The organism is Streptomyces sp. TAA040 (assembly GCF_000424845.1).
This window is the reverse complement of sequence record NZ_AUKR01000005.1, coordinates 113,163-342,778: the sequence shown is the minus strand read 5'-3', so window position 1 is coordinate 342,778 and position 229,616 is coordinate 113,163. Positions and strand designations below refer to the sequence as shown.

198 protein-coding genes, 8 tRNA genes, 5 pseudogenes and 1 riboswitch (2 of these 212 cut by a window edge) are annotated in these 229,616 nt (G+C 72.7%); of the genes and pseudogenes, 108 read left to right on the top strand and 103 right to left on the bottom strand.

Features of this window, described 5'->3' with window-relative positions; translation table 11 throughout:
- Both H300_RS0105500 and H300_RS0105495 read left to right on the top strand, forming a co-directional pair.
- Positions 1–730, top strand: the 3' portion of a protein-coding gene (locus H300_RS0105500; protein WP_028426643.1) for an immune inhibitor A domain-containing protein. Its footprint begins 1,625 nt before the window's first position; only the last 730 of its 2,355 coding nucleotides appear in the window; its start codon lies off the left edge, out of view; its stop codon occupies positions 728–730.
- A gap of 239 nt (positions 731–969) precedes the next feature.
- Positions 970–1,278, top strand: a complete 309-nt coding sequence (locus H300_RS0105495; RefSeq protein WP_028426642.1) for a hypothetical protein — start codon at positions 970–972, stop codon at positions 1,276–1,278.
- A gap of 78 nt (positions 1,279–1,356) precedes the next feature.
- On the opposite strand, the gene H300_RS0105490 is transcribed toward H300_RS0105495, so the two are convergent.
- Positions 1,357–1,941 carry a nicotinamidase gene (locus H300_RS0105490; RefSeq protein WP_028426641.1) on the bottom strand — a complete coding sequence of 195 codons (585 nt, stop codon included), beginning with the start codon at positions 1,939–1,941 and terminating at the stop codon, positions 1,357–1,359.
- Positions 1,942–2,199: 258 nt separating this feature from the next.
- Positions 2,200–3,531, bottom strand: coding sequence for a nicotinate phosphoribosyltransferase (locus H300_RS0105485; protein ID WP_028426640.1), 1,332 nt, complete (start codon positions 3,529–3,531; stop codon positions 2,200–2,202).
- A 120-nt stretch (positions 3,532–3,651) separates the two neighbouring features.
- Between H300_RS0105485 and clpS the strand changes: the two genes are divergently transcribed.
- The 7 genes from clpS (at position 3,652) to H300_RS0105445 (ending at position 8,654) form a co-directional block, all read left to right on the top strand.
- Complete coding sequence (gene clpS, locus H300_RS0105480) at positions 3,652–3,951, top strand: ATP-dependent Clp protease adapter ClpS (protein ID WP_106966694.1); 300 nt, start codon at positions 3,652–3,654, stop codon at positions 3,949–3,951.
- Complete coding sequence (locus H300_RS0105475; protein ID WP_028426638.1) at positions 3,951–4,613, top strand: DUF2017 domain-containing protein; 663 nt, start codon at positions 3,951–3,953, stop codon at positions 4,611–4,613. The genes clpS and H300_RS0105475 overlap by 1 nt, the downstream gene beginning before the upstream one ends.
- Before the next feature lie 331 nt (positions 4,614–4,944).
- Complete coding sequence (locus H300_RS0105465) at positions 4,945–6,540, top strand: alanine/glycine:cation symporter family protein (protein WP_028426637.1); 1,596 nt, start codon at positions 4,945–4,947, stop codon at positions 6,538–6,540.
- A gap of 120 nt (positions 6,541–6,660) precedes the next feature.
- A complete protein-coding gene (locus H300_RS0105460) occupies positions 6,661–7,092 on the top strand; it encodes a M67 family metallopeptidase (RefSeq protein ID WP_028426636.1) in 432 nt (143 codons plus the stop codon).
- Between the two features lie 66 nt (positions 7,093–7,158).
- Positions 7,159–7,254 (top strand): putative leader peptide, encoded by a 96-nt coding sequence (locus tag H300_RS32175; RefSeq protein ID WP_486583564.1) that lies wholly within the window; start codon positions 7,159–7,161, stop codon positions 7,252–7,254.
- Between the two features lie 162 nt (positions 7,255–7,416).
- A complete protein-coding gene (locus H300_RS0105450; RefSeq protein ID WP_028426635.1) occupies positions 7,417–7,704 on the top strand; it encodes a MoaD/ThiS family protein in 288 nt (95 codons plus the stop codon).
- On the top strand, positions 7,704–8,654 hold the full coding sequence (locus H300_RS0105445; protein WP_028426634.1) for a cysteine synthase: 951 nt from the start codon (positions 7,704–7,706) through the stop codon (positions 8,652–8,654). Before H300_RS0105450 ends, H300_RS0105445 begins: the two co-directional genes overlap by 1 nt.
- A 73-nt stretch (positions 8,655–8,727) precedes the next feature.
- On the opposite strand, the gene H300_RS32170 is transcribed toward H300_RS0105445, so the two are convergent.
- Complete coding sequence (locus tag H300_RS32170; RefSeq protein WP_486583563.1) at positions 8,728–8,949, bottom strand: hypothetical protein; 222 nt, start codon at positions 8,947–8,949, stop codon at positions 8,728–8,730.
- Positions 8,950–9,138: 189 nt separating this feature from the next.
- Between H300_RS32170 and H300_RS0105435 the strand changes: the two genes are divergently transcribed.
- Entirely contained in the window at positions 9,139–9,894 is a 756-nt protein-coding gene (locus H300_RS0105435) for an MBL fold metallo-hydrolase (RefSeq protein WP_028426632.1), read from the top strand.
- Positions 9,895–10,012: 118 nt separating this feature from the next.
- Here H300_RS0105435 and H300_RS0105430 read toward each other — a convergent pair whose 3' ends face one another.
- The gene (locus H300_RS0105430) at positions 10,013–11,332 is read right to left on the bottom strand and encodes a PTS transporter subunit EIIC (RefSeq protein WP_028426631.1); all 1,320 of its coding nucleotides are present in this window, start codon (positions 11,330–11,332) and stop codon (positions 10,013–10,015) included.
- 557 nt (positions 11,333–11,889) lie between these two features.
- Between H300_RS0105430 and H300_RS0105425 the strand changes: the two genes are divergently transcribed.
- The 4 genes from H300_RS0105425 to rdgB all read left to right on the top strand — a co-directional run bounded on the left by H300_RS0105425 (position 11,890) and on the right by rdgB (position 14,277).
- Positions 11,890–12,147 (top strand): PTS sugar transporter subunit IIB, encoded by a 258-nt coding sequence (locus H300_RS0105425; protein ID WP_486583562.1) that lies wholly within the window; start codon positions 11,890–11,892, stop codon positions 12,145–12,147.
- 121 nt (positions 12,148–12,268) lie between these two features.
- Positions 12,269–13,003 (top strand): ribonuclease PH, encoded by a 735-nt coding sequence (rph, locus tag H300_RS0105420; protein WP_028426629.1) that lies wholly within the window; start codon positions 12,269–12,271, stop codon positions 13,001–13,003.
- A gap of 168 nt (positions 13,004–13,171) precedes the next feature.
- Positions 13,172–13,546, top strand: a complete 375-nt coding sequence (locus H300_RS0105415) for a hypothetical protein (RefSeq protein WP_051269500.1) — start codon at positions 13,172–13,174, stop codon at positions 13,544–13,546.
- Between the two features lie 110 nt (positions 13,547–13,656).
- Positions 13,657–14,277: an RdgB/HAM1 family non-canonical purine NTP pyrophosphatase gene (gene rdgB, locus H300_RS0105410; protein WP_028426627.1), complete on the top strand. Its 621-nt coding sequence runs from the start codon at positions 13,657–13,659 to the stop codon at positions 14,275–14,277.
- 69 nt (positions 14,278–14,346) lie between these two features.
- Here rdgB and H300_RS0105405 read toward each other — a convergent pair.
- Together H300_RS0105405 and bcp are read right to left on the bottom strand one after the other, a co-directional pair.
- Positions 14,347–14,431: transfer RNA gene (locus tag H300_RS0105405), tRNA-Leu, on the bottom strand.
- A 111-nt stretch (positions 14,432–14,542) separates the two neighbouring features.
- A complete protein-coding gene (bcp, locus tag H300_RS0105400) occupies positions 14,543–15,019 on the bottom strand; it encodes a thioredoxin-dependent thiol peroxidase (protein ID WP_028426626.1) in 477 nt (158 codons plus the stop codon).
- Positions 15,020–15,163: 144 nt separating this feature from the next.
- Here bcp and H300_RS0105395 point away from each other — a divergent pair, with 144 nt between their 5' ends.
- The 3 genes from H300_RS0105395 (at position 15,164) to H300_RS0105385 (ending at position 16,349) form a co-directional block, all read left to right on the top strand.
- A complete protein-coding gene (locus tag H300_RS0105395) occupies positions 15,164–15,451 on the top strand; it encodes a DUF3618 domain-containing protein (RefSeq protein ID WP_028426625.1) in 288 nt (95 codons plus the stop codon).
- A 60-nt stretch (positions 15,452–15,511) separates the two neighbouring features.
- Entirely contained in the window at positions 15,512–15,814 is a 303-nt protein-coding gene (locus tag H300_RS0105390) for a GroES family chaperonin (RefSeq protein ID WP_051269534.1), read from the top strand.
- Between the two features lie 85 nt (positions 15,815–15,899).
- Positions 15,900–16,349, top strand: coding sequence for a hypothetical protein (locus tag H300_RS0105385; protein WP_028426623.1), 450 nt, complete (start codon positions 15,900–15,902; stop codon positions 16,347–16,349).
- A gap of 41 nt (positions 16,350–16,390) precedes the next feature.
- Here the strand turns inward: H300_RS0105385 and H300_RS0105380 are convergent, their stop codons facing one another.
- Positions 16,391–17,788, bottom strand: a complete 1,398-nt coding sequence (locus H300_RS0105380) for an NADP-dependent succinic semialdehyde dehydrogenase (protein WP_028426622.1) — start codon at positions 17,786–17,788, stop codon at positions 16,391–16,393.
- Positions 17,789–17,927: 139 nt separating this feature from the next.
- Positions 17,928–17,993, top strand: a riboswitch (guanidine-III (ykkC-III) riboswitch).
- A 30-nt stretch (positions 17,994–18,023) separates the two neighbouring features.
- On the opposite strand from H300_RS0105380, the gene H300_RS0105375 reads away from it, so the two are divergent.
- Positions 18,024–18,344 carry a DMT family transporter gene (locus H300_RS0105375; protein ID WP_028426621.1) on the top strand — a complete coding sequence of 107 codons (321 nt, stop codon included), beginning with the start codon at positions 18,024–18,026 and terminating at the stop codon, positions 18,342–18,344.
- Between the two features lie 82 nt (positions 18,345–18,426).
- Here the strand turns inward: H300_RS0105375 and H300_RS25085 are convergent, their stop codons facing one another.
- Positions 18,427–20,775, bottom strand: a complete 2,349-nt coding sequence (locus H300_RS25085) for a transglycosylase domain-containing protein (RefSeq protein ID WP_051269498.1) — start codon at positions 20,773–20,775, stop codon at positions 18,427–18,429.
- A gap of 376 nt (positions 20,776–21,151) precedes the next feature.
- Positions 21,152–22,462: an SGNH/GDSL hydrolase family protein gene (locus H300_RS0105365; RefSeq protein ID WP_028426620.1), complete on the bottom strand. Its 1,311-nt coding sequence runs from the start codon at positions 22,460–22,462 to the stop codon at positions 21,152–21,154.
- Positions 22,463–22,703: 241 nt separating this feature from the next.
- On the opposite strand from H300_RS0105365, the gene H300_RS0105360 reads away from it, so the two are divergent.
- Positions 22,704–24,032 carry a DUF445 domain-containing protein gene (locus H300_RS0105360; protein ID WP_028426619.1) on the top strand — a complete coding sequence of 443 codons (1,329 nt, stop codon included), beginning with the start codon at positions 22,704–22,706 and terminating at the stop codon, positions 24,030–24,032.
- A 398-nt stretch (positions 24,033–24,430) separates the two neighbouring features.
- On the opposite strand, the gene H300_RS0105355 is transcribed toward H300_RS0105360, so the two are convergent.
- Both H300_RS0105355 and H300_RS0105350 read right to left on the bottom strand, forming a co-directional pair.
- Positions 24,431–25,087: an MSMEG_1061 family FMN-dependent PPOX-type flavoprotein gene (locus tag H300_RS0105355; protein ID WP_028426618.1), complete on the bottom strand. Its 657-nt coding sequence runs from the start codon at positions 25,085–25,087 to the stop codon at positions 24,431–24,433.
- 78 nt (positions 25,088–25,165) lie between these two features.
- Complete coding sequence (locus tag H300_RS0105350) at positions 25,166–26,251, bottom strand: Gfo/Idh/MocA family protein (protein WP_028426617.1); 1,086 nt, start codon at positions 26,249–26,251, stop codon at positions 25,166–25,168.
- Between the two features lie 201 nt (positions 26,252–26,452).
- Here H300_RS0105350 and H300_RS0105345 point away from each other — a divergent pair, with 201 nt between their 5' ends.
- From H300_RS0105345 to H300_RS0105330, 4 genes are all read left to right on the top strand, one after another.
- The gene (locus H300_RS0105345; protein WP_028426616.1) at positions 26,453–27,232 is read left to right on the top strand and encodes an HAD-IIA family hydrolase; all 780 of its coding nucleotides are present in this window, start codon (positions 26,453–26,455) and stop codon (positions 27,230–27,232) included.
- Between the two features lie 140 nt (positions 27,233–27,372).
- Entirely contained in the window at positions 27,373–27,972 is a 600-nt protein-coding gene (locus tag H300_RS25080; RefSeq protein ID WP_051269496.1) for a hypothetical protein, read from the top strand.
- Positions 27,973–28,014: 42 nt separating this feature from the next.
- A complete protein-coding gene (locus tag H300_RS0105335) occupies positions 28,015–28,686 on the top strand; it encodes a class F sortase (RefSeq protein ID WP_051269530.1) in 672 nt (223 codons plus the stop codon).
- A gap of 250 nt (positions 28,687–28,936) precedes the next feature.
- Entirely contained in the window at positions 28,937–29,986 is a 1,050-nt protein-coding gene (locus H300_RS0105330) for a glycoside hydrolase family 6 protein (protein ID WP_028426614.1), read from the top strand.
- A 54-nt stretch (positions 29,987–30,040) separates the two neighbouring features.
- On the opposite strand, the gene glxA is transcribed toward H300_RS0105330, so the two are convergent.
- The 6 genes from glxA to H300_RS0105300 all read right to left on the bottom strand — a co-directional run bounded on the left by glxA (position 30,041) and on the right by H300_RS0105300 (position 36,732).
- Positions 30,041–32,032: a radical copper oxidase GlxA gene (glxA, locus tag H300_RS25075; RefSeq protein ID WP_037979129.1), complete on the bottom strand. Its 1,992-nt coding sequence runs from the start codon at positions 32,030–32,032 to the stop codon at positions 30,041–30,043.
- A 109-nt stretch (positions 32,033–32,141) separates the two neighbouring features.
- A complete protein-coding gene (locus tag H300_RS25070) occupies positions 32,142–34,193 on the bottom strand; it encodes a glycosyltransferase family 2 protein (RefSeq protein ID WP_078515726.1) in 2,052 nt (683 codons plus the stop codon).
- A 483-nt stretch (positions 34,194–34,676) separates the two neighbouring features.
- On the bottom strand, positions 34,677–34,832 hold the full coding sequence (locus tag H300_RS30910; RefSeq protein ID WP_106966692.1) for a surface protein: 156 nt from the start codon (positions 34,830–34,832) through the stop codon (positions 34,677–34,679).
- A gap of 275 nt (positions 34,833–35,107) precedes the next feature.
- Positions 35,108–35,181 (bottom strand) — tRNA-Lys (locus H300_RS0105310).
- Between the two features lie 213 nt (positions 35,182–35,394).
- The gene (locus tag H300_RS0105305; protein ID WP_028426613.1) at positions 35,395–35,988 is read right to left on the bottom strand and encodes a lytic polysaccharide monooxygenase; all 594 of its coding nucleotides are present in this window, start codon (positions 35,986–35,988) and stop codon (positions 35,395–35,397) included.
- 93 nt (positions 35,989–36,081) lie between these two features.
- On the bottom strand, positions 36,082–36,732 hold the full coding sequence (locus H300_RS0105300; protein WP_028426612.1) for a nucleoside/nucleotide kinase family protein: 651 nt from the start codon (positions 36,730–36,732) through the stop codon (positions 36,082–36,084).
- 181 nt (positions 36,733–36,913) lie between these two features.
- Here H300_RS0105300 and ehuB point away from each other — a divergent pair, with 181 nt between their 5' ends.
- The 7 genes from ehuB (at position 36,914) to H300_RS0105260 (ending at position 41,896) form a co-directional block, all read left to right on the top strand.
- Positions 36,914–37,822, top strand: coding sequence for an ectoine/hydroxyectoine ABC transporter substrate-binding protein EhuB (ehuB, locus tag H300_RS0105295; protein ID WP_078515725.1), 909 nt, complete (start codon positions 36,914–36,916; stop codon positions 37,820–37,822).
- Positions 37,819–38,562 (top strand): ectoine/hydroxyectoine ABC transporter permease subunit EhuC, encoded by a 744-nt coding sequence (gene ehuC / locus H300_RS0105290; protein ID WP_028426610.1) that lies wholly within the window; start codon positions 37,819–37,821, stop codon positions 38,560–38,562. Before ehuB ends, ehuC begins: the two co-directional genes overlap by 4 nt.
- Positions 38,559–39,206, top strand: a complete 648-nt coding sequence (ehuD, locus tag H300_RS0105285) for an ectoine/hydroxyectoine ABC transporter permease subunit EhuD (RefSeq protein ID WP_028426609.1) — start codon at positions 38,559–38,561, stop codon at positions 39,204–39,206. The genes ehuC and ehuD overlap by 4 nt, the downstream gene beginning before the upstream one ends.
- Before the next feature lie 112 nt (positions 39,207–39,318).
- The gene (gene ehuA / locus H300_RS0105280; RefSeq protein WP_028426608.1) at positions 39,319–40,089 is read left to right on the top strand and encodes an ectoine/hydroxyectoine ABC transporter ATP-binding protein EhuA; all 771 of its coding nucleotides are present in this window, start codon (positions 39,319–39,321) and stop codon (positions 40,087–40,089) included.
- Positions 40,090–40,285: 196 nt separating this feature from the next.
- Complete coding sequence (locus H300_RS25065; protein WP_037979125.1) at positions 40,286–41,044, top strand: IclR family transcriptional regulator domain-containing protein; 759 nt, start codon at positions 40,286–40,288, stop codon at positions 41,042–41,044.
- A gap of 69 nt (positions 41,045–41,113) precedes the next feature.
- Positions 41,114–41,187: transfer RNA gene (locus tag H300_RS0105265), tRNA-Lys, on the top strand.
- A gap of 208 nt (positions 41,188–41,395) precedes the next feature.
- Entirely contained in the window at positions 41,396–41,896 is a 501-nt protein-coding gene (locus H300_RS0105260; protein WP_028426606.1) for a DUF3830 family protein, read from the top strand.
- Between the two features lie 49 nt (positions 41,897–41,945).
- On the opposite strand, the gene H300_RS25060 is transcribed toward H300_RS0105260, so the two are convergent.
- Entirely contained in the window at positions 41,946–43,367 is a 1,422-nt protein-coding gene (locus tag H300_RS25060) for an amidase (RefSeq protein ID WP_037979122.1), read from the bottom strand.
- 81 nt (positions 43,368–43,448) lie between these two features.
- On the bottom strand, positions 43,449–44,411 hold the full coding sequence (locus H300_RS0105250) for a D-2-hydroxyacid dehydrogenase (protein ID WP_028426605.1): 963 nt from the start codon (positions 44,409–44,411) through the stop codon (positions 43,449–43,451).
- A gap of 206 nt (positions 44,412–44,617) precedes the next feature.
- On the opposite strand from H300_RS0105250, the gene H300_RS0105245 reads away from it, so the two are divergent.
- The 3 genes from H300_RS0105245 (at position 44,618) to H300_RS0105235 (ending at position 47,608) form a co-directional block, all read left to right on the top strand.
- Positions 44,618–45,553 (top strand): aspartate racemase/maleate isomerase family protein, encoded by a 936-nt coding sequence (locus H300_RS0105245; RefSeq protein ID WP_028426604.1) that lies wholly within the window; start codon positions 44,618–44,620, stop codon positions 45,551–45,553.
- A 49-nt stretch (positions 45,554–45,602) separates the two neighbouring features.
- Positions 45,603–46,328 carry an aspartate racemase/maleate isomerase family protein gene (locus H300_RS0105240; RefSeq protein ID WP_028426603.1) on the top strand — a complete coding sequence of 242 codons (726 nt, stop codon included), beginning with the start codon at positions 45,603–45,605 and terminating at the stop codon, positions 46,326–46,328.
- Positions 46,329–46,501: 173 nt separating this feature from the next.
- The gene (locus tag H300_RS0105235) at positions 46,502–47,608 is read left to right on the top strand and encodes an LLM class flavin-dependent oxidoreductase (RefSeq protein ID WP_028426602.1); all 1,107 of its coding nucleotides are present in this window, start codon (positions 46,502–46,504) and stop codon (positions 47,606–47,608) included.
- Here H300_RS0105235 and H300_RS0105230 read toward each other — a convergent pair.
- Positions 47,554–49,344: an EAL domain-containing protein gene (locus H300_RS0105230; RefSeq protein WP_078515724.1), complete on the bottom strand. Its 1,791-nt coding sequence runs from the start codon at positions 49,342–49,344 to the stop codon at positions 47,554–47,556. The genes H300_RS0105235 and H300_RS0105230 overlap by 55 nt on opposite strands.
- Before the next feature lie 263 nt (positions 49,345–49,607).
- On the opposite strand from H300_RS0105230, the gene H300_RS0105225 reads away from it, so the two are divergent.
- The gene (locus tag H300_RS0105225; protein ID WP_486583561.1) at positions 49,608–50,861 is read left to right on the top strand and encodes a M6 family metalloprotease domain-containing protein; all 1,254 of its coding nucleotides are present in this window, start codon (positions 49,608–49,610) and stop codon (positions 50,859–50,861) included.
- Between the two features lie 67 nt (positions 50,862–50,928).
- Here the strand turns inward: H300_RS0105225 and H300_RS0105220 are convergent.
- The 6 genes from H300_RS0105220 to H300_RS25050 all read right to left on the bottom strand — a co-directional run bounded on the left by H300_RS0105220 (position 50,929) and on the right by H300_RS25050 (position 56,539).
- A tRNA-Lys gene (locus H300_RS0105220) sits at positions 50,929–51,002 on the bottom strand.
- Positions 50,993–51,616: a bifunctional DNA primase/polymerase gene (locus H300_RS29790; protein ID WP_078515723.1), complete on the bottom strand. Its 624-nt coding sequence runs from the start codon at positions 51,614–51,616 to the stop codon at positions 50,993–50,995. The genes H300_RS0105220 and H300_RS29790 overlap by 10 nt, the downstream gene beginning before the upstream one ends.
- 181 nt (positions 51,617–51,797) lie before the next feature.
- A complete protein-coding gene (locus H300_RS0105210; RefSeq protein ID WP_028426598.1) occupies positions 51,798–52,169 on the bottom strand; it encodes a hypothetical protein in 372 nt (123 codons plus the stop codon).
- Positions 52,170–52,356: 187 nt separating this feature from the next.
- A complete protein-coding gene (locus H300_RS0105205) occupies positions 52,357–53,682 on the bottom strand; it encodes an AAA domain-containing protein (protein WP_028426597.1) in 1,326 nt (441 codons plus the stop codon).
- A 62-nt stretch (positions 53,683–53,744) separates the two neighbouring features.
- The gene (locus H300_RS0105200) at positions 53,745–55,307 is read right to left on the bottom strand and encodes a hypothetical protein (RefSeq protein WP_028426596.1); all 1,563 of its coding nucleotides are present in this window, start codon (positions 55,305–55,307) and stop codon (positions 53,745–53,747) included.
- Entirely contained in the window at positions 55,298–56,539 is a 1,242-nt protein-coding gene (locus H300_RS25050; protein ID WP_051269491.1) for a hypothetical protein, read from the bottom strand. Before H300_RS25050 ends, H300_RS0105200 begins: the two co-directional genes overlap by 10 nt.
- A 148-nt stretch (positions 56,540–56,687) precedes the next feature.
- On the opposite strand from H300_RS25050, the gene H300_RS0105190 reads away from it, so the two are divergent.
- On the top strand, positions 56,688–57,290 hold the full coding sequence (locus H300_RS0105190) for a histidine phosphatase family protein (protein ID WP_028426595.1): 603 nt from the start codon (positions 56,688–56,690) through the stop codon (positions 57,288–57,290).
- Positions 57,291–57,372: 82 nt separating this feature from the next.
- Here H300_RS0105190 and H300_RS0105185 read toward each other — a convergent pair whose 3' ends face one another.
- Positions 57,373–58,803, bottom strand: a complete 1,431-nt coding sequence (locus H300_RS0105185; protein WP_028426594.1) for an NsdA family TPR-like regulatory protein — start codon at positions 58,801–58,803, stop codon at positions 57,373–57,375.
- Between the two features lie 170 nt (positions 58,804–58,973).
- Between H300_RS0105185 and H300_RS25045 the strand changes: the two genes are divergently transcribed.
- Entirely contained in the window at positions 58,974–59,399 is a 426-nt protein-coding gene (locus H300_RS25045) for a hypothetical protein (RefSeq protein WP_051269489.1), read from the top strand.
- A gap of 34 nt (positions 59,400–59,433) precedes the next feature.
- Positions 59,434–60,342, top strand: a complete 909-nt coding sequence (locus tag H300_RS0105175) for a fused MFS/spermidine synthase (protein WP_028426593.1) — start codon at positions 59,434–59,436, stop codon at positions 60,340–60,342.
- A gap of 34 nt (positions 60,343–60,376) precedes the next feature.
- Here H300_RS0105175 and H300_RS0105170 read toward each other — a convergent pair whose 3' ends face one another.
- Complete coding sequence (locus H300_RS0105170) at positions 60,377–61,030, bottom strand: hypothetical protein (protein WP_037979118.1); 654 nt, start codon at positions 61,028–61,030, stop codon at positions 60,377–60,379.
- A gap of 32 nt (positions 61,031–61,062) precedes the next feature.
- On the opposite strand from H300_RS0105170, the gene H300_RS0105165 reads away from it, so the two are divergent.
- Positions 61,063–61,773, top strand: a complete 711-nt coding sequence (locus H300_RS0105165) for a response regulator transcription factor (RefSeq protein WP_028426591.1) — start codon at positions 61,063–61,065, stop codon at positions 61,771–61,773.
- Positions 61,770–63,167: a sensor histidine kinase gene (locus H300_RS0105160; RefSeq protein WP_028426590.1), complete on the top strand. Its 1,398-nt coding sequence runs from the start codon at positions 61,770–61,772 to the stop codon at positions 63,165–63,167. The genes H300_RS0105165 and H300_RS0105160 overlap by 4 nt, the downstream gene beginning before the upstream one ends.
- 390 nt (positions 63,168–63,557) lie before the next feature.
- Here H300_RS0105160 and H300_RS0105155 read toward each other — a convergent pair whose 3' ends face one another.
- Entirely contained in the window at positions 63,558–64,886 is a 1,329-nt protein-coding gene (locus H300_RS0105155) for an ABC transporter substrate-binding protein (RefSeq protein WP_028426589.1), read from the bottom strand.
- Positions 64,887–65,090: 204 nt separating this feature from the next.
- On the opposite strand from H300_RS0105155, the gene H300_RS0105150 reads away from it, so the two are divergent.
- The 3 genes from H300_RS0105150 (at position 65,091) to H300_RS25040 (ending at position 68,045) form a co-directional block, all read left to right on the top strand.
- The gene (locus tag H300_RS0105150) at positions 65,091–66,131 is read left to right on the top strand and encodes a LacI family DNA-binding transcriptional regulator (RefSeq protein WP_028426588.1); all 1,041 of its coding nucleotides are present in this window, start codon (positions 65,091–65,093) and stop codon (positions 66,129–66,131) included.
- A gap of 242 nt (positions 66,132–66,373) precedes the next feature.
- Positions 66,374–67,117 carry an SCO2400 family protein gene (locus tag H300_RS0105145; protein WP_028426587.1) on the top strand — a complete coding sequence of 248 codons (744 nt, stop codon included), beginning with the start codon at positions 66,374–66,376 and terminating at the stop codon, positions 67,115–67,117.
- Positions 67,118–67,460: 343 nt separating this feature from the next.
- Positions 67,461–68,045, top strand: coding sequence for a peptidoglycan DD-metalloendopeptidase family protein (locus H300_RS25040; protein ID WP_078515722.1), 585 nt, complete (start codon positions 67,461–67,463; stop codon positions 68,043–68,045).
- 56 nt (positions 68,046–68,101) lie between these two features.
- Here the strand turns inward: H300_RS25040 and H300_RS25035 are convergent, their stop codons facing one another.
- Positions 68,102–68,764, bottom strand: a complete 663-nt coding sequence (locus H300_RS25035; protein WP_051269483.1) for an SACE_7040 family transcriptional regulator — start codon at positions 68,762–68,764, stop codon at positions 68,102–68,104.
- Positions 68,765–68,858: 94 nt separating this feature from the next.
- Here H300_RS25035 and H300_RS0105130 point away from each other — a divergent pair, with 94 nt between their 5' ends.
- The 8 genes and pseudogenes from H300_RS0105130 (at position 68,859) to glmS (ending at position 77,575) form a co-directional block, all read left to right on the top strand.
- Complete coding sequence (locus H300_RS0105130) at positions 68,859–70,475, top strand: carboxyl transferase domain-containing protein (protein ID WP_028426586.1); 1,617 nt, start codon at positions 68,859–68,861, stop codon at positions 70,473–70,475.
- Between the two features lie 14 nt (positions 70,476–70,489).
- Positions 70,490–72,559: an ATP-binding protein gene (locus H300_RS0105125; RefSeq protein WP_028426585.1), complete on the top strand. Its 2,070-nt coding sequence runs from the start codon at positions 70,490–70,492 to the stop codon at positions 72,557–72,559.
- Positions 72,556–73,515 (top strand): hydroxymethylglutaryl-CoA lyase, encoded by a 960-nt coding sequence (locus H300_RS0105120; protein WP_028426584.1) that lies wholly within the window; start codon positions 72,556–72,558, stop codon positions 73,513–73,515. The genes H300_RS0105125 and H300_RS0105120 overlap by 4 nt, the downstream gene beginning before the upstream one ends.
- A gap of 3 nt (positions 73,516–73,518) precedes the next feature.
- Positions 73,519–74,682: an acyl-CoA dehydrogenase family protein gene (locus H300_RS0105115; protein WP_028426583.1), complete on the top strand. Its 1,164-nt coding sequence runs from the start codon at positions 73,519–73,521 to the stop codon at positions 74,680–74,682.
- Positions 74,589–74,897, top strand: a pseudogene (locus H300_RS32165) (DUF4429 domain-containing protein); the annotation flags it as partial. The gene H300_RS0105115 and the pseudogene H300_RS32165, both read left to right, overlap by 94 nt.
- Before the next feature lie 157 nt (positions 74,898–75,054).
- Positions 75,055–75,216 carry an SHOCT domain-containing protein gene (locus H300_RS32160; protein WP_486583560.1) on the top strand — a complete coding sequence of 54 codons (162 nt, stop codon included), beginning with the start codon at positions 75,055–75,057 and terminating at the stop codon, positions 75,214–75,216.
- Positions 75,217–75,378: 162 nt separating this feature from the next.
- Complete coding sequence (locus H300_RS0105105; protein ID WP_028426581.1) at positions 75,379–75,651, top strand: hypothetical protein; 273 nt, start codon at positions 75,379–75,381, stop codon at positions 75,649–75,651.
- Between the two features lie 97 nt (positions 75,652–75,748).
- Positions 75,749–77,575 carry a glutamine--fructose-6-phosphate transaminase (isomerizing) gene (gene glmS, locus H300_RS0105100; RefSeq protein ID WP_028426580.1) on the top strand — a complete coding sequence of 609 codons (1,827 nt, stop codon included), beginning with the start codon at positions 75,749–75,751 and terminating at the stop codon, positions 77,573–77,575.
- 335 nt (positions 77,576–77,910) lie between these two features.
- Here the strand turns inward: glmS and H300_RS0105095 are convergent, their stop codons facing one another.
- A complete protein-coding gene (locus tag H300_RS0105095) occupies positions 77,911–78,432 on the bottom strand; it encodes a universal stress protein (RefSeq protein WP_028426579.1) in 522 nt (173 codons plus the stop codon).
- A gap of 723 nt (positions 78,433–79,155) precedes the next feature.
- On the opposite strand from H300_RS0105095, the gene H300_RS0105090 reads away from it, so the two are divergent.
- From H300_RS0105090 to H300_RS25020, 6 genes are all read left to right on the top strand, one after another.
- Entirely contained in the window at positions 79,156–80,430 is a 1,275-nt protein-coding gene (locus H300_RS0105090) for a helix-turn-helix domain-containing protein (RefSeq protein WP_028426578.1), read from the top strand.
- A gap of 80 nt (positions 80,431–80,510) precedes the next feature.
- Positions 80,511–81,143 (top strand): oligoribonuclease, encoded by a 633-nt coding sequence (orn, locus tag H300_RS0105085; RefSeq protein WP_028426577.1) that lies wholly within the window; start codon positions 80,511–80,513, stop codon positions 81,141–81,143.
- A gap of 274 nt (positions 81,144–81,417) precedes the next feature.
- Positions 81,418–81,490, top strand: a tRNA-His gene (locus H300_RS0105080).
- Between the two features lie 142 nt (positions 81,491–81,632).
- On the top strand, positions 81,633–82,097 hold the full coding sequence (locus tag H300_RS32155; RefSeq protein WP_051269481.1) for a VapC50 family PIN domain-containing toxin: 465 nt from the start codon (positions 81,633–81,635) through the stop codon (positions 82,095–82,097).
- 300 nt (positions 82,098–82,397) lie between these two features.
- Positions 82,398–83,555, top strand: coding sequence for an acyl-CoA dehydrogenase family protein (locus H300_RS0105070; RefSeq protein ID WP_028426576.1), 1,158 nt, complete (start codon positions 82,398–82,400; stop codon positions 83,553–83,555).
- Positions 83,556–83,602: 47 nt separating this feature from the next.
- Positions 83,603–84,520, top strand: coding sequence for an acyl-CoA thioesterase (locus H300_RS25020; RefSeq protein WP_051269479.1), 918 nt, complete (start codon positions 83,603–83,605; stop codon positions 84,518–84,520).
- 89 nt (positions 84,521–84,609) lie between these two features.
- On the opposite strand, the gene H300_RS0105060 is transcribed toward H300_RS25020, so the two are convergent.
- Positions 84,610–85,407 carry a phosphatase gene (locus H300_RS0105060; protein WP_028426575.1) on the bottom strand — a complete coding sequence of 266 codons (798 nt, stop codon included), beginning with the start codon at positions 85,405–85,407 and terminating at the stop codon, positions 84,610–84,612.
- Between the two features lie 114 nt (positions 85,408–85,521).
- Here H300_RS0105060 and speB point away from each other — a divergent pair, with 114 nt between their 5' ends.
- Complete coding sequence (gene speB, locus H300_RS0105055; protein WP_028426574.1) at positions 85,522–86,493, top strand: agmatinase; 972 nt, start codon at positions 85,522–85,524, stop codon at positions 86,491–86,493.
- A gap of 725 nt (positions 86,494–87,218) precedes the next feature.
- Positions 87,219–88,559: an NADP-specific glutamate dehydrogenase gene (gdhA, locus tag H300_RS0105050; protein ID WP_028426573.1), complete on the top strand. Its 1,341-nt coding sequence runs from the start codon at positions 87,219–87,221 to the stop codon at positions 88,557–88,559.
- An 85-nt stretch (positions 88,560–88,644) separates the two neighbouring features.
- Here the strand turns inward: gdhA and H300_RS0105045 are convergent, their stop codons facing one another.
- Together H300_RS0105045 and H300_RS0105040 are read right to left on the bottom strand one after the other, a co-directional pair.
- Positions 88,645–89,547, bottom strand: a complete 903-nt coding sequence (locus H300_RS0105045; RefSeq protein WP_037979116.1) for a Scr1 family TA system antitoxin-like transcriptional regulator — start codon at positions 89,545–89,547, stop codon at positions 88,645–88,647.
- 196 nt (positions 89,548–89,743) lie between these two features.
- Positions 89,744–89,986 carry a DUF397 domain-containing protein gene (locus H300_RS0105040; protein ID WP_028426571.1) on the bottom strand — a complete coding sequence of 81 codons (243 nt, stop codon included), beginning with the start codon at positions 89,984–89,986 and terminating at the stop codon, positions 89,744–89,746.
- Positions 89,987–90,257: 271 nt separating this feature from the next.
- On the opposite strand from H300_RS0105040, the gene H300_RS0105035 reads away from it, so the two are divergent.
- Entirely contained in the window at positions 90,258–90,863 is a 606-nt protein-coding gene (locus tag H300_RS0105035) for an ATP-binding protein (protein ID WP_486583569.1), read from the top strand.
- A 177-nt stretch (positions 90,864–91,040) separates the two neighbouring features.
- Entirely contained in the window at positions 91,041–94,853 is a 3,813-nt protein-coding gene (locus H300_RS0105030) for an ABC transporter ATP-binding protein (RefSeq protein WP_028426569.1), read from the top strand.
- Positions 94,854–95,002: 149 nt separating this feature from the next.
- Here the strand turns inward: H300_RS0105030 and H300_RS25015 are convergent, their stop codons facing one another.
- Entirely contained in the window at positions 95,003–95,575 is a 573-nt protein-coding gene (locus tag H300_RS25015) for a transposase family protein (protein ID WP_486583559.1), read from the bottom strand.
- A gap of 319 nt (positions 95,576–95,894) precedes the next feature.
- Between H300_RS25015 and recD2 the strand changes: the two genes are divergently transcribed.
- Together recD2 and H300_RS0105015 are read left to right on the top strand one after the other, a co-directional pair.
- Positions 95,895–98,132 carry an SF1B family DNA helicase RecD2 gene (recD2, locus tag H300_RS0105020; RefSeq protein WP_028426568.1) on the top strand — a complete coding sequence of 746 codons (2,238 nt, stop codon included), beginning with the start codon at positions 95,895–95,897 and terminating at the stop codon, positions 98,130–98,132.
- 132 nt (positions 98,133–98,264) lie between these two features.
- Complete coding sequence (locus tag H300_RS0105015; RefSeq protein ID WP_037979113.1) at positions 98,265–99,572, top strand: citrate synthase; 1,308 nt, start codon at positions 98,265–98,267, stop codon at positions 99,570–99,572.
- Positions 99,573–99,959: 387 nt separating this feature from the next.
- On the opposite strand, the gene H300_RS0105010 is transcribed toward H300_RS0105015, so the two are convergent.
- From H300_RS0105010 to H300_RS0104985, 6 genes are all read right to left on the bottom strand, one after another.
- On the bottom strand, positions 99,960–100,187 hold the full coding sequence (locus tag H300_RS0105010) for a heavy-metal-associated domain-containing protein (RefSeq protein ID WP_028426566.1): 228 nt from the start codon (positions 100,185–100,187) through the stop codon (positions 99,960–99,962).
- Positions 100,188–100,388: 201 nt separating this feature from the next.
- On the bottom strand, positions 100,389–100,586 hold the full coding sequence (locus tag H300_RS0105005) for a MerR family transcriptional regulator (protein ID WP_028426565.1): 198 nt from the start codon (positions 100,584–100,586) through the stop codon (positions 100,389–100,391).
- 348 nt (positions 100,587–100,934) lie between these two features.
- Positions 100,935–101,777 (bottom strand): phosphotransferase, encoded by an 843-nt coding sequence (locus H300_RS0105000; RefSeq protein ID WP_028426564.1) that lies wholly within the window; start codon positions 101,775–101,777, stop codon positions 100,935–100,937.
- 189 nt (positions 101,778–101,966) lie between these two features.
- The gene (locus H300_RS0104995; RefSeq protein WP_028426563.1) at positions 101,967–102,983 is read right to left on the bottom strand and encodes a Gfo/Idh/MocA family protein; all 1,017 of its coding nucleotides are present in this window, start codon (positions 102,981–102,983) and stop codon (positions 101,967–101,969) included.
- Positions 102,984–103,053: 70 nt separating this feature from the next.
- Positions 103,054–103,968 (bottom strand): sugar phosphate isomerase/epimerase family protein, encoded by a 915-nt coding sequence (locus tag H300_RS0104990; RefSeq protein WP_028426562.1) that lies wholly within the window; start codon positions 103,966–103,968, stop codon positions 103,054–103,056.
- A 91-nt stretch (positions 103,969–104,059) separates the two neighbouring features.
- Positions 104,060–104,272: a hypothetical protein gene (locus H300_RS0104985; protein WP_028426561.1), complete on the bottom strand. Its 213-nt coding sequence runs from the start codon at positions 104,270–104,272 to the stop codon at positions 104,060–104,062.
- A 527-nt stretch (positions 104,273–104,799) separates the two neighbouring features.
- On the opposite strand from H300_RS0104985, the gene iolC reads away from it, so the two are divergent.
- The 7 genes from iolC to H300_RS25005 all read left to right on the top strand — a co-directional run bounded on the left by iolC (position 104,800) and on the right by H300_RS25005 (position 114,874).
- Complete coding sequence (gene iolC / locus H300_RS0104980; protein WP_028426560.1) at positions 104,800–105,810, top strand: 5-dehydro-2-deoxygluconokinase; 1,011 nt, start codon at positions 104,800–104,802, stop codon at positions 105,808–105,810.
- 50 nt (positions 105,811–105,860) lie between these two features.
- A complete protein-coding gene (locus tag H300_RS0104975) occupies positions 105,861–106,739 on the top strand; it encodes a Cgl0159 family (beta/alpha)8-fold protein (RefSeq protein ID WP_028426559.1) in 879 nt (292 codons plus the stop codon).
- 19 nt (positions 106,740–106,758) lie between these two features.
- A complete protein-coding gene (iolB, locus tag H300_RS0104970) occupies positions 106,759–107,688 on the top strand; it encodes a 5-deoxy-glucuronate isomerase (RefSeq protein ID WP_037979111.1) in 930 nt (309 codons plus the stop codon).
- Entirely contained in the window at positions 107,685–109,619 is a 1,935-nt protein-coding gene (gene iolD, locus H300_RS25010; RefSeq protein WP_051269477.1) for a 3D-(3,5/4)-trihydroxycyclohexane-1,2-dione acylhydrolase (decyclizing), read from the top strand. The genes iolB and iolD overlap by 4 nt, the downstream gene beginning before the upstream one ends.
- Positions 109,620–109,731: 112 nt before the next feature.
- Positions 109,732–111,228 (top strand): CoA-acylating methylmalonate-semialdehyde dehydrogenase, encoded by a 1,497-nt coding sequence (locus tag H300_RS0104960; protein ID WP_028426557.1) that lies wholly within the window; start codon positions 109,732–109,734, stop codon positions 111,226–111,228.
- Positions 111,229–111,383: 155 nt separating this feature from the next.
- Positions 111,384–113,486 carry an FUSC family protein gene (locus H300_RS0104955; RefSeq protein WP_037979109.1) on the top strand — a complete coding sequence of 701 codons (2,103 nt, stop codon included), beginning with the start codon at positions 111,384–111,386 and terminating at the stop codon, positions 113,484–113,486.
- Positions 113,487–113,578: 92 nt separating this feature from the next.
- Positions 113,579–114,874 (top strand): DUF4185 domain-containing protein, encoded by a 1,296-nt coding sequence (locus H300_RS25005; protein WP_486583558.1) that lies wholly within the window; start codon positions 113,579–113,581, stop codon positions 114,872–114,874.
- A 33-nt stretch (positions 114,875–114,907) separates the two neighbouring features.
- Here the strand turns inward: H300_RS25005 and nhaA are convergent, their stop codons facing one another.
- Positions 114,908–116,347 (bottom strand): Na+/H+ antiporter NhaA, encoded by a 1,440-nt coding sequence (gene nhaA, locus H300_RS25000; RefSeq protein ID WP_051269475.1) that lies wholly within the window; start codon positions 116,345–116,347, stop codon positions 114,908–114,910.
- A gap of 518 nt (positions 116,348–116,865) precedes the next feature.
- Between nhaA and H300_RS0104935 the strand changes: the two genes are divergently transcribed.
- From H300_RS0104935 to mgtE, 4 genes are all read left to right on the top strand, one after another.
- A complete protein-coding gene (locus tag H300_RS0104935) occupies positions 116,866–117,972 on the top strand; it encodes a helix-turn-helix domain-containing protein (RefSeq protein WP_037979107.1) in 1,107 nt (368 codons plus the stop codon).
- A gap of 150 nt (positions 117,973–118,122) precedes the next feature.
- Positions 118,123–118,782 (top strand): hypothetical protein, encoded by a 660-nt coding sequence (locus tag H300_RS29090; protein ID WP_051269473.1) that lies wholly within the window; start codon positions 118,123–118,125, stop codon positions 118,780–118,782.
- 10 nt (positions 118,783–118,792) lie between these two features.
- Entirely contained in the window at positions 118,793–120,277 is a 1,485-nt protein-coding gene (locus H300_RS0104925; RefSeq protein ID WP_028426554.1) for a HEAT repeat domain-containing protein, read from the top strand.
- 620 nt (positions 120,278–120,897) lie between these two features.
- Positions 120,898–122,265: a magnesium transporter gene (mgtE, locus tag H300_RS0104920; protein WP_028426553.1), complete on the top strand. Its 1,368-nt coding sequence runs from the start codon at positions 120,898–120,900 to the stop codon at positions 122,263–122,265.
- A 130-nt stretch (positions 122,266–122,395) separates the two neighbouring features.
- Here mgtE and H300_RS31765 read toward each other — a convergent pair whose 3' ends face one another.
- Together H300_RS31765 and H300_RS32150 are read right to left on the bottom strand one after the other, a co-directional pair.
- Complete coding sequence (locus tag H300_RS31765) at positions 122,396–122,548, bottom strand: hypothetical protein (protein ID WP_199779130.1); 153 nt, start codon at positions 122,546–122,548, stop codon at positions 122,396–122,398.
- Between the two features lie 230 nt (positions 122,549–122,778).
- A pseudogene (locus tag H300_RS32150) lies at positions 122,779–122,994 on the bottom strand (DUF5133 domain-containing protein); the annotation flags it as partial.
- A gap of 244 nt (positions 122,995–123,238) precedes the next feature.
- Here H300_RS32150 and H300_RS24985 point away from each other — a divergent pair.
- Positions 123,239–123,667: pseudogene (locus H300_RS24985) on the top strand (DUF5709 domain-containing protein); the annotation flags it as partial.
- A 221-nt stretch (positions 123,668–123,888) separates the two neighbouring features.
- Here H300_RS24985 and H300_RS0104900 read toward each other — a convergent pair.
- The 3 genes from H300_RS0104900 to H300_RS29085 form a co-directional block, all read right to left on the bottom strand.
- Positions 123,889–124,509, bottom strand: coding sequence for a DUF3618 domain-containing protein (locus tag H300_RS0104900; RefSeq protein WP_028426552.1), 621 nt, complete (start codon positions 124,507–124,509; stop codon positions 123,889–123,891).
- The gene (locus tag H300_RS32145; protein ID WP_486583557.1) at positions 124,485–124,793 is read right to left on the bottom strand and encodes a phage holin family protein; all 309 of its coding nucleotides are present in this window, start codon (positions 124,791–124,793) and stop codon (positions 124,485–124,487) included. Before H300_RS32145 ends, H300_RS0104900 begins: the two co-directional genes overlap by 25 nt.
- 157 nt (positions 124,794–124,950) lie before the next feature.
- Positions 124,951–125,571: a hypothetical protein gene (locus H300_RS29085; RefSeq protein ID WP_051269471.1), complete on the bottom strand. Its 621-nt coding sequence runs from the start codon at positions 125,569–125,571 to the stop codon at positions 124,951–124,953.
- 400 nt (positions 125,572–125,971) lie between these two features.
- Between H300_RS29085 and H300_RS24970 the strand changes: the two genes are divergently transcribed.
- From H300_RS24970 to H300_RS0104870, 4 genes are all read left to right on the top strand, one after another.
- Positions 125,972–127,150: a YihY/virulence factor BrkB family protein gene (locus tag H300_RS24970; RefSeq protein ID WP_078515717.1), complete on the top strand. Its 1,179-nt coding sequence runs from the start codon at positions 125,972–125,974 to the stop codon at positions 127,148–127,150.
- A gap of 102 nt (positions 127,151–127,252) precedes the next feature.
- The gene (locus H300_RS0104880) at positions 127,253–128,332 is read left to right on the top strand and encodes a 3-oxoacyl-[acyl-carrier-protein] synthase III C-terminal domain-containing protein (RefSeq protein WP_028426551.1); all 1,080 of its coding nucleotides are present in this window, start codon (positions 127,253–127,255) and stop codon (positions 128,330–128,332) included.
- Between the two features lie 126 nt (positions 128,333–128,458).
- Positions 128,459–129,007 (top strand): isoprenylcysteine carboxyl methyltransferase family protein, encoded by a 549-nt coding sequence (locus H300_RS0104875; protein ID WP_028426550.1) that lies wholly within the window; start codon positions 128,459–128,461, stop codon positions 129,005–129,007.
- Between the two features lie 84 nt (positions 129,008–129,091).
- Positions 129,092–129,517 (top strand): hypothetical protein, encoded by a 426-nt coding sequence (locus tag H300_RS0104870; RefSeq protein ID WP_028426549.1) that lies wholly within the window; start codon positions 129,092–129,094, stop codon positions 129,515–129,517.
- A 53-nt stretch (positions 129,518–129,570) separates the two neighbouring features.
- Here H300_RS0104870 and H300_RS0104865 read toward each other — a convergent pair whose 3' ends face one another.
- Positions 129,571–130,290, bottom strand: coding sequence for a GOLPH3/VPS74 family protein (locus H300_RS0104865; RefSeq protein ID WP_028426548.1), 720 nt, complete (start codon positions 130,288–130,290; stop codon positions 129,571–129,573).
- A 103-nt stretch (positions 130,291–130,393) separates the two neighbouring features.
- Between H300_RS0104865 and H300_RS0104860 the strand changes: the two genes are divergently transcribed.
- Entirely contained in the window at positions 130,394–131,293 is a 900-nt protein-coding gene (locus H300_RS0104860) for a LysR family transcriptional regulator (protein ID WP_028426547.1), read from the top strand.
- Positions 131,294–131,346: 53 nt separating this feature from the next.
- Here H300_RS0104860 and H300_RS0104855 read toward each other — a convergent pair whose 3' ends face one another.
- From H300_RS0104855 to H300_RS32140, 3 genes are all read right to left on the bottom strand, one after another.
- Positions 131,347–131,721, bottom strand: coding sequence for a nuclear transport factor 2 family protein (locus H300_RS0104855; protein WP_051269526.1), 375 nt, complete (start codon positions 131,719–131,721; stop codon positions 131,347–131,349).
- A gap of 422 nt (positions 131,722–132,143) precedes the next feature.
- Complete coding sequence (locus H300_RS0104850) at positions 132,144–132,560, bottom strand: DUF6336 family protein (RefSeq protein ID WP_028426545.1); 417 nt, start codon at positions 132,558–132,560, stop codon at positions 132,144–132,146.
- 47 nt (positions 132,561–132,607) lie between these two features.
- On the bottom strand, positions 132,608–133,162 hold the full coding sequence (locus tag H300_RS32140) for a helix-turn-helix transcriptional regulator (RefSeq protein WP_486583556.1): 555 nt from the start codon (positions 133,160–133,162) through the stop codon (positions 132,608–132,610).
- A gap of 84 nt (positions 133,163–133,246) precedes the next feature.
- Between H300_RS32140 and H300_RS32135 the strand changes: the two are divergent.
- The 3 genes and pseudogenes from H300_RS32135 to H300_RS0104835 all read left to right on the top strand — a co-directional run.
- Positions 133,247–133,300, top strand: a pseudogene (locus tag H300_RS32135) (hypothetical protein); the annotation flags it as partial.
- A gap of 133 nt (positions 133,301–133,433) precedes the next feature.
- Entirely contained in the window at positions 133,434–133,616 is a 183-nt protein-coding gene (locus H300_RS32130) for a hypothetical protein (protein WP_028426543.1), read from the top strand.
- A gap of 124 nt (positions 133,617–133,740) precedes the next feature.
- The gene (locus H300_RS0104835) at positions 133,741–134,187 is read left to right on the top strand and encodes a cold shock domain-containing protein (RefSeq protein WP_037979105.1); all 447 of its coding nucleotides are present in this window, start codon (positions 133,741–133,743) and stop codon (positions 134,185–134,187) included.
- A gap of 169 nt (positions 134,188–134,356) precedes the next feature.
- On the opposite strand, the gene H300_RS0104830 is transcribed toward H300_RS0104835, so the two are convergent.
- Complete coding sequence (locus H300_RS0104830) at positions 134,357–134,806, bottom strand: VOC family protein (protein WP_486583555.1); 450 nt, start codon at positions 134,804–134,806, stop codon at positions 134,357–134,359.
- A gap of 149 nt (positions 134,807–134,955) precedes the next feature.
- Here H300_RS0104830 and H300_RS0104825 point away from each other — a divergent pair, with 149 nt between their 5' ends.
- Complete coding sequence (locus H300_RS0104825) at positions 134,956–135,675, top strand: leucine-rich repeat domain-containing protein (protein ID WP_037979189.1); 720 nt, start codon at positions 134,956–134,958, stop codon at positions 135,673–135,675.
- A gap of 202 nt (positions 135,676–135,877) precedes the next feature.
- Here the strand turns inward: H300_RS0104825 and H300_RS0104820 are convergent, their stop codons facing one another.
- From H300_RS0104820 to H300_RS0104770, 11 genes are all read right to left on the bottom strand, one after another.
- Positions 135,878–136,840 (bottom strand): sugar kinase, encoded by a 963-nt coding sequence (locus H300_RS0104820; RefSeq protein ID WP_078515715.1) that lies wholly within the window; start codon positions 136,838–136,840, stop codon positions 135,878–135,880.
- Positions 136,841–136,854: 14 nt separating this feature from the next.
- Positions 136,855–137,553, bottom strand: a complete 699-nt coding sequence (locus H300_RS0104815; RefSeq protein WP_028426538.1) for a bifunctional 4-hydroxy-2-oxoglutarate aldolase/2-dehydro-3-deoxy-phosphogluconate aldolase — start codon at positions 137,551–137,553, stop codon at positions 136,855–136,857.
- A gap of 169 nt (positions 137,554–137,722) precedes the next feature.
- Complete coding sequence (locus H300_RS0104810; RefSeq protein WP_028426537.1) at positions 137,723–138,505, bottom strand: polysaccharide lyase family 7 protein; 783 nt, start codon at positions 138,503–138,505, stop codon at positions 137,723–137,725.
- Positions 138,506–138,553: 48 nt separating this feature from the next.
- Positions 138,554–139,630: a right-handed parallel beta-helix repeat-containing protein gene (locus H300_RS0104805; RefSeq protein ID WP_028426536.1), complete on the bottom strand. Its 1,077-nt coding sequence runs from the start codon at positions 139,628–139,630 to the stop codon at positions 138,554–138,556.
- Positions 139,627–140,244 carry a hypothetical protein gene (locus H300_RS0104800; RefSeq protein ID WP_028426535.1) on the bottom strand — a complete coding sequence of 206 codons (618 nt, stop codon included), beginning with the start codon at positions 140,242–140,244 and terminating at the stop codon, positions 139,627–139,629. Before H300_RS0104800 ends, H300_RS0104805 begins: the two co-directional genes overlap by 4 nt.
- Before the next feature lie 11 nt (positions 140,245–140,255).
- On the bottom strand, positions 140,256–142,298 hold the full coding sequence (locus tag H300_RS0104795) for a DUF4962 domain-containing protein (RefSeq protein WP_028426534.1): 2,043 nt from the start codon (positions 142,296–142,298) through the stop codon (positions 140,256–140,258).
- A gap of 5 nt (positions 142,299–142,303) precedes the next feature.
- Entirely contained in the window at positions 142,304–144,061 is a 1,758-nt protein-coding gene (locus H300_RS0104790; protein ID WP_028426533.1) for a heparinase II/III domain-containing protein, read from the bottom strand.
- On the bottom strand, positions 144,049–144,816 hold the full coding sequence (locus tag H300_RS0104785; protein WP_028426532.1) for an SDR family oxidoreductase: 768 nt from the start codon (positions 144,814–144,816) through the stop codon (positions 144,049–144,051). The genes H300_RS0104790 and H300_RS0104785 overlap by 13 nt, the downstream gene beginning before the upstream one ends.
- A gap of 39 nt (positions 144,817–144,855) precedes the next feature.
- Positions 144,856–145,782 carry a carbohydrate ABC transporter permease gene (locus H300_RS0104780; RefSeq protein WP_486583554.1) on the bottom strand — a complete coding sequence of 309 codons (927 nt, stop codon included), beginning with the start codon at positions 145,780–145,782 and terminating at the stop codon, positions 144,856–144,858.
- Positions 145,772–146,713, bottom strand: coding sequence for a carbohydrate ABC transporter permease (locus H300_RS24965; protein ID WP_486583553.1), 942 nt, complete (start codon positions 146,711–146,713; stop codon positions 145,772–145,774). The genes H300_RS0104780 and H300_RS24965 overlap by 11 nt, the downstream gene beginning before the upstream one ends.
- A gap of 53 nt (positions 146,714–146,766) precedes the next feature.
- Positions 146,767–148,056, bottom strand: a complete 1,290-nt coding sequence (locus tag H300_RS0104770) for an ABC transporter substrate-binding protein (protein WP_028426529.1) — start codon at positions 148,054–148,056, stop codon at positions 146,767–146,769.
- Between the two features lie 159 nt (positions 148,057–148,215).
- Between H300_RS0104770 and H300_RS0104765 the strand changes: the two genes are divergently transcribed.
- Both H300_RS0104765 and H300_RS0104760 read left to right on the top strand, forming a co-directional pair.
- The gene (locus H300_RS0104765) at positions 148,216–149,274 is read left to right on the top strand and encodes a LacI family DNA-binding transcriptional regulator (RefSeq protein WP_037979102.1); all 1,059 of its coding nucleotides are present in this window, start codon (positions 148,216–148,218) and stop codon (positions 149,272–149,274) included.
- Positions 149,275–149,470: 196 nt separating this feature from the next.
- Entirely contained in the window at positions 149,471–150,820 is a 1,350-nt protein-coding gene (locus tag H300_RS0104760; RefSeq protein WP_028426527.1) for an MFS transporter, read from the top strand.
- 211 nt (positions 150,821–151,031) lie between these two features.
- On the opposite strand, the gene H300_RS0104755 is transcribed toward H300_RS0104760, so the two are convergent.
- The 9 genes from H300_RS0104755 to H300_RS0104715 form a co-directional block, all read right to left on the bottom strand.
- Positions 151,032–151,790 (bottom strand): GntR family transcriptional regulator, encoded by a 759-nt coding sequence (locus H300_RS0104755; RefSeq protein ID WP_028426526.1) that lies wholly within the window; start codon positions 151,788–151,790, stop codon positions 151,032–151,034.
- A 107-nt stretch (positions 151,791–151,897) separates the two neighbouring features.
- The gene (deoC, locus tag H300_RS0104750; protein ID WP_028426525.1) at positions 151,898–152,611 is read right to left on the bottom strand and encodes a deoxyribose-phosphate aldolase; all 714 of its coding nucleotides are present in this window, start codon (positions 152,609–152,611) and stop codon (positions 151,898–151,900) included.
- 116 nt (positions 152,612–152,727) lie between these two features.
- The gene (gene rbsD, locus H300_RS0104745; protein ID WP_028426524.1) at positions 152,728–153,183 is read right to left on the bottom strand and encodes a D-ribose pyranase; all 456 of its coding nucleotides are present in this window, start codon (positions 153,181–153,183) and stop codon (positions 152,728–152,730) included.
- Between the two features lie 157 nt (positions 153,184–153,340).
- The gene (locus H300_RS0104740; protein ID WP_028426523.1) at positions 153,341–154,909 is read right to left on the bottom strand and encodes a sugar ABC transporter ATP-binding protein; all 1,569 of its coding nucleotides are present in this window, start codon (positions 154,907–154,909) and stop codon (positions 153,341–153,343) included.
- The gene (locus H300_RS0104735) at positions 154,909–155,949 is read right to left on the bottom strand and encodes a substrate-binding domain-containing protein (protein ID WP_028426522.1); all 1,041 of its coding nucleotides are present in this window, start codon (positions 155,947–155,949) and stop codon (positions 154,909–154,911) included. Before H300_RS0104735 ends, H300_RS0104740 begins: the two co-directional genes overlap by 1 nt.
- Before the next feature lie 89 nt (positions 155,950–156,038).
- Positions 156,039–157,079: an ABC transporter permease gene (locus H300_RS0104730; RefSeq protein ID WP_028426521.1), complete on the bottom strand. Its 1,041-nt coding sequence runs from the start codon at positions 157,077–157,079 to the stop codon at positions 156,039–156,041.
- Positions 157,076–157,993 carry a ribokinase gene (locus tag H300_RS0104725; protein ID WP_028426520.1) on the bottom strand — a complete coding sequence of 306 codons (918 nt, stop codon included), beginning with the start codon at positions 157,991–157,993 and terminating at the stop codon, positions 157,076–157,078. The genes H300_RS0104730 and H300_RS0104725 overlap by 4 nt, the downstream gene beginning before the upstream one ends.
- Before the next feature lie 289 nt (positions 157,994–158,282).
- A complete protein-coding gene (locus H300_RS0104720) occupies positions 158,283–159,272 on the bottom strand; it encodes a TIGR00341 family protein (RefSeq protein WP_486583552.1) in 990 nt (329 codons plus the stop codon).
- Between the two features lie 416 nt (positions 159,273–159,688).
- Positions 159,689–159,764, bottom strand: a tRNA-Arg gene (locus tag H300_RS0104715).
- Positions 159,765–160,065: 301 nt separating this feature from the next.
- Here H300_RS0104715 and H300_RS0104710 point away from each other — a divergent pair.
- The 6 genes from H300_RS0104710 (at position 160,066) to H300_RS0104685 (ending at position 169,167) form a co-directional block, all read left to right on the top strand.
- The gene (locus tag H300_RS0104710; protein WP_486583551.1) at positions 160,066–161,706 is read left to right on the top strand and encodes a GTPase domain-containing protein; all 1,641 of its coding nucleotides are present in this window, start codon (positions 160,066–160,068) and stop codon (positions 161,704–161,706) included.
- A gap of 558 nt (positions 161,707–162,264) precedes the next feature.
- The gene (locus H300_RS24960; protein ID WP_486583568.1) at positions 162,265–164,364 is read left to right on the top strand and encodes a GTPase; all 2,100 of its coding nucleotides are present in this window, start codon (positions 162,265–162,267) and stop codon (positions 164,362–164,364) included.
- A gap of 487 nt (positions 164,365–164,851) precedes the next feature.
- Positions 164,852–166,258 carry a Cys-Gln thioester bond-forming surface protein gene (locus H300_RS24955; RefSeq protein ID WP_486583550.1) on the top strand — a complete coding sequence of 469 codons (1,407 nt, stop codon included), beginning with the start codon at positions 164,852–164,854 and terminating at the stop codon, positions 166,256–166,258.
- A 167-nt stretch (positions 166,259–166,425) separates the two neighbouring features.
- Entirely contained in the window at positions 166,426–168,090 is a 1,665-nt protein-coding gene (gene ettA / locus H300_RS0104695; protein WP_028426517.1) for an energy-dependent translational throttle protein EttA, read from the top strand.
- Between the two features lie 2 nt (positions 168,091–168,092).
- Positions 168,093–168,530 (top strand): acyl-CoA thioesterase, encoded by a 438-nt coding sequence (locus tag H300_RS0104690; RefSeq protein ID WP_028426516.1) that lies wholly within the window; start codon positions 168,093–168,095, stop codon positions 168,528–168,530.
- Entirely contained in the window at positions 168,490–169,167 is a 678-nt protein-coding gene (locus H300_RS0104685) for a DUF8185 domain-containing protein (protein ID WP_028426515.1), read from the top strand. Before H300_RS0104690 ends, H300_RS0104685 begins: the two co-directional genes overlap by 41 nt.
- An 86-nt stretch (positions 169,168–169,253) precedes the next feature.
- Here the strand turns inward: H300_RS0104685 and H300_RS0104680 are convergent, their stop codons facing one another.
- The 15 genes from H300_RS0104680 to H300_RS24935 form a co-directional block, all read right to left on the bottom strand.
- Positions 169,254–169,658: a globin domain-containing protein gene (locus tag H300_RS0104680; RefSeq protein ID WP_028426514.1), complete on the bottom strand. Its 405-nt coding sequence runs from the start codon at positions 169,656–169,658 to the stop codon at positions 169,254–169,256.
- Positions 169,659–169,758: 100 nt separating this feature from the next.
- Entirely contained in the window at positions 169,759–170,856 is a 1,098-nt protein-coding gene (locus tag H300_RS0104675; RefSeq protein WP_037979097.1) for an ABC transporter permease, read from the bottom strand.
- Positions 170,853–171,584: an ABC transporter ATP-binding protein gene (locus H300_RS0104670; protein WP_028426512.1), complete on the bottom strand. Its 732-nt coding sequence runs from the start codon at positions 171,582–171,584 to the stop codon at positions 170,853–170,855. The genes H300_RS0104675 and H300_RS0104670 overlap by 4 nt, the downstream gene beginning before the upstream one ends.
- Before the next feature lie 86 nt (positions 171,585–171,670).
- The gene (locus H300_RS0104665; RefSeq protein WP_028426511.1) at positions 171,671–172,786 is read right to left on the bottom strand and encodes an FHA domain-containing protein; all 1,116 of its coding nucleotides are present in this window, start codon (positions 172,784–172,786) and stop codon (positions 171,671–171,673) included.
- A 19-nt stretch (positions 172,787–172,805) separates the two neighbouring features.
- Positions 172,806–174,158, bottom strand: coding sequence for a VWA domain-containing protein (locus H300_RS0104660; RefSeq protein WP_028426510.1), 1,353 nt, complete (start codon positions 174,156–174,158; stop codon positions 172,806–172,808).
- A 184-nt stretch (positions 174,159–174,342) separates the two neighbouring features.
- Positions 174,343–175,149, bottom strand: a complete 807-nt coding sequence (locus H300_RS32125) for a PP2C family protein-serine/threonine phosphatase (RefSeq protein WP_486583549.1) — start codon at positions 175,147–175,149, stop codon at positions 174,343–174,345.
- 716 nt (positions 175,150–175,865) lie between these two features.
- Entirely contained in the window at positions 175,866–178,556 is a 2,691-nt protein-coding gene (locus H300_RS24950; RefSeq protein WP_028426508.1) for a tetratricopeptide repeat protein, read from the bottom strand.
- Positions 178,553–179,860 carry a hypothetical protein gene (locus tag H300_RS24940; protein ID WP_051269464.1) on the bottom strand — a complete coding sequence of 436 codons (1,308 nt, stop codon included), beginning with the start codon at positions 179,858–179,860 and terminating at the stop codon, positions 178,553–178,555. The genes H300_RS24950 and H300_RS24940 overlap by 4 nt, the downstream gene beginning before the upstream one ends.
- 92 nt (positions 179,861–179,952) lie before the next feature.
- The gene (locus tag H300_RS0104640; RefSeq protein ID WP_051269462.1) at positions 179,953–180,945 is read right to left on the bottom strand and encodes a glutamate ABC transporter substrate-binding protein; all 993 of its coding nucleotides are present in this window, start codon (positions 180,943–180,945) and stop codon (positions 179,953–179,955) included.
- Between the two features lie 14 nt (positions 180,946–180,959).
- Positions 180,960–182,372, bottom strand: coding sequence for a hypothetical protein (locus H300_RS0104635; RefSeq protein WP_028426506.1), 1,413 nt, complete (start codon positions 182,370–182,372; stop codon positions 180,960–180,962).
- Between the two features lie 391 nt (positions 182,373–182,763).
- Positions 182,764–183,495 (bottom strand): sulfite exporter TauE/SafE family protein, encoded by a 732-nt coding sequence (locus H300_RS0104630; protein WP_028426505.1) that lies wholly within the window; start codon positions 183,493–183,495, stop codon positions 182,764–182,766.
- An 86-nt stretch (positions 183,496–183,581) separates the two neighbouring features.
- Positions 183,582–184,619: a BadF/BadG/BcrA/BcrD ATPase family protein gene (locus tag H300_RS0104625; RefSeq protein WP_051269520.1), complete on the bottom strand. Its 1,038-nt coding sequence runs from the start codon at positions 184,617–184,619 to the stop codon at positions 183,582–183,584.
- Positions 184,616–185,902 (bottom strand): 6-phospho-beta-glucosidase, encoded by a 1,287-nt coding sequence (locus tag H300_RS0104620; protein WP_028426503.1) that lies wholly within the window; start codon positions 185,900–185,902, stop codon positions 184,616–184,618. Before H300_RS0104620 ends, H300_RS0104625 begins: the two co-directional genes overlap by 4 nt.
- Positions 185,903–186,017: 115 nt before the next feature.
- On the bottom strand, positions 186,018–187,259 hold the full coding sequence (locus tag H300_RS0104615) for an ROK family transcriptional regulator (protein WP_028426502.1): 1,242 nt from the start codon (positions 187,257–187,259) through the stop codon (positions 186,018–186,020).
- 187 nt (positions 187,260–187,446) lie between these two features.
- Positions 187,447–188,463, bottom strand: a complete 1,017-nt coding sequence (locus H300_RS24935) for a mechanosensitive ion channel family protein (protein WP_078515710.1) — start codon at positions 188,461–188,463, stop codon at positions 187,447–187,449.
- Positions 188,464–188,666: 203 nt separating this feature from the next.
- Here H300_RS24935 and H300_RS0104605 point away from each other — a divergent pair, with 203 nt between their 5' ends.
- Together H300_RS0104605 and H300_RS24930 are read left to right on the top strand one after the other, a co-directional pair.
- A complete protein-coding gene (locus tag H300_RS0104605; protein ID WP_028426501.1) occupies positions 188,667–189,206 on the top strand; it encodes an HNH endonuclease in 540 nt (179 codons plus the stop codon).
- 97 nt (positions 189,207–189,303) lie between these two features.
- Positions 189,304–189,858, top strand: coding sequence for a hypothetical protein (locus H300_RS24930; protein ID WP_051269460.1), 555 nt, complete (start codon positions 189,304–189,306; stop codon positions 189,856–189,858).
- Here the strand turns inward: H300_RS24930 and H300_RS24925 are convergent.
- The gene (locus tag H300_RS24925; RefSeq protein ID WP_078515735.1) at positions 189,806–193,165 is read right to left on the bottom strand and encodes a glycoside hydrolase family 84 protein; all 3,360 of its coding nucleotides are present in this window, start codon (positions 193,163–193,165) and stop codon (positions 189,806–189,808) included. The two genes, H300_RS24930 and H300_RS24925, sit on opposite strands and share 53 nt — an antisense overlap.
- 467 nt (positions 193,166–193,632) lie before the next feature.
- On the opposite strand from H300_RS24925, the gene H300_RS0104590 reads away from it, so the two are divergent.
- The 3 genes from H300_RS0104590 (at position 193,633) to H300_RS0104580 (ending at position 196,415) form a co-directional block, all read left to right on the top strand.
- Complete coding sequence (locus tag H300_RS0104590; protein ID WP_028426500.1) at positions 193,633–193,929, top strand: hypothetical protein; 297 nt, start codon at positions 193,633–193,635, stop codon at positions 193,927–193,929.
- Positions 193,929–196,070 carry a 4-alpha-glucanotransferase gene (gene malQ, locus H300_RS0104585; RefSeq protein WP_028426499.1) on the top strand — a complete coding sequence of 714 codons (2,142 nt, stop codon included), beginning with the start codon at positions 193,929–193,931 and terminating at the stop codon, positions 196,068–196,070. The genes H300_RS0104590 and malQ overlap by 1 nt, the downstream gene beginning before the upstream one ends.
- Before the next feature lie 156 nt (positions 196,071–196,226).
- Positions 196,227–196,415, top strand: a complete 189-nt coding sequence (locus tag H300_RS0104580) for a hypothetical protein (RefSeq protein ID WP_486583567.1) — start codon at positions 196,227–196,229, stop codon at positions 196,413–196,415.
- A gap of 121 nt (positions 196,416–196,536) precedes the next feature.
- Here H300_RS0104580 and pepN (H300_RS0104575) read toward each other — a convergent pair whose 3' ends face one another.
- A complete protein-coding gene (gene pepN / locus H300_RS0104575; protein ID WP_028426497.1) occupies positions 196,537–199,104 on the bottom strand; it encodes an aminopeptidase N in 2,568 nt (855 codons plus the stop codon).
- A 357-nt stretch (positions 199,105–199,461) separates the two neighbouring features.
- On the opposite strand from pepN (H300_RS0104575), the gene H300_RS0104570 reads away from it, so the two are divergent.
- Positions 199,462–201,165 carry a TIGR03767 family metallophosphoesterase gene (locus H300_RS0104570; protein WP_028426496.1) on the top strand — a complete coding sequence of 568 codons (1,704 nt, stop codon included), beginning with the start codon at positions 199,462–199,464 and terminating at the stop codon, positions 201,163–201,165.
- A gap of 73 nt (positions 201,166–201,238) precedes the next feature.
- Here H300_RS0104570 and H300_RS0104565 read toward each other — a convergent pair whose 3' ends face one another.
- Both H300_RS0104565 and pepN (H300_RS0104560) read right to left on the bottom strand, forming a co-directional pair.
- Positions 201,239–202,342, bottom strand: a complete 1,104-nt coding sequence (locus H300_RS0104565) for a hypothetical protein (RefSeq protein WP_028426495.1) — start codon at positions 202,340–202,342, stop codon at positions 201,239–201,241.
- Positions 202,343–202,444: 102 nt separating this feature from the next.
- Positions 202,445–205,057, bottom strand: a complete 2,613-nt coding sequence (gene pepN / locus H300_RS0104560) for an aminopeptidase N (RefSeq protein WP_028426494.1) — start codon at positions 205,055–205,057, stop codon at positions 202,445–202,447.
- Positions 205,058–205,240: 183 nt separating this feature from the next.
- On the opposite strand from pepN (H300_RS0104560), the gene H300_RS0104555 reads away from it, so the two are divergent.
- Entirely contained in the window at positions 205,241–205,879 is a 639-nt protein-coding gene (locus tag H300_RS0104555; protein ID WP_028426493.1) for a DsbA family protein, read from the top strand.
- 227 nt (positions 205,880–206,106) lie between these two features.
- Here the strand turns inward: H300_RS0104555 and H300_RS0104550 are convergent, their stop codons facing one another.
- Complete coding sequence (locus tag H300_RS0104550; RefSeq protein ID WP_037979090.1) at positions 206,107–206,757, bottom strand: superoxide dismutase; 651 nt, start codon at positions 206,755–206,757, stop codon at positions 206,107–206,109.
- Between the two features lie 137 nt (positions 206,758–206,894).
- Positions 206,895–208,399 (bottom strand): annotated as a pseudogene (locus H300_RS24920) (amino acid permease).
- Between the two features lie 299 nt (positions 208,400–208,698).
- Between H300_RS24920 and H300_RS0104540 the strand changes: the two are divergent.
- Positions 208,699–209,298 (top strand): biotin transporter BioY, encoded by a 600-nt coding sequence (locus H300_RS0104540; RefSeq protein ID WP_028426491.1) that lies wholly within the window; start codon positions 208,699–208,701, stop codon positions 209,296–209,298.
- A 127-nt stretch (positions 209,299–209,425) separates the two neighbouring features.
- Here the strand turns inward: H300_RS0104540 and H300_RS0104535 are convergent, their stop codons facing one another.
- A complete protein-coding gene (locus H300_RS0104535) occupies positions 209,426–212,074 on the bottom strand; it encodes a valine--tRNA ligase (protein WP_028426490.1) in 2,649 nt (882 codons plus the stop codon).
- Between the two features lie 136 nt (positions 212,075–212,210).
- On the opposite strand from H300_RS0104535, the gene H300_RS31390 reads away from it, so the two are divergent.
- The gene (locus H300_RS31390; RefSeq protein WP_028426489.1) at positions 212,211–213,224 is read left to right on the top strand and encodes a hypothetical protein; all 1,014 of its coding nucleotides are present in this window, start codon (positions 212,211–212,213) and stop codon (positions 213,222–213,224) included.
- A 100-nt stretch (positions 213,225–213,324) separates the two neighbouring features.
- Here the strand turns inward: H300_RS31390 and clpX are convergent, their stop codons facing one another.
- From clpX to H300_RS0104505, 5 genes are all read right to left on the bottom strand, one after another.
- The gene (gene clpX / locus H300_RS0104525) at positions 213,325–214,611 is read right to left on the bottom strand and encodes an ATP-dependent Clp protease ATP-binding subunit ClpX (protein WP_028426488.1); all 1,287 of its coding nucleotides are present in this window, start codon (positions 214,609–214,611) and stop codon (positions 213,325–213,327) included.
- Positions 214,612–214,783: 172 nt separating this feature from the next.
- Positions 214,784–215,458 (bottom strand): ATP-dependent Clp protease proteolytic subunit, encoded by a 675-nt coding sequence (locus tag H300_RS0104520; RefSeq protein ID WP_028426487.1) that lies wholly within the window; start codon positions 215,456–215,458, stop codon positions 214,784–214,786.
- A gap of 62 nt (positions 215,459–215,520) precedes the next feature.
- Positions 215,521–216,126 (bottom strand): ATP-dependent Clp protease proteolytic subunit, encoded by a 606-nt coding sequence (locus tag H300_RS0104515; protein ID WP_106966698.1) that lies wholly within the window; start codon positions 216,124–216,126, stop codon positions 215,521–215,523.
- A 331-nt stretch (positions 216,127–216,457) separates the two neighbouring features.
- Complete coding sequence (gene tig, locus H300_RS0104510) at positions 216,458–217,873, bottom strand: trigger factor (RefSeq protein ID WP_028426485.1); 1,416 nt, start codon at positions 217,871–217,873, stop codon at positions 216,458–216,460.
- A 110-nt stretch (positions 217,874–217,983) separates the two neighbouring features.
- Positions 217,984–218,060, bottom strand: a tRNA-Pro gene (locus tag H300_RS0104505).
- Positions 218,061–218,194: 134 nt separating this feature from the next.
- Between H300_RS0104505 and H300_RS0104500 the strand changes: the two genes are divergently transcribed.
- Positions 218,195–218,268: transfer RNA gene (locus H300_RS0104500), tRNA-Gly, on the top strand.
- 161 nt (positions 218,269–218,429) lie between these two features.
- On the opposite strand, the gene H300_RS0104495 is transcribed toward H300_RS0104500, so the two are convergent.
- Positions 218,430–218,624, bottom strand: coding sequence for a hypothetical protein (locus H300_RS0104495; RefSeq protein ID WP_028426484.1), 195 nt, complete (start codon positions 218,622–218,624; stop codon positions 218,430–218,432).
- Between the two features lie 494 nt (positions 218,625–219,118).
- Here H300_RS0104495 and H300_RS24915 point away from each other — a divergent pair, with 494 nt between their 5' ends.
- Positions 219,119–220,285, top strand: a complete 1,167-nt coding sequence (locus H300_RS24915) for an acyltransferase family protein (RefSeq protein ID WP_051269458.1) — start codon at positions 219,119–219,121, stop codon at positions 220,283–220,285.
- Positions 220,286–220,358: 73 nt separating this feature from the next.
- Here the strand turns inward: H300_RS24915 and H300_RS0104485 are convergent, their stop codons facing one another.
- On the bottom strand, positions 220,359–221,513 hold the full coding sequence (locus H300_RS0104485) for a PP2C family protein-serine/threonine phosphatase (protein ID WP_028426483.1): 1,155 nt from the start codon (positions 221,511–221,513) through the stop codon (positions 220,359–220,361).
- A 113-nt stretch (positions 221,514–221,626) separates the two neighbouring features.
- On the opposite strand from H300_RS0104485, the gene H300_RS0104480 reads away from it, so the two are divergent.
- Positions 221,627–222,853 carry a GNAT family N-acetyltransferase gene (locus tag H300_RS0104480; protein ID WP_028426482.1) on the top strand — a complete coding sequence of 409 codons (1,227 nt, stop codon included), beginning with the start codon at positions 221,627–221,629 and terminating at the stop codon, positions 222,851–222,853.
- 61 nt (positions 222,854–222,914) lie between these two features.
- On the opposite strand, the gene H300_RS0104475 is transcribed toward H300_RS0104480, so the two are convergent.
- On the bottom strand, positions 222,915–223,790 hold the full coding sequence (locus tag H300_RS0104475; protein WP_028426481.1) for a DNA-formamidopyrimidine glycosylase family protein: 876 nt from the start codon (positions 223,788–223,790) through the stop codon (positions 222,915–222,917).
- Positions 223,791–223,870: 80 nt separating this feature from the next.
- Positions 223,871–224,359 (bottom strand): ribose-5-phosphate isomerase, encoded by a 489-nt coding sequence (locus H300_RS0104470; protein ID WP_028426480.1) that lies wholly within the window; start codon positions 224,357–224,359, stop codon positions 223,871–223,873.
- 466 nt (positions 224,360–224,825) lie between these two features.
- Here H300_RS0104470 and folC point away from each other — a divergent pair, with 466 nt between their 5' ends.
- The 5 genes from folC to mreC all read left to right on the top strand — a co-directional run.
- A complete protein-coding gene (gene folC / locus H300_RS0104465; RefSeq protein WP_028426479.1) occupies positions 224,826–226,379 on the top strand; it encodes a bifunctional tetrahydrofolate synthase/dihydrofolate synthase in 1,554 nt (517 codons plus the stop codon).
- Positions 226,379–226,714 carry a DUF4233 domain-containing protein gene (locus tag H300_RS0104460; protein ID WP_028426478.1) on the top strand — a complete coding sequence of 112 codons (336 nt, stop codon included), beginning with the start codon at positions 226,379–226,381 and terminating at the stop codon, positions 226,712–226,714. Before folC ends, H300_RS0104460 begins: the two co-directional genes overlap by 1 nt.
- A gap of 181 nt (positions 226,715–226,895) precedes the next feature.
- A complete protein-coding gene (gene ndk / locus H300_RS0104455; protein WP_028426477.1) occupies positions 226,896–227,309 on the top strand; it encodes a nucleoside-diphosphate kinase in 414 nt (137 codons plus the stop codon).
- 304 nt (positions 227,310–227,613) lie between these two features.
- Complete coding sequence (locus tag H300_RS0104450; protein WP_028426476.1) at positions 227,614–228,633, top strand: rod shape-determining protein; 1,020 nt, start codon at positions 227,614–227,616, stop codon at positions 228,631–228,633.
- 211 nt (positions 228,634–228,844) lie between these two features.
- Positions 228,845–229,616, top strand: partial view of a rod shape-determining protein MreC gene (mreC, locus tag H300_RS0104445; protein ID WP_028426475.1) — the 5' portion only. Its footprint extends 269 nt past the window's final position; only the first 772 of its 1,041 coding nucleotides appear in the window; its start codon is at positions 228,845–228,847; its stop codon lies off the right edge, out of view.

The window sequence follows — 229,616 nt, the reverse complement described above, 5'->3', positions numbered from 1 at the left end:
GTACCCGCTGAGCGACTACGCGGGCCAGGAGGTCGAACTCCGCTTCCACTACCGGACGGACGGCGGCGTCGCCGAGAAGGGCTTCACGGCCGACGACATCGTCATCACCGCGGACGGCGAGGCGCTCCTGGAGGACGGTGCCGAGGACGGCGACGCGGGCTGGTCGGCCGACGGCTTCGAGCGGATCGGCGAGTCGTTCACCAAGTCCTACCCGCAGTACTACATAGCGGAGAGCCGCCAGTACGTCGGCTACGACGAGACGCTGCGGACCGGACCGTACAACTTCGGCTTCACCTCCACCAAGCCCAACTTCGTCGAGCACTTCCCGTACCAGACCGGCATGCTGCTCTGGCTGTGGGACACCTCCCAGTTGGACAACAACGTCGGCGTGCACCCGGGCGAGGGCCTGGTCCTCCCGATCGACGCCCACGCCGAGCCGGAGAAGTGGTCGGACGGCACCCTGATGCGCAACCGCGTGCAGGCGTTCGACTCGCCGTTCAGCTGGTACCCGACGAAGCAGGTGACCCTGCATCAGGACGGGGCGCCGACGGAGATCAAGCGCAAGCTCGGCAAGCCCTTCTTCGACGACCGGCTGGGCACGTACTGGTACGAGTCCAACCCGACGGCCGGGGTGAAGGTGCCCGACACCAACACCCGGATCTCGATCGTCAGCCAGCCGAAGGACGGCAAGAAGATGACCATCCTGGTGAGCCCCTCCAAGTGGTGGTGACCACCACGGAGCGTCACGCGTGGCCGCGCTGAGCAGTCCTCGCAGGTCATGAAGCGATCGGTCGTCGCCCCCTGGCGGGCGGCGGCCGATCGCGGTTATATGCATCCAGCGGACACCGTGACCGGGTGCCGCTGCACAGGCGCGGACCGTGCACCGCGGCGCCGTCCTGTGCGCACACGACCACGACGAGCAGCGACGCCCCGCCCGCGGGGACCGTCGCGGGCGGGGGAACGGAACCCATGGCTGGAAGCGGCTACGCGCGGCAGCCGGACGGCAGCGTCATCGTGGCGCTCTCGTTGCCGAGGCCGGGGGGCGAGGGCCCCCGGGTCCGCGTCCTGGTGCGCGCGCTCAACCGGCAGCGTGCCCTGACCCGGGTGCGCAACCTGGGACTGCGGGCGGTCTACCTGCGGGGCAACGCCGAGCCGCCCACCCCGGACGAGGTGACGGCGGTCCTGCACCACCCGGACTGCCTGGTGTGGCGGGCGACCTCGGAGGACGACTCGCAAGCCTGGCAGCCGATACGCGCCCTGCTGCGGGCCGTCGGCTGAGACCCCGCCCTCCCCACGAGGGGGCGCCCCGCTACTCCCCGCACGGAGGCGACGCCACGCCGGCCGCCCGCAGGCGGCTCAGCGGTACGGCTTGCCGGTCAGCCCCACGCCGGCCGCCCGCAGGGCCTCCAGGGCCCGCTCGATGCTCTCCGGGGCCACCCCGGCGGTGAGGTCGAGCAGGACCCGGGTGCGGAACCCCTCCGAGGCTGCGTCCAGCGCGGTCGCCCGGACGCAGTGGTCGGTGGCCAGCCCCACCACGTCGACCTCGGTCACCTGGCGGGCCCGGAGCCACTCGGTGAGCGGCAGGCCGTTCTCGTCCGCGCCCTCGAAGCCGCTGTACGCGGCCGAGTACGCGCCCTTGTCGAAGACCGCGTCGATCGCGCCGGAAGCCACCGCGGGGGCGAAGCTCGGGTGGAAGCCGACCCCCTCCGTCCCGGCGACGCAGTGCGGGGGCCAGGAGTGCCGGAAGTCCGGCTGCTCGGAGAAGTGGTCGCCGGGGGCGATGTGGTGGTCGCGGGTGGCGACCACGTGCCGGTAGCCGGCTGCGGCGTCGCCGATCAGGTCGGTGATGGCGGCGGCCACCTCCGAGCCGCCGGAGACTGCGAGGCTGCCGCCTTCGCAGAAGTCGTTCTGGACATCTACCACGATCAGGGCCCGGTGCATCATGCACACCCTCTTCTGCTGGGACTTCGGCTGGGAAACGACGGGTGGGGCCGGCGTCGGACGCGGATGCCGCGAGGGCCGTCCGCCGGTGGGGTGTGGGGGCGCGGGGGCGGATGCCGACCGACGGGTTCGAGCCTAGTCACTGCGCCCCTGGCGCGGGAGGGCGCACGGGCGGCTCGGCGTGGCGCGTACCTGCCAGTCGGCGGCGTCGATCGCCGGGCCGGCGCCCCCGGATGCCCCTCCGACTCCCGGGGGCGCTCACCAGTACTCGGTGGGCAGCACCGGCTCCCCCCGGGACAGCTGGGCGGCGGACATCGGCAGGCCCGCGCGGGCCCGGCGGTGGCGGTTCCGCGCCTCCTCCAGCGGCTCACGCGCCACGATCTCCCCCTCCCTCACGAGTTCCACGGCAAGCTCCTGCCCCGCCAGCTCCTCGGGAACCGGACCGGTGCCGACCACTTCCGCCTCGGCCACCCCGGAGGCGTCGCGCCGGCGCGCGGCCCACTTCACACCGCCCATCGAGAGCTTCCCGCCCGAGGACTTCTTGGCGACCGGCCGCAGCGGTGCGTCCTCGTCGTCCGCCTCCGCCCTGGCGACCAGTTTGTAGACCATGGCGGAGGTCGGGTGCCCGCTGCCGGTGACGAGCTGGGTGCCCACGCCGTAGCCGTCCACCGGTGCGGCGGCCAGCGAGGCGATGGCGTACTCGTCGAGGTCGCTGGTGACGATGATGCGGGTGCGTACGGCGCCCAGCTCGTCCAGTTGCCTGCGCACCCGGTGCGCGACCAGCAGCAGGTCCCCGGAGTCGATGCGCACGGCGCCCAGCTCCGGCCCGGCCACCTCCACCGCGACGCGGACGGCCTCGGTCACGTCGTAGGTGTCGACCAGCAGCGTGGTGCCCCGGCCCATCGAGTCGACCTGGGCGGTGAAGGCGTCCCGCTCGGAGTCGTGCAGCAGGGTGAACGCGTGCGAGCTGGTGCCGACGGTCGGGATGCCGTAGCGGAAGCCCGCCGCGAGGTGGGAGGTGGAGCCGAAACCGCCCACGTAGGCGGCGCGGGCAGCGGCCACCGCGGACAGCTCGTGGGTGCGGCGGGCGCCCATTTCGATCAGCGGCCGGTCGCCGGCGGCGACGGCCATCCGGGAGGCAGCGGCGGCGATCGCCGAGTCGTGGTTGAGCACCGAGAGGATGACGGTCTCCAGCACCACGCACTCGGCGAAGCTGCCCTCCACGCGCAGCAGCGGCGAGCCGGGGAAGTAGACCTCGCCCTCGGGGTAGCCGAGGATGTTCCCGCGGAAGCGGTAGCCGGCCAGCCAGCGCAGGGTCGGTTCGTCGACGGTGCGGTTCTCGCGCAGGAAGTCCAGGATGTCCGGCTCGAAGCGGAAGTTCGCGACGGCGTCCAGGACGCGGCCGGTGCCGGCGACCACCCCGTAGCGGCGGCCCTCCGGCAGCCGGCGGGTGAACGCCTCGAAGACCGAGCGTCGGTGCGCGGTACCGGCGCGCAGGGCGGCCTGCACCATGGTCAGCTCGTACTGGTCGGTGAAGAGCGCGGTCGACGGCACGGAGATCAGCCGTTCCTGCTGTGCGGCTTCGTTCATGTGAGCGAGCATACCCCTTATCTCGTCAGAGTGACGATATGTGGGGCCGGGGGCGTCGGCGGCCTGCCGGAGCCGGGCCGTGTTTGCGCACCGCCCCCGGTGCGGTGGCAGCATGGGGGTGTGACCGTTCCTGTGGAGACCGCGCGCCCGGAGTCGAGCGAGGCACCCTGGGTGGTGCCGGAGCCGGATGTCCCGTGGATCACGCTGGTCCACAACGACCCGGTCAACCTGATGAGTTACGTGACCTATGTGTTCCAGACGCACTTCGGCTACTCCCGGGAGAAGGCGAACAGCCTGATGATGGACGTCCACCACAAGGGCAGGGCGGTCGTCTCCAGCGGCAGCCGCGAGGAGATGGAGCGCGACGTGCAGGCGATGCACGGCTACGGCCTGTGGGCGACCCTTCAGCAGGATCGCTGATGGCCGGGTACTTCGAGGCGTCCGCCGCGGTGCCCGGCGGTGCGTCGATCGCGCTCGACGAGGTCGAGGCCTCCATCCTGCGCAGTCTCGCCGTCCAGTTGCTGGAGCTGATCGGCCCCGGCGAGGAGTCCATCGAGCCGACGGGCGCGGATGGCGCCGACGACCGCGACGGTCGGGGCGACACGGACGAGGTGTTCGCCGGTCTGTCCGCGGGACTGTTCAACGAGGGGCCCAGTGCGCCGCCCTCCGATCCGGCGCTGGCCCGGCTCTTCCCGGACGCCTACCGTGCCCCGGATGGCGCCGGCGCCCCTGGCGAGAAGGCGGCGGAGGAGGCCTCTGCGGAGTTCCGGCGCTTCACCGAGACCGAGTTGCGGGCCCGCAAGCGCGAGGACGGCCTCGCCGTGGTGCGTGCGCTGGACGGGCTGGAGAGCGGTCGGGGAGCGGGGAGCGTGCTGACGCTCGAACCGGGCGATTCCCGACAGTGGCTGGGCGCGCTGAACGACCTGCGGCTGACCCTCGCGTCCCGGCTGGGGATCACCGACGAGGAGGACGGCGGCGGGCTGTACTCCCTGCCCGACTCGGATCCGCGCAAGCCCATGGTGATGGCCTACCTCTGGCTGGGCGGGCTGCAGGAAACGCTGGTGGAGACGCTGCTCCCCTGAGCCGCGCCACCGGTGCGCAGGGTCACCGCGGGTGGTCGACCAACGCTCCTGCTGTGTCTCGCAGGGCAATGTCTGCCCGTTTCGCCACCGTTCCGAGGGCCGTGACTCGACCGTAATGCGAACGTGTGATCCATGTCACACGTGTGAGGTCGCTCTCCATGGTACGAACTCCCAATCCGATTTTCACGGGGACGCGACACCCCGGCGAAGCTCGGAGGTACCACCGCGCAACAGGCTCCGGCGGCCCAGGTCGCCGACCTGCCTGTGCGCATCCTGACGGCACCCGCCGCGCAACTCCCGTCCCCGCTGCCGCATCAGCCAGAGGTAGGCCATGGCAAACAGCGAAACCACGTGGACCGATTCGGTCAATGACAGCGTCAATGACGTCTTCGAACCGGTCGCCAACATTCTCGGCGATATCGTCTTCTTTACCGTCAACATCTTCGGAACCGACTTTCCGCTCATCGTCGGTTGGCTGGTAGTCGCCGGCCTCGTCTTCACGGCCTACTTCGGATTCGCCCAGGTCAGGCACCTGGGCGCCGCCTTCCGGCTCGTCCGGGGCAAGTACGAGCAGAAGGACGCCCCCGGTGAGGTCACCCACTTCCAGGCACTGACCTCGGCCGTCTCCGGCACCGTCGGCCTCGGCAACATCGCCGGTGTGGCCATCGCGATCTCCATCGGCGGCCCCGGCGCCACGTTCTGGATGATCCTCTGCGGTCTGCTCGGCATGGCGACCAAGTTCGTCGAGTGCACCCTGGGTGTGAAGTACCGCGAGATCAACGAGGACGGCACCGTCAACGGCGGTCCGATGCTCTACCTGCGCAAGGGCCTCGCCGAGCGCGGACTGGCCGGGCTCGGCAAGGTGCTCGCCGGCCTGTCCGCCTTCATGCTCCTGTTCTTCGCCCTCTTCGGCGGCAACCTCTTCCAGGTCAACCAGTCCCTGGAGCAGATCGTCTCGGTGACCGGCGACGAGAACAGCATCTTCGCCTCCAACGGCGGTGCGCTCTTCTACGGCGTGCTGACGGCCGTCGCCGTCGCCCTCGTGCTGCTCGGTGGCGTGCGGTCGATCGGCAAGGTCACCAGCCGCCTGGTCCCCTCCATGGGTGTCCTCTACGTCCTCGCCTGCCTGCTGGTCATCCTCTTCAACATCGACCACGTGCCCAGCGCCATCGGCACCATCATCACCGAGGCCTTCAACCCCGAGGGCGTCGCCGGTGGTGTGATCGGCGCGCTGATCGTCGGCTTCCAGCGCGCGGCCTTCTCCAACGAGGCCGGCATCGGCTCCGCGCCGATCGTCCACTCCGCGGTGAAGACCAAGCGTCCCGCCACCGAGGGCCTGGTCGCGATGATCGAGCCCTTCGTCGACACCGTGATCGTCTGCACGATGACGGCCCTGACGATCGTCATCGCCGGCGGCCCGCTGTACGAGGAGGTCCGTCGGACGGCCATCGAGGGCGGTGAGGTGGACGGCAGTACCAGCGCCGGTATCTCCATCACCTCGGACGCCTTCGACACCGCTCTGCCGTGGTTCCCGTACCTGCTGACGGTGGCCGTGGTGCTCTTCGCCTTCTCCACGCTCATCACCTGGAGCTACTACGGACTGAAGTGCTGGGGGCACCTGTTCGGCCACAGCAAGACCTCGGAGCTGATCTACAAGGCCATCTTCTGCGCCATGATCGTGGTCGGCGCCCTGCTCTCCCTGGGCGTCCTGGTCAGCCTGGCGGACGCGACGCTCTTCATGGCGGCGCTGTTCAACATCATCGGCCTCTACCTGCTCGTCCCGGTCGTCAAGAAGGAGCTGGCCAAGGTCCTCGACTACACCCGCCGGCGCGACGCGGGCGAGACCGAGGAGGAGATCGAGGCCGGCGAGGCCGCGGCCGCGGCCTCGGCGCCCGGCCCCGCCTCGGGCGACACCGCCGCCAAGTAGCGCACTGCCCCGCTCCGGACGGCACGAGCCGTCCGGAGCGGGGCCCGGCACGCCTGCCGTCGGGCCCTGTGCGCACCGCCCCGGGGGTGCGCACAGGGCCCGACGCATATGCTGTCGCCCATGCTGACCCTGACCCGAGACCTGCACGACCGCATCGTCGCGCACGCCCGCGCCGACCACCCGGACGAAGCCTGCGGAGTGATCGCCGGACCGGCCGGAGCGGTACGGCCGGAGCGCTTCGTGCCGATGCTCAACGCGGCCCGCTCGCCGACCTTCTACGAGTTCGACTCCACCGACCTGCTCAAGCTCTACCGGGAGATGGACGACCGGGGCGAGGAGCCGGTGGTGATCTACCATTCGCACACCGCCACCGAGGCGTACCCGTCCCGGACGGACATCTCGTACGCCGGGGAGCCGGACGCCCACTACGTCCTGGTCTCCACCGCCGAGTGCGGCAACGAGGAGGGCCCGGTCTCGTTCCGCTCCTTCCGCATCGTGGACGGCGAGGTGACCGAGGAAGAGGTCGAGCTGGTGGACTCCTACTCGCTCTGAGACGACGGCGTCCGCATCATGAAACACGCATCCGATTCCGCTCTCGGGAATCGTTACGATGAGCCTATGGTTATGCACGACGTGAACCACACGGCCCCGGGCACCCTGCTCGTCGCGCGCCTGCACGTCGACCTGTGCCGTCTCTCCAGCGCCATCTGTTGAGCCACCCGGCCCCGCCGGGCCCCCGCCGCCCGAGCCCTTCAGCGGGCGCTCCCGCGGCCTGCTGCGGCCCCCGTAGCCGGGGCTCCGCCCGGGCCCGCCCTTCCGCACGCCTCACGTCCCCCACCGCCGCGCGTATCCCCTCAGACAAACAGGAGCATCCCCATGGCCATCGAGGTCCGCATTCCGACCATTCTCCGTACCCACACCGGCGGTGAGAAGGCCGTGCAGGGCAGCGGCGGCAACCTCACCGAGCTGTTCACCGACCTGGAGTCGCGGCACCCCGGCATCCGGGAGCGGCTGGTCGACGACGCGGCCGGGGGCGAGCTGCGCCGCTTCGTCAACGTCTACCTCAACGACGAGGACGTGCGCTTCCTGAACGGCATCACGACCGAGCTGAGCGACGGCGACAGCGTCACCATCCTCCCCGCTGTCGCCGGGGGCATGCGCTGATGCGCTACGACTCCCCGCTGGCCGCGGTCGGCAACACCCCCCTGGTGCGGCTGCCGCGGCTCTCGCCGGGCGAGGGGGTGCGGATCTGGGCCAAGCTGGAGGACCGCAACCCCACCGGGTCGATCAAGGACCGCCCCGCGCTCCATATGATCGAACAGGCCGAGAAAGACGGCCGGTTGACGCCCGGCTGCACCATTCTCGAACCCACCTCGGGGAACACCGGGATCTCCTTGGCGATGGCGGCCAGGCTCAAGGGCTACCGGATCGTCTGCGTGATGCCGGAGAACACCAGTGAGGAGCGCCGGCAATTGCTGGCCATGTGGGGAGCGGAGATCATCTCCTCGCCGGCCGCCGGCGGCTCCAACACGGCGGTCCGGGTCGCGAAGGAGATCTCCGCCGAGCACCCGGACTGGGTGATGCTCTACCAGTACGGCAACCCGGACAACGCCGGCGCGCACTACGCCGGCACCGGCCCCGAGATCCTGGCCGACCTGCCGTCGGTGACCCACTTCGTCGCGGGGCTCGGCACCACCGGCACCCTGATGGGCGCCGGCCGCTACCTGCGCGAGCACCGCCCGGACATCCGGATCGTCGCCGCCGAACCGCGGTACGACGACCTCGTCTACGGGCTGCGCAACCTCGACGAGGGCTTCGTACCCGAGCTGTACGACGCCTCCGTCCTCACCTCCCGCTTCTCGGTGGGCTCCGCGGACGCGGTCGCCCGCACCCGTGAACTCCTCGCCGAGGAGGGCATCTTCGCCGGAGTCTCGACCGGAGCCGCGCTGCACGCGGCGATCGGGGTGGGGCGCAAGGCGCTGAAGGCGCGGGAGGAGGCCGATATCGCCTTCGTGGTGGCGGACGGCGGCTGGAAGTACCTCTCCACCGGGATCTACACCGCCGAGTCCACCGACGCGGCCGTCGAGCGCCTCCAGGGCCAACTCTGGGCCTGACACCCCCCTTCGCACGCCCCGCCCTCTCCGACGCGGCTTCCGTGCGCCGGGGAGGAGGGGACGAGGGGGCGCCTCAGTGGTCCGGGGGCGGCCCGGAGGTGGGGTCGTCCGCCCCGCCCGCGGCGTCCGGCCCGCGCCGTCCGCGCCGGGGAGCACGGGCCGACCGCGCTCGGCGCGACCCGCGCGCCCTCCGGCCGGGGCGCACCCGGGAACCGCCGGCCCAGCCGTCGACCAGCGTGGCCACGAGCGCCAGCAGCACCACCACGCCCGGCGCCCACCCCGGGAATGTGTCCACGAGCAGCTCCTCCCATGCGGTGGGCGACCCGGCCACCGGGCCCTTCGGCCGGGGTCCGGCCGAAATTTCGACGGTACCCCGCACTGGTGATTCCGCCCACACCGCAGCTCTGCCGAGGAGCCCGCGGCCCTGGGGCGGCTTACTCTCGGGAAACCCCCTTTTCACCGGGCTGCGGAGGTTCCCACCCCTATGAAGCTCACCGTCGTCGGCTGTTCGGGCTCGTTCCCGTCCGCGGACTCCGCCTGTTCGAGCTACCTCCTGGAGGCGGACGGTTACCGTCTGCTGCTCGACATGGGCAACGGCGCGCTGGGCGAGCTGCAACGGCACTGCGGCCTCTACGACCTCGACGCGATCCTGCTCAGCCACCTGCACGCGGACCACTGCATCGACATGTGCGGCTACTTCGTGGCCCGCTACTACCGCCACGAGGGCGGCAGGTGCCCGGCCCTCCCGGTGCTCGGGCCGACCGGCACCGAGGAGCGGCTCTCCACCGCCTACGCGGACACCCCCTCGGACACCGCGATGCGCGAGGTGTTCGACTTCCGCACCCTGGCCGACGGCGCCGTCTACGCACTGGGCCCGTTCCAGGTCCGCGCGGCCGTGGTGGAGCACCCGGTCGAGGCGTACGGCTTCCGGATCGAGCACCGGGGGTCGGTGCTCACCTACTCGGGTGACACCGGAGCCTGCGAGAACCTGGACGGCCTGGCGGCCGGGGCCGGCCTCTTCCTGTGCGAGGCGTCCTTCACGCACGGCAAGGAGGACATCGAGGGGGTCCATCTGAACGGCCTGGAGGCCGGCCGCTGCGCAGCCGCGGCGGGGGTGGAGCGCCTGGTGCTCACGCACGTCCCGCCGTGGACGGACCCCGGGCAGAACCTGCGCGACGCCGGCTCGGTCTTCGACGGTCCGGTCGAGTTGGCCCGTCCGGGCACCGTCTACAAGGTCTGACCGCCCGCCCCGGCCTCCCCCGTTCGCGACCGGGCGCGGCTCCGCAGCACCGCGGCCCCGTACCCGCTCGCTCGTGCGAGGGGTACGGGGCCGCGGTGCTGCCGGCTGCGGGGCGAGGTCAGGCCTTGGTGGTGTCCTCGACCTCTTCCTCGGGCTCCCGGCCGGGAGTGGCCAGGTTGAACTTGATGATCGCGAAGCGGAAGACCGCGTAGTAGATCACCGCGAAGACGAGACCGATCGGGATGATCATCCAGGGTTTCGTCGCGAGGTTCCAGTTCAGCAGGTAGTCGATGGTGCCCGCGGAGAAGGTGAAGCCCGCGTGGACCCCGAGCGCCCAGGTGACGGCCATGGAGACGGCGGTCAGTACCGCGTGGATGGCGTAGAGCAGCGGCGCGATGAACAGGAAGGAGAACTCGATCGGCTCGGTGACACCGGTGACGAACGAGGTCAGCGCCAGCGAGAGCATCATGCCGGTGACGGCCTTGCGGCGCTCCGGACGGGCGCAGTGCGCGATCGCCAGGGCCGCGGCCGGCAGGCCGAACATCATGATCGGGAAGAAGCCGGACATGAACTGTCCGGCGGTCGGGTCGCCGGCGAAGAAGCGGGTCAGGTCGCCGTGCACGACGTCGCCGGCCTCGGTGGTGAAGTCGCCGATCTGGAACCAGGAGACGGTGTTGACGAACTGGTGCATGCCGATCGGGATCAGCGCGCGGTTGATCAGACCGAACAGACCGGCACCCAGGGCGCCCAGGCCGGTGATCCACTCACCGAAGTTGGTGATGAGGTTACCGACGGGCTCCCAGCCCAGGACGACCAGGACGCCGACGGCGGTGCCGACGAAGGCCATGATGATCGGGACCAGACGGCGGCCGTTGAAGAAGCCGAGCCAGTCGACCAGCTTGGTGCGGTGGAAGCGCTGCCACAGCACCGCGGTCAGCAGACCGAGCACGATGCCGCCGAGCACCCCCGGGTTCTGATACGAGGCCGCTGTCGCCTCGGCCGCCCCGTCGGGGCCGGTCACCAGCCATGCACCGCTCACTGACCCGGTGCCGACGAACTCGCCGCCCTCCGGACCGTCCACCGGGAACTGGTGGATCACCGAGTAGTAGACGAGGAAGCCGACCACCGCAGCCAGTGCCGTGGAGCCGTCCGCCTTCTTGGCGAAGCCGATGGCCACACCGATGCAGAAGAGCAGCGGCAGGCCCAGCGAGGCGTCGAGCAGTGCGCCGCCGGCGCCGGCGAAGACCTTGGCGACCTGGTCCCAGCCGAGACCGTCCGCACCGAAAACGTCCGGCTGGCCCAGCCGGAGCAGGATGCCTGCGGCCGGCAGGACGGCGATGGGGAGCTGAAGGCTGCGTCCCACCTTCTGCAGCCCTTGGAACAGGCCGGCCCCGGTTCTCTTTGCCGGGGTCGCCTTGGCGTCGTTAGCCGTGGACATAACACTTCCTCCAGTGGGCAAGGCGCCGCCGGGAAAGTGGAAACCTGGGGAGACGACGGCGGCGTCTTCGTGCTGATTCGTGCAGAACTGATGAACTGGTCTACACCACTCAGTGGTTTAGACCAGTTCTAGCATGGGAAGGGCCTTGCGGGGAACCCATGGTTCCGCGCTGCCGGTTACATCTGGGTCACGGCTTCGGGGGGCGTGACGGAGGTGCAGCAAGGCTCTTACAGCATGCCGCAAGCCCCCCGCGCACTCGGGAGCGGGGCCCGTTCCCCGGGGCGGGGCCCGTCTCCCGGCGCCCGCGGCGTGCACCCGGCGTGCACCCGGGGTGCGGTGTGCCGAACTCGGAAGCTCATCGGACCGCTCCCGTGCCGCCTGCTACGGCATACTGGTGTAGACCAGCGGTGCATCGCGCCGGTACCGGGCGGCACCGCCCCGCGGGGCGGTGCCGCTCCGCGTCACCCTCCGGCAGGGCCGGAGCCCGTGCCCCTGCGGAGGGGCCATCCGTGGAAGCCGTGGCTTACGGTGGCCGCCTGGGCTGAGAAATCGAGCGGTTGCCCGACACACAGGAGAGAGACATGGCCACTAAGGCTGAAAAGATCGTCGCCGGACTCGGTGGACTGGAGAACATCGAAGAGGTCGAGGGCTGCATCACACGCCTGCGCACCGAGGTATCGGACGCCTCTCTGGTGGACGAGGCCGCGCTGAAGGCCGCCGGCGCCCACGGCGTCGTCAAGATGGGCACCGCGATCCAGGTCGTCATCGGCACTGACGCGGACCCGATCGCGGCCGAGATCGAGGACATGATGTGAGCGGCTCCCGCCGCTGAAGGCCGAGCGAGGCCGCCTTGGGTCGAGCGAGGCCGGGGCGGCTGCGGCAGAGGGCCCGTTCCGCCGGGAACGGGCCCTCTGCCGCAGCCGATAGGGTCGCCGCATGTCACGAATCGACGGCCGTACGGCCGACCAGCTCCGCCCAGTCACCATCGAGCGCGACTGGAGCAGGCACGCCGAGGGCTCCGTCCTGGTGTCCTTCGGCGACACCCGGGTGCTGTGCACCGCCAGCGTCACCGAGGGCGTGCCGCGCTGGCGCCGCGGCAGCGGCCAGGGCTGGGTCACCGCCGAGTACTCCATGCTGCCGCGCGCGACCCACACCCGCGGCGACCGGGAATCGGTCCGCGGCAAGATCGGCGGCCGCACGCACGAGATCTCCCGGCTCGTCGGCCGCTCGCTGCGCTCCGTGGTCGACTTCCGGGCGCTGGGGGAGAACACCGTGGTCCTCGACTGCGACGTGCTCCAGGCCGACGGCGGCACCCGCACCGCGTCCATCACCGGCGCCTACGTCGCGCTCGCCGACGCGATCGCCTGGGCGCAGGGGAAGAAGATCGTCAAGGCCAGGGCGCAGCCGCTGCGCGGCACCGTCGCGGCGGTCAGTGTCGGCATCGTCGACGGCACCCCGCTGCTCGACCTCGCCTACGAGGAGGACGTGCGCGCCGAGACGGACATGAACGTCGTCTGCACCGGCGACGGCCGCTTCGTCGAGGTGCAGGGCACCGCGGAGGGCGAGCCCTACGATCGCGCGGAACTCGACGCGCTGCTCGACCTCGCCGTCGCCGGATGCGCCCGACTGGACGCCGCGCAGCGGGAGTCGCTCACGCCCCCCGCGCAGTGACCGCGCCGCCGGGGCGTCGACTCCGGCGGCACCGGCAGGCAACCGAACACGCGCAGTCGGCGTCCTCGACTGTGCGGGCCGCACGGGTCGTTCCGTGCGGCCCGACCAAGCACCGCGTCGCGGCCCGAGGGCTGCGGGTCCGTTTCACCTTTCGAGAGGAACTCTCCCGTGCGCCGTGCGCCGGCCCTGGCCGTCCCCGTTCTGCTGACCACCGCCCTGCTGAGCGGCTGCGGTGCCATCGACCGCGCCTTCGACTGCGCCAACACCGCGGTCGCGGTCGCCGAGAGCGTCAACGACCTGCAACAGGCCGTGGACGGCGCGGGGGAGAACCCGGAGGAGGCGCGACGCGCCCTCGACCGGATCGACGAGAACCTCGACAAGATAGACGAGAGCTCCGGCGACTCCGAGGTCGGCGCCGCGGTGGGCGATCTGCGCACCGCCGTGGACAACGTCCGCACCTCCCTGGAGGACGGCAACGCGCCCGACCTCGCCCCGGTGGGCGACGCGGCGGACAAGCTCACCGGCGTCTGCACCCCGGGCTGAGCCGCGCGCCGGGCCGTTGCCCGCCCCCGGACGCGTCCGCGCCGGACACCGGTCGGGCGCCGTCCTCCCCGGAACGACCGGGGCGCCGCGGCACCTGGATAATCCCTGCCATGCAGCGTCTCGTACTCGCCACCCGCAACACCCACAAGGTCACCGAACTCCGCGCGATCCTCGCCGAGGAGGCGCTCCCCGTCGAGCTGGTCGGTGCCGACGCTTTCCCCGGTCTCCCCGACGTCGAGGAGACCGGGGTCAGCTTCGCGGAGAACGCCCTGCTCAAGGCGCACGCGCTCGCCCGGGTTACGGGCCTTCCGGCGGTCGCCGACGATTCCGGGCTCTGCGTGGACGTGCTCGGCGGCTCGCCGGGCATCTTCTCCGCGCGCTGGGCCGGTCGGCACGGCGGCGGCTCACCGGACGGGGCCGACCGCGCCAATCTGGACCTGCTGCTGGCGCAACTCGCCGACATCGCCGAGGAGCACCGCGGTGCGCACTTCGCCTGCGCTGCCGCGCTCGCGCTGCCGGACGGCACGGAGCGGGTCGCCGAGGGCCGGCTGCGCGGCGTGCTGCGGTACGAGCCCTCGGGCTCAGGCGGCTTCGGCTACGACCCGGTCCTCCAGCCCGACGGGGACACCCGTACCTGCGCGGAGCTGAGCCCGGCGGAGAAGAACGCGATCAGTCACCGCGGACGCGCCTTCCGGGCGCTCGCGCCGAAGGTCGCGGAACTGCTCGGCTGACCCGCAGCCCGCACAGCGAAGGGCTCCCCACCACCCGCGTCGTACGGGCGGGCGGGGAGCCCTTCACAGTGCGGCGGAAGGGATTCGAACCCTCAAGCCCGGTCAGGGGCCACAGATCCTAAGTCTGCTGCGTCAGCCGTTGCGCCACCGCCGCCGGCCGGACCATCGTAGCGGCGGCCCGGCGTACCCGGCACAGGGGCCGCCACCGGCGACCGGGCCGGGCGACCGCGCCGGAACCGGGCGGCCGCCGATCCGCGGGGGCCGCTCAGCCGGCGGCGATCTCCAGGTCCTTCATCAGCTTGGCGACGTGCCCGGTCGCCTTGACGTTGTACAGCGCCCGCTCGACCCTGCCCTGCTCGTCGACGACCACGGTGGACCGGATCACTCCGGTGACGACCTTGCCGTACATGGTCTTCTCGCCGTAGGCGCCGTACGCCTCCAGCACCTTCTTCTCCGGGTCCCCGACCAGGGTCACCCGCAGCTCCTCCGCGTCGCGGAACTTCGCCAGCTTCTCGGGCTGGTCGGGCGAGACGCCGATGACCTCGTACCCGGCGTCCGCGAGCACGGTGAGGTTGTCGGTGAAGTCGCAGGCCTGCTTGGTGCAGCCCGGCGTGAGCGCGGCCGGATAGAAGTAAACGATCACCTTCCGGCCGGCGTGGTCGGAGAGCGACACCTGCTTGCCGTCCGCGTCGGGAAGGGTGAAGGCGGGGGCGGTGTCGCCGGGCTGAAGACGCTCGCTCATCGGTGCTCCTCGGTACGTGGTGGTGCTCCCGAGCGTAGCCGCCGGTCGGCCGGGCGCTGCTCCGACCGGGGTGTGCGGCGGCGGCCGGGGCCGGGAACTGACAGACTGTGCGGGAGAACGCGACGACACGACGGAGGCAGAGCGGTGGCGGAAGCCAGGACCCCCGCACAGATCGAGGCCGACATCGCCCGCAGGCGCAAGGAGCTGGGCGCGACGCTGGACGAGATCGCGGTGCGCGTGCATCCGAGCACAGTGGTCGAGGACGCGAAGGCGAAGGCCGGCGCGGCGGCCGACCGGGCGGTGGGCGGAGTGAAAGCGCAGTTCGTCGCCGAGGACGGCTCCCTGCGGCTGGAGCGGGCGATCCCGGCCGCCCTGGTCGCGGTCGCCGTGGTCGGGCTGCTCGTCACCGCGGGCGGGCGCCGCCGCCGCTGACCTCTGGGATAACGTCGGGGGGTGAGCGCCGAACCCACCCACGAAAAGCTCCCGATCCGGATGCTGCACGACCGCGTCCTGGTACGGACGGACATCCCGGAGGGCGAACGCCGTTCGTCCGGTGGCATCGTCATCCCGGCCACCGCCGCGGTCGGCCGCAGGCTGAGCTGGGCCGAGGTGGTCGCCGTCGGCCAGAACGTCCGGACGGTCGAGGCGGGCGACCGCGTCCTCTACGACCCCGAGGAGCGGGCCGAGGTCGAGGTCCGCGGCGTCGCGTACGTACTCATCCGCGAACGCGACCTGCACGCGGTGGCCTCCGAGCGCCTCGGCGGCTCCGACGACTCCACGGGCCTCTACCTCTGAACCTTCGGTACCGGCCCCGGCCGACACCGCCGTCTCACCCGGGCGGAGGCGTGTACGCCGCCCGGAGCCGGGGGACCCGCCCGGGATGAGCCTCGAGGAGCACCACGAGCGTCCCGACGCCGCCCACGAGCGCCCCGACGGGGTGGACGACCGCACCGTCGAGGCCCTCGGCGCGCTGTCGAAGGCACTGGAGACGACGGAGCGGGCCCGCGGGCACCTCTACTCCTTCCACCAGCTCACCGGTACCGCGGACCTCGGCCTGGACGACGCGGTGCGGTTGCTGCGGGAGGCGGGGCACCCGGACGAGGCGGAGGCGGTCGAGCGGGAGCTGGTGGGCCGGAACGTGCTGCCGGACCGCTGGACCTTCCAGGTCGTCGAGGAGTACGACGCCGGGTACTATCGTCCGTTCGAAGAGGTCGAGCGGCGGATCCGCGCCCGCCTCGCCGACGGCCGGGACCATCTGCACGAGGCCGAGATGAAGGCCGCCCGCCGCAACCGCCACCGGCCCGGCCCCGGAGCCGCCGACGGCCTGTGAACCGGGCCCCGCCGCTGACGGACCCGGCCCGGGCCCGTCCGTCACTCCTCGGCGCCGAACCACACGGTGGTGACGTTGCAGAACTCGCGGATGCCGTGTCCGGCCAGCTCGCGGCCGTAGCCGGAACGCTTCACCCCGCCGAACGGCAGCCCCGGGTGGGACGCCGTCATGCCGTTGAAGTAGACACCGCCCGCCTCCAGGTCGGCGACAAGCCGTTCCTGCTCCGCCGGGTCCCGTGTCCAGGCGTTCGAGCTGAGCCCGAAGGACGTGTCGTTGGCCAGGGCCACTGCCTCGTCCAGGTCCCCGACCCGGTACAGGCCGGCCACCGGCCCGAAGGTCTCCTCGCGGTGGATGCGCATCTCCTCGGTGATGCCGGTCAGCACCGTCGGCTCGTGGAACCAGCCGCGGTCCAGTCCGGCCGGACGCCTGCCGCCGCACAGCGTCCGCGCCCCCTTCCGCACCGCGTCCGCGACCAGTTCCTCCAGGTCCGCGCGGCCCTGCTCGCTGGAGAGCGGGCCGACGTCCGTGCCCTCCGCCATCGGGTCGCCCACCGTCAGCGCCGCCATCCGTTCCACGAAGCGCTCGGTGAACGCGTCCCAGACGTCGGCGTGCACAAGGAAGCGCTTCGCCGCGATACAGGACTGCCCGGCGTTCTGCACCCGGGCGGTGACCGCGGTCCGGGCCGCCGCGTCGATGTCGGCCGAGGGCAGCACCAGGAACGGGTCGCTGCCGCCCAGTTCCAGCACCGTCTTCTTGATCTCGTCGCCCGCGATCGACGCCACCGAGCGGCCGGCCGGTTCGCTCCCGGTGAGGGTGGCCGCGGCCACCCGCGAATCCCGCAGGATGCCCTCGATCTCACCCGAGCCGACCAGCAGGGTCTGGAAGCAGCCCGGGCGGTAGCCGGCGCGGCGGAACAGGTCGTCCAGGTAGAGCGCGGTCTGCGGCACGTTCGAGGCGTGCTTCAGCAGCGCCGTGTTCCCCGCCATCAGTGCCGGAGCGGCGAACCTGATCACCTGCCAGAGCGGGAAGTTCCACGGCATCACCGCGAGCACCGGCCCGAGCGGCCGGTAGCGGACGAAGGCCCGGGAGGCGCCGGAGTCCTCCACCACCGCGGCGGACGGCTGCTCGTCGGCCAGCAGCCCGGCCGCGTGCTCCGCGTACCAGCGCATCGCCTTGACGCACTTGGCCGCCTCGGCGCGGGCCGCCGCCAGGGGCTTGCCCATCTCGGTGGTGACGGTCCTCGCGACCGCGTCCGTGTCGGCCTCCAGCAGGTCGGCGGCCCGGCTCAGCAGCGCGGCGCGCTCCCCGAATCCGGTGCGCCGGTGCGCGGCGAAGGCCTCGGCGGCCCGCGCGAGGCGCTCCTCGACCTCGTCGGGGCCGAGGGCGTCGAAGGTCTTGAGGGTCTCGCCGGTTGACGGGTCGACCGTGGCGATGGCCATGCTGAACTCCTCCTGGGGGCGACTGCCGCTGCGTCCGGGTCCGGATCGTCCGGACCTGCCCACGGGTACCCACTGTGCGGCCGTTCGTACCAGCGGCGTCCGGGGCTCTGCCGGAGGAAGCCGCTGTCCCGGGGCAGAGGGTTTGCCATACTGGAGGCACCCGACGAGACGCGCCGTACCGGGCCCGAGGAAAAGACGACGCACCCCGTATCCGCACCGTCACGGAGGCGCTGTCGTGGCCTGGGTTCTGCTTGCCGTCGCCGGTCTGCTGGAGGTCGGCTGGTCCATTGGGATGAAGTACACCGACGGGTTCACCCGGCTGTGGCCGAGCGTGTTCACCGTTCTGGGGATCGCGGCGAGCATGTTCCTCCTCGCCCGTGCGGCCCGCACTCTGCCGATCGGCACCGCGTACGGCGTCTGGGTGGGCATCGGCGCCGCGGGAGCGGCGATCGTGGGCATGGTCCTGCTGGGCGAGACGGTCAGCGCGGCCCGGATCTTCTTCATCGGGCTGCTGCTGGTGTCCGTGGTCGGCTTGAAGGCGACCTCCGGGCACTGAGCCCCCGGGCCCGGAGAGCCGGGTCCCGCGCCCGGAGCGGGGGTGCGGGACCCGGTGCCTGCCGTCAGCCGAGTGCCTGCCGTCAGTCGAGGAATCCCTCGAACCGCGGCGGTGGCTCGCCCGGCGTGCCGGTGGCCCCCTCTCCCGGGTCCTCCGGGGCGCCGCTGCTGGTGCCCGTCCCGCCGTCGGTGGTACCGCCGTCCGGGCTGCCGGTGCCGCCGTCCGCCGTACCACCCTCGTCGCCGCCGCTGCCACCGTCCGCGGTCCCGCCGTCGGAGGCACCGCCGTCCGTTCCGCCGTCGGCGCCGCCGTCCTGGCCTCCGGTTCCGCCGGTGGCGCCCTCCGAGGAGTCGTCCGGCGACTCGGGGGTCGACGGCGGCTCGGGAACCTGCCGTGTCTCGTCGGGGGTGTCCGGGGCACGAGTGGAGGGCCGCAGCGACGGCTCGGAGTCCTCGACCCTCAGATCGAAGTCGTCGGCGGCGGAGCCGGACAGGGCCTCTTCGGTGTACTGCCCCCAGATCTTGGCGGGGAACCAGCCGCCGCTGATCTTCGGCTGGCCGGCCGCACCGTAGAGCGACTTGTGCGCTCCGGTCTCGGAGTCCTGGCCCATCACCGAGACCACGGTGGCCAGATCCGGGGTGTACCCCGCGAACCAGGCGGCCCTGTCGTTCTCGGCGGTGCCCGTCTTGCCCGCCGCCGGCCGCCCGGCGGACTGGGCCTGGGAGCCGGTGCCGCCTTCGACCACGCTGCGCAGGACGGCCGTCGTGCCGTCCGCTGCCTCCCGGGAGATGGCCTGCTCCGACTTCCGCTCCGGGAGCCTGATCTTCTCGCCGCCCTGGGTGACCTCGTCGACCAGGGTGTGCTCGATGCTCCGGCCGTGGTCGGCCAGCGCCGCGTAGGCGTTCGCCAGGTCCAGGGTGCTGGGGGTGGCGGTGCCCAGCGCGATCGAGCCCTGGGCGTCGGCCAGCTCCGGGGTCTTCTCAGGGATGCCGAGCCGCACGAGGGTGTCCTTGATCTTCTCCGGGCCGACGTCGATGCCCATCTGGGCGAAGACCGCGTTGATCGACTTGTCCATGCCCTCCGTGACGCTGACCGGACCGTAGGAGATGTCGTTCTCGTTCTGCGGTGCCCAGCCGGTCTCCTGGCCGTCGCTCGTCACCTCGCGCTTGCTGGTGCCGTCATAGGTCGTGTACGGGCCGATGGGCTCACCGTCCTGCGTCGTGGAGTCGTTGCGCAGGGCGGACGCGTAGACGAAGGGCTTGAAGGTGGAAGCTGCCTGGTAGTCGCGGCGGGTGGCGTTGTTGATGAACTGCTCGGTGTAGTCGATACCTCCGTACAGCGCCACCACGCGGCCGGTGGCCGGGTCGACGGACGTGCCCCCGGCCCGGACGTACTCGTCCACCTCGCGGTCCTCGCTGAGCTGGGACATCAGCTGCTCGTCCACGGCGTCGACCAGCGCCCCCTGCTTCTCGCGGTCGATGGTGGTGGTGATCCGGAAGCCGCCGGCGTTGAGCCGCTGTTCCTCGACGATGCCCTGCTCCACCAGGTACTCGTCGACCGCGTTCATCAGGTAGCCGCGCTGCCCGGACTGGCCGGAGGCCGGGCTCGCCTTCTTCGGTTCGGGGAACTCCATCCCGGCCCGCTCGGCCGGCGACAGCCAGTCCTCGGAGACCATGCCGTCCAGCACGTACTTCCAGCGGGCGGTCACCTGGTCGCGGTTCTCCGGGTGGGCGGTGACGTCGTAGGCGCTGGGGGAGTTCACCAGGGCGGCCAGGTACGCGCCCTCCTCGGTGGTGAGGTCCTTGGCGCTCTTGCCGTAGTAGGCCTGCGCCGCGGCCTGGATGCCGTACGCGTTGCGGCCGAAGTAGCTGGTGTTGAGGTAGCCGCGGAGGATCTCCTCCTTGCTCACCTCGCGGTCCAGCTTGATGGCGATGAAGAACTCCTTGGCCTTCCGGGTGATCGTCCGGTCCTGGCTCAGGTAGTAGTTCTTCACGTACTGCTGGGTGATCGTCGAGCCGGACTGCTTGGCGCCGCCGCGGACCATGTTCCACGCGGCGCGCGCCATCGCCTTCGGATCCACCGCCGACTCCTGGTAGAAGTCCCGGTCCTCCGCCGCGAGTATCGCCCGCTGAGCAGGCAGCGACACCTGGGACAGGCTCACGTTCTCCCGGTTGACGTCGCCCTTCTTGGCCAGCCTGCTGCCGTCGGAGTAGAGGTAGACGTTCGTCTGGGCGGCGGCGGCCTGGTTGGGCGCGGGGATGTCCACCAGCAGGTAACCCGCCACCATGGCGCCGGAACCGAGCACCAGGAGCAGCAGCACGCCCCCCAGGGCCGCGCGCCAGTTCGGCAGCAGACGGCGTGCGCCGGTGCGTCCGGGCGGGCTGTCGGGGTGCGGCTCCTCTGGTCGGGCGGTACCGGGCTCGTCACTCATCTGTGCGGGGACTCCTCGTGCGGGGTGGGCCGATTCGCGTCGAACGTCCCATAAGACACTGTCGCATCATGTACGCGGTATTCCGGTGACGGAGCAGACCTGTGACATGCCTGTGACGGCTCCTTTCGGTGGCGCCGGTCACTCGGACGGCTGACCGCTGGGGTGGCTCATCGGTCACCACCGACTTCCGGCGGGTTCCACGGAGTTCGGGAGGCCACGCCGGGCCGCGAGGTGTTCCGCGCCACGCCTCATGTCCATCAGGACGGCTGAAGTCATGAAAGGGAGGCCTGATGCGGCCTGTCGCCGGTGTGAGGGATCGCACGCCCGCCCCGCCCGGCCCGGCCCGCGGGGACGACGCGGCTGGCCGGGCGGGCGCTCACAACCGGGCGGCGGTGCTCGCGCGCAGCTCAGCCAGGGCGACCGCGTCGGCCATGGCGCGGAAGCCGTGGTCGCTGGGGTGCAGGTGGTCGCCGGAGTCGTAGGCGGCACGGAGCCGCTCGGGGTGCTCGGGGTCGCTCAGCGCGGCGTCCAGGTCGACGACGGCGTCGAAGGCCTCACTGGCGCGGATTCGCCGGTTGACCTCGGTGCGGACCGCCTCCCGCTCGGGGGTGTGCTTCGCGTAGCCGCCGAACGGGGTGAGGGTGGTGGCCACCACCCTCAGGCCGCGCCCGCGGGACTCGCCGGCCAACTGTTCCAGCCCCGCCACGATCAGCCCGGCGTCGTCCTGCTGCGGGAGTTTGATGATGTCGTTGATGCCCAGCTGGATCACCACGGTGCGCACGCCCGTCCGGGAGAGCACGTCCCGGTCGAGTCGGGAGACCGCGCTCGGCCCGTTGCTCGGCGAGTCGGGATTGCCGTCCACCAGCACCCGGTTCCCGCTGATGCCCTGGTTCAGCACGCTGTAGCGGGGCGCGCCCCGCTCGGTGCGCAGCCGGGCGGCGAGGAAGTCCGTCCACCGCCGGTTCGCGCCGGTGCTGGAGGTGATGCCGTCGGTGATCGAGTCGCCGATCACGACGACCGCTCCGTCCGCCTCGTGCGACCAGACGTCCACTCCGGAGAGGTAGCGCCAGTACGGCGTCTCCTCGGTGAACGCGTCGCCCTCGACCTGCCCGGTCCGGTCGCCCGCGGCCAGGAAGCTCGTCTGCCGGGCGAAGGGGTGGTACGTCACCGGCCCCGAGGGCCCGGAGGCGTACGTGGTGACCAGCAGGTCGGCCGCCTGCGGCACGTTGAGCCGGACGGCGTCGCTGGTGACGACCCCGCCGGGCGGGATGGTGACGGACTCCTGGGTCCCGAAGGTGAGCCGCCGCATCGATCCGGCGGCGGCGATCGGGGTGCTGGGCTCCGAGGCCAGCGCCAGTGTCGCGGCGCCGATCGTCAGCGGCTGGTCGCCGAACAGGTTGGACAGCTGGATCCGGGCCGCGGAACCGCCCACCGAGGTGTGCACCACGTTCCGTATCGACATGTCCGGGTAGCCGTCCTCCGAGTCGGGCTCAGCGGCTGCGGGGGAGGAGGCCCAGGTGCCGACCCAGCTCCCGGAGGAAGCGGGGGCCGCCGGGCTCCGGGAGCCGCCCGCGGTGGCCCGGGTGCCCTCCGGGGCCCCGCCGAAGCCGACGAAGAGTGCGCCCGAGACCACGACCACCAGCGCGAGGAGCCCGGCCAGCAGGGCGTATCCCGTGTTCCTGCTCATCGGCGTCTGCCAGTCGTCATGCGCGGTCCCCTCGGGCGGTCGTTCTGCGCTTGCCATGATCCCACGCGCCGCGTGGTGGCCGGGCGTCCTGCCCTGCCCGCCGCACACTGTGACGCGCGGTGCCGGGCTGACGTTGCGCCGGACCCCGGTTTTCCCGCGCCCGTTCTCCGCGCCCGCTCTCCGCCGGCCCGCGGCGGCGGGTGACAATGCACGGGGAACAGCGACAAACGGGCGGGAGCGCATGGAGCGGACAGAGCGTGTCGAGAGGCCGGTCGGGGCCGCGCCGGCGGCGGGGATCACCCGGGACTTCGGTGCCTTCACGGCCGCGGACGAGGAGAAGCAGCGCGGGGTCCACCGGATGAAGCGGATCGCGACCGGGGCGCTGCTGCTGGCCGCGCTGGTCTACGGGTTCGCCGAGTGGGCCGCGAGCGCCGGCGCGGGCGCCTGGACGGGCTACGTCGCGGCCGCGGCCGAGGCCGGCATGGTCGGAGCGCTGGCCGACTGGTTCGCCGTGACGGCGCTGTTCCGGCGCCCGATGGGCCTGCCGATCCCGCACACGGCGATCATCAGGACCAAGAAGGACCAGCTCGGGCAGAACCTCGGGGACTTCGTCGGGGACAACTTCCTGTCCGAGGGGGTCGTGCGGGAGCGGCTGCGCGCCGTCGGCATCGGCAGCCGGCTCGGTGCCTGGCTCGCCCAGCCCGCCAACGCCGACCGGGTCACGGCGGAACTCGCTACCGCGGTCCGGGGAGCCCTGGCGGTGCTGCGGGACGCCGATGTCCAGGCGGTGGTGGGCGAGGCCGTCACCCGCCGGGCCGACGCCCGGGAGATCGCGCCCGGGCTGGGCACACTGCTCCAGCGGGTCGTGGACGACGCGGGCCACCGCCGGTTCGTCGACCTGGTCTGCGGAAAGGCGCACGAGTGGCTGGTGGAGCACCGCGAACCGGTGATGGCCGCGGTCGCCGGAGGAGCGCCGGGCTGGACGCCGCGCTTCGTCGACCAGCGGATCGGCGACCGGGTCTACCGCGAACTGCTGCGGTTCGCCGAGGAGATGCGGGACATGCCCGACCATCCGGCGCGCGGCGCGCTGGACCGGTTCCTGGCGGACTTCGCCGTCGACCTGCAAACCGATCCGGAGACCAGGGCCCGGGTGGAGCGGCTGAAGTCCGAGGTGCTCGCCCGGGACGAGGTCCAGGACCTGATCGCCTCCGCCTGGACCTCGGTGCGCGCGATGATCGTGGCGGCGGCCGGGGACGAGCAGAGCCAGCTGCGGCTCCGGGCTCGCGCCTCGCTGCTGTCGCTCGGCTCCCGGCTCGCCTCGGACGACCGCCTCCAGCACAAGCTGGACGGCTGGACGGAAGGGGTTGCCACCCATGTGGTGACCACCTACCGGGCGGAGATCACCTCGCTGATCACCGAGACCGTGCAGGGCTGGGACGCGGACCAGACCTCCCGCAAGATCGAGGCGAACATCGGCCGGGACCTCCAGTTCATCCGGATCAACGGCACGGTCGTCGGCGCTCTCGCCGGACTGGCCATCCACACCGCCACCCGGGCCCTGGGCGGCTGACCGGGCGGGGCTGCGGTCCGGTGGGTGAATGCGGGGTTGTGCCGCTGAACGACTTCTCGGACGATCGTCCGAAGACTCGATGGCCGTCCCCCTCGCCACCCGTCGAGCACGGGAGTGTGCCTGTGAAGCTGCTGCGAGTGGGACCTGCGGGAACGGAGCGCCCGGCCGCCGTGGCCAGTGCCGGGGCCCTCCGCGACCTCTCCGGCACGGTGCCGGACATCGACGGCGGACTGCTCGGCGAAGCGGCGGCGCTGCGCCGGATCGCCGCGGCGCTGGACGGCGGCCGGCTCCCGGCCCTCGCCCCGGACGGCAGCGGCAGCGGTTCGCCGCGGCCTGAGCACCGCTGCCGCGTCGCCCGGCCGTACCCGTCGCCCGGCCGTGCTCCTCTCGGCCGCCGGTCAACGGCGGGGCAGCGGCTCCGGCCACGTCTCCGGCTGCCAGATGCCGGCCCGGCGCAACGATTGCGGGCAGTGCGGGTAGACCTCGTCGATCTCCACCACCAGGGCGAGCGAGGGGCCCAGCCCGCGGACGACCATGTCGTCGAAGAACGGGGCGTCGGTCACGATCCGTGCCCGGCCCTTGATCCGCAGCACGTCCGCGCTGCCGGGCACCAGGTGCAGCAGACCGACGTGCGGGTTGCCGAGGATGTTGTGGAAGCCGTCCGCGCGCCGGTTGCCCGGCCGGTCCGGTATCGCCACCGTCCCCGCGTCCAGCGGCCGGACGAAACCGGGCGCGTCGCCGCGTGGCGAGGCGTCGCAGCCGCCGTCCGCGTCCGAGCTGGACACCACGCAGAACGGCGAGCGGGGCAGCACTCGCCGGTCCTCGTCGTTCAGCCGCGCCTTGACCTTGTCCAGCACGATCGGAAAGGGGGTGCCGAGCAGTTCGCGCAGCTGCGCGGCGGACCCGAGTTCCGTCCAGCCGTCCCGCGATGCCGGGTCCGGCTCACCGTGCGGTGCCGGCTCCCCGCGCTGCGCGCCGAGCGGAGCCGCCGTGCCGACCGGATCCGCCGGGAGCGCCGACCGGTCTTCGGCACCGGGCGGCGCGAGGTGCGACAGGGAGGTCTCCCGGGTCCGGACCTGTGACGGCCGAGCGGTGGTGGTGAGGCTCACCTCACTTCAGCGGAACGATCACCCTCACGCGTCCGGCGGGATCCGGAGGGTGCGCGCCTCCGCCGCCGAGACGCGGGCGGCCTCCAGCACGCGCAGCGCCGCCGCAGCCTGCCCCACGGTCACCGGCGGTGCCGCACCGGTGCGCAGCGCGTCGGCGACGGCCGCGTAGTAGGCCGGGTAGTCACCGGGCAGCGTGGGCTCGGGCCGGGTCCCGTCCACCGTGCCCACGGTGCCCCAAGCGGACTCCGGCTCGGCGCCCCACACGGCGTCCGCCGCGGGCCGCTCGCCGGCGCGCAGCGCGGCCTCCTGCGGATCGAGGCCGTACTTCACGTACGCCGCCTCGCTGCCCAGCACCCGGAAGCGGGGGCCGAGCCGGGCGGCGGTGGAGCTCACCCAGAGGTGGGACCTGACCCCGCCGCGGTGGGCGAGGGCGAGGAAGGTGTCGTCGTCCGCCTCCGTCCCGGGCCGCCGCACGTCCGACTCGGCGTAGACGGTGTCCACCGGGCCGAAGAGGGTCAGCGCCTGGTCCACCACGTGGCTGCCGAGGTCGTACAGCAGACCTCCGAGATCCGCCGGGTCGCCCGACTCCCGCCAGCCGCCCTTGGGCCGGGGCCGCCACCGCTCGAACCGGGACTCGAACCTGCGGACCTCTCCCAGCGCGCCGTCCGCGAGCAGGTGCTGCAGCGTGCGGAAGTCGTTGTCCCAGCGCCGGTTGTGGAAGACCGAGAGCAGCAGCGCGCGCTCCTCGGCCAGCGCGGCCAGCTCCTCGGCCTCGGCGGCGGTACCCGCCACCGGCTTGTCCACCACCACCGGCAGCCCCGCCTCCAGCGCCCGCCGGGCCAGCGGCACGTGGGTGCGGTTCGGCGAGGCGATCACGACCAGGTCCAGTTCCCCGGCCCGCGCGAACAACCCGTCCGGTCCGTCGGCGCAGTCCGCCTCCGGGTACGCCTGCCGTACCTGCTCCTGCCGTTCGGGACTGCCGGTGACCACGGTGTCGAGCACCAGGCCGTCGGTGGCCGCGATCAGCGGTGCGTGGAAGACCGAGCCGGCCAGGCCGTAGCCGATCAGGCCGACTCGCAGCGGTTCCTCGGGCGTGCCGGTTCGGTTCACAGTCAGTGCCTCGGGTCGTGCGGTCGTGGACCGCGCGGTGCGCGGCCCCGATGTCGCGGCCATCGTACGGGGGCCGTTCCCGGCCGCCGCCGTACGGGCCGGCCCGCAGTGCGGACGGCCGACGACCGGGTGGGCGCCCCGCACTAGGCTGGGGCCGTCCGCCCCCGCACTTCCCGCACCGCGCACGGCAGGAGTTCAGCAGTGTCGACACGCAAGCCCATCGAGTCCTGGCTCACCGACATGGACGGGGTGCTGATCCACGAAGGCGTGCCGATCCCCGGCTCGGACGCCTTCATCAAGCGGCTGACCGAGTCCGGCAAGCCCTTCCTGGTGCTGACGAACAACTCCATGCAGACTCCGCGCGACCTGCACGCCCGGCTCGCCCGGTTGGGCCTGGACGTGCCGGTCGACAACATCTGGACCTCCGCCCTGGCCACCGCCAAGTTCCTCGACGACCAGCGGCCCGGCGGCACCGCCTACGTCATCGGGGAGGCCGGGCTCACCACCGCGCTGCACGACATCGGCTACGTGCTCACCGACGCGAACCCCGACTACGTGGTGCTCGGCGAGACCCGCACCTACAGCTTCGAGGCGCTGACCAAGGCCATCCGGCTCATCAACGACGGCGCCAGGTTCATCGCCACCAACCCGGACGAGACCGGACCATCCGCCGAGGGGCCGCTGCCGGCCACCGGTTCGGTCGCCGCCCTGATCACCAAGGCGACCGGCCAGGAGCCGTACTTCGTCGGCAAGCCGAACCCGCTGATGATGCGCGCGGGCCTGAACAAGATCGGTGCGCACTCGGAGACCAGCGCGATGGTCGGCGACCGGATGGACACCGACGTGCTGGCCGGTCTGGAGGCGGGCATGGAGACCTTCCTGGTGCTGACCGGGCTCACCCGTCCCGAGGAGGTCGACCGGCACCCGTTCAAGCCGTCCAAGGTCGTCCAGTCCATCGCGGACCTCGTCGAACGGATCTGACCACCGGCCGGTGCGGGGCCCGCCCGCCCGGCCGGGACGGGCTCCCGCGCCGGGCGCGGCGCCCCGATCGGACCGGCCCGGGATGCGCTCCGGGAACGGGCGGTGGATCTTCGGATACGTACCGAGCCGGAGGTCCCCGCATGAGCACCGCACGTATCCGCAGAGCCTCTCTCTGCGCCGCCCTGACGACCGTCGCCGTCTGCACGGCCCAGCCGGCGGGTGCCGCCCAGCCCCCGGGCGCCGCGCCCGCGGCCGGGTCCGCCTACGAGGAGCCGGGGAGGTACGCCGGTTCGGTCGAGGTCCGGCCGTCGAAGGTGCGGGCCGGGGGCGAGGTCGAGCTGCGGGTGGACAGCTGCGACGGCGACAAGGGCATCGCCCGTTCCGAGGCCTTCGTGGCGTCGGTGGCGCTCAAGTCCGCCGCGGACAGCAGCCTGGTCGCCGACGCGAGCATCCGCGGCCGCGTCGATCCCGGCGCGTACCGGGTCGTGGTCGACTGCTACGACAGGACCGGCAACCTGAAGAAGGGCATCGCCGAGGGCCGGTTCCGCGTCGTCGGCGGCCGACCCTCCCCCGAGCCGTTGAAGCCCACCGCACCGGTGCGGGCCGGTGGCGGCGGCACCGCAGCGGAGGCCGGCGGCCCGTACGACCCGCTCGTACTGGGCCTGACCGGCGCCGCGGCAGTGGGGCTCGTGGCGGCCGCCCGGCTGCGCCGGCGGGCGGCGGACCGGCCCGGCGGCTGAACCGCCGTGGCGGAGGAGGGACACGCCGGCACCGGCCGGCTGATGACGGTCACGGCCTGGGCCGTGCTGCTCCTGGCGCTCTGGCTGTGGGGGAAGGACCTCACCGACGGGGACTTCACCGCCCCGGTGCTCGGTGACGTGGCCAGGTCGGGTGGCACGGTGGACGGACGTCCGCTGCCGCCCGCCCACGCGCCGCTGGACGCGGCCGCCTCCGAGGCGGCGCCCCGGCACGTCGAGATCGAGCAGCTCGGGGTCTCGGCCCCGGTGGTCGCGCGCGGGCTGGACGCGGACGGGGCCATCGACCCGCCGCCGCTGGCCCGGGCGGGCACGGTCGGCTGGTTCGGCGCAGGGCCGGTCCCCGGCGCGGCCGGGGCGGCCCTGCTCGTCGGCCATGTGGACACCGAGAGCGAAAGGGCGGTCTTCTACGGGCTGAGCACCGTGGAGCCCGGCACCGCCGTCGAGGTCACCCGGGCGGACGGCTCGGTCGCGGAGTTCACCGTGGAGTCCGTGGACGTGGTCCAGCGGGCCGGGTTCGACGCGCAGAAGGCCTACGGCGCGCGCAGCGAGGGGCGCGCCGAGCTGCGTCTGATCACCTGCGGCGGCACCTTCGACCGCGAACAGCAGGCGTACACCGCGAACGTGGTCGTCTCCGCCTATCTCACCGGTTCCGGCAGCGGGACGACCGCCGAAGGCCCCGCCACCGACCGGGTCTGAGGGCGTGCGGCCGGGCGCGGGGACCGGTCATGGTGCGGCGCCCCGAGCCGTGGCAGGAGGTGCCGCCCGTCGTCGGAGCACTCGTGCGGGGAGCCGCCGGTGGCGGCGACGACGTGGCCGGCGCTCGTGAAGACGGACCCGGCGGCGGCGCCGCGGTCAGGCGTCGGACGGGGGTTCCCAGCCCGCATCGGGACTGTCAATGTGCCACGATGGGCAACGACCGGTTTCCACCGTATCCAAGGGGGAGTGGATGTACGGCGACGACGCCGGCCGCACGCACCGAACCGCCCGTACCGGACTCCGCACCGGTGCCGTGGCGCTGGTGGCGATGGCCCTGCTGACCGCGTGCTCCGGCAGCGGCGGCGACGACACCGGCGGGGACGAGAACCGCCGGACGCAGCAGCAGGGCGCCGACGCCCCGTTCTGGGTGAACCCGGACGGCAGCGCGGCCCAGGCGCTCGACCAGGCCCGCGCGGACGGCAGGGAGGACGAGGCCGCCCTCATCGAGAAGATCGCCGACCAGCCGGTGGGCGAGTGGATCGGCACCGACGACACCTCGGCCGAGACCCGTCGCATCACCGCGGCCGCCGAGGAGGCGGGCCGTCCCGCGCTGCTCGTCCTCTACAACATCCCGCACCGCGACTGCGACCAGTACTCGCAGGGCGGCGCCGCGGACGGCGCGGCGTACCGCGCGTGGCTGGACCAGGTCGTCGAGGGCATCGGGGACCGCGAGGCCTGGGTTGTCCTGGAACCCGACGCGCTGGCGCACATCCTGGTCCCGGGCTGCGTCCCGCAGGAGTTCCATCAGGAGCAGTACGACGTGATGCGGGAAGCGGTCACCAAGCTCAAGGCGCTGCCCTCGACCAGGGTCTACCTGGACGCCGGCAACCCCCGCTGGGTTCGCGACGCGGGCGGCATGGTCGAGCCGCTGAAGCGGGCGGGCGTCGAGGAGGCGGACGGCTTCTCGCTGAACGTCTCCAACTACCAGACCACGCGGGAGAACGTCGAGTACGGTGACACGCTCTCCTCGATGCTCGACGGCAAGTCGTTCATCGTGGACACCAGCCGGAACGGCAACGGCCCGGTCGAGGGCATGGAGGACGAGGAGGCCTGGTGCAACCCGCCGGGCCGTGCGCTCGGCGAGCCGCCCACCACCGATACCGGCGAGAAGAACGTCGACGCCTTCGTCTGGGTCAAACGCCCGGGCGAGTCGGACGGCCAGTGCAAGGGTGGGCCGGACGCGGGCCAGTGGTTCAACGAGTACGCCCTCGACCTCGCCCGCAACGCCGAGCAGAGCTGACGCGCGGGCCGCCCCGACACGGGGCGGCCCGCGCGGGGGCGTGCGGCGGTCCGGTCAGTCCGCGGTCTCCGCGCCGTCGAGGACGTCCGCGGGGTCCGGGGAGTCGAGGACCGGCACCTTGAGCCAGACCGCCTCGGAGGGCACGCCCTCGCCGTCCACCGCGTTGACCATGTAGTAGCCCGGCGGCACGAGGGTGGGGTCCTCGGGCAGCGTCACCTCGATGCCGTCCTCGGTCCGCTCGAAGTCCAGCGCGAGGGAGCGCTGCTCGACGTTGGTGACGTGGGTGAACGAGCTGGGCCGGATCAGCCGGACCTCCTCGACCGCGCCGGCGTCGGCGGTGCGGAACTCCGCGGCGCCGCCCAGTTCGACCTCCTGGGGCTCCTCGCCGTCGTCGTGCAGCTCCGGGCGTGCGCCCTGGAACAGGTAGGGCGGCGAGTAGAGGTCGATCTGCTGCTGGAACTCGGCCGGCTTGGTGTTCGCCTTGTCCGCGAAGAGCGAGTCCGAGCCGAAGCTCATCACCTTGCCGCTGGGCAGCAGCAGCGCTCCGGAGTGGTAGTTGCGGCCGACCAGCGGATCGGCGACCGGGCGCGAGGTGTTGCTGCCCGTGTCGTAGATCTGCGCCTTCAGCACGTTGCTGTCGCTGTAGCCCCGGTAGCCGCCGGAGCCGTTGGTGGTGAGCACCGAGTCGTCGGGCAGGATCACGCTGCTGGGGTAGCGGGCCGGCTCGTAGAGCTCCGGTCCGTCGGTGAACCGTGGCTCGTCCTCGTCGAGGTCGATGATCCGGGTCTTGTCGGTGACCTTGGTGCTCTCGCCGATGCCCCCGCCGCCGAGGACCATGTACTTCTGGTCCTGCGCCGGCGGCAGCAGGACGGCCATCGCGGTCTCCAGGGCGTCCGGGTCGCTCATCCCGGGCAGCTCCTCGAAGGTGTCCGTGCGCCAGTCCCACAGGCCCGGCACCCGGCCCTCGTCCGCCGGGCCGTAGCCGGAGCTGGTGCCGGAGTAGAACAGGTCGCCGCCCTCGGCGAGGAACATCCCGGGGTAGGTCGGGAAGTAGCGCTCCTCGGGAAGCGTCGTCCACTCCCGGGTGTCGGGGTCGTAGAGCTCGACCTTCTTGGACACTTCGCCGATGTCGTCCAGCCCGGAGACCGAGAGGACGCGGCCGTCCTCCAGCGTGGTGAGCGTGGGGTACCAGCGGGCGTCGTCCATCGGGTCGACCGGCAGGTACTTCTCCGCCACCGGGTCGAACTCGAAGGACTCCTTGATGCCCTGGAAGTCCTTCTTGTCGAAGGAGAGCTTGTTGGCGATGCCGTAGACGTTCTTCCGGTCCGCGGCGTCCAGTCCGGTGACGGTGTACTGGTCGGTGTCACCGGTGGAGTACTTGCGCCCCTTGCGCTCCGCCTCGACGTAGATCCGCGACTGGCTGGCGGTGACGGTGGCCTCTCCCGTCACCGGGTCGACCTTCTTCTCGGCGCGCGGCACCAGCAGCGACTGCTGCGTGACGAAGACCTTGCCGCTGTCGCTGCCCTTGAACTCCGTGCCCTCCGGCAGGGTCACCGGCTTGTCGGGGTTCTCGTTGCTGACGATCATCAGGCCGCCGGCCTTCTCGACGTCCCCTTCCAGCGTCTCGTACCGCTGGGTGCCGCCGGCGATCAGCAGGTTGCCGTTGGGCAGCTGGGTGTGGCCGGCGCAGAACATGTCCTTGGGCGTGGGGATGTTCTTGTAGGTGTCCTTCTCCGGGTCCCACAGCACGCTGCGGAAGGTCTTCGCCTCGAACTGCTCCGCGTCGTTCCCGGAACCCGCGACCAGCAGCACCTTGCCGGTGTGCAGCAGGGCGGCGTGGATGGTGTTGATCCGGTACTCCTCCGGTACGTCCACCACCTGCCAGAGGCCGTTCTCTGCCTTGTACTCGGCCCGGTTGATGTTCCAGTCGTGGAACTGCTCGCTGCTGTAGCGGAAGACCCAGGGGGCGTTCATTCCGGCCACCACGAACAGTGCCGCTGTGGCGATTCCGACGCGCTTGGTGCGGCGGCTGGGACGGTATCTCACCGGCGTGCTCCTGCGTCTCCCGGGCTGCGTCCCCGGGGGGTGGTTCGGGCTGCTTCTGGTTCGTCGTCACGTCGTCGGCGGGCGCGCCCGCGGGGCGCCCGCCGACGGTTCACGGCCGCGTGGTGGGCGGCGGGAAGGAGTGCGTGCGGTGTGCGGGACGCGCCGGCGGTGCGGCCCAGGCATCGGAACCGGCGCCGCCGTCGGCCGGAGGCCGTGCCGCGGTGCCGTCGGCCGGTGTGTGCGGCGCGGTGGGGAGGTGCGGTGCCTCCGCCGAGACGGGAGCCGGAGCTCCCGTGGGAGAGGGGCCGACGGCAGGCGGTCCGGAGCGGGTCGCCCTCCGCCGCTTCAGCTCCTTGCGGACAGTCACCTGCCAGCCGATGATCGGCGCGGCCGTGATGAGCAGGGCCAGGCTCGCCCAGGTGAGCATCGCCGGGTGGTCGTGGCCGAGGAAGAACGAGCCGACCAGCGAGCCGCCGAAGACCAGGATGAAGAACAGGTGGATGCGGAAGGTCCCGAACAGGGTGTCGGGGCTGGCCGAGTCGCCCTTGGGGGTGACCACGAACTTGCTCTTCCGGCGCAGCACGGTGTCCAGCAGCGAGCGGGCGTAGATCGGCGCCGAGAGCGCCGACATCAGCATGCCGGCCAGGCCGCCCGAGCCCTCCGGCTCGTGCGGGGAGACGTTGTGCCGCCGGTTCCAGATGTAGAGGCCGACCTGGAGCGCGGAGGCGTTGCCGTAGAGCATCATCCAGATGACCGGGTCGATCTGCACACCGGAAGCGCCCAAGCCCAGGAACAGCGCGCAGCTCAGGGCGGCGAGAATCCAGTTGAGCGCCGAGATCGGATAGAAGATGATCATCATGGTGTAGTTGAAGAGCTTGCCCGCCGGCAGCGAGTACCAGCCCTTCCAGTACTGGCTCAGGATGGTTTCGAAGGTGCCCCGGGACCAGCGCAGCTGCTGGGTGAAGAAGTCCGTCCAGGCGTTGGGGCCCTCGCCGACGGCCAGGACGTCCGGTGTGTAGACGGAGCGCCACTTCTTCCCCGTCGCCGGGTTGCGGTGGCGGTGGATCTCGAAACCGGTGGCCATATCCTCCGTGATGGAGTCGTAGAGGCCGCCGATCTGCTTCAGCGCCGAGATCCGCACCGCGTTGCTGGTGCCCACGAACATCGGCGAGCCGTACCGGTTCCCGGCGCGCTGGATCAGCGCGTGGAAGAGGAACTGCTGGCTCTCGGCGGCCTTGGTGACGAAGTTGTCGTAGTTGCCGTAGACCTGCGGGCCGATAACGAAGCCGACGTCCGGGTCGCGGAAGTAGCCCAGCATCCGCTCCAGGTAGTTCGGGAGCGGCACGTGGTCGGTGTCGACGCCGGCGAAGAAGTCGTAGTCCTCACCGTGCGCGTCCAGCCATGCGTTGTAGTTGCCGTGCTTGGTCTTGGCCCGGAAGGCACCCTTCGCGGTGTTCCACTCGGCGACGCCCTTGCGGCTGAAGTGGTGCACTCCCAGCCGCCGGCAGACCTCGCGGACCTCGGGGTCGTCGCCCTCGTCCAGGAGCCACACGTGCATGGTGCCGCGGTGCCGGATCCTCACCGCGGCCTCCAGCGTCTTCGTGACCATCCCGATCGGTTCCTTGCCGGGAACGAAGGAGGTCAGGAAGGCGACCCGGGTGCCGGCCTCGGGGACGACCGGTATCGGGTCCCGGGCCACCAGGGTGGCGTGCGAGTTGGAGAGCACGTTGAGCGTGCGGAACAGTTCGATCAGGCCGATCGCGACCAGCATCACGATGTCGAGCTTGAGGACGAGGTCGGAGACGGAGCCCTCGTCGCGCTCGGTCCAGTGCTGCGGCTGCATCAGCCACAGGAACAGGCCCAGCGACAGCAGGGGCGCCGCGGCCAGCAGCAGCGCGGCCCTGATCCGGTGCGGTTCGTCGCTGAGCAGGCTGCGGTACTTCACCCGGTACGGCCTGCTCGGGTCCGGCTGGGTCAGCGGCCCGGCGAGGCGGCTGTAGTGCTCGTAGTCGTACCGCGGCGGCGCCTTGCGCGGCCAGCGGGTGCCGCGCCCGAGCGTGCCCGAGCCGCCACCGCGCGGCTGCCGCGGCAGCCGCAGCTTGGTGGTCTGCGACGGGTCGTCGTGCTCCTGCGGTTCGGCCCGACGTCGTTCCGCCGTCATCTGTCCATCCCCCCGCACGCAGCAAGGCTGCGTGCCGTCGTGTCGCTCCGCGTCGTCGATGGCCCCGCACCGGATGGGATCGGGACGAGGGGCGCGCGTCCTGCGCCGCTGCTCCCACAGACACCGGACGGTCGCGTCCCGGTTCCCGGGATGTCCCTTTCGGTCTCTCCCGCCGGGAAGGGCACATCCGGGTGCGATGATCGCTCATCAGCTTTCCGGACCGGCTCGCTTGATCGCAACAGAAGTACGGGCTGTTTGTCGCTGATCGCCCGGTTTGGCGCCGCGAATGTGATCAAAGAGATGTCCGGGGCACGCTCCCGGTCACCAGCGGTTCCGCGGCCGGTCGTACCCGGTGGGCCGTTGTTCGGGCCGCGGACGCGCCGGGGCGGGGCTCCGGTGGGAGCCCCGGCGTTCCATGGGGGCTGCGCCGTTCGTGTGGCGGGCAGGGTCGGGCGGGTCCGGGGTGGCCGGCGATCGCGCCGCTCAGTCGATGCCGCGGCAGATGTGCGACTCGGCCTCCTCGTCCTCGACACCCGCGAGCAGCAGGACCGGCGCCGTCAGGACGGCCCTCGGTTCCCGCTCGTGCGGCTCGTGCGGATTCTCGTCCTGCCGGACGTGTTCTCGTACCGGGACGCTCACAGTCAACTCCCTCGAACCGGGTCGGGTCGCGGGGGCCCGGCGGACCGCCGCGGCACGACCATCTCCAGCAAGGATCGGAGCACATCCGCCCGGTCTTCCGGTGGAGAACCGCGCAACGCGGTGTGCGTCCGGCGGAGCCGGTCCTCGCCGCACCGCTCAGTGTGGTCGAAGGGGTCGGTGCCCGCGACCGGGTCGCGGCCCGCGGAACAGGTGTGGCCGGGGAGGGCGGAGACGCGCAGAGGCCCTCCGCCGCGGCGGAGGGCCTCTGCTGCACGTGCGCCGTCAGGGACTCGAACCCCGGACCCGCTGATTAAGAGTCAGCTGCTCTAACCGACTGAGCTAACGGCGCGGACGCCGGTGCGTGACCGGCGGAAGCATCGTACCCGATGCAGGGGAGTGCCCCGCGTCGTGCAGGGTGAGCGCTCCCGGTGCGGCTCCGGCCGGGCACCCCGCTCCGGGCCGGAGCCGCACCGTTGCGCCGGGCGGGTGACCCGGGACCCGCGTCACCCGCCCGGCGCGGGGGCGGCGCCCCGGGCGCCGCCCCCGCGGAACTCCGCGTCGATCAGAACTGCACGTCGGCGCAGGAGTAGAACGCGTTCGCGGTGTCGGCGATGTTCCACACCCCGAGAATCAGGTGCTTGCCCGACTTGCCGGTCGGCACGGTGCCCTGCTGGCTCCACTCGAAGTCCGGCTGCTGGCCGCCCATCGGAACCGTCATGAAGGGCTGCGCCTCCAGGTCGGCCCGGGTCAGCGGCTGGCTCGGGTCCCAGCCGTCCTTGGTGATGTAGTACCGGAAGTCGGTCGTCGCGTGGGCGGCGGTCAGCTTCCACTGGAAGGTGTAGCCCTGGCCGCCGGTGAGCTGGGTGGTGGGCCAGCCGCCGCCGCGCGGGTCGTCGAGCTGGGAGAAGCCCGCGTTGCCGCCGGAGCAGATCTCCCCGTCGGCCGGTCCCGCCTCGGGGAAGCCCTTCGGCCCCTCGACGCTCTGCGGCTCCCACTGGATGGATCCGCAGTCGCTGACCGTGCCGTCGGCGCAATAGGCCTGCCGGCTGGTGGGCGTGTCGCTGTAGCCGTGCCCCTGGGCGGTGCCGCCGGTGAGCAACATGGTCGCACCGGCGAGGCCGAGGCCGGTGACGGCGGCTGTGATCTTTTTGCGCATGCTTCGCTCTCTCTCGTGGGGGGTGTATCGGAGTGCTCGCGGCAAGCAGTGGGGGTTGCGGTCTAGACCACGGCCGAACCTAGTGCCCTCCGCTCAGCCGTGTCCAGACCAATGGACGAGCCGGTCCACCCGGGGCGAGTCCCGGGAGGAGTGGACCAGTTCGGTGTTCGGCCAGTCGTTGCCCGCCACCCACGCCTCCGCCGCGGCCTTCTCCCTGCCCCCGGCCAGCTGCCGTTCCACCAGGCGTTTCCGGCGCACCGCGGGCGGCGTCTCGACGTACCAGAGCAGCGTGAGGTGCGTGCGGACCACGTCCCATCCGGGCAGCTCGCAGGCGAGGTAGTTTCCCTCGGTGATCACCAGCCGGGTCCCGGCGGTCACCACGTGCCGGGCGGCCACCGGCTCGTCCAGCTCCCGGTCGAAGTCCGGGCAGTAGACGTCCGGAGCGCCCGGCGCGGCGAGCCGGGCCAGCAGCGCCGCGTAGCCGTCCACGTCGAAGGTCTGCGGAGCGCCCTTGCGGTCGGTCAGGCCGAGCCGACCGAGCTGCACGTTCGACAGGTGGAAGCCGTCCATCGGGGCGTAGCCGGCCGCGTGAGGACCGTACCGTTCCCGCAGGCCGGCGCAGAGCACGGTGGCCAGCGTGGACTTGCCCGTGCCCGGCGGGCCGGCCAGCCCCAGGACGGCGGCCGGTTCGCCAGGCCGGGCGGTGGCCTCACGGGCGAGCTTCAGGAGTTCCTCGGTACGCATGCGTACCAGCCTGCCCGGCCGGGCAGGTCACGGAAGCCGGGGTGCGCCCGCATGCCCCCGGCGGGCCGGCGGGTGAATTCGCCCTGCTGAGCGCCTCGTGGGCAGCACCGGCGCGCAACGGCATGGTCACCGGCTGGAAACGGCTCGCATAGACCAGCGCCACGTGGGTAGCCGCGCGCCCATGGCTCGACCACCGAGAAAGATTCAGACAATCGCTGAAAGTGGGATCAGCCGCCGCTCACTGCTCACCGGTGTGGCGGCGCTGGGTGCGCTCGGCGCTGCGGGGTGCAGCCGAGCACCTGACGAGGGCCGCGTGGAGGGCGGCGACCTCCTGGAGCGACTTCGCGACCGCGGGACGGTACGCATCGGAATCGCCAGTGAACCACCGTTCGGCTACATCAACCGCGAGGGCGAACCGGCGGGCGAGGCCCCCGCCATCGCCAAGGTGATCTTCCCCAGGTTGGGCATCGAGAACGTCGAACCGGTGCCGACCGAGTTCAGCGCCCTCATCCCCGGTCTCAAGGCGCAGCAGTTCGACGTGGTGTCGGCCGGGATGTACATCAACCCGACCCGCTGCGAGCAGGTCCTCTTCGCCGACCCGGACTACCTGATGCTGGACTCCTTCATCGTCCCCGAGGGAAACCCGCAGAACATCAGCCGCTACGAGGACATCGTCGAGAAGGGGCTGCGGCTGGCCAGCGGGCAGGCGTACGCGGAGATCGCGTACGCCGAGGCGGCCGGGGTCAAGGACATCCTGATCCTGCCCGACCAGGTGGCCGGGCTCGACGCCGTGGTGCAGGGCCGGGCGGACGCCTTCGCCGGTACCAACATCACCGTCACCGACGTCGTCAAGAACGCGCCGAGGGCGCAGGCCACCGAGGCCTTCCAACCCGTGGTCGACGGTGAGCCGGCCTACGGGGCGGGCGGCTTCGCGTTCCGCCTGTCGGAGAAGAACTTCCGGGACGCCTTCAACGAAGAACTGCACAAGCTCAAGGCCGACGACAACAAGGAGCTCCTGGAGATCGTCGGACCGTACGGCTTCACCGAGGACGAGATGACCGATCTCACCGCCGAGGAGCTGTGCTCATGACGACTGGAATCCTCACGAACTGGTTCCTGCCCGGCGTCTGGATCACCATCCAGGTGACCCTCTACAGCGCGGCGCTCGCCGCGGTGGTCGCCTTCGGGATCGGTGTCGCCCGCACCTCCCGCTGGTGGGTCGTGCGCTTCCTGGCCGGCTGCTACTTCGAGATCTTCCGCGGCACCTCAGCCCTGATCTTCATGCTCTGGACGGCCTACGCCTTCCCGCTGATGTTCGGCTGGCAGTTCGTGCCCATGGCCGCCGGCGTGCTGGCCCTGGGCCTGACCTACGGGGCGTACGGTGCCGAGGTCGTCCGCGGCGCGCTCGCCTCCGTCGAGCCGGCGCAGCGCGAGGCCGGGATCGCCCTGAGCTTCACCCGGATGCAGCGGCTGCGGCGCATCGAGATCCCGCAGGCCTGGCCGGAGATGGTGCCGCCCTTCAACAACCTGCTGATCGAGCTGCTGAAGGGCACCGCGCTGGTCTCGGTCATCTCGGTCGCGGACATGACCTTCGCCGGCAACCTGGCCCGACTGGCGACCACGGAGAGCACGCCCGCCTACACCCTGCTGCTCGTCGCGTACTTCGTCATCGCGTTCCTCCTCACCCGCGGTATGCGGGCGGTCGAACGGCACGCCAAGGCCGGGATCGGCCAGGCGCCGCCGAAGCGCGCCGGATTCATCAGCCGCAAGCTCAGCGCGCGCGGTGAGAGCACGCAGGCCGCGTCGCAGGGCGCTGGAGGTATCGGATGAACTGGGACTGGGAAGTCGTCGGCGACTTCATGCCGCGTTTCTGGGACGGGGTGCAGGTCACCTTGCAGGCCCTGGTGGTCGGCAGCCTGATCGCCTTCGCGCTCGGCCTCGTCTGGGCGATGGCGCAGCGCTCCTCTGCCAAGTGGGTGAGCTGGCCGGTGACCGCGTTCACCGAGTTCATCCGCAACACCCCGCTGCTCGTGCAGCTCTTCTTCCTCTTCTACGTCGTACCCGAGTGGGGACCCTCGATGTCCCCCCTGGCCACCGGCATCATCGGTCTCGGCCTGCACTACTCAACGTACACGGCCGAGGTCTACCGGGCCGGTATCGACGGGGTGCCGGTCGGGCAGTGGGAGGCGGCCACCGCGCTGAGCCTGCCGCGCCGCCGGACCTGGACCTCGGTGATCCTCCCGCAGGCGATCCGCCGGGTGGTGCCCGCGCTGGGCAACTACGTGGTGTCGATGCTGAAGGACTCCCCGATGATCTTCGTTATCGGTGCGCTGGAGATGCTCGGCGAAGCGCGCTCGTTCAGCAACGAGACCTTCACCTTCGAGGCCTACACGGTCGTCGGTGTCGCCTTCATCCTCATCGCCTACCCGGCCTCCCTCCTCCTCCGATCCCTGGAGCGTCGTCTTGTCCAGTGACCTCAACAATCCGACCCCCGAGCCGACCGAGCCGGCCGGGTCCGCCGCGGCGGACCCCGACTCCGCGGCCACCCCGGCCGGCGAGCCGAAGACCGCCGCAGAGGGGAAGCGCGTGGACGGCACCGAGCTGATCCGCTTCGACAGGGTGACCAAGCGCTTCGGCGACAACGTCGTCCTGGACGACCTCGAGTTCACCGTCGACGCGGGCAAGCACGTGACCCTCATCGGCCCGTCCGGATCGGGCAAGACCACGATCCTGCGACTGCTGATGACCCTGCTGAAGCCGGACGAGGGCACCATCACCGTCGACGGCGACTACCTCACCCACGAGCAGCGTGGGACCAAGCTCGTGCCGGCGGGGGAGAAGCACACCCGGGAGGTCCGCAAGAAGATCGGCATGGTCTTCCAGCAGTTCAACCTCTTCCCGAACATGAAGGTGCTGCGGAACATCACCGAGGCACCCGTGCACGTGCTCGGCATGTCCAAGGACGCGGCCGAGGAGCGCGGGCGCGAGCTGCTGGAGATGGTCGGTCTCACCGAGCACATCGACAAGTACCCGGCCCAGCTGTCGGGCGGGCAGCAGCAGCGGGTGGCCATCGCGCGGGCGCTCTCCATGCGCCCGCAGGTGCTGCTCCTCGACGAGGTCACCTCGGCTCTGGACCCCGAGCTGGTGGCCGGGGTGCTCGACGTGCTGCGCGACATCGCGCACACCACGGACATCACCATGCTCTGCGTCACCCACGAGATGAACTTCGCCCGGGACATCTCCGACGACGTGCTGATGTTCAACGAGGGCAAGGTCATCGAGTCCGGTTCGCCGGAGAAGATGTTCAACGACCCGGACCACGAGCGGACCCGCGAGTTCCTGAGCGCGGTGCTCTGACCGGCGGAAGCACCGCGGACGGGCCCGGCCGATACGGCCGGGCCCGTTCCCGTGCATCCGTACGACGCCATTGGCATATGCCGATAACGGCGACGCCGAGTACGCCGCCGCCACTCGGGGGCTATCGTGAGAGCGACGCGGGTGACCGGCCGCAACGGTCACGATGCAAACGGTCACTACCTTCCGAGGGGGACACGTGGCACCGAAGTTCCTGTCCACCGTGCCGTTTCATTCGGTGCAGTACGCGCTCCGGGTCCTGGAGGCGCTCTCCGGGCAGCCCGACGGCGTCACCGAGGACCGGCTGGTACGCGAGACGGGACTCCCTCCGGGGCACCTGGCCCACCTGCTGGTGATGCTCCGCCGGGAGGGCTACCTGGCCCAGTTGCCGGACGGCGGGTACGTGGTCGGTGAGGCGTTCGCCCTGATCAGCGGCGGTGGCACCCGGACGGCTGCGGTGGGGGCCAAGCTCCAGCGGACCCTGAGCGAACTGCGGGACGACATCGGAGCCGCGGTCTACATCAGCCGCTACGTGGACGGCGAGGTGAAGATCACCCAGTTCGCCGCCGGGCCACGAGCCCCCGCGGTGAACGAGTGGGTCGACTTCAAGGCGGCGGCGCACGCCAGCGCGGTCGGCAAGTGCCTGCTGACCCAGCTCGACCACGACGGCCGCCGCGAGCACCTCTCCCGGCACCGGATCATCCGCCTCACCTCCCGCACCACCGTCAACGAGCGGTCCCTCTTCAGCCAGCTCGACAGCCAGCCGCCCACCGTCCCGGTGCTGGACATCCAGGAGTACGCGGTCGGCACGGTCTGCGCCGCGGTCCCGGTCACCGCCGGGTCCTCCGTCGGCTGCCTGGCCGTCTCGATGCCCATCGAGAACGCCCACCGGCTGCGTGCCGCCGCCCGGAAGCTCAACGAGCAGGCGGCCCCCGTCCTGCTCTCCCTCTCGCTCTGACGCCTCCCGGCGCTGCCGGAAACGGTTCGGAGCACCCGAGCGGAGCGGGTAGCATGGAACCGTCAGCAGGCGCCGTTAGCTCAGTTGGTTAGAGCAGCTGACTCTTAATCAGCGGGTCCGGGGTTCGAGTCCCTGACGGCGCACCGACACCACGAGGGCCCTCTGCCGCGGCGGAGGGCCCTCGTCGTCGTCCCTCCCGCCCCGCACCTCGGGAGCCCCGGCGCTCTCCGGCGCCTCCGCACGCCCCTTCCCGCGCCGGTCCCTTCCGCCCCGCCGGTGGATCACATGTCGTCCCGGCGGGGGGAGCGCCGGATGTGCCACCATCGCCGGGAGCCACTATCTGGAGGCACGATGGCCGACCGCTTCATTGAAGTCTCGCTGGACAAGCGCGGGGTGAGCTGCACCGCCAAGCTGCTCGACGACCGGGCGCCGATCACCTGCGAGGCGGTGTGGAACGCGCTGCCGCTCGGCGGGGACGTCTACCACGCCAAGTACGCACGGAACGAGATCTACGCGCTGCTGTCGCCGTTCGCCCCGGAGGAACCGCCGCTGGAGAACCCGACCATCACGCCGATCCCCGGCGACCTGTGCTACTTCACGTTCACCGAGACCCAGTTGGCGACGTCCTCTTACGGCTACGAGAGCGACGCCAAGCACCACGGCCGCCGCACGGTGGTCGACCTGGCGCTGTTCTACGAGCGCAACAACCTGCTGATCAACGGGGACGCGGGCTGGGTGCCGGGCATCGTCTGGGGCAGTGTGGTGGAGGGCCTGGACGCCATGGCCGACGCCTGCCAGGACCTGTGGCGGGCCGGCGCCATCGGCGAGACGCTCAACTTCCGCCGCGTCTGACCCGGCCGCCGGACCGGCCCCCGCGGGAGCCGGTCCGGCTCGGGGCCGCTCAGCCCGGGTGCGGCCGGGACAGCACCGCAGGAGTGGGCAGCTCCGCCAGCCCCGTGTCGTACAGCGTCTGGCAGGCGCGGAGCACCAGGGCGTCGGAGTGCCGGGGGCCGACCACCTGGACCCCGATCGGCAGCCCGTCGTCGTCTAGCCCGCAGGGCATGCTCGCCGCGGGCTGCTGGGTCATGTTGAACGGGTAGGAGAACGGGGTCCACTCCGTCCAACGGGTCTGCCCGGAGCCCTCGGGCACCTCCCGGCCGTTGCCGAACGCGGTGATCGGCATGGTGGGGGTCACCAGGAGGTCGTACCGCTCGTGGAAGGCGCCCATCAGCTTGCCGAGCGCCATCCGGACGTCGACCGCGGCGAGGTAGTCCAGTGCCGACCGGCGCGCCCCCTGCTCGCAGATCTCGCGCAGCCCCGGGTCCATCCGGGCCCGCTGCGCCGCGGTGAACCCCTCGGTCACCCGGGCCGCCCCGCTGAACCACAAGGTGTGGAACGCCTCGATCGGGTCCTCGAACCCCGGATCGGCCTCCTCCACCACCGCGCCCAGCCCGCTGAGCCGCTCCACCGCTTCCCGCACCGCGGCGGCCACCTGCGGAGCGACGTCCACCCGGCCGCCGAAGTCGGGGCTGTAGGCGATCCGCAGCCCGCGCACCCCGCCCGCGAGCTGGTCGCGGAAGGTTCCGGTGGGCGGGCCGAGCTGCGACCAGTCGCGGGAGTCCGGCGCGCAGACGACGTCCATCAGCAGCGCCGCGTCGGTGGCGTCCCGGGTGAGCGGACCGACGTGGGCCAGGGTGCCGAAGGCGCTGGCCGGGTAGATCGGCACCCGGCCGTAGGTCGGCTTCAGCGCGAACACCCCGCAGAAGGAGGCCGGGATGCGCACCGAGCCGCCGCCGTCCGTGCCGAGCGCCAGCGGACCGGCGCCGACCGCGACCGCGGCGGCCGCGCCGCCGCTGGACCCGCCGGCCGTCCGCCGCGCGTCGTACGGGTTGCTGGTGGCCCCGTGCCGGGGGCTGTCGGTGACGCCTTTCCAGCCGAACTCCGGGGTGGTGGTCTTGCCGAGCAGCACCGCGCCGTTGCGGCGCAGGGCGGCCACGGCCGGGGCGTCCTCGTCCCAGGGGCCCTCCTCGGCGATCCCCCAGGATCCCTTGAAGCTGGGGCCGCCGCGCTGGAGGAGGATGTCTTTGACCGTCACCGGCACCCCGTCGAGCAGACCGTCCGGAGCGCCACGGCGCCACCGGGCCTCGGACGCCCCGGCCTGGTCCAGCGCGTCCTCCCGGTCGATGCGGACAAACGCGTTCAGCTCCGGTTGGACGGCCTCGGCCGCGTCCAGGGCGGCGTGTGCCGCCTCCACCGGGGAGAAGTCCCCGGAGGCGTATCCCGCGACGAGCTCGGCCGCAGTCATCGAGGTGAGATCCGTCAACGCGTTCCTCCTGAAGAGGGGTGACCGGCTGCCGGCCGGTCGGGCGGTGGTGCGTCCGCCCGGCTTCCCCGGGCGGACGGATCAGTGGGCCGGGACGTAGCCCAGGCGTTTGTCGACCACGTTGTGCAGCGGCTCCCCGGCTGCCCAGCGGTCGAAGTTGTCCAGGAACTGCACCGCCAGGTCGTTGCGCCAGCCCAGGGTGTCGCCGCTCATGTGCGGGGAGATCAGCAGCCCGGGCACGTCCCACAGTCCGCTCTCGGCCGGGATCGGCTCACTCGGGAAGACGTCCAGCGCGGCCCCGCGGAGCCGGCCGCTCCGCAGCGCGTCGGTCAGGTCGTCGATCACCACGTGCCGGCCGCGGCCGACGTTGACGAAGTGCGCGCCCTCACGCATCCGGCCGAAGGTGCCCGCGTGGAACATGCCGATCGTCGCGTCCGTGAGCGGGGCCGCGCAGATCACCCAGTCCGCCTGCGGCAGCAACCCGTCGAGTGCTTCACTGGGATGGACGATCCCGAACTCCGGGTCGTCCGCCTTTCTGCGGCGGCCCACCAGGTCCACCGCGACACCCAGTGCCAGCAAGGTGCGGCCGATGGCCCGGCCGATCGGCCCGGAACCGACCACCACGGCTCGGGTGCCGCCGACGCGCATTGTCTCCCGGTGCCGCCACTGGTGCGCCTTCTGCAATTCCCCACTACCGCGGAAATCTTTGGCCATGGCTACGACGAGGCCGGCGACGTATTCGGCGATCGGCTGGTCGAACACGCCGCGGGCGTTGGTGATCACCGTTTCCGAGTCGGCGAGTTCCGGCAGCAGCCGGTCCACACCCGCGCTCGCGGTGTGGACCCATCCGGGTCGGGGTCCGGTAGCGGGCCAGGCCTCCTTCACGGCGTCGGAGGTGAAGTTCCACACCAGGAGGACATCGGCCTCCGGCAGCCTCTCTACCAGCGTCTTCTCGTCGGCGTGGAGCACCCGGGCGCGGCCTTCGAGCCGGCTCAGGTCGGGCAGCGGAGCGTCGTCGAGGACGAGGACACCGGTATCGGTCATGGAGGGGAAACCATTTCGAAACGAGGGCGGGTTTGACTTGCTCCGGAAGGCGGGACGCTCTTGGCGGAAGTCCGGGATTGACCACGGTAGGGATGGGAAACTACCTTCGTCAACGAGGGCATCTCTCCCGGCGTTCCGCCATCTCGTTCGGCTTCGTTTTTTCTCTCCGGCCACAGGCCGTCCCTGCGTATGTTTAGGGGCTCGAAATGGATGTCTCGTTTCTCGGCGGCCCGGGGCCGCAGCGCGGTGTGGGGATGATCGCCCCGTTCGACTTCGCGCTCGACCGCGAGCTGTGGCGCTGGGTTCCCGACGACGTGTCACTGCACCTCACCCGTACCCCGTTCGTCCCCGTCGAGGTCAGCCTCGACCAGGCCCGACTGGTCAGTGAGCACGAGACACTGCGGGCGGCGATGCAGGCACTCTGCTCGGTCGCCCCCGAGGTCGTCGCCTACGCCTGCACCTCCGGCTCGTTCGTCGGCGGCGGCGCCGGGGAGCGGGCGATGACCGCGGCCATGATCGAGGCGGGCGAGGTCCCGGCGCTGACCACCTCGGGTGCGCTGCTCGCCGCGCTGAAGGAGATCGGCGCCCACCGCGTCGCCGTCGTCACCCCGTACACCAAGTCGGTGACCGACTCGCTGGAGGACTACCTCGGCGAGGCGGGTATCGAGGTGACCGGCCGCAGCTACCTGGGGCTGACCAGGGAGATCTGGCGGGTGCCCTACCGGGACGTCGTGGAGATGGCCCGTGAGGCGGTGGCCGACTCCCCGGACGCCCTCTTCATCAGCTGCACCAACCTCCCCACCTACGACGTCATCCCGCAGCTGGAGGCCGAGCTGCGGATGCCGGTGCTGTCCGCGAACCAGGTGACGGTCTGGGGCGCGTTGCGCATGATCGGCAAGCAGGCCGTGGGACCGTACCAGGCGCTGCTCGACCCGGTCGCCAGACGGGGGCCGGCCGCCATGTCGGGGCTGCCCGAACCCGCCTCGGAGCCGGACCCCGGCCCCGAACTGCCGGGTCCCGGACCCGGACTGATGGCCTCCGTCGAGCTGGCGGGGCCCGTCTTCCCCTGCCCCGACGCCGAGGCGGCGGAGGCGGCGGAGCCGTTCCTCCCGGAGGACCCGGGCGGGCAGCCACCGGTATGACCCCCCTGCGGTGCGCAGGGGAAGCACGACGCTCAAGGGAGAGTTGCAGATGGGGCACACGGTCGGATTCCTGTACCCGGGGTACTCCGCGGAGGACGACTACCCGCGGCTGGAGGGAATCCTGCGGGACACCGGAGCGGACGTCCGGCTCCCGCTCGTGCACACCGACATCGGCGAGGACGCGCACCGCGTCGACGCCCTGCTGGAGATGGGTTCGGCGTCCCGGCTGGCGGCCGGGATCGCCGAACTGAAGGACCGGGGCGCGGAGGCCGTGGTGTGGTCGTGCACCAGCGCCAGCTTCGTCTTCGGCTGGGACGGCGCGCACGACCAGGTGCGCGAGCTGTCCGCCACCGCGGGGCTGCTGGCCTCCAGCACCTCGTTCGCCTTCGTGCACGCCGCCCGTGCGCTGGGCGTCGAGCGGGTGGCCGTCGCGGCCACCTACCCGGACGACGTGGCGGAGCTGTTCGCCGCGTTCCTCAAGGCGGCCGGGATCGAGGTGGTGTCGCTGCGCGGCAGCGGCATCATCACCGCCGCCGAGGTCGGCACCTGGGGCAAGGAGGAGACCCTCTCGGTGGCGGGCGCCGGGGACCACCGGGACGCGCAGGCGCTGCTGATGCCGGACACCGCGCTGCACAGCGCGGCCCATCTCGCCGATCTGGAGCTGGCTCTGGGCAAGCCGGTGCTCACCGCGAACCAGGTCACCGTCTGGGAGGGGCTCCGGTTGCTCGACCAGCGGATCACCTCCGACCGGCTCGGGACCCTGTTCGGCTCCTGACCGGTCCCGCCGGGCGCGGCCGGGCCCAGCCGCGCCCGGCGGTCGGGCCCGTCCCGGTGCATCCGCCTCGTCGGTCCGTCCCGTGTCGCGGGGCGGAGGGGGAATAGCGGCTCCGTCCGCCCCGTTGCCTCCCTGCGGGGGCAGGGGCAGACGACGCAGGAGGCGGGAACACGGTGGCGGACGACCAGCAGGGCATACGCGGTACGGCGGCGGGGACGGCACCGGTGCCTCTCTCGGTGCTCGACCTGGCGACGGTCGGCTCCGGAAGCACCGCCACCGACGCGCTGCGCACCTCCGAGGACATCGCCCGGCTCGCCGAGGACCGCGGCTTCCACCGCTTCTGGGTGGCCGAGCACCACTCCATGCCCGGAGTGGCGAGCTCGTCACCCGCGGTGATCCTTGCCCACCTGGCGGCGGGAACGAGCCGGATCCGGCTCGGCTCCGGCGGGGTGATGCTGCCCAACCACGCGCCCCTGGTGATCGCCGAGCAGTTCGGCACCCTGGAGGCGCTTGCCCCCGGCCGCATCGACCTGGGCCTCGGCCGCGCGCCGGGCACCGACGGCGCGACGGCCGCCGCGCTGCGTCGCTCCGACCGGCTGCACGAGGGCGCGGACGAGTTCCCCCAGCAACTGGGCGAGCTGGTCCGCTTCCTGGACGGCAGCTTCCCGGACGGCCACCGCTACGCGCGGATCAACGCCGTACCGGGCCCGGCGCAGGGCAGCACCGGACGGCCGCCGATCTGGCTGCTGGGCTCCTCCGGGTTCAGCGCCCGGCTGGCGGGTTCACTGGGGCTCCCGTTCGCCTTCGCGCACCACTTCTCCGCTGCGAACACCGTCCCGGCCCTGGACCTCTACCGCGAGTCCTTCCGCCCGTCGGAGGTGCTGGACCGGCCGCACGCCCTGATCGGTGTCTCCGCGCTGGCCGCCGACGAGGAGCGTGAGGCCCGGCGCCAGGTGCTCACCGGCGCGCTCGCCATGGTCCGGCTGCGCTCCGGCCGTCCGGGTCTGGTGCCCAGCCCGGAGGAGGCGGAGAGCGAGGACTTCGGCCCCCTGGAGCGCGAGGTCGCCGACGGGTGGCTGGCCAACGTGCTGCACGGCACCCCGGACGAGGTCCGGGACGGCCTGGACGCCCTCCAGAAGCGCACCGGAGCCGACGAGCTGATGATCACCGCCAACGCGCACGGCGGGCGGGCCCGGCTCCGCAGCTACGCGCTCATCGCCGACAGCTACGGGCTGCCCAGCAGCTCCGCGATCCGGTCCGCGGAGACCGGCTTGGAGTAGTGCCAGCCCTGTCCGGTGTCGCAGCCGATCCGGCGCAGCCGCTCGGCTTGCGCCGGGCCCTCCACGCACTCCGCGGTGACGGTCAGCCCCAGCTTGTGCGCCAGGTCCACCAGCGCGGTCACGATCGTCTCGTCGGCCGGGTTGAGGTGCCGGGCCGTGCGGAACCCCCGCACGAAGGCCCCGTCCAGCTTGAGCGCCCTGACCGGTAGCCGGCTGAGGTAGGCCAGATTGGAGTAGCCGGTGCCGAAGTCGTCGATGGCGATCCGCACGCCCATCGAGGACAGGGCGTGCAGCGACTGCAGCGGGCGCCCCGACGAGCCCATCACCGCGGACTCGGTCAGTTCCAGTTGCAGCAGCCCTGCGGGGAGTCCGGTCTCCGCGAGGATGTCGGCGACGTCCGTCACCAGGTCGGAGTCCCACACCTGGCGCACCGCGACGTTCACCGAGACGAAGAGCGGCGGGCCGGGGTGCTCCTGCATCCAGCGCCGGGCCTGCCGGCAGGACTCGGCCAGCACCCAGCGCCCGAGCGGCACGATCGCCCCGTTCTCCTCGGCGAGCGGGATGAACCGGTTCGGTCCCAGCGTCCCGAGCTGCGGGTGCCGCCACCGCACCAGCGCCTCGACACCGCGCAGGGTCTCGTCGGCCAGTTCCACGATCGGCTGGAACTCCACCGCGAACTCGCCGCGGTCGATCGCGGGCCGCAGCGTGCTGGAGAGGGCCTGACGGGTCATCCGGTGGGCGTTGCGTTCGGGGTCGAAGTGCGCGCAGCGCGCCTTGCCGTCCGCCTTCGCCCAGTAGAGCGTGGTGTCGGCGGCCTGCATCAGCTCCGTCGCGCAGGTGTCCGCGACCGGACGCTCGACCACACCGATGCTGGCGGAGACGTGCAGCCGCTGCCCGGCGAGGTCGAAGGGGCGCCGGAGTGCGCTCTGCAGCGTGCGGGCGAGCGCGTCGAGCTGCTCGGCGCCGGTCGAGGACTCCACCAGCAGGGCGAACTCGTCGCCGCCCAGCCGGGCCACCAGGTGGCCGCCCTCGGCGGTGGTGCCGGCGACACCGTGCACCAGCCGGCGGGCGACGGCGTCGAGCAGGCGGTCGCCGACGTGGTGGCCGAAGGTGTCGTTGACCGCCTTGAAGTCGTCGAGATCCAGGTAGCACAGCCCGATGCGCCCGGTGGCGGTGTCGTTGAGCGCGCAGGACAGCCGTTCGAAGAACAGCGCCCGGTTGGGGAGCTTGCTCACCGGGTCGTGCATCTGGAGGTGGCGTAGCCGCCGGCGCAGTTCGTGACCCTCGCCGATGTCGGTGACGGTCAGTAGGGCGGCCCCCCGGGCGGGGCCGGACGGGACGAGGGTGATCTCGACCCACATCGGTTGACCGACCAGGTGCTTGAGACGGCGGGTGCAGCTCATCCGTTCGCTGTCGCCGCGCAGCACCGCGCGGCAGGACTCCTTGCTGCGCGGGTCGAAGGACAACGCGTCCAGTTCGGTCAGCGCCGCTCCGGTGAGCTGCTCGACGGGGTGTCCCAGCAGGGCGGCGAGCGCGGGGTTCGCGGCCTGCACCCGTCCCTCGGAGTCGATGACGGCCATGGCGGCCCTCGCCGTGTGGAAGGCGGCCTCGAAGATCCCGGCCTCCGGAGCCGGGTGGGACGCGACCCGGGGAGTCTGATCACTTTCAGTGACTGTCGAGTGTGCTGTTCCGATGCCGCCGGGGCGCCTGCCCGGTTCGTCGTGGGTTCCGCTCACCGATCGCTCCCGCAGGGGATTCGTCGCTGGAAGGTCTGCCGATCATAAGGGCTTTCGCCCCTGCCGGGCCAGCAGCGCGAGCGGCGCGGCCCCTCCCCGAGGGGAGTGCTGCGACGCGCGTGCGAAACCGGTGAGGGCACAGCGTGCAAATACTCAGGGTAATCATACCGCGATACCCCGAGTGGACCAACCAAACAGGGCAAAGCCTGTCATACAAGCACAAGGTGAGGAGGAGTTGCGAACGTCTGCCCTGGAGGTCCGCTGTGCGTCCGACGAGACCCGCGGAAGCCGTGCGCCGCGCCCGGAGGCGGGGAGCGCCGCGCGGGTGGCGCCGCCCGGCCGCGGTGCTCACCGCGCTGGTGGCCGTCGTCGGCACGGCCTCGATGGCCGGCCCGGTCCACGTGTCCGCGGTGCCGCCCTGCGCGCTGCCCCGCTCCGAGGCCCATCACTCGCTGGGGCTCGACACCTGGAACACCTCCTACGTGCGCCCCGAGGGCCGGGTCGACGCGGTGATGGTCTTCCTGTCGTTTCCCGACTCGCGCCCGGCGGCCACCCCGCAGCGACTGGTCGACGACCACTTCCCGGCCACCGCGGACTTCTTCTCCCGGGCCTCCTACGGAAAGCTCGACCTGCGCGTCCACCCGGTGCGCGAGTGGATCGAGATGCCCGCCGCCTCCCGCGACTACGCGATAGCGCGGGACTGGGCCGCGGACCGGCGTGCGGCCTTTCTCGACGACGCCGTCGCCGTGACCGATCGACGCGTGGACTTCAGCCGCTACGACCTCGTCTACCTGGTGGCCGACCCGGGCGCGCCCGGCGTCGACTCCGACGCCACCAAGGTCGTCAACCTGCGGCGGCCGATCCCGGTGGACGGCGTCGAGCTGCGGCGCATGGTGACCGTCTTCGAGCGCTACCCGGCCGACCGCAACGTCCTCGCCCACGAGACCGGCCACGTCTTCGACCTGCCCGACCTCTACCACCGCCCCGAGGACGGCAAGGGCGACTGGGACACCCACGTCGGCGACTGGGACCTGATGGGCAGCCAGTTCGGACTCGCGCCGGAGCCCTTCGGCTGGCACAAGTGGAAGCTCGGCTGGCTCAGCCGCAGGCAGGTGGAGTGTGTCGAGCCGGCCGGCGGCGCCCTGTACACGCTGCGCCCGCTCGCCGACCCCGATCCGGGGGCGGGCGGCCGGGAAATCCGGCTGCTCGCCGTGCGGACCGGACCGCGCGAGGCGCTGGCGATCGAGGTGCGCGAGCCGCTCGGCAACGATATCGCGGCCTGCAGCAGCGGCGTGCTCGTCTACCGCGTCCGGAGCGACACCGCCTCCGCCGCCGGCCCCGTGGAGCTGCTGGACGCACACCCCGGGACGGCCGCCTGCCCCACCGCCTCCGTCCAGCCGGAACTGGCCGACGCGCCGCTCGGAGAGGGGGAGTCCCTCACTGTCGACGGGGTCCGGGTGACCGCGGTGGCCAGGACGGGGAGCGGGGACTGGACGGTGCGGATCACCGGGCACTGACCGTGGGTCCGCGGGCGCATGCAGGTGGGGCCCCTCGCCCGGAAGCGAGGGGCCCCACCTGTGTCTGTGCGCCGTCAGGGACTCGAACCCCGGACCCGCTGATTAAGAGTCAGCTGCTCTAACCAACTGAGCTAACGGCGCCTGCTGACGTCGTAGACCCTAGCATCAGCATCCGGCGCAGTGAAAATCGACAGCGGCCGCCCGTGCCCCCGACCAGCGCGTACCGCGCGCAGGCAGGCCCGGAGCAGCGGATCGGCCCCCGGGAGCCACGGGTGGCGGACGCCGGGTGCCACCAGCCAGCGGCAGGCGCTCCGCCCGCCCGCGCGGGACGGCTCGCTCCCGGGCTCGGTGGCAGGCCGCAGCGGCGGGACGGTCACCGCGTCGCCCAGGCCATGGCAGAGCAGCGGGGGGATCGTTTCCGCAGCCGCGGCGCCGACGCTGTGGGCGGACCACTCCTCCCAGCGCAGCAGCACCGGCAGCCGGTCGGTGGTGCCGGTCGCCGCGAACAGCAGCATCCGGTCGTGGTGCAGCGCCGCCGGCCCGCTGCCCGGCCCGGCGCTCCACAACCGGTCGAGCACCCGCCGCCCGAACAGCGCCGGGACGCTCACCACGTCGAAGACGGTGCCGCACGGCAGCACGCTCGGGGCGCCGGGCCGGGCGGACCACAGGGCGTGGACACTGCGGGGGAATCTGCTTGCGGACGCCAGCCAGTCGGCGCCGGCCGCGGTGACACGGGTGGCGGGATCGCTGCTCATGGGATCCAGATGTACCCGGGTCGGCAGGATCGGTTTTGCGGATCGGTAAGAACCGGGACAGCAGGGGGCGGCGGCGCGTACCCTGCACCGCATATGCCCCCAGCGGCTCCCGGACGGCCCTTGTGCCCGCTGCCCGGCTCCCCGGCCCGTCCCTGTCACGCGACCCGAGGGCGGTGGGCGCCTACCGGCCCCGGCCCTGCGCCTCGTCGCGGAGCAGCTCCCTGCCGAACGCGACCATCCGGACCGCGTAGTCCTCGGTCCACTCCGCCCGGTCGGCGATCACCGCGTCGGGCAGCCGGTCGAAGCGACGCGGATCGGCGAGCTGGGCGGCCGCGAGGGCCTGGAACTCCGTCGCCCGGTCCGCCGCTGCCCGGAAGGCCAGCGCCAGCTCGGTCGCCCGGGACAGCAGCTCCCGCGGATCGCTGATGGACTCCAGGTCGAAGAAGTGCTCCGGGTCGCCCGCCGCCTCGGGGGGCTCGAACATCAGCGGGGCGGGCCGCCGGAAACGAGGACCCCCGCTGCTCGGGTCCGGAGCCTGGTGCGGCTCGGGCATGGAGGTACCTCCGTCGGGTTCGGTGCCGTCCACCATTCTCCTCCTGCCTCCCCGCCCCGACTGCCCCGTCGGAACGTAATCGATCTCACGGCACTCAGGCTTCCCCACCCGGGCCCCACCGCACCCGCGCACTCCTGTTCGCCGCCGGGCACCCGGGCAAGCGTGTGCCCGGCGGCGCGCAGCGCACTCATGCGCGCAGCGGTACGGCGCGCGGAGCGAGTTCGGCGAGCACCGCCTGGTTGGCCTCCCAGCCGTCCGGGAAGGCCACCGTCGCCCCGAGCTGGACCGGCTCGGTGGCGGGGTGGGCATCCAGCAGCGCCGCCACCCCCTCGCGGCAGACGACCACGCAGGCGTGCCGGTGCCGCGAGGCGAGGACGCACAGCCGTCCGGTCTCCAGATGGAACGCGGTGGCGTCCGGGCGCCCGGAGAGCGGGTGCAGCACCACCGTGAGGTCGAACTCCATCCCCTGCAAGCGGTTCGCGGTGTCCACCGTCACCCCCTCCACCCCGAGGCGGGCCAGCTCTGTGCGGACCGCCGCGGCCTGGTCCCGGTGGGCGGTGCCCACCGCGATCCGGTCCGCACCCAGCGGAACCGGGCCCGAGGAGCGCTCGTCGGAGGCGGCTCCGCCGCGGTCCAGCGCGCGGCGCACCACCAGCGCCAGGGCGGCGATCGCCTCCGGGTCGGTGCGCGGGGTGTGCCGGGCCGGCAGCTCCAGGAGCCCCCACCCGTGCTCCGCGGCCTCGTCCAGCACCCGGTCGTGCGCCGAGCCGTCGCCGTCCTCGCGGAACGCCAGCCGGCGGTCGCCGGGCCCGGTGCCGCTACGGAACGGGGTGAACGGGTAGAAGGCCTCGGACACCAGGGGAGCCGCGGACGCAGGCAGCCGCCAGGACACCGGGAGCCGGTGCTGCGGCAGCCGGGGGTTGTGCGCCAGCAGGGTCGCCACGGCGCTGGCCGACGGGTCGTGGGAGAGCCCCGCCCACTGCTCCGTGCCGACCTGGCTGAAGGGGTCGAGCTGCCCCGGGTCGCCGACGAAGAGGGCGTGCTCGAACAGCCGGGCCACCGCGAGCAGGGCGTCGGAGCGCATCTGGTACGCCTCGTCCACGATGGCGTGCGGCCACGGCTCGGCGTTCTTGACGTGCGCCCACTTGGCCGCGGTGGAGAGCACCACGTCGAGCCCGGCCAGCTCACCCGCCTTGGCCGACATCCGCACGGAGGGGTGCCGGTCGGGGCGCGGCCCCGCGGGGACGTAGTCGCTGCTGTGCAGGCGTCCCACCGGCAGTTCGGGGTCCGTGGCGGCGAGGCGCTCCACCAGGTCGTCGACCTGCGCGTTGGTCTGCGCCACCACCATCAGCCGGTGTCCCGCGGCGGCCAGTTCCCTCGCCGCCCGCACCACCAGCGTCGACTTGCCGGCGCCGGGCGGGGAGTCGACCACCACGCCGCGCTCTGCGCCGGCCAGCGTGTCCGCGAGGATGGCCGCCGTGGCGGCGTCCGCCTGGGCGGCCGGACCGGCCATCCCGGGCGGGGGACCGGCGGTCTCCCGTCCCGAGGCCGGGCGGGGGACGCGGGCGTCGGCGGTCACAGCAGGTCCTCCGGGGTGCTCGGGTCGGGGGAGCTGTCCGTGGACCCCGGCGGTCCGCCGTGTGTCCACGGGGTGTCCTCCGGATCGGGCAGGTCCGGTCCCCCGCGCTGGGTGTGCGGGAAGAGAGTGAAGCACACCGCCTCGCCCGGCTCGGGGACCGTTCCCGGCGCGGGCTCGCGGCTGCGGCCCATCCCGCCGGTGAGCTGCACGGTGAGCAGCCCCGGCCCGGGCGCGGCGGCGAACTCGCCGCTCTGCGAGCGCCCCTCCGGCAGCGGACGGAACACGGCCGTCCGTTCGCCCAGTTGCGGACGGTCGGTGGTGCGGACCGTCACCAGCGGCCTGGGCATCGGACGCCTCCCCTCGGAGTACGCGGGCGCCACCTCCGTGACCACGCCGGTGAACGCCTCGCCCGCGAGCCTGCGGGCCGCCATGACCAGCGGGTCGTCCAGCGCCTCGTGCGCGGCGAGCCGGGCCTGGTCCCGCTCCCGCGCGGCGAGTTTCCTGGCCGCCGTCACCGCGTCGTCCCGGCGGGGCTGCGGCGGTTCGCCGGCCCGCAGCCGGTCGCGGTGCCCGGTGTACGACCAGCGGTCGCCCTCCCAGCGGGACGCGACCCGGTCACCGGCGGGCAGCGCCCGGACCAGGTCCAGGCCCTCCCAGGCGGCGTCCCAGGTCGGGCGCAACTGCGAGGCGAGCAGCGCCTCCACCTCCGTCGCTGCGCCCGGCCTGCGCTCGTCGAACCGCCGCACCGCGGGGGCGAGCCGGGTGTTGTCGAAGACCGGATCGGTGGCCGGACCGGCGGGTGGGGTGTGCAGCAGGCCGTCCCGTCCGCGGGCCGTCTCCGCCCTGAGCGCGGCCGCCGCGCCCTCTCCGCCGGGTCGGTGCCACGCCAGGAGCGCACCGAGGTGCTGGTCCTCCAGCACGCTCTGGCCGGTCGCCCAGTGCCGGTTGAGCAGTTCGGTCACGGCCAGGAGCAGGGAGCTCCCCGGCACCCTGGCGCGCTCGCCGTAGTGGGTCAGCCAGCGGCCGAGCAGCGGCACCCGGGCGGGAGCCGGGAAGGTGGTGTCCGGGTCCTCCTCCCGGGTGCGGCGGAACCGCATCGACCGGCCCAGCAGCCGGACGAACTCCATCCCGGCCCGGTTCGGCACCACCACCTGCGGCGCGTCCGTGCACAGTTCGCGAGCCGACTCCGCCGAATCCGGATCGGTCGACCGGCCGCCGGCGGGAGCCGGCCCCGCGCGGGCGGCCGCGCCGCGCGGGGCCGCAACCGGCTCGGTGGCGTCGAGGGCCGACTCCAGGTGCGGCAGCATCACGTCGGCCAGCGCCGCGAGGAACGCGAAACGCAGGTCGCGGTCCCGGGGCTGGCCGACCGTGAACAGCACCGGGTTCTCCCGGTCGGTGCCCACCATCGCCCCCAGCGGCGCACCCGCCTCGCCCGCGGTCGTCAGCGGCACGAGGACCAGCGGGTGCTCGGCGAGATGGCGGTGCCGGACGGTGGTGAGGGGGCGTGCCGATCCGGCCTCCATGGCCTCCATCCGCGCCAGGATGCCGATCAGCGACATCCCGCCTCCCGCGGTGCGGGCTCCCGGGGCGGGGCCTCGCCGGGCGGACTCCCCGCCGGGGCGGCGGCCGGACCGGGGGGCGGGGGAGCGGGGACCAGCGCCTCGGCTCGCAGCCGGGCGGCCTCCCGCAGGGCCGCCACCGCCGGGTCGGACGGATCACCCGCCTCCCCGCGGGCGGCGGCGAGGGCCTCCTGCACCGTCGGGATCCCGCCCAGCTCGCCGCGGGTGCCGCGGCCGAGCGCGGTGACCTCGCCCGCGGCCCGGGACTGCGACCGGCAGTGGAAGGCGAGCTCGCACCCGGCGAGGCACTGCGGGTCGTACTCCGCGGGCACCGCGGCCACCGCGGCGGCCAACTCCTCGGGCGGCAGGTCCGGGTCGAAGCTGACGCCCTCGGGAACGGACTCGGCGATCTCCGCCACCCTGGTCAGCCGGGCGAGCTGCCGCCGGGCGGCGGCCTGCTGCTTGCGCAGGTCGAGTACCGCGGCCGTCGGCAGGTTGGCGAAGTCCTTCGGGCAGACCAGCAGCGCACCGTCCGTCACGGAGCCGCCGAGTCGCTGGAGGGCGAGGGCGTACACGGCCGCCTGCCGTGCCGCGGCGCCCACCTTGGCCGGGTCCGCGGAACCGTCGAGGATCGGGAAGGACTTGATCTCCACGACCGTCCGGCGGCCGTCCGGTGCCACCGCCACGGCGTCCGGCTCCAGACGGACGGGGGAGCCGGCCACGTCCAGCTCCAGCAGCGGGTGGCAGAGCAGTGTCCACTGTCCCGCGGCCTCGCCGCCGTCCTGCGGGGCCGCCGTGCGGTCGGCCTCCGCCAGCGCGAGCCGGGTGCGCTCGGTGCGGCCGGCCGGGCCGTCCGCGTCGAGTTCCGGGACGACCACGTCGGCCGCGGCGCCGCCCAGGTGTTCGCGCAGCAGCCTGACCAGCTCCGCGCCGCTGTCCGCGAGCAGCCGGGTCTCGAAGGCGTGGCCGCGGGCGAAGGCGAACTGGGACTGGCCGAAGGGCGCCGGGGCGCCCAGCGTCCGGGCGACCGCCCCCTTGTCCACTCCGGCGCCGTCGAGCAGCGCCCGGCGGTGGCAGCCCGGGTTCCCGGCCAGCGCGGCGACGGCCCGGGCGTCCAGTGGCCGGGGCGGGCGGCCCGGCCCGCGCAGTGCGGCGAGCCGCCGGTGCAGCGACTGCTGCGGGTCCGGTGGGGCCGGAGTGCGGTGCGAGGTGTGGTGCGGGTGCTGCGTCACCCGGCAGAGTCTGGCATCCGGGACGGACAGGAGGGGAGCCGTGCAGGCCGGACGACGTGCCGCGACGGCCCGGGCGGACGTTTCCCGGCATGCTGAGCGATGATGGTGCGTGAGAACGGCCGACCCCACCGCGAGGAGTTTCCCCGCCATGTCAGCGCGCATCCTGCTGGTCCGCCACGGCCAGACGGCCTGGTCCCGGCTGGGCAAGCACACCGGGCGTACCGACGTACCCCTCCTTGACGAGGGCCGCCGCACCGCGGAACTGCTGGGCGAGCGGCTGCGCCGCACCCCCTGGGACGGCCTGCCGGACGCCGAGGTGCGGAGCAGCCCGCTGGTCCGGGCCGCGGAGACCTGCGAGCTCGCCGGTTTCGGCGGGCGGGCGCGCCCCTGGGACGCTCTGATGGAGTGGGACTACGGCGGCTACGAGGGCCTGCCGCCCGAGACGATCAAGAAGCGGGCCGGCGCGGACTGGTTCATCTGGCGGGACGGCGTGCCCGGCGGCGAGTCGCTCTCCGACGTTGCGGACCGCGCGGACCAGGTGATCGACGAGGTCCGGGTGGCCGAGCGCGACGTGCTGCTCTTCGCGCACGGCCACTTCCTGCGGGTGCTCGCCTCGCGCTGGCTGGGGCTCGATCCCGCCTTCGCCGCCCGTCTCCGGCTCTCGCCCGCCTCGCTCTCCGAACTCGGCTGGGCCTACGGGGCGCCGGCGGTGGAGCGATGGAACGACACCGGTCACCTGGACGGCGTCTGAGTCCTGCCGCTCTGCGGCCTGCCGAGGGGCCGGGTCCGCGGCGGCCGGGGCGGACCGGACCTCCTGGACGCCGCCGGGCCGTTCAGGCAGGCAGCCGGGCGGTCATCCGGTCCAGGAAGGCGTGCACCGCAGGCTCGGAGCGGTGTGCTGCGAGCCCGCGCGCGGTGCCGGCGAGTATCCGGTTCACCCGTGAGGACTGCACCGTCTCCAGCAGGTCGAGCACCTCGCCGCCTGCTGCCGCCGCCTCCTCGGGGGCGCCGAGTCCCGCCAGGTCCTCGGCCAGTTCCGCGGTGAACAGCGCGGTGTTGCGGGCGAAGTGCGGGGGCTGGAGCTCCACCGCGCGCCGGGCGCACCCCACCGCCCGGTGCCAGTCACCCAGTGCCGCCCAGCACTGGGCCTCCAGTCCGGCCAGTTCGGCCTCGCCGAAGAAGGTCATCCACTCCGGATCGGCCTCGCGCGGCCCGCGGTCGAACAGCGACCGGGCGCGGCTCAGCGCCCCGGTGCATCCGGAGCGCTCGCCGAGACCGCTCCAGCCGCCGGCCTCGCGCATCGCCAGCAGGGCCAGCAGCCGCGGGGAGCCGAGGCCGGCCGCGGCCTGCTGGCCCGCCTGCGCCGCCCGCACCGCCTCCCGCGGGCGTGCCGCGTCACGGGCCAGAAAGGCGGCGTTGCAGAAGGCGTGCGCCTCCAGCGCGGTGTCCCCAGCCAGCCGCGAGGTGGCCAGAGCCTCGGCGTAGTGCGAGCGGGCGTCCTCGATCCGACCCGAGTCGTGCGCCAACCACCCGACGGAAATGGCGAGTTCGCCGGCACCGGCCTGGAGCCTGCCGGTGACCGATCGGCGGCGGGCGCCGGCGTCCAGCAGATCGTAGGTGGTGCGGAGCCAGGCCCCGGCCCGCTGGTAGAGGCTGTCGGCCCCGTGCCGGTCGTCCAGCAGCCTGATCCGGCGCACGGCGGACTCGACCTCCGACGCCTCGGCGGAGCCGGCCCGGACCGGTCCGGAAGCGGCGGCGGCCCGTTCTGCGAGCGGCGCTCCCAGCGAGGCGGTGGCCAGTGCGGCGGGGCCGCCGGTCATGAATGCGCGACGCAGCACGTCGCTCTCCTCGTCGGTGTGGGTATGGGTTTCGGTGGCGGGCAGCCGGCACACCGTGCAGGTGCTCTCCCGCAGGGAGGCCGAGGCGCCTTCGGCTGGCCGGGCACCTCCCCGGACCCGGCCGCCGCGCGCCGCGCGGCCCCGCACCGCCTCCCGGGGTGCGAATCCCATGTCGTCGAGGCTGTGGGCGGGGAACATGTGCCGGAACACACGCTCGTAGGCGTAGTTCGGGCAGCGGATCTCGCCCGCCTCCACCCGGCCGATGTACCGGGCGTCGCACGAGACGCGCTCGCCGATCTCCCGGGCCGCGCGCCGGACCGACGCGGCGAATTCGCCGGGCGAGAGCTGCCCGCGAAGACGCCGGAAGGCCGCGTTCGGCCGCCGCTGCGGTGCGGCTGCCACTGACGTTGATGGTGACGACGCCATGCCGGGAAGGTACACGTCGTGCCGGGGCCGCCACACTGGGTTTGCTGACAAAACGGATGTCTCACCTGACATCTGCCATGAAGTGCCACTCCTTGCAGTGCTCCGGCGCCGTAGCCGTTGACGCCGCCGGGCGTTGAACCGGGTGTCGGCGAGTGCAGAGGAGAAGTCACGTGCTGGACACCGGAGACGTGCGTACGACCGCCTGGCCCCGCACCGCGGCGGCCGGCGGTGCCGAAGAGGGAGCGGAGGAGGGGGCGGAGCCCTGCGATCTGGTGACGGTGCCGGCCCGGCAGGGCCTGGAGGCGGTGGACATCCTCCGGCTCCGGGACGGGGTCGGACCGGTCCTGCACGACGGCGAGGGCCGCACGCTGGGCTTCCTGGTGCCGCCCGGCACCGCGGACGGCTGGGACCTGCCCGGCAGCGCCTGTACCCAGACCTGCGGCCGGGGGCCGCGCTACGCGGGCGAGCCCCCGGTGGCGGGCGCGGGGTGGCTGGTCGCCCCGGACACCGCGCACCCGGAGGTGACCGACGCGTCCCGGCTGCGCGCCGCGCTCGGGGAGGCGGCCCGTGCGATCGAGGCCGTCGACCGCTGGTGACACCGGCCCGTCCGGGCAGGGGATACTGGCCGGTGTGGGCAGACAGCGCAGGCCGGCCGAGGAGCGGGCCAAAGGAGGCGCGGCCGGGGAGCCGAGGTCCGAGCAGGTCGGGGGCGGCCTCGCGGAGCTGCGGCCCGACCCGGACCGGCGCCGCGCCTGGGAGCTCACCGTCGACGGTGCCCCGCAGTCCCACGTGGACCTGGACGACCCGGCCCGGCCCGCCTTCGCCTACCAGCGGCGCCTGGCCCACCTGATCGACCTGGTCGCCCCGCCCGGACAACCCGTGCAGGCGCTGCACCTGGGAGGCGGCGCGCTGACGCTGCCGCGCTACACCGCCGCCACCCGGCCCCGCTCCACTCAGCAGGTGCTGGAGGCGGACGCCGCGCTGACCCGCTTCGTCCGCCGCGAGCTCCCGCTCGACCGCGGGTGGCGGATCAAGGTGCGCGGTGCGGACGCCCGCGCCGGACTCGACCGGATCCCGGACAGCTGGGCGGACCTGCTCGTCGCCGACGTCTTCAGCGGGGCCCGCACCCCCGCGCACCTGACGAGTGCCGAGTTCCTCACCGAGGCCCGCCGGGTGCTCGTCCCTGGCGGCTGGTACACCGCCAACCTGGCCGACGGGCCGCCGCTGAGCCATCTGCGTGCCCAACTCGCCACCGTGGCAGTCATGTTCAAGCACGTGTGCGTGCTGGTCGAGCCGGCGGTGCTGCGCGGCAAGCGGTTCGGCAACGCGGTACTGCTCGCCGCGGACGGTGCCCTGCCGCTCGTCGAGCTCCCCCGGCGCCTGGCCGGTGAGGCGCAGCCGGTGCGGGTGCTGCACGGCCGTGAACTGCTCGACTTCACCGCAGGCGCCCGGCCGGTGACCGACGCGACCGCCGTGTGCTCCCCGGCGCCGCCCCCCGGCACCTTTCCCGGCTCCGGGCCGCGGCGCGGGAAGAGCTGAACGGCAGCGGGTCCGGCGTGGGCGGGACCGCGCCTCAGTGCTCGTCGACCTGCACCCGTGGCGGTCCGTCGTGCCACGTGCAGAAGACCGAGGACGAGCTGTCGTCCCGGGTGAAGGTCACCCGTATCCACTGCTCCTGCTCCCAGACCTGCACCTGCCAGCCGGAACGCGGCGTCGCCGAGACCAGGGAGGCCGTCTCGGGGCCCAGGTCGAACGCGGCCCAGCCCCCCTCCACGGGGTAGCTGCTGACCTGCCCGCCGCCCTCCCCCTCGGCCCCCGCTCCGCCGGGCGCCCCCGCTCCGTCCGGGGCCTCGCCCTGCTCCCCGCCCGGCGGGGTGCCGGGATCTCGCGCACCGCCGTTCCCCTGGGCGCCGTCCGCTCCCTCGCCGTCCTTCGGGGCGCCGCTCTCCCCGGCGTTGCCGTCGCCGGACCGCTTCCCGTCCCCGGGCGCCTTCCCCGACGGATGGTCGCCGGACTCCTCGCTCGCGGTGGGCGGCGTGGAGGGCTTGGGCCGCTGGGTGGAGGAGCCGACGGCGGCCGTGGTCCCCCCGTCGTCGGAGACCGGCATTGCCTCCGGCGGGTCGTACGCCGTTCCGGAGAGCACCGTGTGCACGCCGAGCCAGCAGACCGTGGAGGCCGCGGCCGTGGCCACCAGCCAGGCGCCCGTCTGGGCCACTCGTCGTTGCATCAGTCTCACTCCAATGGGCTACGGTTCCGCGCATGGCAAGTGTGCTCGTCGTCGAGGACGACCAGTTCGTGCGCTCCGCCCTCATCCGGCACCTCACCGAGGCATCCCACACGGTACGGAGTGTGGGGACCGCGTTGGAGGCCCTGCGCGAGGTCGCGCAGATCGGTTTCGACGTGGTGATCCTCGATCTGGGCCTGCCGGACCTCGACGGCGCCGAGGCGCTCAAGATGCTGCGCGGCATCACCCAGGTGCCCGTGATCATCGCGACGGCCCGGGACGACGAGGCGGAGATCGTCCGCCTGCTCAACGCCGGGGCCGACGACTACCTGGTGAAACCGTTCTCCGTGGCCCACCTTTCCGCCCGGATGGCGGCGGTGCTGCGCCGCAGCGGCAATCGGCATCCCGGGGCGACCGAACCGGCGGACCGGGTGCTGCGGGTCGGCGGGCTGGCCATCGACCCGCTGCGCCGGCAGGCCGAACTCGACGGCCGGACACTGGATCTGACGCGCCGGGAGTTCGACCTGCTCGCGTTCCTGGCCGGCCGCCCGGGGGTGGTGGTGCCCCGCCGCGAGCTGCTGGCGCAGGTCTGGCAGCAGTCCTACGGGGACGACCAGACGATCGACGTCCACCTCTCCTGGCTGCGGCGGAAGTTGGGGGAGACCGCCGCCAGGCCGTGCTACCTGCACACACTGCGCGGTGTCGGCGTCAAGCTGGAGCCGCCGGCGTCCGGAACCGTGCGATGAGATGGGCCCTGGTCCGGCTGAGCCTGGCCGTGACCTCGATGGTCGTGCTCGCCTTCGCCGTGCCGCTGGCGCTCGTGGTCAAGGAAATGGCGCGGGACCGGGCCTTCTCGCACGCGGAGCGCCAGGCCGCCGCGGTCGGCCCGGCTCTTGCGATCACCGACGACCGGGCCGAGTTGCAGCGCGCGGTGGCGAGCACCCAGGCCGGTGCCGACGGCCGGATGGCGGTCCGGATGCCGGGCCGCGCCGCGGCGGACGGCGGCGCGGCCCGCACCATGGAGATCGGGGAGTCCCGCGCGCCCGAGCGTGAGGTGGGCGCGGGTCGCGCCTCCGTCGTGGCGGTGGAGGGCGGGTTCGCCCTGCTCCAGCCCACCGCCGTGGACGACGGACGGATCGCCGTGGTCGAGGTGTTCGTCACCGAGGAAGAGGTCTCCCGCGGTGTCGAGACCGCCTGGCTGGTGCTGGCCGGAGTCGGCGTCACCCTGATCATCGGGACGGTGGCGCTCGCGGACCGCCTCGGTACCCGGATGGTGCGCCCCGCCGAGCACCTGGCGAACGCCGCACACGAACTCGGCGAGGGGAAGCTGGGCGTCCGGGTGCCGGAACGGGGACCTGCGGAACTCCGTTCCGCCGCGGTCGCGTTCAACTCGATGGCCGACCAGGTGGTGGCGCTGCTGGCGAACGAGCGCGAACTGGCGGCTGACCTCTCGCACCGGCTGCGCACCCCGTTGACGGTCCTCCGACTCAACGCCGCCTCCCTCGGCGAGGACGACGCCGCCGAGCAGACCCGGCAGGCCGTCTCCCAACTGGAGCGTGAGGTAGACCAGGTGATCCGCACCGCGCGGGAGTTGCGCCCGCAGGCGCAGAGCGGTGCCGCGGCCGGCTGCGACGCCGCCGAGGTGGTCAGGGAGCGGATGGCGTTCTGGTCGGCCCTGGCCGAGGACGAGGGGCGCAGCGCCCGGGTCGCGGGCGCCGATCGGCCGGTACGGGTCCCCGTCAGCCGGGCCGAACTCGTCGCGGCGCTGGACGCGATGCTCGGGAACGTGTTCCGCCACACGCCGGACGGCACCGCGTTCGCCGTCGACGTGTACGACGCCGGCACCTCCAGCAACTCGGTGATCGTCCTGGTCTCCGACGCCGGTCCCGGCATCGCCGACCCGGACGCCGCACTGCGCCGCGGCCACGGTGACGGCGGGCCCGGATCGACCGGGCTGGGGCTGGACATCGCCCGCCGGGTGGCCGAGTCCACCGGAGGTGACGTCCGGATCGGGCGGTCGGTGCTGGGCGGCGCGGAGGTGCGGCTCTGGCTGGCGCTCGGCGGCGACGTACCGACGCGCAGGCGGCGTTCGCGGGGCGTGGTGCGTCACCGCGTGCGGCGGCCCGGTCGCCGCACGTGAGAGCCGCTTAACCTCGTTCGATGGCCGCCTTAAGCCCGGATTAAGCACACCGCGGCAGGTCCGTTCGGTGACGATGTGTCCGTTCCCGGGGAGCTAGTGTGCAAGCACCCCCCACAGGGAGCCTCTGGAGGCGGGGTGCGGCGGTCCGTTGCCCCGTCTGCCGCACTCCGCCGTCCAGGGCCCCGTCACCGACCGCGAGCGGCCGTCCCCCCACCGGCCGCCGCGGTCGCCGGCCCTTCCCCCACGGGCCGGCCGGACCGCCCCACCGGTCCGGCCGGCCGGGCCGGCGCTCCCTGCCCGTCCCCGTCCGCAGCGGGCACCCGGTCCCGGCCCGTCGGCGCTCCCGTCCGGCCCGGCCCCTGCCGGCACCCTGCTCCCGGGCAGCCCCGGTCACCCGACCGCTTCGTCGATCCTCCGCACCGCGGCCTCCCAGCCCTCCTGCGGCGACTTCCCCTGCTGCTCCACCTGGAGGATGCCCACGTTGGCGATGCTCTCGCCGATGACCTGGTCCTTCGGCCCGAGTACGGCAGTGGGGATGCCGAGCGCCGCGACCGAGAAGATCCCGCCGATGGGGGCGCCACCGAAGTACTCGTGCGTCGCCTCCTTCACCTCGGGGAGTTCGAGCGCCCGCTGCGAGCTGGGGAAACTGGCCTGCTTCTCGAACAGCTTGGCCTGCTGCTGCGGCGCCGTCAGCCAGGCGACGAGCTTGATCGCTTCCTTGTGGTTCGCTCCCGCCTCGGGGACGGTGAGGAAGGAGCCGCCCCAGTTGGCCGGCCGGGGCGCCTCGGCCACGTCCCACTGGTCCGCTCCCTCCTCGCCCGACTTCTCCTTGATGTAGCCGAGCATCCAGGAGGGGCAGACCACGGAGGCGAAGGAGCCGTTCGCGAAGGCCCGGTCCCAGGCGCTGTCGAACTGCTTGAGCCGCGCCGTCATGCTGCCCTCGGCGGCCTGCATCGCCAGGTCCCAGGACGTCCGGACGGCCTCGCTGCTCTTGTAGACCAGCTTGCCGGACCGGTCGTAGTTCTTCTCCGCGTAGCTGGACACCGAGCCGTTGTAGAGCCCTGCGGCACCGTCCATGAAGGAGGTGCCCTCCGGGGCGTTCGCCGTGTACCGCTCGCCGGTGGCGACGTAGTCGGCCCAGTCGCCCGCCCACAGCGCGCCGACCTCCTCGCGGTCGGTGGGCAGTCCGGCCTGCGAGAAGAGGTCCTTGCGGTAGCAGACGCCCATCGGTCCGGTGTCCGTGCCGACCCCGATGACCCGGCCGTCCCCGGAGGTCGCCTGGTCCCACTTCCACGGCAGGAAGCTCTCCTGCTCGACGCCGGGTGCCTCCGCGAGGTCGACGAAGTCGTCCGCGTGGGCGGAGGTCAGCTCGTTGATGTTCGCCACCTCGACGGCCTGCACGTCGTTCAGGTCGCCGCCCGTGGAGAGGCTGTCGAGCAGCGCGGGGTAGTAGTCCTCGTTCCGCTCGGCGGAGTTCTCCTCGATCGTCACGTGCGGGTTGAGCTCCTCGTACTCCTCGTAGAGTCCGGCCTGCTCGTAGCCGAACACGCCGAACACGCCGACGGAGACGGTTATCGGCTCCGTGCCGCTGGCGGCCACCGGCCGCGGGTCCTCCGCGGCGCAGCCGGCCAGCAGGGCGGTGCTCAGGGCGACGGCCGCGCCCGCGGCCAGGCCGCGGGCGATCGGACGATACGGGGATGTGCGGGTCCTGCTGTACATCGCGTCCCTCCCGACGTACGGGATGTGAAGTGAAGGGGGGTGGCGAAGGGAGTATGGGAGCGCTCCCGCTCAGGATGACGGGTTGAACAGTCGCCGACTGCTTCCGGAGTGTCAAGGCAACGGCCGGACCTGTTGCGGGACAGCCCGTGGTTGGTGGAATGATCGGGCGCATCCGAGTACGGGCAGGGGGAGGCAGACGTGGTGATGCGTGGCACCGGGCGCCGCAGGCCGACTCTGGAGCAGGTCGCGGTCCTGGCGGGGGTGGGGCGCGGCACGGTCTCCCGGGTGATCAACGGCTCCCCCCGGGTCAGTGAGCAGACCCGCGCGGCCGTCCAGTCGGCGGTGGCCGAACTGGGCTACGTCCCCAACCGGGCCGCCCGGGCGCTGGCGGCCGGCAGTACGGACGCCATCGCACTCGTCGTCCCGGAGCACGAGAACCGGCTCTTCGTGGAGCCGTACTTCTCCGGGATCGTCCGCGGAGTCGGCTCCGCCCTCGCGGACGCGGACCTTCAACTGCTGCTGACGCTGATCCGCGACCGCAAGGAGCGCGAGCGCTTCGCCCAGTACGCCTCCGCGCACCGGGTGGACGGCGTGCTGCTGGTCTCGGTGCACGCCGACGACCCGCTCCCCGAGCTGCTGGACTCCATCGGCATGCCGGCCGTGCTCGGCGGCAGGCGGTCGCTGGAGGAGACGGCGAGCTTCGTCGACTGCGACAACCACGGGGGCGCGCGGGCCGCGGTGGCGCACCTGCTCGCCCGCGGCCGCCGCACCATCGCCACCGTCACGGGCCCGCCGGACATGTACGTCGCCCGCTGCCGGCTGGACGGGTACCGGGCCGCGCTGCGGGCCGCCGGCTGCCCACCGGACGAGTCCCTGGTCGTCTACGGGGACTTCACCGAGGAGTCCGGCCACCGGGCGACGGGAGAACTGCTGCGTCGCCGTCCGGACCTGGACGCGGTGTTCTGCGCCTCCGACCTGACCGCGTCCGGGGCCCGGCTGGCGCTGCGCGAGGCCGGCCGTGCCGTCCCCGAGGACGTGGCACTGGTCGGCTTCGACGACTCCTCGGTGGCCCGGCACATGGACCCGCCGCTCACCAGCGTCCGGCAGCCGATGGAGGAGATGGGCCGGGAGATGGCACGGCTGCTGCTGGAGCGCCTGGCCGCGCGCGACGACCCGGCGGTGCCGCTGCCGGTCAGCCGCAGCACGCTGCTGCCCACCGAACTCGTCCACCGCCGGTCGTCCTGACGGCGACAGCACGCGGCCCCGCCGGGACGCGGAGCGGCGGGTGGGGTGAACCACCGCCGCGGCAGCGCCGTCGACCCGAGCGGAGCCGCGCCCACCCTGCCGGGCGGCGGTACGGACACCGCTCGGGGGACGCGTACGGGCGAACCTGCCGGAATCGAACAGCGTCCGGGGGCAGGGGCGATGGCTCGAAAACCGCCCAGTAGGGTAACCGCTCAACGCTGCCCACCCGATGGAGTCGGCCCGTGGACTACTGCCCGACCTGCCGCCGCCACCTGAACGGTGCGCTGGTGTGTCCCGGTTGCGGAGCCGTCCAGCCCGACGGGCACTCGACCCGGCCGCTGCCGGTGGTGGGGCAGGCGCCGTCAGCCGAGGCCGGGACGCAGGGCTCCGCGGGTCCGGGTCCGGAGCAGACGCCGCACCCGCAGGAGCCGTCGCGCCCGGAGGAGTTGCCCCACCCGTCGGGGGGCAGGCCCGGGCGCCCGCTGCATCGGGCCTCCCGTCGGGCCAGGAGGCGGCGGACGGCCATCGGGGCGCTGCTGTTCGGCGCGGTTCTCGCCGGGGTAGCCGTGGAGGCCGGCGATGTGCTGCCCGCCGGGGAGCCCGGGGCCAAGCCGAGTTCCGCCCCGACGCCCGCGGCGGAGCCGCAGGAGACCAAAGCCGCGGTGCCGGTGCAGGAGGAGGAGAGCCCCTCGGGGGAGGCGTCCCCCACGGATTCCGGGACGTCCGCGTCACCTTCGGCCGAGGAGTCGGACACCGACGCGTCGCCGTCCGAGGAACCCGGCGGGGCGCAGCCCTCCCGGACTCCGCAGCCCCCGGCCTCCGAGCCGGTCGGGTCGCCCCCGGAGGAGGGCGAGGAGGGCCCCGGGGACGACGGCACGCCCTCGCAGACCGCCGACCCGTCCGAGGAGCCCTCACCCTCGGACGAGCCGGGCGACGGCGATCCGCCGCCCGCGGACGAGGAGTGCGTCCTGTGGTGGTGCGAGTGACCCGGCCCGCCTCCCCCTCGTCCCTGGCCTGAGGCCGGGCCCCGCCCCTCCCGGACGCAAGCGACCGCGCCGTGGGCTGACTCCGGATGAGCTGCCGTACCGTCAGCAGAAGCGACCGCCCACTTCATTGGGCGGTGGTCCACTCCATTCACCTGTACGGGGGTGCATGCGCGCTTGGACCTCCTGCTTCGCCAACCCGCCTCTCCGGACCGGACCTTGACGATCCGCCCAGGGCGCGGCGGTACGCCGTTCGGCCCTTCGGGGGTCTTCCCACGAGATGCACCACCCCCGTTGTTGACGTGTCCTCACAAGTGATGGCTTCGCTGCACAGGAGGACGGCCTGATGTGTACACCACGTGAAGACGAACGGACGGCGCTGTCGCGGCGGGGCGTGCTGCGCGGCGGAGCACTCGCGGCCCTCGCCCTGGTGCCGGTGCTCGGGGGCGCGCAGCAGGCCGCGGCGGGGACGGCGGGAGCCGATCGGGCCCGGCCGTGGGGCACCGCCGCCGGGGCGCCGGGGACGTGGTCCGCCCCGCTGGCTGCCGCGTACCCGGTCTCCGCCGGGTACGGCGTCGCCGGCGACTGGCTCGCCGGCCACCACACCGGTATCGACTTCGCCGTGCCCAGCGGGACCCGGGTGTCCGGCATCGGGCCGGGCACGGTGGACCTCGCCCGGGAGTACGGCGACTACGGCAACGCGGTCGTGGTCCGGATGGACGACGGCCACTTCGTCCTCTTCGCCCACCTGTCGAGGACCGCCGTGAAACCGGGGGAGCGGGTGGGCGCCGGGGACCGGCTCGGCGACTCCGGGGCCACCGGCCGGGTGACCGGCCCCCACCTGCACTTCGAGGTCCGGACCACGCGCCACTACAGGACGGACATCGATCCGGTCGCGTACCTGGCCGCGCGCGGCGTCCGGCTGGACTGAGCCACCGGACACCGGCCCGTGTCGACTCCGCCCGGCGCCCGCAGCGGGGGCGGCGGTCAGCGAGGAGCGGCGGCCGGCCCGCCCGTCGGAGCGGCGGCCGGGTCGGCGGCGGCGAACGCGCCGCGAGCCAGCCGGTGCAGCAGGGTGGCGGTGTCCGATCGGCCGGGCAGGGCGGCGGGGCGGCTCAGGTGCGGGGTGGAGTTCAGCAGTCCGAAGACCGCGTGCACAGCGGCCCTGGCCCGGGGCTCCGGCACGCCGGGGTGCACCTCGCTGACCACCGGCACCCACAGTTCGACGTACTGGCGCTGGAGCCGCCGGACGCGTCGGCGGTCCTCTCCGGAGAGCTGGCCGAGTTCGCGGTCGTGCAGGGTGATCAGCGCCCGGTCGTCCAGGGCGAAGTCGATGTGGCCGCTGATGAGCGCGTCGAGCGTCGCGCCCGGGGGAAGGCCGGCCGCTGCCGCCGCGGCCAGCCGCTGCCGCCCGCCCTCGTGCAGTCGCTCGCTGATGCCCACGAGCAGTTCGGTGAGCATCGCGTCCTTGCCCGCGAAGTGCCGGTACAGACCGGGGCCGCTGATGCCCACCGCGGCGCCTATCTCGTCCACGCCCACGCCGTGGAAGCCGCGCTCGGCGAAGAGGCGGGCGGCCTCGCCCAGGATCTGCTCGCGTCGGCTGGGCGGGCCGGCCGCGGCGCCGCCCCTGGCCCGGGTGCTCGTGCTCATACCGGCGATTGTAGACACCGGGGTTAGTCGGCGTTAACCTGGCCCGGCAGGATGGGTTAACGGTTATTAACTTCGAGCGAGGGGGCTCCCTCCCATGGAGCAGGCAGTGCCGCTGAGCAGCACCGCGGATTCGGCCTCCGAGGAGTGGCGGGCCAACACCGCCGCGCACCGCGCACTGGCCGGAGAGCTGCGGGAGAGGCTCGCGCGAGCCCGGGCGGGCGGCGGTCCCGCAGCGCGGGAGCGGCACACCGCCCGCGGCAAGCTGCTGCCCCGCGAGCGGGTCGACACCCTGCTCGACGCCGGCTCCCCCTTCCTGGAACTGGCCCCGCTCGCCGCCGAGGGGATGTACGAGGACGCGGCACCGGCCGCCGGGGTGATCGCCGGAATCGGCCGGGTCTCCGGCCGGGAGGCGGTGATCGTCGCCAACGACGCCACGGTCAAGGGCGGCACCTACTACCCGATGACGGTGAAGAAGCACCTGCGGGCGCAGGAGGTGGCGTTGGAGAACCGGCTGCCCTGCCTGTACCTGGTGGACTCCGGCGGCGCCTTCCTGCCGATGCAGGACGAGGTCTTCCCCGATCGCGAGCACTTCGGCCGGATCTTCTACAACCAGGCCCGGATGTCCGCCGCCGGCATCCCGCAGATCGCCGCCGTCCTGGGGTCCTGCACGGCCGGGGGCGCCTACGTGCCGGCGATGAGCGACGAGGCGGTGATCGTCCGCGGCCAGGGGACGATCTTCCTCGGCGGCCCGCCCCTGGTGAAGGCCGCCACCGGTGAGGTCGTCACCGCCGAGGAGCTGGGCGGCGGCGAGGTGCACTCCCGGATCTCCGGGGTCACCGACCACCTCGCCGAGGACGACGCCCACGCGCTGCGGATCGTCCGGAACATCGTCGGGACCCTGCCCGCGCGCGGGCCGCTGCCCTGGTCGGTGGAGGCCGTCGAGGAACCGGCCGTCGACCCGGAGGGACTGCCGGGCGTGGTGCCGGTGGACTCCCGTACCCCGTACGACGTCCGCGAGATCATCGCCCGGATCACCGACGGCTCGCGCTTCGCCGAGTTCAAGGCCGAGTACGGCACCACCCTCGTCACCGGCTTCGCCCGGATCCACGGGCACCCGGTGGGCATCGTCGCCAACAACGGCATCCTGTTCTCCGAGTCGGCCCAGAAGGGCGCCCACTTCGTGGAGCTGTGCGACCAGCGCGGCATCCCGCTGCTCTTCCTCCAGAACATCTCGGGCTTCATGGTCGGCCGGGACTACGAGGCCGGCGGCATCGCCAAGCACGGCGCCAAGATGGTCACCGCGGTCGCCTGCACCCGGGTCCCCAAGCTGACGGTCGTCGTCGGCGGCAGCTACGGGGCGGGCAACTACTCGATGTGCGGCCGGGCCTACTCGCCCCGTTTCCTGTGGATGTGGCCGAACGCCAAGATCTCCGTCATGGGCGGCGAGCAGGCGGCCTCGGTGCTGGCCACCGTCCGGGGCGACCGGCTCAGGGCCCGTGGCGAGGAGTGGAGCACCGCCGACGAGGAGGCGCTCAAGGAGCCGGTCCGCGCGCAGTACGAGAGCCAGGGCAACGCCTACTACGCCACCGCCAGGCTCTGGGACGACGGCGTGATCGACCCGCTGGAGACCCGCATGGTGCTGGGCCTGGCACTGACCACCTGCGCCAACGCGCCGCTCGGCGACCGCGGCTTCGGCGTCTTCCGGATGTGAGGGGAACCCTTCGGATGTTCGACACCGTACTGATCGCCAACCGGGGCGAGATCGCCGTCCGGATCATCCGCACCCTGCGACGGCAGGGGGTCCGCGCGGTCGCCGTCCACAGCGACGCGGACGCCGACGCCCGGCACGTGCGGGAGGCCGACACCGCCGTGCGGATCGGCCCGGCCGCCGCCGAGGAGAGCTACCTGTGCACCGAGCGGCTGCTGGATGCGGCCGCCCGCACCGGGGCCTCCGCCGTGCACCCGGGGTACGGCTTCCTGGCCGAGAACGCCGCCTTCGCCCGTGCCGTCACCGATGCCGGCCTCGTCCTGATCGGCCCGCCGGCGGCGGCGATCGAGCTGATGGGCGACAAGATCCGGGCCAAGGAGACCGTCGCCGCCGCGGGGGTGCCGGTGGTGCCCGGCTCCTCCGGCAGCGGGCTCGGCGACGCCGAACTCGCGTCCGCCGCGCGGGAGATCGGCATGCCGGTGCTGCTCAAGCCCTCGGCGGGCGGTGGCGGCAAGGGGATGCGCCTGGTTCGGGACGCCGCCCGGCTGGCCGAGGAGATCGCCGCCGCCCGCCGTGAGGCCCAAGGCTCCTTCGGCGACGACACCCTGCTGGTGGAGCGCTGGATCGACCGCCCCCGGCACATCGAGATCCAGGTGCTCGCCGACGGCCACGGCAACGTCGTCCACCTCGGCGAGCGCGAGTGCTCGCTCCAGCGCAGGCACCAGAAGATCATCGAGGAGGCGCCCAGCCCGTTCCTCGACCCCGCCACCCGGGCCGCGATGGGCGCGGCCGCGGTGGACGCGGCCCGCTCGTGCGGCTACCGGGGCGCCGGCACCGTCGAGTTCATCGTGCCGGGCGACGACCCCTCGGCGTACTTCTTCATGGAGATGAACACCAGGCTCCAGGTCGAGCACCCGGTCACCGAGCTGGTCACCGGTATCGACCTCGTCGAGTGGCAGCTGCGGGTCGCGGCGGGGGAGCCGCTGTCCTTCACCACCGACGACGTCGCCGTCCGCGGCCACGCGGTGGAGGCCCGGATCTGCGCCGAGACCGCCCGGGCGGACGGCGCCGGAGGAGTGGACTTCCTGCCTTCCGCGGGCCGGGTGCTGCGCCTGCGTGAACCGGACGGCGAGGGCGTCCGGGTGGACTCCGGGCTCACCATCGGCACCGAGGTCGGCACCCACTACGACCCCATGCTCGGCAAGGTTGTCGCGTACGGCCCGGACCGCGCGAGCGCGGTCCGCCGGCTGCGGTCCGCACTGGCGGACACGGCCGTACTCGGCCTGGACACCAACACCGCCTTCCTGCGCGCCCTGCTGGCGCACCCCGCGGTCGTCGCGGGCGAGCTGGACACCGGGCTGGTGGACCGGGACGCCGCCTCGATGGTGCCGAAGGGCGTCCCGGACGAGGTGTACGCCGCCGTCGCCCTGCTGCGCACCGCCGCCGCCACCCCGCGACCCGCCCCCGGCGTCTGGACGGACCCGTTCTCGGTCCCCTCCGGCTGGCGGCTGGGCGCCGACGCGGCCTGGGTGCCGCACCGGCTGAAGGCGCCCGGCCACGACCCGGTGACGGTCGCGGTGCGCGGTTCCGCCGAAGCCGCCGAGGTCCGCTTCCCCGACCGGTCCGACCGACCCGGGGTGGAGGCGGAGGCACCCGCCGTCGCGGCCCGGCTCACCGCGGCCGGAGAGGGCCGGGTGCGGCTGGAGTGGCAGGGCATCGCGGTCACCTTCGACCGCGCCGCGGAGGGCGGCGGCCACTGGCTGGGCCGGGACGGCGCCGCCTGGCTGCTCCGGGAGCACGACCCGGTGGCCGCCGCGCTGCGTGCCGCCGGCGGCGCCGCGGGCGACGCGCTCACCGCGCCGATGCCCGGCACCGTCACCGTGGTCAAGGCCGCGGCCGGTGAGCAGGTGGCGGCCGGGCAGGCCCTGCTGATCGTCGAGGCGATGAAGATGGAGCACGTCATCAGCGCGCCCTTCGCGGGCACCGTCACCGAACTCGACGTCACCGCCGGCAGCACCGTCGCGATGGACCAGGTGCTCGCCGTCGTCGAGCCACTGCCGGAGGAGCCGGAGGAGGAGCCCCGATGACGGACGGACTGCCGATGCGCGTCCCGCTGGACGGCCTGCCCGCCCGGGTGCGCATCCACGAGGTCGGGCCGCGCGACGGCCTGCAGAACGAGCAGCGGGTGGTACCGGTCGAGGTGAAGGCGGAGTTCGTCCGGCGGCTCGCCGGAGCCGGACTCACCACCGTCGAGGCGACCAGCTTCGTCCATCCCCGCTGGGTGCCGCAGCTGGCGGACGCGGAGCAGCTCTACCCGCGGCTGACCGGTCCGGACGCCCCGGCGGAGCTGGCCGGGGTGCGGTTGCCGGTGCTCGTCCCCAACGCCCGTGGCCTCTCCCGCGCGCTGGCCCTCGGCGCCCGCGACGTCGCCGTCTTCGCCAGCGCCACCGAGTCCTTCGCCCGGGCCAACCTCAACCGCGGGGTGGAGGAGTCGCTGGCGATGTTCGCGCCGGTGGTCGCCGAGGCAGGGGAGGCCGGAGCGCGGGTGCGCGGCTACCTGTCGATGTGCTTCGGCGACCCCTGGGAGGGCGCCGTACCGGCCGCGCAGGTGGTCGACGTCTGCCGACTGCTGCGGAACATGGGGTGCGAGGAGCTCAGCCTCGGCGACACCATCGGCGTCGCCACCCCGGGCCAGGTGTCCGCACTGCTGACCGCACTGGACGCCGAGGGCATCGGCGCCGACCGGCTCGCGGTGCACTTCCACGACACCTACGGCCAGGCCCTGGCCAACACCCTCGTCGCACTGCGGCATGGCGTCACCACCGTGGACGCCTCCGCCGGCGGCCTCGGCGGCTGCCCGTACGCCGGGAGCGCCACCGGGAACCTCGCCACCGAGGACCTCGTGTGGATGCTGACCGGTCTCGGTGTCGAGACCGGTGTCGACCTCGACCGCCTCGTCGCCACCAGCGACTGGATGGCGGAGCACCTGGGCCGGCCCAGTCCGTCCCGCACCGTACGCGCCCTCTCCCACAAGGAGCAGTGACCCATGGCCCTGGACCACAGGCTCACCCCCGAGCACGAGCAACTTCGCCGGACCGTCGAGGAGTTCGCACACGAGGTGGTCGCCCCGAAGATCGGCGACCTCTACGAGCGGCACGAGTTCCCCTACGAGATCGTCCGTGAGATGGGCCGGATGGGCCTCTTCGGCCTGCCGTTCCCCGAGGAGTACGGCGGCATGGGCGGCGACTACCTGGCGCTCGGCCTGGCCCTGGAGGAACTGGCCAGGGTCGACTCCTCGGTGGCGATCACCCTGGAGGCGGGCGTCTCGCTGGGGGCGATGCCGATCCACCGCTTCGGCACCGAGGAGCAGAAGCGGGAGTGGCTGCCCCGGCTGTGCTCCGGCGAACTGCTCGGCGCCTTCGGCCTCACCGAGCCGGAGTGCGGCTCCGACGCGGGCGGCACCCGGACCACCGCGGTGCGCGACGGCGACGAGTGGGTGATCAACGGCACCAAGTGCTTCATCACCAACTCCGGCACCGACATCACCGGACTGGTCACCGTCACCGCCGTCACCGGCCGCAAGGACGACGGCGCGCCGCTGATCTCGTCGATCATCGTCCCCTCCGGGACGCCCGGCTTCGGCGTCGCCGCGCCGTACTCCAAGGTCGGCTGGAACGCCTCGGACACTCGCGAGCTGTCCTTCCAGGACGTCCGGGTGCCGGCCGCGAACCTGCTCGGCGAGGAGGGCCGCGGCTACGCGCAGTTCCTGCGGATCCTCGACGAGGGCCGGATCGCCATCTCCGCTCTGGCCACCGGGCTCGCCCAGGGCTGCGTCGACGAGTCGCTCTCCTACGCTCGTACCCGTACCGCCTTCGGCCGCCCGATCGGCGACAACCAGGCGATCCAGTTCAAGCTCGCCGATATGGAGATGCGGGCGCACACCGCACGGCTCTCCTGGCGGGACGCCGCCTCGCGGCTGCTGGCTGGGGAACCGTTCAAGAAGGAGGCGGCGCTGGCCAAGCTGTACTCCTCGGAGATCGCGGTGACCAACGCCCGGGAGGCCACCCAGATCCACGGCGGCTACGGGTTCATGAACGAGTACCCGGTGGCCCGGATGTGGCGGGACTCCAAGATCCTGGAGATCGGCGAGGGCACCAGCGAGGTTCAGCGCATGCTCGTCGCGAGGGAGTTGGGTCTCGGTCCGTCCTGAGACAATCGGTGCATGGCGGAGATCATCCAGAACGGTGGAGCCTGGACCTTCGACGGGGGCTGGTGCCGGGGCGCGGACGCGGGCTGCTGCTCCGGGACCTCGCCGGTATCGAGTGGTCGAAGCCCGGCTGGGAGAGCGGCTGGGTGCGCTTCACCCCGAAGGGCCCGGGGGTCGCGGCGGTGAAGCCGGACCACGATCCGAACTGTGTGGTGCTCTGGGGCTTCCGGGAGGCCCGGGAGACCGCCGAGTCCGCCCTCTTCGCCGCGGCCGTGACGGCCCGGCTGCCGCACCCGCACGGCCCCGTGGCGGTGGAGGCGGCTCCGGGGGCGGGGGGCGCCGCCAGCGGACCGCGCGGTGCCCGCGGTGCCCCCGGTGGGGGCACCGGGCGCCGCAGGCGGTGCCGGTCCGTCCGACGGGTCCGACCACGACGCGCTGCTGCGGCGGTTGCGGGAACTCGGGGAGCTGCACCGGTCCGGGGTGCTGACGGACGAGGAGTTCGCCATCGCCAAGCGGTCCCTCCTCGAACGTTTCTGAGCCCGGTTCCGGACCCTCACCCGGGTGCGGCGGGGAGCGGGCGCGTCCCGGGCGCCACGTACGGAGCCGCGGGCGCGCCCTCCCTCCTGCAGATGAGTGCACTTGTGCCCGAATCCGGGCAGGATTCTTGCAAAAGCCCCTCCGGCCCCGCACTATCAACGGGTGCTCGATCGCCGTCAGCATGACGATCTCGTCGACCACCTGGTCCGCAGCACCACGCTCCAGCGCGGCGAAGCAGTCCGGGTGGTGCTCGACGTGCTCGCCTACTTCGACGAGACGGTGGAGGAGTTCGTCCGCCGCCGGCACCGGGAGCTCCAGTCCGGCGGCCTCGCCAATCCGGCGATCTTCCAGCAGATCACCGCGGAATTGCCTCGGCGGGCGGTCGCGCCGCCCCCGCTGTCGCTGCGGCAGCTGCGCCGCATCGTCTACGGCTGAACCCAGCCGCGGCCGGTCCGCAGAGGGCCGGACGTGGGCTCACGGAGCGGGGAGCGGCGCCGGGCACGAAGAAGAACGTCGACGAGGAGAAGTGCTTATGTGCGGAATCGTGGGATACATCGGCAAACGGGATGTGGCGCCGCTGCTCCTCGAAGGACTCCAGCGCCTGGAATACCGCGGGTACGACTCGGCGGGCATCGCCATCCACAGCAGCGGCACCGGCCGCAGCGGCGGGCTGAAGACGGCCAAGGCCAAGGGCCGGGTGCGCGAACTGGAGGCCCGGGTCCCCAAGCGCTTCGCCGGCACCACCGGCATCGCCCACACCCGGTGGGCCACCCACGGCGCCCCCAGCGACGAGAACTCCCACCCGCACACGGACGTCGAGGGCCGCGTGGCCGTCGTCCACAACGGCATCTTCGACAACGCCGACGAGCTGCGCGCCAAACTGGTCGCGGACGGTGTCGCCTTCGCCTCCGAGACCGACACCGAGGTGCTCGCCCATCTGATCGCCCGCGCCCAGGCGGAGACGCTGGAGGAGAAGGTCCGCGAGGCCCTTTCCGTCATCGAGGGCACCTACGGCATCGCCGCGCTGCACGCCGACTTCCCCGACCGGATCGTCGTCGCCCGCAACGGCTCGCCGGTGCTGCTGGGAGTCGGCGAGCACGAGATGCTGTTCGCGTCCGACGTGGCCGCGCTCGTCTCGCACACCCGGCAGGTCGTCACGCTCAACGACGGCGAGATGGCCACCATCAAGGCGGACGACTACCGCACCTACACCACCGAGGGCTCCCGTACCTCCACCTCGCCGGAGACCGTCGAGTGGGCCGCCGAGTCGTACGACATGGGCGGCCACGAGACCTACATGCACAAGGAGATCGCCGAGCAGGCCGACGCCGTCGACCGGGTGCTGCGCGGTCGGATCGACGACCGGTTCGCCACCGTGCACCTGGGCGGGCTCAACCTGGACGCCCGGGAGGCCCGCGGGGTCCGCCGGGTGAAGATCCTCGGCTGCGGTTCGGCCTACCATGCCGGCATGATCGGGGCTCAGTTGATCGAGGAGCTGGCCAGAATCCCCGCAGACGCCGAACCGGCCAGCGAGTTCCGCTACCGCAACGCCGTCGTCGACCCGGACACGCTGTACATCGCGGTCAGCCAGTCCGGCGAGACCTACGACACCCTCGCCGCCGTCCAGGAGCTCAAGCGCAAGGGCGCCCGGGTCCTCGGCGTGGTCAACGTGGTGGGCAGCGCGATCGCCCGGGAGACCGACGGCGGCGTCTACGTGCACGCGGGGCCGGAGGTCTGCGTCGTCTCCACCAAGTGCTTCACCAACACCGCTGTGGCGTTCGCGCTGCTCGCCCTGCATCTGGGCCGTATCAGGGACCTCTCGGTGGCGGACGGCAAGCGCGTCATCGCCGGGCTGCGCCGACTCCCCGCCCAGATCGCCGAGGTGATGGCGGGCGAGGCGGAGATCGAGCGGCTCGCGGCAGAGTACGCCCAGTCCAAGTCGATGATGTTCGTCGGCCGGGTGCGCGGCTACCCGGTGGCGCGCGAGGCCTCGTTGAAGCTCAAGGAGGTCTCCTACATTCACGCGGAGGCCTACCCGGCCTCCGAGCTGAAGCACGGGCCGCTCGCCCTGATCGAGCCCGCCGTGCCGACGGTGGCCGTCCTGCCCGACGACGACCTGCTGGAGAAGAACCGCGCGACCCTGGAGGAGATCAAGGCCCGGCAGGGCCGGATCCTCGCGGTCGCGCACAGCCCGCAGGAGAAGGCGGACCACACCCTTGTCGTCCCGCGGAACGAGGTGGAGCTGGACCCGATCCTGATGGGGATCCCGCTGCAACTCCTCGCCTACCACACGGCGCTGGCGCTCGGCCGGGACATCGACAAGCCCCGCAACCTGGCGAAGTCCGTCACGGTGGAGTGATCCGGCGGGGGCTGCGGGCGGCCCCCGCCGCGCGGCGCTCCGGGGAGCGCCGCGCAGGAAGGGCCCGCTCCGGTGCCACCAGACGCGGGGCGGGCCCCTCCTCTTCGCCGGTGTCGCCCATCACGCCGGCGGGAGGCTGCCGGCCGGGGACCGTCACCCCCCGTACGGCAGCACGTTGCCTGCTCTATGCCCGCTACCGGTACAGAATGCACCCTTCGGCGGCGAGAAATTCCGGGAAGGCCCGCGGCGGGGCCCTCGAAGGGCCCCGGGCGGCGCGGTGGGAGGCCCGCACCGGGTCCCGAGCCCGCCGCGAGGGGGCTCGGCCGAGAGAGGGCTCAGGGGATGACGACGACCGGCCGCTGGGCGCGCCGTGCCAGCCGACCGGCCACCGAGCCGAAGATCCGTCCGGCCAGGCCGTGGGTGGAGCCGACCACGATCGCGTCGGCCTCGTACTCCCGCCCGACCTCCTCCAGTTCGTGACAGATGTCGCCGCCGCGCTCGACCAGGATCCACGGCACCTCCGCGAGGTAGTCCGCGCAGGCGAGTTCCAGCCCCAGGACCTCGGTGCGGTGGTCCGGGACGTCCACGAAGACCGGCGGCTCGCAGCCGGCCCAGACGGTCGTGGGGAGGCGGTTGGCGACGTGGACGATGATGAGCCCGGAGCCGGATCGCCTGGCCATCCCGATGCCGTAGGCGAGGGCGCGCTCGCTGGAGGTGGAGCCGTCGAAGCCCACGACCACGCCGTGCTGGAACGCCGGATCGCTGGACCGGCGCAGCTCTTCCGCCGCATCGGGTCGCGCCGCGGGGTCGGCGACCGGTTTGCGGTCCGCGGGGTCGGGGATCTCGTGTCCGGCCATTGGCGTCTCGGCGAAAGGGTCCTCGTGCGGAGGGACGGCGGTTGGTTGCGGGCTAAATAAAGGTCCGGGAAACATCTTTCCAACGCCTTACCCCAAGAGTACGGCGCCACGCCCCCGGTGCCCAGGGGCTGAGGGCGAAGCATGCCGGAGCCCGGCGCATCGTGCAACGACCGGCGCCGCGGCCCGGCCGGATCCCGCGGGCGGGGAGGCGGGACGCCCGGGACGGGCGCCGACGGCGGAAGGTCGGACGTCCCGTCCGGTCCGCCCGGGCGGACCCGCCCGCGCGACGGGCGCCCGTCGTACGGTGATCGGGCACGAGCGGGCTGCGACGCGACCCCTGCCGGGGCTGTGCGCAGGGCGTACGCTCGTGGCTGACCAGGAGCACCACTGAACCGACGCTCTTTTCGGCCAACTTGCTTCGGTGGTACACACCTTGGCGAACGAGGGCGAGTCACCCCTCTCACCTGGGTTGAAAGGAGCGTCACGGGTGTATGCATCCCATGGGCGGCGGTTCACTCGGTCAGGCGTACTTCCCAGGGGCGCTGACGAGTGAAACGCTTCGTGATCGAATGCTTTACGCCAAGTTGTCTTATCGACATAGCGCTGGGTGATGAAGTTGTCCCGTCAGCACCATCCGACGCAGTAGATTCGATCTTGGTGAAACACGGCGGGGGAAACCGTGCAGGACCGAGAGGAAGCGACCACTGAGGGGGGCTTAGAGACATGAGCCAGGACCCACCGCACGGCCCCGCGCCTATCCGGAAGCTGGCCGCCCGGCGCCGCCGCGAGATCGTCGCGGTGCTGCTGTTCGGCGGAGGCCCGATATTCGAGAGCTCGATCCCGCTCTCGGTCTTCGGCGTCGACCGGCAGGACGCAGGCGTGCCCCGCTACCGGCTGCTCGTGTGCGCCGGCGAGGACGGGCCGCTGCGCACGACGGGCGGACTGGAGCTGTCCGCACCGTACGGGCTGGACGCGATTTCCCGGGCGGGCACGGTCGTCGTGCCCGCCTGGCGTTCGATCACCCAGCCGCCGCCGTCGGCGGCGCTGGAGGCACTGCGCCGGGCGCACAGCGAGGGGGCCCGCGTCATGGGGCTCTGCACCGGCGCGTTCGTCCTGGCGGCGGCCGGCCTGCTGGACGGGCGCCCGGCCACCACGCACTGGATGTACGCGCCGACGCTCGCCAAGCGGTACCCGGCCGTCCACGTCGACCCGCGCGAACTGTTCGTGGACGACGGGGACATCCTGACCTCGGCCGGGACGGCCGCCGGCATCGACCTGTGCCTGCACGTGGTACGGGCCGACCATGGTGCCGAGGCCGCCGGGGCGCTCGCCCGGCGTCTGGTCGTCCCCCCGCGCCGGGGCCACACCAACGAGGTGGGGCAGCTGCACCGGCTCGACCGCTCTTTACCGGAGGAAATCGGCACCGATCCGCTCGCCGAAGTGGTGGCCTGGGCGCTGGAGCACCTGCACGAGCAGTTCGACGTGGAGACGCTCGCCGCCCGTGCCTACATGAGCCGACGCACCTTCGACCGCCGGTTCCGGTCGCTCACTGGCAGCGCACCGTTGCAATGGCTGATCACCCAGCGGGTGCTCCAGGCCCAGCGGTTGCTGGAGACGACCGACTACTCCGTCGACGAGGTGGCGGCCCGCTGCGGCTTCCGCTCGCCGGTCGCGCTGCGCGGGCACTTCCGCCGCCAGCTCGGCGCCTCGCCGGCAGCCTACCGGGCCGCGTACCGGGCCCGGCGCCCGATGGGGCCCGGCGGGGACCCGGCGGACGGTGCGGAGGGCGCGACACCGGGAGAGCTGCGGGTGCCCCGCTCCCGGGCGCACGCCCGGACGGAACTCCCGCCGCGCGGCGGGAGGCACGGCAAGGTGGAGCCGGCGGACTTCTTTGCCCGCAGCCTGGTCACCGCGCCGGCGTCGGAGCCCGGCGGCAGCCCCGACCCCGACCTCTACGCGCCGCGGCTGCCGCACCAGCGGGGGCGCACTCTGCCCTGACGATCGCGGGGCGGTCTCCGCCGCGAGTGGAGACCGCCCCGACAGGGCCCTGCCGGCCATGGCCGACGTAGGGTGCTCGCATGAACGATCGCATGGTGTGGATCGACTGCGAGATGACCGGTCTCTCGCTGTCCGACGACGCGCTCATCGAGGTGGCCGCCCTGGTCACGGACTCTGAGCTGAACGTCCTCGGGGAGGGGGTGGACATCGTGATCCGCCCGCCCGCCGAGGCGCTGGAGAGCATGCCCGAGGTGGTGCGCGAGATGCACACCGCGTCCGGCCTGCTCGACGAACTGCAGTCGGGCACCACTCTCGCCGACGCCGAGGCCCGGGTGCTGGAGTACGTGCGGTCCCAGGTGCCCGAGGCGGGCCGGGCCCCGCTGTGCGGCAACTCGATCTCCACCGACCGCGGCTTCCTGCTGCGGGACATGCCCTCGCTGGAGGGCCACATGCACTACCGGATCGTGGACGTCTCCTCGATCAAGGAGCTGGCCCGGCGCTGGTACCCCAAGGCCTACTTCAACAGCCCCGAGAAGAACGGCAACCACCGGGCGCTCGCCGACATCCAGGAGTCCATCGCCGAGTTGCGCTACTACCGGGAGGCGGTCTTCGTGCCCCGGCCCGGGCCGGACTCCGAGACCGCCAAGGCGGTCGCCGCCAAGTACGTACTCAACCCGCACGAGCCCGCCGACCCCGCGCCCGGGGCCGCCTGACCGCTTTCCGGCAGCGACCCCTGCACGCGGGGGCGCACGGCGCCCGCGCGCCCAGCGGCAGCGCACGGCGCAGCGAGGGTGGGCCGGGGGCGGAAAAGCCCCGCGAGGCGCCGTGAGGGTGCCCCCGCCGGGGGCCCACGGGGGCGCCCCGCCCGCAGCCGGGAGTGGCTCGTCGGGGCTCGTGTGCAGGGTGGAAAGGTGTGCGCGAGCACCTCCGAAAACCCTGTACACTCGTATCCGGCCGGTGCGGAAGAGCCTTCCGGAGCCGGTCATGGTGGGTGTAGCTCAGTTGGTAGAGCACCTGGTTGTGGTCCAGGTGGCCGCGGGTTCAAGTCCCGTCACTCACCCTCGTCGTTCAAGGCCCGGCCTGCAGAGCAGGCCGGGCCTTGAACATTCCAGGAGTCGTTCCGCCAGCGGAGCTGACCACGCAGCAGGCAGTCGGCATGCTGAACGTCTCCCGGCCGTTCCTGATCGGGCTGCCGGAGGCCGGTGGGATCGACTACCGGAAGGTCGGCACTCCGGCTTCCCGACGCGGACGACCAGCGTGTACGTACCGCCGCGATCGAATCGCGGGCTCAGCTCGTCGTGACCGACTACCTCGTGGGTCTTCCCAAGGCGGCACTGGTGCCGTGCGACGTCGAAGCCGTCTCCGCGGACGACTTCATCCTGGCCCGGACCGATCTCGACCGGCAACGGGTCTTCGCAGTAGCAGTGCAGCAGATCGTCGACTCCCGGCGCAACCCACCCCGTACCACGGCAGATGTGCTCGGCCGCCTGCAGGCGGCCTGCAGGCCGTCCCCGCTCTCGACTCCGGCCGCTGGCCGCTGGCCGACCGGCGTGTGCCGCCTCAGCACCGAGACGAGAGCCCCCGGGTCTGCCGGCCTCGGCGATCGGAAGCCGCGCAACCTCGGAAGACGGGGCGCAGCCACCCTTGCGGACGTTCGGCGTGGCTGAAGGTGCGGCCCCTCCGGGGGCGTAGGGGCCCTCGGGCGGCTCGCGTCGACGTCCGGCTCGCGCCGCCCCGGAGCCGGGAGCAGGTGCCGCGGTGCTCGTCCCGTCCCTGCCGGTACCGGTACCGGCAGGGCGGCCGGACGCCGGGAGCACCGCCCGACCGCCAGGCGACAGGGCACGAAGGCGTCCGGGCCGTCCCGGCCCGGTGCTCCGGTGGTGGCGACCCTGGACAGGGGAAGTGACGGGTGGGTAGCTTTCGACTGAGCAAGCGCTTAGACCATCGGGCCATCAGGGAGGCGTGCCATGCGGCGCACGGTGTTCAACGAGGACCACGAAGCGTTCCGTCAGACCATCCGCGAGTTCATCGCCTCCGAGGTGGCGCCGTACTACCACGAGTGGGAGCAGCAGGGGTACGTGCCCCGCGAGCTGTACAAGAAGCTCGGAGAGCTGGGCGTCTTCGGGATCGAGGTGCCCGAGAGCTACGGCGGTGCGGGCGAGATGAGCTTCAAGTTCAGCGCCGTGATCAGTGAGGAGTGCGCCCGGGCCGGGGTGAGCTTCGGCGGTTCCAGCGTGCACACCGCGCTCTGCCTTCCCTACCTCCTGAAGTACGCGAACGAGGAGCAGAAGCAGCGCTGGCTGCCCCCCTTCGTCTCCGGCGACCTGATGACGGCCATCGCCATGACGGAACCGGGGACCGGTTCGGACCTGGCCGGGATGAATACCACCGCCAAGCTGTCCTCGGACGGCACCCACTACGTGCTCAACGGCGCGAAGACCTTCATCACCGGCGGGGTCCAGGCGGACCGGGTGCTGGTGTGCGCCCGCACCGCCCCGGCCACCGAGGAGGACCGCAGAGGCGGCATCTCCCTCCTGGTGGTCGACACCCGGAGCGAGGGCTACACCGTGGGCCGCACGCTGGACAAGCTGGGGCTCAAGGCCTCCGACACCGCCGAGCTCTCCTTCAACGACGTCCGGGTGCCGGTGGAGGACCTGCTCGGCGAGGAGGGCGCCGGGTTCGGCTACCTCGGCCAGAACCTCCCGCAGGAGCGGCTGGGCATCGCCTTCGGCGCCTACGCGCAGGCGGCCGCAGCCGTCCGGTTCGCCCAGGAGTACGTGCGGGACCGGACCGTCTTCGGCAAGTCGGTGGCGTCCTTCCAGAACACCAAGTTCGTGCTGGCCGACTGCAAGGCCGAGGTGGACGCGATGCAGTCCTTCGCCGACCGGGCGCTGGAGGCGCACGAGCACGGCGAACTGACCGCGGCGGACGCGGCGTCGGCGAAGCTGTTCATCACCGAGGCCGCGGCCAAGGTGATCGACAGGTGCCTCCAGCTCCACGGCGGCTACGGCTACATGCGGGAGTACCCGATCGCGCGGCTGTACGCCGACACCCGTGTCACCCGCATCTACGGCGGCACCAGCGAGGTGATGCGGTCCATCGTCGCCAAGTCCATGGGCCTGTGAACGGGCCGGTCGCGGGGGGACGCTGAGAGAGTTCGGATCGCACGTCGATGTCAGAGGCACTTCAGTCGCTGCTCGGTCTGCTCGACCTGGAGCGGATCGAGCAGGACATCTTCCGCGGCGCCAGCCAACCGGCCGTGGTACCGCGGGTGTTCGGCGGCCAGGTGGCCGCCCAGGCGCTGGTCGCGGCGGGCCGGACGGTACCCGGTGACCGTCCGGCGCACTCGCTGCACGCCTACTTCCTGCGGCCTGGCGACCCCGGGGCGCCCATCGTCTACACGGTGGACCGCATCCGGGACGGCCGCTCCTTCACCACCCGCCGGGTCGTCGCGGTGCAGCACGGCCGGCCGATCTTCCACCTGTCGGCGTCCTTCCAGGTCCACGAGGAGGGCCTGGAGCACCAGGAGCCGATGCCCGAGGCACCCGGCCCGGAGTCGCTGCCGACGTCCGCCGAGATGCTCCCCGGCTACGCCCACCTGTTCAGCGACCCCGACGTGGCGGACCGGCTGATCCGGGCGCGGGCGGCCGTAGACCTCCGGTACGTCAACGAACCGCCGTACGCGGGCGGCGGCCGACCCCGCGAGCCCCGCTCCCAGGTGTGGTTCCGGACCGACGGCAAGCTCCAGGGGGACGCCGACCAGCCGCTGGTGCACACCTGCCTGGCCACCTACTTCTCCGACATGACGCTGCTGGACTCCGTGCTGCTCGCGCACGGCCGCGGCGGCTGGGCGGTCGGCGACGTGGTCGGAGCGAGCCTGGACCACGCCATGTGGTTCCACCGGCCCTTCCGGGCGGACGGCTGGCTGCTCTACGACCAGGAGTCGCCCACCGCCCAGGGCGGGCGCGGCCTGGGCAGGGGCCGGATCTTCACCGCCGACGGACGGCTGGCGGTCACCGTCATCCAGGAGGGCGTCGTCCGATTGCCCGCCCCGCCGACCGGTGGGGAACCCCACCCCGCCGACCGCTGAGGAACCCCGCCCCGGAGCGTCCCGTCCCGTCCCGGGCCCGGCTGCCGAGCGCCCCGGCGCCCGTGTCCCGACCCCGGACGGCTCCTGGCTCAGTCCAGCCCCGCGGCGGCCAGCAGGTACGCGGTCATCGGCTCGTAGGAGCGCGGGTTCACGACGTGGTCGTCCAGCGGGACGGCGACGGTCAGCCGGTCCTCCGCCTCGCCGAGGAAGAGCGCGGGGTCGTTGCAGTCGGCGAAGCCGACGGTGTCGATGCCGTGCTGGGCCGCGCAGCCGGCCCAGCCGTGGTCGGCGAAGACCAGGTCGGGGGCCGCCTCCCCGGCGCGTTCCAGGACCCGCAGTATCTCCCGCATCGGTTCGGGGGAGTGGGTGTGCCACAACGAGGCGCCGCGCTCGTACATCGCCACGTCGGCGAGCTGCACGATCACGCCCTCGTCCGCGTAGACCTCCAGCGGCACGCGGAGCACCTCGCAGCCCGCGGTTCGCAGCCCGGCGGCGACGGCGCGGTGCACGTCGAGCAGGCCACCGGGGTGGCCGGTGGCGAAGAGCACCCGCTCGGCGCCGTCCACGGCCTTGCGCAGCCGTGCGGCGGCCCGGTCCAGGGCGTCCACGGTCAGGTCCGGGTCGATCGTGTCCTGGCCGCTGCGGTGCCGCGGGTCGTCGACGACCCCGACTCGTTCCGCCATCACGGTCAGGACGTCCCGCTCGTCGGTCCAGCGGTCACCGAGTTCCAGGCCCAGCCAGTAGTGGCGGTCGCCGTTGGAGAGCTTGCGGTAGTGGTCGAGGTTGTTCTCCCGCGGGGTCGCGACATCCCCGGCGATCCGGGTGCGTATGAGGTGGTCGACGAGCTCGGGACGGGTCGGCGCGGTGTTCGCGGAGGGCACAGGCATGCCGACCATTGTGCCGGTCCGCCGGACTGCTGGACGAGGTGTCCAAAAGCCGGCGTCCGCCCGCTTCGGAACGTCCATGTGGCGGCCACCGCCCGGCTGCCTAGGCTCGACGCCATGAGCAGTGAGAGCACCCCCCAGCAGCCCCGCGGTCCCGTCGACTCCTCCCGGGTCCCCCGCTACGCGGGACCCGCCACCTTCGCCCGGCTTCCGCGGCTCGACGAGGTGGGCGACGCGGATGTCGCGGTGGTCGGTGTCCCCTTCGACTCCGGGGTCTCCTACCGTCCCGGGGCGCGGTTCGGCGGGAACGCGATCCGGGAGGCGTCCCGGCTGCTGCGCCCGTACAACCCCGCGCAGGACGCGTCGCCGTTCGCCCTGGCGCAGGTGGCCGACGCGGGGGACATCGCCGCCAACCCGTTCGCCATCGACGAGGCGGTGGAGACAGTGCAGGCCGCCGCCGACGAGCTGCTCGACACCGGCGCCCGGCTGATGACACTGGGCGGCGACCACACGATCGCCCTTCCGCTGCTGCGCTCCGTCGCCCGCAGACACGGCCCCGTCGCCCTGCTGCACTTCGACGCCCACCTGGACACCTGGGACACCTACTTCGGAGCCGAGTACACCCACGGCACCCCCTTCCGGCGCGCGGTGGAGGAGGGGCTCCTGGACACCTCGGCCCTGTCGCACGTCGGCATCCGCGGCCCGCTCTACGGCCGCCGGGACCTCGACGAGGACGAGCGGATGGGTTTCGGCATCGTGACGGCCGCCGACGTGCTGCGCCGGGGGGTGGACGAGGTCGCCCAGCAGTTGCGGGAGCGGATCGGCGACCGGCCGCTCTACGTCTCGATCGACATCGACGTGCTCGACCCGGCGCACGCGCCCGGGACCGGCACGCCGGAGGCCGGCGGGCTGACCTCGCGCGAGCTGCTGGAGATCCTGCGCGGGCTGGCGGGCTGCCGCCTGGTGTCGGCCGATCTGGTGGAGGTCGCGCCGGCCTACGATCACGCGGAGATCACCGCGGTGGCCGCCTCGCACACCGCGTACGAGCTGACCACGCTGATGGCCCGGCAGATCGCCGCCGACCGCTGATCCCCGTGTGCGCCGGCTCCGCGGGGTCCGGGGCCCGGCGCGGCGCAGTGTTTCGGACGCCCGCTCGGCTCAGGCGGGGCGGGTGTTCCGGCTGCGCAGATGTGCTCCTGTCAGCTCGGATAGTGCTGCCGGGTGAGTGGTTTCGTCGCCGTTGCCGATTGCTTTCAGCCGTGTTCGAAGCGGCCCGTTCAGCGCCTCCGACCCCGGTCGATTGAAGCGGAAGGGGCGAGTCTGAACATCGTTCCAGGTGAGCGGGTTTTCAGTGCAGTGTCACTGCTCCTCGCGACATCACATGCTGCCACTGTTCTCACACCCAACGTTACTGATTCTGTTCGGTCGATGTGCAAAGCACCCGGGTTGTCGGCAGACTCAATTCCGCAATCCCGCGGGAAGCGGGGTGTCGCGAGCTAGGCGGCGGCGCCGGCCCTGTGGGGGTGCTGGCTCGCCTGTGCCACCGGCACGACGCCCCATTGCCCGGAGCGGCCCCTGGAGAGCTGCCTGACTCTCCGGGGCTGTTCCCGGCCCTCTCAGGCCCCTCGCGCCCCTGCCACCCCCGACTCCCGCGTGTCGCCGAGCGGCCCGCCCCCGGGGCGCCCGCGCTGTCAGCTCGGTCACACGACTACCGGTCGGAGCTTCCGGTGCGTCAGGCTGGGCCGGATCGTGTGCGGTCGCCTGGCGACCGGACGGGCAGAGCCGGCCGCCCGTCGGCCGGGGGAGGAGCCGCAGTGACACCACGTGTCGAGGAGCTGTACGCGGACATCGAGCGCCGCAACCCGGGGGAGCCGGAATTCCACCAAGCAGTGCGGGAGGTGCTGGAGACGCTTGCTCCCGTCCTCGCCGCGCGTCCCGAGTTGGCGGAGTCCAGGCTCGTGGAGCGGATGTGCGAGCCGGAGCGGCAGCTCATGTTCCGGGTGCCCTGGGTGGACGCCGCGGGGGAGGTGCAGGTCAACCGCGGCTTCCGGGTCGAGTTCAACAGCGCCCTGGGCCCGTACAAGGGAGGGCTGCGGTTCCACCCCTCCGTCGACCTGGGGATCGTGAAGTTCCTCGGCTTCGAGCAGGTCTTCAAGAACGCGCTCACCGGCCAGGGGATCGGAGGCGGCAAGGGAGGCAGCGACTTCGACCCGCGCGGCCGCTCCGACCTGGAGGTGATGCGGTTCTGCCAGTCGTTCATGACCGAACTGCACCGGCACCTGGGCGAGCACACCGACGTCCCGGCGGGGGACGTCGGCGTCGGCAGCCGCGAGATCGGCTACCTGTTCGGCCAGTACCGGCGGATCACCAACCGCTGGGAGGGCGGCGTGCTCACCGGCAAGGGGGCGCTGTGGGGCGGCTCCGCCGTCCGTACGGAGGCCACCGGCTACGGCAGTGTCCTGTACGCCGCCGAGATGCTGGCGACCCGCGGGGAGGACCTGCACGGCCGGCAGGTGGTGGTGTCCGGGTCCGGCAACGTGGCGCTGTACTCCGTGCAGAAGGCCCAGCAACTGGGCGCGCACGTGGTGACCTGCTCGGACTCCGCCGGTTACGTGGTCGACGAGAAGGGCCTGGACCTGGAACTGCTCCGGCAGATCAAGGAAGCCGAGCGCGGCCGGGTGGCGGACTACGCCGAGCGCCGCGGCTCGTCTGCCCGGTACGTGGACGGCGGCAGCGTCTGGGACGTGCCCGCCGACGTCGCGCTGCCGTCCGCGACGCAGAACGAACTGGACAAGGATGCCGCGCTGAGCCTGGTCCGCAACGGCGTGCGGGCTGTCGCCGAGGGTGCCAACATGCCGAGCACCCCGGCGGCGGTGCGCGTGTTCCAGGAGGCCGGTGTGGCCTTCGGGCCGGGCAAGGCGGCCAACGCGGGCGGTGTGGCGACGAGCGCGCTGGAGATGCGGCAGAACGCCGCTCGGGAGCAGTGGTCCTTCTCCCGGGTGGAGGAGCAGCTCGGCGCGATCATGAGCGACATCCACCGCACCTGCGAGGAGGCGGCCGAGCGGTACGGAAGGCCCGGCGACCACGTCACCGGCGCGAACGCGGCCGGCTTCGAGCGGGTCGCGGAGGCGATGCTGGCCCAGGGGGTCGTCTGACGGAGACGCGGAACGGCGCGGGGCCGGGGCGCGGGACCACGAGCGGTCCGCGCCCCGGCCCCGGAGGTCCCCGCCGTGCCGCGTCTCAGAGGTCCCGGCGGAGCCGGTGGAGGAACTCGGCGGTGCGGTCGTTGGTGTCGGCGGCGGCGCACAGCCGGTCCATGACCACCATGTACGTCTCCACCTCGGCGCGCTTGTCGAGGTACAGGGCGCTGGTGAGCTGCTCCAGGTAGACGATGTCCGGGAGGTCCGGTTCCAGGAACCGCAGGATGGTCACCGGCCCGCCGGCGGCAGCCAGGCCGCCGATGCTGAACGGCGCGACCTGGAGCGTGACGTTCGGCTGCTCGGCCATCTTCAGCAGGTGGTCGATCTGCTCCCGCATCACGTCGGTGCCGCCGAGCGGCCGGCGCAGCGCGGCCTCGTCGATCACGGCCCAGAGTCTGGGCGCGTGGGGGCGGGTGAGCAGTTCCTGGCGCTGCATCCGCAGGGCGACCCGGCGCTCGATCTCGGCCTCCGGGGCGCCGGAGTGGCCGAGCAGCGCGACGGCGCGGGCGTAGTCGGCGGTCTGCAGCAGGCCGGGGATGAACTGCACCTCGTAGGTGCGGATCACCGAGGCGGCCTCCTCCATGCCGAGCAGTGTCTCGAACCAGTTCGGCAGCACGTCGCTGTACTTGTGCCACCAACCGGGGTTGTTCGCGTGCCGTGCGAGGGTGAGGAACTCCTGGCGCCGCTCCTCGTCGTGGACGCCGTAGAGGGTGAGCAGGTCGGCCACGTCGCGCTCCTTGTAGCCGACCCGGCCCAGTTCCAACCTGCTGATCTTCGCGTGGGACCCGCGGATCGCGTCACCGGCCGCCTCCCGGGTGATGCCGCACGCCTCGCGCAGCCGCCGCAGGTGGGTACCGAGCACGATCCGCAGGACAGTGGGACCGCCCCTGGGCTGGGCGAGCACTCTGCGGACTGAGGAGTCCTGCTCCGGCTGGGCTGACATCACGCCTGCTCCCGCATGCTCTGAGTGATGAAATGACCGCTCAGTGTCCCATTCGGTTGCAGAGCTGTACAGCCCTGCAGGTGCCACGGGCATTTTCGCCCGGCGCGGGCCGGGAGGCAAAGGCGCACCGCCGCGGCGCGGGCCCGCGCCGCGGCGGTGCGCCGCGGGTGGGTCGGACGTCCGCGGCGTGCCGGTGTCAGCTCCGTTCCAGCAGGTCGTCGAAGTCGCCGTCCTTGGCGCCGAGGATGAAGGCGGACATCTCGGAGCCGGTGTACACCAGTGCGGGACCGGACGGGTGCCGGGAGTTGCGCAGGGCCACGTGGCCGCCGGAGAGCTCGGCCAGCTCGACGCAGTTTCCGCTCGGGTTGCTGCGGTGGCTCTTCCGCCAAACGGCGCCCTGGAGCCCGGTGGCCGGCGCACCGTTGTCAAACTGTTGCATTGTCTGCCTCTCGTCTGGCTTTCCGCCGCTTGCGCCCCGCCCCGATCTCTGGCCGAATACTGCCTCACGGGCCCCCGTTCTTGCACATGTACTTGCATCCGCACTTGCAGCAGTAAGTACATGTGGATGAGTATGGACCCGCAAGTGTGTTCCACCAGCACCCAGAGAGACGGCTGCGGGGTTCGTGATGACGGCACAACCGGACAGGTGGGTGGCTCCTGTCACCCGCCGCCCTGCCCACCGCTCCGGAACCGCCTCACCACCGCTTTCGCTGGTCCCGGCCGCGGCGTCGGGACTGGGACCCGCCGCCTCCTCGGGCTTCGCGGCCCGTACCCTCGGCTGCGGCCCGCGTTCCCCCGGCACGGCGCGGTCCTTCACCCGCGAAGCGCTCTGCAGCTGGGGGATGGCCGATCTGGAGGACATGGTGGACGGCATCGCGATCGCGGTGTCGGAGATGGTCACCAACGCCCTCAACCACAGTGCGGACCCCTGGGACGCCTCGGGAGCCCAGCCGATGCTCCTGAGCCTGCTGCGCCAGGGCGGAACGGTGCTCTGCGCCGTCATCGACCCCGGAGCGGGCGTCCCCTCGGTACGCAAGCCCTCCGAACTGGCCGAGTCCGGCCGCGGCCTGCACATCGTCGACTGTCTCAGCGACGACTGGGGCTGGACCGCCCCCGGTCCGCACGGCAAGGCGGTCTGGGCCCGGTTCTCCGCCGGACACGAGGAACCCTCCCCCCGCGACCTGCGCGACGCGGCCGACGCCGAGTGGGATCCGCTGACCAGGCTCCTGCTGCTCACCGAGATACTCGGCGGCAGCGGACCGAGCTGGCTGGACGCCGTCGCGATGCAGCCCAGCGAGGGCCGCTCCGCCGACTGACCCGCCGGGCGCCCGTGGAAGCGCGACCCGGCGCCCGCGCCCCCCACTGGCCGGCCGCACGCTCCGGCGCCTCCGTCCCCCCCCCACGCCTCGTCCGGCCGGTCGTGCCGGGATGAAAACAGCACCGGACGACGTTGTCTCCTCCGGCAGTGATCGAACCACCGGAGGGAATACGGCGTGGCGGGGACCGAATCGGGGGAGACCACCGGCGAACGGCGCACGGGCTGGGCGAGGAGACTCGCGGCCCACTGCTGGCACTACCGGCGCAACGTCCTGCTCTCGCTGGGCGCCTCGCTCGGCGGGATGGCGGTGATGGCCCTGGTCCCGCTGCTCACCAAGGTCATCATCGACGAGGTCGTGGTGGGCGGAGAGAGCTCGCTTGCCCTGTGGATCGGTCTGCTGCTGGCCGCCGCCGTCGCCGTCTACGGTTTCACCTACGTGCGCCGCTACTACGGCGGCCGCCTCGCCCTCGACGTCCAGCACGACCTGCGCACCGCGATGTACCGCGCCGTCGTCCGGCTGGACGGCCGGCGCCAGGACGAACTCTCCACCGGCCAGGTGGTGGGACGCGGAACCAGCGACCTCCAGCTGGTGCAGAGCCTCCTGTTCATGCTGCCGATGATGATCGGCAACGTCCTGCTCTTCGCCATCGCGCTCGTCGTGATGGTGGTCCTCTCCCCGTTGCTCACGCTCGTCTCCCTGGCCGTCTTCCCCCTGCTGGGCTGGATCGCCGACCTCAGCCGCAAGCGCCTCTTTCCGGCCACCTGGTACGCGCAGCAGCAGGCCGGCGCCGTGGCCTCGGTGGTCGACGGAGCGGTCACCGGGGTGCGTGTGGTCAAGGGCTTCGGCCAGGAGCGGCAGGAGACCGGCAAGCTGCGCCGCATCGGACGCGTCCTCTACGCCGCCCGGCTGCGCACCGTGCGGCTGAACGCCCGGTACACCCCGGCGCTCCAGGCGGTGCCCTCCTTCGGCCAGGTCGCGATGCTGGCGCTCGGCGGCTGGATGGCCGTCCAGGGCGACATCACCCTCGGCACCTTCGTGGCCTTCTCCACCTACCTGGCCCAGCTCGTCGGACCGGTCCGGATGCTGGCTGCGATGCTCACCATCGGGCAGCAGGCCAGGGCAGGTGTCGAGAGGGTCTTCGACCTGATCGACACCGAACCGCGGATGTCCGAGCGACCCGACGCGCACGCCCTGCCCGGGGACGCCGACGCCTCCGTCGAGTTCGACTCCGTCACCTTCGGCTACGACCCCGACCACCCGGTGCTCGACGGCTTCAGCCTCCGCATCGAGCCGGGCGAGACCGTCGCCGTGGTCGGGGCGAGCGGAAGCGGCAAGTCCACCGTCTCCATGCTGCTCCCGCGCTACTACGATGCGACCGCCGGGGCCGTCCGGGTCGGCGGCCACGACGTGCGCGCCCTGACCCTCGGTTCGCTGCGCTCGGCCATCGGTCTGGTGCCGGAGAACAGCTTCCTGTTCTCCGCGTCCGTGCGCGAGAACATCGCCTTCGGCGCCCCGGACGCCACCGACGAGGACGTGCGCGCCGCCGCCCGCGCCGCCCAGGCGGACGGTTTCGTCGAGGATCTGCCGCAGGGCTACGACACCCCGGTGGGCGAGCAGGGGCTCACCCTCTCCGGCGGCCAGCGCCAGCGCCTCGCGCTGGCCCGCGCCATCCTGACCGACCCCCGGCTGCTGCTGCTCGACGACGCCACTTCCGCCGTGGACGCCCGGGTCGAGCACGAGATCCACGAGGCCCTGCGCTCGGTGATGGCCGGCCGCACCACGCTGCTCATCGCGCACCGGCAGTCCACGCTGGCCCTCGCCGACCGGGTCGCCGTCCTCGACGGCGGCCGGCTCGTCGACCTCGGCACCCACCGGGAACTGACCGGCCGCTGCTCCCTCTACCGGCGGCTGCTCACCGACCCCGACGAGCTGGGCAACGTCGAGCGCGACCCGGCCGGCATGGCCGGGCACGACGAGCACGGCACGGTCGACGGCGTCACTCCCTCACTCTGGGTCCGCACCGAGGAGGAGCGGGACACTCCGGTGGACGGCGCCGGAGCTGCCTCGGCGACCGCCGCCGCACAGAGCGGCGCGCCCGGCAGCTTCGGTGCGGAGCTGGGGGCGATGCCGGGCAGTCCGGAGCTGCTTGCCAGGGTGGCGGCCCTGCCGCCGGCCACCGACCTGCCGGACGTCGACGAGAACCGGGCCGAGCGCCCGGAGCCGTCCTACGGGCTGCGGCGCCTGCTGCGCGGCTTCGGCCGGCCGCTGAGCGTCGCGCTCGCCTTCGTGGCCGTGGACGCGATCGCCATGCTGCTGCTGCCGGTGCTCATCCGGCACGGCATCGACGAGGGCGTGCAGCGCACCGCCATCGGAGCGGTGTGGACGGCCGCCGCTCTGGCGCTGCTCGTCGTGGTCGTGCAGTGGGCTGCCCAGTACGCCTCGATGCGGCTGACCGGCCGCACCGGTGAACGGGTGCTGTACGCGCTGCGGGTGAAGATCTTCGCCCAGCTCCAGCGGCTCGGTCTGGACTACTACGAGCGCACCCTGGGCGGCGCGGTCATGACCCGGATGACCACCGACGTGGACGCGCTGTCCACCTTCCTCCAGACCGGTCTCGTCACCGCGCTGGTCTCGCTGCTGACCTTCTTCGGCATTCTGGTCGCACTGGTGGCGATCGATCTCCAGCTCGCCCTCGTCGTCTTCGCCACCCTGCCGCCGCTGGTGCTCGGCACGGTCTTCTTCCGCCGGCAGAGCGTCAAGGCCTACGAACTCGCCCGGGAGCGGGTCAGCGGGGTCAACGCCGACCTCCAGGAGTCGGTGGCCGGGCTGCGGATGCTGCAGGCGTTCCGCCGCGAGGACACCGGCGCCGACCGGTTCGCCGAGCGCAGCGACGGCTACCGCCGCGCCCGGGTGCGCGGTCAGTGGCTGATCTCCGTCTACTTCCCGTTCGTCCAGTTGCTGGCCGCGGTCGCCACCGCCGCGGTGCTGATCGTCGGCTCGGGACGGGTCTCCGACGGCACCCTGACCGCAGGCGCGCTCGTCGCCTACCTGCTGTACATCGAGCTGTTCTTCGCCCCGGTGCAACAGCTCTCCCAGGTCTTCGACGGCTACCAGCAGGCCACCGTCTCGCTGGGCCGCATCCAGCAACTGCTGCGGCAGGAGACGTCCACCCCCGCCGTCGCCGACCCGCGGCCGGTGCCGTCGCTCACGGGGCGGATCGAGCTGCGCGGTGCCGGGTTCCGCTACCGGACCGCCGACGGGCGGCTCGCGGAGGAGCCGGCGCTCGAAGGCGTCGACCTCACCGTCCCGGCGGGCCAGACGGTCGCCTTCGTGGGCGAGACGGGCGCGGGCAAGTCCACCCTGGTCAAGCTGGTCGCCCGCTACTACGACCCCACCGAGGGCACGGTGCTGGCCGACGGCACCGACCTGCGCGGCCTGGACCTGACCGGCTACCGGCAGCGCCTCGGCGTCGTCCCGCAGGAGCCGTACCTCTTCCCCGGGTCGGTGCGGGACGCCATCGCCTACGGCCGGCCGGCGGCGACCGACGCGGAGGTGGAGTCCGCCGCCCGCGCGGTGGGGGCGCACGACATGATCGCCTCGCTGCCCCGCGGCTACCTGCACCCGATCGCCGAGCGGGGCCGCAACCTGTCGGCCGGGCAGCGCCAGTTGCTCGCCCTGGCCCGGGCGGAAATCGTCGCGCCCGACATCCTGCTCCTGGACGAGGCCACCGCGGCCCTGGACCTGGCGACGGAGTCGCTGGTCAACCAGGCCACCGAGCGCCTGGCGGGTCGCCGCACCACCCTGGTCGTCGCCCACCGGCTGACCACGGCGGCCCGCGCCGACCGGGTGGTGGTCCTGGACGGCGGCCGGGTCGTCGAGGACGGTACCCACGCCGAACTGCTGGCACTCGGCGGCCGGTACGCCGCGCTCTGGCGTACCTTCAGCGGTGAGCCAGCGCTGGCCGCCGGTGTCCCGGCCGGCGGCTGACACACCGGTGCCCCGGGTCCTCGCGCGGGAGCGTCCCGTCTCCGCGCGAGGACCGGGGCCGGTTCAGGGCCCGCGGGTCAGGCCCGGGTCAGCGTGGCCAGGCAGGTGTCCACCGTCTGGAGCCCGGGGAGCTGCTCGCATCCGTCCCATCAGCAGGACCAGTCGATCTCCTCGTTCGGGACGAACGGCACCGGCGCGGTGGCGACGGCGGCCTTCTTGGTGTTCTGCCGCATCTTCCCGGCGATGAACGCCCGGCGGCCGGGTTTGTCCGCGCGCGGGCGTCGGAACCGGGTCTCGGTGGCGTCGATCCGTAGTCCCACGCCTTCGGCGGCGTAGGCGAAGACATCGGCCAGCGTGCGAAGCCGCAGGTCCGGGCGTGTGGGCACGGCGAAGCCGCGGGCCGCGAGCAGCGGGCGGGTCTCGTGGACGGCACGGGTGATCGTGGAGCGGTCCACTCCATGGAACAGCGCGAGGGCGGCATGAGGGAGCTGGAAGTGCAGGATGACCAGAGTGACGACGACCCGGTCGGTGAAGACGAGTTCGTGGTCTGGACCCGCTCCGGCGGCGCGCTGCCGGTCATGGCCCCGGCGTTCACGCAGATGGGACTTCTGCCCGGCCACCCACGGCCCGGCCAACTCGGCGACCAGCCTGCCCAGACTGCGGCGCGGAATCCCCGTACGGATGTGCTGGCCCAAGGCCGTGCGGGCCCATCCTGACGTCACGATCATGATCGTCTCGCACGGCCGTTCGCATGCTCAGACCGAGGCGTCAGCTATCGCGCACCACGTCGTAAGGGCGACAGTCCCGCACTCCCCGGTGGTTCCGAGGATTTCCCGCCCGGACCGTGCAACCATCCGCGGAGTTGGGATGTCTCACTGGGCGTCGGCAACTCCCGGGGGAGGGGCTCAGCGGGAGGCCGACGGGGGAGTCGAACGGCCCGGCCGGCAACGGCCGGGCCGTTCGTGACTCCCGGGGCGGCTCCGGGCGTTCCGGCCGCCGGCGCCCGGTTCCGCTGTCGGCGGCGGACGATATCTTCGGCCCATGACCTCCCCACCCGCCGTGCTCGAAGGGGTCCTTGAGCGCATCACCTACGCCAACGAGGACAACGGGTACACCGTGGCCCGCCTGGCCCCCGCGCGGCACCGCGACCGCGGCCCCGACGGCGATCTGCTCACCGTGGTCGGCGCGCTGGCCGGCGCGCAGCCCGGCGAGTCGTTGCGCCTGGAGGGCCGCTGGGGCTCGCACCCCTCCTACGGGCGGCAGTTCACGGTCGAGAACTGCACCACCGTCCTGCCCGCGACCGTGCAGGGCATCCGCCGCTACCTGGGTTCCGGGCTGATCAAGGGGATCGGGCCGCGGATCGCGGAACGCATCGTCGAGCACTTCGGCACCGACACCCTGGACGTGATCGACGAGGACGCCGGCCGGCTGGTCGAGGTCCCCGGCCTCGGGCCCAAGCGCACCGGGATGATCGCGGCGGCCTGGGAGGAGCAGAAGGCCATCAAGGAGGTCATGGTCTTCCTCCAGAGCGTCGGCGTCTCCACCTCCGTCGCCGTGCGGATCTACAAGAAGTACGGCGACGCGTCCATCGACGTGGTGCGTGAGCAGCCCTACCGGCTGGCGTCCGACGTGTGGGGCATCGGGTTCCTCACCGCGGACCGCATCGCCCGCTCGGTGGGCATCCCGGAGGACAGCAGGGAGCGCGTCGGGGCGGGCCTCCAGTACACCCTCTCGCAGGCCGCCGACCAGGGGAACTGCTATCTGCCGGAGGAGCGCCTGACCGCGGAGGCGGTGAAGCTGCTCCAGGTCGACACCGGGCTGGTCATCGACTGCCTGGGCGAACTCGCCGGGGAGGGCGGAGTCGTCCGGGAGCCGGTCCCGGACCCTCAGGAGCCCGGAGCCAGCGTCCAGGCGGTCTATCTGGTGCCCTTCCACCGGGCGGAGACCTCCCTCGCCGGGCGGCTGCGGCGCCTGCTGGGGACCTCCGAGGACCGCTTGCCCGGCTTCCGGGACATCGACTGGGAGCGGGCGCTGGGCTGGCTAGCGGAGCGGACCGGGGCCGAGCTGGCCCCGGAGCAGCGGGACGCCGTCCGGCTGGCGCTCACCGAGAAGGTCGCGGTGCTCACCGGCGGGCCGGGCTGCGGGAAGTCGTTCACCGTCCGGTCGGTCGTCGAGCTGGCCCGGGCGAAGCGGGCCCGGGTCCTGCTGGCGGCGCCCACCGGCCGGGCGGCGAAGCGGCTCGCCGAACTGACCGGTGCCGAGGCGTCGACGGTGCACCGGCTACTGGAGCTCAAGCCCGGCGGCGACGCCGCCTACGACCCGGACCGTCCGCTCGACGCCGACCTGGTCGTGGTGGACGAAGCCTCGATGCTGGACCTGCTGCTGGCCAACAAGCTCGTCAGGGCGGTCCCGCCGGGTGCGCACCTGCTGCTGGTCGGCGACGTGGACCAGCTTCCTTCGGTGGGTGCCGGGGAGGTGCTGCGGGACCTGCTCGCCGAGGGCGGCCCGGTGCCCGCCGTACGGCTCACCCGGATCTTCCGCCAGGCGCAGGAGTCCGGGGTGGTGACGAACGCGCACCGCATCAACGCCGGGCTGCCGCCGCACACCCGGGGGTTGCCGGACTTCTTCCTCTTCCCCGAGGAGGATACCGAGGAGGCCGGACGGCTGACGGTCGACGTGGCGTCCCGCCGGATACCGGCGAAGTTCGGGCTGGACCCGCGCCGGGACATCCAGGTTCTGGCCCCGATGCACCGCGGCCCTGCGGGCGCGGGCGCGCTGAACGGACTCCTCCAGGAGGCCGTCACCCCGGCCCGCCCCGGGCTGGCCGAGAAGCGCTTCGGCGGCCGGACCTTCCGGGTGGGCGACAAGGTGACGCAGATCCGCAACAACTACGAGAAGGGCGCCAACGGGGTCTTCAACGGCACTGTCGGCGTGGTGACCGCACTGGACACCGTGGAGCAGCGGCTCACCGTGCTGACCGACGAGGACGAGGAGATCGGGTACGAGTTCGGCGAGCTGGACGAGCTGGCGCACGCTTACGCCGTCACCATCCACCGTTCGCAGGGCAGTGAGTACCCGGCGGTCGTGATTCCGGTCACCACGGGGGCCTGGATGATGCTCCAGCGCAATCTCCTCTACACCGCCGTGACCCGGGCCAAGCGACTGGTGGTGCTGGTGGGGTCGAGGAGGGCCCTGGGACAGGCAGTACGGGCGGTCTCGGCGGGCCGCCGCTGTACGGCGCTGGACCACCGATTGCGGGGCGCGGTGGGCGGGGCGTAGTTTTCAGGCGGCACTGCGTGCCACCAAACAGCCCTCTGGCCGACCCCGAGTGCACCGTACGGCGTCAAATGGGGGACAGTGGAGCCAGTCAGGGCACCTCGAGGAAGAGGCACTACGTCGGTGAGGGATGACGTGAGCGAACACCGCGACAGCGACAAGGACGCAGTAGTACTGCGGCACGGGGGCGACGAGCACAGCTACCCGGTGGTGGACAGCACGGTTGGCGACCGTGGCTTCGACATCGGCAAGCTCCGCGCCCAGACCGGTCTGGTGACCCTGGACTCGGGCTACGGGAACACCGCAGGCGTCACATCAGCGATCACCTTTCTCGACGGGGAGAAGGGCATCCTCCGCTACCGCGGATACCCGATCGAACAGGTCGCCGAGCGCGGCTCGTTCCTGGAGACCGCCTACCTGCTGATCAACGGCGAGCTGCCCACCGCCGGTGAGCTGGAGGGCTTCAGCGGCCGGATCACCCAGCACACGCTGCTGCACGAGGATGTCAAGCGCTTCTACGACGGCTTCCCGCGCGACGCGCACCCGATGGCCATGCTGTCCTCCGTGGTCAGCGCGCTGTCCACGTTCTACCAGGACAGCCACAACCCGTTCGACGAGGAGCAGCGCGACCTCTCGACGATCCGGCTGCTCGCGAAGCTCCCGACCATCGCGGCCTACGCGTACAAGAAGGCCATCGGCCACCCGGTGGTCTACCCGCGCAACGACCTCGGCTACGTGGAGAACTTCCTGCGGATGACCTTCTCGGTCCCCGCGGAGGAGTACGACCTCGACCCGGTGGTCACCGACGCGCTGGAGAAGCTGCTGATCCTGCACGCGGACCACGAGCAGAACTGCTCCACCTCAACCGTGCGGCTGGTCGGTTCCTCGCAGGCGAACATGTTCGCCTCGATCTCCGCCGGCATCAGCGCCCTGTGGGGCCCGCTGCACGGCGGCGCCAACCAGGCCGTGCTGGAGATGCTGGAGAGCATCCAGCGCGACGGCGGCGACGTCGAGACCTTCATCCGCAAGGTGAAGAACAAGGAGGACGGCGTCCGCCTGATGGGCTTCGGGCACCGGGTCTACAAGAGCTTCGACCCGCGCGCGAAGATCATCAAGAAATCGGCGCACGACGTGCTCGCGGCACTCGGCAAGTCCGACGAGCTGCTGGACATCGCGCTCAAGCTCGAAGAGCACGCGCTGAGCGACGACTACTTCGTCTCCCGCAACCTCTACCCGAACGTGGACTTCTACACCGGGTTGATCTACCGGGCGATGGGCTTCCCGACCAGCATGTTCACGGTGCTCTTCGCGCTGGGCCGACTGCCCGGCTGGATCGCCCAGTGGCATGAGATGATCAAGGAGCCCGGCTCGCGCATCGGGCGTCCCCGGCAGATCTACACCGGGGTCGTCGAGCGCGACTGGGTACCGGTCGAGCAGCGCTGACCCGGTCGGCCGACGGGGGCCGCGGCGGCGGCCCGGCACCCGTTCGGCCCCACGGGTGCCGTCCGGTCCGCGGCCCGCGGCCGCCGGGCCGTACCCGGTCGGTGCGGCGCGCGGCGAAGTGACGCGGATCACACGGGGGTGGTGGGCAACCTTTCCCGTGGGCCGGTTGTCTCATGGGGTGTCAGCGGCACCCGGCGGAGTCGCGTACAAGCCGTCGTGCACGGGAACCTTGAGCGGCCGACCCGTGCCACGTACGGCGTGCAGACGCCCGGCCAGGATCCCGTGGGGGGAATCCGACCGGGAAAAAGGAAACGCCCCGTGCACGGGCCCGTGGGGGGACTCGTGGCGGGGCGTTTCCGCGTCCGGACGCGGGCGGGTCCGCGGCGCTCAGACCCGTCCGACGAGTTCGTAGCCCGCCTCGTCCACGGCGGCGCGCACCACCTCGTCGTCCGGCTCGGTGGTCGAGGCCACGGTCACCAGGCCGGTCTCGGCGGCGGCCGTCACCCCGTTCACCCCGTCGAGTGCCGACACCTCCTCGGAGACCGCCGCTTCGCAGTGGGCACAGGTCATGCCGGTGACCTTGTACGTGGTGGTGCGGGGGTCCGCGGTCGTCATGGCTCCTCCAGGTGGTGCGGCGGTTCCGTGGCGTCGATGCTATACCCCCCGCCCGTATTCTCCCGGCTGCCCGGTCTGCCGGGCCCCGCGCGCGGCGAAGCCCCGCACCGCCCGCCACACGGGCGGGATGCGGGACTTCGCGACAGCGGCGGCCGCGTCCCGGACGGGTCCCCGGGGAGCGCTCGCGGACTCCGGCGGGTGTCAGCCCTGGCGCCTGCCGTGTCCCGGGCGCCGCGTCACCCACTCGCGGACCGTGTCGGCGAACCAGTAGGGCTTGCCGCTCTCCACCAGGTCGGGCGGCGGCAGCAGGCCGTGCTTGCGGTACGAGCGCACGGTGTCCGGCTGCACCTGGATGTGCGCCGCGATCTCCTTGTACGACCACAGACGTCGATCGGCCATGTATTCGGCACCTCCACGGGGATGGCTTGGCGAGGCGGCCTCAGCCTGTGCCGAACGAGCGACTCACCGTCACGACGCGGCAGGGCTGTCGACCGGTCGTGACCGGAAACCCGCGTAACGGTGACACCCGTGACGGGACGGTGATCGTTGTGACGCCCCCGGGACGGCCCATCCGCCGGAGCGCCCGGTCGGTGCGCCCGGTCGGCACCCGACCGGGCGCCGGTCGGCCACCGGGGGCTGCCGGTCGGATGAGCACACCGGTGCTCCCGGCAGGACGCGCCCCGCCCCGCCCCTCCCCGGTTCCCCCCCCGGGCAGGGGCGGCAGCCCGGCGGCCGCTCCATCGGTGTTCAGCCCGGTCCGCAGCGGGCGAGTGCGGCACGGACCCGGTCGAGTCCCTCCGCCCTCCAGCGCTCCCGGTCAGGCATGCGGTCGTCCACCCGCCAGCGCCAGGCCGAGAACATCGCCCAGTTCAGGGCGCGGCACCGGAGGACCAGACCGCGGTCGGCCCCCGGGTAGTGCTCCTGCGTTCCCTCGGGCGCGTGGGCGAGGTCGAACTCGACCGGCCCGCGGCAGCAGGTGGCGAGATCCACGAAGAGCGGACCCCTGCCTGTGCGCAGCAGGTTGCCCGGATGCGGCTCCCCGTGCAGCAGGACGCCGCCGGCTGCGTCGGTGCCGAGCCCGGTGCTCAGCCCGCCGAGTGTGCGGCGGAGGAGCTCCCGGCCGGGACCGGAAAGCTCCGGGGAATGCTCCGGGTCGTCCACCTTCTCCAGCGCCGCGGCGATGCGCTCGGTGCAGTGGGGCGCGTCCAGCCCGCTCCGGCGCAGGGCGGCGTGCTGCCGCAGGAGCGCGTCGGCGTAGTCGGCAGGCGCGATCTCCGGGCCCACGGGTGCGTAGTAGGCCCAGAACGAGAGGACGAAGGCACCCCGCACATGGGCCCGGGGCTCGACCCGGGGGTCGAGTTCCGCCACCGGAGCGCCGGCCTCGGTGAGGCGGCGCGCGACCTCCACCTCGAACGCGGAGTCGGCCAGGTGCTCCGCGGGCGCGACCCGGACCAGCACACCGCACGGGAGCAGGTGCAGCGCGACGCGGTCGGAGTCGTGGACGACGCGCACCTCCGCGACCGGGAGGCCCAGCTCCGCAGCGGTCGTCCGCCCCGCCTCGACCGCCCGGCGGAGTTCCGACGGCTCCATACCTGCCCCCTCGTCGTCGAGCACACCCACCCGTCCGAGGCACCGGCGATGCCCCGCCGCCCTCCCGGGCTCCCGGGCCCCGGCCCGTCCCCGGCAGCCAGCATCGCAGAGCACGACCGGCACCGGCACCCGGGACGCGGACGGCCGGGACGACGCGACGGCCGGGCCCGGGGAGGTCTTCCGCCGGGGTCAGCGGTAGAAGTCGGGGCGCCGGACCATGTCGACCGGGGTGCGGCGGCCGGTGGCCTGCGCAGTGACGCCCGCGGCGCAGACCGCTGCGGCGGCGTAGCCGTCCCAGGCGCCGGGTCCGGCCGTGGTGCCGCGGCGGGCGGCGTCCACCCAGTCCTGGAGTTCGCGGTCGTAGGCGTCCGCGAAGTGTTCGAGGCAGTCCTGGGCGATCGCGCCGCCCCAGCGGCCCGCGGTGCTGGTCAGCAGGCCGTGGCCCTCGCCGATGCGGGCGGTGCCCTGCGCGCACACCACCTCGGCCTGTACCTGGTAGCCGAAGCCGCAGGTGGCGAAGATCTCGACGTTCACCAGGGCGCCCGCGGCGGTTTCGAGGACCACGAGCTGCGGATCGCTCAGCGTCTCGGATGCCCTCGCGCCGGCGGCCGGGCGGAAGACGGTGACCGCGGTGATCTCCTGCTCCAGCAGCCATCGGGCGCTGTCCGTCTCGTGCACCACGGAGTCGTTGATCAGCATGTCCTCGGTGCAGTAGTCGTGGACGCGCACGTTGCGGTGCCGGCAGTGCATCATCAGCGGCCGACCCAGGTCGCCGGCGTCGAGCAGTTCCTTGAGCTGGAGGTGCTCGGCGTCGAAGCGGCGCATGAAGCCGACCTGGATGCGGCGTCGGCCCAGCGCCTCCTCGGCATCGAGGACCCGCAGCGCGCTGTCGGCGTCCGGAGTGAGCAGCCTCCCGCACAGCACCTGGAGGTCCCGGGCGAGCGCCTCCAGCAGGGCCTCCTCGTGTGCCGGGCCGGGGGACGCGATCAGGACCGCGTCCACGCCGTCCGCGGCCATCGCGGCGGCCGCGTCGGTGAAGGCGGTGCAGCCCTCGATGCCGTCGGCCAGCGCGGCGGCCCACGGCCGGTCGAGGTCGACCACGGCGGCCACCCGGGCGCCGCTGACCTTCCCGTCGATCCGGCGCACGTGGTCCGCGCCCATCTTCCCGGTGCCGATCACGGCGACGCCCAGGGTGCCGTTCCTCATGCTGCTTCCTTCTGCGGTGCGATTGCGGTGGGACAGCGGTGCGGTACGGGGGCCGGCCCGGCGGTGCGGCTCAGGCGCCGCAGGAGCGCAGGAACCGGCGGGTGCGCTGCGCGATCGGCAGCGGCCGTGCGGGCGGGCAGGGGTACATGTCCTGCTCGACGATGGCGAACAGGTCCACGTCCAGCCGCTGGGCCGCGGTGAGCACCGGTTCGAGCGCGGGCTCGCCGAGCGGCGGTTCGCACATCACCCCCTGCCGGACGGCGGGCCCGAACGGGGTCCCCTTGCTGACGACGTCGGCGAGCACCTCCGGGTCCACCTGCTTGAGGTGCAGGTAGCCGATGCGTTCGCCGTAGGTCTCGATCAGCTTGACGCTGTCCCCGCCGCAGTAGGCGTAGTGCCCGGTGTCCAGGCAGAGGTTCACCAGGCCGGAGTCGGTGGAGTCGAGGAACCTGGCGACGTGCTCCTCGGAGTCGATGTGGGTGTCCGCGTGCGGGTGGACGACGATGTCGAGGCCGAACTCCTCCCGCACCCGGCGGGCAAGCTTCTCCGTGCCGCCGGTGAGGTGCCCCCACTGCTCCCGCGTGAGTTCGGCCGGTTCGATCAGCTCGGCGGTCTTGTCGTCCCGCCAGAAGGACGGGATGACGACGAGGTGGCGGGCGCCCATGGCCCGGGTGAGCCGGGCGACCTCCGCCACGTGCGCCCAGGTGTCGTCCCAGACGGCCGGGCCGCGGTGCAGCCCGGTGAAGACGGTGCCCGCGGAGACCCGGAGGTCGCGCCGGCCGACCTCCTCGGTGAGCCGGGCGGGGTCGGTCGGCAGGTACCCGTGCGGGCCGAGCTCGATCCACTCGTAGCCCGAGGCGGACACCTCGTCCAGGAAACGTTCCCAGGGCACCTGCTGGGGGTCGTCGGGGAACCACACGCCCCACGAGTCGGGGGCGGAGCCGACCCTGAGGCGGTCCAGGGCGGGGATGCCGGGGGCTGTCATCTTCTCGGTACTCCTTTCACCGGGCCGTTCGGACCGGTCGGACACGGGCGGATGCAGGGGCGCGCAGACGGGTGCGGGGCGCCGGGCCGGGTCAGCCACCGGCCGCGGTGCCGCGGGGGACGGCGCCGCCGCCCGGCAGCTCCTTCCCGTGTACCCCGCTGACCTGCGCGAGCTCGTGCGTGAATGCGGCCGGTTCGGCGCCGTCGGCCATGTGGTGGGTGCGCTGCTCAGGCGTCGCCCGGCTCCGGTCGGGGTCGGGTTCGAGCGCGCCGAGGCGCAGTACGGCGAAGTGGTGTCCGACCATGGCGGCGTGGTGCGGGTTGTGGGTGAGGAAGACGACGTCCGGCCCGTTCTCCCTGGCGGCGGCGATGGGACCGAGGCTCGGCCTGCTCGCCGCCCGAGCCGCTGGAGCAGCCCGCGGCGGGCAGGACCGCTGCCGCGCCCGCGGCGAGGACGGCGGTGGTTCTCCGCGGCGGACCCGAGAGGATGGGGTGCTTCATCGTCCTGGCCTCCTTTCGGTGTGAGTGGAGCTGGATGAGGGGAGTGTGCCGGGGCGGTGGAGCGGGACCGCCTCCGTGCTTCGCTGCCGGTCCGCCGGACGGTGGCTGCCCGCGTCACCAGCCGGGGAAGCCACCGTCGCGGGACTGGATTCGACTCCCCGGAGCCGCGCGCTGTCCATCATGTGTCAGGACGGTGCGACTACGTCGGAGCCCCCAGGAAGTCCGGACGTCCGGATGTAAGGACAAATCATTGACAACGGCCCGGACGGGATCTACACCTGTGCTCAGCGCAGTGGGCCGCGCGGGGTACCGCATCGAGGGAGGGGCACCCATGACCGAGCCACTCGACGTGATCACGATCGGCCGCATCGGCGTGGACATCTACCCGCTCCGGACCGGCGTGCCGCTGGCGCAGGTCGAGACGTTCGGCAGGTTCCTCGGCGGATCGCCCACCAACGTCGCCGTCGCCGCAGCGAAGCTGGGCCGGAGCTCCGCCGTCATCACCCGCACCGGGAACGACCCCTTCGGGGACTACTGCCACCAGGCGCTGAAGGACTTCGGCGTCGACGACAGCTGGGTCACCCCGGTCGCCGGGCTGCCGACCCCGGTCACCTTCTGCGAGATCCTCCCACCGGACGACTTCCCGCTGTGGTTCTACCGGCTGCCGAAGGCGCCGGACCTGGTGATCCACCGCGAGGAGCTCGACCTGGACGCGATCCGGGCCGCCCGGATCTTCTGGATGACGGGAACCGGTCTCTGTGAGGAGCCCAGCCGCAGTGCGACGCTGTCCGCGCTGGAGGCCCGGAGCCGCGCCCGCACCACCGTCTTCGACATGGACTGGCGCCCGATGTTCTGGCCCCGCTCCGGCCCCGCCCCCGCGGGCGGCCCCGCCACCGGCACGGCCGAGCGCCCGGACGACGCGCCCGACCTCGCCGCCGCCCGCGCCCACTACCGCGCGGCGCTCGCCCACGCCACCGTCGCCGTCGGCAACCTCGACGAGTGCGAGATCGCCACCGGGGTGCGCGACCCGCGTGGCTGCGCCGAGGCGCTGCTCGACGCCGGGGTCGAACTCGCCGTAGTCAAGCAGGGCCCCGACGGGGTGCTCGCCGTCCACCGCGACGGCGGCACCGCCGAGGCCCCGCCGCACCCGGTGCAGGTGGTCAACGGCCTCGGTGCGGGCGACGCCTTTGGCGGAGCGCTCTGCCACGGCCTGCTGGCCGGCTGGGACCTGGCCCGGACCATGCGGTTCGCCAACGCCGCCGGCGCCCTGGTCGCCTCCCGGCTGGCCTGCTCCTCCGCGATGCCCACCGAGTCCGAGGTCGCGGACCTCCTCGGCCGCTGACGCCCGACCCCACCCGGGGGGCGACCCCCGCGACCCGACAGGGAGCCCCCGTGAGCATCAGCATCCCCGACCTCGTCGGAGTGCGCGCCCGGCACCCCGAGGCGATCGCCGAGGCCGCCGGACGCCGTGCCCGTCGTCCGCTCGTCGGGGACAGCGGCCGACTGATGATCATCGCCGCCGACCACCCCGCCCGGGGCGCGCTGGCCGTCGGCGACCGGCAGCTCGCCATGGCCAACCGGTTCGACCTGCTGGAGCGGCTGACCCTGGCCCTCTCCCGCCCCCGTGTGGACGGTGTGCTGGCCACCGCCGACATCCTGGAGGACCTGCTGCTGCTCGGCGCCCTGGAGGGCAGGATCGCCATGGGTTCGATGAATCGCGGCGGTCTGGCCGGCGCCGCCTTCGAGCTGGACGACCGCTTCACCGGTCACCGGGCGCAGGACCTCGCCCGGCTCGGCTTCGACGCCGGGAAACTGCTGCTGCGCATCGACTACGAGGACGCCGGCTCGCTCACCACGATGCACTCCACCGCCCGGGCGGTGGACGAGATGGCCGCCCACCGGCTCCCGGTGTTCGTGGAGCCCTTCCTCACCCGCCGCCACGGGGGCAGGGTCAGCAACGACCTCGGTGCCGAGGCGGTGACCAAGTCCATCGCCATCGCCTCCGGTCTCGCCGGCACCTCCGCGTACACCTGGCTGAAAGTTCCGGTCACCCGCGATCCGGACGACATGGCCCGGGTGATGGAGACCTCCACCCTCCCTGCGGTACTGCTGGGCGGCGAGGTCGACGGCGATCAGGACGTCACCTTCGAGAAGTGGCGCACGGCGCTGCGCCTGCCCACCGTGCAGGGGCTCGTCGTCGGCCGCTCGCTGCTCTACCCCTCCGGCGGCGACGTCGGACAAGCCGTCGACACGGCTGCGGGACTGCTCTGACAAGGGGAGGCTGAACGACATGAGCGAATCCGCGAACCATCCGGACCCGCCCGCCGGGTTCCACTGGCCGGCGGGCAGCGCCTCCCGCGGCCCGTACGCGTTGGACGTCGACCCGCCGCGCGCCGACTGGCGGCACAGTTCGCTGCGCGTCCTGGAGCTGTCGCCCGGTGCCGAGCACTCCTTCGGCACAGGCGGCAGCGAATGGATCGTGCTGCCCCTGTCCGGCGGCTGCACGGTCTCCTGCGAGGGCGGGAACTTCCGCCTGGACGGCCGTCCCGGTGTCTTCGAGGCGGTGACCGACTTCGCGTACGTGCCCCGGGACGCCGCCGTCACCCTCCGGTCCGGGGGCGGCGGCCGGTTCGCGCTGGCCGGAGCCCGCTGCACCCGGCGGCTGCCCGCCCGCTACGGGCCGGCCTCCGGCGTGCCGGTGGAGCTGCGCGGCAGCGGCGCCTGCTCCCGGCAGGTCAACAACTTCGCCGCCGCCGACGTCTTCGAGGCCGACCGGCTGATCGCCGTCGAGGTGCTCACCCCCGGCGGCAACTGGTCCTCCTACCCGCCGCACAAGCACGACGAGCACCGTCCGGGAGAGGAGTCCGAACTGGAGGAGATCTACTGGTTCGAGATCGCCGGCCACGCGGGTACCCCCGGGGTCGGCTACCAGAGGGTCTCGCCCTCGGGACGGGGCCGGGGCACCGACGTCCTCGCCGAGGTGCGCAGCGGGGACGCCGTCCTGATTCCGGACGGCTGGCACGGCCCGTCCGTCGCGGCGCCCGGGTACCCCATGTACTACCTCAACGTGATGGCCGGCCCCGGGCCCGACCGGCGGTGGCTCATCCGCGACCACCCCGACCACACCTGGATTCGCGGCACCTGGCCTGGCCAGCCCGTGGATCCCCGGCTGCCGCTGTACGAGGCGGCCGCCGGACCCGAAGGAGAGGCAGCGCGTTGAGCACCACGACCAGGCTGACCACGGCCCAGGCGCTGGTCCGGTTCCTGGCAGCCCAGCACACCGAGCGCGACGGTGCGCGGCACCGGCTGATCAACGCCACCTGGGGCGTCTTCGGGCACGGCAACGTCGCCGGCCTCGGCCAGGCGCTGCTGGAGAACCGGACGGTGATGCCCTACCTCCAGGGCCGCAACGAGCAGGCCATGGTGCACGCGGCCGTCGGCTACGCTCGGCAGTCCAACCGGCTGCGCGCCCAGGCCGTCACCACCTCGATCGGGCCCGGTGCCACCAACCTGGTGACGGGCGCGGCGCTGGCCACCGTCAACCGGCTGCCGGTGCTGCTGCTCCCCGGCGACACGTTCGCCACCCGGGTCGCCGACCCGGTCCTCCAGCAACTGGAGGCACCGCACGCCGGAGACGTCTCGGTCAACGACGCCCTGCGACCGGTCTCCCGCTACTTCGACCGCGTCCACCGTCCCGAGGCACTCCTCCAGGCGGCGCTCCAGGCCGTCCGGGTGCTCACCGACCCGGTGGAGACCGGAGCCGTCACCCTCGCCCTGCCGCAGGACGTCCAGGCCGAGGCATTCGACTGGCCGGCCCACTTCCTCGCCCCGCGCGTCTGGCAGGTGCGGCGGCCCGCCCCGGAGCCGGGCGCGCTGGCCGATGCCGTCCGGCTGATCCGCGCCGCCCGGCGGCCGCTCCTCGTCGCGGGCGGCGGCGTCCACCACAGTGAGGCGGAGGAGGCGCTGCGGGAGCTGGTGGACGCCACCGGCATCCCCGTCGCGTCCACCCAGGCGGGCAAGGGCTCGCTCCGCCACGACCACCCGGCCGACCTCGGCGGGATCGGCCACACCGGCACCGCCGCGGCCGACGACCTCGCCCGCGCCGCGGACCTGGTGATCGGCGTCGGGACTCGCTGGTCCGACTTCACCACCGCCTCGAACACCCTCTTCGCCGACCCGGACGTGCGCTTCGTCCACCTCAACATCGCCGCCTTCGACAGTCACAAGCGCAGTGCCCTCCCGCTGGTCGCTGATGCCCGCGCCGGGCTCACCGCCCTGACGGCGGCCCTCGGCGGGCACCGGGTCGAGGCGGACCACGAGGCGGCGTACCGGGCGGGCAAGGAGCGCTGGGAGCAGGTGGTGGCCGCCGCGTACGCGGCGGAGGACGCCGGTCGCCGGCCCACGCAGACCCAGGTGCTCGGCGCGCTCGACGCGGTGGTCGGCGACACCGACGTGGTCGTCAACGCCGCCGGTTCGCTCCCCGGCGACCTGCACAGGCTCTGGCGGGCCCGGTCGCCCCGGCAGTACCACCTGGAGTACGGGTACTCCTGCATGGGCTACGAGATCCCGGCGAGCATCGGTGTCCGGCTGGCCGCTCCGAACACCGAGGTCTGGGCCCTGGTCGGCGACGGCACCTATCTGATGATGCCGACCGAGATCGTCACGGCCGTGCAGGAGGGTGTCACGATCAACCTCGTGCTGATCCAGAACCACGGCTACGCCTCGATCGGCGGCCTCGCGGAGGAGACCGGAGCCGAGCGCTTCGGCACCGCGTACCGCTACCGCGCCGCCGACGGCAGCTACACCGGCGACCCGCTGCCGGTCGACCTGGCCGCCAACGCCGCCTCGCTCGGCATGGACGTCCTGCGTGCCGCGACCGTCGCCGAACTGCGGGAGGCGCTGGCCGCCGCCCGCGCCTCGGACCGGCCCACCTGCGTGCACGTCGAGACCGACACCGGGACCGACAACGGGGCCGGTGCCGGCGCTCCCGGCGCACAGGCGTGGTGGGATGTACCGGTGGCCGCCGTCTCCGGCCGGCCGGCCGCCCGTACGGCCCGCGCCGCGTACGACCGGCAGGTCGCAGGACGCCGGTTCCCCCTCCGCCCGTCCCGTCCGGACGACGCCCCGGGTACGCCGGACTCCCCGGACTGACGGCGCGGCCCGCCCGTCCGCCCCGCACCTCCGTCTCCCGCAGTACCCGTCCGCACCCAGCCCGCCGGGCATCCGGCGCACGCGCGCCGCACGACAACCTACGGAGTCCCCGATGAAGACCCTCGGACACTGGATCGACAACGAGCCGGTGGACGGCACCTCCGGCCGGTTCGGCCCCGTCCACGACCCGGCCACCGGCGCCACCGACACCCGGGTCGCGCTTGCCGGCCCCGAGGAGGTCGCCACCGCCGTCGCCGCGGCCAAGCAGGCCTACCGGAGCTGGGGCACCACCTCGCTCGCCCGCCGCACCGCGGTCCTCTTCCGGTACCGCGAACTGCTGGACGCCCACCGCGACGAACTCGCCGCCCTGATCACCGCCGAGCACGGCAAGGTGCACGCGGACGCGCTCGGCGAGGTCGCCCGCGGCATGGAGATCGTCGAGCTGGCCTGCGGGATCTCCGAGAAGCTCAAGGGCGAGCTCTCCACGCAGGTGTCCACCCGGGTCGACGTCGCCTCCATCCGGCAGCCGCTCGGCGTGGTCGCCGGCATCACCCCCTTCAACTTCCCCGCCATGGTGCCGATGTGGATGTTCCCGCTGGCCGTGGCCTGCGGCAACACCTTCGTGCTCAAGCCCAGCGAGAAGGACCCGTCGGCCGCCTGCCGGCTCGCCGAGCTGGCCGCCGAGGCCGGGCTGCCCGCCGGGGTGCTGAACGTCGTCAACGGCGACAGGACAGCCGTGGACGCGCTGCTCGACCACCCGGACGTCGCCGCCGTCTCTTTCGTCGGTTCCACCTCCGTCGCCCGCCGGATCCAGCGCCGGGCGGTGGCGGAGGGCAAGCGGGTGCAGGCACTCGGCGGCGCCAAGAACCACATGCTCGTCCTGCCGGACGCCGACCTCGACTTCGCCGCCGACAACGCCATCAACGCGGCGTACGGCTCGGCCGGCGAGCGGTGCATGGCGGTGTCGGTCGTCGTCGCCGTCGGCTCCGCCGGCGACGCACTCGTCCCCCGGATCGCCGAACGGGCCAGGGCGCTGCGCGTCGGCCCGGGCAACGACCCGGCGTCCGAGATGGGCCCGCTCATCACCGCCGAGCACCGCGACAAGGTCGCCGGCTACGTCGCGGGCGCCCGGGAACAGGGCGCCGAGGTCGTCGTCGACGGCACCGGCCTCACCGTCGAGGGTCATGAGGAGGGCTTCTTCCTCGGCGTGTCGCTGCTGGACCGGGTGCCCACCGACGCGGACGCCTACCGGGACGAGATCTTCGGCCCGGTGCTCTGCGTCGTGCGCGCCGAGACCTACGAGGAGGCCCTGGAGCTGATCAACGGCTCCCGCTGGGGCAACGGCACCGCCATCTTCACCCGGGACGGCGGTGCCGCCCGCCGCTTCCAGATGGAGGTCGAGGCCGGCATGGTCGGCGTCAACGTCCCCATCCCGGTGCCGGTCGGCCCCCACTCCTTCGGCGGCTGGAAGGACTCCCTCTTCGGCGACCTGCACGTCTACGGCAACGACGGGATCGCCTTCTACACCCGCGGCAAGGTCATCACCACCCGCTGGCCCGACCCCGCCGACAGCGGCGGCATCAACCTCGGCTTCCCCGGCAACCACTGACCGCCCGTCCGGTCCGCCCTCCGGTACGGACCGCCCGCCACGCAGCCGGCGGCCGACCCCGGCGGCCGACCCCGGACGGCGGGCGCCGGAGCGTGCTGCTCCGGCGGACGGCCCGCCCGGGCCTCCGGAGCCCCCGTATCCGTATCCTCGGGATCATGACGGCGGCGAGGGGAGAGACGGCGAGGTCCTGGCCCGGCTCGCTCCTGCGCACCGCGCGCTCCGGCCTGCGGGTCGAGCGCACGGCCCTCACACCGCTGATCGCGGTGCGCGGCGCCTGCGGGGTGGCGCTGGTCCTGGCGCTGGCCCTGTGGCAGGGCTCGCCCGAACTGGCCGTCTCCTCCGCGTTCGGCGCCTTCGCCTCCGGCATCGCCACCTTCCAGCGCAGTTGGCGCCCCCGTCCGGAACTGGCGCTGGCCGCCGCCTGCGGACTCTCGGTCAGCGCCTTCCTCGGATACGTGACGGCGGGCCACCCGGCGGTGTTCGTCGTGCTGCTCGCCTGCTGGGCCTTCGCCGCCGGTATGACCTGGGCGATCGGGCCGGTCTCCGGCGTGGTGGCCACCTTCGTGGTGGCGGTCATGCTCGTGGTGGTGACGCTGCCCTCCTCGGTGCTGGAGGCGGCCCAGCACGCGAGCCTGATCGCGCTCGGCGGCGTCTTCCAGGCGCTGCTGGTGGTGCTCTTCCCCATCCGCCGCTGGGGCGCCCGCCGCGACGCACTCGCGGACGCCCTGGCGGGAGTGGCCGACTACGCGCGCCGGCTGCGGCACGACCCGGCCGCGCCCTTCGACCCGCAACCGCTGATGGAGGCGCGCAGCGCCGCCGCGGTCAGCCCGCGGCAGGCCCGCAGCCGTCCCCGGCAGCTCTACGGCTACCGGGGGCTGGCGGAACGGTTCCGCCCGGTGCTCGCCTCGCTGGCCGACCCGGTGGTCGGACGCGCCTCCACCGAGGGCCCCGAGCGGGACCGGGTGCGCGAACTCCTCGCTGCCGCCGCCACAGTGCTGGACGCCACCGCCCGCGCGGTGCGCCGGGGCGAGCGGGTGCGGCTGCCGGAGGAGGCGCTGGAGGTGCTGAAGGTCCCGGCGGCCGGCCCGGTGCTGCCCCCGGGTCCGGCACGCAAAGCGGCGCTGCGGCTCATCGCGCTCAGCGACGAGGCGGTCGAGGCCGCCGAGCAGCCGGTGGAGGTCACCGCCACCGGCTGCCCACCGCATCTGCGCCGCCGCACCGGCCCGGGCACGCTCGCCGTCGCACTGCGCGCGATGCACCGCGAACTGCGCTGGCGGGCCCCGGTGTTCCGGCACGCGCTGCGGCTGACTGCGGTGATCGTCACCGGGTTCCTACTCGGCGACCTGCTGCCGCCCGAGCACGGCTACTGGGTCGCGCTCACTGTCGTCATGGTCCTCAGGCCGGACTTCGCCGAGACCTTCGAACGGGGCGCGGCGCGGCTCGTCGGCACCGTCGCCGGCGTGGCCGCGGGCGGCGCGGCGCTGGCGCTGCTCGACCCGGGGCCGTACGGGAGCGCCGTCCTGGCGGTCCTCGCCGTCTTCCTGCTCTACCTGCTCATGCGGACCGGTTACACGGTGGTCTCCGTCTGGACCAGCGCCTACGTGGTGCTGCTGCTCGGGATCGCCGGCGAGCACTGGGCCCAGACCGTGGCCGAGCGGATCGAGCTGACCCTGCTGGGCGGCGTCCTGGCGCTGGGTTCGTACGCGCTCTTCCCCGCCTGGGAGACGCCGCGACTGCGCGACCGGCTGGCCGACTGGACGGATGCCGGGCTGCGCTACTCGGCCGCGGTGTTCCGGGCCTTCGCCGGGACGGCGGACGGCTCGCGCCGCGAGCTGCGGGAGGTCAGGGAGGCGCTGCTTGACGTGCGCGCCTCCCGGTCCGAGTGGGAGCAGTCGGTGGCCCGGGCCGCCGCCGAACCCGTCCGGCACCGCGGACTGTCCCGGCGGCGGACCGCGGAGGCACACGCCGCCGCCGTGACCCTCGGCCGGGTGACCATGCTGCTGGAGGCCCAGCTCGCCGACGACTCCGTCGCCGCCGACCCGGGATCCGCCGTGTACGCCGAGGCGCTCCTGGCGGTGGCTCCGACGGTGTCGGCCGCCGTCAGGGGCGCCGATGCGCCGGCCGACCTCGGCCCGCTGCGGCAGGTGCTGGAGGACTGGCGCCGGCACACCGAGCACCCGGACGGGGTGGCACCGCGGGTCGCGGACCTGCTCGTCGACGCGCTGGACGAGCTGGCCGCCGCCACCGCTCCCGGTTGACCCACCCGCGGGCCGGAGCCCTGCGGCGACCGTCGCGGGCCGTCGCGCCGCCCTCTCCCCGGGGGCGGGCGGCACGCCCTATGCTGCCGCTGGTGGACGAGAAGCCGGAGCCCCCCGGACGCGCCGGGCCGCGCTTCGCGCGCCCGACCCGACCCGCCTCCCCGCCGTCGCCGCGGACGGCCGCCGGCCTCCTCGCGGTCCTGACCCTGGGGGCGACGACGCTGCTGGTGGTGGCGGGCCCGGACGGCACCCGGCAGGACTGCCGCCCGCTCTCCGTCACCGGCTGGCGGGCCGACGAGGCGGTGACCGGCGAGTTCGCACGCTACGGCGACGACAACAGCCGGCTCGACGACTGGACCGGCGGAGACGGCAGCCGCTCCGTCCGGCTGCCCGACGGGCGCACGCTGTGGCTGTCCGCCGACACCTTCCTCGACCGGGTGCACCCGGTCGGCACCCGCGGCTCCCGCCCGGTGTGGGTGCGCAACGCCGGGCTGGTGATGTCACCGGACGGGCGGCTGGAGCGGACGCTGCTGGGGGACGGCCCCGGCGCCCTGTTCCGGGGGCCGGCCACCGCCGACGGCCGGGAGGTGTGGCGCTGGCCCGCCGATGCCGTCGTCGAGCCGCGCGCTCCCGGCTCGGGCGAGCAGGTGGTCCGGGTGCTGCTGTGGCAGCGGGCGGCCGCCATGGGGGAGTGGGTGTTCGGCGTGCCCCGGGCGACCGAGGTCGCCACCCTGTCGCTGCCGGAGCTGGAGGTCGAGTCGGTGGAGACGGTGGTCCCGCCGTCGCGGACCGACCCGTCCCGGCGGGTGCTGTACGGCACGTCCGCGGTCCGCAGCGGCGGCTGGACGTACGTCTTCGGCGCCGACGAGCGGACCGCGGGCGGCTCCTCCGCCGCACACGTCGCCCGGGTGCCGACCGGGCGGCTGGCCGACGCCGGCGCCTGGCGCCACTGGGACGGGACGCGCTGGCAGCCGGACGCCGAGCGGGCGGCCGCGTCCACCGTCGGCGGCGCCCCGGGCGGGCCGGACGCCCGCGGCGCCAGCAACACGTACACCGTCGTCCGCCGGGGCGGCACCTGGCTGCTGCTCACCACCGACGCGGGCGGGCCGGACGGCCGGGGACTGTCGGCGGTGACGTCCTACTGGGCCTGCTCCCCGCAGGGACCGTGGCACGGACCCTCCGACGTCCTCAGTCCGCCGCTGCCGCCCGGCGGCGAGCAGGCCGGTGCGGCGCCCTACAACCCGCAGGTCCATCCGGACGCGCCGGGCGAGGGGCTGTTGCTGGGCTACGACGTCAACGTGCTGGAGCCGGTCGCCGCGGTGCACCGGGACGTCGCCCTGTACCGTCCCCGGTTCGTCCGCCTGGAGCTGGGCCGCCGCGGCGGCTGAGGCCGTGCGGCCCTCCCCGCCCGGGACATGCGGTCAGCCCCTGCCCCGAGCGGGCTCGCCGGAGCCGCCGGCCTCGCCGGGGCCCGCCTTTCCGGTGCCGCCGTCGGCGGCTTCCCGGCGGGCGGCGGCCGCGCGGGCAGCCGCCTCCTCGGCGGCCAGCGCGGCCTCCTCGCGCTGGTCCAGGTCCGGGATGCCGTCGTGGTCGTCGTCCCGGTTCTCCTCCTCCCAGAGGGCCCGGTACTTCCGCTCCCGCACCCGCAGCACCAGGACGGCGGCCACGGCCGAGAGCAGCGAGGCGATCAGGACGGCCGCCTTGACGTGCTCGGTGGTCTCCCCGTCGGTGAAGGCGAGCTCGGTCACCAGCAGGGAGACGGTGAAGCCGATGCCGGCCAGCATCGACACCCCGGCCACGTCGGACCAGGCGAGATCGGAGCTGAGGCGGGCGCGGGTGAACTTGGCGGCGAGGTAGGTGCCGCCGAACACGCCGAGCACCTTGCCCGCGAAGAGGCCCAGCACCACGCCGATGGCCTCCGGCTGCCGTGCGGCCTCCGCGAGCGCCGAGCCGGAGACCGAGACGCCGGCCGCGAACAGGGCGAACAGCGGCACCGCGACGCCGGCCGAGAGCGGCCGGATCAGGTGTTCCACGCGCTGCGCCGGGGCCTCCTCCTCGCCCTCGCGGGTGAGGACCCGCAGCAGCATGCCCATGGCGACACCGGCGATGGTCGCGTGCACGCCGCTGTTGTACATCAGTGCCCAGATGACGAGGCCCAGGGGCACGTAGACGTACCAGCCGCGCACCCTCAGCCGGTGGTGCAGGAACCAGAAGACGGCGAGTCCGGCGAAGGCGCCGGCCAGGGCCCAGAGGTTGAGCGCGGAAGTGTAGAAGACCGCGATGACGACGATGGCGCCCAGGTCGTCGACGATGGCCAGGGTGAGCAGGAAGGCCCGGATGCCGGACGGCAGATTCGTCCCGACGACGGCCAGGACGCCCAGGGCGAAGGCGATGTCCGTCGCCATCGGGATCGCCCAGCCGCTCATGTCGCCGCCGCCGACACCGTTCACCGCCACGTAGAACAGCGCCGGCACCACCATGCCGCAGACCGCGGCCACGACCGGCAGCGCGGCGGCCGCCGGCCGCCGCAGCTCGCCGGCGACGAGTTCCCGCTTGAGCTCGATACCGGCCACGAAGAAGAAGATCGTGAGCAGGCCGTCGGAAGCCCAGTGCTGCACCGACAGGTCCAGGCCGAGCGCGGGGATGCCGAAGTGGAAGTCCCGTACCGTGTCGTACAGGCCGCTGAGCGGGGTGTTGGCCCACAGCAGGGCCACCACGGCCGCGGCGAGCAGGACCATGCCGCCGACCGTCTCGGTGCGCAGCGCGGAGGCCAGCACCCGCCGCTCCCGCACTCCGGGACGGCCGTAGACGCGCGGGTGCTCGGGAGCGGTGCGGTCGGTGGGATCGGGACTGGATGACATCGGGTGGGCCTCCCGGGGCAGACGGACGACGACTCGGACGGGGGCACACCTGTGGCGTGCCGCCGACCAGACTTCCCGGCACACCTTGTTCGCTCGCACGGTTCGATGACGATGCGCGATCTTGACGCGTCGGCTTTACCGTACCCGCATCGCACCGTTCACTCACAAGAGGCAACCGCCGCGACCTGCGCCTACCGGTGGGTAGATGGCTGTTGCACTCACCGGAGTTCGGTGAACGCCTCCACGGCCCGGGTGCGTCCGGTGACAACGATCACACAGCCCGGTCGGACGACGGTCTCCGCGGCACGGTGGGTGAAGTCCCGTCCCCGGTCCCCGCCCGGCTCTCGGCACACCGCCGCCTGCGTCACCACTGTGCACGCCGGTCGCCCGCGCGGCGCGGCACGGGGCGGGAACCGGACGGAAGGCCAACGTCGTGACCTGGGCTCGCCTACGCTGTCCGGGCAGCACATCCCGGGGCCCTTCGGTGCCACCGGGCCCTACGGGGAAAGCGAAGGCAAGTGAAGAGCGCCGCGATACCGAGCAGCTATCTGGGGGACTACCCCGCACTGCTCGACGAGGTCTCCGCGACCGGACGCCTGTTCCGGCGGAGCGAACTCGACGGGTTCCGGGAACTCGGCGAGCAGGCCGCGGAGAAGGGCTTCGGGCTGCGCCAGCTCGTCGGCCTCTACATCAGGGAGACCCGCATCCGCTGGGGCCGGCTTCCCGGCGTCGCCAAGGCGGCCGGGGCCGCCGAACGCGCCCGGACAGGTGATGCGGTCTTCGCCGCCCTGGAGTCCGCGGTGACGGCGCTGGGCGAGGGCCACGAGCGGGCCCAGCGGTTGGCCGTCCGGCAGGCGGAGGCCGAGCGCCGCGAGTTCCTCGACGACCTGCTCTACGGCCGCAGCGACCTGGGCCGGCTCGCGGAGCGGGCCCAGGGCTTCGGGCTCAGGCTGGCATACGCCCACGTCGTCGCCGTGGCCACCGCGGAGACCCACTTCGACGACGTGCACCCCACGGTCCGCCGGATAGAGCGGGAACTGCTCGGCCGGTTCGGGGAGCGGGACGTGCTGCTGGCCACGAAGGACGGCCGGCTGGTGTGCATCGCCCCGGGCAGCGAGCGTCCGGTACTGGACGCGTTCGTCGGGCTCGCGGCGGACCCCGGCCCCGGCTACCCGGCCGCCCGCCGGGTCGCGACCGGCCGGGCGCACAGCGGCGCCGGCGGAGTGGTCCGCAGCTACGAGGAGGCGCTGAGCGCCCTGGAGATCGCCGACCAGCTGAAGCTGGAGCCGGTGCACCTCTCGGCCTCAGAGCTGCTGGTCTTCCCGGTACTGCTGCGCGACCGCGGCGCGATGGCCGACCTGGTGCGCACGGTGCTGGGGCCGCTCACCGGGGCCCGCGGCGGCGCCGGACCGCTGTTGCGCACCCTGGCCGAGTGCGCCGCCGCCGGCTACGTCAACGCAGAGGCCGCCCGGCGGCTCAAGGTGAGCGTCCGCACGCTGTCCTACCGGCTGGAGCGCATCCGTACCCTGACCGGCTACGACCCAGGGGACGGCCTCCAGCGCTTCACCCTGGAGACCGCGGCGATGGGCGCCCGCCTGCTGGGCTGGCCGGAAAAGGAACTGTAGCGGCCCGACGGGCGTCCGAAGCAGCACGAGGACCGCGGAGCGGAGGCGCAGGGTACGGAGAGGCGGAAAAGCTGCCGGGTCCTGGCAATGTGCCGAGGATGCGGCGAGTGCCAGGATGAGCGCACACCGCACCGGCACGGGGGCAGGACGATGGGCGAATTCCTGAGCGCGGCGACGGCGTTCTCTGCCGCCCTGTTCGGCCCTGCGGTCGTGGTGGTGCTCGTCTACTGGCTGTTCGTGCTGGTGGACGCACTCGGGGTCGACGCCCTCGACGGGGGTGGGGACGTCGGCCCCGGGGTTTCCGCGGCCACCTCCGGCTCCGGTTCCACCGGCGCCCTGGCCGCCTTCGGGCTGGGCGGCGTGCCGGTCGCGGTCGCGCTGTCCCTGCTCTTTGCGATTGCCTGGTTCGTGTCGCTCGTCGCGGTGGAGCTCTCCGCGTCGCCGCTGGTGCGCGTGCCGGCCCTGCCGGTGGCCCTGGTGGTCGCCTGCGAGGCCCAGACCCTCACCGGGGGTGCCGAGGCGAACGTGCTCAAGCTCGCCGAACTGTGCGATCGGATGACCCCCGAGCAGCGGGCCCGCGTGCGGAGAGACCACAGGACGGGCCGGGCGCCGGCGGGGGCGCCTCGACCTGGAAGGTCGTGGGCGTACCGGGTCGTGCGGGCGGGCAGGCGGTGCCAGGTGACCGGCGCGCTCTGGTTACCGTGGGGACCGTCCGCGGGCCGGGGCCGTCCGGCTCGGGCATCCCGCCCGTCCCGCCCAGCGGGGGGCACATGTCTCAGCAGTCCGAACCAACGGCCGTTCGCCGGATAGGGGCACTCTCATGGCGTCGCGTTTCCAGGAGCACCGGCAGCACCGCCGGGAGCAGCGCCAGGACGAGCTGGCCGAACGGCTGCGCTCGGCCGACACCGACGTGCGCAGGGCAGTGGTGGTGGACTTCCCCTGGGTCGAGGACACCGCGTGGGCCCGGAGCCAACTGCTGGACATGATCGACGGGGAGCCCGAACTCGACGTCCACGTGCACGCGGTGGTCGCCCTCAGCCAACTGCTGGCCCGGGAGCCAGAGCAGTTGGCCGCACTCGAACGCGCCCTCTGCTCCGGCCTCGACGCCCCGGGCCGCCTGCTGGACGCCTGGCTGGCCTGGCGGGAGGAACAGCGGCTCGACGGTCCTCGGCAGCACCCCGGTTGGGCCGACGCCCACGAACTCCACGAGCAGCTCGCCGCGGAGCAGATCGTGCTGCGCGAGGCGGGCTGGACTCCCGCGGGCCCGCCGGGAGCCGCGGAGACCGGCCTGGACCGGTCCGCGGTGCTGGTGGGAGCGCTGGCACCGCTCACCATCACCCTGCGCCGGTACGTCCGCTCGCCGGACTGGAACCGTGCCCACCGGCGGGCCACCGTGCTGACCGTCCTCGAACACGCCCGCGGCTGCCCCGCGGGCAGCCGGGACCGGGCCGCGGCACTCGCCGGTCTCCTCCCGGACCGCACCCGCCCGGCGTGGACGGACGGGCTCGACGCACTCGTCGCCGTCGACGAGGCACTGGCCGTCTCCGGTGACGAGCAGCGGCTGGCGCTGGACGTCCTGCGCACCCTGCTCGCCCCCGGGGACGTGGCCCGGGTGGCGGCGATCCGCCGGTTCCTCGACACCGTCGCCGCCGAGGAGCGGCAGGACCCTGGCGCGCTCGCCGCCGCCGCGGAGATCTACGGCCTGCTCGCCCGGGCCCGCGGACTCACCGACCCGCCGGTGGCCAAGCTGCTCGAACTGCTCGCCTGCCCCGACCCACGGGTCAGGGCGGCGGCGGCCGGAGGCGTGGGCCACTTCGATCTCGCCGCGCCCGACCAGCCGGTGGTGGTCACCGTGCTGACGCCGATGGCGGTCGCCGACCAGGACCCCGCGGTCCGGGCCGCGGCGGCCGGCGCGCTGGCCAGGCTGCGCCTCCCGGACGGAGTGCTGCTCTCCTCGGTCCACGACACCCTGCGACGCCACCGGGACAGCGCCGACCCGGCCATCCGCGCCGCCTGCCTGCGCCGGCCGCTGGACGCCGGTGACCCCGAAGCGGTGTCCCGGCTGGCGCGCGAGCTGGGCGACGCCGAGCGGGCGGAGCCGTTCGTCCGGATACTGGCCGACATGGCCAGGACGGGCATCGACTGGGACCCCGTCGTCGCCGGACCCGCCACCGAGGTGTTCGAGGCGCTGGACGGCCTGGCCCGCTCTGGCTGGGGCGAGCGGCACGGCGCCGCGGCCGAACTGGACGCCGCGCGGGCCGGGGTCGCCGAGGCCGCCACCGCGGACACCGTCCACGCGCCCTGACCACGCCCTCGTCCGCCCCTTCCTGCCCCGACGCCCGCCTGCTGCCCCAGCCGGAGCGGGGCCCCGCCCCTCGACACCGAGCGGCAGGGCCCCGGGGCGGGCCCCCGCCTCGCCACCCCTCCCGGGGTGCTCCCCGTACCCGCACCCGCGGCCCATCCGCCGGGTCGTGGCGGGATCGCAACCTTCCCGCAACCGGTTTCCCGGCTCCTCGCCGCCGCCCGCTCCGTCTCACCGGCCGACGGGCCCGCAAGCCCGCGGGCCGGAGCGAGGGGGAGTGGCGTAGGAGGTGCGCACACAGGCGACTCGGGTCGTCAACAGCTTCCGGCAGGACTATCCGCAGCCTTCCGGCAACGGCTTCGCCGTGAACCTCGACGGCGCCCGGGCCGACGCGGACGGCTGGTCGATGTATCCTTCATGCGCGTGTGGGTGAAGGTCGTCCGCTTCCGGCGGACGCGAGGCGCGGAGAGTGGAGGTGGTGCTGCGTGCGCAGCGAACCCCCCAGTCGGACACTCCACGGCGGCACCGCTCCGACCCGCCCCTGAGGCGGGGACCGCGAGCGCTGCCCCGCGGAAGCCGCTGCCGTCCGCCGCCGAAACCGCCGCTGCGCTGAGGACCTCCCCATGCCGTCGATCGACCTGCCCGAGGAACTGCACCCCGACCTGCCGGAGTCGCTGCGGGAGATCATCGGGAACCACCGTCTCCACGAGGCCCTGGAATGGCTGGAGACCCACCCGCCGCACGTCATCGCGGACGAGCTGGCCCGGATGGACAACGTCGACGCGGGCATGGCCTTCCGGTTGCTCGACAAGGACCGGGCCCTGACCGTCTTCGAGGAACTGGAGCCCGTCGACCAGCAGGAGATCCTGGAAGGACTCAGGGACCACACCTTCCTCGAACTCGTCGAGGGCATGGACCCGGATGACCGGGCCCGGATGCTGCGTGAGGCGCCGGCCAAGGTCGCCAAGCGGGTACTGGCCGGGCTCAGCGCCCACGAGCGGCGGATGACCTCCGCCCTGCTCGGCTACCCCGAGGGCTCGGTCGGCCGCTACATGACGCCCGAGGTGGTGGCGCTGCCCCAGGACCTCACCGTCGAGCAGGCCCTGCACACCGTACGGGCCAAGGGCGCGGACGCGGAGACCGTCTACACGCTGCCCGTCGTCGACCACGGGCGCCGCCTCACCGGGATCGTGGAACTGCGGGAACTGGTGCTGAGCCCGCCGGAGACGATGGTCTCCGACCTGGTGGCCACCGAGGCCACCTCCGCCATGGCCACCGACTCCGCCGAGCTGGCCGCCCGGCTGATGCGCGAGACCAACGACCTCAACCTGCCGGTGGTGGACAGCGAGAACCGGCTCGTCGGCCTGCTCACCTTCGACGACGCCGTCGAGGTGATCGAGGCCGCCGACACCGAGGACATGGCCCGGCAGTCCGGGGCGACCCCCTGGGCCGGCCACTACATGGCGGCCGGCGTCTGGCAGCTCGCCCGCTACCGGGCGCTGTGGCTCTCGCTGCTCCTGGTCGCCGCGACGCTGACCGTCAGCGTCACCCAGGCCTTCGAGGGGACCCTCGAAGAGGTCGCCGCGCTCGCCGTGTTCATCCCGATGCTGATCGGCGCCGGCGGCAACGCCGGCGCGCAGGCCGCCACCGCGTGCGTGCGGGCGATAGCGGTGGGGGAGGTGCGCGGATCCGACCTGTTCCGGGTCATCTGGCGCGAATGCCGGGTGGGCCTGCTGCTGGGCGCGCTTCTCGCGGTCCTCGGGGTGGTCGTCGGCACCGTCTTCGTCGATGCGCGGGTGGCGCTCGTCGTCGGCATCACGCTGGTGCTCATCTGCGGCTGGGCGGCGACCATCGGCGGCACCATGCCGCTGCTGGCCAAGCGGCTCCGCATCGACCCCGCGGTGGTCTCCGCGCCCATGGTCACCACCCTGGTCGACGCCACCGGCCTGATCCTGTACTTCCTGACCGCCAAGCTCGTCCTCGGCGTCTGACCTGTGCCGCGCCCGCGCCGCACGGAAGGCGAACCGCCGGGGTCGGTCGGGGCGGGAACGCGACGGTGGCCGGGCACATACCGTGCCCGGCCACCGTCGGTGCTTCCCGCGGGTGCGCGGGGCGCACCGTTCACTCGCGGCGCAGCGAGCTCCAGTCCAGTGCTCCGGCCGCCTCCCGGCTGGCCTCCTCGGCAGCCGAGCGGCTCTCGGCGGGGATGTCGCCGTGCTCCTCGATAAGGCTGTCGTAGATCGGTGCGGCGCCAGTGCTTTCCTGCTGCGTCACGTGGTTCAGTCCTTCTGCTGTCTCGTGCCGTTCGGCCGCTGCTCGGCCGTCACGGTCGGGGAAGTCGTGGGGGCCGGGACTGGTGCCCGGGCACTCTCGTCGTTGCCGCTCGTGCCGCTCGTGCCGCTCGTGCCGCTCGTGCCGCTCGTGCCGGTCGGGCCCGCCGCGCCGGTCGGCTCCGCGACGGAGTCGGAGTCGGAGTCGGCCACGGTCTCGGAGCCGTCGCTGCGGAGCGAATCGTCCTGCGGACGTGCCCCCGGCAGCTGGTGTCGGGCCGCGATGATCGCCGCGTCCACGTCTTTGGTGCCGGTGGCGACGCAGAGTGCGTACGAGACGTCGGCGAGTCGCTGCCGCACCGCCTGCTCGCCGTCCTCAGCGTCGAGCACGCGCAGGGTCTGGTACTGCTCGACGAGATCGTGCAGCACCACAGGGTGTGCCATCAACACAGGAGAACTCCTCATCGCCCCGCTTCGACAACATCAGAGGCGGCCCGTCGGGTACCCCGTTCGGGCGGGCCCATTCACCCGGGCGGGCAACTTTTTCGGTGGATCGCCGCCCCGTTCCCGCCGGTCAGGTGGTGCACGGAAACCGACGCGGCACCGACGGGTGAGAGGCGGCGCGTGAGGTACCCGGCGACCGGACGGGCCGCGCGCCCGCTGCACGACAGCCACCGAAGCAAGGAGAGCGGTCATGGACGCCATGGGCGACGACGTGTACCAGCCGGACGATTCCGAGGTGCAGGACGACAACGCGCTTCTCGATCCGCAGGACTCGCTCGAGGACCGCGGGGTCGACGTGGCGATGGAGGAGGGCTACTCGCCTCCCGAGAAGCCGCTGGCCGCGGAGGAGTACGGCACCACCGCGACCGAGCAGCACGAGGGGGAGAGCCTCGACCGGCGTCTGGAGCGCGACCGCCCGGACGTCGGCCCCGGCGGTGAGCAGACGAACGAGGACGAGGTGGCCGCGGCCGCCGACGCCGGCGAAAACCGGGCCGGTCGGCTCGTGGCGCCCGACGAGGGCGCGCACCCCGACGTCGAGAAGGACGTGATCGGCCGGGACGTGGGCATCGACGGGTCCGCGGCCACTGCCGAGGAGGCGGCTGTGCACGTGGTGCCGGAGACCACCGGACTCGACGGCACCTCGGAGCCGGGTGAGGCGCTCGACCCGGGCGAGGACGTGGAGCCCGGCGAGGCGGCCGCGGCGGAGGAGATCGACGCGCCGCCGGAGGCGCTCACCCCCGAGCGCGTGGCGAACCCGGAGCAGTCCGGCTGATACGGGGGAGATCCCGGAGCGCGGGTCCTCCTCCGGGCCCGTCGCCGTACGGGGACCGGCGCGGCCGGTCAGCTCCCGCCCTGGCTGCGAGCCTCGTCCGCCGGGCGCCGGCCGGTCTCGCGCAGCTCCTGGCCGCCCTCGCGGGCCACCCGGGCGCCGTCGTCGCTCGTGCGGTGGGCGGCGTCCCGGGCCGTGTCACGGGCCGAGTCCAGCGCCTGCCGGGACGGCTCGCGGAGTTCTCCCCGGGCTTCCCTGGCCGCCTCCTGTGCCGTCTCCTTCACCGGGTCCAGCAGCTCGTCGGAGTGCCCGCGCAGCTCCTGCCCGACGCGCCGCTCGGCCTCCGCTGCGGGGAAGAGCGTTCCGGCCAGCATGCCCGCGCCGAACGCGATCAGGCCGGCGGCCAGTGGGTTGCCCCGGGTACCGGACTTCACCCGCTCCGGCGCCTCCTGCACGGCTTCGCCCGCTTGCCGGGAGTTCTCCCGCACCGTGTGGCCGGCCTGCGCCCGGGTGTTCTGAGCGGCGCCCATCACCTGCTCCTTCGCTGTGCTCATGCGGCGCCGTGCCGCGTCGGCACGGCGGTGGGCCACCCGTCCCGGGCTCACCCGCTCCGCCAGTTCGTCCACCGTGTGCGCCAGGTGCGTGCGGGTGGCGTTCGCGTCCTGCTTTAGCCTGTCGGGTTCCGTGCCCATCGGGCATCCTCCTTCAACGAGTCGACGGTCCGCTCCGGCGTGAGCCGCACGGCCCGCATGCGGGAGCGTCCGGCCGCGAAGAGCGCTCCGGCCGCCGCCGTCCACGCGACGGTGACCAGCAGCGCCGCCCAGGCGCCGTCCATCACGGGGGAAAGGGCGAGGACGAGCGTCAGGCTGCCGAAGACGAGGGCGAGCACGGTGGCCATCCCGGCCCCGCCGAGCATGCCACCCGCCTTGCCCGCCTTTCCGGCTTCCTGCCGCACCTCCTCCTTCGCCAGTTCCACCTCGTCGCGGAACAGGCAGGAGAGGGCACTGGTGATCTCGTTGACCAGGTCGCCGAGCGACGCGTCAGCCTCGGGACCGGCGGGACCGGGCCCGGGGTCGGCCGGGCCGGCCGACGTGCCGGGGGCCCGGTGGTGCCGCGGCCCGCTCCGGGGGTCGTCACGGTCGCCCCTCCTCTCCCGGGCGTGCCACGTCGCGCGGCGGGTAGTGCGGCGCGGGCGGGGGTGTCGGCAGCGGCGGCGCGGCAGTCCCGCCGACCGGCGGCCCGCCGGGGGCTGCGCCCGGGCCCACGTCCGCGAGCGGGGTGGTGTCGGCTGCGGGGTACTGCGGGACGGAGCCGTGCGAGGGGCCGTACCCAGCGTCGGTCGCGGAACCGTCCGCGCCGGGGCCGCGCCGCTCGCCGTCCGTGGCGGAGGCGGAGCTGCCTGCGGCGCTGACGCCCTTGCTCAGCCGGGACGCGGCGAATCCCGCGAGCGCCGCTCCGGCCAGGAACAGACCGGGCCGACGGCGGGCGAAGTCCTGCAGGTCACCGACGAGCTCGCCGGGGCTGCGGTGTTCCAGCCGGTCGGCCGCGGTGTGCCCGTAGCCGGCGGTCTGTCCCACCATCGAGCCCGCCGGGGACTCCTGCTCGGAGTTCCGGCGCATCTCCTCCAGACCCTTGGCGAAGGTGCGCAGCCCCCTGGCGAGCCGATGGGTCTGCTCGGCTGCTTGGGCCTCGGCCTGCCGGCGGGCCTGCTCGATGAGCTGCTGCGCCTGGTCCCCCCCCGCCTCGCGGGCCACCCGTCCGGCCTCCTGCCGGGCGGTGCCCGCGACCTCTCCGGCCCTCTCCTGGGCGACGTGGGCACCTTCCCTGGCGCCCTGCGATGTGGTGCGGGTGGTCGAACCGCCGCTGTCACGGCCGGGTCTCGGCCGGCGTAGTCGGTCGTGCTTCCTCCAACTCGCTTTTCTCGACGCCCGATAGACGTCCGGACGCCTCGGAGTACCCAGGCTGGCCGACTGAACACCGCTGATCCCGTATTCGTGAGGGCCCCCGCCCCTCGGGCGCCGGTGCAAGGGACTGCGTGCGGAAGGGCGGCCACCGCCCGTCGGAGCGGTCCTCCTCGGGGCGTCGCGCCGGTCGGCCGGTGCCTCACCCGTGCGCGGGGGATTCGGATGCCCGCGAACGGCTACCCGCAGCCGCATGGGAACCAACGGCAAGCACACAGATGCGGCAGGGGCACCGGAGCGGGAGACGGGCAGCGAGAAGAGCCTGGCGGAGACGACCGGGCCCGAGTCCGGACCGCACGCCCCCGACCAGCCCACCGACCTGCCCCGCCGTTCCTGGTGGCAGGTCATGCGCAGCACGGGGACCGAGTTCCTGAACGACGATCTCCCCGACCGGGCCGCGGCGCTCACCTACTACGGGGTGCTGTCGATCTTCCCGGCGCTGCTGGTGCTGGTGTCCCTGCTCGGCGTGATCGGCGAGCGGGCCACCGACACGGTGCTGGAGAACATGCAGAAACTGGCTCCCGGCCCGGCCCGGGACATCCTGGAAGGCGCGGTGGACGGCCTCCGGGAGAGCGGGGGCACCGGCAGCGTGCTGGCGATCGTGGGTCTGCTGGGCGCGCTCTGGTCGGCCTCCGGGTACGTGGCCGGCTTCATCCGCGCCTCCAACAAGGTCTACGACCTGCCCGAGGGGCGCCCGGTGTGGAAGGTCACCCCGCTGCGGCTGGGCCTGACGCTGGTGCTCATGCTGCTGCTCGTCGCCAGCGCGATGATCGTGACGTTCACCGGGCCGATTGCCGAGCAGGCAGGGGAGGCGCTGGGCCTGGGCAGCGCGGCCGTCACCACCTGGGCGATCGTCAAGTGGCCGGTCCTGGTGCTGCTCGTGGTCTTCATGATCGCGCTGCTCTACTGGGCCGCTCCGAACGTGCGCGGCCCCGGCTTCCGCTGGCTCAGCCCGGGCAGTCTGATCGCCGTCCTGGTGTGGTTGGTCGCCTCCGCCGGCTTCGCCTTCTACGTGGCCAACTTCGGTTCCTACAACCGCACCTACGGTACGCTCGCCGGCGTGATCATCTTCCTGATCTGGCTCTGGATCTCCAACCTGGCCGTTCTGCTCGGGCTGGAGTTCGACGCCGAGCTGCGGCGTGCGCGCGCCGTCGTCGCCGGCCACCCGAAGGCCGAGGAGCCGTACGTGGAGCCGCGGGACACCCGCAAGTGGTCCGAGGCGGAGCGTGCGGAGTACGAGGAGCACCTCGCGCAGCAGGAGCGGAACCAGCGTCTGCGGGAGCGCTCCCCGGACGGCGGGGAGCGGGACGCCCACACCGAGGGCCGTGTCCCGGACGCCGAGGGGCGGGACGCTCGTGCCGAGGAGCGTTGAGCCAGCCGCGCACCTCCGCTTCCCGCACCGCGGCCGTTCCTCCGGCGGGCCCGCCGGAGGACGAGGGCCCGAGCGGCCCGCGACCATCGATCGGAGCAGCCCATGACCCACATCGCCGCGGTCCACACGGTCCTGGCACCGCACCGGTACGAGCAGTCCGAGATCACCGAACTCGCTGCCGCCTCCCTCCCCGGTGTGAACCGCGGTCTGCTCGACCGGGTGCACGCGAGCGCCCGGGTCGGCGCCCGGCACACCGTGCTGCCGCTGGAGGACTACGCGAAACTCGACGGCTTCGGCTCGGCGAACGACGCCTACCTCACCGCCGCCGTGGAGATGGGCACCGAAGCGGTGCGCGGTGCGCTCGACACCGCGGGGATCGAGCCCGGAGAGGTGGACCTGCTGCTCTACGCCTCGACAACCGGGGTGGCGGCGCCCTCCGTCGACGCCCGGCTCGTCGAGCGGCTCGGGCTGCGCTCCGACGTCAAACGGCTGCCCCTGTTCGGGCTCGGCTGCGTGGCGGGCGCGGCGGGCGTCGCCCGGCTGCACGACCTCCTGCGCGGCCGGGCCGACCAGGTCGCGGTCCTGCTGACGGTGGAGCTGTGCTCGTTGACCTTCCAGCGCAGCGACCCCACGGCGGCGAACCTGGTGGGCAGCGCGCTGTTCGGTGACGGCGCGGCGGCCGTCGTCGCCCGCGCCACGGACGCCCGCAGCGGGGACGGCGCCGTCGCGGAGCCGCCGCGGTCCGGCGGCCCCGAGGTGAGGGCGAGCCGCAGCGTCCTCTATCCGGACACCGAGCGCGCCATGGGGTGGGACGTCACCGACAGCGGCTTCCACATCGTGCTGGACCCGGGGATTCCCGACATCGTCCGGACCCGGTTGCGCGGCGACGTGGACGGGTTCCTCGCCGACCAGGGGCTGAGCCGCCGGGACATCGGCACCTGGGTCTGCCACCCGGGCGGCCCCAAGGTCCTGGAGGCCATCGCCGAGACCCTGGAACTGCCCGACGGCGCGCTGGACGTCACCTGGCAGTCGCTGGCGGAGGTGGGGAACATCTCCTCCGCCTCGGTGCTGCACGTCCTGCGCGACACCGATGCCCGTCGCCGGCCGCCGGCGGGCACCTGGGGCCTGATGACGGCCTTCGGCCCGGGGTTCTGCTCCGAACTGGTCCTGCTCCGCTGGTGAGCCGAATCGCCGGCCACCGAGCCGTGAGCGGCCAGGCCGGGGAGGAGCCGGACCGGGACGAGCCCGGCCTGCGAAGAGCCCGTGCACGCCGTCTGTAGGAGAGCCCGCCCGAGAGGAGAGGGAACGATGCAGTGGTACACCCTGCTGGTCGCAGCGGTGGCGATCGAGCGACTGGCCGAGCTGGCGCTGGCCCGCCGCAACGCACGCTGGAGCCTGGCACGCGGGGGAGTGGAGGCCGGACGGCGGCACTACCCGGCGATCGCGGTCCTGCACGTGGCGCTCCTGGCGGGCTGCCTGGTGGAGGTGTGGACGGCCGACCGGCCGTTCCTGCCGTGGCTGGGCTGGCCCATGCTGGCCGTCGTCCTGGCCGCCCAGGCGCTGCGCTGGTGGTGCATCGGCACGCTGGGCCCGCAGTGGAACACCCGGGTGATCGTCGTGCCCGGACTGCCCCGCATCACGACCGGCCCCTACCGGCGGCTCCGCCACCCCAACTACGTGGCAGTCGTCGCGGAGGGCATCGCCCTGCCGCTCGTGCACGCCGCGTGGCTGACCGCCCTCCTGTTCACGGCGTGCAACGCCGCGCTGCTGCTGATCCGCATCCGCTGCGAGGAACAGGCGCTGTCCGCGCCCTACGACCCGGCCACCGCCGCCGCGGAGGAGCGCACCGACGTGTAGAGCCCGGCGACCGCGGTTTACCCGAGCGCCGCGGCGGTGACCCGGGCGGCGGAATCCGGAACCGAGCGGAAGCGAGGCAGTACCGTGAGCACCGCGCAGGCCGAACGCGCAGAAGCGGCGAAGCTCCGCCAGGACGACGTCCTGGCGACCCTGCTGACGCAGCACGCCCGCATCCGGGGCCTGTTCGCCGCGGTCAGGTCCTCCCGCAAGGTTCTGGCGGAACTGGAGAAGCTGGACGTGGGCAGCGCGGAGTTCGACGCGCTGCCCGCCGAGTTCGAGCAGTCCGTCTCCGACCACGAGGAGGACGAGGAGTTCCCGGCCGTGCGCCGGGAGTGCTCAGCCGAGAAGCGGGAGAGCATGGGCAAACAGCTCTTGACAGCCGAGGACACCGCCCCGCCCGTCCCCACCGCGGCCGGTTCCCCGGCGGCGCAGCGGGCCGTCGACCCGTTCGCCTCGCTCGTCGACCGGGCCAGGGACGCCTTCGCGCGGACTTCCTCCTCGGGAAGCTGACCGCGGCCGCCCGGGGCGTCCACCGCACGGAGAGGGACGGTTCGCCGGTCCGCTCACGTGACGGCGATGACGGCTCCCAGGGTCGCCGAGTTGGCGACGGTGTTCAGCGCGGCCTGCGCGGCGGTGACCGCCTGCCGCACGGCGAGGGCGGACCACCGGTCACGGGCGAGCGCCGTCATCCGCGCCTCGACCGCCGCCGGTTCGGAGTCCGGGAAGACCATCCGGTGCAGTTGCGCCCCGTGCAGCAGCGCCACCAGGGCCGCCGTCCGCTCGTCCACCGTGTCCTCGTCCGCCGTCCGCCCGTCCGCGCCGCCTTCCGCGGCGGGCTCGTCCGCCGGCGGGGTGTGCAGGACGGCTGCGTCGAGCCGCCGACGGACGGCGGCCTCGGCCGAGCCGTCCGCCTCCGGGTAGCGGCGCACCGGGAACAGGCCGAGCACCTTCCGGGTCTCCTCCCGGACCAGGCCCTTCTCCAGCAGGCCGGCGCGCGCTTCGCCGACGGCGTCCTTCTTGAGCGCGTGCATCCAGTCCTTGACCGGGCGGGGCTCCCTGTGCTCGACGATCCGGGCGAGAGCGGGGTCGAGCCCCGGATTCCCCACCGGTGCCGGCGAGCGGACGGACACCTTCTCGCCGTCCACCGCGATCCGGTCGGCCAGTGCCAGCTCCACCAGCAGGGCGGCGGCGACCGCCCAGCCGGTCCGTTCCGCCTCCTTCTCGGAGCCGGACTCCTCGTCCAGCGACAGCAGCAGCAGTTCTTCGCCCAGCGTCGTGTCCATCTGCCTCGCCTGTCCGGATGCCCGCTCGGCAAACCCCGTCGTGGCCCCTCTCCGGCCGCGGAGGGCCGGTTGCGGGGCGCGGCGGACCTCTAGGATCAGCCGCATGGAACTGCGCCAACTCGAGTACTTCGTCGCTGTCGCGGAAGAGGCCAGTTTCACTCGGGCCGCCGCCCGGCTGTACGTGACGCAGCCGGGGGTCAGTTCCCAGGTGCGGCGGCTGGAGAAGGAGTTGGGCCAGGAACTCCTCGACCGCACCGGTCCCGCGGTACGGCTCACGGAGGTGGGAACCGCGGTGCTCGCCGCCGCCCGCGCGGCCCTGGACGGCGTCACGTCGGTGCGTGCCACGGTCGACGAGTTCACCGGGCTGATCCGCGGACGCGTCTCGGTGGGCATGGTGCGCTCCTGTTCGCTGCTCGACCTGCCCCCGCTGCTCGCGGCGTTCCACGCGGAGCACCCCCATGTGTCCGTCACCCTCTCCGAGGCCAACTCCGACGTGCTGCTGGAGGAGTTGCGCACCGGGCGGCTGGACGCCGCCGTGGTGGCGCTGGCGGGGGAGGACCCGCCCGGGGTGGTCCTGCACGTCCTGGCCGACGAGCCGCTCGTCGCCGCCGTCGGCGAGGACGACCCTCTGGCGGGGCACCGGAGCGTTCCCCTCGACGCCCTGCGCCACCGGTCGCTCATCTGCCTGCCCCGCGGGACCGGTATGCGGACGTGCCTTGAGAACGCATTCCGCGCGGAGGGCTGGGAGCCCCGGGTGGCCTTCGAGGCGAGCGACCCGCACGTGCTCGCGCGGCTGGCCGCCCGGAGTCTTGGACCGGCCGTTCTGCCGGGCTCCCTCGTTGCCGAGCACCCGCAACTCCGTGCGGTGGCCGTGACCTCCCCGCTGCTGCGCGGCCGGATGGCGCTCGCCTGGCGCCGGGAAGGCCCGCCCGGCCCGGCGGCCCGGCGCTTTCTCGCCCGCGCCCGCGCCGCCCTGCCGCCGGTGAGCGCGTCGTCCGGCTGAGGACGCCGGTCGGCCGAGGACGCCGGTCGGCGGCCGACGCCCGCCGGGGTGTCTCAGACGAGGGACTCGGTCGACGTGAACTCGGGCTGGTCGATGACCCGGAGCCAGGAGCCGTCCGGCTGCCGCCTGACCACCTGGGCGCGGGCACCGGCCCCGTCCTTCGGGGGAGTGGCCGTCAGCGCGATGTCCCCGCAGACGAGAGTGGGGAGCGGGGTCTCAGCGGTGAACCGCGGGCGGTGCGAGAGCACTTCGGCCCACAGGGCGCGGATGGCCTCCCGTCCCACCGTGGTGCTGCCCGGGGGGTACGCCATCACGGCGTCCTTCTCGTAGAGCGCGGCCACCCCGTCCGCGTCCCCCGCGTTGGAGCGCTCGACGAAAAGGCGGGTCAGGTCCTCGGGCTCACGCGCGGACTCCTGTGGCGCACTCATGATCATGGTCCTTTTCTGCCGTGGGTGTGCGAACGGTGTGCCGTCCCAGCATCCCCGTCACCGTCCGCCGTGGCCAACAACCAGCGGTGATGAGCGGCAGAAGCGCGGGCTATGGGGGCGGCCCGGTGCCCCGGCCGTACCTCCTCGGGGCGCCGGCGTCCGGCGCGCGTTGCCGGACGCCGGGAAGGGCAGTCCCCGGCGAGGGAGGCGTACGCGACGATGTTGTCGGAGTGGTAACCCTCCTCGTCCGCGTAGTCGTCCCGCAGGTGATCAGCCGGAACCCGGCGTGGTCGAGGTTGCCGCGGGGGTGACGGAAGTGTCCCACCGGCACCCGGCCGTGGGGCGCCTGACGTGGGCGAGGCCCCGGTGGCCGAGGTGGCCGTACCACGCGCCACCTCGGTCGGCGGCCTGCCAGTGGCCCGTCAGGCGCCCCGCAACCAGGACCCGGGGGCGGCCGAGGCGACGAGTTCGCCCAGACCGAAGGCGACCGAAGCGGGCACCAGCAGGAAGGTACCGGCGCGGACCAGCAAGGGGGCGGCGATCGACACCACGTCGTGGGGAGCGCTCGTCGCGAAGAAGTCGCGCCAGCGCAGGATGTCTCCGAGGCTGCAGGCCCAGAAGAACAATCCGGTCACGAGCAGGACCGTTCCGGCCAGGAGACCCAGGAAGGTGGTCGCTTCCAGGAGGTCGACACGGTCCTCGTGCTCCTGGAGGGTGAACGCGGCGGCGCCCACGCAGACTGCTGCCCCCGTCCCGTACGCGGCTCCGCGCGCGATGACGCCGCCCAGCCGCAGCCGCGGTTCGCGTATGCCGTCCCGGCCGGTGCGCGGTCCGCTCATGACCACCCCCATGTCCCTGCGGAACGGTAGCAGCGAAGCCGCTGTCACTACCGCGCCACGGCGCCCGGCTCCTCCATGAGCGCGGCCCGGCCGGAGACGCGGAGCTTGCGGTAGGCCCCGGTCAGGTTCTTCTCCACGGCCCGCGAGGTCACGTCGGGTATCTCGGCGATCTGCGCCTTGGTCCATCCCTGGAGCACGAGGCTCACCACGGCGTCCTCGGAGCGGGTCAGCCGGTCGCGCGCGGCCCGCAGACGCCGGGCGAGTGCGACGGTCGCCCGGGCCAGCCGGTCGGTCGAGTCCCGGAGCACGTCGACGGCCTCCCGGAGCAGTTCGAGCACCGAGGTGCCGGGTGTGTGGGTGCCCAGCACTCTCAGCGCCCGGCCGCAGGCGGTCGGGCCGCCCCAGGCGGTCGCAGCCCGGTGCTCCTCGTCGATCAGCGCACCGGCGGTTTCGAGGTTGCCGAGCCGCTTGTGCAGGCCCGCCGCCCATAGGCGCCAGGGCGCGGCGGCGGGGCCGGTCCAACCGCGCCGGTCCAGTTCCGGGCCGCAGTCCGCGAACCACTTCAGCGCGGCCGACGGGTCGCCGGTCACCGCTTCGACCATGCCGCGCAGCATGCGGTCGGCGACGACGAGCCGGATGTCGTCGGTCGCGCCCAGATCCGAGAGGTCCCGCTCATTCCCGCCGCTGTGGAGGAACTGCTGCGGCTGTCGGGAAACCTCAGCCTCCCGCGCTACGCCCGGGAGGACATCGAGATCGGCGACGTGACGATCCGGGAGGGCGATCTCGTCCTGCTCGACATGCCCCTGGCGAACTACGACGGACGGCGTTCGAGGCCCCACCACGCTCGACGTCACCCGCTCGCTCAACCGCCACATGACCTTCAGTCACGGCGCCCGGATGCGTGCGAGGGCCCCGCCCGCCCGGAGGACGCCGGCCACCCTCTACGAGGGCCTGCTCACCCGCATGCCCGGCCTGCGTCCGACGCAGCAGCCGGTCAGCGGTGTCAGCCGCCCGCTGTCCGAAGGGCTGCCGGACGAGGTCCGCTTCACCTGGTAGTCCGCGGTTCATTGCCCCGCAATTGGGGGGCGGGTACCGTCGGAGCCGAGACGTCGATCGGCCCAGCGAGTTTCGGTGGCGGCCGTCGCGATTGTCGCGAGTGACGTGCGGAGAGGAAATCGGTGTGGTTGCGGTAGGAACTGTGGTGCGGTTCGACACGGTCAAGGGATATGGCTTCGTCGCCCCGGACAGCGGTGCGGGAGATGTGTTCATCCATGTCAACGACATGCTGTTCGACAAGAGTGAGGCTGTTTCAGGGGCCAAGGTCGAGTACGTCCTGGAAGACGGGGAGAGGGGCCCCAAGGCGAGTGAGATCAGGCTGCTGGAGTCGCGTCACTCCGCCTCCGCCCCGGTCCCGTCCACTCCGGTCCACGCCCCCGCGGACGGGCTCCCGGCCCAGTCGGAGGACGAGCTCTGCGACATCCTGTCCGGCAAGGAGTACACGGTCGAGGTCACCGAGTCCCTTCTGGGCTGTGCGTCGCTCACGGCCGAGCAGGTCGTCGACATCCGCCGGCGGCTGCTGCACATCGCGCAGGCGCACGGGTGGATCGACGACCAGGCGCGCGGCTGAGCGTCGCGGCGGCGAACTTCCGCCGTGCGACGGTGTGGGACGGTCCGGACCCACCTCGGTGGGTCCGGACCGCCTCTGCGTGCACGCCCCCGGCTCGCCCGCTCCGCCACGCGTCCCGCACCGGCCCCGCCACCCGGAACAACCCGGCCGTCGGGAGCGCAGAGGCGCGTCAGTCCGGCGCGTCGGGTGCCGCGACAGCGGAGAGCGTCACGGTGCCGTCGTCCGCGACCGACCAGCCGGGATTGTGACAGACCTCCCAGCGATGGCCGTCGGGGTCGGCGAAGTAGCCGTGCCAGCCGCCGAACGCCGCGCGCTGCGGCTCCTTGAGCACGGTCGCACCCGCCGCACGGGCGCGCCGCACGGCCTCGTCCACTTCGGCGGGTGAGCCGAGGTTCTGCGCGAGGGTGAACGGCGTACCGGCCGCCGCCGGTTGTCCGGTGTCGGCGCCGAGTTCGGTCAGGGGGAACAGCGCCAGGGCCAGCCCCCTGCCGATCTGGTAGAAGACGATCCCGTCCAGGGCGAGCAGCGGCGTCCACCCCAGGCCGTCGCTGTAGAACCGGCGGCTGGCGCCCACGTCCCCGACACCCAGTGTCACCAGGTTCACCTGCTGGTCCATCATCACTCCATGTGCCGGTAGGAGAGCGCCGTCCGGCCGTAATGCTACCGACGCGGCCGGGCGGGCGCGCGCCCGGCCGCGACACCGGTCCCGAACCGGTCTCCTGCCCCGGAGCCCCGGGTGCGGGGACCGCCGACGAAAGCGAGAAGGCTGTGGAGCACACACTGAACCTGTGGCGCCGGGAACTCGGAGAGGTGCCCCCCTCGGTCTGGCAGCGGACCGAACTCCGCGTGCTGATCCTCGCCGACAACGGGCTCACGGACCTCCCACCGGGGATCGGACGACTGCACCGGCTGAGGACCCTGGATCTGGGCCACAACGCCCTCACATCGGTTCCCGACGAACTGGGCGGTCTGACGCGGCTCAGCGACTTCCTCTACCTGCACGACAACCGGCTTGCGCAGATCCCGGACGCTGTGGGAGAGCTGAGCAGGCTGCGGTACCTCAACGTCGGCGAGAACTCCCTCACGACACTCCCCGAGACCCTCGGGGGGATGACCGGTCTCGTCGAGCTGAGGGCCCAGCACAACCGGCTCACCAGGCTGCCTGACTCCCTCGGCGGACTCCGCGACCTGCGCGAGCTCTGGCTCCGGGGGAACCGGATCGAGCACTTGCCGCCGTCGACCGCCGAACTGCACGAACTCCGTCACCTGGACCTGCGCGAGAACGCGCTGGCCGCACTGCCGCCCCCACTGGCCGGCCTGCCGCGGCTGCGGCAGATCGACCTGCGGAGCAACCGCCTCCGCCACCTGCCGGACTGGCTCACCCGGCTTCCCTCGCTGGAGAAGCTGGATCTGCGGTGGAACGGCATCGACCCCTCCCTGCCGGTGTTGGCCGCGCTTGAGGAACAGGGGTGCGTCGTCCTGGCATGAGCGGGGCGACGCGCGGTCCCCCGGAGCGGGGCCGGCACCCCGGGGCGGGAGCCTGCCACGTCATGGGCAGGCGTCGGGCAGGCCGGACCACGAGTGGACCGCCTGCCCGTCGGCGGGCGCGATGCGGTGCGGGGTCACCGCGGCCCGGCTCATGGAGCGACCGCGCCGGAGGCAGCCGCGGGCGTGCGGTTTCACGGCCCTGTCACCGGAGGACGTCTCCAACCGTCACGAAGGTCTCCAGTTCGTCGCGGGTCGGAAGCAGCTCGCAGTCGCCGGGGACGGTCACGGCGTAGGCGCCCATCGCGCAGGCCGTCTGGAGCCGTTGGGCGGGGTCGGCCCCCCGCAGGCGTTCTGCCAGGTATCCGGCCACGAACGCGTCCCCGGCCCCGACGGTGTCGACGACAAGGACGGACAGCGCCGGTTCCTCGTGGAGCGCGCCATCGATGTGCGCGGTGCATCCACGTGCGCCGGTCTTCACGATGGACTCACGCGGTCCCGACGCCGCGAGGCCGGCGGCCAGGGACTCGGGGGTGTCCGCCTCCGAATCGAGGACCAGTTGGGCTTCCCCTGTCCCGGCGAAGACGATGTCCGCCTCTGCGACGAGCCATTGCAGCTCACGCCGTGCGGTGGCCCGGTCCCAGAGCTTGCTGCGGTGGTTCACGTCAACGCTGACGAGTACGCCGTTCTCCTTCGCGGCGGCGACCGCGTCCCGGACAGCCTCGCGGGCCGAGGCGCTGAGGGCCGGGGTGATACCGGTGAGATGCAGGATCTCAGCACCTCGGACGCTGTCGACGGGGATGTCGCGGGAGGCCAGGCGGGAGCCGGCCGATCCGGCGCGGTGGTAGTCGACGTGGACGACGTTCGCAGTGCGGTGGTGGCGCACCATGAGACCGGTGAACGCGGTGTCCCGGATCGCCACGGTCCGGATGCCCTCAGCTCTCAGCCGGCGTCCAACGAGGTCACCGGCGGCGTCGTTTCCCACCCGGCCGATCCAGGTGACCGGGGCCCCCAGGCGCGCGGCGCCGATGGCCACGTTGCTCTCGGCACCGCCGACGCCGAAGGTGAAACCACGTGCGTATTCCAGGGTGCCGACCGTGGTCGCCGTGACCAGGCCCATCGTCTCGCCGAAAGTGAGCAGTCCGCCCGCGGCGGGCGGTGCGGACACGGCACGGGAGTCTGTCACCGCGCGGCCCTGCCTTCGGAGACGGCCGCAAGCGCCTGGCGGCAGCGGACCGTGAGGTGGTCGTCGACGCCCTCCGTCACTGCCGCGCCGATCAGAGGCGTGCCGAGGCCGACGGCGGCCACCCCGGCCGCGATCCACGCCGGGATGTCGGTCAGGGAGATGCCGCCGGTGGGAATGAGGGGAACGCCGGGAAGCGGGCCGCGCAGGTCCGATACGTACCGGGGGGAGACGGCCGAGGCGGGGAAGAGCTTCACGGCGGGTGCGCCGGTGCGGCCGGCGGCGTGGATCTCGGTGGGGGTGAGTGCGCCGGGATAGGCGGCCGCGCCTGCTGCACGGGCCGTGCGGACGACCTCGGGCGCCGCGACGGGCGAGACGAGGAAGCGGGCGCCGGCGTCTATGCAGGTCTCCGCCTGGTCGGCGGTCAGAACCGTCCCGGCGCCGATGATCGCCTCCGAACCGTAGGCGGCCGTGAGATCCTGGATGCACCGCAGGGCGCCGCGAGTGGTGAGGGTGATCTCGATGGCGTGGATGCCGGCGTTCAGCAGCGTGTCGGCGATCGCGGGGAAGTGCGCGGCGGTGGGGGCGCGCAGGATCGCGACGAGCCCACGGGCTGTGATGTCCTCGGTGACTGGGCAGAGCACTGGCACGTCCGAAGGATCGGGTGGCGCGTCCGAGGAGTTGTTGGCACGGCTCATTCCTGCTTCAGGTCCTGTCTGTGGTGAGTGCCTGGTGGCGGAGGCCGGAGCCCCGCCCCCTCCGCAGCGGCGGAGGGGGCGGGGCTGACGGGGCAGAGCCCCAATGCGGGCGGTACCGTGCTGCGAGGTGCCGGGCTTCCTAGGCCGAAGCCCGGCACCGCTCTGCCTTTCAGGAGTGCGTGACCTGGAGCTTGTACATGCTCACCTGCCCGTAGTTGGAGCTGCTGCACGGGGAGGAGTTCCCGCAGTTGGCCTGGGTGTACGCCCCTGCCTTGAAGTAGTTCCCGGACGCCGAGTGCGAGATGGTCGTCTGGAGTGCGCCGTTGTAGTAGGCCTTGATCTGGCCACCGCTGACGACGAACTTCCCCTCGAAGACCGTGTTGAGTTTGTAGTTGCTGGTCACCAGCTTGTGGTGGGTGTCGTTGCCCTTCGTGATGTAGAGGCTGCTTCCCTCCAGGCGGAAGACCGTGACGTCGTCGTCACCGTCGTGGATCTGGGCACCGACCACGTGCGGCTTGTCGTTGGGGAGCTTGTTGAACGCCTCCCGGAAGACCATGGTGTGGGTCCCGGAGGAGGCCGACCACGCGGCCTCGTCGCTGCCGTCGTCGTTCATCTCCCGCAGCTCGGACCGCGCGTAGCTGGAGTTGGGTGTCGTGACGCCGTTGACCGCCGACCGGAACTGGACACCGGTGCACTTCGAGTTCACGGTGAACCAGGGGCTCGACGAGAAGGTGGCGAGGGCGGGCTGCTTGATCTCGGCCGGCGAACCGCTCGATCCGGTCGGCAGAGTCTGCTTCCAGCTCGTCAGGTCGAGCTGCTGGGCGGGGTAGTCGCACGGGGCGGCGGCAGCAGCGGTGCCCGCTGTGGCGACGACCGGGATGGTCAGGGCGGCCACTGCTGAGAGTGCGGCCACGCCTGTGGCGACGAGGGTGCGCTTGCGAGTGCGGCTCATGGTTTCCACTTCCTTGTGGTTGATTGTGTCGCTTGCCTTCTCCTGCGGTCAGCAGGGACGCGACGGCTCGAACTCGTCCTTGAACGTGCCTGTCGCGTCACCACCGGTGTTGCCGGACAGTGTGTTGCCACACACCCGGCCCTGCGGGGTGGCTTCGAACTTGATGCCCCCCGCAGCGTTGGAGAGGAGGGTGTTGCCCTCGATGTTGTTGCCGGTCCCGTCCGTCGGGGTGTCGCCACCGACGCGGACTCCGGCTCCCAGGTTGTCGTACGAGCGGTTGGCCCGGAACGTGTTACCGCTGCCGCGGGCGTCCAGCCCCGCGGAGAGGGGGTCGCGCTGGCCGGTGCAGTCGTTGTGCTCGACCAGGTTCGCGGTGGAGTTCTCCTTGATGTCCACGCACTCGTTGCCCTGGGTGTCGATCCGGTTGTGGTGGATCCAGTTGTCACGGCTGACGTCCGCCCGTGCGTCCGGCGCACCGTGCATGCCCTGCTGCTCGGGTGCGGTGCCCAGGTAGATGCCCTCCCCGACCTTGCCGCCGTCGCCGAAGCGGAAGTCCCACACGCCGCATCCGGTGATCTGGTTGTGGGCGACCTCGGCGTCGGTGACCAGATAGCGGAGACGCACGCACTCCTCACCGGCGTTGCGGAAGGTCATGCGCTCGATGCGCAGCCCGTCCACACCGTCCCCGGGTGTCACGCTCATGACATACAGGAGTTTCTTGCGGTACCCGGCGGGCTCCGTGGCGTCGCCGACCAGACCGTCGATGGTGAACCCCGTCAGCCGGAAGCGGTCGTGCTGGATCTCGCCGATGGCACGCCCCTCGCCCGTTCCCTGCACCACCGCCGACGAGGGGCCGGTGAGCGTGACGTCGGGGCTCCGGCTGACGAAGTCCTGAAGGTAGCGGCCCGGTGCCAGGTGCACGGTCGATCCGGGTCCGGCAGCGTCCAGGGCCTGCTGGATGTCAGTGAGGGGGGCTTGGCGCGAGCCGGTGCCGGTGTCGCTGCCCTGCGGCGAGACGTAGATGTGCTGGCCGCCCTGAGGGGCGGCGACGGAAGCCGCGGGAACGAGCGCTCCCGTGACCGCTAATAACGCGGCCGCTGACACGATGTACCGGGTGGTTCTCATACGGAGCTCCTCGTCTTCGTGGGGGCGTACTTCGTGGGGTCGTACTTCGTGGGGGCGTACAGGGACAGCGCCAGAAGCAGAGGGAGGGTGGGCCCGAGCAGCAGGGGGCCCAGGGGGACGGGCAGCATCGCCGGCGGGACGATCAGCAGAGCGAGCAGGAGGGCGAGACCTCGCCGCGGTGAACCGAAGGCGAGCGCCGCCGCGCGGCGGCGCAGATCGCCGTCGGATGCGAACGCTGCTCCGGCGGCGAGCGAGAGGCTGTACACCGCCAGCGCGGCCAACAGCACGAGCTGGACCGGGAGCAGGAGGTAGGCGACCGGCTCCTCCGAGCCAAGGAGGAACAGGAGATTCGCCGCCAGGAGGGCGATCAGTGCACTGGCAGCGAGTCCGTCCTTCCACAGTGCGCGCCAGCAGCGGGGGAAAGCCCGCAGCGTCCCGGTGAACGGGCGGCTGCCTCCCTCTCCTCGCCAGTCCTGCAACGCGATCGCCGCCGCCGCCAGCGCCGGGAGCCAGGTGACCACGCCGAGTGCCAGCAGGCAGAACGCCGCGCCGGCCAGCGCCGGTTGTGCGACGAACTCCATGGCGCGCAGTGCACCTCGCTCCCAGCCCTTCATGGTGTGCTCCCCTACGCGCCGGCGGTCTGGATGGGCAGTACGCCGGTGAACGGTTCATCGGACCGATGCCCGGCAGCACCGTCGAGCTCGACGCGACGGGCCTGTACGGCGGCGACCCGCGAGCCGGAGAGGACGACCGCCGCCGCGTCGGCGCGCACACGATCCGTCTCGATCACCCGCGCCCGGGGCGCCAGGAGGACGAGTTCCCGCTCGGCCCCCTCGCCGACGGACACCGCGTGTCCCTGGTCCGAGGGCACGAGCACGGCCGGAGCCGGCAACGGGCCCAGCGAGTTCGCACTGTCGAGCACCGTCAGGAAGGTGGCCGTGGCGGCCCTGGGCGTAGTGAGGAGCAGCGTGTGCATCGTCTTGCTGACCTTGAGGCTGGGGGTGCTGGAGGTCGGGTTCGCCTCCACCTCGGTACGCTGCCGCTCGGCAGTGGCGTCGGTGGGAAGCAGCCGGGTGAGCCGCGCGCTGCCGGGTCCGGCCTCCAGGCGCCAGCTGTCGGGGTCCGTCTGCGTCGTGGGCCAGTCCGTGTGCAGCAGGTACGTCCACTCGCGCGGGGCTCCTGCCTCGAGCTCGTCGAGCACGACGACACGTCCGCGCGGCGTCATCACCAAGGTGCGGTCGAGGCGCCGCACCCCCAGGTTCTCGGGGAACATCGCGGCGGACTCCGCCGTGGCATGGGCGAAGCCCTCCTGCGCGAGCACGTCCCGCACGCGCGCCCGGCGTTCGTGCGGTATGTCCTTGTAGACGTGGTAGCGGCCCTCGTCCGCCCATCCCTCTCCGTCGACCAGGATCAGGTTGTGGTGCGCGGCGCGCTTCTGGTTGCTGTACCCCTCGTCCACTGCGAGGAAGGCGCCGTGCGAGTGGAGCACGAACGCCCCGGCATCGGGGTGGTGGTGGCCCGCGCTCATGGCGTCCCAGCCGCCGGCGGCCTTCAGCCGGTGGCCCTCCTCCCAGGCCCGGTGGCCGCCACCGGGCGCGGCCTTGAAGCTGACGCACGTCGCGGTGCTGTCCCAGCCGGTGCGCGCGGTGATCTGGCCGAGGTCCGGGAAGTACGCGGTGACGGGCTCCTCGTCGGGCGCGACGGGGGTCATCCGCGGGTCGTACCAGAGCAGTTCCAGGAACGCCTCGGGCATGACTCCGGGGCGGACTCCGGACTCGTACGCCTCACGCCAGAAGTGGCGTTCCGCCACCCGGTCGCCCATCCACTGCGCCACGCCGTCCTGGTAGGCGGTCGCCAGGCGGTAGTACAGAGCGACGCTGTGGCCGCTACGGCGGTCGTGGCAGTCGCCGTGGTCGATGTTCTCCTCGAACCCGGGGGCGCTCTGGTGCAGACGCCAGCGCATCGTGTTGCGCAGGAACCCGCAGTCCTGCCACAGGTCGGTCTTCTCCTGGTGTTCCACGAGGTCGGTGTGGATGGCGAGCCACGGCACTCCGTAGCGCCAGTACACCACGCCCTCCGAGTCGGAGCCGTCCTCGGGCAGCATGCCGAGGACCGTCTCCAGATTGGAGCGTGCCGCGTCGGACCACTCGCGGCGTTCCAGGGCGTAGCCCGCGGTGGCGACGCCGGTCCAGCAGATCCAGTTGTGGTTCTGCCAGTAGGCACTCGACCACCATGAGCCCTCGGTCTCCCGGGCGAAGGAGTACAGCCGCTCGCCCTGGAGCTCGATCTTGGCCCGGAGGATCTCACGCCGTTCCGGCTCAAGATCCTCGCCGAGCCACGAGTACGCGAGCGAGAGCCCGTGCAGCAGCCAGCCGGCGTCCAGGTCGTGGTCGGGCATGTGGGCGCGGCCCCAGTGCGGGAAGGACGCACATGCCTCGATCCAGCGCCACGCCTCCTCCAGGTAGCCGCGCTGGCCGGTGAGCCGGTAGGCGAGAGCCAGGTTGGCGGCAGCGGGGCCGAAGTAGGTGATGCTCGCTTCGGGGTGTGCGGTGGGCGGGGTCTGACGGCGGTACCAGTCGCACTGCTCGTACAGCCTCCGCCACTGGGCGGCGTGTGTGCCGTTCAGCTCGCCGCGCAGCGCGTCAAGTCGTCCCTCGAGAAGCAGCATGCGTATCACGCTCCGATGGGATGGGTGGCGACGGAACCGTCGGCCAGATCGATGTGGACGGTCCGTTCGGACAGGCTCACCCGGCGGACCCGGGGAACCGCCTCGGCGGACTGGTAGGTGGAGACGAACACGGCGCGTCGGCCGGTGACGGACCAGTCGAGACCCTGCCGGAGTCGTCCGGGGTCGTCGGCGGTGCCGGGGCTTCCGACGACGGTGAACTCGGCTGGCTCACTCGCCACATGGCAGCCCGTCAGTACGGCGGAATCCTCGTCGCCCCAGACGGTACGGGCCCGCGCAGGGCCCTGCGCGAAGACGTCGAGGCTGGTGCCCGGGCGGAACTGGGAGGTGAGCCGGCGCTCGGTGTCCGCGTCGAGGACGAGGACGTCGAGCAGATAGCGGCGGACCGCGATGATCCGCCGGGTCGCCGTCACGCCGTCGTACGCCTGCTCGCATCGGCCGGTGTCACCGTCGAGAACCGCGTCGCAGAGGTGTTGTTCCGTCTCGTCGACACGGAAGGTGGGGTGGGCCGCCGTGCTCATGTAGTACGCCCGCAGATTCCGGTGGGCGTACGGGACCTGTCCGGGGTCGGGTTGCCAGGCGGTGCCGTCGTCGGCGTGGAGGTAGAGCGAGAGCTTGTCCTGGTGCCCGTGGGCGCCACCATGCGGTCCGGCATCCATCAGTGCGTGGACGCCGGTGGACCGGAAGACCGCGATCCCCGTGTCGGGGAAGGTCTGCCGGGAGGGCGGGGCCGGGAGCGGGAGGCCCTGGAACCATCCCTCCAGATCCGTGGGGAGCGGAGCGGACGAGTCGCGTTCGGCGGCCTGGACCACCGACTTCAGAGGCGTGCCGGCGAACAGCTGGGCAGCGAGCGCACCCACCTCCCGGATCTCCGCCGCCTGCCCCTCGCGCCGGTAGGGGCCGTCGTGGAGCGCGGGCAGGGTGCCGTCCGGCGCAGCGATGCCGACCAGCGCCGACACCATCCCGCCCAAGACCTCCACCACGTCCTCCGGAAGGTGCTCCGGACGGGCGCCTCGCAGGGCGAGCAGGTAGGCACGCAGCACGAACAGGTGGTAGTAGGTGCTGCCCTCCCACTCCCAGCCGTCCCGGTGCACCGCCTTCTGCATGTGGGCGCGGAGCCCGTACATCTCCACGAGGCCCGTGGTGTCGACCTCGGTGCCGGAGATCGCCCCTGCCGCCGAGTGGCAGGACATCTCCGCGGCGGCGAGCCAAGCGGTGTAGTTCGAACGCTCGTCCCCCTTGCGGAGGAGTTTCGCCCGAGCCGCACCGGCTGCCTCCTGGAGCGACGTGAGGAAAGGCACCAGCGCGTCCAGTTCGCTGCTGGAGTCGCCCTGCGCTGCCAGGGTGCGCACCGCATGACCGATGTTGACCGCCCAGATGGCCTCGCTCAGTGCCTGGTGGAACAGCCGACCGCGCAGCATCCAGTCGGCACCGCCCAGGTGCATGCCCGGCAGCTCGGCGTACAGCTCGGCGTAGGTGCTCAGCGCCGTCACGGCCTCACGGCGTTCGTCGGGCGAGCCGGCGGCCAGGTGCCGCAGCCGCAGAGCGGCCGCCTGGTGCACCAGGGCCGCGCGGGCGCCCCGTATCGCGTCGGTGTCGAGGTGGCAGCCGTGTGGGCAGACGGCGCCGGCAACGGGGAACGTGCCGTCGAGCAGGTCACCGTGGTCCAGCTCGACCCCGTGGGCAGGGCAGACGTAGGCGTGCCACCAGCCTCCGGCCTCCCGCGAAACGGTCAACGCGGCCATGCGCCGCCACCGATGTCGAAGGTGGCGCCGGTGAGGTATCCGGCCTCGTCCGAAGCGAGGTAGGCAGCCGCGCCGGCGACATCCTCCACGGTGCCGCCCCGGCCGATGGGCAACTTCTCGACGATGCCGCGCTGGGCCTCGGGCGGGGTGAAGGTGCCGTGGAAGGCGGTGTCGGCGATGTAGCCGGGAGCAAGCGAGTTGACCGTGACTCCGGCCCCACCGACCTCCTTGGCCAGTCCCTTCGCGAAGCCGACCACTCCGGCCTTGGCAGCGGCGTAGGCGGTCGCCCCGGGACCGCCGCCGTCGTGGGCGGCCTGCGAGGCCATCAGGATGATCCTTCCTGCGGGGCCTGCTTCCTTCACGTGCGGCAGGGCTGCCCGGCACGTCCGGAACGCGGAGACGAGGTTGACGTCGATGACGCTGCGGAAGTGGTCCTCGGTCATGTCGCCGACAGGGACCCGCCCGACGAGATGTCCGGCGTTGGCGACGACGATGTCGAGGCCGCCGAGAAAGGCGACGCTCTCGTCGACCAGCCGCTCCACGGCGGGGCCGTCCGTGACGTCCGCAGCGATGGCTGTGGACTTTCGTCCCAGCGAGGTGATCTCGTTCACGACGCGCTCGGCCGACTCGGCGGAGCGTCCGTAGTGGACGATCACATCGGCGCCGGACCGGGCCAGTCCGAGTGCGATCGCCGCGCCGATGCCGTGTCCGGCACCGGTGACGAGTGCGCGCCGGCCTGTGAGATCAAAAGGCATGAAGGGTTCTCCATTGATATGTCGAAACGGACAGCGAGGCTATTTGATACCGGAATTGGTGAAGCCCTGGACGAAGTAGCGCTGCGCGAACAGGAACAGCACGACCATGGGGACGGTGGCGAGGGTCGTACCGGCCATCATGTAGGCCCAGGCGTTCTGGTCGGCCTGCTGGAAGGCCGACAGGCCCACCTGGATGACGCGCAGGTCCGTGTTGGTCGTGATGATCAGTGGCCACAGGAAGTTGTTCCAGCTGCTCTCGAAGGTGAGCAGACCCACGGTGGCGATCGCCGGCTTGACCATGGGCGTCATCACCCGGGCGTAGATGCCCAACTCCCCCATGCCGTCGATGCGGGCGGCCTCCTCCAGCTCGCGCGGCAACGAGAGGTAGAACTGCCGGAAGAGGAAGATCGCGAAGGGGGTCAGCGCACCGGGGACGATCAGTCCCCACCAGGAGTCCAGCCAGCCGTAGCCGCCACGCCCGAGATAGTCGTTGCCGCCGAAGAACGGAACGCTCTTCGCGATCAGGTACTGGGGGACGATCTTGGTGTAGGTCGGGATCATCATCGTGGCCAGCACTCCCATGAAGACCACGGTGCTGCCACGGAACGGGATACGGGCCAGGGCGTACCCGGCCATCGAGGCCATGAGCAGGTTGAGTGCGGTGTGGCCGATCGAGATGAACAGGCTGTTGCGGAAGTAGGTACCGAAGGGCGCGTACTCAAGCGCCTCCGGGTAGTTCTCCCAGTCCCAGATCTCCGGAAGCAGATTGGGAGGGTACGAGGCAAGGTCGGGGTCGGTCTTCAGGGACGTGACGATCATCCAGAGGAAGGGGATGACCATGGCGAGGGAGACGGTGACGAGGACCAGGTGCAGTGCCACCCGCCACAGCCGCCGGACACGCAGGGGGTTGCTCCTCCGCGGACTCGCCACCGCCGTACCACCGGCGGGGAACTTCTCAGCGGGCATCGTCGTCCTTCCCGGTAATGCGCCGGCTGATCAGCATCAGCACCAGCAGGAAGGCGAACAGCACCACGCTCTGCGCACAGGCCGCGCCCATGTTGAACTCCTTGAACGCCGTGCGGTAGATCTCGTACGTCATGACCGTGGTCGAGTTGCCCGGTCCGCCGTCCGGTGTCAGCACGTACAGTTGGTCGAACGCCTGGAACGAGTCGATGATCGACACCACCAGGACGAAGAAGGTCGCCGGTTTCAGCAGCGGCGCGGTGATGGAGAAGAACTGCCGTACCTGCGAGGCGCCGTCGATCTTGGCCGCCTCGTACACGTCCTCCGGCATGGCCTGCAGGGCGGCCAGATAGATGAGCATCTTGATACCGATGCCCTTCCAGATGCTCACGATGATCACAGCGGTCAGCGCCCAGTCCGGGTCGGCCAGCCAGGCGGGGCCGTCCACACCCGCCCAACCGAGCATCGTGTTCACGACGCCGAGTCGGGGTTCGAACATCCACATCCACACCAGTGCGATCGCCACGGTCGCGGTGACGTGCGGCATGAACACGGCGGTGCGGTACCAGGCCGAACCACGCATCTTCACGTTGAGCAGGAGGGCCAGGAACACAGCGATCGCCATGGCCACGGGCACCGTGAAGAAGGTGAAGACGACGGTGTGCCAGATGGACGCGTTCCACGTCGAGTCGCTGAAGATCTCCTGGAAGTTGTCCAGACCGCTGAAGGCGACGGTTCCTGCGAGGATGTCGTAGTCGGTGAACGCCAACACGAAGGTGGCGATGACGGGGACGCCGATCCACCAGACGAGGTGGATGACCGAGGGCGTCAGGAGGAGAACGGCGGCCCTGCGCCGCTCGTGACCGAACTTCCGTGTGCGCCGCGTGCGCTCGCCGTGCGGTGGAGAGGCGTTCCGTGCGGTAGATCGATGCACTGCTACGTCGGGTCGCGTTGCCGTGTCCACGGCCGGACGGCTGACCACGGACGTCACGCCCCCTTGGCGATGATGGTCTCGGCCGACTTCGCCAGTCCTCGCAGGGCGTCACCCGCACTGGACTTGCCGAGCAGGGCACTCTCCAGCGCGGGCTTGAACTCCTCGCGGATCTCCAGCCAGGTCGGTACCCCGCCCTCGGAGAAGGCGTGGTCGAGGTTCTCGACCGCGAACGAGACGAGCTTGTTGCTCTGCACGTAGTCGGAGTCCGCCGCGCTGAGGACCGCCGGGATGTTGCCGCGCTGCTCGGCGGCCTGCGGCGACACCTTCTCCCCGGACAGGTAGTCCACCAGGGCCCTGGCCTGCTCGGGGTACTCCGTCTTCGCCGACATGGTGGCCAGCGTGCCCCCCTGGAAGAGCGCCGGGCGCTGCTCGTTCAGCATGAACCCGGCGATCTTGTCCTCTTCGATCAGCTCCGGGGCGCTCTCGGAGATCTGTCGCCACATGTCGTTGTGGCCGACCATCATCGCCGCTCGACCCTGGACGAGAGGGGCGACCACGGCTCCCTTCTGCGTGAAGCCGTAGTCCTCGATCTTGTCGGTGCGGATGATGTCGACCATCCACTGAAGCGCGTCCACGGCCTCGTCCGAGTCGAATACGGGCTTGCCGTCGGCGAACAGGTCGCCTCCGTGCGCCCACATGATCGGGAGATAGGTCTGGCGCAGATCGTTGCTGAGGATGTCGACACCGGCCCGCGTCAGCTTCCCGCTCTTGCGGACGGTCAGCTCCTTCGCCATCTCCTTCAGCTCCGTCAGGGTCTCCGGCGGCGCGTCGATCCCCGCCTCCGCGAGGATGTCCTTGCGGTAGATGCCTATGCGGGTGTCGAGCAGGATCGGACGGGCGTAGGTCTTGCCGTCGTAGATTCCCGGCTGCACCACACGCGGGTTGTACAGCTCGTCGAGTTCGGACTGGCTCACCTCAAGGTCGGCGAGCACGCCCTTCTCGACGAAGGGCGGTATCCAGCCGACGCCCATGAGCATGACGTCGTAGGGCCGCCCGCCCACGATCGAGGTGGCGAGCTTCTCGTTGAGCTTTCCGTACTCCGTGTAGTCCACCTGGACGTCGACCCCGGGGTGGTCCTTCTTGAAGTCGGCGAGCAGCGAGGTGAGCAGTTTCTGCCCGTCCGCACGGTCGAAGATCGGCGTGAGGAGACGCAGGGACCCGCCCCCTCCGCCCTCCTCCTGGGGCGCGGGCCCGCCGCAGGCGGGCAGTACGGCACCCGCGGCGACCGCAGCGCTGATGCCCAGAAGGCTTCTCCTGGAGAGAGACGAGGGACGTGTGCGCATAAGGGACTCCCGACAGCAGGGACGTGCAGAGGCGGGTGATGAACTTGCAGTAAACTCGGTACATCGATTTACTGGTGTTTCGATGCACGAGACTAGGAACGGCCGTACCTGCTGTCAACATCGTGGAAACAATTCGTTTCGATCCACAGGGAGAGGTTCGTGGCTGGGGTAACGATTTACCAGGTGGCGCGGGAGGCCGAGGTCTCCCCGAGTACGGTGTCCAACCTGCTCAACGGCCGGACCGGCAAGATGTTGCCGGAGACACGCTCACGCGTGGAGGCAGCGATCCGACGACTCGGCTACCGCCCCAACCGGGCCGCCCAGCAGTTGCGCACCGGACGCATCCAGATGCTCGGACTCGTCGTGCCGTCGGTGGCCAATCCGTTCTGGGGCACGTTCGCCCGCCATCTCGAAGCGGCAGCCCTGGCAGAGGGCTTCTATATGCTCCTGTGCAACAGCGAACGTGACCCGAACCGGGAGCGCAGCTATGTCGAGGAGCTCTGGGCCGACGGTATCGGCGGAGTGGTGCTGTGCTCGTCCCTGCCCTCGCTCGACCACGTGAAACCGACCGTGGAAGCGGGACTCGGCCTGGTGGCCTTCGACCGCACCGCGCAACCCGGGGACCCCCACCGCGTGGTGAACATCGGCACCGACAACGTGCTCGGCATGCGCCTGGCCACGCAGCATCTGTTGGAGCTGGGGCACGAGCGGCTCGCCTTCGTCTCCGGCTCACTCGGGAGCATCAACCGTGCCGAGCGGTACAGCGGATTCCAGCAGGCACTCGACGCCGCCGGCCTTCCCGGGTCGTCCGGCGTCGTCTGGCCCGGCACCGGCACGGGGAACTTCGACGACCGCGACACGGCGGAACTCGGACGCGCCGCCGCTCGGGAGCTCCTCACCGGCCCGCATTCACCGACCGCGATCGTCGCCATCAACGACATGTGTGCGCTTGGCCTCATTGCAGGAGCAAGGGAAGTGGGCCTGACAGTGGGCCGCGACGTCTCCGTGGTCGGCTACGACGACATCATGCTCGCGGGCATGGCCATGCCCGCTCTCACCACCGTACGGCAACCCGTGGAGGAGATGGCGGCCACCGCGTTCGCCAGGTTGCGCCGGGTGATCGACGGGACAGGCGGTGAGAGCGGACAGTCCGTGCTGCACCGCCCCACCCTGGTGGTCCGTGACTCGACCTCGGCACCCGCCGTGCTCCCCGCGTAGGCCGGTTCCGGCATCTTCCCTCCGCGGGCGAAGCCTGGAAGCCCCCGTCCGCTGCCTGCGCGTGAGCTGTGCGGCGTCGGCACGGTACCGCCGTCAGGGCACCTCCGGAGCGGGACCGCCCGGCGTCCGCCCGGGCTCAGTAGCCGTACAGGGCCATCCGGCCCATCTCGGATCACGACCAGGAGGATGAAGACACGTGAGCACGGGACCCGGTTCCGCCCCCATACCCGACGCCCACGACGCGCCGGGCCCCGTCGGCCCCAGACCTCCTCTGCTGTCGTCCCTGAAGGTCAGGAACTACCGCCTCTTCTTCCTCGGCCAGATCGTTTCCAACAACGGCACCTGGATGCAACGCATCGCCCAGGACTGGCTGGTACTCAGCCTCACCGGCTCCTCGACCGCCGTCGGCATCACCACCGCGCTGCAGTTCCTGCCCCTGCTGTTGTTCGGCCTGTACGGCGGCGTGCTCGTCGACCGCCTGCCCAAGCGCCCCATACTCGTCGGCACCCAGGCAGCGATGGCGATCACCGCGCTCGTCCTCGCCGTGCTCACGCTGACCGACCGTGTGGATGTGTGGCACGTGTACGCCGCCGCGCTCGCTGTCGGCCTCGCGACCGTGCTGGACAACCCCGCCCGTCAGGCGTTCCTCGCCGAGCTGGTGGGGCCGGACCAACTGCGGAACGCGGTCGGGCTCAACTCCGCGAACTTCCAGTCCGCCCGGCTGATCGGCCCGGCCATCGCGGGGCTGCTGATCACGGGGGTCGGCACGGGGTGGGCGTTCCTGTTCAACGGCGTGTCCTTCGCCGCGCCCCTCACCTGCATGGTCTTGATGCGCACCCGCGAGTTGCACGACGTCGAGCGTGCTCGCCGGGGAAAGGGACAGCTGCGCGAGGGCCTGCGCTACGTGGCCGGCCGCCCGGAACTGCTGTGGCCCATCGTCCTGGTCGGCTTCTTCGGTACCTTCTCCCTGAATTTCCCGGTGCATCTCTCCGCCTTCGCGGACGACGTCTTCGATGCCGGCGCAGGCGCCTACAGCCTCTTCAACACCCTGGTCGCGGCCGGCTCCCTCGCCGGAGCGCTGCTCGCCGCCCGGCATCCGACCGCACGCAGGAGACTTCCGTTCCTCGCCGCGCTGGCCTTCGGAATCCTGGAGCTCGTGGCCGCTATGGCGCCGAACCTCTGGAGTTTCGCCCTGCTCATGGTGCCCACGGGTCTGTTCGCCATGGTGGTCAACGTGGCCACGAACGCCACGATGCAGACCTCCACCGCCCCCACCGTCCGCGGCAGGGTCACCGCGCTGTACATGATGGTCCTCCTCGGCGGTGCGCCACTCGGCGCTCCGCTGGTGGGCTGGATGACCGACACCTACGGAGCACGTGTCGGACTCGCGGCCTCCGGCGCGATGGCAGCGGTCACAGCCGTGTCCACGGGAATCCTCCTCATGAGGGCCGGCCACCATCGCCTCACGGTCCGCTGGGTCCGTCGTCACCCGCAGATCCGCATCCAGCCGCGCGCCCCGGAGCGGGGGGTCGACCTGCACGCCTGACGCACGAGGCCCCGGACGACCCCGCGGTTCCGCAAGACCTCGGTGGCCATGGGCGTCGACGGCCCCTCCTGCCCCACGCCCGCTGACCCGGCGCGGGGCCGGGGCAGCGGGCGGGCAGAGCAGAGAGCGATCGGCGCGGCCCCGCCCTCCCCGCGGGGACGGGGTGGACGGGGCCTGACGCGTACCGGCCGGGCGGGCGGCCCCGCCGTGCTCAGCGGCGCAGCAGGAGGGACGTCACACGGAGGCGGCCGCTGTGGATCCAGACGTCGGAGTACTCGACGGGCCGGTCGTCGGAGAGGTAGGTGACCTGCTGGAGGTATTGGACGGGGGCACCCTCGGCGAGGTCGAGGGAGGCACCGACGTCGGCACCGGCCGCCTCGGCGCCGAAGGTACGGCGGGCTGTGGCGATCTTCAGTCCGTAGGTGTCCTCCAGGACGCCGAAGAGACTGGCCGAGGTGAAGTCGACCTCCTCGATGCCGGGCGCAAGGTCGGCACGCACGAAGTTGAACAGCAGGGCCACCGGCCCCTGCTCGGCGCGCCTCACCCGCACCAGGCGCAGGACACGGGTGCCCGGGGCCACGTCCAGCAGGGCCGCGACCGGCTTCGGCGGGGCGATCAGCGTGCACTCACGGACCGTCGTCATGGTCACCACGCCCTGGTCGGCGAAGTCCTCGGACAGGGTGCTCAGCTTCTGTGCGATGGCGGGCTCGATCGTCGTCGAGGTCACGAACGTACCCCGGCCTCGAACCTGGCGCAGCAGACCCTCCTCGATCAGCGTGGTCAGCGCCCTGCGCAGCGTGCCGCGGCTGACCCCGAACTCCTGGGCGAGCTCCGGCTCGCTCTTGAGACGGTAGTGCGGCGGCCACTCGCCCCCGGTGATCCGCCGCCGGATGTGCTCCGAGATCTGGACATGGATCGCCGTGGGGACGTCCCGCTTGACGCCGGGGAGTCTGCCCTTGTCGGCTGTCACAGTGCTCGCATCTCCTTCTCCGCTCTCACCGGGGACAGGCGTCGCTCCGGCGTCGAAAGCCGTACCCCGGCCGCGGCGGGCGGCCGGGGTACGGCGGTGGCGCCCGCTCAGTAGCTGACGGTGGACACGTCACCGGTGTCGTTGATGATCGCCAGGCCGGCGCTGGTCCCGAGCAGGGAGGCGCCCGCCCGCAGGAGCTCCAGGCCCTGGCCGTAGCTCTTGATGGAGCCGGACGCCTTCACCCGCACCCCTTCCCGCGCCCGGTCAACAAGGTAGCGAACGCTGGTGGGATTCGCAGTCTCGATCTGGCCGCTGCTGGCGTTCTTCAGGAAGGAGACGCCTGCCTCCATGGCGAGTTCGACCGCGGCCTCCTTCTCGGCGTCGGTCAGCAGCGGCAGTTCCAGCATGACCTTGACGGGGAGTCCGGAGGCCTGGACGACATCCGCGATGTCCTTGCGGAAGTCGTCGTAGCGGCCGCTCTTGAGCCAGCCGACCTGCACGCCCATGTCGAGCTGGTCGGCGCCCAGCCGGGCGATCTCGGCGGCCTCGGCGGCCTTCCCGGCACTGGTCATGACGCCGACGGTCGGGAAGTCCAGCGCGGAGGCCACCTCGACACCGGTGCCCTTCAGCTCGGCGACGACGACCGGCAGCCAGGAGGCGGGGACCATCGCCGCGTTGAAGCCGTGAGTGACGGCCTCCTGGACGTGGGCGATCATCTCGTCGCGCGTCGCGTCCGGGTCTATCTTGGTGTGTTGGATGAAGGGTGCCAACTCAGCCGGAGCGAGGTTGAGTTCGGCGGGATTGACGGTAATTTCGGACACGGGGTGATCTCCCTTGTGCAGGTGGCGGCAGGGCGCCCGGATCGGCACCGGGCCTTCTTCGGACCGCTGCCGTGAGTTGACGGTGCCGTCGCCGCCCACGGGCGGGGCGGCGCGGCTCAGACCTTGGAGGCGTACTGCTCCGGGACGACGACGCCCTCGCCGCCGAACCAGCGGGGCGCGTCAACGCCGCAGTAGAGGCCGATGTTGCCCCAGGGCTCGAAGGCTCCTGTGCGCACCACCGCCTTGGCCTCGCGGGCGAGGTCGCCGAGAACCTCGGCGTGCGGGCGGAGGCTGAACTCGGCGCCGGGGAAACGCTCGTGCAGCCAGGAGTCGAGACGGGGGTTGTGGCTCGGGACGTCCTCGGCGCGGACCACACCCTCGACGACCAGGGCGTCGGCGAGGAGATCGAGGACAGTGCGCAGGTCGGGCAGGTTCTCCGCGACGGCCAGATCGATGCGGTGGACGTCGCGAGGCACGGGGAAGCCCGCGTCGACGACGAGCAGCAGGTCGGTGTGGCCGAGCGTCGCGACGACTCCGCTGAGTTCGGCACTGAGGATGCCGGAGCGCTTCATGATGGGTTCCTCATTCGTGAGCAGGCGCTTCCAGCTCGGCCAGGGGCGGGCTGCTGGACTGTCGAGACGGGCCGGGTTCGTGGTGGTCCCGTCGGGTCATGTGAGAGGTCCTTCGGATGGTGTCCCGGGGACCGGCCGGTCCCCGGGACGTGCGGGTTCAGGCCGCGGCCGGCACCGCGCCGGTGGCGAGGGTCATCACGGATTCCTCGCTGGCGTCGGCGGAGTCGACGACGGCCACCAGTCGGCCTTCGCTCATCACCGCGATGCGGTCGGTCAGGGTGAGCAGTTCGGGCAGGTCCGAGGAGGAGCAGAGGATCGCCAGGCCCCTGTCGGCGAGCGCGGTGAGCTGGGCGTAGATCTCGGCCTTGGCACCGATGTCCACGCCGCGGGTGGGCTCGTCGAGGATGAGCACCCCCGGGTCGATGGCGAGCCAGCGGCCCAGGACGGCCTTCTGCTGGTTGCCGCCGGACAAGCTGGTGATGGGCTGTGTCATGGAGGCGGCCTTGACCCGAAGCCGCTGGGCCTGTTCGGTGGCGGCCGCGTCGAAGGCGCGGCGGCGGATCAGTCCGAGTCGGCTGAACGCCTTCGCGGTGAGGGCGCCGACGTTCTCGCCGACGCTCATCGTCGTCAGCAGGCCCTGGGCGCGACGCTCTCCGGGGACGAACGCCAGTCGGCGTTCGACGCTGGCGATCGGGTTGCGCCGTTCGTAGGGCTTGCCGAGCAGTTCCACGGTGCCGCCGGTGCCGGGGCCCCCGCCGAAGAGGTTGTGGAGCAGTTCGACGCGGCCCGAGTCGGGGAGTCCGGCGACGCCGAGGATCTCTCCGGGGCACAGGTCGAAGGACACCTCCCGGTGGCGCTTGCCGCTCAGCTTGCGGACCTTGAGCGCCGGTTCGGCGGTGGGCGCCGTAGCGGCTCCGGCACGGCGGGTGAACTGACCGAGTTCGCGGCCGACCATGGCGGCGACGGCCTGGACGGGGGTGGTGTCCTCGCGGCGCCAGGAGGCGACGTGGCCGCCGTCGCGCAGGACCTGGATGTGGTCGGCCAGGCGGAACACCTCCGGCATGCGGTGGGATACGTAGATCAGCGTCGTCCCGGCGGCCTTGAGCTTGTCCATGAGGGCGAACAGGCGGTCGGCCTCGGCGGGGGTGAGCATCGCCGTGGGCTCGTCCAGGATCAGGACGCGGCAGCCCTGGGCCAGGGAACGGGCAACCACGATGAGCTGCTGGGTGGCCAGGTCCAGGGTGCGGACGGAGGCGTTCGGATTCAGGTGGAGGTCGAGTTCGGCGAGGAGTTCGGTGGTGCGCTCCAGCATGCGGCGCCGGGAGGGGAACCAGCGGTTGCCCGGTTCGACGCCGCTGAGCACGTTCTCGGCGACGGTGCGGTCGAGCAACAGCGACAGCTCCTGGGGGACGATCGCCACACCGTGCCGACTGAGCATGGTGGCCGGCTCGAAGGAGCCGACCTCCTCGCCGAACACGGTGACGCTGCCCTCGCTGGGCGGTTGGAGCCCGGCCAGGATCTTGAGCAGGGTCGACTTGCCGGCGCCGTTCTCCCCGAGGAGGGCCGTGATGTCGCCGGCGGGAACATCGAAGGAGACGTCGCGCAGGGCGCGGACAGGCCCGAAACTGCGGGTGAGGCCGCGGATTCGGACTGCCGGCTCTCCGGTGCCCGGGCCCGCGGCGCGGTCCGGTCCCCCGGAGGAGGTGTCGCGGAGTGCGGGCGCCATCAGTCCTCCACCGCCACGTCGTCGAGGTTGTCGCGCGTGACGAACTGGGCACCGGTGTCCACGCCCTTGATCGCGGTGCCGTCGGTGAGGAAGTCGTTGAGCACCTTGACGGCCTGGTAGCCCTGCTCGGTCGGGTTCTGGCTGATGCTGAAGTCCAGGACGCCGCGCTCGATGTACTCGGCGGTCTGGGTGAGCAGGTCGAATCCACCCATCGTGATGTCCTCGGCCTTGCCGGACTGTGCCACCCACTTGGCGGCGGCCGTGGTGGAGCAGCAGTCGAGGCCGGCAACGGCCGCCACCTTCGACTGGCCGGACATGGTGGATTCGACGGTGTTGTAGGCGCTGTTGGGTTCGTTGCCGACGTTGACCGGGCCGACGATCTTCAGCCCGCTGCCGTCCAGGCCCTCCTTGAAGCCGTTGAAGCGGTCGTGCGACCAGCCGGCGCCGGTGTCGACGGAGAAGACCACGACGGACCTGCCGTCGACGTCCCCCTTGAGGTCCTTGCGGAGCTGTTCGGCCTGTGCCTTGCCGGACCCCTTGAGGTCCTGGCCGACGAAGCCCATCTGCTCGGAGTCGGGATTGTCGGTGTTGAAGGAGATGATCGGGATGCCCGCCTTGTACGCCTGGCTGATGACGGGCTTGAGCGCGTCGCTGGAGGCGGAGGAGACGGCGAGACCGTCCACGGCCTTCTGCTGGACGAGCGTCTGGATCTCCGAGACCTGCTTGGCGGCGTCGCCGCCGGTGGGGCCGATGAGGGAGACGTCCGCGCCCAGCTCCTTGCCGGCCTTCTCCATGCCCGCGCCGATCGGCGTGGCGAAGGCGAGGGACGGGTCGTGGTAGCTGAGCTTGATCCGCATCGGCTTGTCGTCGTCGATCCGCTGCTGGATGTACGAGGCGAGCTCGAAGGAACCGTCCCCCGAGCTGTCGGAGGCGTCGGAGCCGCCGCCAGCGGAGGTGACGGCGCCGCAGGCGGTGAGGGAGAGGGCCGCGGTGGCGGCAGCGGCGGCGACGAGGCTTCTGAGGAACGTGCGCGAGGACATGGGTGCTCCTTGGACGAGTCCGTGGGACGGGTGGTGGGCGGCAAGAGCCGGTGATGCGGCGACGGTGGGCGGTCCGAACCGGCGGTGGGTCAGGCGCGGGTCTTGCGCTTGCGCTGCCAGGTGTCGGCCGCGACAGCGGCGACGATGACGAGGCCGGTGACGACGGTCTGCCAGAAGGACGAGATGCCCTGGATGTTGAGGATGTTCTGGAGGAGGCCGATGAAGGCGACCCCGATGACGGTGCCCCACATGGTTCCCGAGCCGCCGAAGAGGGCGGCGCCGCCGATGATGACGGCCGAGATGACGGTGAGCTCCAGGCCCTGCCCGGTCACGCCCTGCACGTAGGAGAGGAAGGACAGTCCGAGGACACCGGCGAGGCCCGCGGTGAAGCCGGAGAGAACGAAGGCGGTCAACTTGACTCGCTTGACGTTGACGCCGACGAGCCGGGCCGCCTCCTGGTTGCCGCCGACCGCGTAGGTGTGGAAGCCGAAGCGGGAGCGGGCCAGCAGGACGACGGCGACGGCGGCGACGGCGACGAAGAAGACGAACTGCATGGGCACGAAGCCGAACAGCCGTCCCTGACCGAGCAGGTTGAACTCGGCGACGCCGGGCTGGGAGGAGCTCAGCGAGATCGGGGCGCCGTCGGAGATGAGCAGGGCGATACCGCGGAAGACGCTGAGGGTGCCGAGCGTGACGATGAAGGACGGGACGCCGAGGACCACCACGGCCAGGCCGTTGAAGACTCCGGCCAGGACGCCGACGGCGAGGCCGACGAGCATGGCCGCGGGCCAACTCCAGCCGTCCGATATGAGCATGCCGGTGGAGATCGCGGAGAGGGCGTAGGTGGAGCCGACCGAGAGGTCGATCTCACCGTTGAGGATGACGAACGTCACCCCGATGGCCATGATGCCGATCTGCGCGATCTGCTGGCCCACCGAGAGGAGGTTGTCGGACTGGGCGAAGGTCGGCGAGAGCACGGTGCCCAGGACGAAGAGCAGGACGAGCGCCGCGAAGACGCCGGCCTCCCGCGCGTGCAGCAGTCTGCGCAGCGCGAGCGGGAACCGGCGGGCGCCGTCGTCCTCGGACGACGGGGTCGCGGTGGCGGGTGGCTTGGTGGCGGTCGAGGTCACGAGGCGTTTCCAATCAGGGCGTTCAGCTGGGCTCTGGTGGGCAGGGCGGGGATGACGCCCGCGATCGACACGGTGTGCGAGCCCGCGACTGCGGCGAACTCCACGGCCCGGTCGACGGGTCGGTCCTCGGCCAGAGCGACAGCGAAGGCGGCGGTGAAGGAGTCCCCGGCGCCTGTGGTGTCCACGACCGTCCGGGCGGGGTGCGGGGGCACGGCGGTGACGCCGGTGCTCCCGGCGATGAGCGCGCCCTCGGCGCCACGGGTGAGGACGACGGTGCCGCCGGTGCGCTCGCTCAGCGCGCGCGCCAGGTCCTCGTCGCTGAGTCCGTGGCCCGCATCGAGCCCGAGGAGGACGGGAGCCTCCGTCTGGTTGGGCGTGAGCACGTCGATGAGAGGCCAGCACGTATCGGGCAGCGGGCGGGCGGGGGCCGGGTTCAGCAGGGTGCGGGTGCCGCTCTCGCGTCCGGCGCGGAGGGCGGCGACGACGGCTCCCTCGGGGATCTCCATGGAGACGACGAGGATGTCGGCCGAGGCGATGTCGGCGCGGAAGGAGTCGACGGCTGCGGTGTCCAGCTCGTCCAGGGCACCGGAGGCGATGGCGATGCGGTTCTCCCCGGACGGCTCGACCATGATGAAGCCGACCATGGTGGGCGCCCCGGCGGTGACCACGTGCTCGGCGCCGACACCCTCGCGCCGCCACAGCTCGCGCGCGGAACGACCGAACTCGTCGTCGCCGACGGCGGTGAGAAGCGTGACCTCGGCGCCCAGCCGGGCCGCACCGACGGCCTGGTTGCTGCCCTTCCCGCCGGCACCCGAATCGAAGTGGCCGCCCGAGACGGTCTCACCGGCTACGGGCGCCCTGGGGACCCGCATGGTGAGGCCGGCTCCGTAGCTTCCGATAACAGCGATCTTCATCGACACACCACTTTGTGTATGGACAACCGTGAACAAGAGGAGCGTAGGTATAGAGATGTCCATAGTCAATGGTCGGCCACGGTCGAAACTTGGACATGGATGCCTGTGATTCCGGGGCCCCCCAGGCCAGGAGGCGCTCGACCCCTCACGGGGGCCGCGCTCCTCGGCGCCCGACGGAGAAGGGGCGCGCGGCGCACGCGTCCGGGGTGGACTTCGCTGCGGGACCGAGTGGCGCCCGGGAGCCCCGAGCCGTGCGGCCGAAGCGGTCCGACGGAGCCGTGACCGGCGCTCAGCCGCCGACCGTCCCGGCATCGATACGCCGACCGCGTGACACATCCACCACCACGGGAACGCCGTCCGGGACCCGGCCCTCCAGCCGGTCGAGCAGGAGCTCCACGGGCGGCAGTTCCCCGGGGACGCGGACGTGGATGTACATCGTCCGGGCGGCTGCGTCGACACCGGTGACGGACGCCCCCGGCACGTCGGCGAGCCACTGCCGCGCCGCGCTCTTCGTCCGTCCGGTCCAGGCGTCGAGCAGGAGCGTGACCGCGGTGTTGGCCGTCAGTGGGACGAACACGACGGCGAACAAAAGGGCCATGACCGCGTATGTCCCGCGGGCGGGACGTCCGGCCCTCCGGCCGGCCTCGGCGGCGTAGCCCAAGGAGGCGAAGACCACGATGCCTCCGAAGACCAGGGCGAAGAGGTTCGACACGAACAGCACGAGCGCGCCGAGCGCCAGCCATCCCGAGAACTCCCCCAGGCACACCCCCGCCACCACCAGGGGCGGGACCAGGGAGATGGCAATCGCGACACCGGGCAGCACGGCGGCGACGTCCCGGCGGGCCAACGCCACCGCGCCGGCGAAACCGGTCGCCAGCGCGGCGACCAAGTCCATCAGGACCGGCGATGTCCGCGACGAGATCTGGCTGTTGGACAGCAGGTCGTAGTCACCGGGGAGTACCACCGAGATGACCGTTCCGACGGCGATCACCAGCAGGCACGCGAGGAGAACAGTCCTCGCCGATCCGGTGCGGCGGCGCTGCACCGAGCCCAGGGCGATCCCCATGATGGGCGTGGACAGAGGTGCGATGATCATGGCGCCGATCACGGCGGCCGTCGAGTCCGTGAGTACGCCGCCGGCCGCGATCACCGACGACAGCGTCAGCATGGTCCAGAAGGCCGAACGCTTGGACGCGGTGTCCCCGGTCGACAGGTAGAGGTCCCGGGTCAGCTCGTCCAGCGAGCGGCGCTGGGAAGCCGGCAGGACGCGGTCGCGCATGTGGCTGATCATGTCCCCGAAACAACCATGGTTGGCACGGTTTCGACGGGTAGGACACGAGTCGGCAGGGTCACCTGGAGGGTCGCGTTCAGATGAGGGACTCGCTGGGCGCGCACGAACAGTCCAGCAGGTCAGGAGGACTCGTGGCCGGTTCCAGGGGCGCCGAGTGCCCCATGTGATGCGCCATCGGGAAGAAGCCGGCCTGGAGGAGCCTCGTGCGCTGCCCGCGGGGTGGTCCTGTCGGCTTCCCCGCGGTGGATTCTGTGGGACGTATGTGGGACGGATACCCGTGGAGCCCCGGATTCCGCCGGTGAGAGCCGGACTCCGCACCTGCGGAGGTGGGGCCTCCGCTTGCCTCCGGGTCCAGGGGGAAGCGCTCCGACCTGCGGGAACGTCGCCGGGTCGGGTGCTGTCCGTGGTGCCCCCGGCAGGACTCGAACCTGCGGCCAAGTGCTTAGAAGGCACCTGCTCTATCCACTGAGCTACGGGGGCCGGTTGCGGTCGCGGACTGACGGAGCCCCCGGTGGGGTGACCTTGCCCGGACAAGGATAAGGGTCCCCTCGGCTGCCCCGGAGCGCTTCACGTCCGCGACACCCTGTGGAGGTTCGGTGAAGCGCTCCGATACTCGCAGGCGAGTGCGATTCGTGCATTGGTTTGCGCGGTGCGCGGGACGGGTGTTGTGCAGTCGTTATGGCCGTGGTCGTCGGCGTTCACTCTGCCAGAGGGGGCAAAACGGGTCGCTCTTGGCGTGATGCGCTTCAAAAAAGCCGCAATATTGGGCATTCTTCCTCATGTGGCGATCTTGGAAACACGCACCGAACTGCTCGACGCGCTGGTCGCGCTGCGCGACCGCGTCTCCGCCGCGCGCTTTCCGCTGCCGCTGCCCGGCGCCGAGCGGGTCCGCCGGTCCCGCGTCGAGCTGCTCGCACAGCTCGACGACTATCTGGTGCCGCGGCTCCGGGAGCCCGGCGCCCCGCTGCTCGCCGTGCTCGCCGGGTCCAGCGGCGCGGGCAAGTCCACGCTCGTGAACTCGCTGGTCGGACGGCGCGTCAGCGAGGCGGGTGTGCTGCGGCCGACCACCCGGACACCCGTCCTGGTGTGCCATCCCGACGACCGGGCCTGGTTCGCCGGTTCGCAGGTGCTTCCCGGTCTCGACCGCGTGTTCACCGCACGATCTGATGACACCGGCACGGGCGACGGGGACGGCGAGCAGGCTGACGGCCCGTACGCCGCCGAGGAACGGGAGGACGGACGGCCGGTGCTGCACGTCGAGGCCGACTCCTCACTGCCGACCGGGCTGGCACTGCTGGACGCCCCCGACATCGACTCGCTGGTGGCCGAAAACCGCGACACCGCGGCCCGGCTGATCGGCGCCGCCGACATCTGGCTCCTCGTCACCACCGCCACCCGGTACGCCGACGCGGTGCCGTGGCACCTGCTCAGATCCGCCAAGGAGTACGACGCCACGCTGGCCACCGTGCTCGACCGGGTGCCGCACCAGATCGCGACCGAGGTGTCCCGCCAGTACGCCGCGCTCCTCGACCGCGCCGGACTCGGCGACATCCCGCGGTTCACGATCCCGGAGCTGCCGGAGTCGGCCGGCGGGGCCGGAGGCCTGCTGCCGTCCAGCGCCGTGCAACCGCTGCGCGACTGGCTCGCGCACGCCGCCACCGACTCCGGGGCGCGCGCCGGGGCCGTGTGCCGGACCGCGTACGGTGCACTCGCCTCGCTCCGCGTCCGGGTGCCGGAGCTGGCGGCGGCCTCGGCTGCACAGCACGCCACCGCGCTGCGGTTGATGCGGCAGATCGACGAGGCGTACGACCAGGCCGAAGCGCTCGTGCGCCGCCAACTGACCGCCGGTGAGCTGCTGGCCGGTGAGACGATCACCCACTGGCGGAGCTTCCCGACGGACAGTGCGGGTGACGAACTGCTCCAGTCCTGCACGGAGGGGCTGACCGTGCTGCTGGCAGGCGCCGCGGGGTACGCCGAGGAGCGGATCGCCGACGCCTGGCAGCACGAGCCCGCCGCCGAAGGGCTGCCGGCCGACGTGGGCGGTGGTGCCGCCGGCACGGCCGAGCGGATGGGCCTGTTGGTGCGCCGCTGGCAGCGCTGTACGGAGGAACTGGCAGAGGAGGCGTTCCGGGACGACGGCGGCGCCCCGGCCTCCGCCGAGGAGACCGCCGCGCTGCTCGCCGCCGCCCTGGTCGGCGGCCCGCACGGACGCGGCGCCGCCCACGCGCTCCAGCAGACGCTCGGGGTGGCTGCGGCGGGCCGGTTGCGTGGGCGGGGCGCTCAACTGCTGGAGGACTGCGCGGACCGCTCGTTGCGCGCCGAGCGCAACCGGAGGCTCGCTCCGCTGGAGGAGCTGGGTGCGGGCCCCGCGCAGCAGGTGGAACTCGTCGCAGCACTGTCCCGACTTCAGAAAGAGAGGTGATCGGCAGTGTCCGGACCACTGGGCGAGACCCGTGCCGACGGCACGGTCGAAGACCCCGACCGCTCGTCGGCGCCATCCTCCGAAGGCGATCGGCGGTCCTGGAACGACGGGCTGATCGCCCGTCGGGCCGGTCCCGGTCGTGCTGCCGCCCCGGAGGCGGGAGCCGAACCGGCCGCCACCCGAGCGGCGCCCTCGGAGCCTTCACCCGGCGCGGGCCCCACGCCCTCGGGCGCCCCGCACGCCGACGGCCGCGACGAGCCGCCCGCCACCCGGGCGGAGTCCGCGTCTGAGCCCGCGGCGGGGCCGGAACGGGCCGAGTCCGCTGCGGCGGGTGCAGCCCGGACGGGCTTCGGGCCGCCCCCCGGCTACGGACTCGCTGCCACTCCGACGCCGCCGGAGCCGTCCCTTCCGTCGGCTCCGCACGCCTCACCCGCCGCCCCTGCGTACCCGCCGCGTCCGCCCGGCGCGCCGCACCGGGGCGCCGTGCCGACGCCGGACGGTGCGCCGACCCTCGACGGCCCGGAGGCGCGGGAGACCGGGACACCCGGAGCGCCGTCGATCACCCCGGCTGCTCCGGTCGCCCCCGCCGGAGCGGGGCGGGAGGTGTCGTCGCCCGCGGCCCCGCGGGAGGGCGCGGAGGACGCCCGGCCGCCGGGGCCCGCGGGGCCGGACCGTGCCGCCGACGCCTTCGGGCCGGTTGCCGAACCGGAAGACTTCGTGCTTCCTCCGCCCGGGCTCCGCCCCGGAACCGGCCCGGAGCCCGAGGAGCCCGAGGAGCGGTCCGATCGGTCCGCGCCGTCAGCCGTCGAGCGGTCCACCTTCCGGGACGCCGGGCCGGGCGGGGGCCCGGGGCCCGTGCCGGACGGCGGCCTCCGGGCCGGTGACGCCGCCGAGCACCGGCCCCCCGGGGCCGAACCGTTCCGGGCAGCGGCGCCGTACGCCGCTCCCGCACCGACGTCCGCTCCCGCGACGGAGCCCGCTCCCGTGCCGGCTCCCGTGTCAGCGGGGCGGGAGAGCGGGCTGGGGGAGCGCCTCACGGCGCTGCGGGAACTCGTCGGCATCTCCCGGACCCGGCTGCCGCACGGCACGCTGGCCGAGGCGTCCCGGGTGCTGGAGGAGGCCTCGGCCCGCGGCCGCCTCTCCCGCGCCCACACCACGGTCGCGATCGCCGGCGCGACCGGCAGCGGCAAGTCGACGCTGTTCAACGCCCTGGCCGGAGCCCAGCTCTCCGAGGCGGGCGTGCGCCGCCCGACCACGGCGGCGCCGGTGGCCTGCGTCTGGGAGGCGGCGGAACGGGACGGCGGTGCGGACGGCCTGCTGGAGCGGCTCGGGGTTCCGCCGCGCTGCCGTCGCCGTGCGCATCTGCGCGACTCGCAGAACCTGGGGCTGCGCGGACTCGTGCTGCTGGACCTGCCCGACCACGATTCGGCCGTCCGGGAGCACCGGGACCAGGTGGACCGGCTGCTGCGCCTGGTGGACGCGGTGATCTGGGTGGTGGACCCGGAGAAGTACGCGGACGCCGTGCTCCACGAGCGCTACCTGAAACGGTTCGCCCGGCACTCGGAGATCAGCTTCGTGGTGCTCAACCAGGTGGACCGGCTGCCGGAGGACGCCTGTGACGAGGTGGTCGGCGATCTGCGCCGCCTGCTCGACGAGGACGGCATGGCGCTGGGCGAGCACGGCGACCCCGGCGCGCAGGTGCTCGCGCTGTCGGCGCTCTCCGGGTCCGGCGTAGTGGACCTGCGGGAGGCGCTGGCCGAACTCGTCGCCGGACGCCTCGCGGCTGCCCGCCGGCTGGCAGCCGACGTGGACGGCGCCCTCGCCGAGCTCCGCCCCGTCTACGTGGTCGACGGCGGGCACGGGCCCGAGGGCCTCACGGACGAGGCGCGCGAGGAGTTCGAAGATGGTCTGGGGAACGCGGTGGGCGCCGCCGCCCTCGGACGGACCGCGGAGCGCGCCTGGCTCCGTCGGGCCGACCGGGCCTGCGGGACCTTGTGGTCGGGCCTGGTGCGCCGGTCCGCCGTCCAACGGGCCGCGCGTCGCGACGACGGGCCGGCGGGCGCACCGGAGGCCGCGGACGCCTCGGACTCGGTGGACCGGGCGGCCCGTCCCGCCGTCGACCAGACGGTGCGGGTGCTCGCCGACGGGGCGACGCGCGGCCTGCCCGAGCCGTGGGCCCGTGCGGTCCGGGAGGCGGCGTGGCGCGGCGCGGAGACGCTGCCTGCCGCGCTCGACGAGGTGGTGGCCGGTGCGGCCGGACCGCGACGTCCCCCGCGCCCGCGGTGGTGGGCCGCCGCGGCGGCGAGCCAGGCGGCGCTGCTCGCGCTCCAGGTCGTCGGCCTGTGCTGGCTCGCCTCGGGGGCCCTGGGTGCGCTGGGCGTGCCCGGGCTGCCGGGGGCGCACCCCCGGGCCGCGTTCGCCCTGCTCGCGGGGGGCGCGCTCGCCGCTCCACTGCTGGCCTGGGGCTGCCGGACGGCGGCCCGTCAACCGGCCCGGGCGTACGGGCTGGACCAGGAGCAGCGGTTGCGCCGGGCCGCCGCGGGCTGCGGACGGGCGCGGGTACTGGAGCCGGTGGCCGCGGAGTTGATGCGGTACGGCGAGGTACGGGGCCAGTACGTCATCGCGGCCGGCGGCCCGGAACGCGAGCTGACGGGCTGACGGCCCGTCGGCCGAGGAGCCGACGGCGGTTGCGGGTGACGGAGTTGTCCACAGCGGGCGGTTCGTGCACAGCTTCGCGCAGGGTCCGCGGAACACCGGCAGCATGAGCAGTGCGCGGGCGGCCGGGGGCCGCTCGCCCGCACTCTTCGGGAAGGACGGCACCATGCAGCGGACGCGCACCCACACGAGCCCCACCGCGCGAAGGAGCAGCCTCGCGCGGAGGAGCACCGTCGCGCCGAGGGGCCGCGGGCTGCCGGCGCACCTGCCGGACGGAGCACGGGCGGGCGGTGCCGGAGGCCCCGCGGGGCCGGGTCCTCGATGTCCTTCTTCGCGACCTTTGGCGATAACGATTCCGAGTCGGTCCGCGTAGCTCGTGTGAAATTTGGGGATCTTGTTGCGCCCGCTCTCTACGATCCCGGGTCAGACGCACGGGGTTGACGAGGGGAAGAGGATGATCTTGAAACGCGGACGGATGACCATCCGTCGCGTGGCAGCGACAGCGGCTTCCGGTCTGATGGTGGCGGCAGGTGCGACGCCCGCCGCCGCGGCGGTGGGCATGTCGACGGAGCCGGAAACGCACTCGGGCGGTGCTCTCGCCACTCTGGACGGGCTGCGGGTCCACGACCGCGCGGTCATCCGGGAGGACGGCGAGACCACCGAGACGGGTGCCGGCCTCTTCGAGATGTCCGTCACCGGCGGTGGCAGCCTCCAGTCCTACTGCATCGACATGCACAACCCGACGCAGGAGAAGGCGCAGTACCGCGAGGTCCCCTGGAAGACCTCCCTGCTGCACGACAATCCCGACGCCGGGAAGATCCGCTGGATCCTGCTCAACTCCTACCCGAAGATCGACGACCTGGAGGCGCTCGCCCAGCGCGCCGGTGCCGGCGCGCTCACCCCGCAGACCGCGGCGGCGGGCACCCAGGTGGCGATCTGGCGGTTCTCCGACGGCGCCGACGTCTCGGCGGTCGACGGCGGTGCCGAGAAGCTGGCCGACTACCTGGAGCGCACCGCGGAGCGGGTGGGCGAGCCGAGGACCTCGCTGGGACTCGAACCGGCCGCCGTCTCCGGCCGGCCGGGCGACCTGCTCGGCCCGGTCACCGTGCGCACGACCGGCACCTCCGCCGGTGTCGCACCGAGCCCCGAGGCGCTCACCCACGGGGTGCGCATCGTCGACGCGGAGGGGGCCGAGGTCACCTCGGCCGACGACGGCGACCAACTGTGGTTCGACGTGCCCGAGGACGCCGAGGACGGCTCCGCCGCGCTGAGCGTCTCGTCGGCGACGGCCGTGTCCGTCGGACGTGTCTTCACCGGTGTCGGGGAGCACGCGGCCAGCCAGTCGCAGATCCTGGCGGGATCCAGCGACTCCACGGTGACGGCCACCGCCACCGTCAACTGGTCCGCCGAGGGCGCGGTGCCGGCGGTCTCGGCCCAGAAGAACTGCGCGGCCGGCGGTCTGGACGTCACCACCACCAACCCCGGTACGGAGCCGTTCACCTTCACCGTGGGCGACGAGGAGTACGAGGCGGCGCCCGGTGCCACCGAGACGGTCACCGTCCCGGTGGAGGAGGACCAGGCCTACCGGGTCACGGTCACCGGTCCCGGCGGTCTGGAGCGCACCTTCGCCGGGGTGCTCGACTGCGCCACGGTGAGCAGCGGACCGCAGGACGAGGGCCTCACCGTCCAGTCCGAGCCCTCGCCGCCGGTCACGGTCGGCGGGAGCGCGGCCGACGTCAACCTGGCCGAGACGGGCAACAGCGGCAACACGACCCTGCTGCTCGGCGTGGCCTTCGTCCTGCTGGTCCTCGGCGGCGGCGCGGTGCTGATGGTCCGGCGGGGCAGGCCCGGTGGCACGGAGGGTGCCAACTCCGCGGAGTCCGAGCCCGGGGCGTGAACCGGCACCTGAGGTGAGCCCGGCCCGGAGGATGCGGCGCACCCGCACCCTCCGGGCAGCCGGGAGGGCGCGCTCCGGCGGGGGCGGGCGCTCCCGGTTTCCGCCGGAGGCCCCCGGTACGGCAGGATGGAACCTCTGCCCACTCCCACATTGCCGGACGGTTTCTCTTGGCTGAGTACATCTACACGATGCGCAAGACGCGCAAGGCGCACGGCGACAAGGTGATCCTTGACGATGTCACCTTGAGCTTCCTGCCCGGCGCGAAGATCGGTGTCGTGGGCCCCAACGGCGCCGGCAAGTCGACTGTTCTGAAGATCATGGCGGGCCTGGAGCAGCCGTCCAACGGCGACGCGTTCCTCTCGCCCGGGTACAGCGTCGGCATCCTCCTCCAGGAGCCGCCGCTGGACGAGTCGAAGACGGTGCTGGAGAACGTCGAGGGCGGCGTCTCCGTGATCAAGGGCAAGCTCGACCGTTTCAACGAGATCGCCGAGCAGATGGCGACCGAGTACACCGACGCCCTGATGGAGGAGATGGGCAAGCTCCAGGAGGACCTGGACCACGCGAACGCCTGGGACCTCGACGCCCAGCTGGAGCAGGCCATGGACGCCCTGGGCTGCCCGCCCGGCGACTGGCCGGTGGTGAACCTCTCCGGCGGTGAGAAGCGCCGCGTCGCGCTCTGCCGGCTGCTGCTCGAAGCCCCCGACCTGCTGCTGCTCGACGAGCCGACGAACCACCTGGACGCCGAGTCCGTGCAGTGGCTGGAGCAGCACCTGGCCAAGTACGCCGGCACCGTCGTCGCGATCACTCACGACAGGTACTTCCTGGACAACGTCGCCGAGTGGATCCTGGAGCTGGACCGCGGCCGTGCGGTCGGCTACGAGGGCAACTACTCCACCTACCTGGAGAAGAAGCAGACCCGCCTCAAGGTCGAGGGCCAGAAGGACGCCAAGCGGCAGAAGCGCCTCAAGGAGGAGCTCGACTGGGTCCGGTCCAACGCCAAGGGCCGCCAGGTCAAGTCCAAGGCGCGGCTGACCCGCTACGAGGAGATGGCCGCCGAGGCGGAGAAGACCAGGAAGCTGGACTTCGAGGAGATTCAGATCCCGCCGGGCCCGCGGCTGGGCAACGTGGTGGTCGAGGTCGAGCACCTCTCCAAGGCGTTCGGCGACAAGGTGCTCATCGACGACCTGTCGTTCACCCTGCCGCGGAACGGCATCGTCGGGGTGATCGGCCCCAACGGCGCCGGCAAGACCACCCTGTTCAAGATGATCCAGGGCCTGGAGGAGCCGGACTCCGGAGCCATCAAGGTGGGCGACACGGTCAAGATCTCCTACGTGGACCAGACCCGCGCCAACATCGACCCCAAGAAGACGCTGTGGGCGGTGGTCTCCGAGGAGCTCGACCACATCAACGTCGGCCAGGTCGAGATGCCCTCGCGCGCCTATGTGAGCGCCTTCGGCTTCAAGGGCCCGGACCAGCAGAAGCCGGCCGGCGTGCTCTCCGGCGGTGAGCGCAACCGGCTCAACCTGGCGCTGACCCTCAAGCAGGGCGGCAACCTGCTGCTCCTGGACGAACCGACCAACGACCTCGACGTCGAGACGCTCGGCTCGCTGGAGAACGCGCTGCTGGAGTTCCCGGGCTGCGCCGTGGTCGTCTCCCACGACCGGTGGTTCCTGGACCGCGTCACCACGCACATCCTCGCCTACGAGGGCGAGAGCAGGTGGTTCTGGTTCGAGGGCAACTTCGAGTCCTACGAGAAGAACAAGATCGAGCGGCTCGGCCCGGACGCGGCCCGCCCGCACCGGGCGACCTACAAGAAGCTGACCCGGGGCTGAGCGTGCGGCACGACTACCAGTGCCCGCTGCGCTGGTCGGACATGGACGCCTTCGGGCACGTCAACAACGTCGTCTTCCTGCGGTACCTGGAGGAGGCGCGGATCGACTTCATGTTCCGGCTGGCGCGGGAGGCGCAGTCCGACGCGTTCACCGGCGGCTCGGTGGTGGCCCGGCACGAGATCGAGTACCTCAGGCCGCTGGTCCACCGCCACGAGCCGGTGACCGTCGAGTCCTGGGTGTCCAAGCTGGGTGCGGCCTCGGTGACGATCTCCTACGAGATCAAGGACGTCGACACCCTCTTCGTGCGGGCCTCCACCCTGGTGGTGCCCTACAACCTGAAGGAAGAACGACCTCGGCGGCTCACGGCCGTGGAGAAGTCCTTCCTGGAGACGTACCTGGATGACGCCTTCCAAGACAGTGCCAAGACTGGTCTTCGCTGACCCCGGAGAGGCCGCCGGCCTCGCCGCCTTCCTGGAGCGACTGCTCCGCTGGGAGAAGAACGCCGCCGTCCGCATCAAGGCGGAGGGCGGCGTCGCCGGGGTGTTCGCGAAACCGGCGCGGTTCGAGGTGCTGGCGGTGCGCACCGGACGGCTCCTCGAGGCCAACGGGCCGATCGCCCTGGACACCACGGTGGCGGCCGGTGAATTGCTGGAACTCGTCGACGAGCGGCGGGAACTGGTGACGGTTCCGGCCGCGGTCACCGGGCCGCCGTGGGCCGGCGTGCTGCCGCCGCGCAGTAACTGGCGGGCGCTCGGCGAACTGCCGCCGGACGCGGTCCGCACCGTGGCGGCCGCCACGGTCGCCGAGTTCCGCGAACGGGCGGAGGGGCTGCCGGAGAGTGAGCGGACCAGGGAGCGGCTGGACGCGCTGGCCGAGGAGATCTGGTCGCGTCCGCTGGGCCGTACCGACTTCCCGCTGCGGTCCGTGCACGCCGCCCACGCCCTGGGCTTCCTGCGCGGTGACCGGCCGGTGGGCCTGTTCGCCACCGGGAGCTGGCTGCGGTTGCGGACGCACTACGGTTCGGTCGCGGTCCGCAGGAGCACGGCGGCCCCCGGGCTGCCCGTCACCCCGGTCTGAGCGCGGCGCAGCCGGAGCGGGCACGGCAGCGGGGCGGGGCACCGGACGCCGGTGCCCGCCCCGCTGCCGTGCGGTCGGCGTTCTGCTCAGCCCTCGGTGTTGACCATGGAGGCCGCGGCGTAGACCAGGTAGTCCCAGAGCTGCTTCTCCTGGTCGGCGGGCAGCTCCAGGCTGTCCACCGCCTCCCGCATGTGGGACAGCCAGGCGTCGTGCGCGGCCCGGTCCACCCGGAAGGGCGCGTGCCGCATGCGCAGACGCGGATGACCGCGGTTGTCGCTGTAGGTGCGCGGCCCGCCCCAGTACTGCATGAGGAACAGCGTGAAACGCTCCTCCGCCGGTCCCAGGTCCTCCTCGGGATACATCGGACGGAGCACCGGGTCTGCTGCGACCCCCTGGTAGAAGCGCTTCACCAGCTTCCGGAAGGTCTCCTCACCTCCGACGAGCTCGTAGAACGTCTGCTGCGGCAAGCTTCCGCGCGGAATCTCCATCACCCCTCCATCGTCGCAGACGCCGGACACCGCCTTCAGGGGGCGTCGGGGGTGCCCGGCGCCGGGACCGTCGTGCGGCAACCGCGCTGCGGGCGGCCCGCGGTCAGGCGCTGTCCCAGCGGAACAGGCGCCAGGCGAGCAGGGAGAGCACCAAGGCGAAGAGCAGCAACCCGCCGATCACCGGCAGGGCCGTCTCCGGGCCCCCGCCGCGCGACATCACCTGCTGCATGGCCTCGGAGAGGTGCTTCAGCGGCAGGAACCCGGACACCGTGCGTACCCAGGGCGGTGCGGCGTCCAGCGGGAAGAGGGAGCCGGAGAGGAAGGCCATCGGCAGGATGACGATCTGGGCCATCCCGTTGGCCGCCTCTTCCGACTTGGCCCAGGCGCCGACCACCAGCCCGATGGACATGAAGGCGAGCGTGCCGGAGAGCACCAGCGGGACGGCCAGCCACCAGTCGCCGGTGAGCCGGAGTCCGTAGTACGGCAGCGTCGCGATGCCGAGGAAGATCGCCATCTGCGCCAGTGCCAGGCCGAGATTGATGCCGACGCGTGCGCCGATGACCGTCCCGGCGCTGATGGGGGCCAGCCACAGCCGCCGCAGGATGCGCTTCCTGCGCCAGGAGACCAGGTTCAGCGCGGTGCCGAACACCGCGCCCATGGCGACGGCCCAGCCCAGCAGGCCGGGGGTGAGGAACTGGATCGGCTTCACCGACTCGTCCTCGACCTGGTCGGAGCTCAGCCGGTAGGCGGGCGGTTGGCCGGTGGCCGTCTGGTTCGCCTGCTGCACCACCGAGTTGAGGAGGCCGTGCACGCTGCCGGCCCTGACCTGGTCGGCGGCCGAGAAGCGCACCTCGACCTCGTCGCCGCGCTGGACGACGGCCGCGTCCACCTCGCCCTGCCGGACCCGCTCCACGGCCTCGTCGAGGGCGGCCCTCGAACCGTCGGTCCTCTCGATCCGCAGGACGTCCCCGAGCCGTTCCTGCTCCCGCTCGGGCATCTCGTCCAGCACCGCGACGTCCCCGACTTGGACCACCTCCGACTGCGGCGTGGTGTTGTCCTTGAACAGCGCGCCGAAGAGCACCAGGAACATCAGCGGGAAGACGAGCACGAAGAAGACGGCGGCCCGGTCCCGCAGCAGACCCAGGGCCATGGCCCGGGACAACCGGAGGAAGGGCTTGACCCGACCGGACACGGCGCTCATTCGCGGTACTCCCGTCCGGTCAGCTGGAGGAAGACGTCCTCCAGCGAGTCCACGCCCCTCTCCTCGACCAGCTCGCGCGGCGGTCCGACCCGCAGGATGCGCCCGTTGTCCATCACCGCGACCCGGTCGCAGAGGATCTCGGCCTCGTCCATGTAGTGCGTGGTGAGCACCACCGTCCTGCCTTCGGCCTGGATGGCGCGCAGCAGGTCCCAGAGGTTGCGCCGGGCCTGCGGGTCGAGTCCGGTGGTGGGCTCGTCGAGGAAGACCAGCTCGGGTCCGTGCACCAGGGTGCAGGCGATCGACAGCCGTTGCGCCTGGCCGCCGGAGAGCCGGTCGTCGCGCACCCCGGCCTTGTCGGTCAGACCGACCTGGTCGAGCATCGCGTCGGCGCGGTCGTCGCCGACCCCGTACAGCGCGGCGAAGGTGCGGATCTGCTCGCGGGCGGTGAGCTTCTCGAAGAAGGCCGACGCCTGGAGCTGCACCCCCAGCCGGGGCAGGAGTTTCGTGTTGCGCGGCCAGGAGGGTTCGCCCAGGAGCCGCGCGTGGCCCTCGTCGGGCTCGCGGAGCCCCTCGACCAACTCCAGCGTGGTCGTCTTCCCTGCGCCGTTCGGTCCGAGAATGCCGAAGAACTCGCCGTGCCGCACTTCGAACGACACGCCGTCCACCGCTTGTACATCCCCGTACCGCTTGCGCAGTCCTTCGACTGTGATCGCGGATTCACTGCTCATGGGCGGACGCTACCCCGGACGCTGCCGCCCCGGGGACCCCGGGCGCCGCACGATCGGGCCCGGGCGCGACCCGGGGCGTGGGGCCGTCAGTCCCGGCGGACGGTGATCGTCGTCCAGGCGCCGACGTGCACCTGGTCGCCGTCCTGGAGCGGCACGGGCACGTACGGCTGGATCGGCTCCTCGGCGCCGTTGACGGTGGTGCCGTTGGTGGAGTCCTGGTCCACCACCGCCCACCCGCCGTCCGGCTGCTGCACGAGGAGCGCGTGCTGGTGCGAGACGCCCGGGTCCTCCGGGGAACGGGAGAGGTCGATGTCCGGGGCCTCGCCGGTGGAGTTGCGCCGCCGTCCGATGGTGACCTGGGCTCCTGCGAGCGGCAGCTGCTGCTCGGGGGAGTACTCGGGCAGGTTGAGCGAGGCGCCTTCCGGGCCGCTGCGCTGCATCATCGCGGTGAAGTACTCGCGGTCCGGGCCAACCGTCGCGGACCAACCGCCCTGCCGGTCCGGTGCGCTCCCGACAGGGGCGTACTGCTGCCCGTACGGGTCCGGGGAGGCGTACTGCTGCTCCGGCGGGGAGGACTGCTCCTGGTAGGGCGGAGGCACCTGGTAGGGCAGCTGATCGGGGTACGGCTGCCGCGCCGGCCGGCCCTGCGGGCCGGGGCGGCCGTGCGGATCCGCGTAGGCCTGGCTGCCGGAGTGGTCCGGCCGCTCCTGGTGCGGTGCCCGGCCGGGGTAGCCGTGCAAATCCGCCTGGGGCGGGGCGTACCCCTGCGCGGGGTAGGGCTGTTCACCGTAGGGACCGGCCGGGGGCGCCAGGCTCCAGTCGTCCTCCGAACGCGGCGGCTGCGCCGGGATCGGCTCGGCCGGGCGGTTTTGGGTGGACGGAGGGGAGTCGGGGAAGTCCGAGTGCTGCTGCCCGGGGCCGCCCGGATGCCCGTAGGCGGTGGGGGAGTGGGTCAGGAAGTGGTACCGGCACTGCTCGCAGAAGGGCGCCTGCGCCTCCCGCGGAGTGCGGCACTGCGGGCACACCTCCCCCTGGGGAACCGCTCCGCCCGGATAGCCGTAGCCGCCGTACGGCTGGTCCGCCCCCGGGGCGAACGGGGGTGCCGAGGCACCGGACGCGCCGTCGCCGCCGGGCATGCGGTAGCCGCACACCTCGCACCAGTCGTCAGCGGCGGACTGGTGGCCGTTCGGGCAAGTCGGCATATCGGGCTTCCCCCTCCAGCTACTTCTTCACACGGACCGTCTTGGTGGACCGTGTTTCCAGTGTCATCTCATCGGCATCGGTGACTCCGGCTTTCAGCCGAACAGTACCCTCAGCGGCATCCACGACCTCCACCACCTTGGCGAGCAGCCTGGCGGTGTCGGCGTTGCCCGAGAGCCCGGCAAGCTGCACCGCGCGGCCGAGTTTCGCGGTCGCCCCGTCCTCGTCCCCCGCCTTCCGCAGGTCCAATCCCTCCTGGATGGCCTGGGCCAGTTCCGCCTGCCCCGTGTAGTGCGCGACCTGCGGATCGATCGACGTGCTGGCGTCGGTGTCGTCCGTCCAGACGGCCCGGATCAGTCCCTGGGAGAGGGTCCGGGTGCCGCCCTCCGGGTCGGGTTGCAGCAGGGAGACCCGGGTCGCGAGCATCTCGCGGCCGAGGCCGGCCGGCGGCACCCGGACGCAGACGTGGTAGTCGCGCGACTCGTCGCCCCACGAGCCGGTGGGGTAGTCGCCGACGCGCGGTCCGGCCTCGGCCCTGCGGCCGGTGAGGTCCTCGACGGTCGGTGCGACCTGTTTGACGTACTCGATCGCGGCGTCCTGCGGGGTCCACAGCCGGAGGTCGACGTCCGCGACCTCCTTGCCCATCGCGCCGGTCATCATCCGGGTGAAGTCGGCCGCCAGCCCGGCGGGGTCGGCGACGATGTCGGCGCTGCCCAGCAGGGCCGAGGCGATCGAGGTGACCTCCCCCACCTCCCAGTCGGTGCCCACACCGCGTGCGTCGCAGGTGAAGCGCCCCGCACAGACGTCCAGCGCCGCCCGCAGCTCCGCGTCCCCCTCATGCTCGTTCCGTCCGTCGGTGAGGAGGATGCCGTGCCGGATCGCGACGTCCGCGCCGGACAGCAACCGCTCGGCGAGCCGCAGCCAGGTCCCGATGGCGGTGCCGCCTCCGGCGCTCAGACCGCACAGTGCCGCCTTCGCCCGGCTGCGGCTCTCCTCGTCGGCGACGGCAAGGGCGCCGTCACCGGGGAAGACCTCCCTGGCGAGGTGGTTCCCGGCCACCACGGCGAAGCGGACCCCGCCGCGGAGGGTGTCGAGGGCCGCGGCGGTGGCTTCGCGTGCGTGCGCCATCTTCGTCGGCGGGTAGTCCATCGACCCCGAGCAGTCCACCATGAGCACCACGGCGGCAGTCGGGCCCTCCGCTGCCGGGGCCGCCCCCGGGTCGGTCAGCACGAGCGGCACCCCGCCGCTGGTGCCGCCGCCGGTGGAGGTCACCGTGACGATCGCGTTCACCTCCTGGCCGTTCTCCGGGAGGTACTCGTTCTGGTACACCTCGACCGAGAACCGCGGTGCGTTCGTCTTGGCGAAATTGGCCATAACCTGCTTCCACTCGCGTCCCGTTGCTTTCTCTCGCCGGCCGTCGGCGAGGTGGGTGGAAGTGCTGCTGCTTCCCCCGTCGCGCTGACGACGCGGGCCGTGCCCCGCGCGTCCGCCGCGCTTCCCGTGCCGTCCCGGGCGCCCGCCCCGTCCCGTCCCGCCGTCCGGGGCCGAGCCGTGCGCGTCAGGCCGATCCTGCCCGGCCCTGCGGTGCCGGGAACGGGATGACCGCCACTGTTACGTTGTCGTGGCCCCCTCGTTCCAGGGCGTGTGCCACCAACCGCCGTGCTGCCGACAGCGGTCGGGTACGGGCGTCGGCCGGGACGGCGGCGGCCATCCTGTCGGCGGACTCGGCGTAGTTCCACAGCCCATCGGTGCAGACCAGCACCACGCCCTCCCGGTCCGGCTCGAACGAAGCGGTGTGTGGCTCCAGTTCGTAGGCGTCGGCGCCGAGCCATCCGGTGATTGCGTGCGCCCGGACGTCGGCGTAGGCCTCCGCCTCGCCCAGCAACCCGGCGGCGACCATCTGCGCCGCCCAGGAGTCGTCCTCGGTGAGCCGGGCGGCCGGGCTGCGCCGGTCGTCCGGCACCCAGTACACCCGGCTGTCGCCGATCCAGCCGACCGTGAGCACCTCCTGGGCGGTGACCGCGCCGACGATGGTGCAGGCGGGCGCGTTCTGCTCCGGCTGCCGCGCCCGGTCGGCCAGCGCGGTGACCGCTTCGCCGGCGGCCAGCAGCGCGTCGTGCAGCGCTCGCGGCGGCTTCACCCCCCGCGGCAGTGTGGTGACCAGCGCGGCGCGGGCGGCCTCGGACGCGGCCTCGGACGCCTCGTCCGGACGGCTGGAGGAGGACACGCCGTCGCACACCACGGCGATCACCGCGGGCGCGCCGTCCGGAAGCGAGGCCGTGGCCAGCGCGTAGGCGTCCTCGTTGCGGTGATGCCGCAGGCCGCGGTCGCTGGCAGCCGAGAGTTCGGCGAGTTCGGTCTCCATGTGGTCCCGCTCCCGGGGTTGTGCCCGGCCGCAGCTCCCGCAGTAGCCGTCCGGATCGATGGCACCGGCGCGGCAGTGCGCGCAACGGTGTGCGGTGGGTGTCTCCGTCGCGGTCGGCTCCGGAGTGCGCGCGGACCCAGCCCGGCCCGGCGTCCTCGGGGCTCCCGGGCCGGGCGGCGCGGCCGGGGGACGCGGCATCGTCCGCGGGTCCGGGGGCGACAGGCGGAAGTCGGTCGTCTCCTGCGTCGACCCGCGGGCCGTTTCCCGCGCCGTGTCCGGTCCGCCGGAGGTGCCGCCGTCCTGCCCCGGGGCCGCCAGCGGAGCGGGGGGCGGTGGCGCCGGTGGCGGCGGCGCGGCCGTCGGTGGGTCCGCCGGTGGCGGCGGCGCGGGTGGTGCCCCGGGCGCGGGAGGCGGGGGCCCGGGGGGCGGCGGGACGGACGGCCTGGCCGGGGCCTGCGGCGGCTCCGGATGCCGTCCGCCCGGTACGGCGCCGTCCGCGCGGGCGTCCTCGGCGCGCGGCGCCGGGCCGGGGGGCGGCGGCCCCGCGGGCGGGCCTGCGGGCGGGGGCGGTGGTGGTCCGGGCGGCGGCGGCCCGGTGGGTGCCGGGGCCGCGGCCGCCATCAGGTCCGTCCCGCACACTCCGCAGAAGCGGTCGCCGCTCTCCAGCGGTTCGGCGCAACTGGGGCAGGCGGAGAGTTGGTCGAGCTGCGGCATCGTCACACCCATGTCCTGGGGCGGAAGCGGTTGGCGCGTTCCACCCACGCGTTCCTCTCGGGCCCGGTGGCTGCCAGCCGGGCGAGTCTGCGGCAGGCCTGCTCAAGACCCAGCCGCAGTCCGTCCTCGGTCAGGGGGCGGCCCAGCAGCCCGGCCTCCTCCTGCCCGGGGTCCGGCGTGGCGCCGTGGCGCCCCGCCAGTATCCAGTCAAGCGCACTGCCCCACACCTCGGCCGACAGCAGTTCGCGCCGCGCCGCGTCCAGCCCGTCCTCGGTGAGCCGTTCGACGTCCGCGGCGGCGGCGTACAGGTCGTCGGGTGTCAGCTCCGCCGAGGGGCGCTGGCGCAGCCGTGCCCGCGCCGCCGCGACCCGCGCGGCGGTGCAGTGCACGGAGGTGTACGGCACCGAGTCCAGCGCCTCGACGGCACCGGCCCGGTCGCCGGCGGCCAGCCGCGCCCGGGCGAGGCCGAAGGCCGCACTGACGTGGTTCGGGTCGGTGGACCACACCAGCCGGTAGTACTCGGCCGCGTTGTCCAACTGGCCCAGCAGTTCCGCGCAGACGGCGAGTGCCAGCTTGGGCGCCGGCTCACCCGGAAAGGCGTCGTACACCGCGTCGAAGGACAGCGCGGCCGTCTCGCGGTCGCCGTTCACCAGCGCGGCCAGCCCCCGGCACCAGACCGCCCGCCAGTCCTCGGGGTGGCGGTCCTCCAGCTCGGCCAGCGCCGTCGCCGCTGGCTCGGGGCCCTGCTCGCCGGAGAGTTCCAGGAGAGCGCGCAGTGCCTTGAGCCGCACCTCCACGGAGTCGGCGGGAGCGCCGTGCAGTGCCGTCAGCAGTTCCTCAGGTCCGGCGGTCGTCAGACCGGCGAGGAACCCCGCGTTCGGGTCAGCGGGGTCGACCCGCGGCTGCGGCAGCGCCAGCGCCGTGTCCCGTACCCGCAGCGGGACGAGCGCCGCGCGGCCGGTACCGGCCGCGGCGGCGGTGCCGGACGCGGACTCGGCCGCCGGGCGCAGCAGTTGGTGGGGAAGCCGGACGTGGGCCGGAGTCTGGCCGTAGCGGGCGCCCGCCGTGGGGTAGACGTGCGCCGCGGCCGCGCCGCCGGCTCCGGCGAGGCTGCCGCCCGGCACCGCAGTCGGCGCGGCGAGGGCGCCCGGCTCGGGCAGCGCCTGCCGGAAGCGCCGGAAGCGCCGGGCCGTGCCGCGTCGCGGCGACCGGGCTCCCAGCAGCGAGGGGTCGCTGTCCGGCGGGGCGAGCAGGTCCGAGTCCACGACGCGGACCTCGGCCTCGAACAGCCGGGAGACAGCCGGCCGCGGCTGGGAGGACTGGAGGGCCACGACCTCCCGCAGCACGCCGGTGAGCTGCTCCGCCATCTCGTCCGCGGAGGCGAACCGGCGGTGCCGATCCGGGTCGGTGGCGCGTACCAGGAGCCGGTAGAACGACTCGTAGACCCGGAGGACCTCGATGTTCTCCGGGTCCGGGAGGCTGTCCACATAGACGGTGGTGTAGCCCTGGAAGTCGAAGCTGAGCACCGCCAGCGTGCGTGCCACCGTGTAGAGGTCGGACGCCACCGAGGGGCCGGCCTCGGCGACCTCCGGCGCCTGGTAGCCGACGGTTCCGAAGACCGGGCTCTCGTCGTCGTCCATCCGGCGGACCGCGCCCATGTCGATCAGCTTGAGCTGGTCCTGCTGCTGGATGGCGTTGTCCACCTTGAAGTCGCAGTACAGCAGTCCGCGGCTGTGCAGGTGGCTCAGCGCTTCCAGCGCCTCGATGCCGTACGCGCAGGCCTGCTCCACCGGCAGCGGGTCGCGCCGGCCGGCCGGGGTGAGGCGCTCGCAGGCGATCTCCTTCAGCGACTTGCCGCCCACGTACTCCATGACGATGTAGCCGTCAAGGCTGCCCGTACGGTGGTCGGGGTGCTCGACGAAGTTGTGGATCCGGACGATGTTCGCGTGCCCGATCTGTGCCAGGAAGCGCCGTTCGGAGATCGCCGCCGCCATCGCGTCCTGGTCACCGGTGTCCAGCAGGCCCTTGAGCACCACCCAACGCTTGGACACCGGGTGGTCGACGGCCAGGTACACCCAGCCCATGCCGCCGTGCGCCAGGCAGCCGACCACCTCGTACTGGCCCTTCACCCAGTCGCCCGGATTCAGTTTCGGCACGAAGGAGTAGGGGTGCCCGCACTTCGTGCAGAAGCCCTCCGTCCGGCCGGGCAGCCCGCCGCGGCTCCGGCCGACCGGGCTCCCGCACTCGGCGCTGCTGCAGAACCGCCGCCGCTCGGGCACCTTCGGGTTCTGGAGCACGGCTGTGGAAGGGTCCGGCCGGGGCACCTCCGGTACGGTGACCAGCCCCGCTCCCAGCCCGCTCCGGCCGGAGGAGACGGGGCCGCTGCGGCCGGAGCTACGCACCGAGACCGAACGCCCGGAGGCCGGGCCGGCCCGGGACGGGGAGAGCCCCGAGGACACCGGCCGGTGCGAGGACCGCGGACCACCGGAGTCCGAGGTGCCGCCGGTCCCGGCCGTCTCCGAGGCGCGCCTCCCGCCGCTGCGGGTGATACCGGTCGGCAGCGAGCTGATCGCGCCCTGCACCGAGACGGCGGGGGACAGGCCGCACCTGTCGCAGTAGAGCGTGCCGTCCCCGAAATCCTCGTAAGCGCCCTCGCAGTCCGGTCGTTCGCAGCGCGTCGGCTGTTCGCTCATTCGTGGTGGCCCCCCTTGGACTCGCCCTCGGCCGACCGGCCCGCCGCTGCCGCTGTCGCCTCGGAGGCCGCCTGCTGGTAGCGCAGCACCGCCTGCTCGGCCGCCCGCAGGTCGCACGGAGCGCTCCACAGCATCCGGCGGGCGGTGTCGTAGCGCTCCACCAGTTCCGGCTCCTCGGCCAGTTGGTGCCGCGCCATCTTCGCCCGGTAGGCGTCCAACCGACCGCGCAGCTCCGCGCGGACCGCCAGCGGCGCCGTCACCTCCGACAACGACTCCCGGGCCCGCACCAGTTCCTCGTCCGCACGCTGCTCCAGTCGTTCCAGCAGCGGCGACAACCGGTGCCACTGGGAGCGGCGGCGGTAGTCGGCGGCGGCCGCCAACTGCTCGTGCAGCGCGGTGGGCGGTCCGCTCACGCCGGGCACGTCGACCGAGGCGATCTTCGCCAGCACCTCGCCGCGGGCCAGCCTGGCCTCGGCCAGCGTCCGGTCGGCCCGGGACAGCACGTCGCGCAGCCGGAACAGCCGCTGCTCGGCGTCCTGCCGAACGCCGAGGACCGCGTCGATCTCCCGGCGCACCTCCTCCAGCGCCCGCGCCGCCCGGTCGTAGCGCGCGGTATCCGGACGCCCGCCGCCCGGCGCGCTGCTCCCGCCCGCCGGAGTCCAGAAGGACAGCGGGTCGCTGATCACCTCGGCACGCAGTGCGCCGAGTTCGCCGGTGATGCCCTCCAGGTCGTCGCCCGCAGGGTGCTCGCCGGGGCGGACCCCGACCGAGTGGGCGAGCGAGCGGACCCGCCGCAGCTCCGCCGCCAGGAGGTCTATCCGGGCAGGCAGAGCCGACCAGACCGAGTCGGCCGCGGCCACCACGTCAAGGGCCTGGGCGTAACCCGTGTTCATCCGTTCGACGAGCTCCTCCAGGCTCAGCCGTTCGGACAGCCGGCCGCCCGCGGTATCGCCGGCCGGGCCGGCTGACAGCGTCACCGTCGGTCCGCGCAGCAGGGCAGTCAGTTCGGCGAGTTCCTCGCGGTTCGGCCAGCGCCGCCGCCCCCGCAGTTCCCCGGCCGTCGCCAGCGCTTCGGAGTAGGTCTCGAACCAGGCCCACAACAGCCCCATGGTCTGCGCAGCCGACGCCCAACGGTGCCTGGTGGCGCCGCTCAGCTCCGCGCCCTCCAGCAGCCGCCGGCCGGCGTGGTCCTGGAGCGCGAGGAGGGACGACTCGATCGCCTCCTGCTCGGCGACGAGCCGTGCCAGCGCACGGTCCACCTCTTCCCGGCTCATCGCCGGTCCGGTGGGTCCGACGGACCCCATCGATCACCTCACTGCTCTCGTTCTGCTGCCGCGGCCGCCCGCTGTCCTCCGCCGCGCTCCCACCGCTCCCGGGGCGGGAGCGCCGGTGTCCGTCAGTCCCGGTAGACCGCCTCCGGCGGCCGTGCGTCCGGCAGTTGCATCACGTCCGCCAGCCACGTGTCGTACGCGGTGCGCCACGGGCTCGACCCGCCGCCCTCGCGGAACTCCTCCAGCACGTGGTTGACCCTGCGCACCAGATCGGTGTCCGCCAGGTTCATGGCGATGCCGTAGGACTCCTCGGTGAAGGGCTCGCCCACCAGTCGCACGGAGGGGTCCTGGGCCGCCTGCCCGGCGGCGAGCGCGCTGTCGGTCACCACCGCCTCGACCTCGCCGAGCTGGAGCCGCACCAGGCAGTCCAGTTGGCTCGGCAGCAGCACCACCTCGGCGCCATGGTCCTCCTCCTCCAGCGCGGCAGCGCCCGTCGAGCCGTTGGCCGTGCACACTCTCCTGCCCTCCAGGGAGGCGTCGTATCCCTGGACCCGGGAGCGCCGGGGGGCGAGAACCTGCTGCCCCGCCTCGAAGTACGCGGTGGAGAAGGCCACGTCGGCCCGCCGCTCGCAGGTGATCGTCATGGTGCGCACGACCATGTCCACCTCCCGGTCGCGCAGCGCCCTGATCCGCTGGTCGGTCGGTATGGTCTTGTAGACGACCCTGGCCTGCGGGCCCAGCAGGTCGCGAGCCACCTCCCCGACGAGGTCGATGTCGAACCCCTCGATCCCGCCGGTGTGCGGATTGCGGTAGCCCCACAGATAGCTGTTCTGGTCCACCCCCACGACCAGCAGCTTCTTCTCCTGGATGCGGCGGACCGCCGGCCCCGCCTCCTCGGAGGGACGCAGGCCCGCCTCGGCCGGCTCGCCGTCCTCGCACTCCCGCTCCACCGGAGCGGACGGCACCTGTCCGGCGCGGGCCCGCTTCGAGGCACGCTCCGGTTCCCCGGCGCCGTCCTGCCCGGACGGGGGCACAAGGAGGGCGAGTGCGAGGGCGAGGAGCATCGCGAGACCGGCCGAGCCGATCGTCCAGCGCCTGCGGGCGTGTTCGGTGCGCATGTCCCGTCCTCCCGTCACCGGTACTCCGACAGCCTGCGGCCGATGCCGGACACGACGCCGCCCGCCCCCAGCAGCGCGGCGGCCCCGGCACCCCCGGCGAGCCCGGTGAGTGCGCCGCGCCCGGCGCCGGCCGCCGCGTCGAACTGCCGCTGCTCGTGCGCGATGGCTTCGAGCAGGCCCTCGTTCACCTTGTCGAAGGTCTCTCCGGTGGTGCCCTTCGAGCTGATGACGAGGGCGACCGCGGTGCTGTACTCGCCGGCGTTCTCGTAGCGGCGCACCTCTCCGTGCCGGTACTGCCAGAACCCCGCGTTGCGCAGCGCCGACTTCACCGGCTGCTGCCCCTCCTCGTCCTCCGCCAGCTCCATCGCCCGCCGGAGCAGACCGCCGTCGGCGGCTTCCGGGTCGTTCCCGGACAGCCTCCGCATGGCGAGCTGGTAGCTGTCCTCGTACGCGGTGCCGCTCTCCGACCCGCGGGCCACCAGCGTCATGCTCTCGTCGCCCCGGGCCTGCAGTGCGGCCACCAGTGCCTCGTTGAGCGCGCGCAGCGACTGGGCCGCCTCGCGGTCGGAGCCGGCGAGGTGGGAGCGGGCCAGGCCGTGGCCCACGGCCGTCCAGACCAGCAGCACGGCGACCACCGCGGTCGCGGCCAGCATGCCCCGGTTGAACACCCGGTTGGTGCGCAGGAAGTGGCGCCGCTGGGCCCGGAGCAGCGCGGCCAGGACGAGGAGGCCGGCGGCGAGTGCGAGCCAGGGCCAGGACGTCGCGTCGCGCTGGTCGCGCTCCAGCTGCGCGGTCTCCGCCTCGTAGAGGGACCGCGCGGCGGGCAGCAGCTCCTCGTGCATCTGCTCGTTGGCGTAGCGCAGGTAGGCGCCGCCCACCGGCAGGCCCTGCCGGTTGTTGGCCCGGGCCGTCTCCACCAGGCCGGTGTAGCGGGGGAGCGCGGCGTTCAGGACGGTCAACTGGTCCTGGGCGGCGGGGGAGCCGGCGCCATTGCCGGCCGCGTCGGTGATCAGCTCGGCGGCGGTGCCCACGTTGTCCAGGTAGCGGTCCCGGACGTCCTCCGGTTCGTCGCCGCCCGCGAGGAAGCCCGCCGCCGCCGTGGTGTTGGCGTCGGCCAGCAACCGGTAGATGTTCGCCGCGTCGGCGCTCAGCGGCTGGCTGCCGTCGATCACGGCGTCGGCGGCGTCGGCGCGCTCGGACACCTGCCAGACGGTGAGCACTCCGAACGCCAGGATCAGCGCCACCAGGGCGGCGCCGATGGCGCGCAGTCGACCCGGCTCGGTGCTTGCGGCGTAGCGCAACCGCTCGGCGGCTTCGGCCCGTGCGCTCCGCCGCGGTGCCTCCGGCGGAGCGGGCACCGCCGGTGCCTGCGGCACCGGGGGCGCGTCGGGAGGAGCGGTGGTCTGCGCGGGCGGCGGCTGTGTCAAGGCTTCGGACCTCCCCCTCGGTCGCTGGCGGGACGCCGTGCCCCGCGCCTTCGGGAACGACCCCCACCCTGAGCAGTATGGCTGCCGGGCCGGGCCCGCACAGCACTTTGGTACGGATCTTGTTCCGATCGCGCTCTTCGTCCGCGGTCCCCGCCCGGCCTGCTCGGTGTCCGTCCGCGGCCCGGCCCCGGCCCGGTTCCTCCCGGCGGACGCTCCGGGCGGATGCCGTACCCGTCCGTCGTCCGCGCGTCCCCCTGCCCTTGCGGACACACCCGCCGGGCGGTGCCCGGTTCCCGGGGCCGTGGCATCCCGGCCGGCCGCGGGCGGCTGACTGGTGAACGGTGGGGCGGGAGGTGCGAGCGGGGCGTCCGTGAGGGGCTGGGCGGCGAGGTCAGAGCGCCCAGACGCCCTTGGCCGTGGCCAGGACGCCTCCCAGCAGCGCCACGGCCAGAATGAAGCGCCGGGTCCGGTCCTCCGGGGTCCGGGCGGCGAGCAGGTGCCCGGCGGCCAGCCCGGCGGCCAGCGCCGCCGCTCCCAGAGCCCACACGGCCGGGGCCGCGCCGGGCAGCTCCTTCACGGTGAGGGAGAACGCGTTCACCAGCACTCCGTAGAAGTGCGCGTTGGGCACGAACTCACGTGCCGGCCATCCGGCGTTGACGGCGTAGAGGGAGACGGCGGGCCCGCCGAGGCCGGCCGAGGAGTTCATGAAACCGCTGGCCGCACCGGCGGCCACGGCGCCGCCGGTGCCGCGCAGCGCGGGCACCCGGGCGCCCGCGACGAGCAGCGCCACCGCCGCCGTGATGAGCACCCCGACGCCGAGCAGCAGGGCGGGTTCGGACAGTCGCCGGGCCACGGCCGCACCGAGCGGGACGGTGGCCGCCGCGGCGGCCACCAGCGGAACCATTGACCGCAGCCGTACCCGCCGCCACGTCCCCAGCAGTCCGACGCCGCTGATGACGATCCCGGCGCAGTTCGTCAGGGTCACGCCGTCGGCCGGTCCGGCCAGCAGCACCAGCGCGGGGGCGGCCACCAGCCCGAATCCGATGCCGGCCATCCGTTGCACCGCGGAGCCGAGCAGAACGATGCTCCCGAGGAGCAGCAGGAACGGCCAGGTCGCGGACATCTCGCGAGGCTACGCCCGCCCGTCCCGGAGCCGTCCACGGGCCCCGCCCGGGCGGGGCCCGTGGACGGGCGGGGCGGCCCGCGGCCTCAGCTCCGGTCGGCGGGGGAACGGTAGTGGTCACGGAGCCGGGCGTACGCGCCGGGCGGTGCCGCCAGGCCGTCCAGCCCTCGGAGTCCGGCGCCGAGGACCGGTGGGGCGGTGATCACCGAGACGACGGCCTTCGGCACGCGGAGGGCGAGTTCGGCCAGCAGCCGCTCGTGAAGCTGCGGATGCCGGGCCGCGGCGACGCTGCCGCCGAGGAACACCGGAGTGCGGTCGCCCAGCAACCCCAGCCGGTCGAGCGACACCGCGGCGAGTGCCACGATCTCGTCGGCCTGCCGCTCCACGAGCGAACGGGCCACCGGGTCGCCGCCGGCGGCGACGGCGAAGAGCACGGGGGTGAGTTCGTGCCTGCGCTCCCTCCGGAGGTCGCCCAGGTGGAACGCCTCGATGAGCCGGGCCATCGAGTTCAGGCCGAAGTGGGCGGGCAGCGCCTCGGACAGGGCGGTGCGGGGTCCGCGCCCGTCCGCGCCGCGCGCGGCCGACCACAGGGCCTCGGCGGCCAGCCCGCTGCCGCCGCCCCAGTCGCCGGAGAGCTGCCCGACGGCCGGGAAGCGGTGGGTGCGGCCGTCCTCGGCCAGTCCGACGCAGTTGATGCCGGCGCCGCAGACCACCGCCACCCCGTGCCGGACGGACCCGTCGTCGGGCAGCCCGGCGCGCAGGATGGCGAAGGTGTCGTTCACCACCTCGGTACGCACGCCCCAGGCGCGTTCCCGCAGCGCTTCGGTCAGCTCCCGCTCCTCGCGGGGGAGGTCGGCGTTGGCCAGGCAGGCGGTCACCTGGTCCACCGGCGGGCGCCCTGCTGCCCGCAGCGCCCGCACCACGGTGCCGGCCAGGGCGTCCACCGCCGTGCGCACCCCGACCGCGGGCGGCTGGAAGCCGCCGCCGCGGGCGGCTCCGCGCACCGATCCGTCGGCGGCCACCACCGCCACGTCGGTCTTGCTGTTGCCCGCGTCGATGGCCAGCACCGCGCCCGAGGCGGTGCCGTCGCCCTCGGGCCGGGCGGTGGACGGGCCGGTGTTCAGAGCCACGCGAGGTGCTCCCGGTTGTGAGCGAGCAGCCGGTCGGTCAACTGCTCGGCACGGGCGTACTGACCGATCAGCGGATGGCCGAGCAGGGCACGGAGGACCCGCTCCCGGCCGCCGTGCAGCGCGGCCTCCAGGGCCAGCCGTTCGTAGGCGGTGACGTGTGCGACGAGCCCCGCGTACAGCGGGTCGAACGCCGGGGCGGGCAGCGGCGCCGCTCCGGTGGGGGTGACCCGCGCGGGCACCTCCACCACCGAGTCGTCGGGGAGGAACGGCAGTGTCCCGTTGTTGCGGGTGTTGACGACCTGGATATCGCCTTCGGCCGCCGGAGCGCCGTCTGCCGCGCCACCGAGCAGCGAGGCCGCCAGCGCCACCGCGGCCTCCGAGTAGAAGGCACCGCCGCGCTGTTCGAGCAGCGCGGGTTTCGTGTCGAGCGCCGGGTCACGGTACCTCTCCAGGAGTTCGCGCTCCAGGGCGGCCACTTCGGCGGCCCGGGAGGGCTTGCCGCGCAGCTCCTCCACGACCTCGTCGTGCGCGTAGAAGTAGCGCAGGTAGTAGGAGGGCACCGTACCGAGCCGCCTCAGCAGGGACGGGGGAAGCCGCAGGTCCGACGCGATCCGGCCGCCGTGCTCCGCCAGCAGCCCGGGCAGCACGTCGGGGCCGTCGGGGCCGCCCCGGCGGACCCCCAGTTCCCAGGTGAGGTGGTTCAGGCCGTAGTGCTCCAGGTGCAGTTCGGACGGCGGCACGTCGAGCAGCGCGGCGAACCGCCGCTGGAGTGCGATGGCCACGTTGCACAGACCGACGGCCTTGTGCCCGGCCTCCAGCAGCGCGCGGGTGACGATGCCCACGGGGTTGGTGAAGTCGATGATCCAGGCGTCCGGGTTGGCGCGCCTGACCCGCTCGGCGATGTCCAGGACGACCGGGACCGTCCGCAGCGCCTTGGCCAGCCCGCCGGCTCCGGTGGTCTCCTGCCCGACGCAGCCGCACTCCAGCGGCCAGGTCTCGTCCCGTTGCCGTGCGGCCTGCCCGCCGACGCGGAGTTGGAGCAGGACGGCGTCGGCGTCGGCGACGCCGACGTCCACGTCGGAGGTGGTGGTGACGTGGCCGGGGTGCCCCTGCTTGGCGAAGATCCGCCGCGCCAGGGCGCCCACCGGTTCGAGCCGGTCGGCGGCGGGGTCGACGAGCACCAGTTCGGCGACCGGCAGGGTCTCCCGCAACCGGGCGAATCCATCGACGAGTTCGGGCGTGTAGGTCGAACCTCCGCCTACCACTGCGAGTTTCACTGGACGTTGCTCCTGTCGGCGCGGCGCCTTCGGTGAGGACGCGAGGGGGCGGGACGCCCGCCGGTGCCGCACCCCGCGTCGCGCGGTCCCGCGGGGGTGACGGGCTCGGGGCGGCTCAGCGGCTGGTGTCGAACACCTCGTCGCGAGTGGTGGCCAGGGCGCTCCGGAGCGCTCCGTTGAGCACCGGATCGGTGGTGACCTCACCGAGCAGCAGCCGCGGTTCGGGCACCGCGAGTTCGGCGAGTTCCTGCTGGATCAGGGCGCGCAGGCGCTCGTCCCCGGCGGCGGGCAGGCCGCCGGAGAGCACGATGAGCCCCGGGTCGAGTACCGCGGTGATCACGGCGAGCCCGGTGGCCAGCCCGGTGGCCAGGCGGTGGAGCAGCGCGCCGTACGGACCGTCCTCCGGCTGCCCGCCACCGGCCGCCTCCGCGATCAGCGCAGCGGCGACCTCGGCGTCCGGTCCGGACGGCGGCCTCAGGCCGCTCTCCCTGGCCATGCGCACCAGGGCGTGTGCGCCGACCAGCTCCCGGAACCCGCCGCCACCGGTCCTGGCGACCTGCCGGACCAGCGGCGCCCCCGGTACAGGAAGGAAGCCGACCTCGCCGGCGCCACCGGTCCAGCCGCGGTGCAGGCGGCCGCCCAGGACCACGGCGGCACCGACGCCCTCCTCGTCCCACAGCAGGACGAAGTCCTCGTGCCCGCGTGCCGCGCCGAGCTGCTGCTCGGCCACGGCGGCCAGGTTGACGTCGTTGTCGTACTCCAGCGGCACGGGCAGTGCGGCGGCGAGTTCGTCGAGCAGCGTGGCGGAGTGCCAGCCGGGCAGGTGGGCGGCGTAGCGCAACCGGCCGGTGCTCGGGTCGAAGGCGCCGGGGGTGCCGACGACCACCCGGTGGAGGTCCGACCGGACCAGCCCGGCGGCCTTCACCGCGCCGTCCAGCGCCTCCACGACGCGGTCCACGGTGCTGGAGGTTCCGGTCGGCCCGGGGGCCTCCTCGCCGGAGCGGCTCCGCCCGGCGGCGGGCAGTTCGTGGGTGCCGACGGTGTGGCCGGTGAGGTCGGCCACGGCGGCCCGGATACGGGCGGAGGTGACGTCCAGCCCGGCGACGTGGGCGGCGCGCGGGTTGACCGCGTACAACTGCGCGCTGGGCCCGGGCCGCCCCTGGCTGGCGCCGGTGACGGTGACCAGCCCGGCGGCTTCCAGCCGGGCCAGCAGTTGGGAGGCGGTCGGTTTCGAGAGCCCGGTGAGCTTCCCGATGCGGCTCCGGGAGAGCGGGCCGTGGGCGAGCAGCAGGTCCAGCGCCGCCCGGTCGTTCATCGCCCGCAGTACGCGCGGCGTTCCGGGGGTGGTGCCGGCCATGTCCCGCCTCTACTGTTAGGAATGTTTCCTATTGCTCAGGGTGACATTAGGGCCCGTGCGGACGGACGTCAACGGACGGACCACCGGAAACGGACCGCCCGGGGCGCCGGTCGCGGAGCGGGACCGGGTGCGGGCTCGGGTCCGGTCCACGAGCGGGCCCCGGTCGGCGGCGGGCGGCACCGGCCGGTCAGCCGGCGGCCGGTCGGCGGGGGCCGACCGGCCGCGGTGCCGCGTCCGGCCGCGCCGCCTTGTCCGCGCCACCGTCGGTTCGGCCGCGCGCTTCGGCCCGGGAGGTCTTGCCCAGCGCGATCCCCTCGTCGTCGACGATGCGGATTCCGTGGGCGTCCAGTGCCAGCTTGATCCGCCAGCGCAACTCCCGCTCCACCGGCTTCCCCTGGCCGGGCATCGTCTTCACCGAGACCCGGATGACCATCGAGTCCATGGTCACCGAGTCCAGGCCGAGCACCTCGACCGGTTCCCACAGCTTCTCGTCCCAGGGTGCGGAGGTGGACATCTCCTTGCCGACCGCAGCGATCACCTCGCGCACCTCGGTCAGGTCCTCGTCCGAGCGGACCTGCACGTCCACCGCAGCGGTGGCCCAGCCCTGGCTCAGGTTGCCCACCCGGCGGATCTCGCCGTTGCGCACGTACCAGATCTCGCCGTCGTCGCCGCGCAGCTTGGTGATCCGCAGGCCGATCTCCAGCACCGCGCCCGTCGCCGGGCCCGCGTCGATCCGGTCGCCCACGCCGTACTGGTCCTCCAGCAGGATGAACATCCCGGTCAGTACGTCCATGACGAGGTTCCTGGCCCCGAACCCGATCGCCACTCCGGCCACGCCCGCGCTGGCCAGTAGCGGACCGAGATTGATGCTGAGCACGGACAGCACGGTCAGCGCCGCCGTTCCGAGAATCAGGAAGGAGGCGATGCTGCGCATCACGGACCCGATGGCCTCCGAGCGCTGCCGCCGCCGCTCGGCGGTGGCGACCAGGCCCCCCAGCGGACCGACGGGCGACGCGCCCACCAGTCCGCGGTTCATCCGCACGATCAGCCGGGTGATCGTCCGCCGGACCACCGTGCGCAGTACCAGCGCGATCACTATGATCAACAGGATTCTCAGGCCGGCGCCGAGCCAGGCCTCCCAGTTGCTCTGCAACCACCCCGCCGCCTGGTCAGCCTGCTTCTGCGCGTCGTCCACTGTCTCCACCCGCCCACACTAATGGGCGATACGGGCCCCTCCCGGCGGTGCGCGGGACACGGCCGTCCGACCTGGCGGGGAAAAACGGGTGTGGCCGAAAACACCCGGCGCGCATTCCCCGATCGTGGTGGCGCACCGGGCGGGGGCCGGGACACACTGAGGTGAGATCGTCCCGGCGCGAGCCACGCGCCGCAGACGTACAAGGAGGCGCCGTGCCGCATGTCCTGGTCCTCAACGCGTCGTACGAGCCGCTCGGCGTCGTACCGCTTCGCCGCGCGCTCATTCTCCTCCTCAACGACAAGGCGGTCAGCCTGGAGGAGTCCGGCGCCCTGATGCACAGCGCCCATCGCGTCATGCCGGCGCCCAGTGTGGTGCGGCTCAAGCGCTTCGTGCGGGTCCCCTACCGGGGGCCCGTTCCCCTCACCCGCCGCGCGCTCTTCGCCCGGGACGGCGGACGCTGCGCCTACTGCGGCGCCGCCGCGACCAGTGTCGACCACGTGATCCCGCGCAGCCGCGGGGGTCAGCACGCGTGGGAGAACGTGGTGGCCGCGTGTCGCCGCTGCAACCACGTCAAGGCCGACCGGCACATCGCCGAGCTGGGCTGGCGGCTGCGGAACAAGCCCGCGCCGCCCTCCGGCCTGGCCTGGCGGATCATCGGCACCGGTCACCGCGACCCGCGCTGGCTGCCCTACCTGCAGCCGTTCGGCGCGGACGACGACCTCGCGCGGATCGAAGGCAGGGTGAGCGCCTGAGGGCTGTCCCGTACCCCGCCCCACCCGCTGTTGACTTCACTCCTTGTTCAACTTCTACGTTCGTCTCCACCGCATCCGAACGACCTCTGGAGACCTCGTGGAGTTCACCGACGCCCAACTGCTCGACCAGCCGATGGGCTACTGGACGGGAACGGCCGGCGCCGCCATCGTCGGCCACCTCAACGGCGTGCTGGGCGAACACGGCATGGCCCAGCGGCACTGGTGGGCGCTCTCTCGCGTGGCGGGCGCCGCGGAGGTGTTCACCACGGCGGAACTGGTGGCCGCGATCCAGCGGGAACGCCCCGGGCTGGACGTCTCCGAAGTGGCCGCCGCCGTCGACGAACTGCTCGAACGCGGCTGGCTCGCCGCCCGCCCGGACGGCACGCTGACCGCCACCGAGGAGGGCGCCGCCGTGAACGACCTGCTGCGGAGGGCGTCCATCCCCGCGGCGCTCGCCGAGATCAGGGCCGGCATCACCGACGAGGAGTACGTGCTCACCGTGAGAGTACTGCGCCGCGTGATCGCCAACCTGGGCAGCGACATCGGGTTCAGCGGCCCCGGCGCACCTGCCCCGGGAACCGCCGCCTCCGCACAGGCCCCTACTGACCCGTCTCCCCCGGGGACGGCCGACCCGGCGCTTCCGGACGCGTGACCCCGGCGTCGCGGTCCGGGTCCGCGTTCCCGGGGCCCGGCTCCCCGGACGGGTCCGGGTCGCGGCCCGGGGCGCCGTCCCCGGCCCCGTCCGCGTCCCCGGCCCCGTCCGGGCCGCGGTCGCCGCCGTCCCGCTCGCCGCCCGGCGCGTCCGCGCCGCCGTCCCGCTCCTCCTCCGGGCCGTCCTCCTCCGCCCGGTCACCGTCGGCCGCGGAGGGGAAGACCTGCAAGGACCACAGCGAGTAGCCGAACTCGGTGGCCCGGCGGTCGCCGCGCACCCGGACGTAGGTGACCTCGTCCGGAGCGTCCAGCCGCACCGTCTCCCGGCCCCCGCGCCCCTCCCGCACGGTCGCCGCCGTCCGCCAGCGGCGGCCGTCGGAGGAGACCTGGACGCGGTAGCCGGCGGCGTACGCGTCCTGCCAGTGCAGCGCGACCGCGCCCACCAGGGCCGGACGGTCCAGTTCCACCTGCACCCAGGCGTCGTCCTCCGCCGGGGAGGACCAGCGCGTCGCCGCATCCTCGTCGGTGACCGCGGAGGCCGGGAAGTCGGCGGTCTCGTCCCCGGAGGACTCCGCCCGGCCCGCCGGCGCCAGGTCGCGGCCCCCGGTCGGCGGGCCGGTGCGGACGGTGAGCACCTCCTGCCGGCGCTCCCCGTCCTCGCCGGTGAACCGCACACGGATCCGGTGGCTGCCGGGGCCGACCTCCTCGCCGGCGCTGATGCGCACCTCCGCGGTGCTGCCCGCGCCCCGCGAGACGGTGACCCGGCGCGGCGCCCGCACGGTGAACCCCTTCGGTGCGTCGACAGTGAGCCGCCCGCGTACGTTCTCCGGACGGCCGCCGGTGAGCCGGAACGGCACCGTCACCGGATCGCCGCCGATCTCCACGTCCGCCTCGCTGTGCGCCGCGGCCAGCGAGACGCCGGGGGAGTCCGCGTACCAGGGCACGATCTCGTGCACCACCGGCGCGGCCGATCCCGGCAGCCAGGCGAGCCGGACCGCGTCCGCCTTCGCCCCACCGGCCCCGACCTGGGTCCAGCCCTCCTCGGTCAGCTCCCCCACCTGCCGCCAGCCCTTTCCGGGCTCGTGCACCTCGACGGCGGCCCTGGTGCCGGAGCCGGGCTGCGACTGCACGGTCAGGGCCTCCAGCGGACGCGGCTCCGGCAGCCGTACCGTGAGGGCGTCCTGCTCACCGTCCCGCGGCGCGTTGCGGGCCCGGTAGGCGGTGCCGGAGTCGCCGTCGGCGGCGGCCGCGGCAGGAGACCCGGAACGGGCCGGCGGGCCGCCGCGGACGTCGGGACGCGGCCCCCGGCCGTCGTCGCCCGAGCCGTCGGTGCCGTCCTTCGCCGCGCCGCCCGTCCCGCCCTGCTCCTGCTCCCCGTTCCGCTCCTGCTGCCCGTCCTGCTCCGGGTCCCGGTCGCCGTCGACCCCGGACCAGGCGTCGGACGTCCGCACGGCCCGCTCCAGGAAAGCGGGGAGCACCCCCTCACCGACCGTCGCCGGGCTGTCCGCCGCGGTCTCGCGCAGCCGCTGCACGGCCAACTGCTCCCGCCACGCGGCGGCGCCGTCCTCCTCGGACTGGGCGAGCAACATGCGGAGTGCGTGCTCCCCGGCTCTTCCGTAGCGCGCGAGCTGGTCGGCCCACGGCCCGACCTCGGCCGCCAGTCCGGTCTCGGCCACCTCGTCCAGCGCCGAGGGGACGTCGCGCATCGCGCCGAACTCCGCGCGCAGCCGCTCGGCCGCGTCGTCCAGCCGTTCGCCGTCCCCGGCGGCGCGGGCCGCCCAGAACTCCTTGATCAGCGGGCGCAGGTACGCCGACTCGGTGCCGTCCAGGACGGAGGAGCTGTCGTTCGCGGCGAGGGTCCGCAGCGCCTCGCGGGCCTGCGGGTCGCTGCCCGCCAGGTCGTCCAGCGCGGCCTGCCAGGAGTTGTCCGGCCGGTAGCCGCGCGGGTTCCAGGCGAAGTCGGCGGCGGTGAACAGCGGCACCCGGGAGGCGGCCGGCTGCTTCATCGCGTTGGTCAGCACGGCTGCAGAGCCGGCCGCGACCGCCGGTTCCCGCCCGGTGTAGGGGCCGAGGAAGACCCGGTCGCCCGCGAAGTCGTTGACGGGATAGTTGTCCATCGTCAGCAGCCGGTGCCGGCCGAACGCCTCGCCGGCCTCGGCCAGGTCCTGCCCGGTGATGGTCTCCGGGACCACGCCGACCCCCGTCCAGGCGACCTCCACGCGCCGGTCGAGCCGCTCGGCGAACGCCGTCCGGTACTCCGTCTCGCCGTCCTGGTAGTACTCCGTCGGCAGCACCGACAGCGGCGGGTTCTCGCCGGGCTGCCCGTCCAGCCACTCGGCCACCGCGCCGGCCAGCCGGGCGTGCGCGGTGGCCGCGGCCTCCGGCCCGGTGCCGAAGGTCTCGGAGTCCTTGCCGCAGTGCCACTCGGTGTAGCTGACGTCGTCGAAGCGCAACTGGAAGGCGCGCATTCCCAGGGCGCGCATCGCGGCGAGCTTCCGCAGCAGCGCCTTGCGGTCGTCCGGGTCGGCGAAGCAGAACGACTGCCCGGGGGAGACGGCCCAGCCCAGCACGACGTGGTTGGCGCGGGCCCGCTCGGCCAGCTCCCGGAAATCCGCCCGCTGCCCCGCGGGGTAGGGCTCGCGCCAGCGGGACTGCCGGTACGGGTCGTCCCCGGGGGCGTAGAGGTAGCGGTTCTGCTTGGTACGGCCGAGGAAGTCGATCAGGTCCAGGCGCTCCTCCCGGGTCCAGGGCTCGCCGTGGAAGCCTTCGGTGGTGCCCCGCACGCCGGCCGTCGGCCAGTCGCGGACGACCGCCTCGGCCACCTCGCCGTCGGAGACGAGCTGCCGCAGCGTCTGCACGGCGTGGAACAGCCCGTCCGCCCCGGTGCCGGTGAGGGCGACGGTGTCCCGGCCGCCGGTGCGCCCCACGGCCAGCCGGTAGCCGCCGGACGGCAGGTCTCCGCGCTCCGCGGCGCCCAGCTCGCGCAGCGCGCGTTCGGCCTCCGCGCCGCCGACCCGGACCGGCAGCGCGTCCCCGGGCACAGGGCCGTCGGGCTCGGCGACCGACACCCGGCGGACGCCGGCCTCGTGCAGGACGTCCCGCAGCGCGTCCAGCGCCGCCTCGTCTGCTCCGGCGCCGGCCAGCAGGACGGCCTCCCGCGGCAGGGGGAGCCGTTCGCCGGAGGCGCGCAGCGACTGAGGGCGCGGCCAGACCGACGGCTGCCGCTGGTCGGCGCCGCGCTCCTGCGCGCCGTTCGTGGCGGGGTCGTCCGCGGACGGGGCGGCCTGGGCCGGCACCCCGCCGAGCATCCCTCCGACCACCGCTGCCACGAGGGCCGTCGCCCCCGCCCGCCGCCTGCCGTGCCGCGTCGTGCCCACCCCGGTTCCTCCCTGTGCCGCGTGTGCCCGGCCCGTGTTGTTCCCGTGCGGTCCGTGTGCCGTTCTCGTGGTGTGGTCGGTGCCGTCCGGTACGGCACCGACCACACCACCGGGGCCTTCGGGTGTCAATGTGAAGGCGCTGTGCGCCGGGGCGGGCGCGTGCGTGGCAGATCACTCACCTTTGCGGGTGAGTCATTCGGCGGACTGTTGACGTAAAATCTGAGGTCGGGACGCCCTGACGCCGCAGTCACTGGCGCCCCGACCGGCCTCGCGCCGTCGAATCGCCGGTTCGGGCGGCGCGTGACCTGGAACACGTTCCGGCATCGATTGCGGATGCCCCTGTGTTCTCTGGGTAGAGCACCCCCTGTCCACACGCTGTCAACGAACGGAGGCCCGAAGTGGCCGCGTCCGCTGAGCTCCTTTCGACCGTCCCCTCCCCGTCGTGGAAACCGATGGAGCGGGCCGAGGAGGGTGATCCCTCCCAACAGATCCTGGCCGCCCTCGTCGGCCTCTCCGACCCCGACCACGGGCTGGACGGCTCCTGCTCCTGCGGCTGCTTCGAGGCGCCGCTGACCAGTGAGCCCCCCTTGGCGGATGTCGCCCCCCTGACCAGTGAATCCCCGATCGCCGCCGAGCTCCCGCTGACCAGCGAGCCGACCGGCAGCGGATTCGGCGCGGAGTTCACGGAGATCTGATGAGCCGCCTGGCGCGGCTGGCCGCGGCCCACGGCGTCGCCACCTCCTACCGGCCCGCGCCCGCGCGCAGTGTGCGGGTACCGGAGGAGACGGTGGTCGCGGTGCTCGGAGCCCTCGGCGTCGACGCGAGCACCCCGGAGGCCGCGGCCGCCGCCCTGGAGCAGCACCGCCGGACGCGGGAGGCGCGGCTGCTGCCGCCCACCGTGGCGGTGCGCTCCGGGCGTCCCGGCGGCCTGCCGACGCTCCCGCCCGGCACCGTGCTGCGGCTGCGCACCGAGAGCGGCGAGGAGTTCGAGCGGACCGCCCCGACCGACGCCGGCGCCCTCGCCGACGCACTGCCGAGCGGCGTGCACCGCCTGTGGGCGACCGCGCCGGACGGCCGCACCGCGGAGTCCGCCCTGCTGGTGGCTCCGGAGAGCCTCCCCGCTCCCCGCCGCCGCGAGTTCGGTCTGCTGGTGCAGCTGTACTCCCTGCTGTCCGAACGTTCCTGGGGCATGGGCGACCTCGGGGACCTCGCCGACCTCGCCGCGTGGGCCGGCCGCCGGACGGGCGCCGGCTTCGTGCAGCTCAACCCGCTGCACAGCGCCACCCCCGCTCCCGCGGGGCAGGCCACCGACCCCTCGCCCTACCGCCCCTCCTCACGCCGGTTCACCGACCCGGTGCACCTGCGCATCGAACAGATCCCGGAGTACGCGCACCTGGCGGAGGAGTCCCGGGCCCGGATCGCCGGCCTGCTGGACCGCGCCGCCGCGTTACGTGAGGCAGTGCTGCACAAGTCCGCCCTGATCGACCGGGACGCCGTGCAGGCCTGCAAACTGCGGGCCCTGGAAGTGCTCCACTCCGTGCCCCTCGCCCCCGGGCGGCAGGCCGCCTTCGACGCGTTCCGCACCCGCGGCGGCGGCCCGCTGGCCGATCACGCCCTGTGGAGCGTGCTGGCCGAACTGCACGGACCGGACTGGCGCAACTGGCCCGCGGGCCTGGACGACCCGCACTCGGCCCGCACCGAGCGGGCGCGCGCCGAGCACGCCGACCGCATCGCCTTCCACTGCCGGCTGGCCTGGCTGACCGACGAGCAGCTCGGGCAGGCCCAGCAGGCCGCCAGGGACTCCGGGATGAGCATCGGACTCGTCCACGACCTCGCCCTGGGGGTCCACCCCTCCGGAGCCGACGCCTGGGCCCAGCAGGACGCGCTGGCCGCCGGGATGTCCATCGGCGCACCCCCGGACGCCTTCAACGCCGCCGGACAGGACTGGGGGCTGCCGCCGTGGCGGCCGGACGCCCTGGCGGAGACCGGCTACCGACCGTACCGGGAGCTGCTGCGGGCACTGCTGGCGCACGCCGGCGGCGTGCGCATCGACCACGTGATGGGCCACTTCCGGCAGTGGTGGGTGCCGCAGGGCCGCCCGCCCACCGAGGGCACCTACGTCCACTACGACGCGGAGGCGATGCTCGGCGTCCTGGCGCTGGAGGCGGAGCGCGCGGAGGCGGTGGTGATCGGCGAGGACCTGGGCACCGTCGAACCCGGCGTCCGCGAGGAACTCGACGACCGCGGCGTCCTCGGCACCTCCGTCCTGTGGTTCGAGCGCGACTGGGACGGCGACCGCGGTTCGGAGCCCGGCGAGGGCATGGCACCACCCCTGCTGCCCGGTGACTGGCGCGCGGGCTGCCTGGCCACCGCGACCACGCACGACCTGCCGAGCGCCGCCGCCCGGCTCAGCGGGGAGCACGTCGAGCTGCGTCACCGCCTCGGTCTGCTGGACAGGTCACCGGCGGCCGAACGGGCGGCGGAGGCCGACGGCACCGCGCAGTGGCTCGCGCTTCTCACGCGCCTCTGCCTGCTGCCGGACGAACCCCGGGCGGGGGAGGACGCCCCGCGGGACGAGGAGGCCGGGGTGCTGGCCCTGCACCGCTTTCTGGTGGCCACCCCCGCCCGGCTCGTCGGTGTCTGGCTGCCGGACGGAGTGGGCGACCGCCGCCCGCAGAACGTGCCCGGAACCTGGCGGGAGTACCCGAACTGGCGGCTCCCGATCGCGGACGGCAGCGGCCGGCCGGTCACCCTGGAGCAGCTCACCGCGTCCCGGCGGCTGAACGCCCTCCTCGACGACGTCCGCTCCCGGATGCGCGGCACGTCCGGTGCCTGAGGGCCCCGCCCCGAGCCCGGGGCCGTCCGGCGGACCATGGGCGGGCAGGCCCTAGCCGACCCCGGACGCGCGCCGCGGCGGCACGTTCGCTAATTTGGGACCGTGGTCAAGAAGAACGCAGTACGAGCCGGAGCCGTCACCGTCGGTACGACGCTGATGCTGCTCATGTCGTCCCCCGCTTTCGCACTCACCCGCGACGACGGCGACGACCCGGGTCCCGGCCTGAGTGTGGCCGAGACCCTGGGTCTGTACGTGCTGACCCCGCTGGTGCTCTTCGCGGTGATCGCCGGTCTGGTGATGGTCGGCAGCAGGAACGCCAAGAACGACAGCTTCCCGTCCGCCTGACCCGCCGGCGGCAGTCCTCCGCCGGGGCCGTCCCGTGGGTACCGCGTCGCAGGTACCCACGGGACGGCCCCGGCGTGTCCCGCGGCGTGTGAGCGCCCCGGGACCCCGGCAGCCGTCGGCCTCAGCCGGCCGCCGCGTCCGCGGCCCGGGCGCGCAGGGCACGCTCCACGCCGGCGCGCGACTCGGTCACCAGCCTCCGCAGGGCCGCGCTGGCGTCCGTCGCGTCCCGCAGCCACGTGTCCGTCGCGTCCAGGGTCTCCCGCGAGACCTGAAGCGTCGGGTACAGCCCCACCGCGATCTGCTGGGCCATCTCGTGGCTCCGCGACTCCCACGCGCCCTGGAGCGCGGCGAAGTAGCGCGCCGTGTAGGGCGCCAGCAGTTCGCGCTGGTCGGTCTGGACGAAGCCGCCGATGACCGCCTCCTGCACCGCGTTCGGCAGTGCGTCGGACTCCACCACCTGGGCCCAGGCCGCCGCCTTGGCCTCCGCGGTCGGACGGGCCGCCCGGGCCATCGCGGCGTACCGCTCACCCGCTGAGGTGGGGTCCCGCTCCAGTTCCGCGGCGATGGCCTTGTCGTCGGCCCGGCCGGTGGCGGCCAGCCGCTCCAGCAGCACCCAGCGCAGCTCGGTGTCCACGGTCAGGCCGGGGACGCTCGCGGTGCCGTCCAGCAGTCCGGCCAGCAGGTCGAGCTGTTCGGTGGTGCGCGCGGTGCCGGCGAAGGCCCGCGCCCAGGCCAGTTGGTGGTCGCTGCCCGGTGCCGCGGCCCGCAACTGCTCCCGTGCCGCCTCGGACCAGCGTGTCAGCCCCTCCTCGCGCCGCTCGGGCGCGCTGTAGAGGTCCAGGGCCAGCTTCACCTGCCGGTGCAGCGACTGCACCACGCCGATGTCCGACTCCTTGGCCACCCCGGAGAGCACCAGGGCGAGGTAGTCGCGGGCGGCCAGTTCGCCGTCCCGGGTCATGTCCCAGGCCGAGGCCCAGCACAGCGCCCGCGGCAGCGACTCGGCGAAGTCGCCCAGGTGCGCGGTGACCGTCGCCAGCGACTCGGCGTCCAGTCTGACCTTCGCGTAGGTGAGGTCGTCGTCGTTGAGCAGGACCACCGCGGGGCGCGCGCGTCCGGTCAGCTCGGGCACCGCGGTGCGCTCGCCGTCCACGTCCAGCTCGATCCGGTCCTCCCGGACCAGCCGGCCGTCCACCAGGCCGTAGAGGCCGACGGCGATCCGGTGCGGGCGCAGCGTGGGCTCCCCCTTGGCGCCGGCGGGCAGGGCCGGTGCCTCCTGCCGCACGGCGAAGGAGGTGATGTTCCCGGCCTCGTCGGTGCTGATCTCCGGGCGCAGCACGTTGATGCCGGCAGTCTCCAACCACGCCTTCGACCAGGCGCCCAGGTCGCGGCCCGAGGTCTCCTCCAGGGCGCCCAGCAGGTCGGCGAGCCGGGTGTTGCCCCACTCGTGGCGTTTGAAGTAGCGCTGCACTCCGCTGAAGAACTCGTCCGTGCCGACGTACGCCACCAGTTGCTTGAGCACCGAGGCGCCCTTGGCGTACGTGATCCCGTCGAAGTTGACGAGGACGTCGTCCAGGTCGCGGATGTCCGCCATGATCGGGTGGGTGGAGGGGAGCTGGTCCTGCCGGTAGGCCCAGGTCTTCATCTGGTTGGCGAAGCTCGTCCAGGCGTGCGGCCAGCGGCTGCCCTCGGCGTACGCCTGGCAGGCCACGGAGGTGTAGGTGGCGAACGACTCGTTCAGCCAGAGGTCGTTCCACCACTCCATGGTGACCAGGTCACCGAACCACATGTGCGCCAGCTCGTGCAGCACCGTCTCGGCGCGCGCCTCGTAGGCGGCGTCGGTGACCTTGGAGCGGAACACGTACTGGTCGCGGATGGTGACCGCGCCGGCGTTCTCCATCGCCCCGGCGTTGAACTCCGGCACGAAGAGCTGGTCGTACTTCTCGAACGGGTACGGGTAGTCGAACTTCTCCTGGAACCAGTCGAAGCCCTGCCGGGTCACCTGGAACAGCGCGTCTGCGTCCAGGTACTCGGCCAGCGACGGCCGGCAGTAGATGCCGAGCGGGACGGTGCGGCCGTCGCCCTCCCAGGTGCTGTGCACGCTGTGGTACGGACCGGCGATCAGTGCGGTGATGTAGCTGGAGATGCGCGGCGTCGGGGCGAACTCCCAGACGTTGCCGGCCGGCTGCGGGGTGGGCGAGTTCGAGATCACCGTCCAGCCGGAGGGGGCGGTGACGGTGAACCGGAACGTGGCCTTGAGGTCGGGCTGCTCGAAGCTCGCGAACACCCGGCGGGCGTCCGGCACCTCGAACTGGGTGTAGAGGTAGGCCTGCTGGTCGACGGGGTCGACGAAACGGTGCAGCCCCTCACCGGTGTTGGTGTACGCGCAGTCCGCGACGACGGTGAGGTCGTTGTGCCCCTCCACCACGCCGTCCAGCGCGATGCGCGAGTCGGCGAACACCTCGTCGGGCTCCAGGGCTGTGCCGTTCAGCTCCACCGACACCACCGCGGGCGCGACGAGGTCGATGAAGGTGGCACCGGTCGTACGGGCGTCGAACCGCACCCGGGTCACCGACCGGAAGGTCTCGGCCTCCTGCGCGGTGGAGAGATCCAGTGCGATCTCGTAGGAGTCGACGGAGAGCAGCCGCGCCCGCTGCTGCGCTTCGTCACGGGTCAGATTCGTCCCAGGCACCTGTTCGTCTCCTCATGCTGTCGTGCGCCGGTGCGCCCCGGCGGTCCACCGCCGGGTACCGCTCGACGGATATCGATCACCGGATGCCGGACACCGTGCGCCGAATGTCGAGTACCGCCATCCTTCCACGCCGCGCGCCCGCGCCCCGGTTCCCCGTCGGATGAACGGGGCGCGAGCGCCGTCCCACCGTCCGGCGGCCGGCCGCCGGCGGTCCGGGTGCCGTCGTCGGACGTGGGGTTGATGCAGGCCGGGCGTTGCGGCGCCGTTCAGCCACCGGCCACCCCGGCTGCCAAGGATTCCGGGTGCGGGGCCACCGGCTCCGAGACAGGCGCCCCGCCCTCGCCACGGGAGAAGCCCATGAAGCCGCACCGCCCGTCCTCCGCCGCCCTGGACCGCCGCACGCTCCTCGGGGCGGGCGCCCTCGGCTCCGCCGGCGCGGCCCTCGGCCTGGCGCATCTGCTCTCCCGGGGCGGCTCCGCCGCACACGCCGACGGACCCGCTCCCACCGCCGTCGTCCCGGAGCCGCGCTCGGCCCCGGCATCCTCCGCGTCCGCCGTCCCGACCACCGAGGGGACGACCGTGGCCGGTGCGGCCGCCGCGCCGGACGGGCCCGGTTACCGCAGGCTCGCCGAGGGGCCCGGCTGGGCGCGGGTGGTGCGCGGCGAACTGGCCGAGCCGGCGGGCGGACGGGAGGACCGCCGGACCGTACTGGCGGCCTTCGTCCAGTTCACCGACCTGCACGTGGTCGACGTGCAGCACCCGCTGCGCCACGAGTTCCTCCGCGCGCAGACCGCCAGCTCCTGGCGGCCGCAGGAGACGCTCTCCGTGCACGGCGCGGTGGCCCTGGTCGAGCGGGTGAACTCCCTGCGCGGCGCTCCGGTGACGGGGGCGCCGCTGGACTTCGTGATGACCACCGGTGACAACACCGACAACAACTGCAGGGCGGAGCTGGACTGGTTCCTCACCGCGATGAGCGGGGGCCGGATCACGCCCAACACCGGTGACCCGCTCGGTTACGAGGGAGTGCAGAACTCGGGCCTCCCGCTGTACTGGCACCCCGACCAGCCGCTGCGGGACGCCGACAAGAAACTCGGCTTCCCCCGCATCGACGGTTTCCTCGACGCCGCAGTGCGTCCGGTCAACAGCCCCGGCCTGGTGGTCCCCTGGTACTCCACGGTCGGCAACCACGACAGCCTCCCGGGCGGTTGCTACGCGGCCGGCGACCCCCGGTTCGCCGAGGTCGCCGTCGGGGACCGGAAGCTGATGGAACTCCCGGACAACAGCGGCGCGGCCCTGTGGGCCCGGGTGAAGAAGGGGCTCGACCCGCGCGGCGAGGGGTTCAAGGAACTGCTCACCACCCACGCCGCGAAGGCGCGCCGGGTCACGGCCGACCCGGCCAGGGCACCGCTCACCAGGGCGGAGTACCTGCGGGCCCACCTCGACCCGGCCCGCACCGGCCCCGGCCCGGTGGGCCACGGGTACACGGACGCGAACCTCGCCGAGGACCGGCTGGACTACACCTTCCCGATCAGCGACACGGTGACCGGCATCAGCCTGGACACCACCCGCCGGTCCGGCCACTACGTGGGTCGGGTCGGACCGGAGCAACTGCGCTGGCTGGAGCGCCGGCTCACGGAGCACCGCGACCGACGCATCGTGCTGTTCAGCCACCACACCAGCTCCACCACCCCGGACGGCGGCCCCGAACTGACCGTGCTGCTCCAGCGCCACCCGCAGGCGGTGGCCTGGATCAACGGGCACAGCCACCGGAACGCGATCACGCCCCGCGGCACCTTCTGGGAGGTCTCCACCGCCTCCCACATCGACTTCCCGCAGCTTGCACGGGTCGTCGAGATCACCGACAACCACGACGGGACGCTCTCGCTGTTCAGCACCCTGGTGGAGTCCGCGGCGCCGGCCCGAACCGACCTCGACGACCTCTCGCAGAGCGGCCTCGCGGCCCTCTACCGCGAGATCGCCCTCAACGCGCCGGGATCGCGGACCCATCTGGCCGGTGAACCGGGGGACCAGAACACCGAACTGCTGCTGCCCGCGACCTGATCCGCGGCGGCCCGCCCCGGCCGCGCGCCGGGCCTGCGGTGGCTGAGGGGCGGTTGCCGCCGGGGTGCGGAAGTCAGCGCGGCAGGACGACGACCCGGGCGCCGGGGCCGCGCTCGGAGGCGGTCATCAGCGCCGTCCGCACGACCGCCGCCTGCTGCGCCGGCGCGTCCCCGAGCTTGGTCGGGGTGAGGCGCACGACCGTGATGCCCAGCCGCTCCAGCATCTCCCGCCGCTGCACGTACTCCGCCCACACCGCGTCGTTGGCGTCCGGTCCGCCGTGTCCGCCGTGTCCGCCGTGTCCGCCGTGTCCGCCGTGTCCGCCGCGGGCGGCAGCGGCGTCCGGTCCGACATCGTCCGCGCCGGGAGCCGGGCGGCCGAGCTGCCGGGCGTCGATCTCCAGGGCGACCGCGTGCTCCGGCCAGTAGGCGTCCACCCCGCACAGGTGCGGACCGTCGGGCAGCCGCAGGTCGACGTGCCAGCAGGGAGCCGGCAGGTCGTAGCCGCGCACCAGGGCGTAGAGCCGCCCCTCGGCGGTGGCGCGGCCCTCGGCGCGCAGGTCGTCGAGCGCGTCGGCCACGTCCGGTCGGGACATCAGGCGGGCCCGGGTCAGCTCCCGTACCACCGCCTGGGCCTCGCAGTGGCCGCCGCGGATCGCCTCGATCAGCAGCAGCCGCACGGTGGCGGGATCGGTGAGCCGGCCGATGCCGTCGGCCAGCGCCCGTGCCGCCGGGGCCACCGGCAGCCCGGTGATCCGCTCGGGGGCCGGCAGCTCCGCCGTCCGCACCACCCGGGCCCAGCTCACCGACCGCAGCCGTCGGGTGCGCGGCACCAGCAGGTCGATCCGGTCGAGGCCGAGCAGTGGGGGAGTGGACTCGAAGCGGTGCAGCGCCAGCGCGGCCAGGCCGGTGATCACGGCGGGGCCGCCCTGCGTGGGCACCGGGCCGCGGTCCGCGTAGCGCAGCACCGCGTACAGGCGCTCCTCACCGGTGGGCCGCCCCGGGTGGAGCAGGAAGACACCGGGCAGCGGCATCTGCCACGGCCCGCCGGCGCGGCAGCGCTCCGCCGCGGTGGCGGCGCTGATGCCCTGCTCCCGGAGCGTCCGTCCGGTCACCACCCGGCGCTGCACGGTGGCGAGTTCACGGAGCGGGCGGGGGGAGAGCGGGGTGTTCTTGTTCATGTCCGAACGATTCCCGCTCCCGCCCCGGACGATGGCCGCTGTTACAAGGCCGTCGACAGAACCGGACAATCCCGCCCTCAAGGACGGACGTTCGCATGCCGATCAGTGCCCCGTGCCCGCCCCGGCAGAGGCGTCGCAGCGCTGCGCGCGCAGCGCCCTGGCCAGGTCGTCCCGGGCCTCCAGGACGAGCCGCCGCAGCGACGCGGACGCCCCGGGGTGCCGTTCGAGCCAGGCGTCGGCCGCGCGCAGCGTCTCCTCGCTGCTCTGCAGCGCCGGGAACAGTCCGCGGACCACGGCCATCGCGATCTCGATGGAGCGCTCCGCCCAGACCCGCTCCAGCGCCGCGAAGTACCGGGGCGCGTACGGGGCGAGCAGCTCGCGCTGGCCCGACTGGTCGAATCCGGCGATGGTGGCCTCCACCAGGGCGTTGGAGAGCCGGTCCGACTCGACGACCGCGGCCCAGGCCTGCGCCTTCACCGCCTCTGATGGCCGGGCTGCCAGCGCCCGCACGTGGTGGCGGCGGCCGGATGCGGTGTCGTCGCGCCGCAGCTCCGCCGAGAGCGCCTGCTCGTCGACGGCGCCCTCGGACGCGAGCCTGTGCAGGAAGTTCCAGCGCAGCTCCTGGTCGATGTCCAGCCCGTCGATCCGCCCGGTGCCGGCCAGTAGCCCGTGGAGCAGTTGCAGGTCCTGCTCACTGCTCGCCACCGAGGCGAAGAAGCGGGCCCAGGCGAGCTGGTGGCCGCTGCCGGGCCCGGCCTGCCGCAGATGCGTCAGCGCGCTCCCGGCCAGCTCCCGCGCGCCCTCGGCCCGCCACTGCGGAGCGGCGTAGTGCACCAGGGCGGAGTGCGCCCAGGCGTGCAGCATCTGGAGCACGCCGATGTCCGACTCGCGGCCCGCGAAGCGCTGCACCAGACCGAGGAAGTCCCGGGCCGGCATCAGCCCGTCCCTCGTGAGGTTCCACAGCGCAGACCAGCACAGCGCCCGGGCCAGCGGATCGGCGACCGCGCCCAGCTGCTGCCGCAGGGTGGCCAGCGAGGTCGCGTCCAGCCGTGTCTTGCAGTACGTCAGGTCGTCGTCGTTGACCAGGACCAGTTCGGGGCGTTCGGCCCCGGCGAGCTCGTCCACCACCGTGCGTGCGCCGACCACGTCGGTCTCCGCCCGTGCGTACCGGGCCAGGGCGCCCGCCGCGTCCCGACGGTAGAGGCCGATCGCGACCCGGTGCGGGCGCAGCACCGGGTGCGACTCCGGGGCCTCCTGGAGGACGGCGAGTTCGGTGATCCGGCCCTCGGCGTCCTGCACGAGCTGCGGGGTGAGGGTGTTGACGCCCGCGGTCTGCAACCAGGCGCCCGACCACTCGGCCATGTCCCGGCCGGAGGTCTCGGCCAGGACCGACAGCAGGTCGGTGAGCGTGGTGTTGCCGAACGCGTGCCGCTGGAAGTAGCGCCGGGAGCCCTCAAGGAACGCCTCGCGGCCCACGTACGACACCAGTTGCTTGAGCACCGAGGCGCCCTTGGCGTAGGTGATGCCGTCGAAGTTGAGCTTGGCGTCCTCCAGGTCCCCGATGTCGGCGGTGACCGGGTGGGTGGACGGCAGTTGGTCGGCCCGGTACGCCCAGGCCTTGCGGCGGTTGGCGAAGGTCACCCAGCCGTTGCGGAAGCGGGTGGCCTCGGTCAGCGACAGCGCGCCCATGAAGTCGGCGAAGGACTCCTTCAGCCAGAGGTCGTCCCACCACTCCATGGTGACCAGGTCGCCGAACCACATGTGCGCCATCTCGTGGAGGATGACGTTGGCGCGGCTCTCGTAGGAGGCCTCGGTCACCTTGCCGCGGAAGACGAACTCCTCGCGGAAGGTCACGCAGCCGGGGTTCTCCATCGCACCGATGTTGTACTCGGGCACGAACGCCTGGTCGTACTTCCCGAAGGGGTACGGGTAGTCGAAGTGGTCGTGGAAGAAGTCCAGTCCCTGCTTCGTGACCAGGAAGACGTCCTCCGGGTCGAAGTGCCGGGCTAGCCCCTTGCGGCACAGCGCGCCGAGCGGGATCTCCAGGTCGGTGCCGTCCGGGAGCCGCCGCCGGTAGAGGTCGGTGACGTAGTGGTAAGGGCCTGCCACCACGGCGGTGATGTAGGTCGGGACCGGCTGCGTCCGGGCGAACCGCCACAGCTCGCCGTCCTCCTGCGAGGGCTCGGGCGGGCCCTCGGCGGCGCCGTTGCCGAGTACCGTCCAGCCGCGCGGGGCGACGACCGTGACGTCGAACGGCGCCTTGAGGTCGGGCTGTTCGAAGCAGGCGAACACCCGGCGGGCGTCGGCCGGCTCGTACTGGGTGTACAGGTAGGTCTCGCCGTCCTCCGGGTCGACGAAGTGGTGCAGGCCCTCGCCGGTGCGGCTGTAGGCGCAGCGGGCGTCCACGGTCAGCTCGTTGACGGCGGCCGGTGCGTCGAGCCGGATCCGGGTGCCGTCGAAGACCTTGTCGACGTTCAGGGACTCGCCGTTGAGCGTGACGGAGTGCACGTGCGGGGCGAGCAGGTCGACGAAGGTCGGGGTGCCGGGCTCGGCGCACCGGAAGCGGAGGGTGGTGGTCGACCGGAACGTCCGCGGGCCCTCCTGCGGAGGCGGCCCCACCGCGGAACGGACGTCGAGCGCCACCACGTATCCGTCCACCGTGAGCAGCCGGGCCCGTTCCCGGGCCTCCTCACGGGTCAGGTTCTCTCCGGGCACAGCACGACTCCCTTGTCCGGCTCGTCTCGCATATCGAACATCGGGAGTCAGCATGTCATGGGCGGATGAGCGGACGCAGCGGGGAATCATCGCCCGGTTCGGCGCGTTCTTCGCCAAGGGCTCGCCGCCGGGGGCGGCGGCGCGGCCCCTGGGCCCTGCCGACACCCGTCCCGAGGAGCGAACGTGTCCGAATCATCCGTGAAGACCCCCGCTGACTTCTGGTTCGATCCGATGTGCCCGTGGGCGTGGCTGACCTCCCGGTGGATGCTGGAGGTCGAACGCGTCCGCCCGGTCGAGGTCCGCTGGCACGTGATGAGCCTGGGCGTGCTCAACGAGGACCGCCTCGACGAGCTTCCGGCCGACTACGCCGAGCTGATGCGCGCCGCCTTCGGCCCGGTGCGGGTCTGCATCGCTGCCGAGCAGAAGCACGGCAGCGAGGTGCTGGGCCCCCTCTACACCGCGCTCGGCACACGTATCCACAACCAGGGCCTGCCCAAGAACCGGGAGACCGTCGCCGCCGCGCTCGCCGACGCCGGGCTGGACACCGCTCTGGCCGACGCCATGGACGCCACGGAGTACGACACCGCGCTGCGTGCCTCGCACCGCCGCGGCATCGAGCTGGTCGGCCAGGACGTCGGCACGCCGGTGATCGCGGTGCCCGGCGCGGACGGCGAGCAGAACGCCTTCTTCGGCCCGGTCGTGACTCCCGCGCCCAGGGGCGAGGCCGCCGGACGGCTGTGGGACGGCACCCTGCTGGTCGCCGGCACTCCGGGTTTCTACGAGATCAAGCGCACCCGCGACGCCGCTCCGTCCTTCGACTGACGGACCAGGCGCCCCGACGGCCGCGCGTCCTCGGCCGGTGGGGCGGCGGGTCCGACGACGGCGGAGGGGGTCCTTCCGGGTGTCACGTTCACCCGGAAGGACCCCCTCCTCTGTGCCACCTGCCCCGGTGAGCGGTGAGAAGACGATCACGAGGCAGGGATCCGGTGGCGGGCCGGGCGGGCGGGACGTCCCCGCCCGTGCCGTTCCCGCCGTCCGCCGGGCAGTTCTCAGGGAGCCAGCAGCAGGTTGTTCGCGCGCTCCTTGGCGGCCCGGTAGCGGGCGGCCACGTCCTGCCAGTTCACAACACCCCACATCGCCTCGACGAAGTCGACCTTCTGGTTGCGGTACTGGAGGTAGAAGGCGTGCTCCCAGGCGTCGAAGACGAGGATCGGCACCGAACCCTGGCCCACGTTGCCCTGGTGGTCGTAGACCTGCTCGACGATCAGCCGGCCGGTCACCGGCTCGTACGCGAGCACGCCCCAGCCGGAGCCCTGGGTGGTGGCGGCGGCCTTGGAGAGCTGGGCCTTGAACTTGGCGAAGGAACCGAAGGACTCGGCCACGGCGTCGGCGAGTTCGCCGGTGCCGTCGGCGTCCAGCGGCTCCCCGCCGCCGTCCCCCGTCATGTTCTGCCAGTAGATCGAGTGCAGGATGTGGCCGGACAGGTGGAAGGCCAGGCTCTTCTCCAGCCCGTTGATCGTGCCCCACCGGTCCGTGTCGCGGGCCTCCGCGAGCTGCTCCAGGGTGTCGTTCGCACCCTTCACGTACGCCGCGTGGTGCTTGTCGTGGTGCAGCTCGATGATCTCGCCGCTGATGACCGGTTCGAGCGAGGAGTAGTCGTACGGGAGTTCCGGCAGTGTGTACGGCACCGAGGCAGACATGCGCGTGTTCCCCTCCGAACTTATTGCACATTGGTTGCAAGAAGAAGGTATCAGTAACAGCGCATGACAAGCGGAGGCGGCGCCCGTCGAGGGGCCACCTTTGCCGTACGGAGACGGGAGACCGAGGGGTCGCCTGTTCAGCCCTCCCCGGCCTCCGCGGTGCGCCCGGCCTCCGCGGCGCCGTCCGGCCGGGGCCCCCGGGCGGCCTCCCGGCGCTGCCGCCACAGCCCCGCCGCCGCCAGCGCCAGCGTCAGCCCGCCGGTGAAGTACAACTGCACCCGGGTGTCGCCGTCCCGGAGCATCAGCAGGAGGATGACCAGCACCCCGGCGAGCGCCGCCCAGGTCAGCACGGGGAAAACCCACATCCGGACCACCAGGCGCTCCGGCGACTCCCGCTCCAGCCGCCGCCGGGTGCGGAGCTGGGCGACGGCGATGAAGGCCCAGACGACCAGCACCGCGGCGCCGACCGTGTTCAGCAGCCACGTGAAGACCGTCTCCGGCCACCAGAAGCTGAGCAGCACCGCGAAGAACCCGAAGCCCGAGGAGACCAGCACCGTCCGGCGCGGTACCCCGCCGCACACCCGGCCGAGGAAGGCCGGGCCCTCACCTCGGGAGACCAGCGAGTAGGACATCCGGGAGGCGCCGTAGATGTTGGCGTTCATCGCCGAGAGCAGGGCCACCAGTACCACGACGTTCATCACCTCGGCGGCCGCGGGCACCCCGAGGTGGTCCAGTACGGCGGCGTACGGACCGCTCAGCACCGAGGGGTCGTCCCACGGGATCCGTGTCACGATCACCAGCATCGAGCCGACGTAGAAGACCGCGATCCGCCACATGGCGGTGCGCACGGCCCGGGCCACGCCCCGCACCGGGTCCCGGGACTCCGCGGCCGCGATCGTCACGTCTCCAGGCCGCCGTAGGCGAAGACCGAGGCGAGCAGGCCGACCACCAGGCCCTCGCTGCCGTTCGGGAAGAAGCCCCCGGCGCCGGTCGGATTTCCGCCGCCGGGCGCGTCCGAGCCGGGCAGCAGGCCCGCGATCGCCAGCAGGCCGAGGACCAGGAAGGCCACGATCGCGAGGACCTTCAACGCCGCGAACCAGAACTCGTACTCTCCGAAGTTCCGCACCGACACCAGGTTCGCCCCGCAGAAGACCAGTATGAAGAGGCCGACCCACATCCAGGCGGGGGTGCCCGGGAACCAGCCCCGCGCGATCTGCGTGGCGGCGATCGCCTCGGCGGCGACGGCCACGCACAGCAGCACCCAGAAGATCCGTCCGGCGGTGAAACCGGCCCACGGCCCCAGCGCGCGCTCCGCGTGCTCCGAGAAGGAACCGGACGCCGGGTGGGCCGCGGACATCTCCCCGAGCATCCGCATCACCCGCATCACCAGCAGGCCGGAGGCGGCGAACGCCAGCACGATCGACGGACCCGCGGCAGCGATGCCCGCACCGGAGCCGACGAACAGCCCGGCGCCGATCACCCCGCCGAGCGCGATCATCGACAGGTGCCGCTGCTTCAGTCCGTGGCCGAGTACGGCCGGACTCCTGGCGGCAGGTTCGCCGGACGTGCCGCCGGGCGTGGCTTCGGGCCGGGACCCGACGCCCCCGCGGTTGTCGCGGTCCGTACGGGGTGTGAGGGGCATGGGGGGCCGAGACGTGACGGGGCTCCGGGGCCCGGGCGGGCGCGGGACGGGGCGGGCGGCCGTCGGCCTGCCGGTTTCCGGGCCGCCGACGCGTCGGCACGGTACGGCGGCCACACCTGCCCGGCGGCGCGGACACCGGCGGGCGAGGCCGCCGGACGGGTACGCCCGTCACCCTCCGCAGTTGTGGGGAATCCGATAAGTGTAACCGGCAGGCTTTGTTGCCAACGTCACCGCCGCGTGCGCCCGCCGTTCGGATAGCGTCGAGCAGTCCCCCGAACGCTGATGACACGGAGTTTCCGATGAGCACTGCCGCCGCAAGCATCCGACCGGGCGCCGTCCTGGCCGACGTGCTGCCCGCCTCCACCGCTGCGCGCGTCCGGGCCCGCGAGGTGGCGCTGGTGCTCGGCGGTGCCGCCTTCACCGGTGCCGCAGCGCAGTTGGCCGTGCCGGTGCCCGGCTCGCCGGTTCCGGTCACCGGGCAGACCTTCGCCGCCCTGCTACTGGGCGCCGGGTTCGGCGCCCGCCGCGCCCTCCTCGCCCTCGGCCTCTACACGGCGGCCGGTGTCGCCGGGGTGCCGTGGTTCGCCGACATGCAGCACGGCGCCGGGATGCCCTCGTTCGGCTACCTGCTCGGCATGCTGCTGGCCGCCGTCGCGGTCGGTGCCCTCGCCCGGCACGGCGGTGACCGCGGGGCGCTCCGCACCGCGGGCACGATGGCCGTCGGCACGGTGATCATCTACGTCGTCGGGGTGCCCTACCTGGCCCTGGCCACCGGGATGACGGCCGGGCAGGCCGTGGCCGGCGGGCTGGTGCCCTTCCTGATCGGTGACGCGCTGAAGGCGGCCCTGGCGATGGGCGCACTGCCCGCGGCCTGGCGTCTCGTCGGCCGCCGCGGCTGAACCGGGCGCGCGGACGGGCGGCGGCCGGTGCGCGGACGGGCGAGGGCCGGTGCGCGGACGGGCGAGGGCCGGTGAGCACCGAGGTGTGCTCACCGGCCCTCGCCCGTCGTACGGCCGCCGCCGGGACTCACCCCTGCGGAAGTTTCTCCAACTGGACCCGGATCCGCTCGATGTCCCCCTCGGCCGTCGTCCGCCGGTCGCGGATCTTCGCCACCACCTCGTCCGGCGCCTTGGCCAGGAATCCCTCGTTGCCGAGTTTCGCCGTGGTCTGCTTCAGCTCCTTCTCCGCCGCCGCCAGGTCCTTGGACAGCCGCTTGCGCTCGGCGGCGAAGTCGATCGCACCGGACAGGTCCAGTTCGACGACCGCACCCGCCACCGGCAGCGACGCCGTCGCCCGGAACTCCTCGGCCGCGGGCTGGAGGCGCAGCAGCGTGCGCATCGCCTGCTCGTGGCCGGCCAGCGGGGAGGAGCCCCAGCCGATGCGGGAGGGAACCCGCTGGCCGGGCTGGAGGCCCTGGTCGGCACGGAAGCGGCGGACCTCGGTCACGACCTGCTGGAGCAGGGCAACCTCCTGCTCGGCGGCCGGGTCGCGGAAGCCGGAGTCCTGCGGCCAGTCCGCGACCACCACGGACTCGCCGCCGGTCAGCGAGGTCCACAGCGTCTCGGTGACGAACGGGACCACCGGGTGCAGCAGCCGCAGCATCACGTCCAGCACCTCGCCCAGCACCCGGCGGGAGACCTCCGCGGGCCGGCCACCGGCGAGGAAAGTGGTCTTGGACAGCTCGACGTACCAGTCGAAGACCTCGTCCCAGGCGAAGTGGTAGAGCCCGTCGGAGAGTTTGGCGAACTGGTAGTCGTCGTAGAAGGCGTCGGTCTCGGCGACGACGGTGTTCAGCCGGGACAGGATCCACCGGTCGGCCGCGGAGAGCTCGTCCGGTTCCGGCAGCGGGCCCTCGACGGTGGCGCCGTTCATCAGGGCGAACCGCGTCGCGTTCCAGATCTTGTTGGCGAAGTTCCGCGACGCCTGGACCCAGTCCTCACCGATCGGCACGTCCACACCGGGGTTGGCGCCCCTGGCCAGCGTGAAGCGCAGCGCGTCGGAACCGTAGCGGTCCATCCAGTCCAGCGGATTGACCGCGTTCCCGAAGGACTTCGACATCTTCTTGCCGAACTGGTCGCGCACCATGCCGTGCAGCGCGATGGTGTGGAACGGCGGAGTGCCGTCCATCGCGTACAGCCCGAACATCATCATCCGGGCGACCCAGAAGAAGAGGATGTCGTACCCGGTGACGAGTACCGCGTTCGGATAGAACTTCTCCAGACTGTCCGTGCGATCCGGCCAGCCCATGGTGGAGAACGGCCACAGCCCGGACGAGAACCAGGTGTCCAGGACGTCCGTGTCCTGGCGCCAGCCCTCGCCGGACGGCGGCTCCTCGCCCGGTCCGACGCACACCACCTCGCCCGCAGGGCCGTACCAGACCGGGATCCGGTGCCCCCACCACAACTGCCGCGAGATGCACCAGTCGTGCAAATTGTCGACCCAGCCGAAGTAGCGGGACTCCATCTCCCGGGGGTGGATCGCGACCCGCCCGTCGCGGACGGCGTCCCCCGCCGCCCGGGCCAGTGGGCCGACCCTGACCCACCACTGGAGCGACAGCCGCGGTTCGATGGTGGTCTTGCAGCGCGAGCAGTGCCCGACCGAGTGCGCGTACGGACGCTTCTCCGCGACGATCCGGCCCTCGGCGCGCAGCGCCGCGACGACCGCCGAGCGCGCCTCCAGCCGGTCGAGTCCCTGGAAGGGGCCGTGCACGGTGATGACGGCGTGCTCGTCCATCACCGTGAGGTTCGGCAGCCCGTGCCGGCGGCCGATCTCGAAGTCGTTCGGGTCGTGCGCCGGTGTCACCTTGACGACGCCGGTGCCGAACTCGGGATCGACGTGCCTGTCGGCCACCACCGGGATCGAGCGGTCGGTCAGCGGCAGCCTGATCTCCCGGCCGATCAGATGGGCGTAGCGCGCGTCCTCCGGGTGCACGGCGACCGCGGTGTCCCCGAGCATCGTCTCGGCCCGGGTGGTGGCGACCACGACGGAGTCCTCGCCCTCGCCGTACCGGATGGAGACCAATTCGCCGTCCTGATCGGCGTACTCGACCTCGATGTCGGAGATGGCCGTCAGGCAGCGCGGACACCAGTTGATGATCCGCTCCGCGCGGTAGATCAACTCGTCGTCGTAGAGCCGCTTGAAGATCGTCTGAACGGACTCGGACAGACCGTCGTCCATGGTGAAGCGCTCGCGGGACCAGTCGACCCCGTCGCCCAGCCGCCGCATCTGCCCGGAGATCTGCCCGCCGGACTCGCCCTTCCACTGCCAGACCCGCTCGGTGAACGCCTCCCGGCCCAGGTCGTGCCGGGACTTGCCCTCCTTGGCCAACTCCCGTTCCACCACGTTCTGGGTGGCGATGCCGGCGTGGTCCATGCCGGGTTGCCACAGCGTCTCGAAGCCCTGCATCCGCTTGCGTCGGGTGAGGGAGTCGATCAGGGTGTGCTCGAAGGCGTGCCCCAGGTGCAGGCTGCCGGTGACGTTCGGCGGCGGGATCACGACGGCGTACGGCGGCTTCCCGCTCCCGGCGTCCGCCGTGAAGTAACCGCGCTCCACCCAGCGCTCGTACAGCTCCCCCTCCACCTCAGCCGGAGCGTACTGGGTCGGCAGGTCTGCGGGGGCGCTGATCGGCGGCTCCGCCCCGGTCGGGGTCGGGCGCGCTTGAGAGTTCTCGGTCACGCCTAGCAGTGTAGAGGCGCCCGTGTAGCAGTCTCGAATCGGTTTCGTGCCCGACGCAATCATCCGCCGCCCCTTCCGGGAGGATGTGCAGAACGTTTCAGCGCATGCCGGATGCATGCCCACGGAGGGGAGCGCCTTGAGTCAGCACCAGCCGCCGCCGGACCCGTACGACCGCCGGCCCCAGCAGCCCGGCCCGCAGGGCGGGTCCTCGCAGCCGGGGTACGGTCCGGCCGGTCAGGGAGGGGCGCCCGGGCAGCCCGGCTACGGTTATCCGCAGCAGCCCCCGCCGGGCCCCTACGGCTCGCCGCCCCAGCAGCCCGGTCCCTACGGTGCGCAGCCGGGACCGTACGGCGCCGCTCCCGGGCAGCCCTCCTACGGAGCGCCCGGCCCGTACGGCGGCCCCGGCCCGTACGGCGGCCCCGGGCAGCAGCTGCCGCACGGCGGGGCGCAGCCGGGCCCGCCGACGGGCGGCGGCAAGGGGAGGACACTCGGCATCGCGCTCGGCGTCCTGGTGGTCGTCGGGGTGGTCGTCGGCGGCTACCTCGTGTTCAACGGCGGCAGCGACGGCGACCTCGCCGACGACGGGCCGCACCGGCTCACGGCACCCGATACGGTCGCCGGCGACTACAAGCGGATGGGCGAGGCGGACGACGCGACCGGAGCCGCGAGCGACGACTTCCAGAAGGGTATCGACGCGCTCGGCATCGAGGGCGCCGAGACGGTCCGTTCGACGTACAGCGACGTGGACCTGAGCGACCCGGACACCGACCCCTCGGCACTCGCCACCGGGCGGCTCGCGATCTACGCCGGTACCTGGGGCGAGGTGACCGACCCGGAGAAGGCGGTGGACGACTACTTCGTCTTCGTGAAGGCCCAGGCCGAGGAGGACACCGAGAGCGACACCGAACTCGTCGGCGAGCCCGAGACGGTCACCCCCGAGGGTCTGGAGGGGGCCGTGATGAAGTGCCAGATGTTCCAGGCGCCCAACGAGGTCACCAAGCAGCCGCAGGAGGCGCCGATGTGTGTCTGGGGCGATCACAGCACGGTCGGACTGGTCGTCGCCAGCCGGATGGTGGGCAACGCCTCGATCGAGGACGGTGCCCGCACCACGGCCGACTTCCGCAAGGAGACCCGGGTCAAGGTCGAGTGACCGGTCGGCGCCGGCGGGACCGCCGGGCGTCCGCCGCATACGCATGGGGCCCGGGAAGCACCTGCTTCCCGGGCCCCATGCGTATGCGGCGGACGCGCCCTCAGGCGCTCTTCTCGTGCGGTCCCTGCTCGTTGCCCCGGGTGCGGGGCACGAGGGTCGGGTTCACGTTCGAGTGAACGACGTCCTCGGTGATGACGACCCGGGCGACGTCCTTGCGGGACGGCACCTCGTACATCACCGACATCAGGACCTCCTCCAGGATGGCCCGCAGACCCCGTGCGCCCGTGCCTCTCAGGATCGCCTGGTCGGCGATCGCCTCCAGTGCAGTCCTGTCGAACTCAAGCTCCACACCGTCGAGTTCGAAGAGGCGCTGGTACTGCTTGATGAGGGCGTTGCGCGGCTCGACGAGGATCTTCAGCAGGGCCTCGCGATCAAGGTTGTGCACCGAGGTGATCACCGGGAGGCGGCCGATGAACTCGGGGATCATCCCGAACTTCACCAGGTCCTCCGGCATGATCTCCTCGAACTGGTTCGATTCCTCGATCTCCCGCTTCGAGCGGATCGTGGCGCCGAAGCCGATCCCCTTGGCCCCGGCCCGGGACTCGATGATCTTCTCCAGCCCGGAGAACGCACCGCCCACGATGAACAGCACGTTGGTGGTGTCGATCTGGATGAACTCCTGGTGGGGGTGCTTCCGGCCACCCTGCGGCGGGACCGAGGCGGTGGTGCCCTCCAGGATCTTCAGCAGCGCCTGCTGGACGCCCTCGCCGGAGACGTCCCGGGTGATCGACGGGTTCTCGCTCTTCCGGGCGACCTTGTCGATCTCGTCGATGTAGATGATCCCGGTCTCGGCCTTCTTGACGTCGTAGTCCGCCGCCTGGATCAGCTTGAGCAGGATGTTCTCGACATCCTCACCGACATAGCCGGCCTCCGTCAGCGCGGTGGCGTCGGCGATGGCGAACGGGACGTTGAGCATCCTGGCGAGTGTCTGGGCGAGCAGCGTCTTGCCCGACCCGGTCGGGCCGAGCAGCAGGATGTTGGACTTCGCCAGTTCGATGCCGTCGTCCTTGCCCTGCGCGCCGCCGTTCTCACCCGCCTGGACCCGCTTGTAGTGGTTGTACACAGCCACCGACAGGGCCTTCTTAGCGGCCTCCTGCCCGACGACGTAGCCCTCGAGGAACTCGGAGATCTCCCGCGGCTTGGGCAGTTCGTCCCACCGCATCTCAGAGGTCTCGGCGAGCTCCTCCTCAATGATCTCGTTGCAGAGATCAATGCACTCATCGCAGATATAGACGCCCGGACCCGCGATGAGCTTCTTCACCTGCTTCTGGCTCTTGCCGCAGAACGAGCACTTGAGCAGGTCGCCGCCATCACCGATGCGTGCCACGAGGTGCTTCCCCTTCGCCTGCGCACCGCCGGCTGGCGACGGTGCCTGGTCCTTGCTTTCCGAAGGTACCTTGCCGGGCCCCCGGTGTGGGCCCCCCTTTGACCGACTCGGTCAAAGGGGGGGGTCCCGCGCCGGCCGGGGAGGTCGTCTCCGCCCCCGGCACGGCCCGGGGTCAGACGCCGACGGATGTCTTGCGGGTGGCGACGATCTGGTCGATCAGCCCGTACGTGAGGGCCTCCTCGGCATTGAGGATCTTGTCGCGCTCGATGTCCTCGCGGATCTGCTCGATCTTCTTGGTGGAGTGCTTCGCGAGCATCTCCTCCATCTGCAGCCGCATCCGCTGGATCTCGTTGGCGGCGATCTCCAGGTCGGACACCTGGCCGCGACCGGTCTCGCTGTACGGCTGGTGGATCATGATCCGCGCGTTCGGCAGTGCCATCCGCTTGCCCGGCGACCCGGCGGCGAGCAGCACCGCGGCGGCGGACGCTGCCTGGCCCATGCAGACCGTCTGGATGTCCGGTTTCACGAACTGGATCGTGTCGTAGATCGCCGTCAGTGCGGTGAAGGAGCCACCGGGGGAGTTGATGTAGATCGAGATGTCCCGGTCCGGGTCCATCGACTCCAGGCACAGGAGCTGCGCCATGACGTCGTTCGCGGAGGCGTCGTCCACCTGCACACCGAGGAAGATCACCCGCTCCTCGAAGAGCTTCGCGTACGGGTCGTACTCGCGCACGCCCTGCGAGGTTCGCTCGACGAAGCGCGGGACGACGTAGCGTGCCTCGGCCTGCGTCGCGGCGGAACGGTATTCGGGGCGCTCGTAGAGGCCGGCGCCGGGGAAGTGGTTCATGGAGGTTTTCACCGTCCTGGTGAGGAGCTGGCTACGGGCTTGCGGAGCTGCACGGCCCGGGCTCAGGCGCCCGTGCCGCCGCCGCCGGGGATGTCGGAGGCGTTGGAGATGACCGCGTCGAGCAGGCCGTAGTCCTTGGCCTCCTGGGCGCTGAACCAGCGGTCCCGGTCGGCGTCCCGTGTCCACTGCTCGACCGTCTGGCCGGTGTGCAGAGCGGAGAGCTCCGACATCTTTTTCTTGGTGCGCAGCAGTTGCTCCGCGTGGATCTTGATGTCCGAGGCCGAGCCGGCCAGGCCGGCGGAGGGCTGGTGGATCAGGATCTCCGCGTTGGGCAGCGCGAACCGCTTGCCCGGAGTGCCCGCGCTGAGCAGGAACTGGCCCATCGACGCCGCGAGGCCCATCGCGATGGTGACCACGTCGTTCTTGATGAACTGCATGGTGTCGTAGATCGCCATGCCCGCAGTGATCGAACCACCGGGGGAGTTGATGTAGAGGTTGATGTCCTTGTCCGGGTCAGCGGCCAGGAGCAGCAGTTGTGCGGTGATCTGGTTGGCGATGTCGTCGTCCACCGGCTGGCCGAGGAAGATGATCCGCTCGTTGAGCAGCCGGTTGTAGACCTGGTCGCCGTAGCCACCACCAATGTTGGGCTCTCCGGCGGCGGAAGGCATCGGAAGCGTCACGTGTCCACCTGCTCATATCCGGACGGCTGGAACCTCGCGGCTCGGTCAACTCGACGAGCTCGATGGGCTCCGATGCCGTCACTAGCGTCTTCGTGTACTTGGACCCTAACGCGCGGGTCCTGCCGGGCCATCCCGCTCCGAGAACTGTTCGCTGTGAGCGCAGGGGGTGTTCCAGCAGGTCGCACGCTTCGCGTTCGGCTGAACGCGATCGGGCCCGCACACGCTCTCGCGTGCGCGGGCCCGATCGCGGAGTCCTCGGACGGATCGGGCCGTCCGGCCCCGTCGCCGGGCCGCGGACGGCCCGGCGCTGCGTCCCTCGTCAGCCCGCGGACTTCTCCGAGTCGTCCTTCGCGGACGACTCGTCCGGAGCGACGTCCGCCGGAACGGCCTCCGCGCCGGCGCCGTCCTCCGTGTCGTCCTCGTCCTCGTCGTCGAGGTCGACGACCTCGCCGTTGCCGTCCTTGACGGTGGCACCCTCGACGACCAGGGCCAGGGCCTTGCCGCGGGCGACCTCGCCGACCAGCATCGGCACCTGGCCACCCTCGACGACGGCCTGGGCGAACTGGTCCGGGCTCATGTTGGACGACTGCGCGCGGCGCATGAGGTGCTCGGTGAGCTCCTCCTGGCTGACGTTCAGCTTCTCCGAGGCGACCAGCGCGTCCAGGATGAACTGGGTGCGAATGCCCTTCTCCGCCTGCTCCTTGAGCTCGGCGTCGAAGTCCTCCTCCGACTTGTCCTGCATCTGGAGGTAGGTCGCGAGGTCCATACCCATCTGGCCCAACTGGTGGTTCACCAGGTTGTGCTTCCGGGTGTTGATCTCGTCCTCGAGCAGCTTCTCCGGGATCGGCACCTCGGTGAGCTGGATCAGCTCTTCGAGGACCTTCTCCTGGGCCTGTGTCGCCTGGTCGTACTTCTTCATCCGGGCGAGCCGGGTGCGGCTGTCCTCGCGGACCTCCGCGATGGTGTCGAACTCACTGGCGAGCTGAGCGAAGTCGTCGTCCAGCTCCGGCAGTTCACGCGCCGAGACACTGTTGACGGTGACCTTGACCTCCGCCTCGCGGCCCGCGGCGGAACCGCCCTTCAGCGCGGAGGTGAACGTCGCCGACTCGCCGGCCGAGAGGCCGGTGACGGCGGTGTCGATGCCCTCGAGCAGCTCGCCGGAGCCGATGGTGTAGTCGATACCCTCGGCGACACCGTCCTCCAGGACCTCACCGTCGACCTTGGCCTCCAGGTCGACCTTGACGACGTCGCCCTCGGCGGCGGCGCGCTCGACGACACTGTTCGAGGCGAAGCGCTCGCGGAGCTGCTCGACGGACTCGTCGATGTCCTCCTCGGTGACCTCGACCGTGTCGACGGTCACCTCGATGCCGGAGTGGTCGGGGAGCTCCAACTCGGGCCGGACGTCCACCTCGGCGGTGAACGTCAGCACCTCGTTGTCCTTGAGCTCGGTGATGTCCACCTCGGGCTGGCCCAGCGGGTTGAGATCACCCTCTTCGACGGCGCTCTGGTAGAGCTTCGGCAAGGCGTCGTTGACCGCCTCCTCCAGCACGGCACCACGGCCGAACCTTTGGTCGATCACTCGCGCAGGGATCTTGCCCTTGCGGAAGCCAGGCACCGTGACCTGCTGGTTGATCTTCTTGTACGCCGCGTCGAGGCTGGTCTTGAGCTCCTCGAAGGGCACCTCGACAGTGAGCCGAACCCTGGTGGGGTTCAGGTTCTCCACGGCGCTCTTCACGGTCGGTCTCCTTGGGGCTGACTTCTTGGGGATTGCAGAGGTGGTAGGGCGCCCCGTATGCGACTCGGGTGTGCGGACACGAAACAGGCACGCGCGTCATTCATAGTACGTGGTCGGGGTGGCCGGATTCGAACCGACGACCTTCCGCTCCCAAAGCGGACGCGCTACCAAGCTGCGCCACACCCCGTCGGTGCGACACGTAGAGTACATGGCGTACGATCCCATGTGTGCAGGACCGAGGCGGAGAAGCCCTCGGGCGGCCGGACCGGTTATGATCGGAACGCCGCCGACGGGTGGGAGACCTCGGTCCGGCGTGTGCGTGCGGGCGTAGCTCAATGGTAGAGCCCCAGTCTTCCAAACTGGCTACGCGGGTTCGATTCCCGTCGCCCGCTCCATACGGGCGAGGGCCGGACCGCGAGAGACCTCGCGGTCCGGCCCTCGCCCGTATCCCCCTCTCGCACGCTCCCCCTTGTCCGTGTCAGCGCCGCGTCGGCACCCATCTGTGCTCCGGCGCTGCCGGCCGGAGCGCGGCGGGCGGCCGTACGAGGCGGGCCGGTCAGAAGTTGATCTGGTTGATCGATTCCGCGAGCGAGTTGAAGAACCGCTCGATCGACGGCGCTATGCCCGTCGAGGCCAGGAAGAACCCGAACAGCGCGGCGACGATGGCGGGCCCCGCCTTGATCGAACCGCCGCGGATCATCACCACCAGGATGATCGCGAGCAAGAGCACCACTGACAGGGAAATGGCCACAACTGATCACACCTTCGGTCGGAAACTCACCACCGGCCAGGGGAGTTGTCGCAGCGCATACGCCCCTGCGCACACCATCGTGCCACCAACCGGGTGGAGTGAGCAGCCGAGTGACACATCGTGGAACATGACGCGGTCCCGCTGCACAGCGGTCGGTGCCGCTCGTCCGGGGCGCGGGACGGACGACGCCCCCGCGTTGCACGCACCCCGTCCGGGCGGTGCCGTGCACCGCCCGGGGGAGCGAGCGTGCCGAACACCCCTTTCCGTTGCCGCTCCCGGTGCTCGGCATTCCCCGAACGGGGCCCCGGTACGCGGGCCGGTCCGCAGGGGGGCGGGGGAAGTCCCTTTGTCGACAGTGCCGTCGTCTTCGGGTGGCCTCTTCCCGCGGCCCTTCACGAGCGCTTCATGGGTCCGGCACATAACGACTTGACAGCGACAGGCAACCCACCGGCACGGTTTTACGTCTGACTCTCTCCGGCGCTATCGTGCGGCAGATGTTCCCCGCTGGATATGAGCGCGCCCCACTGGCCCCGACCCGGTACGGGTCGTCCGAGGCGAAGAAGGCCGAGCATGCGCCGGAGGCCAGACCGCCGGCGTCCGGGAAGCGTGAGGAAGGGCAGAGCAGCGGGGGCAAGCAGCGGGACCCCTTCTTCGACAACGCCAAGTACCTGACGATCGTGCTCGTCGGGATCGGCCACGCCTGGGCCCCGCTGGGCAGCGACAGCCGCGCGGCGGAGGCGCTGTACTTCACGCTGTACACGTTCCACATGCCGGCCTTCATCATCATCTCCGGCTACCTCTCCCGGTCCTTCGACGGCCGCCCGGCGCAGCTCAAGCGGTTGCTGACCGGCGTGGTGGTGCCGTATCTGGTCTTCGAGACCGTCTACACGTTCTTCATGCGCTGGGCCGACAACCCCGAGCGGTCGCTCTCGCTGCTCAACCCCGGGTACGCCCTGTGGTTCCTGGTGGCGCTCTTCATCTGGCGGCTCACCGCGCCGATCTGGAAGGCGCTGCGCTGGCCGGTCCCGATCTCGCTGGCCGTCGCGGCGGCAGCGGCCACCTCACCCTCCATCGGCGGCGACCTCAACCTCCAGCGGGTCCTGCAGTTCCTGCCCTTCTTCGTGATCGGCCTCCAACTCCGCCCGGAGCACTTCCGGATGCGCCGCCGCGCCGTCCGCGCGGCGGCCGTCCCCGTGGTGCTGACCGCCCTCGCGTTCTCCTACTGGGCCGTGCCCCGGATGAACAAGGAGTGGTTCCTGCGGACGAACGCCGCGCAGGACCTGGGTGTGCCGTGGTGGATCGGGGTCGTCATGACCCTGGCGCTCTTCGGCTGCGCCCTGGTGCTCACCGCCTGCTTCTACGCGTGGGTGCCGCGTGGGCATACCTGGTTCACCTCGCTCGGCGCCGGCACCATCTGCGGCTACCTGCTCCACGTCTACCCCATCAAGATGGCCCGGGAGTTCGACTGGTACGACGTCGCCTGGGTGGACTCGCCCCTCGGAAGGGTGATGGTGACGGTCATGGCTGCGGTGATGATGACGCTGCTGTGCACCGCGCTGGTGCAGCGGGCGTTCCGGTTCGCGGTGGAGCCGCGGATGGAGTGGGCCTTCGTTCCCGACCCCGTGGACCAGGCCCGCAAACGGGTGGGCGCAGTCCGCTGAGCCGCTGGGCCGCGACGCACCGGTGGCGCCCCCGCCCCGGGGCGCCGCGGCCTCCCGGCCCGGGAGTGCCGGCTCAGTCGCGGCAGATCAGCAGCAGGGCCCGGTCGTCGTTCACGTCGCGAGCCACCTTCTCGATCAGGTGCCAGGACGCCCCGCGGAAACCGGTGGCCACGTAGCTCTCCGCGGCGCCGGTGAGCCGGTCGATGCCCTCGCCGATGTCGCGCTCGGATGTCTCCACCAGCCCGTCGGTGAAGAGCATCAGCACGTCCCCCGAGCCGAGCCGCCCCTTGGCCGGGTGGAACTCGGCACCGCCGTAGACGCCGAGCAGCGGCCCCTCGGCCGTCTTCTCCTCCCAGCGCCCGGTACCGGCGTTGAGCTGGAGGCCGGGCACATGGCCGGCCGAGAGCAGCTCGTAGTCACCGGTGTCCAGGTCCAGGACCAGGTGCACGGAGGTCGCGAAGCCCTCGTCCCAGTCCTGCCTCAGGAGGTACGCGTTGGCGGCGGGCAGGAAGGCGTGTGGCGGCAGCGATCCCAGGAGGCCGCCGAACGCCCCGGACAGCAGCAGGGCCCGGGAGGCGGCGTCCATCCCCTTGCCGGAGACGTCCGTGAGCACCACCTCCAGGGTCCGCCGGTCGCGACCGGTGCGGGCGGCCACCACGAAGTCGCCGGAGAACGACTGGCCGCCTGCGGGCCGCAGCGACATCTCGCGGTGCCAGCCCCGCGGGAGCGAGGGCAACTGGCTCTGCACCCGCAGCCGTTCCCGCAGGTCGAAGAGCATCGTGCCGCCGCCCGTCCAGGGCACGCCCACCCGCATCCGGAACTGGGCGATCATGAGACCGGCCAGACCGACGGCCGAGACGACCAGGATGGTTCCGGGCGTCACTCGCCCCGCGCCGTCCGAGTAGGGGCCGAGGACGAGGGACTCGACGACGAGCGCGCCCGCGGCGGCGGCGTAGACGGTCAGCAGGCTGGCCGGGCGGAGCAGCAGCCCGCCCGCCACGATCGGCAGCACCAGCGCCTCCGGAGCGCACCACAGCGGCTGGGCGATGGTGGCCCAGGTGAGGGCCGGCACGCTCAGCAGCAGCACGGTGAAGGCGAGCCAGTCCGGGCCGTGCCCGCGGAAGTAGTCGACCGCGCTGCGGCGCACGTTGGTGCGGGCCCGGTGCAGCGCCTTGTTGGCGCGTCGCAACCGGGCCGCCTGAGGTCCCCCGACCTTGCGACCTGCCATGGTCAGGGACCTTACCCGGGTGGGAAAAGCCGCGTCGATTCCCGGTCTGCTCAGCGGCGAACCGCGTTCGAAATCCAGTCGTACCGTCTGCGCGGCCCTGGTAGTCATGACGTATGACGACAGAGCTGCGGGTACTGCAACCGGATGAGTGGGACGCTTGGTTCTCGTGTCTGGCGACCGCCTTCGGCGGCGCGCTGGGCCCGGAGGCGGCGGGCCGCTGGCGCAGCGTCGCGGAGATAGAGCGCTCCCTGCTGGCGTCCGAGGGCGAAGCGATCGTCGGGACCGCGGGCACCTTCTCGTTCCGGATGACCGTGCCGGGCGGCTCCTTGGTACCCACCGGCGGGCTGACCATGGTGAGTGTGGCGGCGACGCACCGCCGCCGGGGAGTGCTGACGTCGATGATGCGCCGTCAGCTCGACGACGTGCGTGCCGCGGGCGAGCCCCTGGCGGTGCTGACCGCCACCGAACCGGCGATCTACGGCCGGTTCGGCTACGGGGTAGCGACCCGGAAGACGGCGGCGGCCCTCGACACCGACCGGGTGGTGCTGGACGTCCCGGAGTCGGCGGACGGGGTGCGACTGCGGTCGGAGGACCCGGTGAAGGCGCTGGCGGCCTGTGAGGCGCTCTACGCCGGCCGGGTGCCGACGCGGCCTGGCATGCTGGAGCGCCGCCCGGGCTGGGCCGCGGTCCAGGTGGCCGACCCGCCCGGCGAGCGGGAGGGCGCTTCGGCACTCCGGTGTGTGCTCGCCGAGCGGGACGGGGAGCTGGTCGGCTACGCCCGGTACGCGGTGAAGCCCGACTGGGATGAGGCCGGGCCCAGAGGCGTGGTGCGGTTGCACGACCTGGAGGCGGTGGACCCGGGCAGCCGCGGCGCCCTGTGGCGCTTCCTGTTCGGAGTCGACCTGACCTCGACGATCGAGGCGGGTGACCGGCCGCTGGACGACACCTGGCGGTTCCAGGTGTCCGACCTGCGCCGCTGCCGCATCAGGGTGCAGGACAGCCTGCACCTCCGTCCGGTGGACGTCGGCGCTGCGCTGGCCGCCCGTGCGTACGCCGGACCGCTGGACACGGTGCTGGAGGTGGGGGACGGGTTCTGCCCCTGGAACGCCGGCCGCTGGCGGCTCTCGGGGGACGACTCCGGCGCGGTGTGCACCCGCACGACCGACCCGGCAGAGCTGGAACTGACGGTGCGGGAGCTGGGCGCCGCCTACCTGGGCGACGCCTCGCTGGGGGCCATGGGCGTTGCCGGCCTGGTGCGGGAACTGCGGCCCGGCGCACTGGCACGGGTCTCGCGGGCCTTCGCCACCGACACCGCCCCCTGGCTGCCGCACGGCTTCTGACCAGCCCGCCGCCCGGTTTCCGTCCGGGCGGCGCCGGAGTGGGAGCAGCCGCAGCGGGCGTTCAGCGGATCTGGCAGCCGGGGCACCAGAAGAGATTGCGGCCGGTGAGCTCCGCGGTGCGGACGGGTGCGCCGCAGACCAGGCACGGCTGCCCGGCCCGGCGGTACACGTAGACCTCGCCGCCGTGGTCGTCCCGGCGGGGCGGGCGCCCCATCGCCTCCGGGGTGTGCTCGGGGCGGACGGTGTCGATCCGGTTGTGCCGGACCCCCTCACGCATCAGGGCGGCCAGGTCCGTCCACAGCGCCCGCCACTGGTCGGGCGCCAGGTCCCGCCCCGCCCGGTAGGGGTCGATGCCGTGGCGGAAGAGCACCTCGGCCCGGTAGACGTTGCCGATCCCGGCGACGACCTTCTGGTCCATCAGCAGCGCGCCGACCGTCGTCCTGCTGTGGGAGATCCGGGCCCATGCCCGTTCGGGGCGGGCGTCGGCGCGCAGCGGGTCCGGACCGAGCCGGTCGGCGACGACCTGCTTGTCGGCACCGGTGATCAGCGCGCAGGCCGTCGGGCCGCGCAGGTCGGCCCAGTCCCCGCCGTGGACCAGACGGAGCCGGACGGTGTCCCCGGCGGGCGGCACCGTCGCGGCGTCGGCACGGCCGAAGGAGAGCTTCCCGAACAGGCCGAGATGCACGTGGACCCAGTCCGCGACGTCCGGCGGGTCGGAGGCGCCGGGCGCCTCCTGGTGGCCCGACGGGCCGGGGAGGCCCGCGAAACCGAGGAAGAGGTGCTTGCCCACGGCGTCGGCGGTGTGCAGCACCCGGCCGTCCAGCAGGGCCGCACCGTCGCTGAACTTCCCCTGCGGGCTGGAGGCACGTACCGGGCGTCCGCCGAAACGCTCGCGGAAGTCGGCGGCCAGCCGGTGGATCGTGTGCCCCTCGGGCATGGCGGCTCCTGCGGATCCCGCCCGGCGGCTCCGGCGGCGGGCGGGCGCACCGCCCGCCGCGCGAAGGTCCTGCCGGTCGGTCAGTCCTGCTGCGGGTGGTGGGACGGGATGTCCGGCAGCTTGCCGGACGCCTCGTACACCGAGATCATGTCGATGCGGCGCTGGTGCCGCTCCTCGCCGGTGAACCCGGTGCCCAGGAACACCTCGGCGAAGCGGGCCGCCTCTTCGGGGGTGTGCATCCGCGCCCCGAGGCTCATCACGTTGGCGTTGTTGTGCTCGCGGCCGAGTTCGGCGGTCTCCTCGCTCCAGGCCAGCACCGCCCGGACGCCCCTGACCTTGTTGGCGGCGATCTGCTCGCCGTTGCCCGAGCCGCCGATCACGATGCCCAGGCTCTCCGGGTCGGTGGATGCCTGCTCCGCCGCCCGCAGGCAGAACGGCGGGTAGTCGTCCGCCGGGTCGTGGACGAGGGGGCCGCAGTCGACGGGCTCGTGACCGTGCTCCCTGAGCCACTCCACCAGGTGGTTCTTGAGTTCGTAGCCAGCGTGGTCGGAACCGAGGTAGACGCGCATGCGACGAGTGTGACACGCCGTGGTCGGCCCGATTCCCTCGGGGCGGGGCGGGGCGGGGCGGGGCGGGGCGGGGCGGGGCGCTGCGCACGGCTCCGGTCAGGGACGGCGCCGCACCGTTTGCGGGGCCGGCGCGAAGGGGGCGCGTGCCTGCGGGGGGCCAGCCGGTCCGCTCCGGGGACGTTGCCGGGGCGGCGGCGACCGGGTCGCTGATCTCGCTCCGGTGGCGTCGCGCACGGCCTGCGCCACGCGTCGGACCTGCGTCGACAAGGCGGTCGCCGACTACCTCGTCGACCTGCGCACGCCGGGCGCCGGGCACCGGTGCACCCACGGACCGACCCCGCCCGGCCCCGAGCCACTCGGGGCGCCCGCCGCTCCCCGCCGTCCGGCCCCGGGTGACAGGTCCCGCCGCGGTCCCCGGCGGCGAAGGCGCCGCCGGACGCGGCCGGAGCTTTCGTAGACTGGCGCTGTGAGCGACACCCCCAGCACCCCCGGCCCCCAGGATTCCGACCCCTTCGAGGGCCCCGACGCCCTCGACGCGCCCGACCCCTTCGACGAGATCGTCGGGGAGGAGACGACCCGCGACCCCGAACTGGCGGTGATCGAGGCCGGCAGCCGCACGCTGCGCACGCAGGCCGGTCCGCCGCAGGGCGAGGCCCTGCCGACGCGTCCGGTCGACCCGGAGGTGGACCGCGCGCTGCGCGAAGTCGAGAAGGAGCTGCTGGAACGCTGGCCGGAGACCCGGCTGGAGCCCTCGCTTGTACGGATGAACGCACTGATGGACGCACTGGGTGAGCCGCAGCGCACGTACCAGTCCATCCACATCACCGGGACCAACGGCAAGACGAGCACGGCCCGGATGATCGAGGCCCTGCTCGGCGCCTTCGACCTGCGCACCGGCCGCTACAGCAGCCCGCACGTCCAGTCGATCACCGAGCGGATCGGCATCGACGGCGCGCCGCTCACGGCCGAGGGCTTCATCGAGACCTACCGGGACCTCAAGCCGTTCGTCGAACTGGTCGAGGCGAAACAGGAGCACCGGCTGTCCTTCTTCGAGGTGCTCACCGCGATGGCCTACTCCGCCTTCGCCGACGCCCCGGTCGAGGTGGCCGTGGTCGAGGTCGGCATGGGCGGCAGTTGGGACGCCACCAACGTGATCGACGCCGGCGTCTCCGTCCTCACCCCGATCGCGCTGGACCACACCGACCGGCTCGGCGGCACGCCCGAGGAGATCGCCACCGAGAAGTCCGGCGTCGTCAAGCGGGACGCCACCGTGGTGATGGCCCAGCAGCCGCTCGCCGCCGCCTCCGTGGTGCTGCGCAAGGCGGTGGAGGTGGACGCCACCGTCGCCAGGGCCGGCCTGGAGTTCGGCGTGGTGAGCCGGGAGGTCGCCGTCGGCGGGCAACTGGTGACCCTGCGCGGACTCGGTGGCGAGTACCCGGACCTCTTCCTCCCGCTGCACGGCGAGCACATGGCCCACAACGCGGCGGTGGCCCTCGCGGCCGTGGAGGCGTTCTTCGGAGTCGGCTCCGCACACGACCGCGCCCTGGACATCGACGCGATCCGCACGGCCTTCGCCTCGGTCACCTCGCCGGGCCGCCTCGAACTGGTCCGCAGCAGCCCCTCGGTGCTGCTGGACGCCGCGCACAACCCGGCCGGCGCGCAGGCGGTGGCGACCGCGATCACCGAGGCGTTCGGCTTCAGCCGGCTCATCGGCGTGGTCGGCCCCAGCCGCGACAAGGACGTGCGCGGGGTGCTGGAGGCACTGGAGCCGATCCTGGCCGAGGTGGTGGTCACGCGTAACTCCACTGCCCGGGCGATGGACATCGACGCGCTCGCCGGGCTCGCGGTGGAGGTCTTCGGTGAGGACCGCGTCGTCGTCGAGCCCCGGCTGGACGACGCGATCGAGGCGGCGATCACGCTGGCCGAGGAGGAGGACGAGTACGCGGGTGCGGGGGTCCTCGTGACCGGCTCGGTAATCACCGTCGGCGAGGCCGGCCTGCTGCTGCGGAGGGACCGCTGATGCGCACCCTCTGCGCCTCCACTCTGATCGGCGAGTTCTTCGTCATCGGGTTCGCGGGGCTGGTGGCCATGCGCCTCACCGAGCTGTCGACGGGCACGGTCTGGCTGCCGAGCGGGACCGCGATGGCGCTGTGCCTGCTGCTGTGCGGCGCGATCGGCCGCCCCGGCGGCCTCCAGCTGGGCTGGGCGCTGCAGGCCGCCCTGGTGGCGGCCGGTTTCCTGGTGCCGGTGATGTTCGTGCTCGGAGCGCTGTTCGCCGCCCTGTGGTGGGCCTCGATCCACTACGGCCGGAAGATCGACGAGGCCCGTGCCCGGTTCGCCGCCGAATCGGCCTGAGTTCCCGCTCGGCCGCCTCCCGGCCACCGGGAGGCGGATGCGGGGACTCGGCACGCTCCCTGTAACCTCTGGCCCAGCGACACCCCGCGGCGCCGGCCTCCCCCGCCGTACCGCCGCCGTGCGGTAGGGCCGAACGGCCGGGTCGCGCCACCGTCTCATCGCCGAACCAAGGAGCCGCGACATGAGCCAGCGCACCCTCGTCCTTCTCAAGCCCGACGCGGTGCGTCGGGGCCTGGTGGGCGAGATCCTCGGCCGGATCGAGAGCAAGGCCGGATGGAGCATCACCGCGCTGGAACTGCGGACTCTGGAGCTGTCCGTGCTCGAGCAGCACTACGCCGAGCACAAGGGGCGCCCCTTCTACGAGCCGCTGATGGAGTTCATGGCTTCCGGCCCCTCCGTCGCGCTGGTCGTCGAGGGCGAGCGGGTGATCGAGGGCGTCCGCGCACTCGCCGGGCCCACCGACCCCATTCAGGCGACACCCGGCTCCATCCGGGGGGATCTCGGCACCATCGTCCGGGAGAATCTGATCCACGCCTCGGACTCCGAGGAGTCCGCGGAGCGGGAGATGAAGATTTTCTTTCCCGGCCTCGGCTGACGGGTCCTCACCGATAGAACCGCTTTGACCTGGGGCGACCGAGTCGAATCGGTCGCCCTGCGGTATATCCGCGACGAGCCGCGGGAACGAATCACCCGGACACGACGTCCCCATGGACAGGGACGCGATGTGTTGTGCCGACAATGGCGGGAAGAAGAACCCTCTCTCCGCGTTCGAACGGACACGACTACGATGGAGACTCCCTCGGGACGTCTCCTTTTCCGCGACCCGACTGCGCATCCTGCCCTCCTCCCCATCACATCGTTTCTGCTGGAAGGCCAGACGTATCCTCATGGCGAACAACATGTCGTTCATCGGCCGGGACATGGCTGTCGACCTCGGGACCGCCAACACGCTGGTGTACGTCAGGGGTCGCGGGATCGTCCTGAACGAGCCCTCGGTCGTCGCCATCAACACCAACACCGGCGGAATCCTGGCGGTCGGTGCCGAGGCGAAGAAAATGATCGGCCGCACCCCCGGTAACATCGTCGCGGTGCGCCCGCTGAAGGACGGCGTGATCGCCGACTTCGAGATCACCGAGCGCATGCTCCGCTACTTCATCCTCAAGATTCACAAGCGGCGCTACCTCGCCCGTCCGAGGGTCGTCATCTGCGTCCCCTCGGGCATCACCGGCGTCGAACGCCGCGCGGTCATCGAGGCGTCGACGCAGGCCGGCGCACGCCAGGTGCACATCATCGAGGAGCCGATGGCCGCCGCGATCGGCTCCGGCCTGCCGGTGCACGAGGCCACCGGCAACATGGTCGTCGACATCGGCGGAGGCACCACCGAGGTCGCGGTGATCTCACTGGGAGGCATCGTCACCGCGCAGTCGATCAGGGTTGCGGGCGACGAACTGGACAACGCGATCATCCAGCACATCAAGAAGGAGTACAGCCTCCTGCTGGGCGAGCGCACCGCCGAGAGCATCAAGCTCACCATCGGATCGGCCTACAATCTCGACAAGGACGAGCACACCGAGATCCGCGGCCGCGATCTGGTGAGCGGACTCCCCAAGACGGTCGTCATCTCCGCCGCCGAGGTGCGCAAGGCGATCGAGGAACCCGTCAACTCCATCGTGGATGCGGTGAAGACCACCCTGGACAAGTGTCCCCCGGAGCTCTCCGGGGACGTCATGGACCGCGGCATCGTCCTGACCGGCGGCGGCGCACTGCTCCGCGGCCTGGACGAACGGCTGCGCCGGGAGACGGGCATGCCGATCCACATCGCCGAGGACCCGCTGGACTCGGTGGCGCTCGGAGCCGGCAAGTGCGTGGAGGAGTTCGAGGCCCTCCAGCAGGTCCTCGACTCCCAGCCGCGCAGATAGCGCCGTACGGCCGTGCCGCCGTCCACCGCACGGATGACGGCGGGCCCGGTGGCGGATCATCGGCGCCGCTCGTCCGTTGGACAGCCGAGACGCACCTATCGCACGACCGGGCGCGCACCCGCGGGGGACACCACTCGCAGGGCACGCGCCCCGCCCACCGCAGGCTGCATCAGAGAACCGGTCCGACAAGGGGAAGGCACGGCCGTCGCACGTGAGGGACACACGAGAAAGCCGGCTGCTGCTCGTACTGCTGGTCGCCGTCGCTTTCGCACTGATCACGATGGATCTGCGGGGCGGTGACCGGTCACCGCTCGACAGCGCGCGGCGCGGAGCCGCCTCCGTCTTCGGGCCGGTCGAGACGACGGTCGCCGGGGCCGTCGACCCGGTGGGCAACGCCATCGCGGCCGTCCGCGACTCCGGTGACCGGCACAGCAGGATCGCCGCACTCGAACGGGAGAACACCGAGCTCAAGCAGCGCCTGGGCTCCGACGCCCGGGCCTCATCCCGCTCGGCCCAGCTGGACAAGCTGCTCGACACCGCCGCGACGGGCCAGTACGGCGTCAAGGGGGCACAGGTCGTCGCCATCGGGCCTGCTCAGGGCTTCTCCTGGACGATCACCATCGACATCGGTGAACGCGACGGCATCACCCGGGACATGACGGTGCTCAACGGCGACGGACTCGTCGGCCGGGTCACCACCGTCGGCCCCGGCACGTCCACCGTCCTTCTCGCCACCGACCCGGACTTCACCGTCGGCACCCGGATGGAGAAGACGAACGAACTCGGCTTCGCCAACGGCCGGGGCGACAGCGCGCTCACCGTGCAGCTGCTCAACTCCAAGGCCAAGGTCGAGCGGGGTGACCGTCTCGTCACCTTCGGCTCCAGCAACGACCGCCCCTTCGTCCCCGGCGTCCCGGTCGGCGAGATCATCCAGGTCAGCCCCAGCAGCGGCGACCTCACCCGCACCGTGCGGGTCCGTCCCT

Coding starts and splice junctions, on each gene's coding strand:
- H300_RS0105495 (WP_028426642.1), top strand. CDS start 970: ATGGCTGGAAGCGGCTACGCGCGGCAGCCGGACGGCAGCGTCATCGTG.
- H300_RS0105490 (WP_028426641.1), bottom strand. CDS start 1,941: ATGCACCGGGCCCTGATCGTGGTAGATGTCCAGAACGACTTCTGCGAA.
- H300_RS0105485 (WP_028426640.1), bottom strand. CDS start 3,531: ATGAACGAAGCCGCACAGCAGGAACGGCTGATCTCCGTGCCGTCGACC.
- H300_RS0105475 (WP_028426638.1), top strand. CDS start 3,951: ATGGCCGGGTACTTCGAGGCGTCCGCCGCGGTGCCCGGCGGTGCGTCG.
- H300_RS0105465 (WP_028426637.1), top strand. CDS start 4,945: ATGGCAAACAGCGAAACCACGTGGACCGATTCGGTCAATGACAGCGTC.
- H300_RS0105460 (WP_028426636.1), top strand. CDS start 6,661: ATGCTGACCCTGACCCGAGACCTGCACGACCGCATCGTCGCGCACGCC.
- H300_RS32175 (WP_486583564.1), top strand. CDS start 7,159: ATGGTTATGCACGACGTGAACCACACGGCCCCGGGCACCCTGCTCGTC.
- H300_RS0105450 (WP_028426635.1), top strand. CDS start 7,417: ATGGCCATCGAGGTCCGCATTCCGACCATTCTCCGTACCCACACCGGC.
- H300_RS0105445 (WP_028426634.1), top strand. CDS start 7,704: ATGCGCTACGACTCCCCGCTGGCCGCGGTCGGCAACACCCCCCTGGTG.
- H300_RS0105435 (WP_028426632.1), top strand. CDS start 9,139: ATGAAGCTCACCGTCGTCGGCTGTTCGGGCTCGTTCCCGTCCGCGGAC.
- H300_RS0105430 (WP_028426631.1), bottom strand. CDS start 11,332: ATGTCCACGGCTAACGACGCCAAGGCGACCCCGGCAAAGAGAACCGGG.
- rph (WP_028426629.1), top strand. CDS start 12,269: ATGTCACGAATCGACGGCCGTACGGCCGACCAGCTCCGCCCAGTCACC.
- rdgB (WP_028426627.1), top strand. CDS start 13,657: ATGCAGCGTCTCGTACTCGCCACCCGCAACACCCACAAGGTCACCGAA.
- bcp (WP_028426626.1), bottom strand. CDS start 15,019: ATGAGCGAGCGTCTTCAGCCCGGCGACACCGCCCCCGCCTTCACCCTT.
- H300_RS0105390 (WP_051269534.1), top strand. CDS start 15,512: ATGCTGCACGACCGCGTCCTGGTACGGACGGACATCCCGGAGGGCGAA.
- H300_RS0105385 (WP_028426623.1), top strand. CDS start 15,900: ATGAGCCTCGAGGAGCACCACGAGCGTCCCGACGCCGCCCACGAGCGC.
- H300_RS0105380 (WP_028426622.1), bottom strand. CDS start 17,788: ATGGCCATCGCCACGGTCGACCCGTCAACCGGCGAGACCCTCAAGACC.
- H300_RS25085 (WP_051269498.1), bottom strand. CDS start 20,775: ATGAGTGACGAGCCCGGTACCGCCCGACCAGAGGAGCCGCACCCCGAC.
- H300_RS0105365 (WP_028426620.1), bottom strand. CDS start 22,462: ATGAGCAGGAACACGGGATACGCCCTGCTGGCCGGGCTCCTCGCGCTG.
- H300_RS0105360 (WP_028426619.1), top strand. CDS start 22,704: ATGGAGCGGACAGAGCGTGTCGAGAGGCCGGTCGGGGCCGCGCCGGCG.
- H300_RS25080 (WP_051269496.1), top strand. CDS start 27,373: ATGAGCACCGCACGTATCCGCAGAGCCTCTCTCTGCGCCGCCCTGACG.
- H300_RS0105335 (WP_051269530.1), top strand. CDS start 28,015: ATGACGGTCACGGCCTGGGCCGTGCTGCTCCTGGCGCTCTGGCTGTGG.
- H300_RS0105330 (WP_028426614.1), top strand. CDS start 28,937: ATGTACGGCGACGACGCCGGCCGCACGCACCGAACCGCCCGTACCGGA.
- H300_RS25070 (WP_078515726.1), bottom strand. CDS start 34,193: ATGACGGCGGAACGACGTCGGGCCGAACCGCAGGAGCACGACGACCCG.
- H300_RS0105305 (WP_028426613.1), bottom strand. CDS start 35,988: ATGCGCAAAAAGATCACAGCCGCCGTCACCGGCCTCGGCCTCGCCGGT.
- H300_RS0105300 (WP_028426612.1), bottom strand. CDS start 36,732: ATGCGTACCGAGGAACTCCTGAAGCTCGCCCGTGAGGCCACCGCCCGG.
- ehuB (WP_078515725.1), top strand. CDS start 36,914: ATGGCTCGACCACCGAGAAAGATTCAGACAATCGCTGAAAGTGGGATC.
- ehuC (WP_028426610.1), top strand. CDS start 37,819: ATGACGACTGGAATCCTCACGAACTGGTTCCTGCCCGGCGTCTGGATC.
- ehuD (WP_028426609.1), top strand. CDS start 38,559: ATGAACTGGGACTGGGAAGTCGTCGGCGACTTCATGCCGCGTTTCTGG.
- H300_RS0105260 (WP_028426606.1), top strand. CDS start 41,396: ATGGCCGACCGCTTCATTGAAGTCTCGCTGGACAAGCGCGGGGTGAGC.
- H300_RS0105250 (WP_028426605.1), bottom strand. CDS start 44,411: ATGACCGATACCGGTGTCCTCGTCCTCGACGACGCTCCGCTGCCCGAC.
- H300_RS0105245 (WP_028426604.1), top strand. CDS start 44,618: ATGGATGTCTCGTTTCTCGGCGGCCCGGGGCCGCAGCGCGGTGTGGGG.
- H300_RS0105240 (WP_028426603.1), top strand. CDS start 45,603: ATGGGGCACACGGTCGGATTCCTGTACCCGGGGTACTCCGCGGAGGAC.
- H300_RS29790 (WP_078515723.1), bottom strand. CDS start 51,616: ATGAGCAGCGATCCCGCCACCCGTGTCACCGCGGCCGGCGCCGACTGG.
- H300_RS0105210 (WP_028426598.1), bottom strand. CDS start 52,169: ATGCCCGAGCCGCACCAGGCTCCGGACCCGAGCAGCGGGGGTCCTCGT.
- H300_RS0105205 (WP_028426597.1), bottom strand. CDS start 53,682: ATGGCCGGTCCGGCCGCCCAGGCGGACGCCGCCACGGCGGCCATCCTC.
- H300_RS0105200 (WP_028426596.1), bottom strand. CDS start 55,307: ATGTCGCTGATCGGCATCCTGGCGCGGATGGAGGCCATGGAGGCCGGA.
- H300_RS0105190 (WP_028426595.1), top strand. CDS start 56,688: ATGTCAGCGCGCATCCTGCTGGTCCGCCACGGCCAGACGGCCTGGTCC.
- H300_RS0105185 (WP_028426594.1), bottom strand. CDS start 58,803: ATGGCGTCGTCACCATCAACGTCAGTGGCAGCCGCACCGCAGCGGCGG.
- H300_RS0105170 (WP_037979118.1), bottom strand. CDS start 61,030: ATGCAACGACGAGTGGCCCAGACGGGCGCCTGGCTGGTGGCCACGGCC.
- H300_RS0105165 (WP_028426591.1), top strand. CDS start 61,063: ATGGCAAGTGTGCTCGTCGTCGAGGACGACCAGTTCGTGCGCTCCGCC.
- H300_RS0105160 (WP_028426590.1), top strand. CDS start 61,770: ATGAGATGGGCCCTGGTCCGGCTGAGCCTGGCCGTGACCTCGATGGTC.
- H300_RS0105155 (WP_028426589.1), bottom strand. CDS start 64,886: ATGTACAGCAGGACCCGCACATCCCCGTATCGTCCGATCGCCCGCGGC.
- H300_RS0105150 (WP_028426588.1), top strand. CDS start 65,091: ATGCGTGGCACCGGGCGCCGCAGGCCGACTCTGGAGCAGGTCGCGGTC.
- H300_RS25040 (WP_078515722.1), top strand. CDS start 67,461: ATGTGTACACCACGTGAAGACGAACGGACGGCGCTGTCGCGGCGGGGC.
- H300_RS25035 (WP_051269483.1), bottom strand. CDS start 68,764: ATGAGCACGAGCACCCGGGCCAGGGGCGGCGCCGCGGCCGGCCCGCCC.
- H300_RS0105130 (WP_028426586.1), top strand. CDS start 68,859: ATGGAGCAGGCAGTGCCGCTGAGCAGCACCGCGGATTCGGCCTCCGAG.
- H300_RS0105125 (WP_028426585.1), top strand. CDS start 70,490: ATGTTCGACACCGTACTGATCGCCAACCGGGGCGAGATCGCCGTCCGG.
- H300_RS0105120 (WP_028426584.1), top strand. CDS start 72,556: ATGACGGACGGACTGCCGATGCGCGTCCCGCTGGACGGCCTGCCCGCC.
- H300_RS0105115 (WP_028426583.1), top strand. CDS start 73,519: ATGGCCCTGGACCACAGGCTCACCCCCGAGCACGAGCAACTTCGCCGG.
- glmS (WP_028426580.1), top strand. CDS start 75,749: ATGTGCGGAATCGTGGGATACATCGGCAAACGGGATGTGGCGCCGCTG.
- H300_RS0105095 (WP_028426579.1), bottom strand. CDS start 78,432: ATGGCCGGACACGAGATCCCCGACCCCGCGGACCGCAAACCGGTCGCC.
- H300_RS0105090 (WP_028426578.1), top strand. CDS start 79,156: ATGAGCCAGGACCCACCGCACGGCCCCGCGCCTATCCGGAAGCTGGCC.
- orn (WP_028426577.1), top strand. CDS start 80,511: ATGAACGATCGCATGGTGTGGATCGACTGCGAGATGACCGGTCTCTCG.
- H300_RS0105070 (WP_028426576.1), top strand. CDS start 82,398: ATGCGGCGCACGGTGTTCAACGAGGACCACGAAGCGTTCCGTCAGACC.
- H300_RS25020 (WP_051269479.1), top strand. CDS start 83,603: ATGTCAGAGGCACTTCAGTCGCTGCTCGGTCTGCTCGACCTGGAGCGG.
- H300_RS0105060 (WP_028426575.1), bottom strand. CDS start 85,407: ATGCCTGTGCCCTCCGCGAACACCGCGCCGACCCGTCCCGAGCTCGTC.
- speB (WP_028426574.1), top strand. CDS start 85,522: ATGAGCAGTGAGAGCACCCCCCAGCAGCCCCGCGGTCCCGTCGACTCC.
- H300_RS0105045 (WP_037979116.1), bottom strand. CDS start 89,547: ATGTCAGCCCAGCCGGAGCAGGACTCCTCAGTCCGCAGAGTGCTCGCC.
- H300_RS0105040 (WP_028426571.1), bottom strand. CDS start 89,986: ATGCAACAGTTTGACAACGGTGCGCCGGCCACCGGGCTCCAGGGCGCC.
- recD2 (WP_028426568.1), top strand. CDS start 95,895: ATGACCTCCCCACCCGCCGTGCTCGAAGGGGTCCTTGAGCGCATCACC.
- H300_RS0105010 (WP_028426566.1), bottom strand. CDS start 100,187: ATGACGACCGCGGACCCCCGCACCACCACGTACAAGGTCACCGGCATG.
- H300_RS0105005 (WP_028426565.1), bottom strand. CDS start 100,586: ATGGCCGATCGACGTCTGTGGTCGTACAAGGAGATCGCGGCGCACATC.
- H300_RS0105000 (WP_028426564.1), bottom strand. CDS start 101,777: ATGGAGCCGTCGGAACTCCGCCGGGCGGTCGAGGCGGGGCGGACGACC.
- H300_RS0104995 (WP_028426563.1), bottom strand. CDS start 102,983: ATGAGGAACGGCACCCTGGGCGTCGCCGTGATCGGCACCGGGAAGATG.
- H300_RS0104990 (WP_028426562.1), bottom strand. CDS start 103,968: ATGACAGCCCCCGGCATCCCCGCCCTGGACCGCCTCAGGGTCGGCTCC.
- H300_RS0104985 (WP_028426561.1), bottom strand. CDS start 104,272: ATGGTCGGACACCACTTCGCCGTACTGCGCCTCGGCGCGCTCGAACCC.
- iolC (WP_028426560.1), top strand. CDS start 104,800: ATGACCGAGCCACTCGACGTGATCACGATCGGCCGCATCGGCGTGGAC.
- iolB (WP_037979111.1), top strand. CDS start 106,759: ATGAGCGAATCCGCGAACCATCCGGACCCGCCCGCCGGGTTCCACTGG.
- H300_RS0104960 (WP_028426557.1), top strand. CDS start 109,732: ATGAAGACCCTCGGACACTGGATCGACAACGAGCCGGTGGACGGCACC.
- H300_RS0104955 (WP_037979109.1), top strand. CDS start 111,384: ATGACGGCGGCGAGGGGAGAGACGGCGAGGTCCTGGCCCGGCTCGCTC.
- nhaA (WP_051269475.1), bottom strand. CDS start 116,347: ATGTCATCCAGTCCCGATCCCACCGACCGCACCGCTCCCGAGCACCCG.
- H300_RS29090 (WP_051269473.1), top strand. CDS start 118,123: ATGGGCGAATTCCTGAGCGCGGCGACGGCGTTCTCTGCCGCCCTGTTC.
- H300_RS0104925 (WP_028426554.1), top strand. CDS start 118,793: ATGGCGTCGCGTTTCCAGGAGCACCGGCAGCACCGCCGGGAGCAGCGC.
- mgtE (WP_028426553.1), top strand. CDS start 120,898: ATGCCGTCGATCGACCTGCCCGAGGAACTGCACCCCGACCTGCCGGAG.
- H300_RS0104900 (WP_028426552.1), bottom strand. CDS start 124,509: ATGGGCACGGAACCCGACAGGCTAAAGCAGGACGCGAACGCCACCCGC.
- H300_RS24970 (WP_078515717.1), top strand. CDS start 125,972: ATGGGAACCAACGGCAAGCACACAGATGCGGCAGGGGCACCGGAGCGG.
- H300_RS0104880 (WP_028426551.1), top strand. CDS start 127,253: ATGACCCACATCGCCGCGGTCCACACGGTCCTGGCACCGCACCGGTAC.
- H300_RS0104875 (WP_028426550.1), top strand. CDS start 128,459: ATGCAGTGGTACACCCTGCTGGTCGCAGCGGTGGCGATCGAGCGACTG.
- H300_RS0104865 (WP_028426548.1), bottom strand. CDS start 130,290: ATGGACACGACGCTGGGCGAAGAACTGCTGCTGCTGTCGCTGGACGAG.
- H300_RS0104860 (WP_028426547.1), top strand. CDS start 130,394: ATGGAACTGCGCCAACTCGAGTACTTCGTCGCTGTCGCGGAAGAGGCC.
- H300_RS0104855 (WP_051269526.1), bottom strand. CDS start 131,721: ATGAGTGCGCCACAGGAGTCCGCGCGTGAGCCCGAGGACCTGACCCGC.
- H300_RS0104850 (WP_028426545.1), bottom strand. CDS start 132,560: ATGAGCGGACCGCGCACCGGCCGGGACGGCATACGCGAACCGCGGCTG.
- H300_RS32140 (WP_486583556.1), bottom strand. CDS start 133,162: ATGGTCGAAGCGGTGACCGGCGACCCGTCGGCCGCGCTGAAGTGGTTC.
- H300_RS32130 (WP_028426543.1), top strand. CDS start 133,434: ATGACCTTCAGTCACGGCGCCCGGATGCGTGCGAGGGCCCCGCCCGCC.
- H300_RS0104830 (WP_486583555.1), bottom strand. CDS start 134,806: ATGATGGACCAGCAGGTGAACCTGGTGACACTGGGTGTCGGGGACGTG.
- H300_RS0104815 (WP_028426538.1), bottom strand. CDS start 137,553: ATGAGCCGTGCCAACAACTCCTCGGACGCGCCACCCGATCCTTCGGAC.
- H300_RS0104810 (WP_028426537.1), bottom strand. CDS start 138,505: ATGAGCCGCACTCGCAAGCGCACCCTCGTCGCCACAGGCGTGGCCGCA.
- H300_RS0104805 (WP_028426536.1), bottom strand. CDS start 139,630: ATGAGAACCACCCGGTACATCGTGTCAGCGGCCGCGTTATTAGCGGTC.
- H300_RS0104800 (WP_028426535.1), bottom strand. CDS start 140,244: ATGAAGGGCTGGGAGCGAGGTGCACTGCGCGCCATGGAGTTCGTCGCA.
- H300_RS0104795 (WP_028426534.1), bottom strand. CDS start 142,298: ATGCTGCTTCTCGAGGGACGACTTGACGCGCTGCGCGGCGAGCTGAAC.
- H300_RS0104790 (WP_028426533.1), bottom strand. CDS start 144,061: ATGGCCGCGTTGACCGTTTCGCGGGAGGCCGGAGGCTGGTGGCACGCC.
- H300_RS0104785 (WP_028426532.1), bottom strand. CDS start 144,816: ATGCCTTTTGATCTCACAGGCCGGCGCGCACTCGTCACCGGTGCCGGA.
- H300_RS0104780 (WP_486583554.1), bottom strand. CDS start 145,782: ATGCCCGCTGAGAAGTTCCCCGCCGGTGGTACGGCGGTGGCGAGTCCG.
- H300_RS0104770 (WP_028426529.1), bottom strand. CDS start 148,056: ATGCGCACACGTCCCTCGTCTCTCTCCAGGAGAAGCCTTCTGGGCATC.
- rbsD (WP_028426524.1), bottom strand. CDS start 153,183: ATGAAGCGCTCCGGCATCCTCAGTGCCGAACTCAGCGGAGTCGTCGCG.
- H300_RS0104740 (WP_028426523.1), bottom strand. CDS start 154,909: ATGGCGCCCGCACTCCGCGACACCTCCTCCGGGGGACCGGACCGCGCC.
- H300_RS0104735 (WP_028426522.1), bottom strand. CDS start 155,949: ATGTCCTCGCGCACGTTCCTCAGAAGCCTCGTCGCCGCCGCTGCCGCC.
- H300_RS0104725 (WP_028426520.1), bottom strand. CDS start 157,993: ATGAAGATCGCTGTTATCGGAAGCTACGGAGCCGGCCTCACCATGCGG.
- H300_RS0104720 (WP_486583552.1), bottom strand. CDS start 159,272: ATGCGCGACCGCGTCCTGCCGGCTTCCCAGCGCCGCTCGCTGGACGAG.
- H300_RS0104685 (WP_028426515.1), top strand. CDS start 168,490: ATGACGCCTTCCAAGACAGTGCCAAGACTGGTCTTCGCTGACCCCGGA.
- H300_RS0104675 (WP_037979097.1), bottom strand. CDS start 170,856: ATGAGCGCCGTGTCCGGTCGGGTCAAGCCCTTCCTCCGGTTGTCCCGG.
- H300_RS0104670 (WP_028426512.1), bottom strand. CDS start 171,584: ATGAGCAGTGAATCCGCGATCACAGTCGAAGGACTGCGCAAGCGGTAC.
- H300_RS0104665 (WP_028426511.1), bottom strand. CDS start 172,786: ATGCCGACTTGCCCGAACGGCCACCAGTCCGCCGCTGACGACTGGTGC.
- H300_RS0104660 (WP_028426510.1), bottom strand. CDS start 174,158: ATGGCCAATTTCGCCAAGACGAACGCACCGCGGTTCTCGGTCGAGGTG.
- H300_RS32125 (WP_486583549.1), bottom strand. CDS start 175,149: ATGGAGACCGAACTCGCCGAACTCTCGGCTGCCAGCGACCGCGGCCTG.
- H300_RS24950 (WP_028426508.1), bottom strand. CDS start 178,556: ATGAGCGAACAGCCGACGCGCTGCGAACGACCGGACTGCGAGGGCGCT.
- H300_RS24940 (WP_051269464.1), bottom strand. CDS start 179,860: ATGGGGTCCGTCGGACCCACCGGACCGGCGATGAGCCGGGAAGAGGTG.
- H300_RS0104640 (WP_051269462.1), bottom strand. CDS start 180,945: ATGCGCACCGAACACGCCCGCAGGCGCTGGACGATCGGCTCGGCCGGT.
- H300_RS0104630 (WP_028426505.1), bottom strand. CDS start 183,495: ATGTCCGCGACCTGGCCGTTCCTGCTGCTCCTCGGGAGCATCGTTCTG.
- H300_RS0104615 (WP_028426502.1), bottom strand. CDS start 187,259: ATGGCCGGCACCACCCCCGGAACGCCGCGCGTACTGCGGGCGATGAAC.
- H300_RS24925 (WP_078515735.1), bottom strand. CDS start 193,165: ATGCTCGGCGGGGTGCCGGCCCAGGCCGCCCCGTCCGCGGACGACCCC.
- malQ (WP_028426499.1), top strand. CDS start 193,929: ATGAGCCGCCTGGCGCGGCTGGCCGCGGCCCACGGCGTCGCCACCTCC.
- H300_RS0104580 (WP_486583567.1), top strand. CDS start 196,227: ATGCTGCTCATGTCGTCCCCCGCTTTCGCACTCACCCGCGACGACGGC.
- H300_RS0104570 (WP_028426496.1), top strand. CDS start 199,462: ATGAAGCCGCACCGCCCGTCCTCCGCCGCCCTGGACCGCCGCACGCTC.
- H300_RS0104565 (WP_028426495.1), bottom strand. CDS start 202,342: ATGAACAAGAACACCCCGCTCTCCCCCCGCCCGCTCCGTGAACTCGCC.
- H300_RS0104550 (WP_037979090.1), bottom strand. CDS start 206,757: ATGTCTGCCTCGGTGCCGTACACACTGCCGGAACTCCCGTACGACTAC.
- H300_RS0104540 (WP_028426491.1), top strand. CDS start 208,699: ATGAGCACTGCCGCCGCAAGCATCCGACCGGGCGCCGTCCTGGCCGAC.
- H300_RS0104520 (WP_028426487.1), bottom strand. CDS start 215,458: ATGAACCACTTCCCCGGCGCCGGCCTCTACGAGCGCCCCGAATACCGT.
- H300_RS0104515 (WP_106966698.1), bottom strand. CDS start 216,126: ATGCCTTCCGCCGCCGGAGAGCCCAACATTGGTGGTGGCTACGGCGAC.
- H300_RS24915 (WP_051269458.1), top strand. CDS start 219,119: ATGTTCCCCGCTGGATATGAGCGCGCCCCACTGGCCCCGACCCGGTAC.
- H300_RS0104485 (WP_028426483.1), bottom strand. CDS start 221,513: ATGGCAGGTCGCAAGGTCGGGGGACCTCAGGCGGCCCGGTTGCGACGC.
- H300_RS0104480 (WP_028426482.1), top strand. CDS start 221,627: ATGACGACAGAGCTGCGGGTACTGCAACCGGATGAGTGGGACGCTTGG.
- H300_RS0104475 (WP_028426481.1), bottom strand. CDS start 223,790: ATGCCCGAGGGGCACACGATCCACCGGCTGGCCGCCGACTTCCGCGAG.
- H300_RS0104470 (WP_028426480.1), bottom strand. CDS start 224,359: ATGCGCGTCTACCTCGGTTCCGACCACGCTGGCTACGAACTCAAGAAC.
- H300_RS0104460 (WP_028426478.1), top strand. CDS start 226,379: ATGCGCACCCTCTGCGCCTCCACTCTGATCGGCGAGTTCTTCGTCATC.
- ndk (WP_028426477.1), top strand. CDS start 226,896: ATGAGCCAGCGCACCCTCGTCCTTCTCAAGCCCGACGCGGTGCGTCGG.
- H300_RS0104450 (WP_028426476.1), top strand. CDS start 227,614: ATGTCGTTCATCGGCCGGGACATGGCTGTCGACCTCGGGACCGCCAAC.